At 35.2% G+C, this 230,686-nt stretch carries 212 protein-coding genes, 12 pseudogenes, 3 riboswitches and 1 other annotated feature (2 of these 228 running past the window's edge); of the genes and pseudogenes, 43 read left to right on the top strand and 181 right to left on the bottom strand.

Annotated elements, in window-relative coordinates; translation table 11 throughout:
• Positions 1 to 598, top strand: the 3' portion of a protein-coding gene (dat, locus tag GMB29_RS13590) for a D-amino-acid transaminase (RefSeq protein ID WP_136354833.1). It extends 269 nt beyond the left edge of the window; 598 of the gene's 867 nt are visible here — the last part of the coding sequence; its start codon lies off the left edge, out of view; its stop codon occupies positions 596 to 598.
• Positions 599 to 990: 392 nt separating this feature from the next.
• Here dat and GMB29_RS13585 read toward each other — a convergent pair whose 3' ends face one another.
• Positions 991 to 1,290, bottom strand: a complete 300-nt coding sequence (locus GMB29_RS13585; RefSeq protein WP_136354409.1) for a DUF3892 domain-containing protein — start codon at positions 1,288 to 1,290, stop codon at positions 991 to 993.
• Positions 1,291 to 1,562: 272 nt separating this feature from the next.
• On the opposite strand from GMB29_RS13585, the gene ilvD reads away from it, so the two are divergent.
• Entirely contained in the window at positions 1,563 to 3,242 is a 1,680-nt protein-coding gene (gene ilvD / locus GMB29_RS13580; RefSeq protein ID WP_196305183.1) for a dihydroxy-acid dehydratase, read from the top strand.
• Positions 3,243 to 3,348: 106 nt separating this feature from the next.
• Here ilvD and GMB29_RS27700 read toward each other — a convergent pair whose 3' ends face one another.
• From GMB29_RS27700 to GMB29_RS13490, 19 genes are all read right to left on the bottom strand, one after another.
• Positions 3,349 to 3,474 (bottom strand): hypothetical protein, encoded by a 126-nt coding sequence (locus GMB29_RS27700; protein ID WP_264766574.1) that lies wholly within the window; start codon positions 3,472 to 3,474, stop codon positions 3,349 to 3,351.
• 472 nt (positions 3,475 to 3,946) lie between these two features.
• Complete coding sequence (locus GMB29_RS13575; RefSeq protein WP_136354405.1) at positions 3,947 to 4,603, bottom strand: bifunctional 4-hydroxy-2-oxoglutarate aldolase/2-dehydro-3-deoxy-phosphogluconate aldolase; 657 nt, start codon at positions 4,601 to 4,603, stop codon at positions 3,947 to 3,949.
• Positions 4,604 to 4,617: 14 nt separating this feature from the next.
• Positions 4,618 to 5,574 carry a sugar kinase gene (locus tag GMB29_RS13570; protein ID WP_136354831.1) on the bottom strand — a complete coding sequence of 319 codons (957 nt, stop codon included), beginning with the start codon at positions 5,572 to 5,574 and terminating at the stop codon, positions 4,618 to 4,620.
• Positions 5,575 to 5,605: 31 nt separating this feature from the next.
• On the bottom strand, positions 5,606 to 6,466 hold the full coding sequence (locus tag GMB29_RS13565; RefSeq protein ID WP_136354403.1) for a fumarylacetoacetate hydrolase family protein: 861 nt from the start codon (positions 6,464 to 6,466) through the stop codon (positions 5,606 to 5,608).
• Positions 6,467 to 6,482: 16 nt separating this feature from the next.
• The gene (locus tag GMB29_RS13560; RefSeq protein ID WP_136354401.1) at positions 6,483 to 7,442 is read right to left on the bottom strand and encodes a C-terminal binding protein; all 960 of its coding nucleotides are present in this window, start codon (positions 7,440 to 7,442) and stop codon (positions 6,483 to 6,485) included.
• Between the two features lie 80 nt (positions 7,443 to 7,522).
• Positions 7,523 to 8,470, bottom strand: a complete 948-nt coding sequence (locus tag GMB29_RS13555; RefSeq protein WP_136354399.1) for a U32 family peptidase — start codon at positions 8,468 to 8,470, stop codon at positions 7,523 to 7,525.
• Positions 8,467 to 9,378 (bottom strand): dihydrodipicolinate synthase family protein, encoded by a 912-nt coding sequence (locus GMB29_RS13550; protein ID WP_136354397.1) that lies wholly within the window; start codon positions 9,376 to 9,378, stop codon positions 8,467 to 8,469. The genes GMB29_RS13555 and GMB29_RS13550 overlap by 4 nt, the downstream gene beginning before the upstream one ends.
• 19 nt (positions 9,379 to 9,397) lie before the next feature.
• Positions 9,398 to 10,546 carry a galactonate dehydratase gene (dgoD, locus tag GMB29_RS13545; protein WP_136354395.1) on the bottom strand — a complete coding sequence of 383 codons (1,149 nt, stop codon included), beginning with the start codon at positions 10,544 to 10,546 and terminating at the stop codon, positions 9,398 to 9,400.
• 62 nt (positions 10,547 to 10,608) lie between these two features.
• Positions 10,609 to 12,075, bottom strand: coding sequence for an alpha-ketoglutaric semialdehyde dehydrogenase GucD (gene gucD / locus GMB29_RS13540; RefSeq protein ID WP_136354394.1), 1,467 nt, complete (start codon positions 12,073 to 12,075; stop codon positions 10,609 to 10,611).
• Between the two features lie 206 nt (positions 12,076 to 12,281).
• Positions 12,282 to 13,439: a UxaA family hydrolase gene (locus tag GMB29_RS13535; RefSeq protein WP_136354829.1), complete on the bottom strand. Its 1,158-nt coding sequence runs from the start codon at positions 13,437 to 13,439 to the stop codon at positions 12,282 to 12,284.
• Between the two features lie 4 nt (positions 13,440 to 13,443).
• A complete protein-coding gene (locus tag GMB29_RS13530; protein ID WP_136354392.1) occupies positions 13,444 to 13,743 on the bottom strand; it encodes a UxaA family hydrolase in 300 nt (99 codons plus the stop codon).
• Between the two features lie 13 nt (positions 13,744 to 13,756).
• A complete protein-coding gene (locus GMB29_RS13525; protein ID WP_136354390.1) occupies positions 13,757 to 14,647 on the bottom strand; it encodes a fumarylacetoacetate hydrolase family protein in 891 nt (296 codons plus the stop codon).
• Between the two features lie 35 nt (positions 14,648 to 14,682).
• Positions 14,683 to 15,450: an IclR family transcriptional regulator gene (locus GMB29_RS13520; RefSeq protein WP_136354388.1), complete on the bottom strand. Its 768-nt coding sequence runs from the start codon at positions 15,448 to 15,450 to the stop codon at positions 14,683 to 14,685.
• 60 nt (positions 15,451 to 15,510) lie between these two features.
• Positions 15,511 to 17,715: a dihydroxy-acid dehydratase domain-containing protein gene (locus tag GMB29_RS13515; RefSeq protein ID WP_196305182.1), complete on the bottom strand. Its 2,205-nt coding sequence runs from the start codon at positions 17,713 to 17,715 to the stop codon at positions 15,511 to 15,513.
• A gap of 61 nt (positions 17,716 to 17,776) precedes the next feature.
• Entirely contained in the window at positions 17,777 to 19,027 is a 1,251-nt protein-coding gene (locus GMB29_RS13510; protein WP_136354386.1) for a nickel pincer cofactor-dependent isomerase, group 22, read from the bottom strand.
• Positions 19,028 to 19,056: 29 nt separating this feature from the next.
• Complete coding sequence (locus tag GMB29_RS13505) at positions 19,057 to 20,106, bottom strand: TRAP transporter substrate-binding protein (protein WP_136354384.1); 1,050 nt, start codon at positions 20,104 to 20,106, stop codon at positions 19,057 to 19,059.
• A gap of 61 nt (positions 20,107 to 20,167) precedes the next feature.
• Positions 20,168 to 21,445, bottom strand: coding sequence for a TRAP transporter large permease subunit (locus tag GMB29_RS13500; protein ID WP_136354382.1), 1,278 nt, complete (start codon positions 21,443 to 21,445; stop codon positions 20,168 to 20,170).
• Positions 21,442 to 22,017, bottom strand: coding sequence for a TRAP transporter small permease (locus GMB29_RS13495; protein ID WP_136354380.1), 576 nt, complete (start codon positions 22,015 to 22,017; stop codon positions 21,442 to 21,444). The genes GMB29_RS13500 and GMB29_RS13495 overlap by 4 nt, the downstream gene beginning before the upstream one ends.
• Positions 22,018 to 22,052: 35 nt before the next feature.
• Positions 22,053 to 23,078 (bottom strand): TRAP transporter substrate-binding protein, encoded by a 1,026-nt coding sequence (locus GMB29_RS13490; protein WP_136354378.1) that lies wholly within the window; start codon positions 23,076 to 23,078, stop codon positions 22,053 to 22,055.
• 1,008 nt (positions 23,079 to 24,086) lie between these two features.
• Here GMB29_RS13490 and GMB29_RS13485 point away from each other — a divergent pair.
• Positions 24,087 to 25,310 (top strand): IS110 family RNA-guided transposase, encoded by a 1,224-nt coding sequence (locus GMB29_RS13485; protein ID WP_136359330.1) that lies wholly within the window; start codon positions 24,087 to 24,089, stop codon positions 25,308 to 25,310.
• 506 nt (positions 25,311 to 25,816) lie between these two features.
• Here GMB29_RS13485 and GMB29_RS13480 read toward each other — a convergent pair.
• Entirely contained in the window at positions 25,817 to 25,954 is a 138-nt protein-coding gene (locus GMB29_RS13480; protein ID WP_155443893.1) for a hypothetical protein, read from the bottom strand.
• A 324-nt stretch (positions 25,955 to 26,278) separates the two neighbouring features.
• On the opposite strand from GMB29_RS13480, the gene GMB29_RS13475 reads away from it, so the two are divergent.
• Positions 26,279 to 27,835, top strand: coding sequence for a vanadium-dependent haloperoxidase (locus GMB29_RS13475; RefSeq protein ID WP_227551329.1), 1,557 nt, complete (start codon positions 26,279 to 26,281; stop codon positions 27,833 to 27,835).
• A gap of 310 nt (positions 27,836 to 28,145) precedes the next feature.
• On the opposite strand, the gene pepF is transcribed toward GMB29_RS13475, so the two are convergent.
• Positions 28,146 to 29,933, bottom strand: coding sequence for an oligoendopeptidase F (pepF, locus tag GMB29_RS13470; protein WP_136354325.1), 1,788 nt, complete (start codon positions 29,931 to 29,933; stop codon positions 28,146 to 28,148).
• A gap of 220 nt (positions 29,934 to 30,153) precedes the next feature.
• Between pepF and GMB29_RS13465 the strand changes: the two genes are divergently transcribed.
• Positions 30,154 to 31,116, top strand: coding sequence for a D-2-hydroxyacid dehydrogenase (locus GMB29_RS13465; RefSeq protein WP_136354323.1), 963 nt, complete (start codon positions 30,154 to 30,156; stop codon positions 31,114 to 31,116).
• 566 nt (positions 31,117 to 31,682) lie between these two features.
• Here GMB29_RS13465 and GMB29_RS13460 read toward each other — a convergent pair.
• The 22 genes from GMB29_RS13460 to GMB29_RS13355 form a co-directional block, all read right to left on the bottom strand.
• Complete coding sequence (locus GMB29_RS13460) at positions 31,683 to 32,411, bottom strand: ABC transporter ATP-binding protein (protein ID WP_136354321.1); 729 nt, start codon at positions 32,409 to 32,411, stop codon at positions 31,683 to 31,685.
• Complete coding sequence (locus GMB29_RS13455) at positions 32,411 to 33,178, bottom strand: ABC transporter ATP-binding protein (protein ID WP_136354320.1); 768 nt, start codon at positions 33,176 to 33,178, stop codon at positions 32,411 to 32,413. Before GMB29_RS13455 ends, GMB29_RS13460 begins: the two co-directional genes overlap by 1 nt.
• Position 33,179: 1 nt before the next feature.
• Entirely contained in the window at positions 33,180 to 34,217 is a 1,038-nt protein-coding gene (locus GMB29_RS13450; protein WP_136354318.1) for a branched-chain amino acid ABC transporter permease, read from the bottom strand.
• A 13-nt stretch (positions 34,218 to 34,230) separates the two neighbouring features.
• Positions 34,231 to 35,103: a branched-chain amino acid ABC transporter permease gene (locus tag GMB29_RS13445; RefSeq protein WP_136354316.1), complete on the bottom strand. Its 873-nt coding sequence runs from the start codon at positions 35,101 to 35,103 to the stop codon at positions 34,231 to 34,233.
• A gap of 31 nt (positions 35,104 to 35,134) precedes the next feature.
• Positions 35,135 to 36,310 carry an ABC transporter substrate-binding protein gene (locus GMB29_RS13440; protein ID WP_136354314.1) on the bottom strand — a complete coding sequence of 392 codons (1,176 nt, stop codon included), beginning with the start codon at positions 36,308 to 36,310 and terminating at the stop codon, positions 35,135 to 35,137.
• Between the two features lie 315 nt (positions 36,311 to 36,625).
• Complete coding sequence (locus tag GMB29_RS13435) at positions 36,626 to 38,197, bottom strand: class I adenylate-forming enzyme family protein (protein ID WP_136354312.1); 1,572 nt, start codon at positions 38,195 to 38,197, stop codon at positions 36,626 to 36,628.
• 16 nt (positions 38,198 to 38,213) lie between these two features.
• On the bottom strand, positions 38,214 to 39,392 hold the full coding sequence (locus GMB29_RS13430; protein WP_136354310.1) for an acetyl-CoA C-acetyltransferase: 1,179 nt from the start codon (positions 39,390 to 39,392) through the stop codon (positions 38,214 to 38,216).
• Between the two features lie 15 nt (positions 39,393 to 39,407).
• Positions 39,408 to 40,214, bottom strand: a complete 807-nt coding sequence (locus GMB29_RS13425) for an enoyl-CoA hydratase/isomerase family protein (protein ID WP_136354308.1) — start codon at positions 40,212 to 40,214, stop codon at positions 39,408 to 39,410.
• Positions 40,198 to 41,055 (bottom strand): 3-hydroxyacyl-CoA dehydrogenase family protein, encoded by an 858-nt coding sequence (locus GMB29_RS13420; RefSeq protein WP_136354307.1) that lies wholly within the window; start codon positions 41,053 to 41,055, stop codon positions 40,198 to 40,200. The genes GMB29_RS13425 and GMB29_RS13420 overlap by 17 nt, the downstream gene beginning before the upstream one ends.
• Before the next feature lie 104 nt (positions 41,056 to 41,159).
• The gene (locus GMB29_RS13415) at positions 41,160 to 43,382 is read right to left on the bottom strand and encodes a helix-turn-helix domain-containing protein (protein ID WP_136354305.1); all 2,223 of its coding nucleotides are present in this window, start codon (positions 43,380 to 43,382) and stop codon (positions 41,160 to 41,162) included.
• A 172-nt stretch (positions 43,383 to 43,554) separates the two neighbouring features.
• Positions 43,555 to 44,691, bottom strand: coding sequence for an acyl-CoA dehydrogenase family protein (locus GMB29_RS13410; protein ID WP_136354303.1), 1,137 nt, complete (start codon positions 44,689 to 44,691; stop codon positions 43,555 to 43,557).
• Between the two features lie 202 nt (positions 44,692 to 44,893).
• Complete coding sequence (locus GMB29_RS13405; RefSeq protein ID WP_136354301.1) at positions 44,894 to 46,336, bottom strand: sigma-54 interaction domain-containing protein; 1,443 nt, start codon at positions 46,334 to 46,336, stop codon at positions 44,894 to 44,896.
• A 38-nt stretch (positions 46,337 to 46,374) separates the two neighbouring features.
• Positions 46,375 to 46,803 (bottom strand): acyl-CoA thioesterase, encoded by a 429-nt coding sequence (locus tag GMB29_RS13400; protein WP_136354299.1) that lies wholly within the window; start codon positions 46,801 to 46,803, stop codon positions 46,375 to 46,377.
• A 492-nt stretch (positions 46,804 to 47,295) separates the two neighbouring features.
• Positions 47,296 to 48,564 (bottom strand): SpoIID/LytB domain-containing protein, encoded by a 1,269-nt coding sequence (locus tag GMB29_RS13395; protein WP_136354373.1) that lies wholly within the window; start codon positions 48,562 to 48,564, stop codon positions 47,296 to 47,298.
• Positions 48,565 to 48,831: 267 nt separating this feature from the next.
• Positions 48,832 to 49,968 carry a bifunctional cystathionine gamma-lyase/homocysteine desulfhydrase gene (locus tag GMB29_RS13390; protein WP_136354297.1) on the bottom strand — a complete coding sequence of 379 codons (1,137 nt, stop codon included), beginning with the start codon at positions 49,966 to 49,968 and terminating at the stop codon, positions 48,832 to 48,834.
• Position 49,969: 1 nt separating this feature from the next.
• A complete protein-coding gene (locus GMB29_RS13385; protein ID WP_136354295.1) occupies positions 49,970 to 50,893 on the bottom strand; it encodes a PLP-dependent cysteine synthase family protein in 924 nt (307 codons plus the stop codon).
• Between the two features lie 74 nt (positions 50,894 to 50,967).
• Positions 50,968 to 51,606, bottom strand: coding sequence for a class I SAM-dependent methyltransferase (locus tag GMB29_RS13380; RefSeq protein ID WP_136354293.1), 639 nt, complete (start codon positions 51,604 to 51,606; stop codon positions 50,968 to 50,970).
• Between the two features lie 157 nt (positions 51,607 to 51,763).
• Positions 51,764 to 51,952, bottom strand: a complete 189-nt coding sequence (locus tag GMB29_RS13375) for a YezD family protein (RefSeq protein WP_136354291.1) — start codon at positions 51,950 to 51,952, stop codon at positions 51,764 to 51,766.
• Positions 51,939 to 52,385 carry an RrF2 family transcriptional regulator gene (locus tag GMB29_RS13370; protein WP_136354289.1) on the bottom strand — a complete coding sequence of 149 codons (447 nt, stop codon included), beginning with the start codon at positions 52,383 to 52,385 and terminating at the stop codon, positions 51,939 to 51,941. The genes GMB29_RS13375 and GMB29_RS13370 overlap by 14 nt, the downstream gene beginning before the upstream one ends.
• Before the next feature lie 407 nt (positions 52,386 to 52,792).
• Positions 52,793 to 53,683: a sulfite exporter TauE/SafE family protein gene (locus tag GMB29_RS13365; RefSeq protein ID WP_136354287.1), complete on the bottom strand. Its 891-nt coding sequence runs from the start codon at positions 53,681 to 53,683 to the stop codon at positions 52,793 to 52,795.
• 200 nt (positions 53,684 to 53,883) lie between these two features.
• The gene (locus GMB29_RS13360) at positions 53,884 to 54,108 is read right to left on the bottom strand and encodes a hypothetical protein (RefSeq protein WP_136354285.1); all 225 of its coding nucleotides are present in this window, start codon (positions 54,106 to 54,108) and stop codon (positions 53,884 to 53,886) included.
• A gap of 138 nt (positions 54,109 to 54,246) precedes the next feature.
• A complete protein-coding gene (locus tag GMB29_RS13355) occupies positions 54,247 to 54,540 on the bottom strand; it encodes a hypothetical protein (RefSeq protein ID WP_136354284.1) in 294 nt (97 codons plus the stop codon).
• 366 nt (positions 54,541 to 54,906) lie between these two features.
• Between GMB29_RS13355 and GMB29_RS13350 the strand changes: the two genes are divergently transcribed.
• Positions 54,907 to 55,611, top strand: a complete 705-nt coding sequence (locus tag GMB29_RS13350; protein ID WP_136354282.1) for a DUF421 domain-containing protein — start codon at positions 54,907 to 54,909, stop codon at positions 55,609 to 55,611.
• A 101-nt stretch (positions 55,612 to 55,712) separates the two neighbouring features.
• Here GMB29_RS13350 and GMB29_RS27030 read toward each other — a convergent pair whose 3' ends face one another.
• The 6 genes from GMB29_RS27030 to GMB29_RS13325 form a co-directional block, all read right to left on the bottom strand.
• The gene (locus GMB29_RS27030; RefSeq protein WP_168733853.1) at positions 55,713 to 55,880 is read right to left on the bottom strand and encodes a hypothetical protein; all 168 of its coding nucleotides are present in this window, start codon (positions 55,878 to 55,880) and stop codon (positions 55,713 to 55,715) included.
• A gap of 328 nt (positions 55,881 to 56,208) precedes the next feature.
• Complete coding sequence (locus GMB29_RS13345; protein ID WP_136354280.1) at positions 56,209 to 56,517, bottom strand: hypothetical protein; 309 nt, start codon at positions 56,515 to 56,517, stop codon at positions 56,209 to 56,211.
• A 167-nt stretch (positions 56,518 to 56,684) separates the two neighbouring features.
• Complete coding sequence (locus GMB29_RS13340) at positions 56,685 to 56,984, bottom strand: hypothetical protein (protein WP_136354278.1); 300 nt, start codon at positions 56,982 to 56,984, stop codon at positions 56,685 to 56,687.
• Between the two features lie 263 nt (positions 56,985 to 57,247).
• On the bottom strand, positions 57,248 to 57,913 hold the full coding sequence (locus GMB29_RS13335) for a DUF421 domain-containing protein (protein ID WP_136354276.1): 666 nt from the start codon (positions 57,911 to 57,913) through the stop codon (positions 57,248 to 57,250).
• A gap of 317 nt (positions 57,914 to 58,230) precedes the next feature.
• Positions 58,231 to 58,362 carry an L-histidine N(alpha)-methyltransferase gene (locus tag GMB29_RS13330; protein ID WP_264766609.1) on the bottom strand — a complete coding sequence of 44 codons (132 nt, stop codon included), beginning with the start codon at positions 58,360 to 58,362 and terminating at the stop codon, positions 58,231 to 58,233.
• A gap of 190 nt (positions 58,363 to 58,552) precedes the next feature.
• Entirely contained in the window at positions 58,553 to 60,016 is a 1,464-nt protein-coding gene (locus GMB29_RS13325; protein ID WP_136354370.1) for an alkaline phosphatase family protein, read from the bottom strand.
• A gap of 116 nt (positions 60,017 to 60,132) precedes the next feature.
• Between GMB29_RS13325 and GMB29_RS13320 the strand changes: the two genes are divergently transcribed.
• Both GMB29_RS13320 and GMB29_RS13315 read left to right on the top strand, forming a co-directional pair.
• Positions 60,133 to 60,690, top strand: coding sequence for a YkoP family protein (locus GMB29_RS13320; RefSeq protein ID WP_136354274.1), 558 nt, complete (start codon positions 60,133 to 60,135; stop codon positions 60,688 to 60,690).
• 175 nt (positions 60,691 to 60,865) lie between these two features.
• Entirely contained in the window at positions 60,866 to 61,594 is a 729-nt protein-coding gene (locus GMB29_RS13315; RefSeq protein WP_136354272.1) for an endonuclease/exonuclease/phosphatase family protein, read from the top strand.
• Here the strand turns inward: GMB29_RS13315 and GMB29_RS27440 are convergent.
• From GMB29_RS27440 to GMB29_RS13300, 5 genes and pseudogenes are all read right to left on the bottom strand, one after another.
• A complete protein-coding gene (locus GMB29_RS27440) occupies positions 61,558 to 61,857 on the bottom strand; it encodes a hypothetical protein (protein ID WP_227551328.1) in 300 nt (99 codons plus the stop codon). The two genes, GMB29_RS13315 and GMB29_RS27440, sit on opposite strands and share 37 nt — an antisense overlap.
• Before the next feature lie 327 nt (positions 61,858 to 62,184).
• Positions 62,185 to 62,456, bottom strand: a pseudogene (locus GMB29_RS28090) (MGDG synthase family glycosyltransferase).
• The gene (locus GMB29_RS27430) at positions 62,443 to 62,652 is read right to left on the bottom strand and encodes a hypothetical protein (protein WP_227551327.1); all 210 of its coding nucleotides are present in this window, start codon (positions 62,650 to 62,652) and stop codon (positions 62,443 to 62,445) included. Before GMB29_RS27430 ends, GMB29_RS28090 begins: the two are co-directional and overlap by 14 nt.
• Positions 62,653 to 62,813: 161 nt before the next feature.
• Positions 62,814 to 64,466 carry a 2-hydroxyglutaryl-CoA dehydratase gene (locus GMB29_RS13305; protein ID WP_136354270.1) on the bottom strand — a complete coding sequence of 551 codons (1,653 nt, stop codon included), beginning with the start codon at positions 64,464 to 64,466 and terminating at the stop codon, positions 62,814 to 62,816.
• Between the two features lie 23 nt (positions 64,467 to 64,489).
• On the bottom strand, positions 64,490 to 67,933 hold the full coding sequence (locus tag GMB29_RS13300) for a BadF/BadG/BcrA/BcrD ATPase family protein (RefSeq protein ID WP_136354369.1): 3,444 nt from the start codon (positions 67,931 to 67,933) through the stop codon (positions 64,490 to 64,492).
• Between the two features lie 340 nt (positions 67,934 to 68,273).
• On the opposite strand from GMB29_RS13300, the gene GMB29_RS13295 reads away from it, so the two are divergent.
• Entirely contained in the window at positions 68,274 to 68,780 is a 507-nt protein-coding gene (locus tag GMB29_RS13295) for a DUF3189 family protein (protein ID WP_136354367.1), read from the top strand.
• Between the two features lie 147 nt (positions 68,781 to 68,927).
• Positions 68,928 to 69,437 (top strand): YhcN/YlaJ family sporulation lipoprotein, encoded by a 510-nt coding sequence (locus GMB29_RS13290; protein WP_136354365.1) that lies wholly within the window; start codon positions 68,928 to 68,930, stop codon positions 69,435 to 69,437.
• Between the two features lie 290 nt (positions 69,438 to 69,727).
• Here the strand turns inward: GMB29_RS13290 and GMB29_RS13285 are convergent, their stop codons facing one another.
• The 8 genes from GMB29_RS13285 to GMB29_RS13250 all read right to left on the bottom strand — a co-directional run bounded on the left by GMB29_RS13285 (position 69,728) and on the right by GMB29_RS13250 (position 74,692).
• The gene (locus GMB29_RS13285) at positions 69,728 to 70,588 is read right to left on the bottom strand and encodes a DUF421 domain-containing protein (RefSeq protein ID WP_136354268.1); all 861 of its coding nucleotides are present in this window, start codon (positions 70,586 to 70,588) and stop codon (positions 69,728 to 69,730) included.
• Between the two features lie 25 nt (positions 70,589 to 70,613).
• Positions 70,614 to 70,820: a DUF1657 domain-containing protein gene (locus tag GMB29_RS13280; protein WP_136354266.1), complete on the bottom strand. Its 207-nt coding sequence runs from the start codon at positions 70,818 to 70,820 to the stop codon at positions 70,614 to 70,616.
• A 14-nt stretch (positions 70,821 to 70,834) separates the two neighbouring features.
• Complete coding sequence (spoVAE, locus tag GMB29_RS13275; protein ID WP_136354264.1) at positions 70,835 to 71,185, bottom strand: stage V sporulation protein AE; 351 nt, start codon at positions 71,183 to 71,185, stop codon at positions 70,835 to 70,837.
• Positions 71,182 to 72,198, bottom strand: a complete 1,017-nt coding sequence (gene spoVAD / locus GMB29_RS13270) for a stage V sporulation protein AD (RefSeq protein ID WP_136354262.1) — start codon at positions 72,196 to 72,198, stop codon at positions 71,182 to 71,184. The genes spoVAE and spoVAD overlap by 4 nt, the downstream gene beginning before the upstream one ends.
• Entirely contained in the window at positions 72,198 to 72,677 is a 480-nt protein-coding gene (gene spoVAC / locus GMB29_RS13265; RefSeq protein WP_136354260.1) for a stage V sporulation protein AC, read from the bottom strand. The genes spoVAD and spoVAC overlap by 1 nt, the downstream gene beginning before the upstream one ends.
• A 13-nt stretch (positions 72,678 to 72,690) precedes the next feature.
• A complete protein-coding gene (locus tag GMB29_RS13260) occupies positions 72,691 to 73,149 on the bottom strand; it encodes a YhcN/YlaJ family sporulation lipoprotein (RefSeq protein WP_196305251.1) in 459 nt (152 codons plus the stop codon).
• 64 nt (positions 73,150 to 73,213) lie between these two features.
• Complete coding sequence (locus GMB29_RS13255) at positions 73,214 to 73,417, bottom strand: DUF1657 domain-containing protein (protein WP_136354256.1); 204 nt, start codon at positions 73,415 to 73,417, stop codon at positions 73,214 to 73,216.
• Positions 73,418 to 73,576: 159 nt separating this feature from the next.
• Positions 73,577 to 74,692, bottom strand: a complete 1,116-nt coding sequence (locus tag GMB29_RS13250) for an MGDG synthase family glycosyltransferase (RefSeq protein ID WP_136354254.1) — start codon at positions 74,690 to 74,692, stop codon at positions 73,577 to 73,579.
• 137 nt (positions 74,693 to 74,829) lie between these two features.
• Here GMB29_RS13250 and GMB29_RS13245 point away from each other — a divergent pair, with 137 nt between their 5' ends.
• A complete protein-coding gene (locus GMB29_RS13245) occupies positions 74,830 to 75,645 on the top strand; it encodes a metallophosphoesterase (RefSeq protein ID WP_136354252.1) in 816 nt (271 codons plus the stop codon).
• A 68-nt stretch (positions 75,646 to 75,713) separates the two neighbouring features.
• Here the strand turns inward: GMB29_RS13245 and GMB29_RS13240 are convergent, their stop codons facing one another.
• The 11 genes from GMB29_RS13240 to GMB29_RS13190 form a co-directional block, all read right to left on the bottom strand.
• Positions 75,714 to 76,142 carry a bifunctional adenosylcobinamide kinase/adenosylcobinamide-phosphate guanylyltransferase gene (locus GMB29_RS13240; protein WP_168733851.1) on the bottom strand — a complete coding sequence of 143 codons (429 nt, stop codon included), beginning with the start codon at positions 76,140 to 76,142 and terminating at the stop codon, positions 75,714 to 75,716.
• Positions 76,097 to 76,723: a histidine phosphatase family protein gene (locus tag GMB29_RS13235; RefSeq protein ID WP_136354248.1), complete on the bottom strand. Its 627-nt coding sequence runs from the start codon at positions 76,721 to 76,723 to the stop codon at positions 76,097 to 76,099. Before GMB29_RS13235 ends, GMB29_RS13240 begins: the two co-directional genes overlap by 46 nt.
• Positions 76,675 to 77,466: an adenosylcobinamide-GDP ribazoletransferase gene (cobS, locus tag GMB29_RS13230; protein ID WP_227551693.1), complete on the bottom strand. Its 792-nt coding sequence runs from the start codon at positions 77,464 to 77,466 to the stop codon at positions 76,675 to 76,677. The genes GMB29_RS13235 and cobS overlap by 49 nt, the downstream gene beginning before the upstream one ends.
• Positions 77,454 to 77,993: a bifunctional adenosylcobinamide kinase/adenosylcobinamide-phosphate guanylyltransferase gene (locus tag GMB29_RS13225; protein WP_196305250.1), complete on the bottom strand. Its 540-nt coding sequence runs from the start codon at positions 77,991 to 77,993 to the stop codon at positions 77,454 to 77,456. Before GMB29_RS13225 ends, cobS begins: the two co-directional genes overlap by 13 nt.
• A complete protein-coding gene (gene cobD / locus GMB29_RS13220) occupies positions 77,987 to 79,075 on the bottom strand; it encodes a threonine-phosphate decarboxylase CobD (RefSeq protein ID WP_136354244.1) in 1,089 nt (362 codons plus the stop codon). The genes GMB29_RS13225 and cobD overlap by 7 nt, the downstream gene beginning before the upstream one ends.
• A gap of 5 nt (positions 79,076 to 79,080) precedes the next feature.
• The gene (gene cbiB / locus GMB29_RS13215) at positions 79,081 to 80,052 is read right to left on the bottom strand and encodes an adenosylcobinamide-phosphate synthase CbiB (RefSeq protein ID WP_136354242.1); all 972 of its coding nucleotides are present in this window, start codon (positions 80,050 to 80,052) and stop codon (positions 79,081 to 79,083) included.
• The gene (locus GMB29_RS13210; RefSeq protein WP_136354240.1) at positions 80,049 to 81,512 is read right to left on the bottom strand and encodes an adenosylcobinamide amidohydrolase; all 1,464 of its coding nucleotides are present in this window, start codon (positions 81,510 to 81,512) and stop codon (positions 80,049 to 80,051) included. Before GMB29_RS13210 ends, cbiB begins: the two co-directional genes overlap by 4 nt.
• Positions 81,513 to 81,515: 3 nt before the next feature.
• Entirely contained in the window at positions 81,516 to 82,580 is a 1,065-nt protein-coding gene (locus GMB29_RS13205) for a FecCD family ABC transporter permease (RefSeq protein WP_196305249.1), read from the bottom strand.
• Positions 82,543 to 83,535, bottom strand: coding sequence for an ABC transporter substrate-binding protein (locus tag GMB29_RS13200; RefSeq protein WP_136354239.1), 993 nt, complete (start codon positions 83,533 to 83,535; stop codon positions 82,543 to 82,545). Before GMB29_RS13200 ends, GMB29_RS13205 begins: the two co-directional genes overlap by 38 nt.
• A gap of 145 nt (positions 83,536 to 83,680) precedes the next feature.
• A riboswitch (cobalamin riboswitch) is annotated at positions 83,681 to 83,877 on the bottom strand.
• Between the two features lie 58 nt (positions 83,878 to 83,935).
• Entirely contained in the window at positions 83,936 to 85,003 is a 1,068-nt protein-coding gene (gene cobT / locus GMB29_RS13195) for a nicotinate-nucleotide--dimethylbenzimidazole phosphoribosyltransferase (protein ID WP_136354237.1), read from the bottom strand.
• Positions 85,004 to 85,735 (bottom strand): cobyric acid synthase, encoded by a 732-nt coding sequence (locus GMB29_RS13190; RefSeq protein ID WP_136354235.1) that lies wholly within the window; start codon positions 85,733 to 85,735, stop codon positions 85,004 to 85,006.
• Positions 85,736 to 85,844: 109 nt separating this feature from the next.
• A riboswitch (cobalamin riboswitch) is annotated at positions 85,845 to 86,035 on the bottom strand.
• A gap of 242 nt (positions 86,036 to 86,277) precedes the next feature.
• On the opposite strand from GMB29_RS13190, the gene GMB29_RS13185 reads away from it, so the two are divergent.
• Entirely contained in the window at positions 86,278 to 86,430 is a 153-nt protein-coding gene (locus tag GMB29_RS13185) for a zinc ribbon domain-containing protein (protein WP_227551692.1), read from the top strand.
• Positions 86,431 to 86,893: 463 nt separating this feature from the next.
• The gene (gene purF, locus GMB29_RS13180; RefSeq protein ID WP_136354234.1) at positions 86,894 to 88,273 is read left to right on the top strand and encodes an amidophosphoribosyltransferase; all 1,380 of its coding nucleotides are present in this window, start codon (positions 86,894 to 86,896) and stop codon (positions 88,271 to 88,273) included.
• A 58-nt stretch (positions 88,274 to 88,331) separates the two neighbouring features.
• On the opposite strand, the gene GMB29_RS13175 is transcribed toward purF, so the two are convergent.
• From GMB29_RS13175 to GMB29_RS13140, 8 genes are all read right to left on the bottom strand, one after another.
• On the bottom strand, positions 88,332 to 90,146 hold the full coding sequence (locus tag GMB29_RS13175) for a LysM peptidoglycan-binding domain-containing protein (RefSeq protein ID WP_136354232.1): 1,815 nt from the start codon (positions 90,144 to 90,146) through the stop codon (positions 88,332 to 88,334).
• A 313-nt stretch (positions 90,147 to 90,459) separates the two neighbouring features.
• Positions 90,460 to 91,800 carry an acetyl-CoA carboxylase biotin carboxylase subunit gene (locus tag GMB29_RS13170; protein ID WP_136354230.1) on the bottom strand — a complete coding sequence of 447 codons (1,341 nt, stop codon included), beginning with the start codon at positions 91,798 to 91,800 and terminating at the stop codon, positions 90,460 to 90,462.
• Between the two features lie 21 nt (positions 91,801 to 91,821).
• Positions 91,822 to 92,961, bottom strand: coding sequence for an acyl-CoA dehydrogenase (locus tag GMB29_RS13165; RefSeq protein WP_136354359.1), 1,140 nt, complete (start codon positions 92,959 to 92,961; stop codon positions 91,822 to 91,824).
• 205 nt (positions 92,962 to 93,166) lie between these two features.
• Entirely contained in the window at positions 93,167 to 94,696 is a 1,530-nt protein-coding gene (locus GMB29_RS13160) for an acyl-CoA carboxylase subunit beta (RefSeq protein WP_136354228.1), read from the bottom strand.
• An 81-nt stretch (positions 94,697 to 94,777) separates the two neighbouring features.
• Positions 94,778 to 94,993 (bottom strand): acetyl-CoA carboxylase biotin carboxyl carrier protein subunit, encoded by a 216-nt coding sequence (locus GMB29_RS13155; protein WP_136354226.1) that lies wholly within the window; start codon positions 94,991 to 94,993, stop codon positions 94,778 to 94,780.
• Between the two features lie 456 nt (positions 94,994 to 95,449).
• Positions 95,450 to 95,884: a YueI family protein gene (locus GMB29_RS13150; protein ID WP_196305248.1), complete on the bottom strand. Its 435-nt coding sequence runs from the start codon at positions 95,882 to 95,884 to the stop codon at positions 95,450 to 95,452.
• A 324-nt stretch (positions 95,885 to 96,208) separates the two neighbouring features.
• On the bottom strand, positions 96,209 to 96,838 hold the full coding sequence (locus tag GMB29_RS13145; RefSeq protein WP_227551691.1) for a branched-chain amino acid aminotransferase: 630 nt from the start codon (positions 96,836 to 96,838) through the stop codon (positions 96,209 to 96,211).
• Between the two features lie 214 nt (positions 96,839 to 97,052).
• Positions 97,053 to 97,802: an exodeoxyribonuclease III gene (locus GMB29_RS13140; protein ID WP_136354224.1), complete on the bottom strand. Its 750-nt coding sequence runs from the start codon at positions 97,800 to 97,802 to the stop codon at positions 97,053 to 97,055.
• A 351-nt stretch (positions 97,803 to 98,153) separates the two neighbouring features.
• Here GMB29_RS13140 and GMB29_RS13135 point away from each other — a divergent pair, with 351 nt between their 5' ends.
• Positions 98,154 to 98,804: an MgtC/SapB family protein gene (locus GMB29_RS13135; RefSeq protein WP_136354353.1), complete on the top strand. Its 651-nt coding sequence runs from the start codon at positions 98,154 to 98,156 to the stop codon at positions 98,802 to 98,804.
• 46 nt (positions 98,805 to 98,850) lie between these two features.
• Here GMB29_RS13135 and GMB29_RS13130 read toward each other — a convergent pair whose 3' ends face one another.
• Together GMB29_RS13130 and GMB29_RS13125 are read right to left on the bottom strand one after the other, a co-directional pair.
• A complete protein-coding gene (locus GMB29_RS13130) occupies positions 98,851 to 99,777 on the bottom strand; it encodes a DUF1835 domain-containing protein (RefSeq protein WP_136354222.1) in 927 nt (308 codons plus the stop codon).
• 59 nt (positions 99,778 to 99,836) lie between these two features.
• On the bottom strand, positions 99,837 to 100,106 hold the full coding sequence (locus tag GMB29_RS13125; RefSeq protein WP_136354221.1) for a DUF1292 domain-containing protein: 270 nt from the start codon (positions 100,104 to 100,106) through the stop codon (positions 99,837 to 99,839).
• A 265-nt stretch (positions 100,107 to 100,371) separates the two neighbouring features.
• On the opposite strand from GMB29_RS13125, the gene GMB29_RS13120 reads away from it, so the two are divergent.
• The gene (locus GMB29_RS13120; protein WP_136354219.1) at positions 100,372 to 101,055 is read left to right on the top strand and encodes an SIMPL domain-containing protein; all 684 of its coding nucleotides are present in this window, start codon (positions 100,372 to 100,374) and stop codon (positions 101,053 to 101,055) included.
• 85 nt (positions 101,056 to 101,140) lie between these two features.
• On the opposite strand, the gene GMB29_RS13115 is transcribed toward GMB29_RS13120, so the two are convergent.
• The 5 genes and pseudogenes from GMB29_RS13115 to GMB29_RS13095 all read right to left on the bottom strand — a co-directional run.
• Positions 101,141 to 102,235 carry a PRK06851 family protein gene (locus GMB29_RS13115; RefSeq protein WP_136354217.1) on the bottom strand — a complete coding sequence of 365 codons (1,095 nt, stop codon included), beginning with the start codon at positions 102,233 to 102,235 and terminating at the stop codon, positions 101,141 to 101,143.
• A 325-nt stretch (positions 102,236 to 102,560) separates the two neighbouring features.
• On the bottom strand, positions 102,561 to 103,799 hold the full coding sequence (gene fabF, locus GMB29_RS13110) for a beta-ketoacyl-ACP synthase II (RefSeq protein WP_136354215.1): 1,239 nt from the start codon (positions 103,797 to 103,799) through the stop codon (positions 102,561 to 102,563).
• 30 nt (positions 103,800 to 103,829) lie between these two features.
• Positions 103,830 to 104,774: a beta-ketoacyl-ACP synthase III gene (locus tag GMB29_RS13105; protein WP_136354213.1), complete on the bottom strand. Its 945-nt coding sequence runs from the start codon at positions 104,772 to 104,774 to the stop codon at positions 103,830 to 103,832.
• Between the two features lie 155 nt (positions 104,775 to 104,929).
• A complete protein-coding gene (locus GMB29_RS13100; protein ID WP_136354211.1) occupies positions 104,930 to 105,367 on the bottom strand; it encodes a DUF6376 family protein in 438 nt (145 codons plus the stop codon).
• Positions 105,368 to 105,514: 147 nt separating this feature from the next.
• A pseudogene (locus GMB29_RS13095) lies at positions 105,515 to 105,655 on the bottom strand (DUF1259 domain-containing protein); the annotation flags it as partial.
• Here GMB29_RS13095 and GMB29_RS28085 point away from each other — a divergent pair.
• Positions 105,646 to 105,798: a nucleotidyl transferase family protein gene (locus tag GMB29_RS28085; RefSeq protein ID WP_136354351.1), complete on the top strand. Its 153-nt coding sequence runs from the start codon at positions 105,646 to 105,648 to the stop codon at positions 105,796 to 105,798. The pseudogene GMB29_RS13095 and the gene GMB29_RS28085 overlap by 10 nt on opposite strands.
• A 498-nt stretch (positions 105,799 to 106,296) precedes the next feature.
• Entirely contained in the window at positions 106,297 to 107,229 is a 933-nt protein-coding gene (locus GMB29_RS13085) for a hydrolase (protein WP_227551690.1), read from the top strand.
• 326 nt (positions 107,230 to 107,555) lie between these two features.
• Here the strand turns inward: GMB29_RS13085 and GMB29_RS13080 are convergent.
• Positions 107,556 to 108,133 (bottom strand): annotated as a pseudogene (locus GMB29_RS13080) (recombinase family protein).
• A 449-nt stretch (positions 108,134 to 108,582) separates the two neighbouring features.
• Between GMB29_RS13080 and GMB29_RS13075 the strand changes: the two are divergent.
• The 3 genes from GMB29_RS13075 to GMB29_RS13065 are packed head-to-tail and all read left to right on the top strand — an operon-like array spanning position 108,583 to position 112,318.
• Complete coding sequence (locus GMB29_RS13075) at positions 108,583 to 110,097, top strand: spore germination protein (RefSeq protein ID WP_227551689.1); 1,515 nt, start codon at positions 108,583 to 108,585, stop codon at positions 110,095 to 110,097.
• Positions 110,090 to 111,193: a Ger(x)C family spore germination protein gene (locus GMB29_RS13070; protein WP_136354207.1), complete on the top strand. Its 1,104-nt coding sequence runs from the start codon at positions 110,090 to 110,092 to the stop codon at positions 111,191 to 111,193. The genes GMB29_RS13075 and GMB29_RS13070 overlap by 8 nt, the downstream gene beginning before the upstream one ends.
• An 18-nt stretch (positions 111,194 to 111,211) precedes the next feature.
• Complete coding sequence (locus tag GMB29_RS13065) at positions 111,212 to 112,318, top strand: GerAB/ArcD/ProY family transporter (RefSeq protein ID WP_136354205.1); 1,107 nt, start codon at positions 111,212 to 111,214, stop codon at positions 112,316 to 112,318.
• A 280-nt stretch (positions 112,319 to 112,598) separates the two neighbouring features.
• On the opposite strand, the gene GMB29_RS13060 is transcribed toward GMB29_RS13065, so the two are convergent.
• A complete protein-coding gene (locus tag GMB29_RS13060) occupies positions 112,599 to 113,858 on the bottom strand; it encodes a glycosyl hydrolase family 18 protein (protein WP_136354203.1) in 1,260 nt (419 codons plus the stop codon).
• A 463-nt stretch (positions 113,859 to 114,321) separates the two neighbouring features.
• On the opposite strand from GMB29_RS13060, the gene GMB29_RS13055 reads away from it, so the two are divergent.
• A complete protein-coding gene (locus tag GMB29_RS13055) occupies positions 114,322 to 114,642 on the top strand; it encodes a 2Fe-2S iron-sulfur cluster-binding protein (protein ID WP_136354201.1) in 321 nt (106 codons plus the stop codon).
• Between the two features lie 464 nt (positions 114,643 to 115,106).
• Here the strand turns inward: GMB29_RS13055 and GMB29_RS13050 are convergent, their stop codons facing one another.
• Positions 115,107 to 115,553 carry a MarR family winged helix-turn-helix transcriptional regulator gene (locus GMB29_RS13050; RefSeq protein ID WP_227551688.1) on the bottom strand — a complete coding sequence of 149 codons (447 nt, stop codon included), beginning with the start codon at positions 115,551 to 115,553 and terminating at the stop codon, positions 115,107 to 115,109.
• A 286-nt stretch (positions 115,554 to 115,839) separates the two neighbouring features.
• On the opposite strand from GMB29_RS13050, the gene GMB29_RS13045 reads away from it, so the two are divergent.
• The 3 genes and pseudogenes from GMB29_RS13045 to GMB29_RS13035 all read left to right on the top strand — a co-directional run.
• On the top strand, positions 115,840 to 116,466 hold the full coding sequence (locus GMB29_RS13045) for an FMN-dependent NADH-azoreductase (protein ID WP_136354197.1): 627 nt from the start codon (positions 115,840 to 115,842) through the stop codon (positions 116,464 to 116,466).
• A gap of 91 nt (positions 116,467 to 116,557) precedes the next feature.
• The gene (locus GMB29_RS13040; protein WP_227551687.1) at positions 116,558 to 118,000 is read left to right on the top strand and encodes a DHA2 family efflux MFS transporter permease subunit; all 1,443 of its coding nucleotides are present in this window, start codon (positions 116,558 to 116,560) and stop codon (positions 117,998 to 118,000) included.
• Between the two features lie 575 nt (positions 118,001 to 118,575).
• Positions 118,576 to 118,686 (top strand): annotated as a pseudogene (locus GMB29_RS13035) (NADPH-dependent oxidoreductase); the annotation flags it as partial.
• Between the two features lie 47 nt (positions 118,687 to 118,733).
• Here the strand turns inward: GMB29_RS13035 and GMB29_RS13030 are convergent.
• The 5 genes and pseudogenes from GMB29_RS13030 to GMB29_RS13010 all read right to left on the bottom strand — a co-directional run bounded on the left by GMB29_RS13030 (position 118,734) and on the right by GMB29_RS13010 (position 124,353).
• Positions 118,734 to 119,222, bottom strand: coding sequence for a CBO0543 family protein (locus GMB29_RS13030; RefSeq protein ID WP_136354193.1), 489 nt, complete (start codon positions 119,220 to 119,222; stop codon positions 118,734 to 118,736).
• A gap of 256 nt (positions 119,223 to 119,478) precedes the next feature.
• A pseudogene (locus GMB29_RS13025) lies at positions 119,479 to 120,324 on the bottom strand (transposase); the annotation flags it as partial.
• 120 nt (positions 120,325 to 120,444) lie between these two features.
• On the bottom strand, positions 120,445 to 120,798 hold the full coding sequence (locus tag GMB29_RS13020) for a DUF1259 domain-containing protein (protein ID WP_136354191.1): 354 nt from the start codon (positions 120,796 to 120,798) through the stop codon (positions 120,445 to 120,447).
• A gap of 596 nt (positions 120,799 to 121,394) precedes the next feature.
• Entirely contained in the window at positions 121,395 to 123,755 is a 2,361-nt protein-coding gene (locus GMB29_RS13015; RefSeq protein ID WP_136354189.1) for an FdhF/YdeP family oxidoreductase, read from the bottom strand.
• Between the two features lie 238 nt (positions 123,756 to 123,993).
• A complete protein-coding gene (locus GMB29_RS13010) occupies positions 123,994 to 124,353 on the bottom strand; it encodes a Na-translocating system protein MpsC family protein (RefSeq protein WP_136354187.1) in 360 nt (119 codons plus the stop codon).
• Positions 124,354 to 124,876: 523 nt separating this feature from the next.
• Between GMB29_RS13010 and fdhD the strand changes: the two genes are divergently transcribed.
• Positions 124,877 to 125,665, top strand: coding sequence for a formate dehydrogenase accessory sulfurtransferase FdhD (fdhD, locus tag GMB29_RS13005; protein ID WP_136354185.1), 789 nt, complete (start codon positions 124,877 to 124,879; stop codon positions 125,663 to 125,665).
• Between the two features lie 24 nt (positions 125,666 to 125,689).
• Positions 125,690 to 126,709: a GTP 3',8-cyclase MoaA gene (gene moaA, locus GMB29_RS13000; RefSeq protein ID WP_136354183.1), complete on the top strand. Its 1,020-nt coding sequence runs from the start codon at positions 125,690 to 125,692 to the stop codon at positions 126,707 to 126,709.
• A 347-nt stretch (positions 126,710 to 127,056) separates the two neighbouring features.
• On the opposite strand, the gene speD is transcribed toward moaA, so the two are convergent.
• From speD to GMB29_RS12975, 5 genes are all read right to left on the bottom strand, one after another.
• Positions 127,057 to 127,863 carry an adenosylmethionine decarboxylase gene (gene speD / locus GMB29_RS12995; protein ID WP_136354181.1) on the bottom strand — a complete coding sequence of 269 codons (807 nt, stop codon included), beginning with the start codon at positions 127,861 to 127,863 and terminating at the stop codon, positions 127,057 to 127,059.
• 274 nt (positions 127,864 to 128,137) lie between these two features.
• Complete coding sequence (locus GMB29_RS12990; RefSeq protein WP_136354179.1) at positions 128,138 to 128,782, bottom strand: SDR family oxidoreductase; 645 nt, start codon at positions 128,780 to 128,782, stop codon at positions 128,138 to 128,140.
• Between the two features lie 85 nt (positions 128,783 to 128,867).
• Positions 128,868 to 130,343 (bottom strand): D-alanyl-D-alanine carboxypeptidase/D-alanyl-D-alanine endopeptidase, encoded by a 1,476-nt coding sequence (dacB, locus tag GMB29_RS12985; RefSeq protein ID WP_136354177.1) that lies wholly within the window; start codon positions 130,341 to 130,343, stop codon positions 128,868 to 128,870.
• Positions 130,344 to 130,502: 159 nt separating this feature from the next.
• Complete coding sequence (locus GMB29_RS12980; protein WP_136354175.1) at positions 130,503 to 131,339, bottom strand: aldo/keto reductase; 837 nt, start codon at positions 131,337 to 131,339, stop codon at positions 130,503 to 130,505.
• Between the two features lie 264 nt (positions 131,340 to 131,603).
• Positions 131,604 to 131,705, bottom strand: coding sequence for a YjcZ family sporulation protein (locus GMB29_RS12975; RefSeq protein ID WP_136354173.1), 102 nt, complete (start codon positions 131,703 to 131,705; stop codon positions 131,604 to 131,606).
• Between the two features lie 144 nt (positions 131,706 to 131,849).
• Here GMB29_RS12975 and GMB29_RS12970 point away from each other — a divergent pair, with 144 nt between their 5' ends.
• A complete protein-coding gene (locus tag GMB29_RS12970) occupies positions 131,850 to 132,518 on the top strand; it encodes an SOS response-associated peptidase (protein WP_136354171.1) in 669 nt (222 codons plus the stop codon).
• Between the two features lie 79 nt (positions 132,519 to 132,597).
• Here GMB29_RS12970 and GMB29_RS12965 read toward each other — a convergent pair whose 3' ends face one another.
• The 4 genes from GMB29_RS12965 to GMB29_RS12950 all read right to left on the bottom strand — a co-directional run bounded on the left by GMB29_RS12965 (position 132,598) and on the right by GMB29_RS12950 (position 136,400).
• The gene (locus tag GMB29_RS12965; protein ID WP_136354348.1) at positions 132,598 to 133,683 is read right to left on the bottom strand and encodes an endonuclease; all 1,086 of its coding nucleotides are present in this window, start codon (positions 133,681 to 133,683) and stop codon (positions 132,598 to 132,600) included.
• Between the two features lie 288 nt (positions 133,684 to 133,971).
• Positions 133,972 to 134,949 (bottom strand): ring-cleaving dioxygenase, encoded by a 978-nt coding sequence (locus GMB29_RS12960; protein ID WP_136354169.1) that lies wholly within the window; start codon positions 134,947 to 134,949, stop codon positions 133,972 to 133,974.
• 235 nt (positions 134,950 to 135,184) lie between these two features.
• Positions 135,185 to 135,505, bottom strand: coding sequence for an 8-amino-7-oxononanoate synthase (locus GMB29_RS12955; protein ID WP_136354167.1), 321 nt, complete (start codon positions 135,503 to 135,505; stop codon positions 135,185 to 135,187).
• A 13-nt stretch (positions 135,506 to 135,518) separates the two neighbouring features.
• Positions 135,519 to 136,400 (bottom strand): HD-GYP domain-containing protein, encoded by an 882-nt coding sequence (locus GMB29_RS12950; RefSeq protein WP_227551685.1) that lies wholly within the window; start codon positions 136,398 to 136,400, stop codon positions 135,519 to 135,521.
• A gap of 393 nt (positions 136,401 to 136,793) precedes the next feature.
• Between GMB29_RS12950 and GMB29_RS12945 the strand changes: the two genes are divergently transcribed.
• The gene (locus GMB29_RS12945) at positions 136,794 to 138,146 is read left to right on the top strand and encodes an MFS transporter (RefSeq protein WP_136354163.1); all 1,353 of its coding nucleotides are present in this window, start codon (positions 136,794 to 136,796) and stop codon (positions 138,144 to 138,146) included.
• A gap of 63 nt (positions 138,147 to 138,209) precedes the next feature.
• On the opposite strand, the gene GMB29_RS12940 is transcribed toward GMB29_RS12945, so the two are convergent.
• From GMB29_RS12940 to GMB29_RS12925, 4 genes are all read right to left on the bottom strand, one after another.
• Positions 138,210 to 140,171, bottom strand: a complete 1,962-nt coding sequence (locus GMB29_RS12940; protein ID WP_136354161.1) for a lipoteichoic acid synthase — start codon at positions 140,169 to 140,171, stop codon at positions 138,210 to 138,212.
• A gap of 317 nt (positions 140,172 to 140,488) precedes the next feature.
• Positions 140,489 to 141,133 (bottom strand): DsbA family oxidoreductase, encoded by a 645-nt coding sequence (locus tag GMB29_RS12935; protein ID WP_136354159.1) that lies wholly within the window; start codon positions 141,131 to 141,133, stop codon positions 140,489 to 140,491.
• Between the two features lie 152 nt (positions 141,134 to 141,285).
• Positions 141,286 to 141,933 (bottom strand): peptidylprolyl isomerase, encoded by a 648-nt coding sequence (locus tag GMB29_RS12930; RefSeq protein WP_136354157.1) that lies wholly within the window; start codon positions 141,931 to 141,933, stop codon positions 141,286 to 141,288.
• 161 nt (positions 141,934 to 142,094) lie between these two features.
• Positions 142,095 to 142,349, bottom strand: coding sequence for a hypothetical protein (locus GMB29_RS12925; protein ID WP_136354155.1), 255 nt, complete (start codon positions 142,347 to 142,349; stop codon positions 142,095 to 142,097).
• A gap of 260 nt (positions 142,350 to 142,609) precedes the next feature.
• On the opposite strand from GMB29_RS12925, the gene GMB29_RS12920 reads away from it, so the two are divergent.
• The gene (locus GMB29_RS12920; protein WP_136354153.1) at positions 142,610 to 143,623 is read left to right on the top strand and encodes a hypothetical protein; all 1,014 of its coding nucleotides are present in this window, start codon (positions 142,610 to 142,612) and stop codon (positions 143,621 to 143,623) included.
• Between the two features lie 20 nt (positions 143,624 to 143,643).
• Here GMB29_RS12920 and ybaK read toward each other — a convergent pair whose 3' ends face one another.
• The 3 genes from ybaK to GMB29_RS12905 are packed head-to-tail and all read right to left on the bottom strand — an operon-like array spanning position 143,644 to position 144,986.
• Positions 143,644 to 144,114, bottom strand: coding sequence for a Cys-tRNA(Pro) deacylase (ybaK, locus tag GMB29_RS12915; protein WP_136354151.1), 471 nt, complete (start codon positions 144,112 to 144,114; stop codon positions 143,644 to 143,646).
• Positions 144,115 to 144,149: 35 nt separating this feature from the next.
• Positions 144,150 to 144,476: a hypothetical protein gene (locus GMB29_RS12910; RefSeq protein WP_136354149.1), complete on the bottom strand. Its 327-nt coding sequence runs from the start codon at positions 144,474 to 144,476 to the stop codon at positions 144,150 to 144,152.
• A 48-nt stretch (positions 144,477 to 144,524) separates the two neighbouring features.
• Positions 144,525 to 144,986: a hypothetical protein gene (locus GMB29_RS12905; RefSeq protein ID WP_136354147.1), complete on the bottom strand. Its 462-nt coding sequence runs from the start codon at positions 144,984 to 144,986 to the stop codon at positions 144,525 to 144,527.
• A gap of 449 nt (positions 144,987 to 145,435) precedes the next feature.
• Here GMB29_RS12905 and GMB29_RS12900 point away from each other — a divergent pair, with 449 nt between their 5' ends.
• Positions 145,436 to 145,753 (top strand): hypothetical protein, encoded by a 318-nt coding sequence (locus GMB29_RS12900; RefSeq protein ID WP_136354145.1) that lies wholly within the window; start codon positions 145,436 to 145,438, stop codon positions 145,751 to 145,753.
• Positions 145,754 to 145,839: 86 nt separating this feature from the next.
• Here the strand turns inward: GMB29_RS12900 and GMB29_RS12895 are convergent, their stop codons facing one another.
• The 13 genes from GMB29_RS12895 to GMB29_RS27025 form a co-directional block, all read right to left on the bottom strand.
• Entirely contained in the window at positions 145,840 to 147,924 is a 2,085-nt protein-coding gene (locus tag GMB29_RS12895) for a heavy metal translocating P-type ATPase (RefSeq protein ID WP_136354143.1), read from the bottom strand.
• A 23-nt stretch (positions 147,925 to 147,947) separates the two neighbouring features.
• Positions 147,948 to 148,274, bottom strand: a complete 327-nt coding sequence (locus tag GMB29_RS12890) for an ArsR/SmtB family transcription factor (protein ID WP_227551684.1) — start codon at positions 148,272 to 148,274, stop codon at positions 147,948 to 147,950.
• Between the two features lie 96 nt (positions 148,275 to 148,370).
• On the bottom strand, positions 148,371 to 149,072 hold the full coding sequence (locus GMB29_RS12885; protein ID WP_136354139.1) for a ZIP family metal transporter: 702 nt from the start codon (positions 149,070 to 149,072) through the stop codon (positions 148,371 to 148,373).
• Positions 149,073 to 149,349: 277 nt separating this feature from the next.
• Positions 149,350 to 151,590 carry an AAA domain-containing protein gene (locus GMB29_RS12880; RefSeq protein ID WP_136354137.1) on the bottom strand — a complete coding sequence of 747 codons (2,241 nt, stop codon included), beginning with the start codon at positions 151,588 to 151,590 and terminating at the stop codon, positions 149,350 to 149,352.
• 240 nt (positions 151,591 to 151,830) lie between these two features.
• Positions 151,831 to 153,534, bottom strand: coding sequence for a 2-isopropylmalate synthase (locus GMB29_RS12875; protein ID WP_136354135.1), 1,704 nt, complete (start codon positions 153,532 to 153,534; stop codon positions 151,831 to 151,833).
• Between the two features lie 77 nt (positions 153,535 to 153,611).
• Positions 153,612 to 153,873: a binding site (T-box leader), on the bottom strand.
• Positions 153,874 to 154,270: 397 nt separating this feature from the next.
• A complete protein-coding gene (locus GMB29_RS12870) occupies positions 154,271 to 155,059 on the bottom strand; it encodes an HAD family hydrolase (protein ID WP_136354133.1) in 789 nt (262 codons plus the stop codon).
• Positions 155,060 to 155,398: 339 nt separating this feature from the next.
• Positions 155,399 to 155,929, bottom strand: coding sequence for a (2Fe-2S)-binding protein (locus GMB29_RS12865; RefSeq protein WP_136354131.1), 531 nt, complete (start codon positions 155,927 to 155,929; stop codon positions 155,399 to 155,401).
• Complete coding sequence (pucD, locus tag GMB29_RS12860; protein WP_136354129.1) at positions 155,926 to 158,214, bottom strand: xanthine dehydrogenase subunit D; 2,289 nt, start codon at positions 158,212 to 158,214, stop codon at positions 155,926 to 155,928. The genes GMB29_RS12865 and pucD overlap by 4 nt, the downstream gene beginning before the upstream one ends.
• 5 nt (positions 158,215 to 158,219) lie before the next feature.
• The gene (locus GMB29_RS12855; RefSeq protein ID WP_136354127.1) at positions 158,220 to 159,110 is read right to left on the bottom strand and encodes an FAD binding domain-containing protein; all 891 of its coding nucleotides are present in this window, start codon (positions 159,108 to 159,110) and stop codon (positions 158,220 to 158,222) included.
• 118 nt (positions 159,111 to 159,228) lie between these two features.
• A complete protein-coding gene (locus GMB29_RS12850) occupies positions 159,229 to 159,852 on the bottom strand; it encodes a nucleotidyltransferase family protein (RefSeq protein WP_136354125.1) in 624 nt (207 codons plus the stop codon).
• A complete protein-coding gene (locus GMB29_RS12845; protein WP_136354124.1) occupies positions 159,849 to 160,862 on the bottom strand; it encodes an XdhC family protein in 1,014 nt (337 codons plus the stop codon). Before GMB29_RS12845 ends, GMB29_RS12850 begins: the two co-directional genes overlap by 4 nt.
• Before the next feature lie 49 nt (positions 160,863 to 160,911).
• Positions 160,912 to 162,240 (bottom strand): 5'-deoxyadenosine deaminase, encoded by a 1,329-nt coding sequence (locus tag GMB29_RS12840; RefSeq protein WP_136354122.1) that lies wholly within the window; start codon positions 162,238 to 162,240, stop codon positions 160,912 to 160,914.
• Between the two features lie 394 nt (positions 162,241 to 162,634).
• Positions 162,635 to 162,808, bottom strand: a complete 174-nt coding sequence (locus GMB29_RS27025) for a hypothetical protein (protein ID WP_168733849.1) — start codon at positions 162,806 to 162,808, stop codon at positions 162,635 to 162,637.
• A 200-nt stretch (positions 162,809 to 163,008) separates the two neighbouring features.
• Here GMB29_RS27025 and GMB29_RS12835 point away from each other — a divergent pair.
• Positions 163,009 to 163,893: pseudogene (locus GMB29_RS12835) on the top strand (SDR family oxidoreductase).
• A gap of 72 nt (positions 163,894 to 163,965) precedes the next feature.
• Here the strand turns inward: GMB29_RS12835 and GMB29_RS12830 are convergent.
• The 5 genes from GMB29_RS12830 to GMB29_RS12810 all read right to left on the bottom strand — a co-directional run bounded on the left by GMB29_RS12830 (position 163,966) and on the right by GMB29_RS12810 (position 169,508).
• Complete coding sequence (locus GMB29_RS12830) at positions 163,966 to 164,784, bottom strand: Cof-type HAD-IIB family hydrolase (protein ID WP_136354120.1); 819 nt, start codon at positions 164,782 to 164,784, stop codon at positions 163,966 to 163,968.
• Between the two features lie 96 nt (positions 164,785 to 164,880).
• Entirely contained in the window at positions 164,881 to 165,606 is a 726-nt protein-coding gene (locus tag GMB29_RS12825) for a YqcI/YcgG family protein (RefSeq protein WP_136354119.1), read from the bottom strand.
• Positions 165,607 to 165,785: 179 nt separating this feature from the next.
• Positions 165,786 to 166,721, bottom strand: coding sequence for a VanW family protein (locus GMB29_RS12820; protein WP_136354117.1), 936 nt, complete (start codon positions 166,719 to 166,721; stop codon positions 165,786 to 165,788).
• Positions 166,722 to 167,035: 314 nt separating this feature from the next.
• Positions 167,036 to 168,106, bottom strand: coding sequence for a branched-chain amino acid aminotransferase (locus tag GMB29_RS12815; protein ID WP_136354115.1), 1,071 nt, complete (start codon positions 168,104 to 168,106; stop codon positions 167,036 to 167,038).
• A 229-nt stretch (positions 168,107 to 168,335) separates the two neighbouring features.
• Entirely contained in the window at positions 168,336 to 169,508 is a 1,173-nt protein-coding gene (locus GMB29_RS12810) for an LL-diaminopimelate aminotransferase (protein WP_136354113.1), read from the bottom strand.
• 175 nt (positions 169,509 to 169,683) lie between these two features.
• On the opposite strand from GMB29_RS12810, the pseudogene GMB29_RS12805 reads away from it, so the two are divergent.
• Positions 169,684 to 170,657: pseudogene (locus GMB29_RS12805) on the top strand (DUF3900 domain-containing protein).
• 551 nt (positions 170,658 to 171,208) lie between these two features.
• Here GMB29_RS12805 and GMB29_RS12800 read toward each other — a convergent pair.
• Positions 171,209 to 171,532 (bottom strand): hypothetical protein, encoded by a 324-nt coding sequence (locus GMB29_RS12800; protein WP_155443892.1) that lies wholly within the window; start codon positions 171,530 to 171,532, stop codon positions 171,209 to 171,211.
• Between GMB29_RS12800 and GMB29_RS12795 the strand changes: the two genes are divergently transcribed.
• Positions 171,531 to 171,806 (top strand): hypothetical protein, encoded by a 276-nt coding sequence (locus tag GMB29_RS12795; RefSeq protein WP_136354109.1) that lies wholly within the window; start codon positions 171,531 to 171,533, stop codon positions 171,804 to 171,806. The two genes, GMB29_RS12800 and GMB29_RS12795, sit on opposite strands and share 2 nt — an antisense overlap.
• A gap of 429 nt (positions 171,807 to 172,235) precedes the next feature.
• Here GMB29_RS12795 and GMB29_RS12790 read toward each other — a convergent pair whose 3' ends face one another.
• From GMB29_RS12790 to GMB29_RS12780, 3 genes are all read right to left on the bottom strand, one after another.
• Positions 172,236 to 172,478 carry a hypothetical protein gene (locus GMB29_RS12790; RefSeq protein ID WP_136354107.1) on the bottom strand — a complete coding sequence of 81 codons (243 nt, stop codon included), beginning with the start codon at positions 172,476 to 172,478 and terminating at the stop codon, positions 172,236 to 172,238.
• A 346-nt stretch (positions 172,479 to 172,824) separates the two neighbouring features.
• Entirely contained in the window at positions 172,825 to 173,058 is a 234-nt protein-coding gene (locus GMB29_RS12785) for a sulfurtransferase TusA family protein (RefSeq protein ID WP_136354105.1), read from the bottom strand.
• A gap of 12 nt (positions 173,059 to 173,070) precedes the next feature.
• Positions 173,071 to 174,138, bottom strand: a complete 1,068-nt coding sequence (locus tag GMB29_RS12780; protein ID WP_196305247.1) for a YeeE/YedE family protein — start codon at positions 174,136 to 174,138, stop codon at positions 173,071 to 173,073.
• A gap of 300 nt (positions 174,139 to 174,438) precedes the next feature.
• Between GMB29_RS12780 and GMB29_RS12775 the strand changes: the two genes are divergently transcribed.
• A complete protein-coding gene (locus GMB29_RS12775; protein ID WP_136354103.1) occupies positions 174,439 to 175,440 on the top strand; it encodes a DUF3231 family protein in 1,002 nt (333 codons plus the stop codon).
• A gap of 176 nt (positions 175,441 to 175,616) precedes the next feature.
• On the opposite strand, the pseudogene GMB29_RS28080 reads toward GMB29_RS12775, so the two are convergent.
• The 11 genes and pseudogenes from GMB29_RS28080 to gltB all read right to left on the bottom strand — a co-directional run.
• Positions 175,617 to 175,733 (bottom strand): annotated as a pseudogene (locus GMB29_RS28080) (antibiotic biosynthesis monooxygenase); the annotation flags it as partial.
• A 15-nt stretch (positions 175,734 to 175,748) separates the two neighbouring features.
• Positions 175,749 to 176,084 (bottom strand): annotated as a pseudogene (locus tag GMB29_RS27420) (radical SAM protein); the annotation flags it as partial.
• Positions 176,085 to 176,126: 42 nt separating this feature from the next.
• On the bottom strand, positions 176,127 to 176,651 hold the full coding sequence (locus tag GMB29_RS12765) for a methylated-DNA--[protein]-cysteine S-methyltransferase (RefSeq protein ID WP_136354101.1): 525 nt from the start codon (positions 176,649 to 176,651) through the stop codon (positions 176,127 to 176,129).
• 8 nt (positions 176,652 to 176,659) lie between these two features.
• Positions 176,660 to 177,253: pseudogene (locus tag GMB29_RS12760) on the bottom strand (Ada metal-binding domain-containing protein).
• A gap of 343 nt (positions 177,254 to 177,596) precedes the next feature.
• Positions 177,597 to 178,025: pseudogene (locus tag GMB29_RS12755) on the bottom strand (cell wall hydrolase).
• A gap of 137 nt (positions 178,026 to 178,162) precedes the next feature.
• Positions 178,163 to 178,615, bottom strand: coding sequence for an SRPBCC family protein (locus GMB29_RS12750; protein ID WP_136354099.1), 453 nt, complete (start codon positions 178,613 to 178,615; stop codon positions 178,163 to 178,165).
• A gap of 303 nt (positions 178,616 to 178,918) precedes the next feature.
• Complete coding sequence (locus GMB29_RS12745; RefSeq protein ID WP_227551683.1) at positions 178,919 to 179,284, bottom strand: YuzC family spore coat inner layer protein; 366 nt, start codon at positions 179,282 to 179,284, stop codon at positions 178,919 to 178,921.
• 128 nt (positions 179,285 to 179,412) lie between these two features.
• A complete protein-coding gene (locus GMB29_RS27695) occupies positions 179,413 to 179,544 on the bottom strand; it encodes a hypothetical protein (RefSeq protein ID WP_264766604.1) in 132 nt (43 codons plus the stop codon).
• Between the two features lie 174 nt (positions 179,545 to 179,718).
• Positions 179,719 to 181,350 carry a PAS domain-containing sensor histidine kinase gene (locus GMB29_RS12740; RefSeq protein WP_136354097.1) on the bottom strand — a complete coding sequence of 544 codons (1,632 nt, stop codon included), beginning with the start codon at positions 181,348 to 181,350 and terminating at the stop codon, positions 179,719 to 179,721.
• 151 nt (positions 181,351 to 181,501) lie between these two features.
• Positions 181,502 to 182,986 carry a glutamate synthase small subunit gene (gene gltD, locus GMB29_RS12735; RefSeq protein WP_136354095.1) on the bottom strand — a complete coding sequence of 495 codons (1,485 nt, stop codon included), beginning with the start codon at positions 182,984 to 182,986 and terminating at the stop codon, positions 181,502 to 181,504.
• A 15-nt stretch (positions 182,987 to 183,001) separates the two neighbouring features.
• Complete coding sequence (gltB, locus tag GMB29_RS12730) at positions 183,002 to 187,567, bottom strand: glutamate synthase large subunit (RefSeq protein WP_136354093.1); 4,566 nt, start codon at positions 187,565 to 187,567, stop codon at positions 183,002 to 183,004.
• Positions 187,568 to 187,705: 138 nt separating this feature from the next.
• Between gltB and GMB29_RS12725 the strand changes: the two genes are divergently transcribed.
• On the top strand, positions 187,706 to 188,608 hold the full coding sequence (locus GMB29_RS12725) for a glutamate biosynthesis transcriptional regulator GltC (protein ID WP_136354091.1): 903 nt from the start codon (positions 187,706 to 187,708) through the stop codon (positions 188,606 to 188,608).
• 85 nt (positions 188,609 to 188,693) lie between these two features.
• On the opposite strand, the gene GMB29_RS12720 is transcribed toward GMB29_RS12725, so the two are convergent.
• A complete protein-coding gene (locus GMB29_RS12720) occupies positions 188,694 to 189,578 on the bottom strand; it encodes a LysR family transcriptional regulator (protein WP_136354089.1) in 885 nt (294 codons plus the stop codon).
• A 119-nt stretch (positions 189,579 to 189,697) separates the two neighbouring features.
• On the opposite strand from GMB29_RS12720, the gene GMB29_RS12715 reads away from it, so the two are divergent.
• Together GMB29_RS12715 and GMB29_RS12710 are read left to right on the top strand one after the other, a co-directional pair.
• The gene (locus GMB29_RS12715) at positions 189,698 to 190,705 is read left to right on the top strand and encodes a YeiH family protein (protein WP_136354087.1); all 1,008 of its coding nucleotides are present in this window, start codon (positions 189,698 to 189,700) and stop codon (positions 190,703 to 190,705) included.
• 90 nt (positions 190,706 to 190,795) lie between these two features.
• On the top strand, positions 190,796 to 190,978 hold the full coding sequence (locus GMB29_RS12710; RefSeq protein WP_136354085.1) for a hypothetical protein: 183 nt from the start codon (positions 190,796 to 190,798) through the stop codon (positions 190,976 to 190,978).
• Positions 190,979 to 191,384: 406 nt separating this feature from the next.
• On the opposite strand, the gene GMB29_RS12705 is transcribed toward GMB29_RS12710, so the two are convergent.
• The 3 genes from GMB29_RS12705 to GMB29_RS12695 form a co-directional block, all read right to left on the bottom strand.
• Complete coding sequence (locus GMB29_RS12705) at positions 191,385 to 191,672, bottom strand: HEAT repeat domain-containing protein (RefSeq protein ID WP_136354084.1); 288 nt, start codon at positions 191,670 to 191,672, stop codon at positions 191,385 to 191,387.
• A 166-nt stretch (positions 191,673 to 191,838) separates the two neighbouring features.
• Positions 191,839 to 192,444, bottom strand: coding sequence for a cell wall hydrolase (locus GMB29_RS12700; protein ID WP_136354082.1), 606 nt, complete (start codon positions 192,442 to 192,444; stop codon positions 191,839 to 191,841).
• A 148-nt stretch (positions 192,445 to 192,592) separates the two neighbouring features.
• Positions 192,593 to 193,132 carry a VUT family protein gene (locus tag GMB29_RS12695; protein WP_136354080.1) on the bottom strand — a complete coding sequence of 180 codons (540 nt, stop codon included), beginning with the start codon at positions 193,130 to 193,132 and terminating at the stop codon, positions 192,593 to 192,595.
• Positions 193,133 to 193,536: 404 nt separating this feature from the next.
• On the opposite strand from GMB29_RS12695, the gene GMB29_RS12690 reads away from it, so the two are divergent.
• Positions 193,537 to 193,857, top strand: coding sequence for a GyrI-like domain-containing protein (locus GMB29_RS12690; protein ID WP_227551682.1), 321 nt, complete (start codon positions 193,537 to 193,539; stop codon positions 193,855 to 193,857).
• A gap of 363 nt (positions 193,858 to 194,220) precedes the next feature.
• On the opposite strand, the gene GMB29_RS12685 is transcribed toward GMB29_RS12690, so the two are convergent.
• Both GMB29_RS12685 and GMB29_RS12680 read right to left on the bottom strand, forming a co-directional pair.
• Complete coding sequence (locus GMB29_RS12685) at positions 194,221 to 195,081, bottom strand: hydroxymethylglutaryl-CoA lyase (protein WP_136354078.1); 861 nt, start codon at positions 195,079 to 195,081, stop codon at positions 194,221 to 194,223.
• A gap of 372 nt (positions 195,082 to 195,453) precedes the next feature.
• Entirely contained in the window at positions 195,454 to 195,978 is a 525-nt protein-coding gene (locus GMB29_RS12680; RefSeq protein WP_136354076.1) for a DoxX family protein, read from the bottom strand.
• Between the two features lie 364 nt (positions 195,979 to 196,342).
• Between GMB29_RS12680 and GMB29_RS12675 the strand changes: the two genes are divergently transcribed.
• A complete protein-coding gene (locus tag GMB29_RS12675; protein ID WP_136354074.1) occupies positions 196,343 to 196,816 on the top strand; it encodes a DinB family protein in 474 nt (157 codons plus the stop codon).
• 92 nt (positions 196,817 to 196,908) lie between these two features.
• Here the strand turns inward: GMB29_RS12675 and GMB29_RS12670 are convergent, their stop codons facing one another.
• The 4 genes from GMB29_RS12670 to GMB29_RS12655 all read right to left on the bottom strand — a co-directional run bounded on the left by GMB29_RS12670 (position 196,909) and on the right by GMB29_RS12655 (position 200,713).
• Positions 196,909 to 197,475 (bottom strand): DUF3231 family protein, encoded by a 567-nt coding sequence (locus GMB29_RS12670; protein ID WP_136354072.1) that lies wholly within the window; start codon positions 197,473 to 197,475, stop codon positions 196,909 to 196,911.
• Positions 197,476 to 197,536: 61 nt separating this feature from the next.
• Positions 197,537 to 199,219: a GMC family oxidoreductase N-terminal domain-containing protein gene (locus GMB29_RS12665; RefSeq protein ID WP_136354070.1), complete on the bottom strand. Its 1,683-nt coding sequence runs from the start codon at positions 199,217 to 199,219 to the stop codon at positions 197,537 to 197,539.
• Positions 199,201 to 199,767 (bottom strand): hypothetical protein, encoded by a 567-nt coding sequence (locus GMB29_RS12660; RefSeq protein WP_136354068.1) that lies wholly within the window; start codon positions 199,765 to 199,767, stop codon positions 199,201 to 199,203. The genes GMB29_RS12665 and GMB29_RS12660 overlap by 19 nt, the downstream gene beginning before the upstream one ends.
• 418 nt (positions 199,768 to 200,185) lie before the next feature.
• Entirely contained in the window at positions 200,186 to 200,713 is a 528-nt protein-coding gene (locus tag GMB29_RS12655; RefSeq protein ID WP_136354067.1) for an undecaprenyl-diphosphatase, read from the bottom strand.
• Positions 200,714 to 201,362: 649 nt separating this feature from the next.
• Positions 201,363 to 201,541: riboswitch (Lysine riboswitch) on the top strand.
• A gap of 122 nt (positions 201,542 to 201,663) precedes the next feature.
• Here GMB29_RS12655 and dapA point away from each other — a divergent pair.
• Complete coding sequence (gene dapA / locus GMB29_RS12650; protein WP_136354065.1) at positions 201,664 to 202,551, top strand: 4-hydroxy-tetrahydrodipicolinate synthase; 888 nt, start codon at positions 201,664 to 201,666, stop codon at positions 202,549 to 202,551.
• Between the two features lie 118 nt (positions 202,552 to 202,669).
• Here the strand turns inward: dapA and GMB29_RS12645 are convergent, their stop codons facing one another.
• The 3 genes and pseudogenes from GMB29_RS12645 to GMB29_RS12635 all read right to left on the bottom strand — a co-directional run bounded on the left by GMB29_RS12645 (position 202,670) and on the right by GMB29_RS12635 (position 205,138).
• Positions 202,670 to 203,092 carry a hypothetical protein gene (locus tag GMB29_RS12645; protein ID WP_136354063.1) on the bottom strand — a complete coding sequence of 141 codons (423 nt, stop codon included), beginning with the start codon at positions 203,090 to 203,092 and terminating at the stop codon, positions 202,670 to 202,672.
• A 226-nt stretch (positions 203,093 to 203,318) separates the two neighbouring features.
• The gene (locus GMB29_RS12640) at positions 203,319 to 204,203 is read right to left on the bottom strand and encodes an AraC family transcriptional regulator (protein ID WP_136354061.1); all 885 of its coding nucleotides are present in this window, start codon (positions 204,201 to 204,203) and stop codon (positions 203,319 to 203,321) included.
• Between the two features lie 200 nt (positions 204,204 to 204,403).
• A pseudogene (locus tag GMB29_RS12635) lies at positions 204,404 to 205,138 on the bottom strand (AAA family ATPase).
• 200 nt (positions 205,139 to 205,338) lie between these two features.
• Here GMB29_RS12635 and GMB29_RS12630 point away from each other — a divergent pair.
• A complete protein-coding gene (locus GMB29_RS12630) occupies positions 205,339 to 205,806 on the top strand; it encodes a hypothetical protein (protein WP_227551681.1) in 468 nt (155 codons plus the stop codon).
• Between the two features lie 234 nt (positions 205,807 to 206,040).
• Here GMB29_RS12630 and GMB29_RS12625 read toward each other — a convergent pair whose 3' ends face one another.
• The 3 genes from GMB29_RS12625 to GMB29_RS12615 form a co-directional block, all read right to left on the bottom strand.
• A complete protein-coding gene (locus tag GMB29_RS12625) occupies positions 206,041 to 208,005 on the bottom strand; it encodes a sigma-54-dependent Fis family transcriptional regulator (protein WP_136354059.1) in 1,965 nt (654 codons plus the stop codon).
• Positions 208,006 to 208,192: 187 nt separating this feature from the next.
• The gene (locus tag GMB29_RS12620; RefSeq protein WP_136354057.1) at positions 208,193 to 209,662 is read right to left on the bottom strand and encodes an aldehyde dehydrogenase family protein; all 1,470 of its coding nucleotides are present in this window, start codon (positions 209,660 to 209,662) and stop codon (positions 208,193 to 208,195) included.
• A 23-nt stretch (positions 209,663 to 209,685) separates the two neighbouring features.
• A complete protein-coding gene (locus GMB29_RS12615; RefSeq protein WP_136354055.1) occupies positions 209,686 to 210,786 on the bottom strand; it encodes an NAD(P)-dependent alcohol dehydrogenase in 1,101 nt (366 codons plus the stop codon).
• 870 nt (positions 210,787 to 211,656) lie between these two features.
• On the opposite strand from GMB29_RS12615, the gene GMB29_RS12610 reads away from it, so the two are divergent.
• Both GMB29_RS12610 and GMB29_RS12605 read left to right on the top strand, forming a co-directional pair.
• The gene (locus GMB29_RS12610; protein ID WP_136354053.1) at positions 211,657 to 212,661 is read left to right on the top strand and encodes a DUF3231 family protein; all 1,005 of its coding nucleotides are present in this window, start codon (positions 211,657 to 211,659) and stop codon (positions 212,659 to 212,661) included.
• A 393-nt stretch (positions 212,662 to 213,054) separates the two neighbouring features.
• The gene (locus GMB29_RS12605; protein WP_136354052.1) at positions 213,055 to 213,354 is read left to right on the top strand and encodes a DUF2642 domain-containing protein; all 300 of its coding nucleotides are present in this window, start codon (positions 213,055 to 213,057) and stop codon (positions 213,352 to 213,354) included.
• Between the two features lie 249 nt (positions 213,355 to 213,603).
• On the opposite strand, the gene GMB29_RS12600 is transcribed toward GMB29_RS12605, so the two are convergent.
• From GMB29_RS12600 to GMB29_RS12505, 19 genes are all read right to left on the bottom strand, one after another.
• Positions 213,604 to 214,257 carry a M50 family metallopeptidase gene (locus tag GMB29_RS12600; protein ID WP_136354050.1) on the bottom strand — a complete coding sequence of 218 codons (654 nt, stop codon included), beginning with the start codon at positions 214,255 to 214,257 and terminating at the stop codon, positions 213,604 to 213,606.
• Positions 214,258 to 214,337: 80 nt separating this feature from the next.
• Positions 214,338 to 215,018 (bottom strand): PspA/IM30 family protein, encoded by a 681-nt coding sequence (locus GMB29_RS12595; RefSeq protein WP_136354048.1) that lies wholly within the window; start codon positions 215,016 to 215,018, stop codon positions 214,338 to 214,340.
• Between the two features lies 1 nt (position 215,019).
• Complete coding sequence (locus GMB29_RS12590; protein ID WP_136354046.1) at positions 215,020 to 215,427, bottom strand: hypothetical protein; 408 nt, start codon at positions 215,425 to 215,427, stop codon at positions 215,020 to 215,022.
• Positions 215,428 to 216,652: 1,225 nt separating this feature from the next.
• Positions 216,653 to 217,813 carry a DUF4317 domain-containing protein gene (locus tag GMB29_RS12580; RefSeq protein WP_136354044.1) on the bottom strand — a complete coding sequence of 387 codons (1,161 nt, stop codon included), beginning with the start codon at positions 217,811 to 217,813 and terminating at the stop codon, positions 216,653 to 216,655.
• A 231-nt stretch (positions 217,814 to 218,044) separates the two neighbouring features.
• Positions 218,045 to 219,265: a cation:proton antiporter gene (locus GMB29_RS12575; RefSeq protein WP_136354042.1), complete on the bottom strand. Its 1,221-nt coding sequence runs from the start codon at positions 219,263 to 219,265 to the stop codon at positions 218,045 to 218,047.
• Between the two features lie 18 nt (positions 219,266 to 219,283).
• On the bottom strand, positions 219,284 to 219,772 hold the full coding sequence (locus GMB29_RS12570) for a cation:proton antiporter regulatory subunit (protein WP_136354040.1): 489 nt from the start codon (positions 219,770 to 219,772) through the stop codon (positions 219,284 to 219,286).
• A 50-nt stretch (positions 219,773 to 219,822) separates the two neighbouring features.
• Positions 219,823 to 220,386 carry a tyrosine-type recombinase/integrase gene (locus GMB29_RS12565; protein ID WP_136354038.1) on the bottom strand — a complete coding sequence of 188 codons (564 nt, stop codon included), beginning with the start codon at positions 220,384 to 220,386 and terminating at the stop codon, positions 219,823 to 219,825.
• 420 nt (positions 220,387 to 220,806) lie between these two features.
• The gene (locus tag GMB29_RS12560) at positions 220,807 to 221,547 is read right to left on the bottom strand and encodes a YybI family spore inner coat protein (RefSeq protein WP_406600349.1); all 741 of its coding nucleotides are present in this window, start codon (positions 221,545 to 221,547) and stop codon (positions 220,807 to 220,809) included.
• Between the two features lie 459 nt (positions 221,548 to 222,006).
• A complete protein-coding gene (locus tag GMB29_RS12555; RefSeq protein ID WP_136354034.1) occupies positions 222,007 to 223,173 on the bottom strand; it encodes an amidohydrolase in 1,167 nt (388 codons plus the stop codon).
• Positions 223,160 to 223,699: a GNAT family N-acetyltransferase gene (locus tag GMB29_RS12550; protein WP_136354033.1), complete on the bottom strand. Its 540-nt coding sequence runs from the start codon at positions 223,697 to 223,699 to the stop codon at positions 223,160 to 223,162. The genes GMB29_RS12555 and GMB29_RS12550 overlap by 14 nt, the downstream gene beginning before the upstream one ends.
• 61 nt (positions 223,700 to 223,760) lie before the next feature.
• Positions 223,761 to 224,531, bottom strand: a complete 771-nt coding sequence (locus GMB29_RS12545) for an amino acid ABC transporter ATP-binding protein (RefSeq protein ID WP_136354031.1) — start codon at positions 224,529 to 224,531, stop codon at positions 223,761 to 223,763.
• Positions 224,528 to 225,238 (bottom strand): amino acid ABC transporter permease, encoded by a 711-nt coding sequence (locus GMB29_RS12540; RefSeq protein ID WP_136354029.1) that lies wholly within the window; start codon positions 225,236 to 225,238, stop codon positions 224,528 to 224,530. The genes GMB29_RS12545 and GMB29_RS12540 overlap by 4 nt, the downstream gene beginning before the upstream one ends.
• Positions 225,239 to 225,265: 27 nt before the next feature.
• A complete protein-coding gene (locus GMB29_RS12535; protein ID WP_136354027.1) occupies positions 225,266 to 225,970 on the bottom strand; it encodes an amino acid ABC transporter permease in 705 nt (234 codons plus the stop codon).
• Positions 225,971 to 226,003: 33 nt separating this feature from the next.
• A complete protein-coding gene (locus tag GMB29_RS12530; protein ID WP_136354025.1) occupies positions 226,004 to 226,834 on the bottom strand; it encodes a transporter substrate-binding domain-containing protein in 831 nt (276 codons plus the stop codon).
• Between the two features lie 22 nt (positions 226,835 to 226,856).
• A complete protein-coding gene (locus tag GMB29_RS12525; protein WP_136354024.1) occupies positions 226,857 to 227,390 on the bottom strand; it encodes a GNAT family N-acetyltransferase in 534 nt (177 codons plus the stop codon).
• Positions 227,391 to 227,428: 38 nt separating this feature from the next.
• Positions 227,429 to 227,704 (bottom strand): glutaredoxin family protein, encoded by a 276-nt coding sequence (locus GMB29_RS12520; protein ID WP_136354023.1) that lies wholly within the window; start codon positions 227,702 to 227,704, stop codon positions 227,429 to 227,431.
• Between the two features lie 15 nt (positions 227,705 to 227,719).
• Positions 227,720 to 229,048 (bottom strand): LLM class flavin-dependent oxidoreductase, encoded by a 1,329-nt coding sequence (locus GMB29_RS12515; RefSeq protein WP_136354022.1) that lies wholly within the window; start codon positions 229,046 to 229,048, stop codon positions 227,720 to 227,722.
• Positions 229,038 to 230,054: an MsnO8 family LLM class oxidoreductase gene (locus GMB29_RS12510; RefSeq protein ID WP_136354021.1), complete on the bottom strand. Its 1,017-nt coding sequence runs from the start codon at positions 230,052 to 230,054 to the stop codon at positions 229,038 to 229,040. The genes GMB29_RS12515 and GMB29_RS12510 overlap by 11 nt, the downstream gene beginning before the upstream one ends.
• Positions 230,055 to 230,203: 149 nt before the next feature.
• Positions 230,204 to 230,686 carry the 3' portion of a LysR family transcriptional regulator gene (locus tag GMB29_RS12505; RefSeq protein ID WP_136354019.1) on the bottom strand. The gene runs 414 nt beyond the window's last position, so only the last 483 of its 897 coding nucleotides appear in the window; its start codon lies beyond the right edge, outside the window; the stop codon is at positions 230,204 to 230,206.

Here is a 230,686-nt window from a genome sequence, read left to right as displayed (position 1 = left end):
ACAGGTTACTAGGGGGGTATCTCCACGAAATCATTTATTCCCTCAACCTAATACAATTCCTGTTTATTTGGCTTACACTCGTGAATTACCGATCCCTATAACCGATATGAAAAAAGGTGTAACAGCTATTACTGTGGAAGATATCCGTTGGCTTCGTTGCGATATTAAAAGCTTAAATTTATTACCGAATCTTCTTGCAAAACAGAAGGCATCAGAGTATGGCTGCTTTGAAGCGCTCCAACATAGAAGTGGTACAATTACTGAAGGAAGTTCATCAAACGTATCGATTGTTGTGAATGGCATAATTAAAACACATCCAGCAACAAATTTGATCTTGAACGGCATTACTCGAAAGCTAATACTTGAGATAAGTAAAAAAAGTGGTTTAGAAATGAAGGAAGAAGCATTTACTGTTGATGAATTACTGAATGCGGATGAAGTATTTTTAATGGGAACAACGACAGAAGTAATGCCGGTCATTGAGATTGATAAGCGTACGATCAGAAACGGTAAGCCAGGACCGGTAACCAAACAATTACAATCTCTTTTTAAGGATAAAATTGAAAAACGGTGCGGCGTTAATTCTTATACGATTTAATACCATTTCCCCATTACGAACACGACTTTGTAGATGTTGTGAAAAAACTTCTAAAGTCATACACAATTTTATGTCTATCACCTAATCAACTTAGGTTGGACAGTGTTTAAGGAATCAATCTACTAAATGAGGTAAAATAAAGCAACAGCAAACACTAAAGCTGCTTAAAGATCATTGTGCAGATGTAAATATTTAAGATCATAATAATGTGACTTCTTTACAACATGTACGATCAAAAGACTTTCATGAAATTGAGCAAATATTGTTAAAAGCATGAGCAAAATACTTATTAAAATGTACGTTTTTTAAATACAAGAAGTTAGAGGGTTTTGATCCTAAAATCTTGAATCAAAGCCCTCTATTTAATACCTTACAAAAAATTTTCCATGGTATTAAAAATCAGGTAACATATCTAAGTTGTTTTCCTTAATTCCATCTGGTTCACTTCGTAAAATGTCTCTACCATATTTATGAAAAACATCGACATGTGCTAATTTTCCAGCTTTTGCTTCCGCAAGTGCTTCTATATAATCTAACTCTCTTCCAGTTTCAGTTTGAAAGCCAATTAGATCACCGTCTTCGTTTTTTCGAACAGCTACAATTTTCTCTTTATTCAAAAGGTTATTTTCACTATCTGCATTTACATTCGTTTGATTCTGGTACTGATTATAAGCCTCTTCAAAACGATCCAATTTGATCACCTCAATATTTATTTTCACTCAAAATGTCTGATTTATGACAAATAATTAAATTACTGTTTATTAAATGTATTTAACATATTATAAAAACTGTATTCAATCTCTTAAAAAATATGGTACAACTTCTAATATAAATATTATTACGTAGAAAAAGATATACTATTTTATCTATCAAATATTAAAAATTGTGATACAATAGATAAATATTAAAATTTTCAGAAGAATTACTGAATTACTAAAGCAATTGTTTAATGGAGGGAATTAACTTGACTGAACAACGTAGTAATATGATTAAACAAGGAATTGACCGTGCACCACATAGAAGTTTGCTTCGCGCTGCTGGTGTAAAAGAAGAAGATTTTAACAAACCGTTTATTGCGGTTGTAAATTCATATATTGATATAGTACCAGGTCATGTACATTTACAAGAGTTTGGTAAAATTGTAAAAGATGCGATTCGTGAAGCTGGCGGAGTACCTTTTGAAATGAACACAATTGGTGTTGATGATGGAATTGCGATGGGACATATTGGGATGAGATATTCTTTACCAAGTCGAGAAATCATCGCTGATTCTGTTGAGACAGTTGTTTCTGCACACTGGTTTGATGGAATGGTTTGTATTCCAAACTGTGACAAAATTACACCAGGTATGCTAATGGCGGCACTCCGCGTAAATATTCCATCAATTTTCGTCAGTGGCGGACCAATGAAAGCCGGTGTTGATAAAGACGGTAAGCCTTTGAATTTAAACTCTGTATTTGAAGGGGTAGGAGCATACCAATCCGGTAAAATCGATGAAGCAAAATTACAAGAAATTGAGCAATTTGCTTGTCCTACTTGTGGTTCTTGTTCTGGTATGTTTACTGCAAACTCAATGAACTGTTTGGCAGAAGGTCTTGGTCTTGCCCTTCCAGGAAATGGTACAATATTAGCTGTTGCTCCCGAACGTAAGGAATTTGTTAAACGTTCTGCAAAACAATTAATGGAACTTATTGAAAAGGATATTAAACCTCGTGATATCGTGACAATTGATGCGATTGATAACGCATTTGCATTAGATATGGCTATGGGTGGTTCAACTAACACGGTTCTACACACACTAGCATTAGCACATGAAGCTGAAATTGAATATTCATTAGAGCGTATCAATGATATAGCAAGCCGTGTACCACATCTTGCTAAAATTGCACCGGCATCAGACTATCACATTGAAGATGTGCATAATGCAGGAGGCGTAAGTGCGATTATCAATGAGGTTCTTAAAAAACCTGGTGCGATTAAAGGAGATTGCCTAACAGTATCAGGTAAAACATTAGCAGAAAATGTTGCTGGAGCAGAGATTTTGGATAAGAATGTTATTCGTCCATTAGATAATCCTCATTCTGAGCGTGGCGGTCTTGCTGTATTATTCGGTAATTTAGCGCCAGATGGTGCGGTTATCAAAGTAGGAGCAGTTGACCCAGCTGTTGGCGGTTACCATAGAGGACCAGCAATTTGCTTTGACTCTCAGGAAGAAGCACTTTCTGGAATTATTACAGGTAAGGTAAAAGAAGGCGATGTTGTTGTTATTCGTTACGAAGGTCCTAAAGGCGGTCCTGGTATGCCTGAGATGCTTGCCCCTACTTCACAAATCGTTGGAAGAGGTTTGGGTGCTAAAGTTGGCTTGATTACAGATGGACGTTTCTCTGGAGCATCTAGAGGTATTTCAATTGGCCATATTTCACCTGAAGCAGCTGAAGGCGGACCAATCGCATTTGTTGAAAATGGTGATATTATTGAACTGGACTTAAATAATCGTAAAATCCAATTAGAAATTTCCGACGAGGAATTTGAAAAACGCAGAGCTAACTGGAAAGGCTTCGAACCAAAAGTAAAAAAAGGTTACTTAGCACGCTATTCTAAGCTGGTTACATCAGCTAACACTGGCGGAGTAATGAAAATCTAACAATAAATAAAACCTACCAAATGCACTTTAAGTAAGATGCTTCTGGTAGGTTTTTTTCATTATTAAAATGTTTTTAATTAAGAATGTAATTATATAATTATTTTTATTATTCAGGCTCTCCTACCTCAAAGCTGCTATTAATTAATTCCTTAGCTTTTTCATATGAAATATTAAATTTTGTCGCTACCATTTTAATAATCTTATCCCTAGCTTCTAGTACGATATTTGACATGATGTTCTCTCCTCGCTAACTATTCTTGATTTAATATTATCAGAAAATTCAAATACAGAAAGTGTTTTGTCAGATATTCTAACAACATTTCTTCTATACCCTCTTTTCAGAAATTGCTAACCTACTTTTCATTTAACTTACTGTTTATTACAGTCAAATAGTATACTTGTACATTCTAATTTTGTTAGATGTTTCAATTATCTACAAAGTACCGCAAATAAGTAGATTTGGGCTAAAAACTGCGATTAAATCAAAAACAGAGACAAAAACGTCTCTGTTTTAGTTAATACTATGTTTTATAGTTATAAGAACATTAATCAAAATTATTATTCACTAAATCTTTATTATGAATAACAAATTTTTTGTAAGATTTAAAGTAATTTAGTCCATACCGTATAATTTCTGAGGTGTTTAAGTCTGTTCTTATATCGTTAGTTTCTCATAAGCCGTACTGGATCTATGGAAATGTCTATTAAACATTTAACATTCGATTATGATTACTTTTTTGCACGATGGACGTAAATTTTCTTGCCGTATCAGCAAGCTCAGCATAATGATCATCTGATATTAATTTGGTTGGATTTAGTAATGATCCGCCAAGTCCTGCCGCGACAGCACCTGCCTCTAAAAATGAAGCAAGATTGTCGAGATTAACACCACCCGTTGGCATAAGAGGGATATGAGGAAGCGGACCTTTTAGACTTTTAAAGTAGCCCACCCCTAGCGCATCTGCCGGAAATACTTTTATCATGTCTGCCCCATGCTCGTAAGCTGTCAAAATTTCTGTTGGGGTGAACGCTCCGGGAATGCTGATAATGCCGTAACGTTTCGCCATTTTAATCGTTTCCACATTGACTGTCGGAGAAAAGATAAATTCAGCTCCAGCCATAATGGTATTACGAGCAGTTTCTGGATCTAAAACTGTGCCGGCACCAACAATCATTTGATTACCAAACTCTTCTTTCACACTTTCAATTAAATGACATACTCTAGGTGTTTCTACTGTGATTTCTAATGTTCGGATACCGCCTTCTTTCAAAGCTCGAGCAATCGGTATAATTTGGTTTGGACGGGCACCGCGAATAACAGCGACAAGCTTTCCTTGTTTTAGTTCTTCAAGTTTACTCACTCTTTTCATCCTTCCTACCTTTTGACATCTTCCTTGCAGCCATTCATAAACAAATCAAGATCAGCACGATTTGGCAGCCCCTCTGCATCACCATTTACCATCGTTACCATTGCTCCCATTGCATTACCTCTCCGAACAGCTTCATTTAGAGAAAATCCATCTAGTAGGCCTGATAGAACACCTGCTGCAAATGCGTCACCGGCACCAACAGGATCAACAACCCTTTCCACTAAAAAGCCTGGTACATATGTTTTCGGTATCGAAGGAGCTGAGATTAGAGAACCCTCTTTTCCTAATTTCATCAAAACTGTATTGACACCAAGATCGTGAAAATAATCTACATATTGCTCAGGTGTGTGTGTACCAAATAAAAATTCAGCTTCAGCCACACCTGGCATGACGATATCACACTCAGAAGCGTATTTTGTTAGGTAGTGTCGTGCTTCGTTTTCATTAGACCATATTTTTAAGCGTAAATTTGGATCAAAGACAATCCTTGTGGAGTTATCTTTAGCAATACGAATTGCTTTGTCAATGATAGAACGGGAAGATTGACCAAGCGCAGGAGTAATACCGGTAATATGAAGGTATGCGGCATCTTTAATTGCTTCTTCAGGAAGCAATTCCGCAGACATTTTGCTAGCTGCTGAATGTTTCCGGTAGTAATAGACCCTTGTATCATTCATCCGTCTGAACTCTTTAAAAAAGACTCCGGTCGGTGCCTCAGAATCACGTGTAACAAATGAGACATCGACCCCCTCACCACGGATAAACGATAACATCGCTTCACCAAATTCATCCTCGCCAAGCCTGCTGATCCATCGTGACTTATAACCAAGACGGCTCAACCCTATTGCTACATTCGATTCTGCACCACCGAATTTCATTGAAAAGGAACGGGCATGGCGCAACGGACCTTCTTCATTTGGTGTAAATAATGTCATCGTTTCACCAATTGTTACAACATCCATTTTCATCATCTACTTTCCCTATTTGTCTGCATTATTTCACATGATTAGAAAGAGTACCGATTTTTTCAATTGTAACGTTCATTTGATCACCATTTTTTAACCATACTTTAGGATTACGACCCATTCCAACTCCAGGCGGTGTACCAGTAGCAATCAGATCTCCCGGCTTTAATGTCATGGACTGTGATAAAAATGATATGATTTTCGGAACAGTAAAAATCAAGTTATTCGTATTCGAATCCTGCATCATTTCTCCGTTTAGTTCAAGCGATATTTTAAGATTATGCGGGTCCCCCACTTCATCATGTGTGACGACAACAGGGCCAATTGGTGCAAATGTGTCCGCTGTTTTGCCTCGGGACCATTGCCCATCTGAAAATTGTAAATCACGTGCGCTAATGTCATTCATAATTGTATAGCCGAATACATAGTCAGTCGCCTCTTCTTCTGATACACATTTCGCCTCTTTTCCAATTACAATTGCAAGTTCTGCTTCAAAATCGACTTCATTTGAATTTACTGGGATTTCAACCGCTTCATTATGTCCGATAATTGCATTGGCATATTTTGAAAAGATGACAGGCGAAGACGGTGGTTCCATTCCCGTTTCCTTGCAATGATCTATATAATTTAGCCCAACGCAAATAATTTTTTCCGGTTGAGTTAGTGGTGGAAGTATTCTTACATCTGAAAGCGGGAAAGTGACTATGTCATTCTCAGATTGCTCAATTAGCTGATCAACTCGTGCCCTTAACTCATTGTTACGTTCAATAAAGGTTTTCAAACAAGGTGGGAATTCCTCTGCACTAAGTTCCGTTAGACTAATAATACTTTCATCTTGCATAATGCCGATATGCTGATCTTCACCTACAGAAAACGTTGCTATTTTCATAGATTTATATCCTTTCTTACGTCAAAGCGTATGGTGTTTTTGTACCACTTAATACTTGAACGATGTTTTTTGCTGCCTTTTGTCTAAGTTCAATCATTGCTTCCTCAGAATACCAGGCACTGTGAGGGGTAATAATTACGTTGTCCATTTCAAGTAACGGGTTATTAATGCTGACAGGCTCCTCTTCTGTCACATCAAGTGCTGCACCGGCTATTATTCCTTTTTTAAGGGCATCAGCTAATGCTTTTTCATCTATAATTGGACCGCGTGCAGTGTTAATAATTACTGCATTTCTTTTCATTTTAGATAGCCGCTCTTCATTAATTAAATGGTATGTATCAGGAATAAGCGGTACATGTACTGACAAATAATCTGCGTGACGAATCAAGTCATCAAGCTCCATTTTTTCAACACCAACAGCAGCCATTTCTTCACCAGATACGAATGGGTCATATGCAACTGTTTTAAACCCAAGAGGTTTTACCTTTTCAATAAGACGACGAGGAATACGGCCAAAGCCTAGTACACCAACCGTTTGTTCATTAAAGCGATGTATTGGTACACATGCCTTAAAGTCCCAGTTGCCTTTTTTAACTTCATTGTTTAATAGCGTTACTTTACGAGCCCATGAAAGTAAGAGAGCCAAAGCATGGTTAGAAACCTCTTCCATTCCGTAATCTGGAACATTTGCAACAGTAATCCTCTTTTCTTTTGCCGCATCTAGATCAATTGTATTAACGCCGACTCCATAACGGGAAATGATTTTTGTGTTTTGTAGAGATTCAATCACTCGGCGTGAGACAGGTGCATATTGGTTTAATATGGCATCGGCATCTTTTGCATGCTCAATAACCTCTTCTTCTGTTTTACATTGTACTTTAATGAATTCAATGTCCAATCCACTATTTTGAAATACCTCTTCTTCATATTGTAAGTTTTCAAATTCATAATCAGTTAATATTACTTTATATGCCATTTGGCTCCACTCCTTAAGCTCTTTTTAAATTCCTGAAACGATTAGGGGACCCTCTCGTTTCAGGAACAAATAGTTAATAGTTAATTTGTTGCTGTTTTATGGATTTTGGCAATACCGAGTCCTTTTGCTCCAAGTTCTGATGTTTTTGCTTCTGGATAATATCTTTCAATCATCTGAATACCAATCGAGGCACGACGTACACGTTCTTGAACAAGTGAGATATTGGTATTTTCCCATTGTTTTCCAGATGGGTATACATCAGGATGATTACGAAGTCCAAATTTAATATAAACCGGTGCTAAAACTCGAATAATCTCAGGTATTTCATAATAACGAAGGAATCCACCGAAAGTATCTGGCACCTCTACATATAAATCAATCGGAATATCAATGGCTTGACGAATGGCTGCAAGCTTAGGCAGTGTCAATGCAGGTGGCACATTGTATGTATCTGCACCAATGTCTTCCATAAGTTTTACTGATACCGGATTAGCTGCCCCCATTTGTACTGATACTTTTACAACAAAATCCTCAGGCAGCTGTCCGCTTTTTTTCATTTCTTTCGTCAAGAGAAGAAGACCCTCATCAGCAACCAATGCTCCGCGAAGTCCAAGTTCTGCTCCTCTTTTCAAATCTTCCATTGCATACACAAGCTGATCTGCGCCTTCATGGCGGATTCCTTGTGATTTTCCACCTGGTGTAAGCGGTGCTGCACTAACATCCCATGTGCCGCGCGGGCCGACAAACAAACTTAATTCCATGCCACGTTCTGCAGTCAATTCACACATTTCTTTTATTTCTTCATCTGTTTGAAGCATGATACCGCTTCCCTGAGAAATACGGTGAATGGTTAAGCCAAGACGGTCAATTTCTTTTAACGTTTCTTTAAGAGCAACTGGTCCTTCTACACTTGGAAGTTCGATTCGATATTGTGCACCGTCCGGAAATCTTTTATTTGATGTTGGAAGTTCACTAAGATCTGTTGTTGGATAACCTAATTTTTCAAGTAAGTCGCGTGATTGTTTCATAATTGGGCGCCTTCTTTCAATTCAATTTTATTTAAAAGGGTTGCTACATTATTTCGTAATTCATCTGAGAAAACATCGCACGGGGCACGATGTCCAGCCGGAACATCAAACCAGCGCTGATGAACGGCTTCTTTCATTGCAGTAAAAAATGTCGGGCAATAGGTGTAAATATCCATCAGTTTTGAAATCACTTGATGATTTTTTTGTGCTGTAAGTAAATCACCTTTTTGAAATGTTTCATATAAATCCACCGCTATTTCAGGAGCGAAGACAGCACTTCCGTTAATGCTCCCTGCTGCCCCAATCATTAGAGCGGGAAGAAAATGCTCATCAAATGCAGAAAAAACTTGAAAATCACTGCGTACTTTTTTCGTTTCTGTTAGTACTTGTCGAATGTGGCCAAAATCACTGACTGTTTCTTTTATACCAACGATGTTGGAATGTGCTTCGGCTAATCTTTTAATTAGTTCAACTGACAAATTTTGCCCAGTTAGTTGAGGGATGTTATAAATGAATACTTGCAGCTTTGTGTGTTCAGCAACACATGAAAAAAATCTATATAATTGCTCATCTGACAATTTCCAGTAATATGGGTTCACGACAAGAACACCGTCTGCTCCATGCTCTTCTGCATAGGAAGTTAAATCAAGCACATCTTTTAATGCGGTATGACCCACGCCAACCATAACAGGTACACGGCCATTTATGTGCTTAATCATTTCGCGAACGTAAAGCTTGCGTTCTTCTGTCGTAAGTGATGAGAATTCACCAGAACTTCCCATCAACAAAATTCCATGAATATTCTGTGAAATTAGTTTATCAATATACCGTTTGTTCAGCATTAAATCTAAATTTCCTGCTTCATCAAATAACGTGACTACCGGGGGTATGATTCCTTGAAAATTCATTTTCCTTCTCCCTTCGCACTTACCATTCGGCGATACTACCGTCTTCATGACGCCAGATTGGATTTCTCCAATCATGACCAACTTCTGCTGCTTGTTTTACTTTCTCTTCATTAATTTCAATTCCAAGTCCTGGTTTTTCTGATATATTTACATAACCATTTTCATAGGCAAACACTTCAGGGTTCTTTATATAGTCGAGAATATCCATTCCTTCGTTATAATGGATTCCTAAGCTTTGCTCCTGAATGATAAAGTTTGGTGTTGATGCGTCAAGATGTATAGATGAAGCTAGCGTCATCGGACCTAGAGGACAATGCGGCGCAATAGCCACATCATATGCTTCTGCCATTGCAGCAATTTTTTTTCCTTCTAAAATACCACCTGTATGCGACAGATCCGGCTGAATAATATCAACGTAACCATCTTGGAGAAGTTGCTTAAATCCCCAGCGAGTATACATTCTTTCACCAGTCGCAATTGGGCACGTCGTATGCATAGCAATGTCACGAAGTGCTTCATTGTTTTCTGGTAGAACAGGTTCTTCGATAAACATTGGACGGTATGGTTCCAATTCTTTTACAATTGTTTTTGCCATCGTTTTATGAATACGTCCATGAAAATCAACACCGATGCCAAAGTCCTTTCCGACTGCTTCTCTAATGGATGCAACGCGCTCAATAACTGCTTCAACTTTTGAAAAACTGTCTATGTAATTCATTTCTTCAGATGCATTCATTTTCACAGCCAGGAAGCCTTGATCTTGCTTTTCTTTGGCGGCAGCGACAACATCAGCGGGTCGATCTCCCCCTACCCATGAGTACACTTTAATTTTTTGACGAGCTTTTCCTCCAAGCATTTCATATACTGGTATGTTGTAGTACTTTCCTTTAATGTCCCATAACGCCTGTTCAATTCCGGAAATTGCGCTCATTAAAATTGGTCCGCCACGGTAAAATCCTCCTCGATACAGTGTCTGCCAAATATCTTCAATGTCGTTAGGGTTGCGGCCGATTAAGTAATCTGTTAGTTCAGTAACTGCAGCTTTTACAGTATCGGCACGACCTTCTACAACAGGTTCTCCCCAACCTGTAATGCCTTCGTCTGTTTCAATTTTTATAAAAAGCCACCGCGGTGGTACCTTGAATAAAGATACTTTTGAAATTTTCATAGAACACACCTCATATTATATAGAGTGGGAGATTCCTATATTTAGAAATCTCCATTTTTCTATTAAGAGCCTTTAATAAATACCGTTTTAATAGCAGTGAAAAATTCCTTCGCTGCTTCCCCTTGTTCGCGAGAACCGCTGCTTGAAGCTTTCATGCCTCCAAATGGTGCTTGGAGCTCAACACCTGCACTTTCAGCGTTAATGCGGACAAGTCCTGCTTCAATTTCATCAATAAATTCAAGAATTGAGCTAATATTTGTAGTAAAGATCGATGCACTTAAACCGTATTTCGTATTATTTGCTAATTCAATCGCTTCTTCAAGATCGTCCGCTTTAATAAGAGCGATAACTGGGCCAAAAATTTCATCTTGTGCAATTGCCATTTCTATTGTGACATTATCGAAAATAGCTGGGGTAACAAAGAAACCGTTATCATATTCTCCACCTGTTAACACTTCCCCGCCACAGACAAGTGTCGCACCCTCTTGTTTTCCTTTTTCAATGTATTCTTTAAACGTATTGAACTGACTTTCACTTGCACAAGGACCCATCCAGATACCATCTTTTAGCCCATTACCAACAGTAATTTTTTCTGTTGCTTCAATAAGCTTTTGTTTGAATTCTTCATAGACAGTAGATTCCACGACAACGCGGCTTGATGCAGTACATTTTTGGCCAGATGAACGGAATCCACCGCTTATGACAGCTTCAACAGCTTGATCAATGTTGGCATCTTTCGTAACGATTACTGGGTTTTTACCACCCATTTCAAGCTGATATTTGATCCCACGAGCAGAAGCAGATTTCGCTACACTATGCCCAACACTTTCAGAACCAGTGAAGGTAATAGCATTTAGTTTTGGATGGTCTATTAAGCTCTGCCCTATCACAGAACCTGATCCTGTTACGAAGTTCAAGACACCTTCAGGGAAACCGGCTTTTTCAAAGCATTCAACAACTTTAGCTGCTGTAACTGCTGCTTCGCTTGCAGGTTTAAACACAATTGTGTTTCCATATACAAGTGCAGGAGCAATTTTCCAAATTGGAATCGCAACCGGGAAATTCCAAGGCGTAATTACACCTACAACCCCGAGCGGAGTACGTTTTGTAAACATAAGTGCATCTTTATCTGAGGATGGAATAACATCTCCATCTTTCCTCATCCCTTCACCTGCATAGTAACGAAGAATAGCAATACCTCTTGCTGTTTCACCTTTTGCTTCTGGAAGGGTTTTTCCCATTTCTCTTGTCATCGTTTCGGCAATTTCTTCAAGATTTTCTTCTAATATGTTCGCAGTTTTAAAGAGTAGTTGACCACGAGCTGATTGACCAAGTTTGCGCCAGGCTTTTTTCGCAACGTACGCAGCATCAACAGCAGCGTTTAATTCTTCAATAGTAGAATTTTGAACGTATCCGATTATTTCTTTTGTTGCAGGGTTAATACTCGCAATCGTTTTTCCAGATACAGATTCAATCCAGCGGTTATTAATAAAGTTTTGATAAGTAGTTGTTTTAATTGAAGTTGTCATTTTTAATTCTCCTTTTTATTAAAAGTAAAGAAAATATAAGTTTTTTGTACTTAGTTTCGTGTCTAGCTCCAGCGCCCAGCGCCTAGTGAACTTCACCCTCCTTATACGCTAAGTCAACAATCGAATCGCTATTGCTCTTCGTGTTTCATTTATCTCATACGGAGTGCTCCAGTTCATACGTCGCTGAACGGGCGCTTGCGCTTTTCTTAAAATGTTGGACCAATTCTCCAAATACCAAAATCATGCTGCTTCAAGATTTCTGCTTTTGTTAATTTGCCGTTAGATACGGCTTGAATTTCCTCCATGATTCTCATACCGACTTCAGCAACAGTTTCCTTGCCATCGACAATCGTACCAGCATCGAGATCCATGTTTTCATTCATGCGTTCAAACATTGGAGTATTCGTTGATATTTTAATAACAGGGGCTATCGGTGACCCAGTTGGTGTTCCACGGCCACTAGTAAAGAGAACAACTTGTGCCCCGCCAGCCACCATTCCTGTTAATTGCTCAATGTCATGACCTGGCGTATCCATCCAGACCAACCCTTTTTTTGTCGGCCTTTGCGCATAGTCGATTACTTCTTCCAATCGTGTCGTGCCTGATTTTGTTGAAGCACCAAGTGATTTTTCCTCGAGCGAACTTAAACCACCTTCTATATTTCCAGGGCTTGGGTTGCCGGTACGGATATCAACACCCATTTGAATTGAGCGATTTTCCATCATTTTAATGACAGCATACGCTTTTTTTGCTACCTCATCGTTTGCAGCACGGTTTGCTAGTAAATGCTCAGCACCAATTAATTCCGTCGTTTCCGCTAAAATTGCTGTGCCGCCTTGTTCGACAATCATATCGCTTGTGCGTCCAACTGCTGGGTTTGCGGAAAGACCTGAACATGCATCAGATCCTCCGCACTCCGTCCCAACGATTAGTTCACTAAAATCACAAAGCTCCCTCTGAACCATTGATGCATCCTGAACCATTCTTACTGCAATCTTAGCTACCTCGGCAATTGTTTGCAGTGTGCCGCCATTGTCTTGGATTGATACCGTTTGCACAGGTTTGCCGCATTTTGCAATTTCATCACCAATACGGTGTGCCTGATGTGTTTCACAGCCGAGTCCAAGGACAATGACACCGTATACATTTGGATTCATGCCCATACCAGCATAGGTTCGAGCCGTTTGGTCGTAATCTGTTCCTACTTGTGCACAACCGTGCTGGTGAATAAATGTGACTGTTCCACTAACAAGCTCTGTTACACGTTGTGCCGTTTGTGTTGCACATGTTATCGTTGGTAAAATGAGAACATGATTACGAACACCAACGCGTCCATCTGGACGACGATATCCCCAAAACTGCATTTTATCATTTACCAATTTTGTCACCTCTTCCCCTTTTGCCCTCTAAGTTGTGTACATGAACATGTGCACCTTCTTGTATGGCAACAACAGCCGCGCCGATAACTTCCCCGTATTTAATGATGTTTTCCCCTTGTTGAATCGGTTTAACAGCAAATTTGTGCCCAAAGCGTATTGGTTCAAGAATTCTTACCGTGATGTCTATTTCATCCGCTTTAATAGTTACAACAGTATGTTCAGGAATATCTGACAAAGCGACAGCTACACTATCATTTGCATTTAAATAAAGTGTTTTATATTCGCTCATCTTCGTTCCCCCTTTAATTCACTAGTTTTGCTTTTTCACTTTGAACAACAGGGTTATTCAATTTACCGATACCTGGAATTTCAATTTCAATTCTGTCTTTATCCATTAATGTAAATTCATTAGGCGGTACCACACACGTTCCAGTAAGAAGGACCGTTCCGTCAAATATGTCGTTATCAAGAGTTAAGTAATGTACTAGTTCATCTAGTGTTCTTTTTAACTGGTTAACTTGTGCTTCACCCTCGAAAACTTTTTCATCATTGCGATAAATACGGCAAATAATTTTAAATTCGTACGGATCTGAAACTGCTTCTTTTAATAATATTGCTGGTCCGATTGAACAAGAGTTTTTCCATACTTTTGCTTGTGGCAAGTATAGAGGGTTTTCACCTTCAATATCACGGCAGCTCATGTCGTTTCCAATTGTGTATCCTAGTATTGTGCCATTTTTATCGATAACGAGCCCTAGCTCAGGCTCTGGAATTTGCCAATTTGAATCTGACCGCAAATAAACAGGGTCATTCGGTCCGACTGTTCTTGCAGATGTTGATTTAAAGAAGATTTCAGGACGTACTGCATCATAAACTTTGTCATAAAATGTTTGACGGTCAAGCTTCCCTTGTGTTGCTTCGTAATTTCGTGCTTCTTTGCTTTTTTTATACGTCACACCTGATGCCCATACTTCAGGAGCATCGATAGGCGTCGTTAATTTAAGACCTTCCAATGGTTGTCGATCTCCTTCGATCGCTATTTGTTTTATAATATCAAATGCTGTTTTATCACTCTGACGTGCCGTTTCAATCAACGACATAAAATCCGAAAATGGAAGGTCTACTGCTTGGTTTTCGTTTATTACTATTGCAAGTTGTTTTTCATTTCCTTTTAAATAACGAATAATTCTCATAGTTTATTTTCCTCCTAAAGACAAATGGTCATATCTTATATTTTTTGAAATTCATAACCAAGCTCATGTGATATTTTACCGCTGCATTCCTTTAAAATGCTTACATAATAGTCAAGTGTTTCTTGATTCTTTTTCGATGCAGGCATAGATATACTTACAGCAGCAATGACATTGCCTGAATAATTCTTAATTGGTACAGCTAGACAAAAAATGCCTGGTTCATTTTCTTCATTATCGATTGAATAACCAGCAGAACGGACTTTTACTATTTCCTCTAAAAATTGTTCTTTAGAGCTTATAGATTTTTCTGTTGGCTTTGTAAAATGATAACCATCTAAGAGCAAGTTAAGTTCACTATCCGTTTTTGTTGCGACAAGTGTCTTTCCTACTGCACTCGTATGGATCGGAACACGTCGGCCAATGCGTGAATACAACACGGTTACCCCGCTGCCTTCCACTTTATCGACATATACGCCTTCTTTTCCGTCTAATATAACCAAGTGTATCGTTAAATTTGTTGTTGCTGAAAGCCATTCAAGATGTTTCCTTGCAACATTTCGTAAATCAAGATGTCCTATAACCATACTCCCGCGCTCAAGCAGTTTCAAACCAAGTGAGTATTTTCCATTTTCCTCATTTTGCGAAATATAATGCTGCTGTTGAAGGGTTTTTAATAGCGAATGAACAGTACTTTTATGCAAGTTCATTCGTTTGCTAATTTCAGTTATCGGTAATTCTCTTTCACGCTCGTCAAATAAATCCAGTATTTTTAATGCACGCTCCACTGATTGGATGATAGGCATTGTTCCTCACTCCTCTAACTTTCATTTTTCTTATTATATCGGATTTATGACGAGCATTCCTTACTTATTAACTATGTTTGTTTCCTGAACTAATAAATCTTTTTCATAGTCAAGTATCGCATCTTCAACAATAGCGATTGGAACAACGCCGTTAGCCGCATCTGTATGCCCATACATCCGATTACTGGCAGCAACCAATTTTTGACGAATTTTCATACGTTGCTTACGCTCTTCAACTAGTGATTGTCTTTCTTCTTTTAATTGACTTGAAAACTCATGCACAATGTTTCCTAATAGAAGTTGAGAGCAATCAATAAAATCAATACGACGGCTGCGAAGCTGAAGGTGAACAATATCACCTGTTTGGAGGAAGCCAATGCCTCCACCTTCATATGCTTCTGGAGTCATATGTCCGATAGCAGCACCATATGTAACACCTGAATAGCGGCCATCGCTTATGATTGTCGCAAGCTTTTTCATGATACAGTTCGCATTAATGTGTTGCATAGGTGTAAACATTTCCGGCATGCCGAATGCGACAGGGCCCTGCCCAGCTATTATAACGGCAATTTTCATCGTGCCTTTTTCTGCCATTTCGTCAAACAATTCATTATAAGTTGCATCTTTAAGACGGTTCCACTCAAGTTCATTATTGAATTTAAGTGTTGCAAGCAAAAGATCATGTGGGAAAAGTTTTTGTCCTTTTATTGTAGTAAGCAAACTTGAATCAAGCAGGGATTTATTTGCATCATCTTCATTTTCGTAATAAAGAGTAAATGCCAATTTATCATCAAACTGATCAAGCTGTGGAGTCGGCATACCACTAATTTTCACAACTGCACTTTCAAAGAAATTCCCTTTTAACACATCTACTCCGCTGAAACTGCGGCGAGGAGTTGATAAAATCACTTTATTGTCTTTTACATTGACTGCCTTTAGGCTGCGCGTAATTTCTAGACGTTCTCTCCACGTCTTTCCGGCTACTGTTGGTACATCTTGATCCATTGGCACACCATTTTCAATAAGCTCATAAAATAGTGTTTCCATACCGCGGCTTGTGCCACTGCAGCACTGCATTGCAAGTGAATAAATGTCACGTCCTTCTGTTAAGCTATAGTCAAATAAATCTGGAATCGGATGTGAATGATGAATGTTGTCAAGGTCCCATAAACTAAATTTGTAACCTCCATAAAGCATTGCAGAGACGATATGCATCATTAAATTCGTCGAGCCGCCTGACGCGCTGTGTATCCGGATTGCATTTTTTATATTTGCAGCGACTATATTTGAAACACCATATCTTTCTTTATTGATCATTCCTGCAAAACTGTCTAGTACAGCATTAATTTGACGTTGTGATGGTGGATCTGTTAATAGTTCGACTGCCGGATGTACGAGTCCCATACCAGCTACTAAATGACGTGAACTGTTTCCAGTTCCATTAAAGGCACATACCCCGCCTTGTCCGTCACATGTTGCAACAGCAAGCCTCATTTCGAAATATTTATGCTGTTCTTTTGTCAATATTCCCCTTTCATATGCACGTTCGAACACCCCTTGAAATGCAGTATTTGATGAGCATTGTAATATATAAGCCATTGTGTCGCGTAAATCAAAGGCCACATCTTGTGCACCTTCAAATTCTGCCTTTTTCGCCAGTGCTTCTAATTCATCGATCACATCATCTGGGATCGTGCCCCCCTCTAATACATGAGCAGGTGCGAATGTTGCGAAAAATGGCGCTTCACCTCGGTTGCGTCGTACACGATCCACATGGGCAAGTGCGCTTACAACACCGAGTGGCTGTTTATCACATCCTTGAATGACGAATGCTCCGTGATAACTGTGTGCTTCAAGCTGGTTGACCACCATTTGTGCAACTGCATTTCGACTTTGAAGGGAGTAACTCATTCCTTGATTACTTTGGGCTGTACCATCACACATTACTGGTGTCGAGAAGTAAAATGGTACACCGCCGTTTTGCCAGATTCGGATAGCTGCTCGAGCTGATGTTTGATAATCCATAATGTGTGCTGGATGATCAGAAGAACCACCTATTATTGCAATGCGCGGTGCATTTCGTTCTAGACGCATATAAATCTCTTCTAGCGTCCAGTCCGGTTTACCACCTTCATATGTAGAGCCAAGCGTCAGTTTCGCACGGTCCAGTAACCCTGCAACTGTAATCGGTTCATTTGCCTTTCCTTGTACGTTATCTCGATAAGGATTTACCTCATTTTCAATAAGAGGATATAAGTGAGCCATCAAAACACTCCTTTTCATCTTTCAATACAATCTAATTATCTATTAAAGACATGAATGTCTATTAATCTAGTACTAATTCTTCAAGTTCTGTTAAAATTTCTAAATTACTATTTTTTCTTGCCTCTTCAATCATACTTTCAGAAATCCAAATTTCGTCGATTTCGAGTGTATTTTTGATCCTTACTACCCTTACTTTATTAAGGTCAAATGCATTACACGTTTTAATCGCCGCTTTTACAGCCAACTCCTGTGTGTCTAGACACATTGGGAGTTTTATCACATCTATCACAGTACTAGTGAGGGCATTGGCATACCCTTTTTCCCACTTAATTTCATTCATTACTGCTTTTGTCGTCATATCTGCCATTCCAATTCCGTTTGCGTTTCCATGGGTTTTCTCGGTTAGTCCAAGGACTACAGTTCTCGTTACCTCAGGACCTCCAGATGCATATGGTGTAGCAAAATTTCCGGTTATGTTTGGGTCCATACCATCTCCGGAAATATCTTTTCCAATCTCATTCACTATCAAAACATCCATCTTATCGAAATGAATCTTGGGCATTAATGACTTCGCTTCAATCAATAGTTGTGGCTCTACCTTTTCCAAATCCTCGGCAGGTACAGCAATGATTTTTGCAGGCTGATCATAAGCATTCTCGATCGTTCCAAGTCCAAAAATAATTCGAGCTTTTGCAAGGGAAATTTTCGCCATCTCAGGCACATGTTCTGCCATGTACTTAAAGCTAAAGGCATGTGCTGCTTCAGCACCTTTTTGCTTTCCTAATCCAATCGTAATCATTTTCATAAGTCCGCTTTCAACTGGTCCGCGAAATGCAGTATGGGGCTTTATCCGATTAATGACGATAATTTTATCTGATTCATAAGCAATTTTATCCATATATACAGGGAGACCATTAGGTAGTACACCCAATTTTTCAACTTCCATCGAAGACCTTATAGGCGCTCCAACTGCTTCTTCGGTAACCCCGAGTTGATGCAGCACGTCGATCTGCCCTTCTGCTGTGGCACCGCCATGGCTGCCCATGGCTGGTACGATAAATGGTTTGCCGCCAGCTTTTTTGACCGCTGCTGCTGTTTCTCTTACAAGGATAGGTAAATCTGCTACCCCTCTGCTTCCTACAGCAATTGCCACACGGTCATTATCCGATATTCTTGATAAGACTCCCGCTTCTTTTATCGCTTTTTGCACCTCGCCCGCAACATCTGCGAGCTGAGGTGCATAGAATTTTTGCCGAACTTTGACCATTTTAGGTAATTGGACCTCTCGTAAAAGTTCCGAAATAATATCCAATTTCACTCCTCCTTACTACAAATGCTGGATTAATTCCCACGCACTTTTTCAACTTCGGACATCATCTCTTCTACAAGATCAGATCCAAATTTTTTAGCAAATTCATCTGTTACTGGTTGAATGACTTCTTTCATTTTTTCAGCTTCTTCAGGTGATACTTCGTTGATTTTCATTCCTTCTTCTTCTAAAATCTTTAGTGCTTTCTCATTTTCTTCTTGATTAAGTGCCCGTTGGTATTCGCCTGCCTCTTGTGCTGCCTCACTCATAATTTTTTGTTCTTCTTCTGATAAGCTATCCCAGAACTTTTTACTTACAAGAAAGACAAAGGGTGTATACACATGCTTTGTAAGACTTAAGTAATCTTGAACTTCACTGTACTTTTGTGTTTTTATTGTTGCGAGCGGGTTTTCTTGTCCGTCAACAGTACCTGATTCTAATGCTGTAAATACTTCAGAAAAAGCCATTGGAGAAGGATTAGCACCTAATTTTGAAAATGCTTCTAAGTGAACTTCATTTTGCATTGTACGAATTTTGAGCCCTTTGAAATCTTCAGCTGTATTAACTGGATGTTTACTATTTGTTAAGTTTCGGAAGCCATTTTCCCAGTATCCAAGTCCTACTAAATCATGCTCAGGCAATTTATCCAAAAGCTTTTGCCCTACTGCACCATCTAAAACAGAGTAAGCTTCTTTTTCAGTATTGAAAACAAATGGAAAATCGTAAATGCCAAATTCCTTAATCATTCCCACTAATGGGGAAGTTGAGGGTACTGTAACTTCCTGTAAACCACCTTGGAGAGCTTCTGTCATTTTAAGATCATCACCAAGAGTTGCGTCAAAAAAGTTTTGCACTTTCATTTTCCCACCACTTTTTTCCTCAAGTAGTTCTTTAAATTTCACCATACCTTGTCCTTGAGGATGTGATTCACTATTACCGATTCCTGCTTTAATTGTTCTTTCTTGAATACCATCAGCTGACGTTGCAGCGCTTTCATTTTGAGTTCCACCGCTACAAGCGCTTAAAAGTAAAACTCCAGGAAGAATTACTCCCGCCGCAAAACGTTTTAGCCATATTTTCATTAGATTTCCTCCTAAAAGATATTAATCTAGCATTTTAAACTTAGTTTACGTTTCATTCCTTTTATGAAGTAAACCAACCAAGAGGAACTAACACTAAGGAAGGGAACAGAATTAACAAGATCAAAATGATTACTTCAACGAGTAAAAATGGCCATATGCCTTTCATGATATCTTCCATACTGATTTTACTAATACCACACATGACATTTAAGACGGTTCCGACAGGTGGTGTAAGTAGACCGATTGCGTTATTTAAGATAAAAAGAACACCAAAGTATACAGGGTCAATTCCAGCAGCTTCTACTAATGGCATTAAAACAGGAGTTAAAATTAAAATAGTCGGTGTCATATCCATTGCTGTTCCAATTATGATGACCAGCAAGTTTATCATTATTAATAGAAGTAACGGGTGATCCAAAAATGGCTCTAGCAAGCCAATGACTGCTGTAGGTAAATTAGCTACTGTAATCAGCCAAGATGAAACTAGTGCTGCAGCAACTAAGAACATGACAACACTTGTCATCTTTCCTGCATGTACTAATGCATCGAACAGTTCACTTACTTTCATTTCACGATAGATTACTAGACCTACGAATAATGCGTAGACCGCAGCAACTACTGCAGCTTCTGTCGGTGTAAATAAGCCAAATTTCAATCCTCCGATAATAATGACAGGAAGAAAAAGGGCCCAAACTCCTTGTCGAAGCGAACGAATAACTTCTTTTGCTGATGCACGTGGTTGAACTGCAACTTTATCTTTTCGTGCAATAATTGCCCAAGTAATTGTCAATCCAACTGCTAGTAAAATACCTGGTACTATCCCTGCCATAAATAGCTTTGTAATCGAAACACCACTTGCTACACCAAAAATGATAAATCCAATACTTGGCGGTATAATTGGAGCAATAATACCTCCTGAAGCAATTAGTCCGCTTGAAACATTTTTATCGTAACCAGATTTCACCATCATCGGAATTAGTATAGCACCAAGAGCAGCCGTATCAGCTACCGCTGATCCAGATAAACTTGCAAATAAGACAGCTGCAATGATTGCTACATAACCAAGGCCTCCCCTGATATGCCCGACCATTGTCATAGCCATTTCGACGATACGTCTTGACAAGCCCCCCCGATTCATTGCTTCTCCTGCCAACATAAAGAACGGAATTGCCATCAGAGGAAAATTATCAGCACCACTGATTAAGTTCTGCGCGATGATCTGGCTATCGAAGATACCGAGAAAATACATTAAGACTACACTACTGACAAGTAAGGCGAAAGCAATAGGAATCCCAAGTCCCATGGCCCCGAGTAAAGATCCGACAAATACACCAATCATCCGTGCTTCTCCTCCTTCTTATCTATATAATCTTCTGAGATAAATGCATCACCATGGAGGGAAATTAACTCTTCTGATTCACTTATCATGACTAATTCTTCATTTTTTATCTTGTTAAAAATGATTTTATATAAGTTGTTGATAATGATTAAACCCATTGAAACGCTTACAAGAATGCCTGTACCATATACAAATGCTAAAGGCATTCCAGTAGCAGGAGCTTTACTATCAATGTTAATTAATGTCATCTTCCAGCTGCCATCCAAGATCAGTAAAAGGACGAATAACATCATCAAATCACCTATTATAAGGACAATTTTTTTCCCCTTAATTGGAAGTCGTTTGATCACCATGTCAACACCTAAGTGTTCTTTGTTTTTAAATGCGCCAATAGCACCTAAGAATGTTAACCAAATAAAGAGATAGCGTGACATTTCTTCTGACCAAGTAATCCCTGAATTAAAGAAATATCGAAGAACAACATTACCAAAAACAAGAATGACCATTATTCCTAAGGCAGAAGCCATTATGATGTTTAGCGTTTTTTCTAAAAATTTAGAAATTTTATCCATCTTTTGTCTCTCCTTCCCAACTAAAGCTAGATTCTTTATTCTGCTTTAATTTTTTCGACGAGTTCTTCTGCCCATTCATTTTCCGCAAAAATATCATCATATACAGGTTGACTTGCTTTTAACATATCTTCTGAAAAACTCTTGTCAGGAGTAGTAAATTTAATACCATTATCTTGAAGGAACTTTTTATCTTCTTCATAACCTTTTTCTAATAAATCGAATTCATAGGCTGCTGCCTCTTTTGCTGCTTTTTTAATAATTTGCTGCTGCTCCTCCGTCAAACTATTAAAAAATTTGGTATTAACGATATAAATATTAGGGCTAAACATATGTTTTGATTCTAGTACGTCACTTTGAATTTCGTAGAATCCTGAATTCCTTACAGTTGCAATTGGGTTATCCTGCCCATCGACAACTTTTTGTTCCAGTGCAGTAAATATTTCTGAAATCGGCAATGGACTTACATTTGTTCCAAGTGCTTCACCTAATTTTATGTAATTTGGAATGTTTGGCATTCTGAGTCGTAATCCTTTAAAATCTTCCATACTCTCAATCGTTCTGTTACTTGAAACCATTCTAAATCCATTCGCACTCCAAGCTAATGGTGTTACCCCATGTTTAGGTTCCAACTCTGCTGTTATTTCTTCACCAATAGGACCATTTAAAACTTTTTTTACATGTTCAAAATCTCTAAATAAGAATGGCCATTCAGGAACACCCATCTTCGGTATATCCGCCTGCATGATTAAACCTGGAATACCCATTTCTATTGTTCCATTTCTGACACCATCGTAAAATTCTTTTTCTGCTCCCAAAGTACTGTTCGCATAAATCTGTACTTCTAATTCTCCATTGCTTTCCTCTTCAACTATTTTTTTGAATTTTTCCTTTAGTGCAATGTTTTGGGGATGATTATCAGCAAAATAGTGTGCAACCTTGATTGTTTTCTTTTCAACCCCAGATCCACTCGTTTTGGTCCCCTCACTACTACACCCTGCAAGAAGAACAGCCCCCGCAAGAGTTATACTTGCAGCAAATCCAAACATTTTCCTTTTTTTCATGAAAAAACCTCCCTTTTTTGTTTGTAAGCGTTATCATTGTAAGTATAAAAAAACTTCTTCTATCGTCACCATAATAAAAAACACTCATTGTTTTATAATATAAAACTCTGTTTTTAAAAATAAGAATAAAAGATTCCTATTAAAAAATTTTGAATGATGTGTTTTCATTGGTGTCAATTACTCTAGAAGAAGTTGTTTTATAATGTAAAACTCTGTTTACGAATTTCTTAAGTTGATTATAATCTGCGGTTTTTATCTTTGTCAATTTATTTTTTAATCTTTTTACAATTCAAAAAATAATTTTTCATATATCAGTAAATGTCTTTTTTTAAGTTGCAACTTCTATTGGATTTGCGCCTGATTAAGTTATATTCATTCAAAAACCTCATCTTTTAAAAAGAATTTTTATTGATTTTTTAATATAAAAAAATATTGTGTTTATTTCTATATAATCGTTTTTCTTTTTAAATTGACTTCACCATTTTAAAAATAACTACTTAACATTAAATTATCTAGTTCTTACAGATAATCAACAAGAGAAATCCATTTCCATCGTATACTTTATTTAACTAACTTATATGAATAAATTATCAATCTACAATAAATCACTCTAAAAATTTTAGTATAGTTTCTGCGAATCCTTTTAGATAAGCTGAGATAATTGTTATACGGTCAAGCCACAATAATAATTTTTTGAAAAATAAAGGACCTACCAATACAGTTGGTTTTCAAATGTGTTGATTTGACCCTTTAGCCGCCCATGCAGCGCAAAAATCAGCGCTGCACCACAGAGAATGAAAATGGTCTAGAACCGTCAATACTGATTCTACGGCTGGGAGAGGAAGGTCGATAAACTATGGTGCGTTAGAGCCCACCCTTTAGTCTGACTCCTTCGACCACGGTGCACCACTGACTGTTGCTCCCTTGCGGAAGCACTCATAGTAGATTAATCCCTGTTCTGGTTGTTGCACCAGCCTCCACTAATATGTCGTAGAGAGGAAAATTAAAATGGATGTAATCATTGAACGAGCATGTGGGATGGACGTTCATAAAGACTCTATCACCGCATGTATTCTTACACCAGAAGGAAAGGAGATTCAAACTTTTTCAACGAAAACCGTGTTTTTGTTAAAACTATTAGACTGGATTAAGGAACACAATTGTTCTCATGTTGCCATGGAAAGCACCAGCGTATACTGGAAGCCAATTGTGAATTTACTAGAAAGTGAGGGAATTGAATTTTTAGTAGTCAATGCACAACACATTAAAGCTGTTCCTGGACGGAAAACTGATGTAAATGATGCTGAGTGGATTGCGAAGCTTCTTCGTCATGGATTAATAAAAGCTAGCTATATTCCCAATCGAGATCAAAGAGAATTACGAGAATTAGTTCGATACCGTAGAAGTATCATTCAAGAACGGGCGAGACAACAAAATCGAATCCAAAAAGTGTTAGAAGGTGCTAACATTAAACTGGGTTCAGTTGTGTCACAAATTAAGGGTGTTTCCGCTATGGAGATGCTTCGTGCGATTGCTGATGGAGAAGATGATCCCGTAAAGCTCGCAAGCTTCGCTCGCAGAACATTGAAAAAGAAAAAAGAGGAACTAGAGTTAGCATTAAGAGGCTACATTAGCCCTCATCAGCGAATGATGCTTAAAACAATTATCACTCACATTGATTTTCTTACAGATCAAATCGAGAAGCTTGATAATGAAATTGCAGAAAGAATGAGTTCTTATCAAGATGACGTTGAACGTTTAGATTCAATTCCAGGTGTCGCTACCCGTATGGCAGAACAGATTCTAGCTGAGATTGGAACTGATGTTAAAAATCAATTTCCAAGCGCTGCTCATATGTGTTCTTGGGCAGGGTTAGTTCCAGGACAAAACGAAAGTGCTGGTAAAAGAAAATCTTCCAAAACTAAGAAAGGGAATAAATATTTAAAATCAGCCTTACAAGAAGCAGCTCACTCAGTAAGAGGATCTAAAAACTACCTTGGGGCATTGTATCGACGTACAGCTGCCCGCAAGGGTACAAAACGCGCTGCTATTGTTGTCTCTCATGCCATATTGCGAATATGTTACTATCTTTTAACACGAAAAGAAATGTATGTAGACTTAGGTGAAGACTACTTTGATAAACAAAGAGCACAATCAATTGTACGTCATTCGCTTCGACGACTTGAAAGCTTAGGCTACACCGTTTCGCTGACAGAAACAGAAGCATCCTGATCCAGTCTAAAGATTAGCTTTTTAATTGCCTATGAATCAGGCGCTCTCCTTTTTTTAAAAATGAATGAGCTGCGTCTTCTTTAGTATTGCCTTCTTTTCTTCCTTACATAATTTAATTTTCATAGTAGTTATATTAATTTTTGTTGTTAATTATTATTTTCTAAATATGTTAATGTTGCGACACCTAATGTATTAGCTGCAATTAACATCCCTTTTTCATCGATATTAAATTTTGGGTGATGAACTTCTTAGATAAACCTCATTTTTCTATATAGGTTGAAATTCTTAATGATATTTTTGATAACAGTACGTTCTATTCTTGATATTTTTATTACCTTACCCTCTCAAACCCTAGTTTAAATAATATAGTTGTTTTGCCTTGTACTTAATACTATCCAAGTACACCCAACACAAGATATACAGAATGTTGGTTCAGTTTTAAATTGCCACCTAACGTTGTGATAAAGCCAACAAGTTTGTTTTCTTTCCAGATATAGTTCTTTTTATTATGTTCTTTGTTGTTCGGTAGTTGTATTTCTTTCATCAGGTTCATACAGCAAAAAGCCAGACTCGCCAATTTTATTACTTAACACAATAATGTTTTCTGCATCATTTACTTCCATCTGTCTAATTATTATTGGCATTTCCCCATTTGTTCTTCAGATTTCACCATATTTTTTATGTAATATTATCAAAATATATAATTTCGTTTAAATCATACTCATTATCTAAAATACAGTCGTTGAGCAGGAGTTCGTTTCTACTATCCGCAAAACGCAGTTTGAATTTAGGTTTCCATTGATTAATATTCCCCTATAATCTAATTTTCGTTTCATCAGGTCCCCTGCTTATTGGGACTGCATATGATGGAATGGTACATTTCAATAGTTAGTGAATTAAGCACTTAAGAGTATTTAAGAATAATAGATTTTAGGTGTTTAAACATATCAAACAAATAAGGTGATAATGTGGGGAAAAAAAGAGACAAGAAAAGCAAGAAAAAAAAGTGTGTCATTGGCCCTTTAAATGCCGAAAAGCGTAATGATAAGGCATTCAAGGTTCGATATAAAGCAGCACAATATCAGATGGAGGCTCCCCTTTTAGATCATCAATGTAATGGTGATGAATATTTGTTTCCTAACAAAATTGGAAACTTTTCAAAAGGTTTACCTCATAATTCACTCGGGGAAGTGGACATTAATTCCTATAATATCTTTATTAAAGCTATGAACTCTGGTAAATTGTCCGATTATAATTCCATACCAATGGGAGGTGTTGTAAAGCTTGCGAATCCACAAGCAGCTTATGTATTTGATCTTTTCGGAGCTGATTGTCATAAAATGAGTCTAGCTGTACCACCCGCATTTAATAGTGCGTGGGCGGCAGGTGAAATGGCAGAAATTTACTGGCAGGCCCTCACTCGTGATGTACCATTATCAGAATATAATACGAACCCTCTCACGATAGCGGCGGCAACTGAAATTTCTGGACTATCAGATTTTCGTGGACCAAAAGTGAGTGGAGCCGTTACGACAGAGACTTTGTTCCGCGGGGATACACCCGGTGACCTCGTAGGACCATATATCTCGCAATTTCTTTGGATGGACATTCCTTTTGGAGCAGGAACAATTACTCAGCAATATCGTACTACAGCAGCTAGATCCGATCACATGACCTCCTATGATGAATGGTTGAACATTCAGAATGGAGAACTTCCTGTTGCTCAGAAATTAGATCCTAAATCTTATTATATTCGTAATGGCCGCGATTTATCTGAATATGTTCATCAAGACTTCACCTACCAAGCTCCTCTTTCTGCTTGTTTAATTCTACTTGGATTTGGAAAAGGAGCAATTGATCAATCGAATCCGTACCTGAATTCAACAACTGAGGGAGGATTTGTCACCTTTGGTGCAGCTCATATTCTAGATTTAGTTACTAAGGTAACTCGTGTTGCACTAGAGGCTGCTTGGTTTCAAAAATTCTTAATTCATCGGAGACTTCGACCAGAAGAATTTGGTGGGCGCGTCCATAATCATTTAATAGGAAAAGCTTGTTATCCCATTCATAAAGAACTATTGGATTCTCAGGTTGTTTATAAAGTTTTCAATGAGTTTGGAACTTATTTGCTACCAATGGCGTATCCGGAAGGTTGCCCTACTCATCCTGCCTATCCTGCGGGGCACGCTTGTATTGCTGGAGCAGGGGTTACGGTTCTTAAAGCATTTTTTAATGAATCATTCGTCATTCCAAATCCAGTAGCAGTAATTTCTGATGGATCTTCTTTAACTCCTTATGTAGGAACTCCTTTGACAATAGGCGGAGAATTAAATAAACTTGCATCTAATATAGCACTAGGTAGAGATACTGCTGGTGTCCATTGGCGTTCTGATGGAATTGAGGGCTTAAAATTAGGGGAAGCAGTCGCAATAGAGATTCTTAGGGACTATAGAAAAACCTACAATGAAAGCTTTAGTGGATTTTCTCTGACCAAATTTGACGGAACTACAATTAATATTAAATAACAAAATAATGATAATTTGTCTTTGAGCCAAAATCGACACATTTTTCATCCATTCATGATTTTCAAAATGTATAAAATCTATCTCATTTTAACGGACAGATCGACTAGTCAATTGAATACTTCTGGGTATGACATTTATGGATGTGATCCTAAAAGCAGTGAGATTTCACTTGCGAAATACACTGCTTTTTTATTTGTTTTTATATATGCTATTTTTTATATAGGTACCTCAAAAGAGAATGGCTTACTAATATTTAGCAGGTTTTTTCTCGGTTTTTATTCTCTTAAGATGAGATGTCAAATAATAATACCTATAGTTTTGAAAACTCCCCAACTAACTCACCAAAGCGTTTTAAGGAATTTTCAATTGGGAATGGTGTTGTCAAGTCAACACCTGTCTTTTTTAATAACTCAAGGGGATAATCTGAACTACCGCTTTTTAAAAATTCTATATAGGTATTCAGTGTATTCTGATCTCCCTCAAGTATTTTCGTTGCTAAATGGATCGCCGAAGCAAATCCAGTTGCATATTTATAAACATAAAATGGTCGATAAAAATGAGGGATTCTAGACCATCCATATTTTACTTCATCATCTAAAACAATTTCGGTCCCATTGTATTCTTTGAACAATGTTTCATAAATTTGATTGAAGATCTCTACATTTAACGGCAGACCTTTTTCTGCCATTTCATGTGTTTGCATTTCAAACTCTGCAAACATGACTTGAGTAAAAAATGTACCTTTATATTGATCAATGAAGTGATTAAGTAAATGTTGTCGAACTTTCTGATCTGTTTCATTTGTTAATAAATAGTTTATTAAAAGGACTTCATTCACGGTTGAAGCAACCTCAGCAACAAAGATACTATATCGTGCAGTTATTTGCGGCTGGTGCTGTGAACTAAGCTTACTATGAACACCATGACCACATTCATGTACAAGAGTAAATAGACTGTCTAAATCATCTTGATGATTTAATAGTATAAACGGATGTACACCATAAATGCCAAGATTGTATGCGCCTGAACGTTTGCCAGGTGTTTCTCTAACATCTATATATCGTGACTCTTTAAATTCTTTTAAGATCTTGATATATTCCTCACCTAAAGGTGATAAGGCCTTATACATAATCCTATACGCCTCATCAAAAGGAATATCTTTCATTACTCCATTAACGAGAGGAACACTCATATCATATTGATGAAGCTCGTTTACTTTCAACTTTTCCTTGCGAATTCGAGTATACTCATGAAGTGAAGTAAGATTGTTTTTAGTTGTTGTGATGAGATTCTCATATACCTCTTTTGGTACTTTGTCACCAAATAAAGCTTTTTCTAAAGCTGAAGGATATTTACGAATTTTTGCCAATGTAACATTATTTTTTATTGCAGTTGAAAGTGTTGAAGCAATCGAATTTTTTAATTGCACATATGGCTGATAATAAGCTTTATAAGCTTCTTTTCGCTTTTTTCGGTCTTCATCCTCAATTAATTTTGCATACATTCCCCTTGTAAGCTCAACATTTTCTCCGTTCTTATTCGTTATGACTCCAAATTTAATATCGGCATTATTTATCATACCGAATATATAACCTGGTGATGATAAAGCCTCCCCTAGTTGTGATAGAACCTCTTCTTGTTCTTTGCTTAATACATGGTCCTTATAACGAAACGATTCCATTAAATCATCTTCAAAATATATTAACCGTTGATCAGAAGCTATGTATTGTTTTAATTTAGCTTCATCTAAACTTAATAAGAACGGCATAAAAAAAGACGTTGAAGCGCTAACATTCACATTAAGGCGCTTTGCTCTTTCTAACAATGCTTGTGAATTCGTGTCTCTCGTATCTTCGTCCACTTTTAGCATTGCGTAAGCATACATTTTGTTTAAAAGAAAAGACAATTCTTCTTTTTGTTTTAAGTATTGATACAACGATGGTCCATCTCCAATTTGACCATCAAATTCTTTAAGATTCTCAGCCTTCTTTTCAATTACTCGATAATCTTCTTCCCATTTGCTTTGATTAGCATATAAATCTGATAAATTCCATTTTTCCTGGATTGGCACTTCAGTTCGATTTGTGTATTTTGTCATTTGAAAACTCCTTACCTAATCATGATTAAAATTAATATTTAATGATTAATAACATTATACGAATCTACCAACTAAAAAACTCTATTATAACAATAATTAAATAATTCTCTTATAAGAAGAAGAAAAAACTCTTTAACGCACTAAATCATTCAATAATATTTAAATCTTTCAACAAACTCTCTATAATAATCTTAACATGATCTTAAGGGGGAAAAGGGAAATGTCGGAACGAAAGATCATCATTAGTCAGAACATAGAAGAAACACTTTACAACAAAGTTAAATCAGTTATCCCGGATTGGACAATTGTTACAGGAAGGGAGCCATCTATATGGAAACGACATGTGGAAGATGCTGAAATTATCGTAGGTTGGAAAAAAGAAATGAAAGAAATCGTTGTTAACCAAGATGTGAATTTAAAATGGATCCAATCTTGGAGTGCAGGGATTAATTCATTTCCTCTTAATGAATTGTTAACAAAACAGATAAAGGTTACAACAGCAAATGGTGTACATGCATTTCCTATTTCAGAAACTATTTTTGCATTGATGCTTGGATTTACGAGAAAAATACATACTTATGTGAAACAACAGCAGAAACAAACATGGCATCATGCTTTTATGAACCAAGAGATTCATGGTAAAACAGTTGGTATTATTGGAGTTGGGAAAATCGGTCGTGAAACGGCAAAGATCGCAAAAGCTTTTGGAATGACAGTTCTAGGTATTCGTCACTCTGGGAAAGCAGAGGAATTTGTCGATGAAATGTATCCAATATCTGCATTACATTCTGTTCTGCCACGATGCGACTTCGTTATTCTTGCCTTGCCGTTAACAGAAAAAACAAAAGGTCTTTTTGGAAAACAGGAATTTCAATCAATGAAGTCATCGGCATTTTTTATTAATATCGGTCGTGGACCGATTGTTGTTGAAAATGAATTAATTGAAGCTCTTGAGAATAACAAAATTGCCGGAGCAGGTTTAGATGTTTTTGAAATTGAGCCACTTCCCGAGAATAGCCCTCTTTGGCATATGGAAAATGTCATTATTACACCACATACTTCTGGAAGTACAGAGTATTATAACAAACGTGTTATTGAAGAGATTTTTATCCCAAATCTTATAGCTTATCTCTCTGGTCACGAACTACCAATCAATTTACTTGATTTTGAAAAAGGGTATTAAGTAATTATTTTACGTTTATTTAGGATTCTTATCACGGCAATTATTAATCTACAAAATAAAAATTTAACAATTAAACTAATGATTAGTGATACCATGTCCAACCCTTATTCAAAGTAAATTAATTTCGTCTTCTTTGCAGCAATTGTCTCGATAATAGCTTGCGGTATAATGAAGGGAAAAGTTTCAAAAAAATTCCTATCGGTTTGCTATTCTGTGTCCATATATTGTAATAAAGCAAGACTAAAGGTTAGTGTATGTTCAAATGGTAAATGAATTTTAAATCTCTATCGAAAAGGCTATATATTGTATTTCAAATACCCTTTCGATACAAAATATCTATGAAATATATATAAAAGTAGCCGATTTTTTTCTTCTTATGATTAATACACCTCCTGTTATAGTTTGATATTTTTTAAAAATGCTATGTATAAAGATCATTCAATGATTGTCCAAATCAAAAAGGGCTAGGAAAAGTTTATTTTTCCTAGCCCTTTTACTGAAAATCGTATGAAGTTTCCTGACTACTTTTTTGGCTTATTTGGATTGGATAAGCGAATATATGTTATTTATGCACTACTTGATTTTATCCCTAAATAAGCACGAATAACATGTGGATTTTGACTAATTTCTTCTGCACTGCCATTTAAGATCATACGTCCTTGGTCAATAACGTATACTCGATTTGCTATTTTTAAAGCTGCCTTAACATTTTGTTCAACTAAGATTACCATTGTTCCAAGCTCTTGTTTTATGACAGTTAATATTTCAAGTATTTCACTAACAATTTTGGGCGCGAGTCCCATTGATGGCTCATCTAATAAGATAATTTTCGGATCTGACATAAGTCCTCTACCGATAGCGAGCATTTGTTGTTCACCACCACTTAAATTTCCGCCTAAGTTATTGATATGTTTTTTTAAGCCAGGAAGCATGGAAAAAATCTTCTCGAGTTTTTCTTCGATTTGATGTTTTTCACGATAATAAGTGGAATACATGCCAAGCAGTAGATTTTCCTTCACTGTTAGATTGGAGAAAATTTGTCTTCCCTCCGGTACAAGCGATAATCCTTTTTTAATTACTTTATAAGCGGGTAATCCGCTAATTAATACATCATCTAGAAATACTTTTCCGCTTGTTGGAGAAATTAGTCCTGATAATGTGTTTAATAATGTTGATTTTCCTGCTCCATTCGCACCGATTACTGAGATGATTTCACCAGAATTCACATGCATATCAATATTATGCAGAATGTCAATTTTTCCAATCTTTGTACTAATTCCTTCGACCTTTAACATTAGACGACCTCCTCACCTAAATAAGCACGAATAACCTTGTCATTTTGTTGAATGTCATCAGGAGTCCCCTCTGCTATCTTTTTTCCAAAATCAATCACAACAATTCGATCTGCGACTTTCATAACAGTCGCCATCTTATGTTCAACAAAAAGGAAAGAGACTCCTTCCCCCTTTAACCGTAAAATATGATCAGACATCCTATTTGTTTCAGCGTCGTTTAAACCAGCCATTGGTTCATCTAGCAAAACTAGTGAAGGATTGCAGACAATGGCTCTAGCAAATTCGACTTGTTTTTGCAAGCCATATGATAAATTACCTGCTCTTTCATACATCACATTATCCAAGTTAACTTTTTTCAATACATCATGTGCTAATTCAAAAGCCAGCTTTTCGTCTTTTTTAACCACTGGAAGTCGAAACCCGGCAGTATACACATTCGTTTTTAATTTAACATGTGTTCCAACCATTATGTTTTCTAAAACTGTTAAGTTATCGAAAATCTGCAAGTTTTGAAATGTCCTAGCAATCCCTAGTGGTAATAAGTCAGGGATTTTTTTCCCCGTAAGCCGATTTCCTCGATATAAAACTTGCCCTGATGTGGGTGAAATAAAACTTGAAATCATATTGAATAATGTTGTTTTCCCTGCACCGTTCGGACCAATAACAGCAACAATCTCGCCTTCACCTACATGAAAACTAACATCGTTCACTGCAGTTACACCGCCAAATTGTTTGGTAATATGTTGAACCTCTAATAAGCTATCCATCTCATACTCCTTTCTCTGAAAACAGTTTTTGTTTACTGGTTTCATTTTTCGGGGTATGAGTTAGCTTTTTAAACCGCAATTTAGAAATTGGATGAATCAATCCTTTTGGCATAAAAATCATCACTATGACAATAATTGCCCCATATACAACGATTTCGATTTCACCGCTGATATTTAAATAGTTATGCCCAACAAATCGTATTAACTCATTTAATGCCATCATGACTGCAGTACCAATCATCGCTCCCCAAATTGAATGAACACCTCCAACCATAACCATAATTAAAAGTAAGATTGAAAAGTTAATATAAAAAGTAGGAGGTGCTATAAATGAAATAAAGTGTGCATATAAACTTCCGGCTAACGAGGCAAACACTGCGCTCAATGCAAAAATCGCCACTTTGTATTTCGAAACATTTGCACCCAAGGTCTCTGTCGCAACTTCACTATCATGGATACTACGTAATATTCTCCCGATGTGAGAACGAACGATGTTGCTAGAAAAAACAATGACAAGTGATACGATAAACCAAACAAAGTAATAGAATAACACTTGACTTTCTAACGAAAGCCCAAATATTGATAATGGGGGAATGCCTCCTAAACCAGATGCACCGCCTGTATAATCACTCAAACCAAGTAAAAGAATATAAATAATGATATTGATCGCCATAGTGGCTAATGCTAAGTAAGAACCCTTAAGCTTCATGACAGGAATTGCAATTAAAAAGGCAGAAATGAACGTAATGATCATTCCAATCAAGATTGCAAGCCATGGTGAAAAGCTATATTTCACGGTAAGTACTCCGGAAATATACGCACCTATGGCAAAAAAAGCTGCATGACCAAGAGATATTTGTCCTGCATATCCAACAAGTAGACTTAGTCCAATCGTTATTATGCTATAGATCCCAATTAATATTAGAATCGTAAAGATATAAGGAGAACTAATTATAAAAGGCATGACTAAAACCATTCCTAATAAAGCTGCAATTGGTTTTTTTCTGCTTCCGTAGAGTAATACGTCTAATTTTTTCATCAAAAAACCTCCTTTATACTCTTTCACCGGAAGCACGTGAAAACAGCCCTGCTGGTCTAACAAAAAGCAACATCAATAATAAAGCAAACGTAATCGCGTCACTGTAAAATGTAGAAACAAATCCACCTGAAAATGCTTCAATGATTCCGATAAATAGCCCACCAAATACTGCCCCCGTAATACTATGCATACCACCAATAACCATTGCCACAAAGCCTTTTACACCAATTAAAAATCCCATTTCATACGTTGCATCAGTTAAAGGAGCAATTAGAATTCCAGCAATGGCTCCTAAGGCTGCTGCTAATGTAAAAGCTAGTGTTGACATCGTTTTTGTATTGATTCCCATTAATTGAGCAGCCTTTGGATTTCTTTCACTTGCTTTTAATGCAGAGCCTATAAATGTTTTATCGAAAAAGAGGTACAAACAAACAAGTAAAGCTCCTAACACAATAAATACAAAAATACTTTGTGGATTCATCACAGCACCCATAATTGAAATGGATTGTAGATCAATAATTGGAGACAATGATTTTGGATAGGACCCCCAAATGATAAGGCCCATCCCTTTAAGAAAGATAGACAACCCTAATGTGATAATGATCATCGTAATTAGCGAACTATTTCTTGCTGGGGAAATAGCAATCTTTTCTAATAGGAATCCTATTACTGAAGTAATCAGAATCGCTAGAATCATAGCAACCAGATTTGGGAGTCCAGAATTGACAAAGGTTATGCAAGATAATGCACCAATCATTGCAAATTCACCTTGTGCAAGATTAATATTTCCAGTTATGTTATAAATGGTTACAAAGCCGATCGCTAATAAGGAGTAAATACTTCCGACAGTCAATCCAGTAATTAAAAACTGCATAATTAAATCCATATTTATCCTCCTTTCCTAAATCACATAATCTTTATTCTGTATATTTCCACGTTCCATCTTCAATGCTTAGAACTGTAACTCCGTCAGCTTGCGGTCCTTCAATTGGTTTTGTTAAATCAAATTTCCCGCTAATTCCTTGATATTCTTTTAATTCATTTTGTAAGTAGTTATTGATATCACTTGAAGTAAAGTTCCCTTCTTCTACAGCTTTAATGACGAGTTGCACAGCATCATATGAATGTGCTCCAAAAAAGTCTGTTGGCTCGTTATACTCTTTTTCATAGGGATTTACATATTCTTCTACTAATGATTTGTATTCAGAGTCCTCAAGTTGTGTAACAACATTTAACTTTCCAGCAACTACGAAAATATTTTCACTATTACTTTTAACTTGATCTAAAAACCCTTGGTTTGCTGAAGCGTGACTTTGGATCATTGGAACTTCAAAACCTAATGCTTTAAAGTTACGAGCGACAATTCCTGCACCTGGTGTTCTTGACCAAACAATCACAGCTTCAGGATTTTTTTCACGAACATTTGTAAGTTGAATTGTCATATCACTTGCTGTGGCATCAAATTCTTCATGTGCTACAATTTCTATGTTCTTTTCTTTTGCTAATGGTTCAAAATGTGGCAGCCCATCAACACCAAACGCATCTTTTGCATTGACCCAAGCAACTTTTGAAATCTTATTTTCTACTAAATAATCAATCATTTTTGAAGCAACAGTAGCAGATGACGGCGGAATATTGTAAACATTTTCAATATCTGTATTAATTGGTGCTAATGTTAACAAAGGTAAGTTCGCTTTTTCAGCTTTCGGTAATATGGCATTTGTAGTACTTGCCTGTGTAGCTCCAATTATTGCGACAATTCCATCTGAGATTAATTTATCCATCGCTATAACCGCTTTTGTATCATCAGTTTCATAATCTCTCATGACTAGTTCAATTTTCTTGCCATTGATCGGTCCGGTTTCATCTAATTGTTTTTGTATCATCTTAATTGTATTCGCTTCTGTTTTCCCTAATGTAGAGGCTGGTCCTGTCTCTGCAACAATTACTCCTATTTTAATTACATCGCTATTTCCTTTCTTTTCTTGTGATTGTGCTGTTTCTTTTGAAGAACTGCTAAACATCCCACAAGCAGAAGTAAATACTAACAGAAGAATCATTAATGGCATGATCATTATTTTTTTAACGTTCATTTCAATCTCCCCTTCATCAGAAAATTTAGATGCATCATTGTTTTTCTTCTCACCCACCCTAACATTCACTATTCTTGTAATCGCTTTCAATTGTTGGTGATAAACTTTCCTTGTTGATTTCCATTTTAATGTGATTTCTCAACTAAATACATAGTCACAATATAGAAGGTTTGAACGTATTTTTCATGCACTAGGTAGGAAAAAATCCCTTTAAAACAGACAGAGCCATAAGTCTTAACTACAGACTTATGGCTCTGTTTATAGGAACTATATAACGAAAGAACTTACCTATTAACATTTATTTCCATATTAAGGTTATCTTAATGAATACTGCAGCTTAGCGCGTAATATTTCTTGTAATGCTATTTTTTTAATTTTCCCACTAGGTGTCATTGGAAGTTCATCTAAAAACACAAATCGATCCGGCACTTTGAAGTCAGCAACTCGTTCTTCAATAAACTGTCGCATTGCCTTTTCCGTTTCAACTTTATTTGGCTTTAATTTTATTGCAGCACAAGCTACCTCACCAAGAACTGTATCAGGTAACCCAACAATGGCTACTTCCAATACACTTGGATGCTTATAAAATAATTCTTCAATTTCTCGAGGATAAATATTATAACCACCCCGGATAATTAAATCTTTTTTTCTACCCACTACTCTAAAATATCCTTGCTTGTCTTTCGTTCCAAGATCACCGGTATAAAACCAGCCATCATTATCAATTGCTTCACTTGTTTTTTCAGGCATATTATAATAGCCGATAAATACCCCATTACTTCGACAAGCTATTTCTCCAACTTCTCCAGAAGCAACTTCTTCTCTATTCGCATCTACAATTTTTACTTCTGCACCAGGAACTGGTTTTCCAATTGTTTCAGATCTTAGTCGATCATCATCATCTAGTCCTGTGACAGTTAAGGTTGCAGAAGTTTCTGTTAGTCCATAGGAAACGACAATATTACAGCCCATTTTCATCCGGATTTTTTTAACAATTTCCTCAGGACAAGGTGCTGCAGCAATGATCCCAGTTTTTAAGGAAGAAAGGTCTACATCATCAAATGTAGGATGATTTAGCTCAAGTATAAACATCGTCGGTACACCATGGTGAATTGTTATTTTTTCTTGTTCAATAATTTGCAGTGCCTTACCAGCTTTAAATTCCTCCATAAAGACAATTCTACCACCCACTGCAATAGCTGATAGAATACTAGGAACCATGCCAAAAACATGAAAAGCTGGTACAGCAACGAGGAAAACATCATTTTTATTGCAATCAAGTGCAATATTCGAGATTTGAGCGGTTGAAAATACATTATGATGTGTTAACATTGCTCCCTTTGGATCGCCTGTTGTTCCAGATGTATAAAGTATAGAAAAAACATCTTCTTTTGGATTAATCAATACATTTTGAGCTACTTTATTTTTACCAAGTTCTAATAAATCCTCGAAAGACAGATTACCTTCTTTTGTGAAACGCACAGTGAAAATATGCTCAAATTCATTTTCAACCGATTTATTTACATACTGTTCGAAAACGTTGATATTCTTGTCATTATCAATTAAGAACACAGCTTTCGCTCGTGAATTTTCTAAAATATAGGAAATCTCATTGACTTGGTATCTAGTATTACATGGAACTAGGATCGCACCTATTTTAGCAAGGCTGAAATAAATCGTTACAAATTCATGCCAGTTAGGTAAACTAACCATTACTCTGTCACCTTTTCGAATATTTAGTTGTGTCAAGGCAGCTGCTAAACATTCAACATCATCTAACAATTGTTGATAGCTAATTCTTTTATATCCATCAAAAATCGCTTCTTTATTGGGATCACTCTTGGCTGAAAATTCAAGGATATTTTGGAGTGTTAATATGTTTTCCATTTTAATTGGCTCCTCTCTACAAACGCTCCCAAATTGCTGCAATTCCTTGACCGCCACCAATACAAAGTGCAGAAGCACCGTATTTCTTATTTCGTCTTCCTAGTTCATAAATAAGCGAGAGTGAGATTCTAGCTCCACTTGCACCTAAAGGATGACCAAGAGCCACAGCCCCTCCGTTTACATTACCGATTTCAGGATTAAAACCAAGTTCTTGCTGACATGCTAAATATTGAGCAGCGAACGCTTCATTAATTTCAATTAAGTCTAAATCTTGAATAGTGAGATTCGCTTTATTTAATGCATCTTTTATTGCTGGTGCTGGTCCAATCCCCATAATTATCGGATCTACCCCAACAACACTATAAGAGACAAGACGTGCAATAGGTTTCAAATTATTCCGCTCTGCATAGTCTGATGAAGCAAGGACAACCATTGCAGCTCCGTCATTAATACCACTTGCATTTCCTGCTGTGACTACTCCATTTTCTTTAAATCTTGCTGGAAGGTTGCTTAATTTATCAATACTCGTTTCACGAGGATGTTCATCTTGATTAACGATGATTTCTCCTTTTCGTGTTTTCATAGTAATTGGAACAATCTCTTTGGCGAAATTCCCATTAATCATTGCGGTAAGCGCTTTCTTGTGACTTTGCACAGCATATTCATCCACTGTATCTCTAGAGAGTTGGTATTTCTCTGCTAAATTTTCTGCTGTAATCGCCATTGAACAGCCACCATATGAATCATAAAGGGCTTCCCATAAATAATCTTCCATTTTTGCTTGACCAAGTGGCAGACCCCATCGCGCACCGCGAATAACATGTGGAACTTGGCTCATATTTTCAGAACCACCAGCTAACACAACTTGCGAGTGATTTAAATAAATTGATTCAGCTCCAGTAATAATTGCTTGTAATCCAGATCCACAAAGTCGATTTACAGTTAATCCTGTAGTTTCTGTTTTCATTCCGACCTTTAAACCTACATGTCTGCCCATAAAAATGGCATCTGAACTTGATTGAATGACGTTTCCAACAACTGTTTGGTCAATCTCCTCTGGTTTTACATTAGAACGAATCATTGCCTCATTTGCTGCACTAACTGCAAGGTCAATTGCACTTATATCTTTGAATGCACCACCAAATTCCCCAAAAGCTGTTCTAGCACCTTCAAGTAAAACAACATCTTGTATCATTGATCATTCCTCCTTTTATTTTCCTGTAAAAGTTGGTTTTCTTTTTTCAACAAATGCTGCCATACCTTCTATTCGATCATCTGTAGCAAAAGCAGTGCTAAATGAAGCCATTTCTAACGCTAATCCAGTTGTTAGATCGACATTAGCACCTTCATTTACAGCTAGTTTCAACATTCGAAGTGCAATAACTGGTTTTTCAGCTAATTTCAAAGCCCATTCTTTCGCAGCGGATAGTACTTCTTCAACAGGTACAACTTTATTAACAATTTGTAAGTCTATCGCACGCTGGGCATCGAACATTTCACCAAAAAATAATAGTTCTTTTGCGATTCCCTGACCAACCATTTTTTGTAAACGTTGCGTACCCCCTCCGCCAGGAATAATTCCTAGTCCCACTTCAGGAAAGGCAAATTTTGCTCTCTCTGATGCTATGCGCAAATCACATGCTAATGCTAATTCCAAACCACCGCCTAATGCAACTCCGTTAATTGCAGCAATAACTGGTTTTGATAGATTGGCAATTTTATTGTATGCTTCACCTGATACTCGATTCATTTCAAGCATTTCTGCTGCATTTAAAGACGACATTTCATGAATATCTGCTCCTGCTACAAATGCCTTTTGTCCATTTCCAGTAAGGATAATCGCATGTACATTCTTGTCTTGTTCAAGTTCTGAAAAGATGGCTGTAAGCTCTATAAAAACAGCAGAATTAAGTGGATTTACTGGTGGACGGTCGATTGTCACGACAGCTACTTTGGAAGCTATGTCTACTTTAATATATTGATAGTTTGTATTGTTTTCTTTATTTATCGTAGTCATAAAATCCGCCTCCTGTCTTTTTCCCTAATTTTCCTGCTTTTACTAGTTGCTTAATTAATAACGGAGGTGCAAAACGATTGTCATTAAATTCCTCCTTAAAATATTCCATTACATAGTACCCAATATCAACACCAGCATAATCTTGTAGAGTAAATGGCCCCATTGGATAGTTCAATCCCAATGTAACCGCTTTATCTATATCTTCTGCAGATGCAACCCCTTCTTCAAGAAGTTTGATCGCCTCAATAAATTGTGGAATCATAATCCGGTTAACAATAAAGCCAGGAGTATCTTTATTTACAACAACAGATTCTTTATTTAACTGTTTTGCAAACGCTTTAATTTCTTCGGTTGTTTCATCACTTGTATGAAAACCTCGGACAATTTCAACAAGTTTCATCAATTGTGCTGGATTAAAGAAATGCATTCCCGCGACACGATCTGGGCGCTTTGTGGATGATGCAATTTCTGTAATGGACATGGAAGATGTATTCGTTGCAAGAATAACATGATCTGGAAGGATTTCATCAAGCTTTGAAAAAACGTCTTTTTTTACTTCTAAATTTTCTATTACTGCTTCTATAATAATATCTGCCTCTTTTAAATCCTCAAGGCTTGTTGTTGGTCTAATTCTTTCAAGAATTTCAGCTTTTTGTTCAATTGATATTTTTCCTTTTGCAACACTTTTATCCATGAATTTCTCAATGCGAGCAAGTCCGTTTTGAACAAATTTATCTTCTATATCTCTTAAAATGACTTTGAATCCTGCTAAGGCTGCCACATTCGCAATGCCACTACCCATCGCTCCAGCACCCACTACACCAACAATCTTTATTGACATACTTAATTCCTCCCTTAAATATAAAAATCTTTATCTAAAATCATTATATTAAAAATGATCAGCTCTTTATATCTACACGATAAAGGAAAAAGTATTGATGTTTCCTACATTTTGATGGAATATGCATGATTAACTAGGTCATTCAGTTTATAAGCTAACAATAAGTTAAACCGTTGTTCTGAATCCAATAAATCAATTTCTAGTAAGCTTTCAATTTTATTTAATCTGTATTGCAGTGTACTTCTATGAATAAATAGCTCTTCAGACGTATCCTTTAATATTCCATTATTATTCAGATAAGCACGTAATGTTTGATAAAGATTAACCGTTTTCTCATCATCGTTTTCTAGGATTTTCCCAAGGTATTTTTCTATAAATAATTGAGCTTCTGTAATATCTTTTAAATGTCGTAAAAGTGTAGAAGCACCAAGTTCGTCGTATAGAGCTACACCTGTACTTTGATAATGGTTCATGAATACGTTTAGTGCTTGTTCAGCTTGTTGATAGCAAGGATAATATTCTGAGATCGTATTCGATTTCCCTCCAACCCCTAAATAAAACGAGATTTGAACCTCTTCACTTTTACTCCATTTTTGAAGAAAGGAATAAAACTCCCGCCAATATTTCTTTGGGCTTTCTTTTTCTTTATCAGTTGGGACCAGAAGAATAAATTCATCTCCCTTTGAAGCGAACATAATTTCTTTATCATAAAAAGAAACACGCTCTCTTAATCTATCTGTAATAAGAGCTTTTTTCTCTTGTAATTTTAGTAAATTCTTCTCATGTTGCTCTTCCAATTTATATGCTAAGACCGAAACTCGATGCGGAAGAAATAAATTCCATTTAAAAATATTGGCATATTGAATGATTTCTTTTTCATTACTAATACTCTCAACAAGCAGTTTATCAATAAAACTATCCTTCACTTGTTCTTTTGTATCAAACACCAGCTTTTGTTTTATAAATTGCAAAGAATAGATGTTAAGTACAATATCTACGCTTAACCTGAAAAAATCATCAATTGACTCTTCTATCCCATATATAACTAAATAACCAAACATATCCCCACTATGATTAATTGGCCAAATTTCAACCTTTTTAGATGGTTTCGTCATTTCTAATGTTGTATTCCATAAATCTCTTTGTTCTTGTTGGAAGACTTGAAAGGTAGAGTATTGAATGATTGTTTCTATCTCATTTTTATCTTCTTCCATCATCGAATATGCTATCGGTCTCATAAATCGATCAAATAATAAGACAGATTTAATAAACAGCTCACTTATTGTCTTTGTCATACCAGAGAAATTTTCTTGTTCAATCGTTTCTTTAATTAATGCATGTTGATAATTCAATAACATTTGCAATCTCTGTTTATGGTTTTTTTCACTTTCAAATAGACGAACATTTTCAATTAATGCAGCAACATGTTGGGCAAGAAATTCGAGTACTTGCAAATCATCGCTTGTAAATTTCCCTTGATTTGATCGTTTATTTTCAATATGAATGACACCGATTGTTTTTAAATTCACAGTTAAAGACACGGTCAACATATTCCCATCAGGGATATCCAAATATGGAAAGCAATCAATTAATTTATCATTATTATGTAATGCAATTTTCTTTTTAAACGAAGAATTTCCATAACTAGGCGACTGGAAAATAAATGAATTCTCACTTTCGCTATACAAATAGATGCACGCTTTTTCGGCATCTGTTCCTTTTCCAGCTCTTTCGACTACTTTTCCAATGATACGATCTAAAGTAGAGTTTACCGATAGATTATTAGTAATCCATTCCATACCGGTAATTTTCTTTTTTTGTTCTTCCCTTTGCTGTGCTAAATTAAGAGCCATAGCAATATCTGTACCGAAATCACTAAAAACAGAATTCAATTCAAGATAAAGTGGTACATCATTTCTAAAACCCGTTATAAAAAAACCATATACTTTTCCATCATCTTTGACTGGAACTGTAAACCATGTTTTAATATTTTCCTTCCATAATAATTCACTTAATTCACAAGAAACATCATTACTTTCGTTTGTAAAAGTTATAGCATGCTCCATAAAATCTGGTCTGCAATCATCCAGCTTTATAGGAAAATGATTTACAAATGATTCACTAGCACCGTTCATTACTTTTAGAAAAAAGTCCCTGTCTTTTTTAAATATAATACAAGTGAGGTCACAGGATAGCTCAGAACGAAATGAATCAATTAGAAATTGCAATGTTTCCTCTTCTGTATCAAACTTTATTAAGTGTCTAGCCGTCATACGAAGATGATTATCAATTCTAGTCAATAATTTTTCTTTATTTGATCGTCCCAACTGTGTTTACCCCCTATTTTTTTGAAAAGAACTATTTTTTCATATCGTAACACGAAGGGAAAATTAGGAATACACAAAAAGGACAAAAAAGTTCTAAGTCTTTCATTTGTCCTTAATCGTTTTGAACTTGTTATATTTTACGAATCTTGTTTAGACGTAGATATATTTCTAGTTATGATAAAATTTCCTTTGCAATAACTACCCGTTGAATTTGATTCGTCCCTTCATAAATTTGCATGATTTTAGCATCTCGAAAATATTTTTCTACATGATATTCTCGGATATAGCCATAGCCCCCGTGAATTTGAACAGCGTCTGAGGCAACTTTCATGGCTGTATCTGAAGCAAAGCATTTTGCAAAAGATGCTGCTTTAGCAGATGGGGTTCCCTGTTGTAATAAATAAACAGATTTATATACTAATAACCTAGCAGCTTCAATATTTATCGCCATATCTGCTAGCATAAATTGAATAGACTGTAACTGTGAAATTGGTTTTCCAAATTGTTTTCGTTCTTTTGCATATGCCAACGCTTGCTCATAAGCTCCTTGGGCAATCCCTAATGATTGGGCCCCTACCATTGGTCGAGCATGTGATAGGGCTTTCATAAATATTTTGAAGCCATCACCTTCATTACCTATTCTGTTCTCGATTGGAACACGAACTTCTTCAAATGTAACAGAAGCTGTATCAGATGCACGTAAACCCATTTTCTTTTCCTTAGGACCAACTTTAACTCCTTCAAGATCACTCTCGACGATCAATGCAACAAAATCTTTAGACTGTTCACTACCTTTTATTTTCGCTAATACGACAAAGAAGTTTGCATATGAAGCATTCGTAATAAAACATTTTTCTCCATTTAACACATACTCATCACCAAATCTTTCAACAGTTGAAGATAATCCCATAACATCACTACCTGCTTGAGGCTCAGTGAGAGCAAATGAAGCATATTGGCCTTCTTTTGTTAACCGATGAAAATAGGTATTTTGTTGTTTTTCATTCCCTCCAACAAGTATAGGATATGATGCAAGTGAATTTGCCTCAGCTGACGTTGCAATACCAGCACATCCTCTAGCCATTTCTTCTACAATTAAAGCATGTGACAGCTTATCTATACCTGGACCGCCAAACCTTTCAGGAATCGATAAATTATATAATCCATATTCTCTTAATTTATCCATAATATGTGTAGGAAAAGTTTCACTTTCATCATACTCTCTTGCAAACGGCAATATTTCATGATTAATAAAGTCTTTTGCCATAGCTTTTATTGCTTGCTGCTCTTCAGATAAAATAAATTCCAATTGATATACCCCCAATAATTAATAGTTTAGTGTTTGGATTATTCATATTTACTAACAGCAAAAAGCATGCCAACAAAACCTTATTGTAAAAAGCGTAATAATATTGCCTTTATGTTTATAATGGTGCATTAGTACAACATTGCTGGTGCAATAATAAACATATGGTGATAAAATGCACCACGATTAAGAGGTGTGTAATGGACTATTGTTTAATTCCATATTTTCTCATTTTTCTAATGACAGTAGAATGATCTACATTTAAATATTTTGAAGCATTTCGAATACTCCCATATTTATTAATGGCTCTTTGAATCATTTCCTTTTCAGTCATCTCCCTAAGCTCTTCTAATGGAATAATCACTTCTTTTTTTAATTGGTATAGAGGTACATCTTTTTCTATATCGCATAAAAACTCATCTGGAAAAACAGTAGGTTTAATGAGATCTTCATCAGACATGATGAGCATTCTCTCAATAACATTTTCTAACTGCCTGACATTTCCCGGCCAAGTATATTTTTCTATACATTTGCATGTCTCTTCATCAAGTCTTTTATTTGTCTTGTATTTTCGATTCATGTTTTGTAGAAAATGATGAGCTAATGGAAGTATATCCTCTTTTCGATTACGTAAAGGAGGTACATGAATAGGAACGACATTAAGTCGATAAAATAAATCCTCACGAAAACTTCCATTCTTCACCATTGCGGATAAATCTCGATGTGTTGCCGCGATAAAACGGATATTTAATAGTCGTGGAGTTGTTGCACCAATACGATAATATTCTCCTGTTTGTAGAACACGTAATAACTTTACTTGGACATTAAATGGGAGATCACCTATTTCATCTAAAAGCACTGTTCCGCCATTTGCTACTTCCAACAAACCAGTTTTCGCTCTTTCAGCCCCTGTAAAAGCTCCTTTTTCATATCCAAATAATTCTGCTTCAATTAAATTCTCAGGTAATGCACCACAGTTTATTTGAATATAGCGCTTATTAGAGCGATGACTAGCATTATGGATGATTTTCGCAAAAAGCTCCTTACCTACTCCTGATTCACCAATAATTAACACGGTTGCATCTGATTTCGCTGCTTTTAGTGTTTTATCAACCACTTTTTTTATTTCTTTACTTGACGTCACAACATCTTCTGTGATGAGGAATCGAGTACGTAACTCCTGGAGTTCCGTATAATCGATATCTCGTTGTAATGTATGCTCACTATGCAGTTCATTTAGTTCTGAAAGATCGCGAAAAGTAGCAATATAACAAAGGGTGTTTCCATCTTTATCTTTAACAGGTCTGCTTGTTGTAAAGACTTCTTTGCCAGTTTTTAATTTTTGTATAATTGTAAGTGGATCCTTTTTTAACACTTTCTTTGATTGAGACAAAATAAAACCCTGTTCTTGCATTTCTTTTGTTGTCAATCCAAGCATTTCTTCATTTTTTAAGCCTGAGATTCTTTCCACAGCATCATTCATATAAAAAATACGATCATCTTTATCACTTAAGAGTAAACCATCATACGAATAATTTAGAAAATGAACAAAAGTATGAAAAGAAAGTTCGCTTTCTACTTCATCAGCTTGATAAAACATCTCATGAAGTTTTTCTTGACTTAAGAAATTATTAAATAATTTTTTCATAAACCTCGCCTTTTCATCTAACGATTTACAACCGTGTATTAGATTATTTTTCGATCACTTTCATCACCAAAAAATGCCAGACGGACTACTTCAGGAATTGAAACTGCTTTAGGTTTACCGTTACTAAAATCAGTCCAAGCTCTTATTTCATATCCATTTGCAATTTCTATATCTCCTTTTTTAAATTCATGTTCAATGATGAAAACCTTATTTCGTATTTCCTTTACTATCGAGAGAACATATACCTCATCTTCAAAGAATAATGGTGACTTAAATTGACATTTTGCTTCAAGTAAGGGTAGACCCATTTTTTCATTTTTGAATAATTCTGACACCTTATACCCATGAATGGAGAATAAATGATGTGAGGCTTGATCCATCCATTTATAGTAATTGGGATAATAAACAATACCAGCTGCATCAGTATCTCCCCAATTTACTAAAAATTGATATTTTACTGGTTTCATAACAATTCCTCCTAGTATTATTGATTTTGACGTACAGGAATGTGTTGATTCATATTTTCTTTCATTACTTCTCTTTAATGTATTTACTATTTCTCTTTCGTTTTATACTTCTACCAAGATTATTCAATCACCTCCTACTTTCATTTTTATTGTTAATAAATGATAAAACTTTTGAAAGTTTATTAAATGACTAGGTACAAACTATTAACTTACTATGAAAGGTTAATGATCATATGTACCTTTTATTTGGGAACTAATGATGAAGCAAGTTATAAAAAAATCGAATCAGATTTAGTTATATAGAAATGAATAATGGGATTATAAAAGGCAGACCAATTTAAAGTAAAATTGATCTGCCTTTGTTTATCTAGTGGTTTTTTCAAGAAAATGATTGTCTTCCAAACATTAAATATTCTATCTAAAACTTAGTTATGTTACATCACATTTTAAACGAATTTTCAGTATTTCACGGAATTATATTGGATAGTAAGCTTAATTCGAATGAGTTGTAATTGTTGTTCCAGGGTAATAAAACTGTAAAATTTCCTGATATGTTTTACCGATTTCCCCCATACTATTTGCCCCCCATTGGCTCATTCCAACCCCGTGACCAAAACCTTTTCCCTTCATTGTATAAATATCTCCGTCATTTTCAAAAGAATCGATGTAATAACTTTTGAAATGATTTCCTCCAATCATCGGTCGTATTTTATTGAGTTTTACATCATCTAATATTAATTGTTCATAGAGAATCGTTCCATCCAATAATTTGTGCAAAAACTCCACTTTTATTGATCCATAATTTGTTCGATTTGAAATGAAATGCTGCTTTGATAACTCTAAACGAGGAATTGAAAGGATTTTTATTTCGCCAGGATAACCGTTTTTTTGAAGCCATTTCTTCATGGATAACGCTATTTCTTCGTCCTTTTCCACTGCTTCTTGCCACCAATTTGGATTGTCCCAATCCATTTCATTATGATCAATTTGTGTTTTATGTAAAGTGAATTTCCAAGGGTGTGTTGGATCATATGGATCCTTCTTGATAGGAAAATAAGGCATCGCATTCCCACCCCATACATGTGCGTTATTTTCAGTTATACCACCATTACTTGCAGAGTAAAAGGCATCAATTAGGTGATTTTGAAACGTTATTACCTCTCCATTTGTATCCTCAACAGCTTTTGTTGTGTTTTGATCCCAAGAAAATCCACCATAAACTTGAAAAAGAATGGTATCATCAATTTCCTCATTTATATGTGCATATGCGTATGTACGAGCAGCTAAAGCTTGTGCTTTTAGTGTTTCAAGACCCCAAGTAGGAAATACTTCAAATGGTACAACACCTTTTAAATAATCTTCCACTGGAAGTTGGTTTATTGGACGTATGTACTCGTTGTTTTCAATTTTAATTTCAATAGCTCCTAAGTATGGTTTATTATTGATGAAAATAATATGTTTTTCGTCATACCTTTCTGGTATAAGGAAAAGTGAACCTATTAACTTCTGTTGTTCATCGTTCCCCTCTATGATCAATGATTGATTTTTCACATTTACACGATAGTTCACGTTTTCTTTAACAGTTAGTGTAGGATCAAGACTTAAAAAATCTCCTTTTAATTTTATTTGTAAATGATTCGTTTCACCAATATCATTTACTAACCTTACTTTTATCATCTCTTCAGCTGATACTTTTCCAGCTTTTCCAAAACATAGTAATAATGGTACGAACAATAAGAATATAAGCCAATTATGTCTCATATTCTTATCATTCCGACTAGTGAAGTAATTATTCAATTACGTTAATACGTTTATTTTATGATCAATTTCAGGACAATTGAAAAGTAATGATACCATGTGAATTACGCTTCCTAATCTTATTTCTTTCATTCCACCTAAACCACGGTTTCCAATAAAAATAAGCATTTATTCACCTAGTGTTAGATTAATTATCTAGTATTGGAGATTAATATGAGTTCTAATTGTCAGATGTAAATCCTATGTTTCAATAATATGGTTACCAATAAATCAATAATTTAATGAATGATTTAAATCATTTATTAAATCCTCAGCATCCTCAAGACCTACTGAGATTCGAATCAGACCATCTGATATACCTAGCTCCTTGCGCCTAACAGCTGGTATCGAGGCATGTGTCATTAAAGCGGGTATAGATATTAAACTTTCTACTGCTCCAAGGCTCTCAGCCAATGTGAAATATTTTACATTTTGAACCACTTTTTTCGCTTTTTCTGCACTTTCAACTTCGAATGATACCATTCCGCCAAATCCACGAGATTGTCTTTTTGCAACCTCATGATTAGCATGTTTTTTCAACCCTGGATAATACACCTTAGAAATATCTTTATGATGTGTCAAAAATTCCACTATTTGATGGGTGTTTTTTTCGTGTTCTTCCATCCGAATGCCTAGTGTTTTCAATCCTCTCATTAATAACCAAGAATCATGTGGGCCGAGGACTCCACCCGTTGAGTTTTGAATGAAGTGGATCGATTCTCCAAGCTTTTCATCTTTTACAACGACAAGACCTGCAACCACATCACTGTGACCTCCGATATATTTTGTTGCACTGTGAAGGACAATATCTGCCCCTAGTGTTAGTGGGTTTTGCCAATATGGAGTACTAAAGGTATTATCAACTAGTGTTAACAAACCTTTTGATTTTGCTATTTTTGCTGCTCCTGCTATATTTGTTATTTTTAATAAAGGATTTGTTGGAGATTCAATAAAAAGTGCTTTCGTATTGCTTTTGATCGCCTTTTCAATGTTTGTTAGATTACTTGTGTCAATGAATGTCGCTTCAATGCCAAAGCGGTTGAACACTTTTGTCATTAAACGAAAAGATCCGCCATATACATCGTCGGTTAGAAGGATATGATCTCCTTTGTTAAATAACATCATCACAGCGGTTAGTGCAGCCATCCCTGATCCAAATGCAAATCCTCTACTTCCTTCCTCAATATCTTTTATTAATTCTTCAAGCGCATAACGTGTTGGATTTCCGGTTCTAGAATATTCGTAGCCCCGATGATGTCCGGGCTTATCTTGCTTATATGTGCTAACTTGGTATATTGGGACGGAAACAGCTCCTGTATGTTCGTCACCTACAATTCCACCGTGAATCAGCTGGGTCTTTTTTTTCACGCTAAATGCCTCCATCGTAAATTTTTTTACTTAAATATCGTTCACTTGAGTCTGGAAAAATTACAACTATATTTGATCCTGGTACCGCATTTTCTGCTTCTAATAAAGCTGCATGAAAGGCCGCCCCTGAAGAACTGCCAACAAGTAACCCTTCTTTCAAAGCAAGTTGTTTAACCATTGCAAATGCATCATCATCACTTATCGTCTGGATCGAATCAAAAAAGCTGACATCCATATACGGTGGAAGAAACTCCATACCTATTCCCTCTGTTTTATGGGGCCCAGATTTACTGCCATTTAAGATGGATCCATTTGGTTCAACAATTACTGTTTTAATCCTTGGATTTCTATCTTTTAAGTAACGAGCAGTGCCCATAAATGTACCGCCGGTTCCCGCTCCAGCAACAAATATATTTAACCTGCCATCTAGTTGATCCCAAATTTCAGGTCCTAGTGTTTTATAATAGGTTTCTGGATTAGAGAAATTTGTGAATTGCTGCGGACAATAAGAATCAGGAATTTCTAACAATAGATCTTTTGCCTTTTCGATTGCTCCTGCCATACCTAGTTCTGTTGGTGTGTTAATGACATGTGCACCAAGTGCTCTCATTAATTCTTGTTTTTCAGTACTGAATTTTTCTGGTACACAAAAAATAACATTTATCCCGCTATTAATTGCTGCAAGGGCTAAGCCAATTCCTGTATTACCCGCAGTGGGCTCGATAATAGTTCCATTCCTCTTCAAATGCCCATTATCTAAGGCTGATTGAAGCAACTCCAATCCTAATCTATCTTTAATACTGCCTCCGGGGTTAAAATATTCCAGTTTTGCAAAGATATGAACTTCACTAGGGATTGGGAAATTAGTTATTTCAAGCATTGGCGTCTGACCGACTAACTCATGAATACTTCGAACAACTTTCATATAATCCACACCTTTCAACAAAATAAAAATCAGTAAATTTCCCAGCAGAATTTTTCAGAAAGATCGTCCGCATCTTATTGTTTTACAGCTTCCATTATCCAAACAAAGTCGTTACAACGCTCAAAGGAAACTTCAAAATCATTTTCTTTAAGGACACTACGTAAAAAAGGTATCGTCGTATAATACTCTGTTTGCAAATCTTTAGCTAAGTTTAAAAATTTGGCATCTATTGCATCCTTAATTGCTTGTTTTTGATGAGCTTTTGACTGATACATTGTATCTGCAAAAATAAGTTTACCCCCAGCGTCTAGAATATTGCCGTATAAAGCTATGGCTTTCATTTTTTCTTTATCTGTCAAGTGATGAAATGCATATGTGCTAACAATTGAATGCATAACATTAGGTAAAGGGAAATTGAGAAAGTCACCATCTTGGATGTCGACTAAATCTCCTAATTTCTCAACAGCTTTTGCTCTCATCCTTGATGAAGGTTCAATAGCAGTTACCGAATGTCCGGCTTCTAAAAGCATCTTAGTCAAGTTTCCAGTTCCAGTGCCAAATTCTAATACATGGCCAACTGATAAATCCGTTACTTTTTCTAATATTTTGTGATAATCTTTAAAAACTTCACGATATTCTGGATCAGTGCCAACTACTGTATTATCATAAGTTGATGACCATTCATCGAAAACATCAATAAATTCTCTCCCCACTTTAATCACCTTACCATCTAAAATTGATTATTCTTATATGTATACTATGAATTAAGGTTGAAATTGTGCTTCGAATATTAATAGATGATGTGATGATATAAAAAAGCTCCTGTTCATATACAGAAGCTTTAGAATTGCAAATTATCAAACTTTTAACCTAGTTGCCTTTTACACTTTTAAGATTTTCATTGCTTTTTTTAAGAGCAAATCGGTATTTCTCACCTTTTTCAATTTGTGTTACTTGTGAATCGTGGACAGTAATTTGTACTGTTCCATATTCAATATTTTCCAAAAAGCTAATAATTTTATCAATAACAGCCTGATCAATCTTATTATTTGTTGACAATTATTTTCTCCCCTTCCAACAGATTGATTCGATTTAAGAGTAAATCTTCAAGAGTTGTCCGTTCAAGTACATATGCAATAGTATCTCTTACTAATGACCACAGAGGTTTCAATTGACAGCCAGCCTCTAACGGACATGGTTCATAACGAGTAATTGATGCGCAGCTCATTGGTGATAATGGACCTTCCAGGTTTCGAATGACTTCACCAATATTAATTTCATTTGAGTTTTTTTGAAGTAAATAACCACCTTTTGCACCACGTTTACTTTTAACATAATCAAATTTTTTTAGTTGAAGTAATATTTGTTCTAAGTAGTTAATCGAAACAAGAGTTTTCTCTGAAATTTCTTGAATTGTCATGACATTCCCTTGATGTTGCCCTAATACTAATAATGCACGTAAGGCATATTCCCCTTTACTTGAGACTTTCATATTACCCTCCTGAATTCATAAAGTTGAGTAATTCAGTCGACATTCACTCATATTTTTAAATATTGTGTATCAACTAGTTCGTAGTTAAGTCGATTATTTTAGTCGACATTCACTTAGCATTTCCAGACAAAATACTCTTTAATAATACCAAGAAATTCGATAGGATATATTGGTTTTTCTATATCATATTATGTTGAACTTGTTAAATCAACTACTAAAATAAAAATTTTTCAAAAATTTATAAACTTCCTTTTTATTTCAAAAAAATGCTATGAACATCCCTATTTTTTAATTTCTATATGCAAATCACAACCGGGAATTTTCATTTGAAATGCCTAATTATATAAATATATTTAGACCTTTCATTTACAAAAAATCTTTGGTGAATTTAATTTCATTACCTGCTGTTATGATTGTATATCGTGTTGATTCTTATTTTTCCCATTACTTAATTTTGTAATTGTATAGATAATCGCTGTAATCCAAAGTAGAAAAATCCCCAAATAAATATATGGATAGGCAGTTGTGTCTTCTACCCATGTTTGTAAGATCGTTCTAGCATTAACTAAGATAATAAATCCGCCTACAAGTACACCCATTAATTGTGCATGAACTTTTTGAACTAACCAGGCAGCTATTGGTGCTGCAATGATTCCACCAATCATTAACGCTGCAACCCATAACCAATTCACATCTTCCCATCCTAAGGAAATTAGAAAACCCAGTGTAGCTGATACAGCAATTGCAAATTCACTTGTATCAACTGTACCAACAACTTTACGCGGACTCATGCCTTTTCGAGATAGTAAGACAGGTGTGGCAATTGGACCCCAACCCCCGCCTCCAGTTGCATCGGCAAATCCAGCGATCAAGCCTAATGGAATCGATTGTTTTGTTGATAAAGCAAGCTCTTTCTTTTCTTCATGCGGACGAAATTTAAACAAGAATCGAATGAGTACATAAGCACCTAAAATTAGTAGAAATGTAGAAATATATGGTTTAGCTAAATTCCCTGGTATATTACTAAGAAATGTCGCACCTAAAAAAGCTCCGATTGAACCAGGAATAGTTAAGCGATAAACTGTTTGTTTATCAACATTTCCAAACTTAATATGTGCTGCACCAGATGCAGCAGTTGTAACAACCTCTGCTAAATGTACGGATGCTGAAGCTACCGCAGGAGCAATTCCAAATGCCAACAATAATGAAGTAGAAGTTACACCATACGCCATACCTAATGCACCGTCAATCAATTGTGCTATTAAACCAATAATTGCAAAAATAATTAATTTTTTCATAAAATTCACCTCTTCTTTTTCATATACTACGTAAAAAAACAAAAAAAGACCTATCTCATTTAAGAAAAAATAACTTCTCTTAAGTGAGACTAGGCCTTTGGTTGTCCGATCGGCATAATATATACTTTTTATTTGATCAAATTATATATCTGATTATTCCGACCTGTCAACTTGTTTTTGATCTTTTCTGAAATAGTTTTTTAGTATTCAGATCCTTCTGATTTTTGAGCTAGTATTGGACTTTGAACCTGACTTACAGCAGTTTGGGCTTGGGCGATTTCTGTGGCAGCTTGTTTAATAGCTTCCTGTGCTAAAGTCGGATCAGAGGCTGATTTTTCGATTGCTTGACTTAATAATGTTTGGGTTAGAGTTACATTTGCTTTTGCTTGATTTAATAAATTTACATCAATTTGTGGTTGAGGCATTTGATTCTCTCCTTTTTACTTTCTGAATTTACCTATATATCTTGACCAATTTCGTTCTTTTTATGATTAAAAATATTATTTTCCTCTTTCAAATTTATATTGCGTCAATATCATTTACGTCACATTTTTTATCGCCTGTTAATAACCTCTTCGTTCTTCAGATGGTTCTTTGTCTAGGTCGGGTTCTTCTTCATCCATATTAAATGGTGTATCAAGATCGCCTTTTTCACGAACATCTCTTGGGTTTAAATCTAAATCAGGACCATAGTTGTTATTCAAGTCAAGTTCATTGTCACGTTCATTTCTTACATCTGTTGGGTTAAGGTCTATATCGTCAGTTCGATCATTATTCAGAAAGTCATTATTATCATTTATGTACTCGTCATGGTCAAAACGTACTGGACGAAAATCTACGTTTTCTGGCTCATTCACCTCGTTATACCCATATTACATGCTGATAAAAAACTTACTGAAAGCAAACCAGACAATATTGAGATTTGCTATTTGGCTTTCATTGTTTTAACCTCCAAATTTTTTAATTTGTGAAACACAATTTTAATATGCACCTTAAAAGAGTTCTTAGTATTAAAATGAACTTGCAATTTTTGTTACTAACTAAAACACAAAGGATGTTTTACTACATTCCTAATGTTATATGCATACCAAAAATTAAATTTGTAAAGCTAAGTAAATCTTAGAATACATATTCAGGAAAGAAAAATAATAAAAAAGTAAACTTTATAAAAATTTTTATAATGTCAACGTGGAATGTTTTACTAAATAAGGACGTGAAATTTCATGGATTTCTTTTCCAGTCAAGAATCACTTACCACTATACAATGGGCCTTAAGAGCAATTGTAGGTTTTTTCTTTCTGGCATTAATAGCCAAAATCATGGGACAGCGATCTATTTCACAGTTAAGATTTCTTGATTATGTTATGGCGTTATTAATAGGAAATATAATTGCCCATCCTTTATCAGATGAAGAATTAGGTTTAAAAGGTTCTATGATAACGATGAGTGTTTTAGTCATTTTATATGTTGCATTTGTATATATTAGCTTAAGGTGTAATGCTATTAGAAAAATCTGTGAACCTTCTCCCCTCACTCTTATTGAAAATGGACAAATTTTTTATAAAAATTTAAATAAAGCAAGAATATCAATAGATTTTCTTTTAACTGAATTACGTAAAGAAAAAACGGATGATATCAAAAAGGTATCTCTCGCATTATGGGAACCAGGAGGAACCATATCAATATTTTTAAAATCTCAACATCAGCCAATCACATCAGCTGATGTAACATTAACAAAAAAACCTTTTGAATTACCTAGAACGATTATTAAAGAACGGAAGATTGATTACAATGAATTAGAGCAACTTGGAAAAGACGAACAATGGCTATTAAATAAAATAAACAATACATATAGAGTAAATATAAACGATGTCTTATTGGCGACTATTGATAAAAATGAAAACATAAAAATCTTTTTGTACCAATAGAAATTAACTTATTGCTTAGAACGAAATACGAGGCTGTTTCAAAATGGTTTAACCCTTTTGAAACAGCCTCGATCAACTATTACAACATTTACTCAAATCAATCATCTTGCAGTAACATCTTTAATAGCGTTGGAAATTCGATCAACTACTGCTTTTCCAGCATCTTCAACAGCATCAATAGCATTTTTTGCTGCATCACCAGTTGTTTCTACTCCACGTTTAGCGGTATTACGCCCTCGGTCAATGGCAGAGCGATTTTCTTCAGTCATTCGATATCCCTCCTTAAATCGTTTTTCGACCTTAGTATTAGAAATAATCATTATGTTATTCTTATTGGTGCGATACTTTTAAAAATATAGTGTTTACAATCCCTATTCAATCAATAAAAACTGTTTACATGACATTTCTCTCTTCTCCATATATCTCTTCGAATTTATAACTTATTCATTGTGTCATGATATGCTTTATAAGAACGAAATATAGATAATGATCTTTTGTTGTTGTAACAACATTCACATCAAAAAAAGCGTGAGAATTCTAATGAGAATCCACACGCTATTTGGTAGAGTTATGTTTTAATGAATAACTGTATAATTTTCAAAACATTTCATTCATTTCCCAAGATTCAACTGTTAAATAGGCGGTATGGGGATCCATGCCTTTACCAAGTAAATAGGTCATCGCTGCAACTTCTTGTAATGCATGCTCATATGAAGTAGCTGCGGCCTCTTTTAAGCCATATTTCACAAAAGGGTTAATGGAACTTAATACTTGTGGTTTCAAATAAGGGTATAGAGGTTTTTTAATTTGTTGCTTTGCCCACATCTCAGACTGAGGGTATTGTGGAAACTGGCTAACATGCTGTGGTTGATAATAAGACATGTGATAAGGATATAAATGACTCATCTTTTTTCCCCTTTCTTGTTACTGTTAATATTCAGTAATATACTATGTTCCACGATTGTCCTAGGGAATAGACATTTGCCTACATATCCAAGGTCGAACATGTCTTATTTTTCTTTTACTTTAAAAAGGGACTATCCTCCTTGAGATAGCCCCATATCTGAAAAACTCTATTGATTATTATTGTTTTTATTAAAAATATTAGGTGTTACTTCTTCTGCAAATTCAGTAGCAAAATTCACTGAGTTTTGTAATGGCATTCTTGGAGTATTTCGAAGATTGTTATAGCCCTCTTGAATTTTTTGTCCCCATACTGTATTTCGGCTTCCAATCACTCCAATTGCTGTTAAACCAAGTAATGACCATAAAATCATGCTGCCGTTATTCGTTCTTCTATTTCTAAAAATGTTAAACAAGCGTAAATTTCTTCTTCCTCCCATTAATGAAAAAAGATTGATCAAATTGTTCATTCGAGATTACCCCCTGAAGTTTTTTTGGAGACAATCATATTCTGTATAAATCTAGAGTAAATAGTGTTGGTAAATTTTAATATCTATGTCTTATGTGATGTGTTAAAAATTTTGTCGATTATTTTCCTAAATTCTCGTACTTATTTTATTACAATAAATAACATCATTTATATGTGTTAACCAAATAGGGTATAAATTGAAAACAAATTAGATACTATGTTGTTTTCAATACTATGCACCATCTATTATGTATATCAATTGTTTTAATTACCGGTATCAATGATAATAGAATGATCTTTATCGCTAACGGCAGCATAAAAAATGTTATTGTATTGATGAAATCCTTTTTTCGCTAACTCTTCCTGAAGCCAATTTTCATCCTTTTGGATTAATCGTAAATTTTTATGTTGGAGGTTCCCTTCAACAATCATAGCAAGGGGTAGTCCTTGATAGTCCGTTTCAATGTTTAAGTGTCTTGGAGTCAAATTTACAACAGCTTGGTTAGGCAAAATACTAAGATCTCCATTTGGTTCAAGGATCACATAATCGAGATCCTTTATGTTTGGATATCCTGCAGCCCGAATAGCTGATAATAGCTCTACGAGAGAAAAGCGAGTTTTTAGTAACTCTTTTTTAGAGATTTTCCCATGTTTGATTAAAATGCTTGGATGGCCGATGAACAACCTGTTAAGCCAGCGAAAAAGACTTAATTTAGAAAATAACCAATAGATAACGACAATTGTGATTATCCCTACAATAGCCTGTCCAATTCCGTTTACTTTGAGAGGACTGACAGATAATGTAATGAGAAAAACAATGGCAGCAAGATCAGGCGGAGTCAACTGAGCCAACACCGTCTTTCCCATACAGCGCATTGCTAGAACCACAAGTCCAAATAGTAGAATTAATTTTCCGACAAAAGTAAACATTTTTTCAACCTCATTTTTATTTACTTATCCTAAAAAATACACATATTATTTTGTCACGTAAATTTGAAATCATACTTAATGTTTTCCAATTTTAAATACATGCATCAAAAAATTTGAAAGAATATTTTCTTCTAAATAAATATTACAAAGGTGAGTACTATTATTAATAAACAAGACGATGCTTTCTTTAACAAAGCCTTGTTTATTTTAGAGGTTATTTTAGAATTAGTCAAATTTTACTAAAAAGCGCTTTGCTTTTTGAGTAGTGCTGCACCTCATAGGAAGCTTAAAGTCAGATAATGGACACTGAAAAAGGATTAAGGATCCGTCCAAACCTTTTCTGTTTTAAACCCGTTATTCTCAACAATCGTTTTAAATGAGTTAAGACCGTATTTGTACGAGTTTTCAGTATGAATTGTTTCCCCTTTATTATAAAAGCAGCATCCAATCCTGTAAATTAACGACGACTGATCATTTAATTGGCATGCTTTTTATCAAGGATATGGGTTAACAACAGTGAAATGAAACAAGGCTGACTTAACACAAAGGATCAGACCCTTTTGAGACAGCCTCGTTTTTAGTAGAGGTTTTGCAAAAAAATGAAAATAGGAGATGTATTAAAAATTGTGTTAATTTTTCCTAAATTAAAGACAAAATCCAATCTTTTATATCCAAGATACGTAAATTTTTCGGTTTTGTATCTGTTCCAGTAACAATCATGGGAACAAGTGAATCTTGCTCATGTAATCCTCCATGACTAGCTCCCCCAACATGAGTAGGCGATGATTCGGCTAAAAACTCGTATCCCGGCTTTGCATTAACAACAAGATAATCACCTTCATGCGAAAAAAATGTCGTATAGAGTCTTGCCAAAGCATCTGGATAAACTCCATAACTAATCATGTTTTTATTTATTGACAGGTCTAATATTGCAGTATCTCCTTCTATAGACCAAGATTGTCCGTATTCATCCCTAAAATCTCCTGAAGGATGAAAAATTAGCTTTCCATCCTGAATTCCGGAAGTTACCAGGATGGAATTGTCTTTTTTCCAAGCAATAACATCAATTCTTTCATCTTTTTGTAAAGTCTTTGCTAGATTTTCTAGAAGTATACGATCAGAATCAAGGGTATAAATAAAGCACATTCTTTCATTTGTACAAAGAATGACTTCGTCTGATGAGGTAATTCTATCCTTTAATTTTGGAATTCGATATGTTTTCAAAAGTTTCCTCAAATCAATCAAAGCTTTGTTACGATCTTTTTCAATCCATGCTTGACCATTATCACCTAAAACAATCCAAATATTATTCTTTAATGCCTCTTCCCATGTAGAATATGTATTCAGAATTGTTTGAAGTTGCTTGTCTACTTTTTCAACTCCTTTACTATTCATTCTCCCTTTTTTATGTATGCGTTGATCTAAATCAGGAAAGTAAGCAATTGTGAGTGCGGGTAGCATATCCCGTTCGATAAGATATATTAATTCATTTGCTGTAAATTTGTCATTAAACCCATATTTCTGCCAAAAAAAGGAGTACCTTTTTAATCGATTCAATTTTGCCATTGCACCGTATGAAAACAGATTTGGTGCGTATGCGAATATTTTCCTTCTCATTCCTGTAACCAATGACATAAGAAAAGGAAATGTTATTTGTACTGATTGATTTCCCCTATACATTAAAGTATTGATCGATGCAGTTTGAATATCTTGAGCCACAAGGGTTTCGTGAATCGTCTTATGTTTTTTACTTAAATGGTTATGATTCAAATTGTAAAAAATATCTTCCATTGACTGTTTTAATCCTAATTTTATAAGCTCTCTAACATTACCTCCATAATTAATAATTCGATTTTCCTTTTTGTTAAACCATACTAAACCCGGAACTTTATGTTGATCACTGTAAACACCGGTGAGCAATGTACTATCAACATTAACAGACATTGTTGGAAATGGGCTCACAAGGTTAGGGATTTTATAGCCATTTTCTATAAGAAATTGAAGAGCAGGTGCTTTTCCATTCTTGATCGCTTCTTGTAACGTAATATCCATTAAAGTATCAACTAATAGCATAATGATCTGTTTCTTCCCTGATGGATTCATAGTCATCGGTATCTCGTCCTTTCAAAAAACCACTCATAAATAATAGGAAAATTTCTCAATTATAATTCCAAAGTAAAAATGACAAATTATTATTGACAATTAAGGAGGTAAGAAAGATGCGTAGCTATCTTCTTTCGTTTTGGAATATACTTGATCCTTTATATTACTTATTCACAAGATTAGAATACCTCGATCGTCACTCAGGTATTTTCCGTGTACGATTAACAAAATATAAAGGTAAAGAAGTACTCTTAAGTGACGGAACACTGATAAAGAAAAATGATAAATTGGTAAAAATACATTTACACAATGTTAAACTTTTAAGCGAATTGAAAGGTGTTCCATGCTCTGTTAGAAGAGGGAGAATCATTTTCCAGAAAGTTCTTATATCGATGCCTCTTATTGCAGAGTATATTAACGGCCATAAAGAGAAAAATGAAATTAAAGGAGTTATTGGCATAACTATGTTGTATAAAGGGGCAGAGAAAATTGGTTTTGAGATTTTTCAACCTTGCCATCCACTTTACAAATTATTTAAAAGGATATCGCAAACCCCCCTTTATTTATTGTCTGCAGAACAACCAAAAATCTCTAAAATACCTGATACTTATTATTTATTTATATCTAAGGAAAAGCTCCAACAGACTTATAATAAAACTAAGCTAAATAAATAGGATGTTTTAGAAATGTATTACATTTATTTTCTCACTCACTTATTTTTGGTGGTTTCTCCTAAAATTAGGTTGTATAAAAACAAGGAAAATATACGTTATTTTTTCCTATGACAAGTATCTAAATTAATTTTCTTTATGTAAGTAACTAAACTCAATAGTAAGAGGAGAAAATAATATGGAAATTAAAGTAATGACCTTTAATATTCATCATGGCAAAGGTATTGATAAACAAAGAAATCTTTCCAGAATAGCTGAAGTAATTGAAAAGAGTGATGTAGATATTATTGGTCTTAATGAGGTTGATAAACATTTTTCTAAACGTAGTCTTTTTGAAGATCAGACAATGTGGCTTGCAAAACAATTAAATACAGAGCACTTTTTCAGTCCATCTCTTTCTATAAAATCTAAAAAATCAACTAATGAACGTCAATATGGAAATGCTCTTCTGTCACGATATCCCATTGTGACAAGAAAGAACCATGCATTTAATTATATACCCGGACTGATTGAAGGAAGGTCATTGCTTAATGCAACAATCCAAATAAATAATCAGTTATATCAAGTAATGGTGACTCATTTAAGTCTTAATCCCTTTCTCCATAGAAAGCAAACTGAATTTATTGTCGATCAACTTCATCATTATCACCATCCCATTATCATTATGGGAGATTGGAATATGAAACCTGGATCAAGCGGTTGGAGAAGATTAACTGATAATGTTCAAGATACTTGGCAGGTTTCAGGAGAGGGACCAGGTTACACATATCCGTCACTTAGCCCTAAAATGAGGCTGGATTACATATTTGTCAGTCCTGATCTTAAGGTTGTTAAAGCAGAAGTTATGACAAAAACACTTAAAGCTTCTGATCATTTGCCGTTAAAAGCAACAATATCTTGCCTATAATGATGGTACGATAAATACCAAGCTTCTATGACTTTATAGAAATACTCCGATTCTTTTGAAGAAAAGAGCAATTTTCCAATTATATTATTGATGTTTTCGATATTATCAATTTTTATAGCTAAATGATTATTTATTAAAAAGTCACAATTTTTTTCTTCATGTCCAGGTATTGGTTGAAAGATATATAAAGGCAGGCCTTTTGATAATGCTTCATAACAAGTTAAGCCGCCTGGTTTTGTAATGAGAAAATCAGTGGCTTCCATTTATTCATCGATCATATCAACAAACCCTAGTATATGAATATTGGATGATGAAATTTTTCATCTCTTCTAAAGAAACTTCTTAAGTGTTCATTGTTTCCAGTACATATGATTACTTGGATTTCTTCTTTCCATCTTAATAGAGCATGGGTAAGTTTCTGAATTCCACCTAATCCCAGTCCTCCCCCCATGAGCATTATGGTAGGAATGTCTCTCAATTTTAATTTTTGCCGCATCTCCTGTTTATTTTTTTGAACCCAAAAATTTGATCTTATAGGCAAGCCGGTGATAGCAATTCGATTATTTGGAATGCCCATATCTATTAATTGCTTATACACATCTCTTATTTGAAACGATATAGGTATCTACCTCAGAATGAGCCCATGCTCCATGAACATGGAAATCTGTCACCATCGTGCAAAGAGTAAACTTATAACCCTTTTCTTTAGCCGTGACGCAGTTGAGCTGGTAAAAGGGTGCGTACAGACAATGAGGCGAGGGTTTTCATTGTTAAGTAAAACTTCAATTTCTCTGTGAATCAACTGATGAATGACGTACTTTTTCCAATTGGAAAAAGGCTTGTTATTTTTATAAAGATAGATTTTTCTCCATAATGAAGGGGAATGAACGATAGTTTACGATTAGCTTAGTGCTTAGAGGACGAAGTACCTGTCCTAACTCTAAAATTTGTGTTTGTATAGATGGAGCAAGATGAGAAATTCCTTCCATCAATGCTTCTCCTGCTTTTGTATGACCGTTACCAATAGCTTCTGATAGTATTAAGACTTGTTTACTCAAGATTTACACCCTTTTTATTAGGATTCAAATATAAGTAATGATAAGAGGAATTAGAATTGGAATAAATATAGCTTATCGTAAATATGAAAAAAATAACCCGCTACAATGCTGCAACGAGCTATTCGTTATGCTTTTTAATGATCCTATTTTATCCAATACTTTTATGCTTCTTTTACTTTATTACGGCGAAAAGAAAACCTATTTGGAATTCCGCGAAAGTGATTAACGACATTTGCTGATGTACATGCAACTGAATGTTTGCTAACCTTTAAAGGTTCGATTATATACGAACGGCTGAAACCATTTTTTTGAAGTTGTTCTATGGATAATCCCTTTTTAGCTAAAGCTTGATCAAATTCTTTCTGCGCAGTCTGTTTAGCCTTAAACAACATCATTTGTATTCTGCTATAAACATTAATTGCCCCATCTCCAGTCGTTTCAATTGGAAGAAAAATCGCTTCAGGGTGAATCTCGGTAATAAGCGATTGAACTCCGTCGGAAACACCTGATGAAGGCATACATCCGAATGGCTTAACAGAAATCGTCATATTTACTTTCCGTTTTTTCACATTAAGTATAAGCTTGCCAACTTCCATATGTCCTTCTCCACCCCTTAGGTGGTTGTTATAGTGGGAGTGAGCGACCTCAGCTATTTCATTCATATCAGGTAAGTGATAGCCACGAAGCCCAATCGCTCTGGCATAAGTATGGAACATCCCGCGGACGGTACGATCGGCTAATTCTAATAATAGTAGACGTTTAATAGGATTCTTTCCTTTTAAACCCTTACTGTTAGAATCAGCTTCACGCAAATTCATCCGTTTGCGAGTATCATATTGCCCCTCCCATATCAAAAATAAGATCCATGCCGTAACAGACTGCACTTCTACTTCAGCGCCTTCACTTTCCAAAAAGTTTTGCAGCTGATAGTTGCCGTCTCCTTCTGTGGTCATCGCCCAGAACTCGCCAATAATGCTTACTTTTGGTTTTACTCTCGTTCTGTCGACTTTTACCGTTTGCAGTTCTTTTCGGCATCGGTATAAAGCTGGTATAAGTTGTTTACGCTCACTGAAAGCTTTGTATAAATGCTGCTTGCAGCGTTCAAGTGCAGCATTGGTAGACCCCTCTTCCACTTCATATGGGCGAATGCGGTATCCTATTGCATTCAAAATATCTCCGATTAATACAGCCTTTAAAAATGTAAGGAAAAATGAACTATCTAATTTAAGCGCTGATTCTTCACCTGTAGCCTGCTTTAAGCCACTCTGCTGCTGAAAGAGCAACACTCGAAACCCATCAAATCCAGCATCCCTAAGTGCTTTCCGATACTCTGTCACATAGGTGCCAAAACGACATGGTCCGCAGGAACCGCTCGTAATAAACAGATACTTGCTCACAATTTCTTCCTTTGATTTACCCTCAACATCTCGAAGATAAGAAAGATATTTGATTAGATTCCCTACAGTAAAATACGTTGGATTACATTGCCCGCGATTCCCAAATTCCTTGCCAAAGCGGAGAGATTCCGTATCCGGACAATCCATGTGTTTTACAGTATATCCTAATCCTTTTAGCGCTCCCTCCATCAAGTAGTCATGTGCCATGGTAAAACCGCCGAAAAGAATAGTAGTAGATTCTTTGTCCTTCTCAAAAAATTGGCGGGGAACCGGATCAAACCATTGTGCTTTTGATTGACCAAGTCCCAATTCTTCTTCTTGTTCAGCTTGATACCGGTTCAATTCTTTCTCAAAATAACGAAGATAATCCGACTGACGGTTCTCCTTAACAACTTCACGTTCTTTTGTTGTACTCACTTTCACATCAGCTCCTTGTTGTGTTATTCAGATATCGCTTTTTTCTCTTCGTTCGGTTGATGTAGTAATTCACGGCGCTTTTTTTCAATAAGTTGCTGCAATTCTATCTTCTTTTGTGCTAAATCCTGAAGCCGCTCCTCATGTAGTCCAAGACTATGCGCATAAGTTTTGACACGAATTTTAATGGAACCGCTCGGCTTATTTGCATCGATATCATGTAGAGCCGAATAAGGAGTGCCGGCTGTTGAAATAATCGAGTCAATCAGCCCATAGGTAGGAGCATCATGACCGCATTTAAAGTTGGAAAGATCCAATACCGCCAGATTAGGATGCCTTGCTGCAAACTTAGCAGCCCAAACTTTCTGAACACTATTTGAACTGAAATTTTCTGGCCATACATCGGTCACTTCCAATGCATGATCCACTCTTCCACTTTCTAAATCACCTTTGAAAAAGCGGCGCAGCCAAGCTTCATCTTTTGGAATGGAGCGCATAGATAGTATCGGATAGCCTAACACCTGAAACTCATCCAATACACTGTGGTTAAGTCCTGGATCCGAGTGATAAGGACGTCCGATCATAAGAATGGCAATGCGATTTTCCACTTCGACTTGTTCAAGGATCATTTTTCCTTTTTCCTGCATCTCATGATCAAAAATCTCCATAGCCTTCCATGCTTCATCTGCTGCAAAATTACTTTCGTCTTCTGTTATTTGTAAGAAATCTGTAAACGCCTCATATAACTGTTTTTTCAGCATATTCGGTTCTGTAAATGTTACCGCCGGATCGTAATAAGTGATCCCTCTTTCCTTGAAAAAGTCCGTTTCTTTCGTAAAAGCGGCTTTAATAACATTAGGAGCCCCAGCAACAATCGGACAGCTCGTGGAATCCACCACATTCTGCAAATGAGTCGGAATATGAGTAATGCATGGGAACACGATCGCATTTAGAGCTTTGCGTTCTGAATGATGTTTGAACAATAAATTATGAATATGCGCTTGTGCTACTTTTGACGGGTAACAAGGATCAATTGAACCGTATTTTCCGCCTTCCTGCCACATTTCCTCACTCGTGTCGTCACTAAATACGATATTTTTTGGATCGATGCCCAGTGTTTCGAAATAAGTGCGCCAAAATGGAGCTGTAGACCAAATATTTAACACTTTCGGAATACCGATGCGAAGCTGTTTCCGCCGTTCCATTGCATCTATTGAAGAACGTTGAAATGAACGGATAAATTTACTTTTACGCATCCCAAAACTTAGCAAACCAGGTTTGATTTTGACATCCTCAATCGTTTGGTCTGACTCAGGCATGGGAACAGGATCGTAGAAATGTCTATACATTCTCCGGGATTCATAATCTACCAGGTTAGGGTATTGTTTTTTCAGCTTGTTGCGCTCTTGAGTCAGCTGAATCATCGCTTCCTTGTTTTCCACCGTTCCCTTCTCACAGCTAAAACCTGAGATATAGCGGGCTGTTTGTCCATCAGGTGCAGTCGTATCGATAAATGTGCGGCTGCAGTTATTCGGACAAAAGTTGCAGCGAGTTGATTCATCATTGCGAGATATATAACTTAAGCCGATTGCTGCATTAAGCCCAAGAAAAGTTGAGTATCCCCGCCGCTTTACTACACGAAGGGTTTCCATGGCAGCTCCAATTGCTCCTGCTTCACCCGTATGCGGATGAACAAAAACTTGCGCATCCGGAACCCGCTCTTTAATATAGTCAACTTGTGCTTTTACAGCAGCCAGATTATGCTGTGTCCCTCCCTGCAGGACAAACTTGCGGCCAAGTTCCGCCATCCGCGGAATTTGCACAACATACTGCCATACATTTTTTGGCAGCACTAAGGCCAGTCCAGCTAAGAGCTCCTCTTTTGCGTAGCCTTCCTTCTGAAAATTTACCCGGTCAGAATCAAGAAATACTGCACATCCATAAGAAAATTTCGGACTCAGATCCGCTTTGAATGCGGTTTCAGCATACTCTTGAACAGGGATTCCAAACTGGTCAGCCATCGCCTGCAACAGCATTCCGTTCCCAGCTGAACATTGATTTGACAAGCGGAAATTCCGGATATCTCCATTTTTCAGAAAAAGGACTTTTATATCTTGGCCGCCAATGTCGCAAATAACGTCAATATCCCCGAAAAAATGGACGGCACTCATCATATGAGCAACTGTTTCCACAATATTGACATCTGCTTTTAATGTCTTTTCCAGGACATCTGCAGCATATCCGGTTGCTCCAAAGCCGATAATTTCAAGCTTGGCTCCAGTTGCATGAACTTTATCGTAAATACGTCCGAGAAGCTCCTTCGTATCTTGAATCGGATTTCCTTTAGAAAGCTGGTATTCTTTAAGGAGAATCGTTCCATGTTCATCAACCAGCACAGCCTTTGATGAAGTGGAGCCCCCATCAAGACCAACTACTGCCTTAACGGTTTGTCCTGGTTCAAAGAAAGCTGGCTTAAATTTAGGAACACTGTACTGACGGCGAAATTCTTCCAATTCCTCTACGTTTTTTACTAATGGCGCACCGGCTTTTTCACCTAGCTTTGCCTTTCGTCCATGGGTAATAAATTTCTTCAATTCTTCTATACCTTTGTAAAGACCCACTTCACTTGGTTCATGAAGTCCATACATGACAGCGCCATACGCAGCATAGTACTGGGAATTTTCAGGAACAAAAATTAGTTCATCAATCGGTATATCTTTCGGATAATTGTATCCCCGCTGTTCCCATGATTCGGGAATTCGTTTGCGCCAACATTGTTGTAGAAAAGGCAAGTATGTATTAGGTCCACCTAACAAGAGAACCTTATGCCGTAATGTATTCCCACGGGTCAGTACAGAAAGGTTCTGCATAACAATAGCATCCGCCAAGGAACACATGACTTCCGAAGAAGGAATGCTGCTTTTCACGAGGTTCACGATATCCGTTTCTGCAAAAACACCGCATTTTGCTGCAACATGATGCAGTTTGGTGTCATCAAAAGCGAGCTTGGCTACTTCTGCTTCAGGCATACCTACTTTAATGATGCACTTATCAATCGTAGCACCAGTACCTGAGGCACATTTGTCATTCATGGAAGTAATGGCCTGCTTATCACCTGTCTCTGCGTTTTCTTTAAAAATAATGATCTTCGCATCCTGTCCTCCGAGTTCAATCACACTACCTACATCAGGATGCAGTTGTTCAACTGACATTGTAACGGCATTCACTTCTTGAACAAACTTGGCACCGATATGCTCCGCAATCGGACCGCCACCGGATCCCGTAATAAACACGCGGATCTTTTCTTTCGGTACTTCAGAAAACTCATTCCCAATACGAACCAAGAATTCCAATACGTTTTCAGCCTGTTTCGTATTATGACGCTGATAATCAGACCACAGAATCTCTTTCGTATTCGGATCCACTACAGTGGCTTTTACTGTGGTAGATCCAACGTCAATCCCAATCATAATATTTTCCACTTGACTTACCTCACATATATGAGTTTTTTAGTTTCTAAAGCATAACATCAATTAATTACACGACCTTATATTTACCACAACTCTAGTTTTTATTACCAATAAATTCAAAAAGTCATGAAATCAAGGAAAAAATAACAAATTTAAACAAATACTCTATTGTGTTCTTTACTCCCAATCTAATTTTTATAGTAAAATAATATTTTTTTAAATTAAGAAGGTTGCACGAAATAAGTTAATATGATTCCGTCCACTTTCCCGTATGGTTTTTAGAATGAAAGCTCGTCGAATGTCGATAATAAATGATATAAAAATACCAAAGGATGATTCCGTGATTTATATCTATAATGATTTCGGTGGAACACATACCACAGCCTTGGCAGCAGCTTATCATTTAAAAAAATTACCTAGTGATCGAAAGCTAACTAAAGAAGAAATACTGAATGCTAACTATTTTAATAAATTAACTAGTTCAGATATGGGAAAGCTCATTTTTCATGGAATAGATGAGGATGGAAATTCTGTTTATACAATAGGTCGAAGATCCTCCAAACTTGTTGTTCCTGCTTTAAAAAACCTAAGCTTATTATTGCAAGATAAATATAATGGTCATGAAAAAATAGTTTTTTCTAACACATCACCAACTGTTCCATTTGCGATGACAATTGGAGGATTCCTTTCTAGAGGGTTGAAAATTGATTTCATCGGTGTCTCGTTATTAGTTTTAGGTGCGAAACAATGCTGTAATGATATTATTCGATTGGTCGAGAACACGAAACAAAAAGGAAAATCGAATAATGAAACTGTGATTGTATTAGAAAATCACGAATTTAAGTAACGATGTAAAGTCATTGCAGTCAAAATTTATAAGCATTGTACTTAATTCACCAATTTATCTTATGCATATTTATTAACAATACAGTTCATTTTAAAAATATAAACTATATAAGGAGTGATCATAGTGAAGAAAGTTAGATATATACCAATGATTTTATTGTTAATACCAGGACTATTTGGATGTAACGCTTTTCAAGCGGATGAAGGACAAAATGGACAAAATGAAAATCCCATCCGAAATGTCGGATACAATCAGGATGATGTCGGTATTCGAGAGATTCGAAACGGTAACAATGACTTTGTTCGTAATAATGATAACGAAAACCGAATGGAAGTTGCTGATAAGGCTGCTGAACGTATAACAGAATTGAACGAAGTAAGGACAGCAAACGTGATTGTTACAAACCAAAATGCCTATGCTGCAGTTGTTTTACGCGACGATACAAAAGGCGAAGTAACAGATCGTCTAGAAAATAAGATAGCTGATAAAGTTAAGGCCGCAGATCCAGATATCCGAAACGTGTTTGTATCATCCAATCCTGATTTTATTGAACGAATGACAGATTACGGAGATAGAATAAATGAAGGCGATCCGATAGAAGGTTTATTTGAAGAATTCAATGAAACGGTTCGAAGAGTATTTCCAAACGCTCGTTGAGACATTAAATCTTTTCTGATTTCTGAAATAAAAGCTTTGTTAAAAATTATTGTTGAATTATTTTTTTTAAAAAAAGGGACTTCAGATGATGAAGTCCCTTTAACGTTAATACACCCGTTATCAAATCCTCTTATATCACCTATGTATGAAAAGGATTAGTTTATCCATTGCTCTAACATTAACTCCTAGTAAAATTTTAAGCTTTCTCCAGAAGATTTCATCATTTCCTTCTTAAAAAAATATAAAACAAAGAAAAGTAAACGGAACCTTTTCATTTAAGAAAGGCTCCTCTAATTCTTAAGATATGGCGTCAACTTGTTTATTACTTTTTCGATTTTTAATGCATTATGATGATACATTTTCTTTGTCTCTTCTGATTCAGTAGCTAAGGAGAACAATTCTAAATCAGCCTGGCATTTTTTTATCATTGCTAACAGCAATGGTATTTCTTGTGGGGAAGCTACTTTTATTTTATCATCAAATAAGTCAACAGTTAATTGACCATAAGTGTCTACTTGAGCCAAATAAACATTTTCAATGCTTACATTCAATTTGTCCAACTCTGTTTCAAGCCACCGTCGATTTCTCCCAGCATTTGCAAGTGGTTCGTCCAAAATTTCTCCATCCATGATAACTGTTTGCGGCTCTTTTTCATTTGGAGTTACTAAACCAAGATCTTTTACTGTAACTGGCCGATTTTCTTTTTTTAATAAAACACTTAAATCACCAGTTGGTTCAAGTACAGCAAATTCCACGTCTGCAACTTGAAAAACATCTTTTCGGCGAAGAAGTTCTAATAATTCATCAGCTGTATATCTTTCTTTCTTTAAATTATCTTCCATCACCTTACCGTCTTTAATAAATATTGTTCCTTTTCCTTCAACATAATCGCTGAATCTTTTGCTTTTTAAAGAAATGATACCTACAAAAAATGGAACAGCCCCAAAAATTAAAATGGAGATTACACCATGCCACATATTCCCTTCAAGTCCCATAATGACTTCTCCGGCAATACTGCCGATTGTAATTCCTGTGACATACTCAAAGAAAGAAAGCTCTGTTAACTGCTTTTTTCCTAATATTTTCGTAATTAAAAACAAAACAACTATAAAGAGAAAAGATCTTACAACAACGTCCAACCACTCAGGCACTGTTAATCACCTCTTGCAATCAATATTAAAATCCTTTGTACTGAAATTCTTCCATTTCTAATTGACCAACACGTATTTTTAAATCCTCTTTTACTTCAGCCATTACCATCATCATTTCATGAAATGTTCTTTTTGCATCTTCATCTTGTGAGGTAATGGCAAGACTAGATAAACTTGCCTCAATGCCTTTTACGGTCGATAAACATTGTTTTACTTGTGCTCCAACTGTCATATTTACTAACTCTCCTATCCTTTTGGTTTAAAGATGATGGCACCTATTAAGCCAAAAATAATCGCAGCAGAGATCCCGGAACTTGTTACTTCAAACATTCCTGTAATAACACCAACAAGTCCGTGTTGCTCTGCCTCCTGCATTGCACCATGAACAAGTGAATTTCCAAAACTTGTAATTGGGATTGTAGCTCCTGCACCTGCAAAAGCGATTAAAGGTTCGTATAAATTAAAGCCATCCAAAAGCGCGCCAACTACAACTAATGTACTTAAAGTGTGTGCTGGTGTTAATTTAAATACATCAAACATTATTTGACCTATTACACAAATTAATCCACCAATAACAAATGCCCAAAAAAAGATCATGCATCACGGCCCCCTAACTCAATTGAAACCGCATGAGCGATACAAGGAATGGTTTCACTTTGTTGAAAAGTAAGAGGCGATAGTAATGCACCAGTAGCTACAACTAACATCCTCTTAATCTCCCCCTTGTTCATACGATTTAGTAAATGACCGTAAACAACAGATGCAGAACATCCGGGACCACTGGCACCCGCTAGAACGGGTTGACCTTCACGATATATTATTAGACCGCAATCTTGAAATTGTTCTTCATTAATCGTAAGACCATGTTTTCTTAGTAAATCGAGAGAAACTTCTCGACCGATATGTGCAAGATCACCTGTTACAATTAAATCATAATAAGAGGGATCAACACCTCTTTCTTTTAAATGCGTTTCAATTGTATCGACTGCTGCAGGAGCCATTGCCCCACCCATATTAAAAGGATCTGTTAAGCCCATATCAATAACTCGGCCAATTGTCGCTGAAGTTACTCTTGGACCTTCACCTTTATCTTTTAATATAGCAACCCCAGCCCCTGTAACAGTCCATTGTGATGTTGGCGGTTTTTGTCCTCCATATTCCGTTGGATAGCGGAATTGTTTTTCTGTTGCAGCATTATGACTTGAAGCACCTGTCATCAAACATGTTGAGCCACCATAATTAACAAGGAAAGCCCCAAGCGCCAAGCCTTCCATCGAAGTTGAACATGCCCCAAATAACCCTAAATAAGGAACATCAAAGGATTTTATCGCAAAACTTGTCGGAGTCATTTGATTAATTAAATCGCCGCCAAGGAAAAATTGGACTTGTTCTTGTTGGACATTTGCTTTTTCCATTGCTTTTTGACACGCTTCCTCTAGCATTACTTTTTGTGCCTTTTCAAATGAATCTTGTCGGAGCCAAATATCATCGTGTAACAAGTCGAAATCTTCTGGAATATTTCCATTAGCTTCGAAGGGTCCGCCAACTGTACCTGTAGATACAATAACTGGTTCGTTTTGAAATAACCATGTTCGATGGCCTATTAACATTATAGACCACCCCATTGAATCAAAATTGTTTTAATCGTTGCAATAACAAAGGCCGAAAACACACCAAACATAATAACTGAACCTGCCAGCTTGAACATATTTCCTCCTACCCCTAGGACAAATCCCTCTGTCCGATGTTCAATAGCTGCTGAAATTACTGCATTTCCAAACCCGGTAACCGGAACTGCTGAACCGGCACCGCCAAATTGAGCAAGCCGATCATATACACCAAAACCTGTTAAGAGCATTGAAAGAAAAATCATCACTGCAACAGTTGGGTTTCCAGCTGTTTGTTCAGTAAAATCAAAATTATATATAAAAAAGGTTTGAATAGCCTGTCCAATAAGACAGATTATACCTCCGACTAAAAATGCCTTTATACAATTTTGTAAAACTGGGCGTTTTACCTCACGTTCATCCTGAAATGCTTGATACTCTTGTTGAGTAGGAGTTAAATTTTTTTTCTTGTTATTTGACATCCTTACACCTTCTTTATGTGAGTTCCTCCGAAAGGCTTTTAATTCTTTTTATTTCTTTTTCAAGATCCTTGTTATTCATGTTTGTATTCTTTGCTTTCTGTTCTAATTTATCGAGTTCAAGAAATATTTTTTTGTCTGTAGATAATGTCACATTATGATTTGGATACTTATCTTTTATTAAGTTATTTAATTTTTTTTCAATTTCTTTTATACGAAATCGATCCATTTGCTTAATTTCAGCTGCAATGAAAATTTCCTTATCAGTATCAAACACTTTAACATCACTAACTTCTTTTTCTTTATCAAGCAATTTTTCAATTTCACTTTCCATATTTACATGATTCATGTCAAGGTGTGAAACGTTTTTTATATTTAAGTTGTTCTTTTCATTATTGTTATTTGCCATGTTACAACCAGTAGCTATCATTAAGATAATGACAATGTGTAACACTGATATATTTCTATGTTTCATCAGAAACACCTCATTCATCATTTGAAAAAAAGGTTGGTTTTAGAACCAACCCCTCAAAGTATTTTTATTGTTTGTATTGAGGCTCTTCGTCTTCGATCTCTTGCAGACGAGGTTCAATACTATCAATTACGGTCTGTGTTTGCTTTGCCGCATTTTGATAAAGTTCCTTTGCTTGCTGATTATCAGTTCCTAATGCAAATGTTTCGAAGCTTGCTTGTGCACTTTTTAACCCGGCTAATGTTGTTTTAACTTGATTCACTACTGTCAAAATTTACTCCTCCTAGAATTTGGTTTTAATTATTAACAATAATAGAATGCTTATAATTGAAAATATTATACGGCTGTTTCTGAAAAGTTTCTTTTATAAAAAATCAAAAAGTTATGATTGAAAATAGTGTTTATCTATAGTTATTTAAAGGAAAATCGCTTAGACGAAACTATTTGAAAGTATTTTTACAAGTGTATGTGAAATATTATCACTTTCTATTGTGTTTAAGTAACGTATTACCTGTTTTCTTTGATGATTCATATTTGACTGTGAATTGAGGTGTTCTAGAATTTGATTTTCAAGGTCTTGATGACGCTGATTTTTCAATAAAAAAACAAGCTCGTTATCTTTTAAATGGTGTAAATTTATTTCCTCTTGACCTGGTAACGCAGAATAAATAAATATTGGCAATCTTTTTCTTAATGTTTCACTAATTGTTACTCCTCCTGGTTTTGTAATAATACCCGAAGCATTTTGATAGAGAGAATTCATTTCCTTTTTGCATGAAATATAAGGTAATGGTGTAATGAAAGGACATTTCAGTGATTGAATGAATTGAAATAACTTACTATTTTCACCACATAAAACAGTGTAATGAACCTGTCCTAGCGGGTTAAGCTTTTTTAGCAATTTTTTAATATTGCCAGTTCCAAGACTACCACCAGAAATGATGATATTTATTTTATTACATTCTATGGGGTGTGTATCTTTACTTGAAAAATGAGGATGTACAGGAATTCCAGTTACATGAATTTGGTGATTTTTAACTCCTTGTTCCAATAAATATTGTTTCACCTCTTGAGAAGGAGCAAAATGAATATCAATATGTGATATCCCCCATAATTGATTGACAAAAAAATCAGTGTAAACATTCATGACAGGTACAGATTGGAGTGAATTTTTTTTCAGTTTATTTAATAAATAAGAAGGAAGTGCATGTGTACAAATGATGAAATCAGGATTGATTTCTTTTAGAACTTTTTTTATGGAACGGAGAAAAAGCAGTTCATATATGAAGTAATTTCTCGATTCAACTCTTTTATTAAACGAAACTCTTCGGTATAACCAACTATATAATGAAGGACAGTACTTAATTGATTTTAAATACATACCAGTAATCATTGTTTCGATGAATCCAAAACTGTAGGATAACAGTTCTATTTTTTCACATTCGCATCGTAACTTACCTTCTTTTAAAGATTCGATCATACTGTCTGCAACTTGATGATGACCAGATGACATTCGTAACAAAGGCATAAACAAAATTTTTTTCATTCCATTCCCTCGGTTCTGAAGTTTTGCCAATAGTTTCTTACCTTTTTTAAAAAATATAAGTGAAAAACAGAAAACCAATACTTCCCACTATTTTTGTTGCAAAAATCCCACTATACTTTAGTTTAGGAGGGGATAATATGATTTTGATTTTCTTTTTGATTTTTCTTATCGTCTTAATTCCTTTAATTTATAAAGCAAATAACAATACAAAAGATGTTGTCATTAATAATATTTCTCTTGAAGAGACAGACGGTAAATTTCTAAATAACCATCTGAAAATTCTTCAGCTTTCAGATTTACATTTAGAAAATATTTCAATATCGCCTCAAGAACTCCGTAAACTTGTAGAAAATGAGCCAATCGACTTAATAGCCCTTACAGGTGATTTCCTCGATCGTAAACGAAGTATCCCTAAGTTAATTCCTTATTTGGAAGTTCTAAATAATGTAAACCCAACGTTTGGAATGTATGCAGTCTTCGGAAATCATGATTACGTATTAAAAGACAAGTACTTTCATCGTTTAAAAGAAACCTTAGAGGAAAATGGTTGTAGAACATTACAAAATGAACATCTTACAATCGAGGTTAAAGGACAAAGGCTTAATATTATTGGAATTGATGATTATAGTACAAACCGCAGTGATCTTCTTCAATCGTATAATGGTTTAGAAGAAGGGTATAATTTAGTTTTAACCCATGACCCAAACCTTGTTTTAGAAATGAAAGAATTTCATTTTGATTATCTTCTTTCCGGGCATTTTCACGGTGGACAAATTCATTGGCCAAAACCATATCACTTAATCAAAATGGGTAAACTGGTCCGAATGAAAATGGTTAAAGGATTACATTATCACAACGGAAAACCTTTTTATATTAGTGAAGGACTTGGACAAACTGGTGTAAATATACGTATTGGTAGCCGACCAGAAATCACTTTTCATACTTTGACCTAAAATAAAAATCCCCAATCTGTATTAGAATGGGGATTTCTATATTTATTATTCGTAATCAATATTTGCCTCTATTTGATCGTTTTATATAAACCATGCCAACAATATTGTACTGTTTCAGCCTTTTTGGTTGCATATTGCAGTATCCAGCCCGATATATCTCTTAAGTTACGATCTTCTTCATTTAAAGGTACAATTCCTCTTCCCATTTCAAGCATAATAAGAATAATTTTCTTATCATACTTTTTCTCAAGTTCACTAAATTCATCAATTATTTTGAAAAAGATCATTTTTACTTTTTCTAGGTCCGCATATGTTTCCAATTCATGCTTAATCCATTCTTCCCATCCTTCTAAAACGATTGCAGAGCTAGAATGGAAAGAACTTTTCCAATTCATAATTGGCCTTTTATCGTATGCACTATGCCAAGTTAAATCATCATATTGCTTTCGAATTATATTTCGTTTTCCTGAATAGGCTCCACCGACAACGAGCTGCAAACCCATTCCCCCCTTATTTCTTGCAATGTCAACCGATATGCCTTTGCATGTTCAACATTGACTTCCCAAATTGACTTAGCAAGCCCAAACATTTGAAAAAGTGAACGAATGACACCACCATGAGTAATAATAAGTATTTTCTTATTTGGAGAAGTGAATTTAATTGATTGAAGATCACTTAAAAAATCAGTGATTCTATCAATTAATTGATAGAGTGATTCTCCGTTTGGAGGTGCTTTTTTCACCGAGTCTGATAGCCACTCTTGATAGCTACTATCATCCTTTAAAGTCTCATACGTAAACCCTTCCCAATTTCCAAAGTTAAGTTCTCTTAATCTAGCATCTACACAAACATGTTTTTGCGGTTGTATATAGTGAAATGTTTCAACACATCTTTTAAGATCACTTGAATAGCAATAGTCAAACATGATGTTTTTCAAAACTTCCCGTAATGGATTTAATTTATTTCGTTCAACTAATAGCAAAGGTATATCTGTATGACCCAAATAACGTTTATCGACATTCCATTTTGTTAACCCGTGACGAACCAAGTATATATCCAAAGTATGAAAAGCCCCCATAATTCTCCTCCTTCAATTGAGGCACCTAATATATCACCGTTCATCCCTTTAAAGTTTTTCTTGATCCAGAAACAAAAGAAAGAGAAAAAGATGATATAAGAAAAAAAGATAATTAACATGGTTGGGAAAAAGAGTGTGTAAATGAAGACCACTATTGTTGCAAAAACAAGTTCCTTAGCAGAAATATGCTGTTTCCATTGATAGGCTAAGCCTTGCTGCTTCAAAACGGGAACAGAATAGAGTATGTAAAGCGGGAGTAATCGACTGCATGCAGGGATCAAAATGAAACATAAGAGTAATTTGTTTTGCTCCATACTATTCTGTGTAAGTAAAAAGTAAATGAAAGTCATTTTCCAAATAAGATGGAAAATGACAGCTAGAACGGCAAAACTCCCTACTTGTGGGTCTTTCATTATTACAAGCTTTCTTTCGTAAGGGGCATTTGAGCCAACTGCATCTGCTACATCCATAAGTCCATCCAAATGTAATCCACCTGTTAATAACACCCAAAGTGTCACGATTAATAAAGTACTCATCGATTCTGGAATAATTGGTTGTGTAAGAGTGATGGTTACTGCCAAAATACCTCCAATAAGTATACCAACGATTCCAAATGATGACAGTGCCCCTTTAATTGATCTCTTTTCCCATGGACAAGCAACAGGGATTGGAATGCGAGTTAAAAATTGTAAGGCTAAAATAAATCCTTGAACGTATTGCTTCATCTTGATCAGCCTTTCCATTTAATGGGAATACCCCCGATAACTTGATAAACACTATTGGCATTTGCCGTAATAAGTGAGTGAACCTTTTCTAATTGATAAATGTATTGATGGATAAAATGACTGTCAGTTGGTATTTCTTCATTAACATCATTTGATACAATGATTAAATGCAGTTGTTTCCTTTCCGTAATTTGAATCCATTTAGAAACCTCGTCCAAAATGAGAGGTAAATCTGCTTGTCCCTTATACAACATGTTATTTAACCAAACAGTTAAGCAGTCCAATAAAATGATTTTATGATCCCTTACTGTAAGTAATACACTTTCAATATCAAGCGGGACTTCGAATGTATACCATACTGAACTTCGCTCTAAGATATGTCTGGTAATTCTTTGTTCCATTTCTTGATCTGTTCGTTCAGCAGTAGCTATATATACCAAGGACTTATCATGATCTTTATTAGTTTCTGTTCTAATTTGTAGTGCATATTGTTCTGCAAACGTACTTTTACCTGAACGCGCACCACCAGAAATAAATGTCAGCATTTTTTCTCTCTCCATAGACGCAATGTCTGCAGCAAATAGGTATTTTCCTTCTCACTGCGAACGGCTAATCGGATAAACTTACCATCAAGTCCTCTGAAGTTGTGAGTATGTCGAGGAATGATGTTATTTTCAACTAAAAAGGTAAACAATTGTTCACTTGTATCTTGTTGATTCTGATCTTTTAATAGATAAAAGTTCACCTGCGTCGGAGAATAATAAAAATCTAATTTTGTTAGTTCAGATTTTATATCGTTTAGCTGTCTGTTCAACCACGTTTTAGTTTCATTAATAAAGCTGTCTTGTGTTAATAGACTCGGCAATAATGATGTGACAACACCATTTACACTCCAGGGAATCTGATTTCTTTTTAATAGATCGATCATTGCAGGCTTTGCAATGATATATCCAAGTCTAAGGCTTGGAATCGCATAGATTTTTGTTAATGACCTTAGGAGAATTAAATTTGAATATTGCTCAATTAAAAAGGATAAGTCCTCAATATGTGATGGTAAAAAGTGAATAAATGCTTCATCTACAACAATCATGGTATTACACTTCGTTCCTTTTTCCAATAAAGCTTTTATATCATGTAAATCAACAACTGTACCTGTTGGGTTATTAGGCCGACATAGAAAAACAACATCCACCTCCTCCATTTTGTTTAAAACCTTTTCAAGTGGAAATGAAAAGTCCTTTTCAGGTTGAAGAGTAAGATATGACAATTCTAAATGATACACCTTGCAAGCTCTTTCGTATTCTGAGAATGTCGGTTGGATAATCAATGCTTTTTTACCTGTAAACATTTGAGCAATAAGAAAAATTGCCTCAGCTCCACCATTTGTTAAAAGTACCTGTTCTTGTTGTAAACCTTCATGTAAAGCTATTAATTTCGTTGCTTCTTGATAGTCAGGATCTGGATACTTTTCGAATTCGGTGAATGTTTTGATCAACTGCTCCTTTAAAACTAGTGGGGTGCCAAGTGGATTAATATTTGCACTAAAGTCAAAATATCTATCTTCTTGTTTTATTCCATTCAATTCCAAAATTCTTTTAGGCTGCCCTCCGTGATTAGGCCATTTCATTTTTTTCACACCTCTCTGATATAAAGGATGATTGTTACTAGGAATATAAATATAACAAACATAATCCAAGTACCATGCATATAAATGATTGTTTTCGATATATCGTTCGGTTGTAGTCTTCGAATGGGATCGCCCATTTCTTTTCTATAGGAAGCAACACCTTTGTAACTATTCATCCCACCTAATACTACACCTAGTAAACCTGCGGTCATTGCTTCAGGCCAACCACTGTTAGGACTAGGATGTTTTTTAGCATCGCGAAAAGTTATTAGTAGACCATTCCATTTCCTCGACTTTGGCACTCCCCAAGAAAATAGCCACATCAAAAACGCAGTTAATCTTGCAGGGATCCAATTTACAAGATCATCCAACCTTGCAGAGGCCCAGCCAAATTGCTCATATTTTTCATTTTTATAACCGACCATTGAATCCAACGTGTTTGCTGCACGATAAGCCATTGCCAATGGTGCTCCTCCTATTAATGCGAAACATAATGGAGCAATAATAGCATCAACCGTATTTTCCGCCACTGTTTCAACTGCCCCGCGAACAACTTCATGTGATGGAAGTTGTTCTGTATCTCTCCCAACAATGTAGCTTAATCTTTTTCTTGCTACAACAAGATCACCCTTTATTAAGAGAATCATGACTTCTTTGCCCGCTTTATGTAAACCATTGATCGCAATCGTTGTAGAGATCAAATAGATTTCTGTAATGAGTCTTATATATGGATGGAGTTGATCTAATAAATAAAGGATACTATTTACGAGCGTAAACGTTCCTCCAACAATAGTCAGGGTTAAAAATACTCCTTTCCATTTACGGACTTTTCCCTTATTTAACCTTTTGTCAAAAAACGATATTGCTTTGCCGATCATCACTACGGGATGTGGTAACCATTTAGGGTCCCCTATAAATAAATCAACAACAATTGCAGCAATCAACAAATAAAAATGAAACAGTAAGATGTTTATCATAGCAGAGCACGCCGGCTTTCATATTTTCCTATTGCATCAACAAGAGCTTGATAAACGGACAAACCAATTCCTTTTCCAATCACTGTACCTGACCCTGTGTAAGGAGTTGGTTCCCCTTTTTGTGTTGATGCAACAAGTGTACAATCAGTCGATGTACCAGTCGCGATTGTTTGAGTAACTGGATCTTTAATATGTAAGTCAACAAATGCCTTCGTTTTTGCTTCTGTAACAGATTGAACAGCATTAACTAGTGCTCCATCAGTCAAATGTGCATCAATAAAAACCATAATATTGACCGTTCCAATTTGTATACCTGTATCAACTGATTTTTTGGCTGTGATATCAACGGCATTACCAACACCAGCTGTAATAACTGTTAGTATTTTAATGCCTTCATATTCCTTTTCAACGATACTAACATCTTTCAAGTTTACTGCTGTCATCATCCCAATTGTACTATGCTCGCAAATATTTGCTTGCTTTAGCCAGCTTATAATATCGATTCTAGGATTTGAACAGTTATAGTTATTTTGAACATGAAAGTTACAAAAATTAGTGCTCCACTGTATTCCTTCTCCTAGAACTCCATTTGATATAGTTCTTAATGGATGACTAAATTGAAGATGAATATAATGATCCGTTTGATTTAGATCGTATTCAAGTCTTGCATGGTCTTCATCTACTTGATTTGGTATGACTGTAATTTGAGGCTTCGGAATAATAGGGTGTTCGTACGTCTTTAGGGCAACTTCATAAACATTACTTAGTTGATTTTCATTCTGTAAAAGAGAAAGTTCACCTGACTCAACTAATTTTCCTTTTTGTAATAAACCAATCTTATCAGCAAATAATGCGGCTGTATTTAAATCATGTAAAATAGCAACGATTGTTAATTGATACATCTTTTGATATTCTTTTAACTGCTGTAGCATCATGACGGTGTGTTTTATATCCAAATGATTAGTCGGTTCATCTAAAAATAGAATCTTCGGTTCTTGAGCAAGCGCCTTTGCTAATAAAACACGTTGTTTCTCCCCTCCACTTAACCATTTAAATGGCTTTTTACGAAAACGAAAAACATCTGTTTGTTTCATTACATTATCAACGACACGTCGATCTTGGTAGGAAATATGTTTCAAAAAGCCTTTTTGATGTGGATAACGCCCCAGCATGACAATTTCTTCAACACGAAAATCAAATTCAACTTTAGCTTCCTGTGATAAAACTGCCATATTCTTTGCTCTATCGATAGTTGAATAAGAATGAAGCGGCTTATCAAAAAGGGTAATTGTGCCACCTTGGTTTGGAAGAACACCCGTTATTAATTTTATTAGTGTAGTTTTTCCACTACCATTTGGACCAATAAGGGCATAAAAATTTCCCTTCTCAATGGTTAATGTCAGATCTTTTATAATTAACGTTTTCTGATAGCCTCCAAATAAGTTCTTTATTTCAATCATGGTCTATTCCCTCCCGATGCGTTCCTTAATCAATAATAACGCAAAGACTGGCGCACCGATTAACGCAGTGATCACACCAATTGGCAGTTCACTCGGTTCGATGACTGTTCTTGCAATTAAATCAGCAATAATCAAATATCCTCCTCCGATCAGCATTGATAAAGGGAGAACATGCCTATGATTAGGCCCGATTAATAAACGAATAAAATGTGGGATAACCAAGCCGACAAATCCAATTGATCCAGATACCGAAACCGCTGCACCTGTTAATAATGAAGCGCCTATAATAATGAAAATTTTCCCTTTCTGAACATTTACCCCCAAATGTTCAGCCGATTCTTCACCTAAGGCGAAAGCATTTAATTCCCTTGAACGCAGTAACAAAAAAAGTGTGCCAATAAAAAAGAAAGGAATAAGTAGTTTTACATGACTCCAGCCTCTCATCCCTACATTCCCCATTAACCAATATAAAATCTGGCCAATATCCTCACGTGAGCTTAATGCAATGATTAAAGAATTAACTGCACCAATGAAAGAGGTTACGATAATCCCTGCAAGAATAATCGTTTCAATTGAAAGTTTTCGATTTGATAAATGAGTCACTGCAAATACAATCATCATTGCAAAAAAACCACCAATAATTGCGATAAATGGTAATGTGTACGTTCCAAGAAATGGGATTGTTAAATTAAAATAAAGGACAATAACCGCACCTAATGAAGCACCTGAAGAGACACCAATTGTGAATGGATCTGCTAAAGGATTTCGTAATAACCCTTGGAAGGCTGACCCTGCAAGCGATAAAGCAGCACCTACAAAAAACGCTAATAACACTCGAGGTAAACGAATGTCCCAAATGATTTTCTCAGCAATCATTGGAATTTCATCATTAAATAGGCTTATACCAACTAGTTTTGTTGATAAAATATCAATGATCAGTGTAATGGGATAATGGACACTGCTAATAAATAAACCGAGGAGTGCTGTACAAATGACAAACACTCCGCTAAATACATACATCCAAACGATTTTATTTGCCAAAGATTTCCGGATAAATGAGCTTTGCAAGTGTTTCAACCCCATCAATTAATCTTGGACCTGGTCTCGTTACAGTATCATTATTTACATCAAATACCTGTTCGTTCTTTATTGCAGGCATTTCCCCCCAACCAGAGCGACTTAATACTTGGTCTGCAGGCTTTTCAATATAGTATCCATAAGTTGTAATGATAACATCAGGATTCAATGTCACAATTTCTTCTTCCGTCATTTTCACCCAGCCGGTTTGTTCACCAGCCGTATTGATTGCATTAATTGACTCTAACATTTCATGAAGGAACGTATTCTGCCCTGTTGTAAAAATATCAGGAGCAGGTGATACTTCAACCCATACTTTTTTCTTTTTCGTTACAGCTTTTGCTTTTTCTTGTATTTCAGCTAAGCGGTCCTTCATATCTTTCACAATGCGATCAGCCTCGTCTTTAGCTCCCGTTACTGTGCCAATTAAAGAAATTGAATTGTACACATTTTCAAATGATTCTGCACTCCCAATAACAATGACCTCAATACCAGCATCTTTAAATTGCTTTAATATATCTGGATTGTTCTCATGTTGAAAGTCTGTTACTAATGCAAGGTCAGGCTGAAGTGCCAAAATTTTCTCTACATTTAATTGTTGGTCTCCGATCTTTTCAATCTTTTCCGCTTCAGCAGGATAATTACTGTAATTATCAACACCAATAAGCTTATCACCTTGACCTAGTGCAAAGGTAATTTCAGTATTACTTGGGATCACGGATACAATTGTTTGCGGTTCTGACTCAATTGTAACTTCTTTCCCTGTACCATCTGTAACAGTAACAGGGAATGCCGATTCTTTTTTTTCATTATTCAACTCTGTAGATTCTTTCGCGGTTTCCGTCTTATCTGCTTTGTCTTCGACATTTCCACACCCGATTGTGAAAATCATCGTCAAGGCAAGCATAATGACAAAGAACAGCGATTTCCTTTTTAGTGATGTCATTCTCAACCACTCCTTAATTTTTTATGAATACAAAAAAACGCCTATTCACATGGAAAAGGCGATAAATGCAAAAAGAAAATAGTGGTTTCTATGTAAGTGATTAGAAGACACCAGCATTTTAAAGCCACCCTTTTCCTCGAAGGATACTTTTACGAAACAATAGGCAGGTCTCCTGGCTTACGTATCATCATAATAGCTAACCCTTCCCATATCATTTAATACAGTGGGTGTATGAAGCTACATTCAACGTTTACAGTGGCGGGACCGCGTTGGAATTTCACCAAACTTCCCTATTATCCTAAAAAATTACTACATTTAAGGACCTATTGTTGAATATTCGTTTTTTTGTAACATGGATTATTATAAAAGAAGATATATAACCTGTAAATGAATATTACTATTATTTGGACGATAACCTTTTATTTGCGATGTTTGCCGATTTAAATGTTTCCATTTCCTTCATCATATTTGTTGCTGCTTTAAGCAATGGATATGAAAGAGCAGCCCCTGTTCCTTCTCCTAATCTCAAGTCAAGATCTAAAAGAGGTGATTTATTAAGGAATGAAAGTGCACGTGAATGACCTTGTTCTTTAGACATATGGCCGGCAATAAGATAATCGTTAATTTTCTCATCTAAAAGAACGGCTAATAGAGCAGCAGACGTGCTAATAAAGCCATCTAAGATGACTGGAATTCTCCGTTCAGCAGCCTTTATCATGGCTCCAGTCATTCCAGCAATCTCAAGTCCGCCTACTTTTGATAAAATATCGATTGCATTTTTTTGTTTCGGTTTTCTATCCTTAATTGCATTCATAATGACTGTTACTTTCTTTTTTCTTTCCTCTTCAGATATGCCTGTACCTAAACCTACAACTTCCTCAACAGGGCTGTCTGTAATAACTGATACAATCGCACTCGCTGTTGCTGTGTTACCGATTCCCATTTCGCCAAGAATAATACAATTTGCTCCATCATTAATAATATGTTCTACCATTTCCATTCCAATGATGATCGCTTGATAAACCTCATCCTCTGTCATGGCATTTTCAAATGCATAATTGTTGGTTCCGTATTTAACCTTTTTCTGTAGCAGCTTTTCATGATTAATATCTACGGCAACCCCAATATCAACTATTTTTAGTAGAGCATTTATTTGTTTAGAAAAGACATTTATGGCTGCACCGCCATTTAAAAAGTTATGTACCATTTGAGCAGTTACTTCTTTTGGATAGGCAGATACACCCATGTCACTTATACCGTGGTCAGCAGCAAATACAACAATACCTGGACGGCTAACTTCCGGATAAAGTTGATTTGTTATTCCTGATAACTGAATAGCTAAGTCTTCTAATTTACCTAAACTTCCAATCGGCTTTGTTAAGCTATTAACATAGTCTCGTGCTTCCTGAAGTTTTTCTTGACTTGGCTTTTGGATCGAATGAAGCGAAGTTTGAATAATGTTATTCATTTATTGTCTCTCTTTTCCTTTAGGGTATTGTTCAATGATTTTATGTAGACGATCGATATCAATAGCATCTCTTACAGTGTTAGCTAAGCGGTGAAAATCACTTAATTGTTTATCAACATATGATTCTCGATTTAAACTAGTGGGTAAGCCCTTCTTTTTTCTAATTAAATCTAAAAATATCTTTCTAAATTCGTCGTTATGAAAAATTCCATGTAAATAGGTACCTATACACGTTTCTGATTTATTTTTATAGCCATCTGCCCCATTAGCTAATATGATTAAAGACTGTAAGCTTGAGCTTGCTATTGTTTGGCCCATATGAATTTCATATCCAGCTACATCAACCTTTTGTCCATTTATCGTTAATGTACCTTTTGTACGATTTGTTGCTTTTTCGTTCGTTAATATTGTCTTTAAAGGCAGTAAGTTTAAACCTTTTATCCAACCCTTTTTTGATTCCACTTGATATGGATCTTCAATTGTTTCACCAAGCATTTGATATCCACCGCAAATCCCAAATACACTTGACCCTTTTTGATGGGCTTTTTTTATTTCTTGATCAATCCCTTTCTCTCTTAAAAACAATAGATCTTCAATCGTATTTTTGCTGCCTGGTAAAATAATGATATCAGGCTGCTCCAGATTGATGCCCTTGTTTTCCCTTTTCCATTTCCGGTAAAAATCAGTGTAAATCCCTTTTGTCTTTCTTCCATTCAAATTCCTCCAATACATAAAAAGCGTCTTTCCTTAGCGGAAAGACGCGAGTTTAAAAGATTAAGAGCAAATAAATAATAAATAGTCAGGTACTCTTTTCTTTCAAATCACCTTTCCTCGAAGGATTCTTTGAACCAACAAATAGGCAGGTCTCCTGACTTACACATCTATGCTGCTACAACTCCCTTCCCATAATATAAACATTACAGTGGGTTCATGTTGTATCGCTCGTGATTACAGTGGCGGGACCGTATTGGATTTTCACCAACTTCCCTATTATTCTTAACAATGTTAAGAACCTATTTGTGAAATTATTCATTTTTGGTTTTAGGAGCTTTAGGTTTAACCTTTTAGAAACTCCTTTCTTAATATATACATACATTCTTCATCAAAGCAACAACATTCAGACTATTGTTTTCCTTGATTCGAAATGAATGATGTTTTTTATTACATGTGATAATATCTTAAATATTGAGAAGATCGAGTGATAAAATTATATAAAAATTGTCAAAGCTGTGGAATGCCATTTTCTAATGATAAACAAGGTGGTGGATTTGAACATGACGGACCATGATGGTACCTTTACAATGCCAAATCTTACAGTAGTAGAAATGAAAAATAGAGTCAAAGTAAAAATTGTTGAATTAGGTATACCGAAATTTATCGCATCATTGTTGACTAGAAACATTCATAAGCTTGAACGGTGGAAATAGAATTTTTTCTATCATTTCCTCTAAAAATATTAAGTACTGAACAACGAGATACCTAAATTCTTCAGCTTAATAAAATAACAAAGCCAAGCCCGTATTTTTCTACGATCTCGGCTCCATTTTATTTGTATTTATCATTTATTCTGACATTTCTACTAGAAGTTCATTTATGCAGACTTCACACACACCATAAATATCGTGTTTTTCTTCAACTATTTCTTCCATTCTTCCGCAAACTTCACAAATTTTCAAAACCATCTCATCACCTCATTTGAGCATATTGCTAAAGCCTTTCTTTTTCTATCCATTTTTGTTTTCATAATATCCCCTATCTTTCATTAATTATCCATAAACAATAAGTTTATACTCTTGTTTTACATTTTATTTTTATTGACGAGTGAATTATCAGCATAGAAATACTCCTTTCACAAAGAATACTAAGAGTGAACAATTGGGAGGGACGCGTATGTCTTCAGAAATGAAGGAAAAATGCGGGGTATTTGGAGTTTTTAATCACCCTAAAGCAGCAGATTTAACTTACTATGGACTTCATGCTCTTCAGCATCGTGGTCAAGAAAGTGCTGGAATTGTTGCGAGTGATGGAAAAGCTTTCCGTCATCATCGGGGCATGGGATTGGTTACTCAAGTTTTTTCTCGAGATACACTTGATAAGCTTGTTGGAAATATGGCAATTGGTCATGTTCGGTATTCAACATCTGGTCAAAGTTTATTAGAAAATGCACAACCACTCGTATTTAAATATAGTGAGGGAGGATTGGCAGTAGCACATAATGGTAATTTAGTTAATGCAAGAGTAGAACGAGATGTATTACAACAACAGGGCAGTATTTTTCAAACGACAACAGATACTGAAATCATTGCTCATCTCATTGCTCGTTCAAGTAAAAAACATTTTGATAAGGCTGCACCTGATATACTTAATCGAATTGATGGATCTTTTGCACTGCTAATCATGACGGAAAAACAAATGCTGATCGCACTAGACCGTCATGGATTACGGCCTCTAAGTCTAGGTCGAATAGGCGATGCCATTGTCGCAGCTTCGGAGACTTGTGCCCTTAATGCTATTGATGCAACATTTTGGAGAGATGTGGAACCGGGCGAATGGCTTCTAATTGATGAACATGGAATGAAAACAGGACGTTTCGCACCTAAGAGTGAAAAATCCCTTTGTTCATTTGAATTTGTTTATTTTGCCAGAGCAGATAGCATTATCCATGGGAGAAGTGTCTTAACAATTCGGAAAGAACTAGGACAAATTCTTGCTAAGGAACACCCCGTTCAAGCAGATGTAGTTGTAGCTGTCCCTGATTCTAGTATTCCAGCAGCAATCGGTTATGCCCAAGAATCTGGTATCCCTTATGAAGTTGGTCTGATAAAAAATCCATATGTCGGACGTTCATTCATTGAGCCAACCCAAGAATTAAGGGAACTGGCAGTCCGTCTTAAATTAAGTACGGTTGAAGAAATTCTAACGGGAAAAAATGTAGTCCTTGTAGATGATTCAATAGTACGAGGGACTACAAGTAAGCGAATTGTACAATTACTTCGGCAAGCTGGAGCTAAAGAGGTTCATGTAAGAATTAGTTCACCAATGGTTAAAAATCCTTGTTTTTATGGTGTTGATATGCCTACCAAAGAAGAATTATTTGCAAATAGACATGAAAAAGAACATGAAATGGGAAAGGCAATTGGTGCTGATTCTTTGGCATTTTTAAGTACTGAAGGGTTACTTAAGGCAGTTGATGTTAATCTTGCAGAAACAAGTAATCGTTGTATTGCATGTTTCAGTGGGGCTTATCCAACAAAATTATATCTTAATTGACGATATTAGTTATAGGCAGACAGAATTCGTTTTTCTTTTCTGTCTGCCTAATTGAATTTTATAGGAAAGTCAATGTTGCACCTAATTCTTCGATATGAGCCCTATCTGCCCACATAATAAAGAATTGATAGTTATTTCCATCGATCTGGATTGGAATTGGGTATTTTATAATCAGAGCAGATTGTTCTTTCATCTCAGCTGATTGATCTTGAGATGGGACTATTAAACATGCATCTTGTTTTTGAATGTTAACTTTTTTAATTTCTGGTTGTGTTCCATATGGCATTAATTGATGAAAAGCCTCTTTATGACAAACTTCATCGATCGTTAAATTCCCTGTAATAGCAGAAAGTTGAAAAAAACCATCTGTCCCTTCATATCTTTCCTCGTTAACTTTTACCCAATCCACAGGGTAGTTAAATTGAACTTTTAATAAATTGTTTACATAAGTCTTAGATAAATGTGAATTGTGTAATGAAGACCATTGTAATGCAGTAATTTGAGTACCTTTTACTAATTGGATCGGAACAGGATTGTTGATGTCAACAACCCATATTTCACTAGCATTTCCTTGATCATCACATCCTGAGAGATAGCTAATTTTCCGACCATCGGTTGACCAGGTGACAGGTGTTGCAAAGCAATTAGATATAGCCAACGTCCGATCGTTTTCGCCACTTCTTCCGGTTGAACGAACAAGAGAAAAATAGCCTTTATCTTCAAATGCAGTTGCACTATAAGCAATATTTTGAGAATCTGGAGACCATTCTGGGAAATAGTTTTTAGCAAGCGGTCCACCTTTAATTTCAATTAATCTACCAGTTGATAATTCAATCGTATGAATGATTGATATACTTGCACCAGGTGTTGTATAAAGGACAAATGTCCCATCAGGTGATAGCCTAACATTGTTATACCGCCCCTCTGTGTTTCTTGTTAGCTGTTGTTTTCCTGTTCCATCACTCCGAATTCGAAATAACTGACTTATTCCAGCTAGATCAGGGGCTTGAAATAAAAGTTCTTCTCCGCTCGGAAACCATTCGGCATCACTTGCACCTGGTTGATTTATTCTTTCTACTTGATGTGTGGTGACATCATAAATGATAATATATTGGTCTTTTATATATACAAGCATATGGCTGTCAGGAGACCAATCTAAATGAACACCTAATTCTTCAGTAAACTGATCAATTCTAGCGATATCTTTTTTGTCTAAATTTATAACGTAAAGAATTTTATCCTTTCCAACAAAAGCAATTTTTTTACTATCATTTGACCAGTATGGGAGTGAAAAGTTATCAGCTAAACCATTTGTAAGTTTGACATTCGATCCATCACCAGGATTATAAAGCTTTATATCAAATCTTCCTTCGCTGAATGCCGTATAAGCGATCAATCCTTTATCACCAGGAGGAGCATATGGTATTTGCAGCCTCATTCCAGGAGAAATAACATTTGATTGTAATTTATTTACATGTTTTATTAAATCTGGTCTATTTCGCTTCCTAGTTTTGACATTAAAACGACTTGCAAGCTGATACAATGTATCTCCTCTTTGGACAATATAGAATAGAATACCAGGTGGAATCTTCAACAACTGACCGACCTCAATAATATATGGGTCCTGTAGCTGGTTTTCTGCAATGATGACAGATTGTGGAACACCAAAAAATTGTGATAATTTGAATACTGTATCACCTTGGTTAACTCGTATCATATTGACTCCAGGTGGAATGGAGAGTTGCTGACCAATATAAATTGTATAAGGCGGTGTTAACTGATTTGCAGAAATGATGGTTTCGACAGGTAGCTCCCAGCGTTTCGCAATTTGAAAAAGAGAATCTCCAGCACGGACTGTGTAAAACAATTGCATGTTTCTCCCTCCTTTGTCATATAATCTTTCCTTCTCCGTATTTTAAATAAAGAATAAATATTGTTTCAGTACATATTTCTAAAAGAGAATGATGTAAAAATAAGAATTCCTTAAAGTATATTTTTTGATGGAATAGGAGTATTCCTTTTTTGTATAACTCGCTTCATCATTTGCTTTCAAAAAATAATTGTTTATATAAAGTTTTTTTCACTTGATTAAAAAGAATTAAAAAACACATGGAGAATAGTAGGAATCCATGTGTTTTTTAAATAATAAGAGATTTTTATATATATAAAATAGTAAAAGAATCATTTTACTTTTTCAGATAGGCTTCAATAAAATTTGTCGTTGTATGACCTGAATGAAAGGAGGGATGAGCAATTATTTCTTTAAGCATCGGGATATTCGTTTTTATGCCTTCAATTTGATAATTTGCTAGGGCAACTTGAAGACGAGCAATTGCTTCGCTGCGATTTTCTCCTGTTACAATCATTTTTGCAATCATTGGATCATAATACGGCGAAACGATCGATTTGTCATGTACACCTAATTCATGACGAATACCTTTATCAGTTGGAATTTGTAATTTTGTAATTTTCCCAGGGGATGGATAGAAAGTTAGCGGATCTTCAGCATAAATACGAACTTCAATTGCATGACCATTTCGTTTTACATCAGCTTGAGAAAAATTCAATGGATTTCCTGCCGCAATACTAATTTGTTCAGCAACCAGATCCAATTTTGTTATTTCCTCTGTCACAGGATGCTCGACCTGGAGACGGGTATTCATTTCAAGAAAATAGAAGTTTTTTTCCTCATCCATCAAGAATTCAACAGTTCCAGCATTTTTATAACCAATGGATGCTGCTGCACTTACAGCTGCTTCACCCAATTTTCTTCGCGTTATCTCATCAAGAAACTGTGATGGTGCCTCTTCTACAACCTTTTGATGGCGACGTTGAATTGAACATTCACGTTCCCATAAATATACGTTGTTTCCAAAACCATCTGACAAAATTTGAATTTCAATATGCCTTGGATTTACAATGTATTTCTCAATAAACATCGCCCCGTTACCGAAAAAGTTTATTGCCCGTTTTTGGTTCCCCTCAAAGGCTGCCATAAGCTCCTCATTATTTTCAACAATTTGCATTCCGATACCGCCACCCCCCGCTGATGCTTTAAGCATAACAGGGTAGCCTAATTGATTAGCTTCTACTACCGCTTCCGCTGCATCAGCTAATGGGTATTCAATACCTGGAACAATTGGAACTCTCGCTTCAATCATTGCCTTTCTTGCTTCAATTTTGCTGCCCATTCGAGTTATGACATCAGGTGAAGGACCGATAAAAACAAGTCCTGCTTGTTCACACCGAATAGCAAAAGCAGCATTTTCTGATAAAAGCCCATATCCTGGATGAATAGCTTCAGTTTTTGATAATTGAGCAATTTCAATTATTTTATCAATATTAAGATAGCTTTCTACAACTCTAGGACCTCCTAATAAGTAAGTTTCATCTGCCATTTTTACATGTAAGGCATTTTCATCTGCTTCTGAATAAACAGCGACCGTTTTGATTCCTAGAGATTTGCACGTACGAATAATTCGAACTGCAATTTCTCCGCGGTTAGCTATTAGAATTTTATTGAACATATTTCGCCTCCCTCATCCTACTTAACAACCAATTTGTTTGGCAATAACCATCCTTTGTACTTCAGACGTTCCTTCCCCTATTTCCAAAAGCTTTGCGTCACGAAAGAATCGCTCAACCTGATATTCTTTCATGTAGCCATAACCACCATGGATTTGTATCGCTTGATCACACACTTTCATGCACATTTCTGTAGCAAATAATTTTGCAATGGCTGCTTCTTTTTTAAATACTCTACCTTGGTCTTTTAACCATGCTGCCTTAAAGACCATATTTCTTGCTAATTCTATATTCATCGCCATATCAGCAAGTTTAAACTGAATCGCCTGGAAAGATGAAATACTTCTGCCAAATTGCTTCCGTTCTTTCGCATACTTTAATGATTTTTCATAAGCACCCTGTGCAATTCCAACAGCCATTGCACCGATTCCAATCCTTCCACCATCTAATGTAGCTAAAAACTGTTTGTAGCCATTCCCTTCAACTCCAAGTATATTCTCTTTAGGGATTTTAACATTTTCTAAAAAAAGTTCAGTTGTATTCGATGCATGAAGACCCATTTTTTCATAATGATTATTAATCGTAAAGCCTTGTGCATCAGTTGGTACGATAAATGCGCTTATACCATTTGTTCCTTTTGTTATATCGGTCACAGCTGTGATCGCAAGGTTTTTTGCATAACTAGCGTTTGTGATAAAACATTTAGATCCGGAAATGATCCATTGATCATCATGTAACATAGCCTTTGTCTGTGTTCCTCCTGCATCAGAACCTGCATTTGGTTCTGTCAGACCAAATGCACCTAAATACTCTCCAGTACAAAGTGGTGTTAAGTATTTCTTTTTTTGTTTATCTGTTCCAAACATGTAAATAGGTGCTGCTCCTAACGAGATATGTGCAGAATACGTGATCCCTGTTGAAGCACAAACTCTACTTAACTCTTCAACTACGATAGCAAAGCTAATATAATCAGCCTCACCGCCACCATATTTTTCTGGAAAGGGCAGACCGAGGATGCCAAGGTCTGCTAAATCCGCAAATATCTCAAGCGGAAAAGTTGCAGTCCGATCCCTTTCATCTGCATCCTTTGCAACTTCTTCCTCCGCAAAATCATGGATCAATTTACGAATCATGACCTGTTCTTTTGTTAAATCAAAATTCATATTTTTCAATCCCTTCTTTTAAAAAAGCGAGACATATCGCACTAAAGAATGACAGTTTGAGCTTTCACCGAACTTGGGCGTCCTATTCTCCGTGGATTTTACAGTCTTTTATCCAAACCTATCACTTTATATCTCATTAAATCTTGTGCGGCTAGGCTTTAACCCCTGCTAAGAATGACATTAGGTGAATCAAAAACACTTTACTTTATACAGGATAAACAGGATGTTTACGATCTGTAAAAACAACATATTTAGACATATACATATCAAATCGTTTAAGTAGTTCATCTCTTAGCGAATTGCCTGAAATAACCCCATCAATAACCATTTCTGATGCTAACCGATAAATATCAATCTCTTGACGATACTCTTCACGCTTTTGATTAATGAATATACTTCGTTCTTCTTCAGGTAATTCAGCAATTTTATTTGCGTATACTGCATTAACAGCTGCTTCAGCACCCATTACTGCTATTGAGGCAGTAGGTAAAGCTAAACAACAATCTGGTTCAAATGCAGGACCTGCCATAGCATATAGTCCAGCACCATAAGCCTTCCTAACAATAATTGAAATTTTTGGCACTGTTGCTTCAGACATTGCAGCAATCATTTTTGCCCCGTGACGAATAATACCTGCTCGTTCTACTTTTGTACCGATCATAAATCCTGGAATATCTGCTAAAAATAATAAAGGAATATTAAATGCATCACATAATGTGATAAATTTCGCTGCCTTATCAGCGGAATCGTGAAAGAGTACGCCTCCTTTAATTCTTGGCTGGTTAGCAATTATTCCAATCGATTGACCATGCAACCTACAAAAACCTGTAATTAATTCTGGTGCGAATAATTTTTTGATCTCCAAAAACGAATTTTCATCAATAATTCGTTCAATGATATCCATCATATTAAATGATGCATTTTGATTTTTTGGAATTATTTCTTCAACAGATTTTTCAAAGGCTGTAGGAAGTGCAGCTTCATGAAGTGGAGGTTTTTGGGAAAAATTAGCTGGAAAATAGGATAAATAATTACGTGCAATCAAAATTGCTTCTTGTTCGGATTTAGCTAAAATGTCACCACAACCAGATACAGAACAATGCATTTTCGCTCCGCCCATTTCTTCAAGAGAAACTTTTTCACCAATGACCATTTCTGCCATTCGAGGTGACCCTAAATACATTGAAGCGTTACCATCAACCATTATGACAACATCACAAAAAGCAGGAATATAAGCACCTCCTGCTGCAGAAGGTCCAAATAAAATGCAAACTTGCGGAATTTTCCCTGATAATTTCACCTGATTGTAGAAAATTCGACCAGCACCTCGACGACCTGGGAACATCTCAAGTTGATCCGTAATCCTTGCACCCGCAGAATCAATTAAATAGATCAGGGGGATATTAAGTTTTTCTGCTGTTTCTTGGATCCGTATCATTTTTTCGACCGTTCTTGCTCCCCAAGAGCCTGCTTTAATCGTAGAATCGTTCGCGATGATACAAACTGTTTGCCCATTTACCTTTCCCATACCTGTAACAACACCATCTGCAGGTAAATCACTTGTCAGACAATTTGCAAAAAGGGCATCTTCTACTTGGATCCCTTCATCAAAAAGTAATTGTAACCGTTCCCGAACAAACAATTTCCCTTGGGCTGCATTTTTATCGTGATATTTTTTTCCCCCTCCTTTTTTTATTTGTTCTACTCGCTCTTGTAAACTTTTTTCAAATGACATGAATGAACCTCCTTGTAACTGTTGAAAAAGACTTTGTCAAAAAAGTTATTTATTATCCCCCAAAGGAAGCGTTTACATTCCCTAACTCTCCAATTCAATCAGCTCGTCACCTTCATTTACAAACTCACCTTCTTGTTTTTTAATCTCTTTTACTACTCCACTCAATTCTGCACTTATTGGAATTTCCATCTTCATTGATTCAATAATAACGACATCTTGACCAACTTCAACATGATCACCAGTTTGAACAAGTATTTTCCATACACTTCCTGCCATATTTGAAAATATTTTGCTCATTCTTTATTCCTCCTCATCTATCACGCTATTCCATTTCATTAATTAGAAAAAAATAATACCTATTTATATACTATTCGGGTTATTTATAGTTATAATCATCAATGAAATTTTGAATTATTTAGAATTTTCAACTCAATGATATATCATGCAAAAAAGCCAACACAAAAGTGTGTTGACCATCCGATTGAAATGAATTTATTTTTTTCTGTTATTTATTACGGCAGTTTTTGCACACATTAATGAGTTGATTTGTAGCCGTTCTATATGGATATAATAATTTAATCCCTGTTTTATTACACAAAGGACATTTACCACGTCCATGAGCAGGTAATTTATTTAAACTTTTCCCCCGATATCTCTTTGCCATCTCCATCCATCCCTATTCTAATAATTACTATTTTCTATATTTAATGATAATAGGGACAAAATATTGATAGGCATTTAATTGATTTTAGACTAAAATATTTTTTTAAAAAATTGACTGAAATGATTTTCATGTTTTTGTACTTCTATTTGTTCTTTTTGTTTTTTTATATAAATGTCTTCTTTATTTATGGCATGATCATACGCTAACACTAAACCTAAATCAGTGTTAGCTTCTTTATTTGTAGAAATAATAAATTTTGAGCCGATTTTATTTGCAATTTTAATGTAATCTGACATTTCATTGTAATCCATTGTTCCATTTAAGAACAATGTAGCATCTTTATTTTTTTTCATAAGATCTTCAATTTCTTTGTATGTTCCTGGTTCTCTTACTTGTTGTTTCGTTAATACGACGACGACTCGTTCGCGTAGGGTTCCTAAAAATTTTCGTCTTTCATCTGGCTTAATTTCTCGAATACCATGTATTCCCTGTTGAATATAATCATCCATGTTTTCCTGGGACAAACTTGGTCACCTCCAATTTATGCAATTTAGTTATTAGTTTAAACGATATTCTATATGTTAACCGATTACTTAAAGCAAAAGATTGCCAATCATCTAAAATTGGACAAAGCTAATATGAACGTTACATTTGACAAAGTGCCGAAAAAATCTCCCTACCAAATTCTACTAAAATTGAATTGCAGAATAGCTGTTCATTTTTGTTAACTCCTTGCTATAAAACTATTAATGCTAGGTATAGGTTGTATTCTAGGCGCATTTCTAAAGAGAAAAGTATAAACAGCATGAAAAATATCGACGCAATAATAGCGTCGACATCAAAAGTGATTACTTAATGCTGGTTTCTTCTATTGTTTCGGCCAAGTTAAAGAGTAATCGATAGATATGACAATATGCTTCACCTAATGTCATATCTTCATCAAACTTTTGAATGAAATTTAATGTGAAGTTTAAATCCCACATTCCATCGTTTTGATTAAACATTAAATCAAAAGATTGCTGTTTTTCATTAAATAGATCATTCAAATAGTTTTTTATAGATTTTTCATATTTTTTCTGTAGTTTTAGTCCGAGCATAACATCATATGTACCAAAAACATCATCGACCTCTAATGAAATAGCCTCCACCCCGATCAAATCAAACCATCTTGACTCAAGATATATAAATTCATTCTTTTGTTCTTTCAAATAATGAACAGACTGATTTAAAAAGGCACCATTTTCAATTGCAATTACTTCTTCTGTTTCTTTATTGCTTCGTTCGATATAAGCATCGGCAAAGCGTTGAATTGGTTCTTTTTCAATGATAAATAATTTGGACTCCTCGAAAAATAATTCATTTTTTTCTATATACTCTTTTTCCTCTTTGTATAACTCAAGCTCTACATTACTTTGTTGTAATGCTTGTTGTTTTTCAATGATTGTTGTAATAAATTGGTTCATTTTATTTTTAAGCAAACATACGTCCCCATTTCTTCATTTAATATCAATTCCAGTTTTTCATTCTTAGTATATCCAAACGTTAGGTTATGACTATCTGAAGTGTAAAAGAAGCCTATTCACTATCGTTTAGTAAATACTTAATAAGCAGTAATTCCTAATCTATATATTCTTGGAGATTGAGATAGATAATTAGTTAATAACTACTTGTAATGATCCGTTATATCGCACTTTATATCTCAATGTAAATTGGACAGTGGTCGCTTCCAAGTATTTCTGAATGGGATGCAACATCTTTTATACGCTCTGCTATTCTTTTTGATATAATAAAATAATCAATTCTCCAGCCAATGTTTCTTTCCCGAACTTTATTCATATAAGACCACCAAGTATATACATCCTGCTTTTTGGGATATAAATATCTAAAACTGTCAACAAACCCTGCTTCAAGGAGTTTTGTCATCTTTTCCCGTTCTTCCTCAGTAAAACCGGAATTCCCTTTGTTTGTCCTTGGATTTTTCAAATCTATCTCATGATGTGCTACGTTTAAGTCTCCACAAAGGATGACAGGCTTAATTTGATCTAATTCGATGAGGTAGCGGCGGATGTCATCTTCCCATTGCAAACGATAATCTAGTCTTGATAAATCTCTTTTTGCATTTGGTGTATATACAGTAATCATAAAAAAAGTTTCATATTCTAATGTAATAATTCTTCCTTCTGGTTCTTCATCAGTATTGCTTAACCCATATGAAACAGAAAGCGGTTTTTGCTTTGTAAATATAGCTGTTCCCGAATAGCCTTTTTTTAAAGCATAATTCCAATACTGATGATACCCTTTTAATTCAAGTTCGATTTGCCCCGCTTGTAATTTAGATTCTTGAATACAAAAAATATCTGCATCAACATTTGAAAAATAATCTAAAAAACCTTTGCGTACACATGCTCTTATTCCGTTTACATTCCAAGATACAATTTTCATAATAAATTACTTCTACTCCCTATTTACTTTTTCTATAAGTATGTCAAAATACAATGATAAAACTCTATCACAAATAAAGATAAAAACCAATTCATTACAACCTATATAATCAATAATAATACGTACACTAACTTATTCTGCCCGACATTCTATGAATCATAAGACCTTTAGACTTGACGATAAGGAAAGTTTTTCTTATTATATGTTCTTACAACTTCCTTCATATTCGAGTAAAAATATGGAATGATAAAATCAAACACAAAATATTAAATAAGATCATTTGAAAATAAAAACATATAGGAGAAAACAAAAGTGATTATTGAACCAAATACATTTATTTTCAATATTGGAATGGCAACAATATTATCAATCATTATTGGGCTAGAACGTCAACTAAAGAAAAAGCCTCTTGGATTAAAAACATGTTTAGTAATAGGGATCGTTAGCTGCTTGTTAACAACTGTCTCAATTGAATCATCAGAAAAGTTTGCTGAAGCATATATAAGACCTATGGATCCATTGCGATTAGCAGCTCAAATTGTATCTGGAATAGGTTTTTTAGGTGCTGGTGTTATTTTACGAAGAAATAACGATATGATCTCAGGGCTTACAACAGCTGCAATGGTATGGGGCGCTGGTGGAATCGGCATAGCATGTGGAGCAGGATTTTGGTTTGAAGCGATGGTAGCAACGCTTCTATTGCTAATTAGTGTAGAAATTATACCGTTTATTTTTAAATACATTGGTCCAAAATCATTACGAGAGCGAGAATTAAAAGTAAAAATAATTGTTGATGAAGATGATAAAATGACTGAAATATTAAAAGAACTAAAACTAAAAAAGATGAAAGCAAGAAAAGTAAGAGTCAAAGACATAAAACAAGGAGAACTTCAACAATTAGAGCTTATCCTTCTTGTTGATGAAAAACTCTATGTAACAGATGTTTATTATTCTTTAAAACAAATAAATCATGTAATAAATGTTGAAATGGAATCTCTATAATGTGATTCCATTTTAATAATTTTAGATCATAAGATTAACCAAAATCTTATTTTCCAACCTTTAGATGCACCCCACCAACCCACCAATCAATCCCTATTAATTCAATTCGATTTTCAATACCTAATAGAACATTTTCTCCATTAGGAGTAATTGTTAAATTGGTTTCTAGATAACTAGAATTGTAATTGGGTAGTAGATCGTCTGTTTTTATTAATGGTTTTGAACCAACTGTTAATTCATTCAATATAGCAGAAATATGCAAATCACTTAATCCATCATTTATAAAAAAAGGTGATACTGATTGATATAGTTCTTTAAAAGAGATTGGATTTAATGCTATGGTATTGAGAAATAAGGTCTCAATCTCATTTAACCCCGTTTTATTTACAGGATAATAACTCAATTGTCTCTTAAACATATCTCTAAGGAACGGCAACTCATGATGATTTTCAGATATCCACCTTTTGACATCATTTAAATTTGAGGAAGTATACGTTTCCCACCCATTTAGTGCCTCATTAATTTGTTGATGCGAAAGCTTTACTCTTTTATGATAAAGCATGGCTAATTGTTCGGAAGTTAATTGTCCTAGTCCATAAAATGGAGTAATGGAAGGATAAGAGTTAATACTTACCATTGAGAGATTTGTAATATTATGATGATATAATTGTGTTATTATGTACATGAGCATTGTTTGATCATAACGATCATGTTCAAACCAAAGTACAACTTCTTGATATTTCTGAATGTTAGCAAGTTGTTTTAATTGATTATGACTATTTGTAATAAATAACGATGAAGGAAGTTTAAGTTTATTTTCAAAAAAAATAGCTCGATTGTTGATTAACTCTTCATTTGACCATGATGAATGGAACGGACCAAAATCATACATTTCTCTCCAAACAATAATATCATCATGATTTAGACCCTTTAATTTCTTTCCAACTATGTCACCATTTACGATATGAATCATATCATCACCTCTAAAAAGGAGAAGGAAGATAGAATTCTTCTCCTATCTTCCTTAAATCTCTATTCTTCTTCTTCCATTATTTCGTCAAATGCATTGGAAACTTTTTCAAATTCTTCATCAGTTTCGATTGCTGAAAAATCTCCCTCATTGTCCACCTTTAAAAAGAAAACGTCAATGTCTTCATCTGAATCATCCTGTATATCTTCAACAAAACCAACAGCAACATAATCTGTACCTTCTAAAGTTAATGCTGCTAGCACTTCAACTTCATTTTCTTGATCATTTTCATCTGTAATTGTAAAAACTTCGCCTACTTCTATTTTTTCCATGCTTTGCATCTCCTTTCATTAATCAGATCAAATCATATCATTAATACTAGTAGAATTCCAAACAAATGTAAAAAAATTCTATAAAAATAATGAGTTGTCCATTTTTCAAAAAGATTGCGATTTAGAATTTGTCCACTTTTCAAAACCAAATAATCGTATTTTACAAAACCATGCATGCATATCTATATATGTATAATACTTTTTTAACGCGTTTTAACAGTAAGGGCTTTATTGCTGCGAAAGAAAAAAAGAAAGGAGTTTTTTTATGAATTTTTCCCCGAACTATTATTTACATACCAATACACGAGTTACGAATACCAATCATGTTCGAGGTAAGATGATTGTTGAAGGAACTGGAAAATTAAATGTAATGCCTGATCAAGCCGTGATAACCATCGGTGTGATGACCGAAGATAAAAATGTTGAGGCTGCACAGCAGGAAAATTCCGAACTTGCAAACAAGGTTATTGCTTCACTTCATACAAATGGGATTTTAGCTCGTGATATTCAGACGGTTTCTTATACAATTCAACCAGTTTATGAGTATAGTGACGGAAAATCGGTTTTAATAGGCTATCAAATTCAACATATGCTTGAAGTAACTGTACGTGATTTTGAAAAAGTAGGTATCATTTATGCATCAGCAGTTTCCTCTGGTGCAAATATAGCGGAAAGCCTCCGCTTTGAAGTATCAAATAATGAATTATATTATCAACAAGCATTACAATTAGCTATGAAGAATGCAACAGAAAAAGCAATGAAACTTGGACAACAAATTGGTGTAACGACTCACAATGTTCCTATTAAAGTCACGGAAACACCAAAATCAATTTCACCTAGAGAGTACGCATTTTCTCTTGCTGCTGAATCTTCAACACAACAACCCCCGCCAATTCAAAGACGATCGATAGAAATTATAGCTACTATCTCTGCGGTTTTTCAATATTAATTCGGATCATGTCATGGAAAAGAAATGGGCTATTGTTAGCTTATATTCGAAAATAGTGCTAATTAATAGCCCATCATTTGATTAATTACTGTGCGATAAAGAGCTCGATTTGATCTAAGATATTTTGTTGTAATTCGTCAACCTTGGTAAAATCCATCGCCTCTATATAAAAAGCCTCTAGCTCGTTTCTAAGTTCTTTTGCCTCCGCTAAGTAACCTATCGCTTCCTTCATTTTATCTTTATATGCTTTTGTTGTTCTTGCAATAGCATCAGCGTATTTCTCATCAGTTCCTTGTTTAATGCATCTTTTATACATATCAATAATTTCATCAGATGCTCGATCAGGGAAGTATTCGTGTGGGGCAGTACTGTCGAAAATCGCAATACCTTTTTCACGTAAGATAACCATGTCAAGGCTATTTGGATCAAAACCACAATGATATACTTCCGTATCAAAGCCTCTAGCTTCAGCTGCTGAGACAATTTTCTTTAACATTGTTGATTTACCAGAACCTGCTCTACCTTTAATAAAGTAACGTTTTTCAATATCTTCTGTTAAATTTTGAATAAAATCAACTGCACCATTTGGAGTTGCTGCACCTAAAAATCGGTGTTTAATCGTAGATTCTTTAAGTAAATTTTCCTCACCAAAAAATGTAGAAATCAATTCTTCTGTTAAACAATTTGCTTCTGAAAAATCCATATTTGCGATATAAATATCTTCAATATCATCATGTGCACGTAATGCTTCTGCAAACGTTTCATAGGCCTTTTCAAACTTTAAAGATATGATCTCATTTAGTTTTAAAATGGTATTCTTATGTGCAGCAAGCTTATTCGAGTCCCAAGCTACCCCTAAATTCACATATTCTTCTATAACTCCAGGGGCCTTTGGTTCGATAATATGCGGTGCTGTACCATCAACAATTCCAACTTTATATGTCGGTAAAATAAATCCATCAATTGAGTTATTATCAGAAGAACAATGTAAATATTCAATCTCATATCCTTTTTCTTCCATTACAGAACCGATATTTTTCATTAACGATGATTTTCCATTTCCTGGACCACCTTTTAAAATGAACAACCGATCTAATCCTTCTAATGCTGAGTCATAAAGACTATAAAATCCTTTAGCTGTGTTACCCCCAGCATAATAATGACGTATTTTTGCCTTCATCTAATCACCCTTTCGCTCCTTTCTCCTAACATATGTAGATTATCTTACAAGGGTGAATGCCTATATTTCATTAAAAGAAAGATCTTAAAATTGAATGATTAAATGAGGAATATCAAGAAAACCTCTTCCAAGAAAAAGAAAGACAGTAATTAATATAAAACATAGATTACCATGTTTTATAATAGAGATTATTTTTCTAAGAACAATTTAAAAAGTTTCAAATTATAAAAAAAGAACAAACTTCTTGAGAAATCGAAGTTTGTCCAAAGTCAAGTTATGTTAACCTGTTTTGTTTCCGTTTTTCACCAGGTAATGATTTTCCTGCTTACTCATATTTTTTAAATATTAATGTTGCATTATGTCCGCCGAAACCTAATGAATTTGATAAAACAACGTCTACTGTAGATTGTATTGATTTATTAGGGACATAATTTAAATCTAGCTCGTCATCAGGTGTTTCATAATTAATAGTCGGTGGAATAATTCCATCACCTATTGCTAATAAGGAGAAAATTGCTTCAACAGCACCTACAGCTCCAAGCATATGTCCTGTCATAGATTTTGTTGAACTTACAAATAGATTTTTAGCATGTTCACCAAATATTTCTTTAATCGCTTTTGTTTCATATAAATCATTATATTGTGTACTAGTACCATGAGCATTGATGTAACCAATTTCTTCAGGTTGAAGGTTTGCGTCGTTCAAGGCTAATTTCATTGCCCGTCCTGCTCCTTCTCCATTAGGTGCAGGAGTTGTAATATGATATGCATCACCTGTTGCTCCATACCCGACTATTTCTCCATAAATTTTGGCACCACGAGCTAATGCATGGTCTAGTTCTTCTAATATAACAATTCCAGAACCTTCAGCAATGACAAATCCATCACGATTTTTATCAAATGGGCGACTTGCAGTTTTTGGGTCTGGGTTAGTTGACAGAGCTGTCATATTCGCAAATCCCGCAATCGTCATCTCTGTAATGGCAGCTTCTGTTCCACCCGTCACCATCATATCAACGGTACCATTTTGGATGACACGAAATGCATCACCAATTGAATTAGCACCAGATGCACAAGCAGTAACAGAGCAATTATTTATTCCTTTTGCACCAAGCTCTATCGAAACTCGGCCTGAAGCCATATCTGGTATAAACATCGGAATGATAAATGGACTTACACGTCGTGGGCCCTTATCTAAAAAGCGTTTATGTTGTTCTTCAAATTCATCAAGTCCACCAATGCCTGAACCAATCCATACACCTATCCGTTCAGGGTCAACATGCTCTCCAATTTTAACTCCTGCATCATTTATTGCCATTTTACTTGCAGCGATTGCAAAATGAGTAAATCGCGCCATTCTTCTTACTTCTTTGTGGTCGATATATTCTTCCGGTGCAAAGCCTTTAACTTCACCAGCCACCTTTACATTAAATTTTTCTGCATCTACTCTAGTTAATGGACCAATCCCTGACACGCCATTTTTAATATTTTCCCATGTAGAATGTACATCATTTCCTAATGGTGTAATCGCTCCAATTCCTGTAATTACGACTCGTTTTTTCATATATCTGTCTCTCCCCTCATGCAACAAAAATTACTTCCCCCACCTTAGACATACTGAACCCCAAGTTAACCCAGCACCGAAACCAACCATTACAATAATATCATTATCATTAATAAAACCGTTTTGAATTTCAGTAAATAAGGCTAATGGAATAGAAGCAGCGGAGGTATTTCCATGAATTCTTACTGTTGTTGAAACTTGATCTTTATTAAGACCAAGTCGTTCTCTTGCTGCGTCAATAATTCGTATGTTTGCTTGATGTGGAATTAGATAGTGAACATCATCACTATCTAAACCCGCTTTCTTTACAACGCGATAGCTAGATTCCGGCATTTGCCGAACTGCAAATTTATATACTTCTCTACCATTCATTGTAACCTTGTTAGTTTCTTTGCTCACAGCTAAATGCTTGGCACCCGAACCATCTGAGCCAAGATCAAAGGATAAAATCCCTTTGCCTTTAGAAACTTCACTTAAAACTATTGCACCAGCACCATCACCAAATAAAACACTTGTATTTCGATCGTTCCAGTCTACTATTTTCGAAAATTTTTCACTACCGATTACCAATACATTTTGATATGTATTCGTATCAATAAACTGTTTAGCAGTAACCATTGTATAGATAAACCCTGAACATGCAACACTTATATCCATTGCAGGGACATTTTTTATTCCGAGTGCTTCCTGAACCATACAAGCTACAGAAGGAAAAGCATGATCAGGTGTAGCTGTTGCTACTAAAATGAGATCTATTTCTGTAGCTTCAAGTGAAGCATCTAACAATGCATTTTTCGCAGCAATAATGGCCATATCTGAAGTGTCCATATCCTCACTAGCAATTCTACGCTCTTCGATACCTGTTCGTGAGCGAATCCATTCATCGTTTGTATCAACTCGTTTACTTAAATCGTGATTCGTTACAACTTGATCTGGAACATAAATACCAACACCGATGATACCAACGCTTTTCATGTCATCACCCTACCTAAAATTTATGACTTGGTCTTAAGATCATGTATATATATCTTATACTAATATTAAAAAAAATAAAAGATTACTATAGATATTTATATACATACATTCTAATTGTTTTATAGGTAGGAAATAAAGATTAAAAAATGGAAATATTATAATTCCAATTTCTCAACAGATTCTAAAAGAGATGTAACATCATTCACAGTATTTAGAATCTCGGAATTCTCTAATTTATCAAGAGCTATTTCTCCGCCAGCTATTACATTATTAACCTCTTCTAGCAACACTTCATTTTTTGAAACCAGGTCCTGATGGATATCTTCTGCAACTGTAGGTGCTTCAAGATTATTAAATTCCTCAGCTTCTTCAACGATCGTATTTAATTGATTTTCAAGCTCTGCTCTTGCATCTGGATCAACCGCTGCATCTTGGACAAGTTGAGGTGCCTGTTCTCCGAAATCACTTAATGTATTAATATAACTTTTCGTTTCATTTACATAATCGACTGACTGATTAACCTCATCTACTAATGAACATGCACTAAGCAGCATGATTGTTGTAATTGCAATAACACATAGAAGTTTTTTCATTTTTATTTTCTCCCCTCAATTTTTAAATTTCGATATCATAACCAATAATGGTTTACCATCTTTTTATACGAATAACTTTGCATTAAGTTTCAATTTTATAAAATGAAATTTTATTATTTAAGTTTCAAAAAGTTTAAAATCAGCTTTTTAATATGAAAATGATAAGTTCTTTAACGCTTTTCTGACTTTCTTTGCGAAAATTAGCGGATCATCAACGTCTTCAATATTAACATAAATCAAATTAGGATCATCAAACAACCATTCATTGTGTATAGACGATACAATTATTTGCTAATCTTTCTCCCGAATCATTTATCACAAACCATTTAACAGAATTAAATGCTATTGAAGTCACGATAGGTTATAACTTTCGGTTTGGTAAAAATCGAAGAGGATCAAAATGGTGTTGCTCTTTGGTATCGATTACATGAAGTATGTTTATAAACCATCTCCTTTATCGTTCTCATAGTATGGCTAACAAATAGTTCAAGGAAGTAGTTTAAGTTTATTAGCCTTCTCACATAAAAAGGAAAATGCAATTTGTCTTCATAAATCACTCGATCGATTGTTGAAAAAGCTGATTTATATGTTATACAACTGTGAATCAAATTATTTTTATCACATATAATAAAGTGTCATTAATTCACCTAATCTTATGATCAGGGAGATCTTTAAATCGTATTATTAATTATAACTATTATTCTAGGATTTGTTATAGGTAGCTTACTTTTAATCTTGACTTTCAATATTTTTCATGTTGTCATGTGAAAAAACGTGCGTCTTCGTCTTTACAAAGAGCCCCGTGGCATTAGATTTTAGCCCTAGCCATGTAAAACCACTATGCCTGTGGTAAATGACCACTTATACCATGACTTAGAATGCATATAGTTGAACAATCAGTTTTTTGAAATGAAGGGGGTTGTTTTTCTGTGTATGGAAGGTATTTCGTTAATCCAAAACCAATGTTTGGACAGAGAATTTCGGTACAACAAGCACAACAAATCGCTTTTCAAGATCTAAGATCAATGAACCACCAGCCGAATTATCTTGCTTCTGCAAACGTAACATTTTATCATCCCGCTCAGGCTTATGTACCTCGTCCACTGTATAGTAGTTCACCTTATGATAATCATGCTCAGCATTCAAAAATGCCTTCTCATCAAAGTTATCCTAAGTATCCTCACCACCATGACAAAGTAAAAAGTAAAAACACAGAACAAAAAAACACATTAAAACAATTGCTTGACCCTCATGATGCTGCTTTACTACTTATTGATAATCAATCAGGCTTATTTCAACTAGTTAATGATTTAACAGTAACTGAGCTACGTAGAAATGTTGTAGCTTTAGCTAAGATGGCCAAACTAGTGGATATGCCAACTATAACTACGGCTTCCACCCCAGAAGGTCAAAATGGACCACTCATTCCTGAGATTTTTTCGATTCTTCCAGATTCAACGTATATTTCTAGGAAGGATATTAACGCATGGGATAATCCAATATTTGTAGATGCTGTAAAAAAGACGGGGAAAAACACATTAATTATTGCAGGGACATTATCTAGTGTTTGCCTCGCATTTCCCGCAATCAGTGCACTAGCAGAAGGATATAAAGTGTATGTTGTGATGGATGCATCAGGTTCTGAAAGTAAAATGTCGTTTGATACTTCCTTAGCTCGATTAATCCAAGCTGGAGCCATCCCGATGAGTACATTTGCGATGATCAGTGAGGTACAGAAAACATGGAACCGACCAGATGCGGATCAATTCATTGAGATTTATGCAGAAATTTTACCAGAATATAAACTGTTAATTGAAAGCTATGAAAAAGCACGGGCTGTAGGAAAAAAAGAGTCCGAGTAGCTGAAACTGTCCATTTCGGGTAACTTTTCCTGCCCCCTCGAAGGGAATAAACTGTATCTCTGGAATTTCAAGGTGTACGAGGACATAAATTAAAGTACATTGGGGACATGAATTTGAGTACATAGAATTATTGATCCCCTCAAAACCGCACCACTTCAACCTTAAACTGTTTTTGGATATAAAAATGAGTACATTATAGGATTTTAACAGATCATAACTAGTATTCTGGAATTATTCTGCAAATCGGTGTTATTTCAAATAACAAAGCCCGTTTTGTAAAAGTATCAAAACAGGCTCATTACATATTTTTTTGATTGCCTTTTATCTCAAGGGCTATATTCTTTCATCTCTTCTCCGGTTAATGTTTTCTTTTCCAAGTAACGATATAAAGTTGTTGCTCCAATCCCGGTAGCTTCTTTAATTTGAGATAAGGAGTAGTCTTTGCTTTCATACATTTTCATAGCAAGCACGATCTTTTTTGATTCAACCTTTGGCCTCCCTCCTTTTCTTCCCCTTGCTCTAGCTGCCGTTAATCCATCTTTCGTTCTTTCGCTAATGATATCCCGTTCTAATTCAGCTATGCTGGCCAACATTCTGAAGAAGAATCTTCCCATAGCTGTTGTAGTGTGAATATTGTCTTGAATAGACACAAAATGAATACCCTTTACTTCAAAATGTTCCATGAGAAATGTTTGGTGCTTCGGCTGATTCGATCTAATTTATAGACAACCACTGTATCGTCTTTTCGTAATACTTTAAGAAGCTCGTCCAACTGCGGACGGTTTTTTCTTTTACCTGATTCTTTTTCCTCAAAAGTTTCTTCCACTCAATAACGATCCAATGCATCGAGTTGTAATGATAATGACTGATCTTGGGTACTCACACGAGCATAACCAAATTTCAATAAGAAGTCCCCCTTTCTGTACGCATTAATTATACCAAAAAGGGATTTGGGGTGGATGTAATGATGATTTGATATTGGTTATAGTTTTGGTTATATATTTTAGTATTATTTAAGACTTTTAAGAAACCTAATCATTTGAACTAAAAACGGACGTTTATAGAACTATCATTTTTTACCGAAGGGACAAGATAGTCTATAACTACTTAATGCAAGGATATAATACATATCCTCTTTTTATATGTACATAATAACTATAGCCAATTAACTTAAAGGAAGGAATTATATTGCAATGGAACGGTTGACCTTTTTATTACCTTATTTAGATATCAGTTAAGGCCTATAGGGACCTAGATGATGTTTGTGCCTGGTATATTAGTGGGAATTTTCAGCAAAAAAATTGGATAAAAAAAGTTTACCAATATGATTCATAAATAAGCGGGGAAATGACTGTGCCATTTTTAAGAGAACTTCTGAATAAAAAGAAGCTTAAGAACCAATCTGAACCAAAATCAATTAGTGTTATCTTTCAACAAGCTAGTAAGTCAAGTGATTTTCATCAATTCTCTCCTATTGAAAATCAGGATAAAATTCTAATCAGTTATTATAAAACCATGGTAGATGCAGAAAAGATCAATCGACTCCTCCTCCCAGCCATTCAAAAGAACGTTGAAATAATTAAACATTTAAATGATATAAAAAATATAATACCATTTGATGATATAAATGTTACAAGTAATACTTCAGATCTTGAAAAAAGGCTCATGAAGGGATATGTCATTATCCAGTTAAAGGAATTAGATAATAACTACCTTACTGTAAATGTTGAAAACGGTAATCTTGGCTACCGCCAGAACAATGACACAGAAAATGAATTTAGTGTTGTCGGGCCAAAAATCGGATTTGTAGAAAACATTGATATCAACATACATTTATTGAGAAAGCAAATTGCCATCCCTGATTTAGTTTTTGAAGAGATTACGATGGGATCTATGTCTAAAACAAAGGTAGTAATCGCCTATTTAGATGGAATTACCAATCCACAACACATCCAAACCGTAAGCCAGCGGCTAAAGAATATAGATTTCGATGTGATATTTGATAGTTCTCAAATTGATCAAATGATTTCGGATAACTCTAATACACCTTTTCCCATTTTTTTATCTACAGAGCGAATTGACCGTGCTACTTATGCCGTTATAAACGGACAAGTTGCTATTTTGACGAATGGATCACCCTATGTCGTTACTGGACCGTCAACGTTAATGGATTTTTTTATTTCACCAGAAGATTATTATCTGCCCTGGGTAGTGGGATCTTTCTTTCGAATTATACGCTTTATTGGTGTGATTTTCTCGATCTTTGCCACTCCGTTATATGTTGCTGTATTAACATATCATTATGAAATTATACCAGGAGATTTACTTGGACCTCTTATCAGTTCCAGAGCAAACGTTCCGTTTCCGCCCGTATTGGAAGTTATATTTTTAGAAATTACGATTGAATTACTTCGTGAAGCAGGGGCACGCTTACCAACTAAGATTGGACAGACGTTAGGTATTGTGGGAGGTATTGTTATTGGACAGGCAGCCGTAGAAGCAGCGCTAACAAGTAATATATTGCTGATAATTGTTGCGTTATCGGCACTCGCCTCATTTACAACACCTATCTTTAAAATGTCTAATACCGTTCGTCTCTTACGTTTTCCATTCATAGTAGTTTCAGCGTTTTGGGGTGGCTTTGGAATTGTTATTGGATTTATTTTTCTTTTAGGTCATTTATTAAGATTAAAATCTTTAGGAACTCCCTACTTGGTTCCTCTTTACCCATTTAGAATAAAGAATTTTCGAGATAGTTTTATTCGTTCGTCATATCAATATACAACAACTCGAAGCAAGTTTTTAAAACCTCTTTCACTAAGACGATATACACCTCATCAAGACAAGGAGGATATTAATAATGAGTAACAAAATACGTAAAATCATTTGTATATTTTACAGCCTTAGTTTACTCATATTTGTTTTGACAGGTTGTAATCGCGGTAAAATTGTTGATGATATACATATGATTTCAATCATAGGTTTCGACAAAGAAGATCGCGATTATATTGGAACAGCTCTTTATACAGACTATATTGAAGAACAAAATCAAGGGAAAATTTATTCTTTGCAAGGACATGAAAAAAGTACGAAATTGATTCTAAACGAAATAAACAATCAATCATCAAAACCTATTGAAATCGGTAAGTTACAACTTTTATTGTTCAGCGAAAATTTAGCGAGAGATGGCATCTCGCATATTGTCAAAACAATATGTAAAGACCCTTTAATCGGTAGCAACTTGATTATTGCTGTTTCAAAAGAACCAACGGAAAAAATTTTAAACAATCTTACAAAGGAAGGAAATAACTACCTTCCTAAATTGATCGAACAAAACTTTAAATCAGGAAATGTACCCGTTTCCAATCTACAGATATTTCTGTTTGATTACTATGGAGAAGGAAGAGATGTATCTGTTCCTTTTATAAATCTAAATGAACATGGGAAAGTTGGAATTGACGGATATGCAGTATTTAAAAAAGACCATTTGTCTCTAGTCTTAAATCACAAAGAGATGGCTCTTTATAAAATATTACAAGCAAGATCGATGAATGGGGATATGTCGTTTAAGGTAAGTAAAGGACAACAAGAAGGTCTAGCCGTATTGACAAGTCTTTACGGAGAAAAGATTGAATCTGTATCAAAACATGAATCCGGGCCAAAGGTAACATATAGCATTACATTACATGGAATGGTTAGAGATTATCCGGTATGGTTAGATTTGAAAAAAAATGAAAACTATAAATTATTAACAAGGCAGTTGGAAAAGCAAATGAATAACGACCTATTAAAACTTTTGTTAGAATTCCAAGAGCATGAGGTCGATCCCTTAGGTGTCGGTGATTTGGTAAGAGCACATAGCAAAAAATGGGATGAAGAAGAATTTTATGATACCGTATATCCAAATGTAACATTCGATATTAAGCTTAGCATTCAACTACATCAATCTGGGATCGGAGATTAGACATTTTGGTGGTTTATTATGAGTAAACAAGTAAAGGAAAGTTTAACCGTTTCTCCCTTTTTCTTATTCTTCATTATCCATGGGACACAGACTAGCGTAGGTATGCTGAATTTTCAAAGTGAAATAGTGGAGGGGGCTGAACAAGATGCATGGATTTCAATATTGTTGGTTGGTTTTAGTTTTCATCTAATAATATGGATGATGTATTTTTTGTTAAAGAAATCTAACAATGGAGATATTTTATCCTTACATCAACAGATGTTTGGAAAATGGATTGGCAACATTTTCAATCTTTGTTTTTATGGATATATAATTTTAACGGTATCAACAATAGTACGTTCGTACATAGAAATTTTACAAGTTTGGGTTTTTCCATATGTCCATCTATGGGAGTTATCACTAGTTATTGTGTTGGCTTCTGCATATATTGTTTCAGGTGGATTCAGAGTGGTTACTGGCATATGTTTTTGGGGGGTAGTGCTACCCAGTGTTGTACTTGTGACCCTTTATTTCCCATTAAAATATGCAAACTGGAATAATTTACTTCCCCTTTTTAACCATAACTTAGGTGACTATATCGCTTCAGCAAATCAAACTATCAGCAATTACTTGGGACCCGAATTATTGTTAATCTATTTTCCTTTTATTAAAAATAATCAAAATTCCCAGAAATGGGCTCATATTTCAATCGCCTATACAACCATTCTATATTTTATTATTACAATTGTGTCGTTTGTATATTTCAATATTCGACAGTTGGAACATACAATATGGCCAATCTTGATTTTATCAAAAATAATCCAGTTTCCTTTCATTGAAAGATTTGAATACATTTATATATTTGCATGGCTTTTAGTCATCTTACCTCCTTGTTGTGTCTATTTGTGGGGTGGAACAAGAATCTTAAAGACAACAATCAACCTTAAACCTAAAAGATCGCTATGGATATCAAGTGCCATAGTCATTGTTATTGTTATTAATTTAAAAACTGAAATTAGTATTGAGAACATTATTTCATTCCAATCAACTGCAGGCTTAGTTTTTTTATACTGTTACATTCCAACATTGTTTTTTGGGTTGAACATCATCAACTTTTTTAAAAAGAGAAAAAGCTTAGAGAATTAAGCTTTTGTAGCGTGTTATAATACACCATTTAGTAGTCCTACCACATGCCCATCAAACTAACACCGATAAATGGTTAGAATATTCTTTCTACAAGACTATTGTTTAATATCAGTTACGGGTACGTCAGTAGATACTATTTGTAAATCATCGAGAAAAAGATCTTGGTAAATCCGTTATCCTTACTTTCGAACTCTTCGTAAAAAGATTCAAAAAAGAGCAAATAGCTTAACTATCTGCTCTTTTTACTTAATATAACCTATAATTTATAAAGGGTTATGTGTCAAATGATTTTTTTCGTAGTGAAAAATTCTCTAACTAAAATAGCAGATTGAGGAAAGTGTAATCCTAATTGCCAAGCCCCAACCCCTCTTAAACGATAATTAACCACCAGTTGGAACTTATGAGCACGAGCCCTCGCGTCTTCAAACCATACAATATGTCTCTTACCCGTTTCGTCTCGATATTGAAAGAAAGGCTGCTGGTATTCTGTAGAATATTGGATAGGTACCTGAAATTTCATAGCTGTTTCTATTGCTCTAGAAACAGAAACTGCACGGGCACTATCTACAGTTCCATCAGACATTGTCCAGTCGTACCCATAGCGCGGAACACCAAGGATAATTTTATTTCCTCTCATATGATTAAGAGCATACTCGATTGTTTGTCTAACTTCCCTAATAGGAGCAACAGGTCCAGGGGGACTACTTGCTTCGTGCCAGTCATAGGCCATAATAAAGACAAAATCAACAGCTGCTCCAATTCCCCCATAATCATACCCCTTTAGCCAAGGAATATCATCACTTGTTTTCGCTGGAACTGCAACAGATGTATAATATCCCTCGGGCCTCAATCGTTCACTTATCGAACGTAAAAAACCACTATATAAATCCCTTTCTCCTTCACGTATCCTTTCAAAATCAATATTTACCCCAGCATAGTTTTTGGTCTTAACTAGATTGTAGATATTATTAATTAATCGTTCTCTTATCTCAGGAGAACTTAATACTCGTCTTGTTAATTCTGGGCTAAACCCAGTCGGTGTCAAATTCGTAATAACTGCAAGTGGTGCTACCTTATTCTCTCTTGATAGCCTAATCAGTTGCTGATCATTTAAAGTACTCAAACTTCCATCTTCTAGAACATGGTACTCAAAAATTCCAAAGTAAGTATTAATCGGTGCAAAGGTCTGAACGATCATTTGATTCCTTTCAGGTGTAGAAGGTGTTATATAACTAAAACCTTCTAATTCATACTTAGGTCTCGGAGGCAAATACAACCTCATTCCAACCATCAAAAAATCCGATTGCAGACTGTTATATAGACGTATTGTTTCGATTGGAGTTAAACTCATTTGAGAAATGGAATATAGCGAATCCCCAGGTTGAACAATATACATATCTGTTGGAATAAGTAAATCTTGTCCTGGTACTAATCTGTCTGTCGTTAATCCGTTCATTAAGCGTATACTATCCATAGAAACTTGATATTTTGTTGCAATGGAGAATAATGAATCACCCGTTTTAACTACATAAATAAACATAGATCTACCTCTTTTCCTTGTTAGATAATCATTTAAATATATGCCATTGTTTTTTTAGAATGTCGAGCAGTATTATTTTTACGATATTAAAAAAACCCTCAAATTTTAAATCCGAGGGTCTTTGCTTCCGATAATAGGTCATTATTCTTAAAGTATATATGAGGTATTTATTGGGATCGCAATTATAAAATTAAGTACTTACATTTAGGAAACACTACGTATAACATGTAAATTGACATCTATAGATCTTACTATATTCTGACTCCTTTCAAACTTCTGGAATACAATTCAAACATAATATTTTCTAATATGTGTTAACTTTTCATCATTAAGCTTTTGTAGCACTCTGGATTTTAAAAAGTAACATTTCTATATTTCATGTCTATAAAACACCAGGTAAGTTAATTACTAGTTAAAGGCCTTTGGCATTGGCATTCATCATTTAGTAAGGGGAGGTAATAAAATGCCAATCGTTACTGTATTAGGTCGAGGAACTTTTGAAGTAGAAAAAGGAAAAAAGTTAGTATTAGCACTAGAAGATAACGGTGTAAATATCCTCCATCGTTGCGGCGGGAAGGCAAAATGTACGACCTGCAGAGTAGAAGTATTGGCAGGTGAGTTTTGCGATCTGACCAATGTAGAAAAAAATGCCTTTTCGGAAAAAGGAATTGAAGACCATTTACGTTTATCGTGTCAAATTCGTGTGGATGGAGACGTGACGGTTCGCCCAATCATAACAGTAGAAAACTCTGGCATTGATCCTGGTCCGAGACCTGATAAATAAATGGATTTTGCATTGTAAATAGGTAAACATAAAACCTATATATACCTTAAAGGGTTCAGGTGCAAGGATTGCACTAGTAAAAAAATATATACAGATTCCTTACAGAAATAAACAAATGAAGTAATTCCAATAAGTTTGATGGATAAACTTCGCCTGATTTGTGACAAACTTCTCTCCTAAGGAAGTTTGTCTTTTCTTGATCATACAGTACAGCTTCATTTCTGTAAAAATACTTCGAAGTTTGAAAAGATTTCAATCCTAACTTAGCACGAACACGTTATTTTTTAGGTCTCTCACTATCAATACGCAGATATTATACTTCATCACATTTTTGGAAAGAGAAAATGATATCCTACACAAAGTAGTAATCGGTGTTTTGCTTTTTATTATACGCACCCATTTGTTCAAATTATAAAATAGACAAGATAATAATCCTGAATTCCTTACTAAGTGATTTTAGCAAATTATTTCATTTTTTTAAAAAAATCTTCAGCATTTAAAGACATTTTATTAAGTAGTTTCAAAGCATATTCCTGTTCATCCACAGACAAATCTTTAGTTATAATATTTGTCCATCCTAATAAAATTGAAGTTAGCTTTGATTCAAACGCATATGCTTTATCCGTCAGATACAATTTTTTTATTCTTTTATCAACACTAAAAACCTTTCTCTCTACATACCCTTCTTTCTCTAATTTTGCAATTGCTCTAGCTGCTGTACCCTTGTCCATTTTTAAAAAACATGCAATTTCATCTTGAGATAATCCTTCATTTTGATATAAAACAGCAAGGAATTGATATTGGCCTGCTCCTAGATTATATTCTTTTAATTGTTCATTAATATAAACATTTCCATATCTATGTAGCAATGAAATCCAACGACCAATTGACCCTTTTTTATCGTTACACATTATAGTTCTCCTTTCTGAGATAATTCTTTGTAAGATTATTATACAAAAATTATAGTTTAATCCCCATCTTAATCTATATTACCACTTTTTAACAATAAAATTCACTTGCTCTATGGAGAATTCTATTATAATATTTGTTGCGTAAGCAACTAAATTTATCTTTATTTCTTTATAAGTACTTATAATATAACAAATTTTTAGTTGCATAAACAATTATATTGCGTGAGGTATAACCGGTACTATCTCTAACAATATAAACAAAATATAAATTTGGAGGATTTTAAAAATGGCTAAAGTATTATTTGTCAAAGCGAACAATAGACCAATTGAGCAATCAGTAAGTTTACAGTTATATCATTCTTTTACGGATCGTTATAAAGAAAGAAATCCAAATGATGTGATTGTCGAATTGGATTTATTTAAAGAGGAGCTTCCTTATTACGGTGTAAATATGATAAACGGATTATTTAAGTCATCACAAGGATTTGAACTTACAGCTGAAGAAAGAATGGCATCTGATATTCAAAAACGTTACTTACAACAATTTCTTGAAGTAGATAAAGTTGTTTTTGCATTTCCTTTGTGGAATAAAACAATACCAGCTGTTCTTCATACGTATTTAGATTATTTAAATGTCGCTGGTCAAACATTTAAATATACACCAGAGGGACCAATTGGGCTTGTTCCTGATAAAAAAATTGCAATTCTTAATGCTAGAGGTGGAGACTACTCTATGGAGCCATTGAAATCAGAAGAAATAGCGGTGAATTTTGTGGTGAAAACATTGCATATGTTCGGTATTAATCAGATTTCTACGGTGGTTGTTGAAGGGCATAATCAATATCCTGATAGAAAAGAAGCATTAATTACAGATGGAATTAAAAAAGCAGAGATTTTAGCTGATACTTTCTAACAGTACTAGGAAATATAAAAATGCTTGAGGTTACGATTCATCTAAACCTCAAGCAATCTTTCGAAATAATTAGGATTAGGTGATGATGATCATGATAGAAAACGTTAAAAATAAAGCTGCCCCGTTTAACTTAAGTAGTAAGGCTAGATTTTTAATCTTATCCATTTTAGTTCTTGGTTCTTTTATGGCTCTATTGAATCAAACCCTATTAAATGTTGCCATCCCAGAATTAAGTAAGGTTTTTGATTTAGAAGTTAATACCGTTCAGTGGCTAAGTACAGGATTTATTATGGTTAATGGAATAGTTATTCCCATTACGGCATATCTCATTGGGAAATTTTCTACAAGACAATTATTTATAAGTTCCATTGGGCTATTTACAATCGGGACCATTTTAAGTGCTCTTGCACCTAGTTTTTCATTTTTGCTAGCAGGGCGATTATTACAAGCAGCTGGAGCTGGGGTGATGATGCCACTTGTGCAATTTGTCATTTTCAGTTTGTTTCCGCCTGAAAAAAGAGGAAAAGCAATGGGGATGATCGGTATTGCCATGACATTTGCACCTGCTATTGGTCCCACTTTATCAGGATGGATCCTGCAGCACTACTCTTGGAGAGTTTTATTTTACATTGTTATTCCAATAGGAATCATAAATTTAATTTTCGCTCTCATTTTTTTACGTAATGTGACAGAAAAAAGCAATCCCAAATTTGATTTTCCAGGTGTCATTACATCAACTATAGGATTAGGCTCCTTATTATACGGTTTTTCAATGGCTGGAAGTCTTGGTTGGAGGGCTGATCAAGTAATTATTACAATCATCATAGGCGTAATTTTTATAAGCTTATTTATATGGTGTGAGTTAGTCGCTGAGCAACCAATGCTTAACTTATCTGTCTTTAAAAACAAGCAGTTTTCTATAACAATAGCCATTGGTTCGTTTGTAGCACTTGCTATGTATAGTGTTGAGCTTTTAACTCCTGTATATATACAAAACATTTTAGGTCATTCAACATTTCAAACTGGTTTGATTCCGCTACCTGGTGCAATTTTGATGGGTATAATGTCACCTATAGCTGGAATCATTTTAGATCGTTATGGTATACGACCATTAACTTACATTGGAATGTCTTTGATTGTAGTAACATCTTGGTTATATACCACTTTAAGTTTACATTCTAGTTTATTATTTGTATCAGCTCTGTACTCTACTTTTATGTTTGGAATCTCTTTTATTATGATGACAGTAATGACATATGGATTAAATCAACTCCCTCAATCCATGAGCAGACATGGTGCAGCTGCTGCTAATACAGCTCGAATGGTTTCTGGTTCAATAGGTACAGCGTTATTAACTACCATAATGTCGACACAAACTAAAAATTATTTACCTCAAATTTCAAGTACAATATCGGAATCTGTGGCGATTAAAGAAGCAAGTATTTTGGGAATGCAAGATGCTTTTCTTGTGACTACTACTTTAGCTGTTATTGTATTTTTTATGACGTTGTTTCTTAAAAGAAAAAAGTTATAAGCTAATTTATTAATTTTAAAAGGGGAAAACTTAGTGAATATAAATATAAAGTTTTTCAATTAGATTTTAAGTCAATTTTGATCTGTTCTGACTGTAACAATAAAGTCACTTAATGATCTAGATCTTGATCTACAAAAGGCATCCGTTACTAAATCATTCACGTAAAAGATATACCGTTCTCCGAGATAAAAACGCCTTGATTCGTGTATATTCGGGTTTATCAGGGGACGTTATATCTAATACCATGAATTACACACCAGTTACGTTTGTATAAATAGTTGTAGACAAAGGAGCTTTTATCATTCAATATCTTCCGAATTATTTTTGAAACTCCAGCGCAATATATAATTTAATCAAGTCATAAAAACAATGTTTTTGACAAAAGAAATTTAGTGTATTACATTATCTTGAATTATGTCGAATATAATATATTTTGATTAGTGATAATTGAAATATTGAGAATTTATAAGGAATAAGAACACCATGAAAGTGTATTATGCTGGTGAAGGGCATGGGATTTTCAGACAAATGCAGACAAATTATTTGATGGTTCAACTAATGAGGAGGAAAAAATAATGGAAAAATTAAATATAGGAATCATTTTAGGTAGTACACGCCAAGGACGTGTAAGCCCACAAGTTGGAGAATGGGTAAAAGAAATTGCTGACAAACGTGGAGATGCCAATTAGAATGGCTTCTAGCTTAACTGTTTTTTTAATCATAATATCAACCTTTAATTATGGGTTTTATTTTGATTTTGCTTTAATTTATCTATTCTCTTTAATAAGCCAACTAAACCTCTAATTGTAAATAATGTAAAGTTTACACTTCCAAAAGTATGGAGTGGCGACCACTTTTTCCATTTGAACAATCTGGAATTTTTTTCAAAATACCATTGCCCTAAACTCATTGGAACACTAAATATTAAGCTCTTTAAAAGTATCTTACTTATATTATCGTTATACGATATTTTAACCCAGATCACACTTAATATTGGAAAGAATAATATGTCATAAATAAGATTTGTTTTAAAGATTTTTGGAAAAGGGCGAACTGGATAGGAAACTCTTTGGGTTCCAACAACATAAGCATCAATAAGGGTTGCTAGAACTCCTTTTGAGAAAAAAATAAGTAAATTCTCCCTCATCTTTGAGCCCCGAAATAAAAAAGGTAAGCAAATTAAACACAGAACATTAAGTAATTTTAATAATTTTTTCTCCATAAATGTACCATCCTTTCTAGGATAAATTGATATTATTTAAAATCTCCTAATCAAATAAGTTTATCCTCCTTTTATTAAAATTAACAATTTCAAAGATAAGGATATATACATTTCTCATTTATTGGATTTTTATAAACCTATTTTTATTAACAATATAGAAGAGCTAATCAACATTATTTGATTAGCTCTCGGCCTGTAGACAAACCCCATTTCAAATCCTTGATTTGAAATGGGGTTTGCATTTAATCTCAATATTTTAGGCTGGGCAGGGATACTTCCATGCCCAGTTTGCCATTTTCTTAAGATTCGTGGCAGCAAAAGTTAGCATCGCCTGCATGGCCACTTTTTTAAGTCCTCTTAAAGTGGTCCATCGCATACCATGCTTTTCTTTGGCATCTGCAAAGACACGTTCGATTGTCTCCTTACGCATAGCGTATATGTTTTTATTAATTTCTGAATGTCGTAAATGATTAACCTCATCAATTTTATCTTCCCAAAATATGTCGGTGAATCAATTTCCAATTGTCCTTACTCTGTGAACAGGAATCAAGGAGTGGGCAATCTTTACAAATGGCTGGGTTTGATGCATATTGTCTGTAACCATCTTGGTCGTCGTACGATAAGGAAGCACTTGATCCTTCGGACAAATATAACAATCATAGTATTCATCATAAACATATTCATATTTTTTCTTGAATCCATCTTTAGTGTGAGGTCTCGTGTAAGGCATAACAGGTCTAATTTCTTTGTCCATTAAATATTTCGCGCAACAGGTGATGTTTTATATCCAGCGTCTCCAGCAAGAACATTTGGCTTACCTACTTTTTCAATCAATTCATCTACTAGAGAATTTACCACCTGACTATCTTTTCCACCTGTAACTTGATTGCCTAATACAAAGCCTTTTTAGTCACAAGCTGTATGAACGGAGTAGGCAAATTGTTTTTCTCGTTCATTTTTAATATAATAGCCACTTTCAGGATCTGTTGTGCTTACTTTAATTTCTTTCGTCTCTTCTTTTGTTTGAGGGGTGGAAAGGCTTTTTTCCATGTGCAATTCGATCTTTGTTTATTTCTTCTTCTAGTTGAACTTGATAACTTTTTGGTATAGGTAATAAAGACTAGAATAATAGTTATGTTATTAATTGGGAGGATAAAAAAGAAATGTCCTTATAGTTGGATGTCTTGGACAACCACATCATATTGTAGCATTCCTACAAATCCTACAAATAAAGATGGGAAAAAGGAAGAGATCCTGATGATATCTTGGCAAAATAAGAAAATCTAGAAAGGAGATAATATGCTAACAGAAGATGAACCTGCTTAAGAATTGCAGCAACAAAATCATCAACTTCCGTTTGCAAAAGTACTACACGACCAAGACACAATGCCTGTCCTGTCTTAGCATCTCTTGAATCGAAAGAGAAAGAAGTTGTTACTCTAAAACGTTTCTTTAAAATTGTTACATGTAATTCATCTCGATTTATTGTTGCTACACATTTACCTCCGGCAAAACCCATTTGGCCTCCGATAATTCTTGGAAACTTTTGACAAATAGATTCATCATTATTCCCCATACCTTTTATCCTCCCCCCTATTACTAGTAGGTTATGAATAAATAAATAGATATGACACGGATAACAATCTATTCGGAACATAATGATTGAAATAAAAAGCAAAGAATTAGTCTGGGTGTTTTACAGATTAACTCACATATTAGCCCATTATAGATCGCATTGTTTGATATAATTAAGGAATGACAACACTTACCATTCTCTCTTCGCGATAAACATCTTCATCATAACTCAAAGTTTGTACTATCTTTATCTTTCATTCTTCACCCTAGTGAATGACATTTTCTCCTAGTAGGCTCATGAAAATATTAACAAAAACCTAGTTTACTGAATCAATCTTTATTTGTTTTTAGTTAAATGTTTATAGCAATTACATAATTAAGTAGTATTTTTGGAACCCTATTTTACACATATAATTCTAGGTGGTGAATTCTTTCATGAAAAAGTTCCTTGTACTTTTACTTTCAGCACTACTTGCTACTTCCATCGTTGCATGTGACGACGAACCCGGGGAGGATGAAATTGGTGATGGAGAAATTAATGATGAAGAATAATAAATATGATAAGGGCTGACCTATTAGATTAGGTCAGCCTACATTTTAAACCGGAGTATCAATTTCTAAATCCTCAACACGTTTTTCTAAATATTGAATGTCTTTACGGGCATTAAAGCGGTCGGCTTTTTCTACTGAAACAGTAATATTATAATCAGGAATTCCAGCGTATTTTTCATATCTCCCTCTTGGTAATAAGAAATTGCCTTCTGGAAAATGTACTTCCAAGTTCCCTTTTGCAATATCAACAAATTTTGCTCTGCCTTGAAAAACACCAAATCCATTGTAAACGACAATCCCTTCTCCTTCAGTAATACTTAATGTACCAGCATCATCTGCGTTCATTAATACATCATAACGCTCTGCGTTGTTAAATGGATCTGTTTCTTTATAAACCATTGAATTAAATTGTTTACCACGTCGTGAAGTAACAATAAATTGGCCTTCCTTCTTACCTAAATCTGGGATATCAACAGCTACTAAATTCCCCTTGCCATCTGGTGTCGGACAAATACCTTCTTCACAAAGCCATGCTCCTCCCCATTGGAAAACGTCTCCTTGATCTTTTAAATGCTGAATTCCGTCATAGTCCCTATTTGCAATTGCAATTTCATTACGAATTTCTTGTCCTGTTTTGAAATCTACTAAATGTGCCTTATCAGGCTTAACTCGTTTCGCAAGATCAATATAGATTCGCCATTCTGAACGTGCCTCCTTTATTTCATTTTTATTCCCTTTAATTTCAGGAGAAAAATAAACCATACGTTCAGTTGATGTTGAAGTTCCACCACCTTCTTGCTCGTACCGTGTTTTTGCAGGAAGGACGATTACTGCTTCCTTTGCATCAACAAGAGTGGAAGTATTCAATATGATATCCTGATGAACGCGGATTTCTAATTCTGATAGTGCTTTTTCAACAAATTCAGGATCTGGCATAGTTTCCAAGAAGTTTCCGCCTGACAAATAGTAAAGTTTTATTTTACGTTCATGATCTTCAGGAAGTACAATATTTTCAAGTGTGACCCCAACAATATCTCCCTGCCATTTAGGTAGTTTAAATCCCCAAATTTCTTCCATTCGCTTTATGTTTTCCTCATCAAAATTACTGCCTGGTAATACAAATGGATCTGCCCCCATCTCTCCAGAACCTTGTACAGATGAATGACCGCGGAAAGGCATTAACCCGTTATTTTCACGTCCAAGAAAACCACGTAAAAGGGCCAGATTGGCTACTTGTGAAATATTGTCAGTCGCAAAGGAATGCATTGTTAAACCTAAAGCCCATGCAAATACGGCATTTTTACTTTTTGCAAGTAATTCCGATAATTCAACAATTCGTTCATACGGTACTCCAGATGATTTGATTATCTCATCCCATGATTGTTCCTGTACTTTCAGCTTTAATTCTTCATAGCCATTAACATGCTCATTTACAAATTCATGGTTTATTGCTGATCCGTACTGATTTTCTTCCATCTTAAACCAATGCTTCATGATTCCGTGTATAAAAGCGATATCCCCACCAATATTCACTTGATAAAAATCGTCGGCAATTTTTGTTCCGAATAACGCTGATTCAAGATTTGAAGGAATCCAATATTTTTCCATAGCCGGCTCACTATACGGATTCACCACAATAATTTTAGTTCCTCGTTTCTTTGCTTCTAACATATATTTCGTTGAAACAGGTGAACTATTTGATGCAACACTTCCCCAAAACATCAGAACATCGGTTCCAAACCAATCTTGATAGTTTGCCGTTGATGCACCTACTCCAATAGAACGTTTTAAAGCTGTTTTACTTGGTGAGTGACAAATGCGTGAGGCATTGTCTATATTGTTTGTACCTAAAAATCGAGCTACTTTTCCAGCAATGTAATAAGATTCATTTGTTATTCCTCTTGAAGTTAAATAAAAAGCATATTGTTTTGGATCTAATTCTTTCATTTTATTAGCAATGAGATCCATTGCCTCATCCCAAGTTATCCGAGAAAATTTTCTTTCTCCTTTGCGACGAATTAGTGGATAGGGTATTCTTCCTAATTTCCTTAATTCAGTGCTGCTATATTTTCGAAGTTCATCAATGTCTGCATGAACAACTTCTTCTTTTAAAGCAGGCATTGTGTTTAATCGTAGAACATTCAATCTTGTCGTACAAATATGGGGACCCTTTAAAGTCTGATCAAATAATCCAGATACTCCTAATGCACATCCATCACATACACCTTTTGTTAATATTTTTGTTGCATAGCCTAAGTTATCACTGTTTTCAATAGCAATCTTCATTGTATCGCGGAAATGTTGTGGTTTTACCTTTCCTAGTCCAAAAGGAATTGGACTAACCCAGTGTTTTGGCTGGGGGATTTTTGTTGCCTTTATCGGACCTTGATGTTGCGTTTTTCCCAATTAAATCAACTCCTAATCTAGTTAAGAAACGTGTCTGTCACTTTAAACAATATCTGGCTAATACCAGTTCAGGATAAGAAGGTTTATACGTTATAAACCTGTTAAGGGGCAAGTCAGTATAGTTTAAAACGATAAAATATCCTCTAAAAACAAGAAAAACCACCATACCTCAACATGATAATGTTAGAGTTAATGGTGGTTAGTCTTTTGCAGGGTCGCTACTAAGTGCCATACCTTTTTATTTAGAAAACTTCTCTTGAAGATCTTGATCAAAAACAAAAATTGACATTCCAAAATCTCTATCAATATCTATATCTACAAATAAATCTACAAATTTACACCCTAAGAATTCCTCCATCTCAACAGGTGGAGTCTTCCTATACATTTGCTTTACCATTTCAGTTCTTGCTGAGCGGAGCATATGTTTTCCTTGATCTGCACTGGCAATGAACTTTTCAACTGGTGATAAATTTCCTTCCATTTCACAAATGGCCCAGTTTTTACAAAATGTAGTTGTTATTTTGCTTGGTCCCTTACCCATATGTTTCTTTCTAAATGAGCGTACGATATTACTAAATTCTGCTTCATACTTATTCATAATACTCTCCTGCCTGCTCCGAGGTTGTACATGAATATTTTACCACAAATTTCTGACATTCTAAAGGAAAATCAAACCATTTTTGGCTGCACAACTTGTTTTTAATCGCTTACAATTCCATAAAGCATTCAAATGAAATTTAGCAACGAAAGTAATGTTGTCATTACACCTTAATGGTCTCACTTATTATTGTCGATTAGCACCAATTTGAACCGTCAACAGGATCGCTATCACGAAACAAATTGTTACAAATCCTTGAATTCTTATAAAAATACTAACATGTTCTCTTTTTTGCATCAATACTAAACTGAGATTTTATTTGGATTATTACTCACTTTTGGATAATGAGATTTATCAACCTTGTCAAACTTTTCTGGCAGTCATTTTTTGTATGTAGGGCTATATATTTATTGCCAATTACTTAAATGGTAGTCATCAAGAAATCTACTATACTTGTTAAATCCACTTGATGTGTTTATACTTTATACAATCAGAATTTTCTTTTAAAGGATGATCGTTGAACATGGTGCAAAAAATGAGTGTGAATCAAAAAATTACGAAATTTACGAATGGCCAACTTTCAGAAACAGAGGATGACATTGTAACGGAATATCCGTTAACAATCTTTGTCAATGATCAAGAGTTTGCTACAATGGTTTGTACTCCTACCCATTTTGATGAAATGGTTATTGGCTTTTTAGCCTCAGAAGGTGTTATTCGGTTTCAAGATGAAATTTCTTCTTTAAACATTGATGAAGATGCTGGTTATGCTCATGTGAAATTGCATTCAAAAATGACAACAAGTCAAGAATATTATTCTAAACGTTTTATTGGTTCTTGTTGTGGTAAAAGCAGACAATTTTATTTTCATAATGATGCTAGGACAGCTAAAACGGCAACAACGAAATTAACAATCTCTCCTACTCAATGTATAAAATTAATGGAGAACATGCAAAAAAGCAGTGTTGTTTTTCAGGAGACCGGCGGCGTACACAATGCTGCTCTTTGTTCACCAGATGGCATCATCGTTAGTCGTACAGATATCGGCAGACATAACGCTTTAGATAAATTATTCGGATATAGTATATTAAACAATGTTTCAGTTCGAGAGAAAATCATTGTTTTTAGCGGAAGAATCTCATCAGAAGTATTAGTAAAGGCAGCAAAAATTGGTGTTGGGATTGTTTTATCAAAATCAGCTCCAACTGATCTAGCTATTAAACTAGCAGATGACTTAAATATCACAGCAGTAGGTTTTATTAGAGGGTCTTCTTTTAATATATACTCACACCCTGAAAGGATCAAACTTTAAAAATGATAGATGGAGGGATACTCAATGGAAAGAACAAACACAACCTATGATTACTTTAATCGACCCCTTCGCGACCTCCGAATTTCTGTAACTGACAAGTGTAATTTTCGCTGCACGTATTGTATGCCAGCCGAAATATTTGGACCAAATTACCCTTTTTTAAAAAGAGATGAACTGCTGACTTATGAAGAAATAGTGAGACTTACTAACATCTTCGTCCAATCACTAGGTGTTCAGAAAATAAGAATTACAGGTGGAGAACCTCTGATGAGAAAGGACTTGACTGAACTCATTAGCAAGATAAATCAAATCGATGGTGTGAAAGATATTGCAATGACAACAAATGGCTCCCTGCTTCCTCTTCACGCAAAATTGTTAAAGGACGCTGGCTTAAAACGAGTATCGATTAGTCTTGATTCATTAAATGATGAAGTATTTGGAAAGATAAATGGTCGTGGGGTCACGGTAAAAACAGTCATGAAGGGAATTGATGCAGCAGCAGAGGCAGGCTTAGAAGTCAAAATTAATATGGTTGTTAAGCGCGGTATGAACGATCAAGAGATTATACCAATGGCAAAATATTTTCGTGAAAAAGGCTATATTTTACGATTTATTGAATTTATGGATGTTGGAAATACAAATAAATGGAATCTAAAAGATGTCTATCCAAAAAAGCAGATCCTGCAAGATATACAGCAAGAAATGCCCATTGAAGAAATAGATCCTAATTATCCAGGTGAAGTAGCTACTCGTTATCGCTATGTAGGTACTAAAACAGAAATTGGCGTTATTTCATCTGTAACAGATGCATTTTGTTCAACATGTAATCGGGCTCGACTTTCTGCGAGTGGAACAATATATACTTGTCTTTTTGCATCAAAAGGATATGATTTAAGAAATCTGATCCGTTCCAAACAATCTGATTTGGAAGTAGCCGAACATTTACAAAAAATATGGCATGGAAGAAAAGATCAATATTCCGATGAACGAAGTGATTCAACAATGACACGTAATAAAATTGAAATGTCTCATATTGGTGGATAATTCAGTTTGGGTGTGGATCATTATAAGGAAATAATTTGTGCTTATTTTGATTGTTAAAACTAATTTATTAAATTCCAGTTTAAATTATAGATAAGAACTGCACCTTCAATTGCTAGAATGTCTTCAACAATTGCGGTGCAGTTGAGTCTTATATCCAAGCGTATTAACTATCTTTTATACCTTTTTGTTTTTAATCTTAGTCATGAATCAAATCCTCTATTTAATATTACGTTCTTTTATTTGTTGGACAATTTTCTTTATAAAATCCTCAAATGGAACATTTTCTGATTGTTGGTTCCCGTATTATCTACCATTTACAGCTTCTTCTTTAACAAATCTCACAGTAATTATTTAATATTTTTCCCATAAAAAATTTCATCCATTTCTTCTGTTAAGCGAGCTGTAATTTCTTCTTGTTCTTCTTTACTTAATTTGTCTTTAGAATAGCCAAATAAATAATTATTCAAATCAAATTCTTTTAACTTACATTTTGTATGAAAGATGTTCTCTTGATAAATATTTACATCAATCATATCAAATTGATTTTTTACTTTTTCAGGAATATAATTTTGAATCGAACTAATATCATGATCTATGAACAATTTTTGCCCTTTAATATCCCTTGTAAATCCTCGAACACGGTAATCCATTGTCATAATATCCGTATCAAAAGAGTGAATAAGATAATTTAACGCCTTTAAAGGTGATATTTCTCCACATGTCGATACGTCAATATCTGCTCTAAATGTACTTATTCCTTCATTTGGGTGATACTCCGGATATGTATGAACTGTAATATGACTTTTATCTAAACCCATTACAATTGCTTCAGGAAGAGGTCCGGGTGATTCATCATAAGATTCAGTAGGAACTTCGACAACTGGACCTTCTGATACTAAGATTGTTACACTTGCCCCCTGTGGAACATAATCTTGTTTGGCAATATTTAACACATGCGCACCGATGATATCTGTAACAGATTTCAAGATTTTAGTTAGACGATCAGCATTGTATTGCTCATCTATATATTCGATATATGCCTCGCGTTCTTCTCTCGTTTTTGTATAACAAATATCATACATATTAAAACTTAATGATTTTGTTAAGTTATTAAAGCCATGTAGTTGAATACGTTGTTCTGGAGTTAGCTTCATGCTTCTTCCCCCTTATATATTTTATTTACTATATACCGATACTTTTATGTTCATTACTATATTACCCATTCATGCTTTTAATTAACATGTATCATTAAGATAAGTGATGTAAGCGTTGTTTAGAAAGATTCAAAAAGGCATTTTATACATTCCTCGAACTTGTTTACAAGATTAGAGTCATTCGTACCTATTTTTTAAAAAAAGACCACATCAGTTTCTTACATTCTGAATTGTGGTCTTTTCATTGCATATTATCTCATATTAAAAGAAAATCTTATAAGCTTTTCAATGCATGACTAATGGGATCTTCTCCACTTACTAAATCAAATGAACGATTGAATGTTTGTTCCTCGTCCAAGCATGCTAAAATTGTTTTCGCTACATCTGTTCTTGGAATTGATTTCCTTAATAAATTTTCACCAACCGAAATTTTACCTGTGCTTGGTTTATTTAATAATCCGCCAGGCCGAATAATCGTATATGTTAAATGAGATTCCATTAGAATTTTATCGGCATAATGCTTTGCAACATAGTAAGGTTTTAATGCTTCGTTCCAATTTTCTCTTTTATGAGCTTGAATAGCACTAACCATTACGAATCGTTTTATATTCAATTTCTCAGCTGCTTCTATTGTTTTTACCGCTCCATCAAGATCAATCAAAAGTGTTTTATCTGCACCTGTATGTCCTCCAGATCCTGCTGTAAAGACAATCGCATCACATCCATTTGCTGCATTTACAATATAATCAATATGGCCTTCTAAATCTGCTAATACTGCTTCTATGCCTTGTTTATTAAACTCTTCAACCTGTTCTTGCTTTCTAACCATTGCTCGGACAGTGTGTGCATCACTTTCTTGTATCAATTTAGCTAACTGATTTCCTATTTGGCCGTTTGCACCAACTACTAATACTTTCATAGTTCTTACTCCCTCCTTGCAGTTTGATCATTCATGATCATTATTGCAAAAACTGCCAAGTGGATCAAAATGTCTGCTTCAAGAATTAATTTATTGTGTTAGCTATTGTATTTACAATTTGCTCTTCAATTTGTTTACCCTGATCCGATCCTTTTAAATGATTTAATAAAATTGAAAAAATGAATGTTTCACCATTTTTTGTTTTTACATAACCTGAAAGTGAGCTAACATTTGTCAAAGTACCAGTTTTAGCTATTACGTTTTCTTTCAATGGACTTCCTTTCATTCTGTTACGTAATGTGCCACCAATCATTTTATCTTTTATACCAGCAACTGGAAGAGAATTCATAAAGCATGGGAACCAATCCATATCCTGTAAATGATAAAGCATTCTCGTTATTTCATTTGGCGGAACTAAATTCATATGTGAAATGCCTGAACCATCTCGCATAATCATTGTTTCTGTTTTTACACCTAATGACGTTAATGCATGTTCTTCTACTTCTAAACCTTCTTTAAAACTACCTTTCCCCTTAAATAATTTTCCCATTTCTTTTATTAGTACTTCAGCATGAATGTTGTTACTTAATTTCATAAAAGGAAGCAGCAATTCTGACAATGGCATTGAGCTATGGGAGATAACTACTTGGCTATTACTTGGGATATCACCAACTTTTACATCTCCTAATAATTTAATTCCTTGTTTATGTAATGCTTGTTTAAACAGATTCAATGAATATTTTGTCGGTTCCCATACAGCTATAGATTCTTTATGTAATGGGTCATTAAGAGGAATGGTGCCTTCAATTTGTATGATGTTAGTCCCATGATTTCTAGAAATAGTTATGTCATTCCTTCCATCTTTTTCTACCGTTTTTGTTTTGTTAATAACTTGAACGTAATCTGTTTCTGGACTAAAGCTGACAGTTGCTTTTTGATTTGCTTTTTCTCCAGGAGAAACCTCACAAATAATTGTTCCCGAATCATAATCTAAATCTGGTGATACTGTTAAAGCAGAAATTTGTGCACCATAATAGGCTGTTTCATCACTCCATGGAATGTCAATTGAATAACGAACATCATCATACCAGGAATCATCACCTATTAAATCACCACTAATCCATTTAATCCCCTTTTTCTTTAATTCCTTTGCAAATTGATCAAACGTATTTGGTGTAATAGTTGGGTCGCCTTTTCCTTTGATATACAGATTGCCCATAAGTACATGCCATTTGATTTCACCATCTGTATGTAATTCAGTTTGAAATGTGTAGTCTTTTCCTAATGTTGTTAGAGCGGCTGCAGCAGTGAATAATTTAAGATTTGAAGCTGGTGTTAATCGAGTCTCACCGTTATATGAATAAATAAGGTCACCTGTTGAAGCAGTACGAATACTGACACCAGCTATTGCACCTTTTAAATTAGGATGATTTTCAAGAAGATGGTTTAATTGATTTGTTAATTGAGGATGGTATTCATTAACTTGTGCTAAGGAATATTCGTTTTCTGATAGGAAAAATATAAGGAATAAAATAACAATTCCTTTAAATGGTTTTGCCATAGTGATCATTGGCTCCTTTCCACATTTACTCCTCCTATAATTTCTTCAATTAGAGGAAGATATATGCTCGAAGAAACAATGGATTCAGAGTTTTCTTATGCATGCCATATAAAAAGGGACTGAATCTTTAGAGAGATTCAGTCCCTTTTTAAGTTCTTATTAAAATTTATCCATTTCGTCTGGATCTGATCCAACACGTTGATCTTGGTTAAGTGAACTAATTTTATTCATATCCTCTTCACTTATTTCAAAATCAAAGATGTCAGCATTCTCTTGTATACGATGTGGTTTGATTGACTTAGGAATTGTGACAACTTCATTTTGCAGATCCCAACGTAAAATGATTTGTGCTACAGACTTATTGTATTTATTTGCAATTTCATTTAACGTTGGCTCTTCAAATAATCCCCCTTGCATTAAAGGTGACCATGCTTCAAGTTGAATTTCGTTTTGCTTACAGAACTCATGGAGACTAGTTTGGGTTAAACGAGGATGATATTCTACTTGGTTAACCATCGGTTTTATCTCACAAGTTTCCAGTAAATCTTTTAAATGATATTCTTTGAAGTTACTAACACCTATTGCTCTAATACGTCCATCTTTGTAAAGCTTTTCTAAAGCTCTCCATGTTTCTTTATATTTATTTAGTTTTGGCACAGGCCAATGAATAAGGTATAAATCTAAGTATTCTAAGCCAAGTTTCTTCATACTTTCTTCAAAAGCTAATAAAGTTGATTCATAGCCTTGTGCTGAATTCCAAACCTTTGTCGTAATAAATAATTCCTCACGAGGTACATTACTTTCGGCAATAGCCTTCCCAACGCCCTCTTCATTTCCATAGATGGCAGCAGTGTCAATACTTCTATAACCAGCATCAATTGCAGCTTTTACAGAATTTACTACTTCAGAACCTTCTTCAACCTTAAATACGCCTAACCCAAACCAAGGCATTTTAATTCCATTATGTAAAGTTGTCGTGCTCTGCAAGTTTTTCATTAAAAACACTCCTTTCATATCTACATGCATATTTTGCTATATTTTTCTAAAAATGAAAAGAAATATGCTTTAGAAATTGAATAATAAATTTACCTTTTATGAAATAAAAACAATTTAACTTTTATCCTTACTTTTTATGAATTGGAAAATCGCTTTTTATTGTGTTAGATGTTGATAATAACTATATCTTTCCTTTAAGTAAAAATATAAAAAGCCCTATAACTTTTTAGATTATAGGGCTATTCATAAATGACTATTATTTAATTAGTATCCAATGTAAGATGCACCGATAATAATTAAAAGGATAAATAAAACAACGATTAAAGCAAATCCTGCTCCATAACCATAACCTGCTCCGCCGCCCATGATATCACCTCCAAATGTGTTTGCTTTACTATATGTAGAGATCATCCACTCGGTTAAACCAAGAATAAAATTATGTTTCTAATTTCGTTTTATGTATTATTAATAATATAGGACTAATTTAAAATGATTTTGGAGGTGGAAAACATGTGTGGACGCTTTTCACTAGCGACAGATCAATCTATATTACAAGAGCAATTTGATTTTTTACTTAATGAAGAATTAACGTTTAGATATAATATTGCCCCTTCTCAAGACATATTAGTTGTTGGATCAAATGGACGGGATCGAGTTGGTATAACGATGAGATGGGGTCTTATACCACCATGGTCCAAGGATACGAAAATTGGCAGTAAGATGATAAATGCGAGAGCCGAATCAATTGATGAAAAGGTGAGTTTTAAAAAGCCCTTTATGAAAAAAAGATGTTTAATTTTGAGCGATGGTTTTTATGAATGGAAAAAACAAGATAAGATAAAGCAACCTTATCGTTTTATCATGAAAGATAAACGGCCATTTGCTTTTGCTGGTCTTTGGGAACAGTGGAATAACGGGGATAAGCCATTATATACGTGCACAATCATTACTACTTCACCTAATGATTTAACGAAGGATGTCCATGATAGAATGCCTGTTATTCTCCCACCTTCAGCATATGATACTTGGTTAGATCGAGATAACCAAAATAATGAAAAATTAAAAACACTCCTTGTACCATATAATGCTCAATTAATGGATGCCTATCCAGTTTCAAATGTTGTAAACTCACCCCAAAATGACTCTGAACAATGTTTACAACCAGTCAACAGTTTGTAATAATAACATTATGTAAACTTTATATTTGAAATAAAAAGAGTAAAGACAAATCTTGCATCTTTACTCTCTTTCTTCCCTTCTAGTTCCAAATTGCCTCTACCCATTCAGGGTGATCGATAAATGGGTTTCGATTATGTTGATACTCATTGTAAATGACTTCATTTCGGTTTCTCTCAAAGTTATCGACAGGATCTTGATTATGCCATTGTAATAGGGTTGAAAGCTTGCCATGATATGGCGAAGTCCCATTGTTCACGACATTATTTACCTCTAAATCTAGTTCGCCACTATCTCCCTCATAACGAACGTCCATATAAAAGATCATTCTTGCAACATCACCTTTCACTTCATCGCGAGGTTCCCATGAATCACTATCGGTATATGTATCAGGTGCTTCACCTTGTAATGATCCGCCATTATCAAAGTCCTTATTTCCACGTGAGCTATTTACTGAAACATCAGTCGGTCTGAGATGATGTAAATCAGTACCAGCTCCCATTGTAGTTCCGAAATCTCCATGTGATTTCGCCCAAACATGTTCTCTGTTCCAATTATCTACCCCAGAACCGTTTGAATATTTACTTTGTGAACGGCCAGTATATAGTAAAATAACGTTATTCGCATTATTAGGATCTTCATCTGTATTTCTCAAAGCTTCCCAAACGTTACTATAAGAAATTTCAGTATGATCATCAATAATATTATGCAATGCTGTTTTTAATGTCGAACCTGACTTACCTATTGCTTGATCATAGTATGTTCCTGCATAACCACCTTCTCCTGTTCCGCCGTCTGCTGTGAGGTGAATCATCTCAGATGTATTTTTTAAACCAGGATGTGAATAATATGCTGTTAAATTTCCGGTGACTTTAATTTTTTCACCCTTTAATTCAGGATTACTTTTCAGACCAAATTGTGAGCGGAATTGGGATGGAATCTGGACATAAAGCATATTTGAAGTATTTGTTTCACTACTTGAATCTGCAATAGCCAGAGAATAATCATCCGGATAATTACTTGTTATGACTGACGTTGCCGAGGTCGGCTTTCCAACTACGTAACCTTCAACAGCTTGAATAGCATTATTCTGTTGCTGAATAGCTTGTGATACAGTTAATGATGTTGTTGCTGCCTTTGTTGATTCAAACGAAAAAAATGAAAACATTAAAACAAAGATTAATAATACATACCTTAACAATCTACTAGACTTTTTCAATTTATATCCTCCTCTACCTAATTATTGATTATTCGCCTTAACAGTATCATCGTTCTATTAATATTTTTTGAATTAAATGTAAATTATTACTTTACAATCTTAAAACAGGAAAATATACATAATAAGCAGACGCTATATTAATTGATTTATAGGCTATTAGTTCATGATTCTTTAAGCGTTTAAATTTTGTACAAAAAAATACACATGGAAAATTCCATGCGCCATACCCTTCATAATTTATCCTTTTGTATCTAAAGGTTCTAAACGTGCTTCAATTTCTGTTCTCTGCCCTTCAAAATAAGGCGGTAAAGCTAGTTTTTGTCCTAAATGCTCGAAATCTTCATCACCTTCAAAGCCCGGACCATCAGTTGCAAGTTCAAACAGAATACCATTAGATTCTCTAAAATATAAAGATTTAAAATAATAACGTTCTACAAATCCTGAATTTGGTAAATGGTTCTCATTTAATATTTCGATCCATTTATTCAATTCATCCGCATCTTCTACTCGGAAAGCAACATGGTGAACACTTCCTCGACCTGGTCTTTCGCGACTCATTTGATCATCTTCAACGATATGAATTTCTGCTCCAGTCCCACCTTCCCCAGTTTCAAAGACACGAACTTGTTTTTGATCTATATCTCTTTGATACCCTGCTTTTTCATGAAATCCCATAATATCAGTAAGTACCTTTATTGTTCTTTCAGGTCGTGAAACAGTTAAATGAACTGGTCCTAAACCTATTACACCATGTTGTTGTGGAACAGGACTATTTTCCCAAGGTTTCCCCCCTGACACTCCATGATTTTCTTCATCTGAGACAAGTATTAAACGCTGTCCTTCTGGGTCACGAAATGAGATTGTCATTCGTCCACTTTCATTCGTAATTGCCTCATGATCGACTTTCAGTTGCTCAAAACGCTGTTTCCAATAATGTAATGCTTGATTATCCTTCACACGTAGCGATGTGGCAGAAATACTATTTGTTCCCTGATATGTTCTACCTGCATAAGGTATTTCAAAGAATGTTAAGTCTGTACCTGGGTTTCCTCTTTCGTCAGCATAAAATAAATGATAAACAGATGTATCATCCTGATTGACCGTTTTTTTAATTAATCTAAGTCCTAGAACTTTTGTATAGAAATGAAAATTTTTCTTAGCATTTGCAGTAATAGCTGATACATGATGTATACCTTTAAGTGGTTTCAGATTCATATTAGCAACCCTTTCCAAAATAATTTAAAGTCTTTATAAGTTATCTCAAATAAAACAATCTTGAATTCAAGATAAAGTATATATGATTGAAGTGATTAAAGTCAATATTCATCAACTAAGTCGTAGTATTTCTTAAACCTTCAATAAAAAAACTATATTCACAACTTTCATGTAAATAACATTTACGAATGAAAAAGTGAATATAGTCTTTTAAGTAAGTATAAGTATATCGAGATTAGAGCATCGGTAGCGGTGGATCAATTCCTAATACAGGTTCACCATTTACAGTTAACCAAATATAATAATGATCAATTTCAGTTCCTAAGCGATTTTCAATTAATTTGATTGCATTTTCTTGAACTTCAAAACTTTTTTGAGCAGTTTGTTCTCCAAGAGGAATGTTTATTAAACCAAGGGCATCGGCTATATATCTTGCATCCTCGTAAGATACCTCAATATATTTGTCATACTCTGGTAAATAGGCTGCTTTTGCAGGAGAAACTGTCACAATGACTACAAATAATAAAGCAGCAAGAAAAAGTCCAATTTTCTTCATTCATTTCTCTCCTCTAAATTCTATCTCGTAGTGATAAAAATGTATCGACAATGATTGGATCATACATTGTGCCACGGCATCTTTCAATCTCTACAATAGCTTCTTCTTTTGTTTTTCCCTTATGATAGGGTCGATCAGTAGTTATCGCATCATATGAATCTACGACAGAAATGATAGAGGCTTCAACTTCAATCTCATCATTTGCAAGCCCATATGGGTAACCCTTACCATCGTATCGTTCATGATGCTGCTCGACAACTATGCCAGCACTCATTAAAAATGGAAGCTTCGTCTCTTCCAAGATTTCTCGTCCATAGATAGAATGCCGTTTCATTATCTCCCATTCTTGATTAGTAAGTTTTCCAGGCTTTTGCAAAATCTCTTGTGGAATTTTCACTTTTCCAAGATCATGAAAAAAAGAAGCCATATTTAATCGAAGAAGCTGTTTTGATCCTAACCCTAATGCTTCTCCAACCAACATCGATAGTCTACTAATTCTAGCACAATGGTCTCCAGTATAGCCATCCTTTTCTTCGATCGATATGACTAGATTCATCAAGTTTCTAGTTATTTGACTATAACGATGAAAAACTGGTTGTGAAGAAACATATAAAAATTCTGTTTCCTCAATTGATTGAAACACATAATGCTCTTTTACAGGACTTCTATGAAATGAATCTCCAGCTTTAAATACCACAAATCCATCATTTGTTTTTAGCTTTAACATACCTGATATGACAAATAAATATTCTAAAGCCTCCCAGCCTTCCTCTGGTTCAAGTGCCCATCTAGTATTCGGCTGTAGTTTATGATGAATAATTTCAGTATGATCACCTGAAGCAATAAGTGAAATGGTTAAACCTTTTAATTGAACAGTTTCTATAAATCCGTTCATATTTGGTATGTCCTCCATATGCCCCTCACTTCCTATATACATTCTTTCTTCATCCATTAATTATATAAAATCTAAGTAATATCGCATAGATTGTTTTAAAAAAATGAATATTTTACTAATTTTAGATGGTTAAAAATGTTAAAAAAGATATTTATTTCAATAATAGTGATTCTCTATACCTATATCTTCCCTAGACAATATGTTCTATACAATAATGCTTTTTTTAAAATCGTTATTCTTCAGAATTTATTTTTTAATCATAATAATATTTATTATTGAAATTAATAAACTAACAAAATATAATAATAAAGAACCTTGTTCTCTATTTTGATAAATATTTTTTGCAAACGATTACAACAAAGGTTTATTTTTGTATATGAGGGGAGAAAATTCATGACAAGAGTTAATACGATTGAGATTATTAACAACAGTAAATTTAACCGCTTTCATTTAAATTTACTATTTTGGAGTTTTTTAATCATATCATTTGATGGTTATGATCTTGTAGTCTACGGGACAGTTGTACCAGTCTTAATTGAAAAATGGAATTTAACTGCCGTTGAAGCAGGAGCAATGGGAAGCTATGGACTATTCGGTATGATGTTTGGCGCAATCTTTTTTGGAACACTAGCGGACAGAATTGGAAGGAAAAACGTTATTACCATTACTTTAGTATTGTTTAGCCTATTTACAATGTTATGCGGTTTTGCTGAAACCCCAACTGCATTCTCTACTTTCCGTTTTTTAGCAGGACTAGGTCTTGGGGGTATTATGCCTAATGTCATCGCTTTATTAACAGACTATTCACCTAAATCAATGAAAAGTATGGTCGTATCAATCGTTTTATGTGGATATTCAGTCGGTGGTATTCTCGCACCACTCTTAGGTATTTTTATGATGCCTTCATTTGGATGGGAATCGATCTTTTGGATTGCAGGGCTCCCGCTATTGCTAATACCATTCATGTATAAGCAATTACCAGAAACTCCAAGTTACCTTATTAGAACAAACAAAAATGAAAAACTATTCGCTATCCTTTCTAAGGTAAGTCCAGAATCAAATTTTAATCAAAATCAAGAGATTATTAAACTCCATGAACCTGATACAAAGGTTCCAATTATCGGCCTGTTTAAGGAGAATCGTGTATTAAGTACTTTTATGTTTTGGATTGCCTTTTTCAGTTGCTTGCTAATGGTTTATGGTTTGAATACATGGCTCCCAAAATTGATGATTGAAGCTGGATATGCATTAAATTCAAGCTTAGGATTCCTAATTGCTCTTCAAGGCGGTGCAATTGTAGGTACTCTAATTTTAGGCCGACTTTGTGATAAATACGGCTCTAAAAAAATGCTAGTACCAATGTATGCGTCTGGTGCTATAGCATTGACTTTGCTTGGATTTGGCGGAAATACGTTTATCATTTATTTGCTTGTTGCAGTTGCAGGTGCAGCAACAATTGGGGCGCAAAATATCGTACAAGCCTATGTATCTCAGTATTATCCACCATATATTAGATCTACTGCATTAGGAATGGCATCTGGCATTGGAAGAATAGGCGGCATGCTTGGCCCACTATTAGGTGGATTCTTATTATCAATATCCCTGCTTATACATCTAAATTTTATTGCTTTTGCAATACCAGGTTTACTCGCAACCATTGCTTTAGCAATTGTACCTGAAAGACATAGCTATTTAAATAATGCATCAAATAAGCAATCATCTAAAATCGATAAAAATGTGAGTTAGAAAATAACATTCAAAAAAGCTGCTAGGGTATAATATCTCCTAACAGCTTTTTTGATGAATAATTTATTCTTCTGTTTTTACAGTTTCTGGTTGATTCACATTCGTATAATCGTATTCAGCAGGATTAATAGGCTTAAACCCTTCAGGTGTATAGAATCGCAATAAATCTTGATTTACAATTTTATCTGACATATGAAGCTTCAATTGCGTCATTTGTTCATATTGTTTTATTAATTCATTTTCCTCTAAAGGTTCCCCTGTATTTGTATCAAAATATTTTCCATTTAAAGATGTTACTTCTTCACTTACAAAGTCACCGTTTCTAAATGGTACTACATCTTGATGGTCTTGGGAGAATAAGTCTGTACCTAATTGTACATAGCCTTTCGTGTCAATACCGAGTAAATGTAACAATGTTGGTAAGAGGTCTGTCTGTCCACCATACTGATGCATAGTGCCCCCTTCTTCACCAGGGATATGAATAAATAACGGAACTCTTTGTAATTGAGCATTTTCGAAGTCTCCTACTTCTTTACCCAATACTGTGGACATTGCTTTATTATGATTTTCCGAGATACCATAATGGTCTCCATACATAACAATCATAGAATTTTCATACAAGCCTGCTTCTTTTAGATACGTAAAGAATTCTTCTATCGATTCATCTAAATATCGCGCAGTTTGAAAGTAACCATCAACAGAACTATCACCTGTTGTGTGCTTCTCTATCGTTGCTTCCTCCGGATCCAATGGAAATGGGAAATGATTCGTTACCGTAATAAACTTGGTATAAAATGGTTGACTTAAGGATTTTAGCATTGGCATAGACTGTTGGAAAAATGGTTTATCTTTTAAGCCATAATTTAACATATCCTCATCTTTTGCATTGTAATAGCTTAAATCAAAAAATCGATCATATCCAAATGATTTATAGATTTCATTTCGATTCCAAAATGATTTTGTATTTCCATGAAACACTGCAGAAGTATAACCGTTTTGCCCTAAAATAGCTGGTGCTGCTTGGTAAGTGTTACGTCCTTTAGTAGAGAATGCCGCTCCTTGTGGCAATCCGAATAACGAGTTTTCTAACATAAACTCAGCATCAGCTGTTTTACCTTGTCCAGTTTGATGGAAAAAGTTATCAAAGTAAAACGTGCTTGAATCTTTCGTTAATGAGTTAAGGAATGGCGTTACTTCTTCCCCATTCAATTTATAATTAATAATAAAGTTTTGTACTGATTCTAAATGAATATAAATAACGTTTTTACCTTTTGCCATTCCGAAGTATTTTGAATCTGGTTCTGCATAAATGGCATTTGTATAATTGGTAACCTCTGTAATATCATCAGTGTCAGCCATTGCACGTTGAGCCGATGCACCTGTACTTTGAATAGCATCATATAGTGCAAAATTATACATTCCTAAATATTTTACGATATAGTTTCTGTCAAATGTTCTTGTTAAAAGCTGTGGACGATCAGTTTCTGCAAGTCCTAAGTTAACTACAAATAAGGCAACTGCAGAAGAGAATACAATAACAATCGTACGAGCTTTTAGTTTTACAGCAGCTGGTTTAATTACTTTAGTTAAAACTAATACTAACAATAGAATTGTATCTAAGAAATACAAGATATCATATGGTTTAATTAATGCTTCTATACTTTGTCCTAAATCACTTGCATTCCCTGTTTGTGTCAATGTGGGAAGAGTAATAAAATCTGTAAAAAAACGATAATAAACAATATTTGCATATAAATAGAGCGTTTGTATAAATCCTAATATCATAATCCATCTAAATGCTTTTTTTCCTTTAAAGAATAAAGCAAAGCCTAAGAAAAAGATAACTGAGCTTGCTGGGTTTAAAAATAATAGAAACTCCTGCATAGCATTATCAATACCTAAACTAAACTCGACATTATATGCGATATAGGTTTTTATCCATAAAAAGAGTGCTGCTATTAGAAAGAAATTTAATTGGTTATTTAGCCATGAAAAAGAATTTAATTTTAATTTCATTATGATCATTCACCTCAAATTTTTGAATCTCATTTTTTCATATGAATCGAACTTGGAAGTTGCTATTTGTAATAGCTAACAGACCATAATATTAGCCTATTGAATAATAGATTGTCAAACTTGTAAAATATAACAATATCAATCAAAGCCTTGCTCTCTCTCAATTTTGATAAATTGTTAACATTTTTTGAACAGTTATTCCTTTGAAATTTAGATAATTGAAGGGTTTACAGGATTTGAATGATGGTTCATTCCAAAACTGAATAAATTGCTTTGGGGGAGGTATCATCGATAAAACATTGGAGGGGTAACAAAAATCCCCCCTCTTATTTTTGATTTTCTTCCTGCCATACTTTTTCGATTGCGTCTAGGAATGTTTGAGGATGCTGTGCACCTGATACAGCGTACTTACGGTTAATAACATAAAATGGTACTCCAGTAACACCTATCTGCTGTGCATCTTGTTCTTGAGCCCGAACTTCAGCTTGATATTTGTTACTATTGAACATCGATTGTACTTCTTGCAAATCCAATCCTACTTCAACTGCTAATACACTTAAAATGTCGACATCCCCTACATGCTTAATCTCTGTAAAATATGCGCGAAATAATCGTTCAACCATTTCATTTTCTTTTCCATTATGTTTAGCAAGTTGAATCAATCGATGTGCATTAAACGTATTTGTTGGTACAACCTTATCTAAATGGTATGTTAGGCCAACTTCTTTCGCTTGATTTGTTAATTGTTGATTCATTGAAATAACTTGTTCTAATGGTATTCCTTTTTTTTCAGCGAGAAATTCAGGAAATTTCACATCATAATCTATCTGTGCGTCAGGTTGCAGCTCAAAACTGCGGTACTCAATTTTAACCTCGTCACGATGAGAAAATTGAGAAAGTGCCATTTCTAAGCGACGTTTTCCTATATAGCAAAACGGACAAACAATATCTGACCATATTTCAATTATCATTTTTATTTTCACCTTCCTACTATAAATGTTTTACCTAAACATCTTAACAATAGCTTTCTTAACATAACATGTAAAGAAATGTGCATTAGCACATTCTTGCTTTTTATGATAAAAATACTCCAATTAAGTAGTAGGAGTATTTCATACACATTTTATTCGATTTTTTCAGGTTGAGGATAATCTATCCCAAAAGTCTCAATTGTTATCTGTTTCATTTTTTGTTCCTTTAATGGCTTGTCCTGCTGATCTCTTTGGGCATTAACAATATTGTCGACAACATCCATACCTTCTGTTACCTTTCCAAATGCAGCATATTCACCATCTAAACTATCTGCATCTGCAACCATAATGAAAAATTGAGAACCAGCTGTATCTGGTGCTTGAGTACGAGCCATAGAGATAATTCCTCTCTCATGCTTCAACTGATTTTCGAATCCATTTGATGTGAATTCACCTTTAATATGATAGTCCGGACCACCAGTTCCGTCCCCATTAGGATCTCCACCTTGAATCATAAAACCAGGGATGACTCTGTGGAAAATGACGCCATTATAAAATCCAGATTCTGCGAGTGTGATAAAATTACTCACTGTATTTGGTGCAATATTCGGGTATAGCTCAATCTTTATGACATCATTGTTTTCCATTGTAATAGTAGCTACTGGATTATCCTTAATTGTTTGTTTTGGCTTTGAATCCAGTTTATTCAATTTTTCATTTTCTGAGGAACTGCATCCTCCAATGATCATCACAATAAATACAACGGTAATTATATAGATGATTTTAGATAGATGTTTCATAGTGATCTCCTTTACTTAAATGTCTTTACAACAAAGTATACATGACCGTCAAAGCATCTGTCTAAGCGTAAATGTAGAGAAAAAATATACTATTTACACATTTCTCTGAACAAATGAAACAAGGCCAGACTTTTTACAGTCTGGCCTTGTCATTTATATGATTAGATTTTTATATATATCGCAGCTTTTATTTGAATTTCTCCGAGTTGATAATTTGTAATATGCGAAAATCCATATACACATCCACAACCATCAATATCAAATAATGTCATTTCCATAAAATCTTGAGGCAGCTCGTGTAAATGCTTTAAAATGAGTTCATTTTCTGATTTGTAAAGAAGATCACCTTCTTGTAAATAGTGAACAAATGGATTAGTTTCAAGACGATTTTCCAACGAAATGTTAACATTTTTCATTTAAAAGCACCTCACCTTTTAATTTTCTGTATTTTCTGATTATTAATATAATACACGAAAAAATGTTATTTGAAAACAATTTTTTGAAAATTTTTTTATAGAAATTTATGGGTTTTATTGTATAGTTCATTTTTTATGAGATTGTTTTCTAACTAAATAATAAGAAAACTTTTAGTCTATCAGATCTGGTATTTTAAACAGATGATACCAGTTACAGAGGCATACAAACATGGTAAAATATCGACAAGGATGTGACATGTATGCTGAAAGTCCGACATTATTTTATTATATTAATCCTTACTTTTCCGATTCTTGTCAGCTTTGACCCAAATGGCTTACCACGTCAATTTTTTGCATTATATGAATCTCCTGAAGGAATTCAATTTATCAGCTATTCTAAGGAATGGGATCAACAGAAATTAGTAGAACTATATAAGGAATTATTGCAAAATAAACATGGGAAAGAATTAAACTATTTACAGGAAGTTAGAGTGATTGATGGAGCACTATCCTCTTCTTTAACAAAGGGAAGTTATCATGCCTTAACAAATACAATAACGCTTTATCAAGGTGGAAAGTATACAGAAACAAGTGAATATCGAGAAACACTATCACATGAATATGGTCATCATTTTGCCTATTATTATTTTCCTTCACATCATTTTCCTTTTTCAGAATGGCAACAATTACGTGGAATATCTACAACTAATCTTCGATGGGATGCTTTTTGGAATTATAAAGAAAAGAATCATGCCTTCTACCCGCAGGAAGTCATAGCAGACGATTATGTTTTATTATATGGAGCAACAAAAAAACTTGATGTCAATAATATAGAAAGTAATGAAGTATTCTATTTACGAACAGAACATGAAAATCAGGAGCTTCCAAATGTCCTTGAAAATACTGATCTCCAAATGTTTCTAGAAGAAGAAAGTGGAATAAAGATTAATGAGGATCGATTACTTCAATCACCGAAACTATTAAAATGGAGTGATGAAACTCTTTTATTTCAAATATCAACTAAATCAAATGTAGCATATCGCTTAAACCTTGCCTTTCATGATTCTTTCAATTCTACTTTAAATAGTGAAGTAGTTGAAGTTTATGAGATTACTTCAGGGAAAACAAACGGACATTTAGAATTTTCATTAGACCAAATAGATCAAGAGATATTTTCGAAATATGAATATGTTTCTACTACTATTGATGTTGTTGATTTATCAACCGCAATTGGATTTCAAACAGAAGAGAAAACACTTAAATTAAATAATTGAAACCCTGTTCATTCAGGGTTTCATTTTTTTACATCATAAAATTGTGCCTTAACAAGCGAAGCTAACACCAACGGATCTAGTTCGATCTGAAAACCGATCTTACCAGCACTTACAACAATTTTTTCTAATTTATTTGCACAATTGTCTATAAACGTAGGATAGTTCCTTTTCATTCCTACTGGAGAGCAGCCACCGCGTATATATCCGGTCCATTTCTGGAGCTCCTTCACTGGAAGCATGTCTAATTTCTTTTGTCCAGCTGCTTTTGCAGCTTTTTTTAAATCAAGCTCTGAATCTACTGGAATCACAAAAACATAGATATCCTTTTCTCGATACAGAACCAATGTTTTATAGACAGATTCACATGATCTGTTTATTTTTTCGGCAACTGCCACTCCATCAATTCTTCCATCATTAGCATTATAGCTCAAAATTCCATACTCTATTTTGTTTCCGTCAAGAATCCTCATTGCGTTTGTTTTACTACTCATCTAATTCATCCTTCACTTCTCACATATCTTTCGCTCTATTCACTCTCAGCTTCTAAAAAGGCTTGGAGCTCATCTAAACGTTTATCATATTCTTCCATGTCTATTTCTTCCTCTTCATTACTTAAATTGATTTCCTCCCACTGTTTTGAACTTTTATGCGTTTCTTTCTTATTCTTTACGTTATCCACTAAATCTGTCTTTTTGAATTCCGTTTCATTTTGAATGTAAGTTTTACTTAAATCATGATCATCAATCTCTCTAAGTCGAGAAAATAAAGTTTTGTATTCATCCTGTAGACTTTGTCTTTCTAAAAAAATCTGTTGAATTCGAATTTTGATCGCTTCTCTTTCATTGAAACTCATAACAAACACTCCTTCATGCATGCAATTGTTATAAATTTTATGTTTTGCTTATGTATATTGTTTATATGAAAATGAGAAAAGCTTACGCTTAATTCTCCCTTTATTACCAATTATCCTGAACCAAGATTGACCAACATAAAATGGATTTGAAAGGATATTTTCGATAATATGAGAAATTCTGTCCTCCTCTTCCTCTTTTTTTATGGTTGATTTACATGATAAAGAAAGAACAAAATAGGTTTTTTCACTATTAATTTCAAGTAGTTGAAGGTAATAAACATCATTTTGGGTTTTATTGAAATCCTTTAACACTTTTTCGATACTTTTTTCTACCTCTATCTCAAATTTACTTGCTTCACTCCATTTAGATAGAAGAGAATCATAAAGTGACAATGTCAGTATATAATGCATGGCAAAATTTTGTGGTTCAAATTCCTTTTGCAACACTGTTTGTTCTTCTATAGGAATCAAAATAAAATCTTTATAGTTTGCAAAAAATTTTTCACTCATTTTCCTTACCTTCTTTCCTCATAATGACACTTTTCAACAACGTCTGACTTAATATTCATTAATAAATAAGTTCTCTTTAAAACCCTCTAAACCCTTTATAAAAATTGAAAAGTTCGTAAATTTTCTCCGATTTAATCTGACTTTCTATTGTGGAATTTAAATTAAATTATAAACAAGAAAAATGAAATAAAAATTTTGGAGGTATTAAAACTTATGTACTATTTATCCAAATGACTTTATTCTTATCTAAATGATTGGAAATGACATCTGTATTTCGTATATTAAACGCAGATAACGAGTTATTTAAATACAGGTAAAGATCGAGTAAATCGACAAATTATTTAATTTAGCTTGTATATAATGGCATTAGCTTTGAAAGAAAGGAGTGTTTATCCCTGTACTGACTACTTGTGATCAGAAAATATTGAAAATCATAAGGAGGAACAATCATGCTATTTAAAAAATATCGGAAGTTGTCAGCTCCTGTCCTTGCATTAATGCTAGTGTCTGCATGTAATGGTGGTCAAGATATAGAGGAAGAACCAGCATCTGGTGAAATCGGTACAGAAATACCTGCTAATGAAGAAATGGCTCCCGAAGATTCCAAGGATAGTGAAATGAACACAGAAGAACCTGCTTCTAGTGAGAATGAAACAGAAAATCCATCTAGTGAAGAAATAGTTCCGGAAGATCCTGCAAATGGGGATATGAACAAAGAAGAATCGACAATTGAGGAGACTGTTCCAGAGGAACCTGCAAATCAATAATTAAAGGCTCCATCTCATAAAGTGAATTTCGTCACTATATGAGATGGAGCACAATTCAAAGAGATGATAAAGGGAGGCTTTTGAACTCAGATTCTACTTTCATGTCCTCTTTTTTCATATAAAACAGTTAAACTTATAAGTGTAACCAATATTGTTGCTCCCATATCTGATAATATAGCAATCCAAAGTGTCAACAAACCCGGAATTGTTAATAATAATGCAATTAATTTTAACCCAAGTGCTAATGTAATGTTTAGTTTGATTATTTTATTTACTTTTTTGGCAGATCTAATAGCGGATGGTAATTTGCCTAAGTGATCCTGCATTAACACAATATCAGCCGTTTCGATTGCACTGTCTGTTCCTTTACCCATCGCAATGCCAATATCAGCTGTAGCTAATGCTGGAGCATCGTTTATACCATCTCCAATCATTGCAACTTTTTCATTTTTTGTTAGTTCTTTTATTTTTGATACCTTTTCTTCTGGTAATAAACTAGCAAAATAAGTGGTTAGACCAACACTCTTTGCTACCTTCTTAGCAGTCATTTCATGATCTCCAGTTAACATAATTGTTTTATTGACACCTGATGAGTGCAATTGAGAAATCACAGATTGACTTTCTGCACGTACTTGATCAGAGATTCCCATGATTCCAAGGATGTTTGTTTCATTGGCTAAAATGACGATTGTCATTCCTTCGTCTTTAAACGTTTTTAGATCTTTTAGAACTTGGCTTGGAAGGGCTATATGATGAATATGTGCCTCATTCCCTAAAAAATAGGTTATTCCATTAAACTTGGCTATAATTCCAGTGCCTGACACAGCGGATATTTCCTCTGGTTCGAGAAAATGTACACCTTCTGCTTTACTCAATACTGCTTTAGCAATTGGATGTGAAGAAGTTTTTTCAATAGATGCTGCTATTTGTAAAAATGCCGGATCATAGTCAACAAGTTTTTCGACATAAGGCTCCCCTTTTGTCAATGTCCCTGTTTTATCAAAAGCAAATGTCGTTACTTTACCTAGTTGTTCTAAGAAAACTCCTCCTTTAATGAGGATCCCATTTCGAGCATTTTTCGTAATTCCTGAAACAATTGCAATCGGTGAAGATAGGACAAGTGCACATGGACAACCTACAATTAACACAGCTAAACCTTGGTAAAACCAATCTCCCCAATTCCCATTTAGAAAAAGTGGCGGGAAAATCATGACCAAAAATGAGATCACCATAATGAAAGGTGTATAATATTTTGCAAATTTATTAATAAACAGTTCAGTTGGTGTCTTAGTATCTTGTGCTTCTTCAACAAGATGGAGAATTTTTGCTAAAGAAGAGTCTTCATAAGCCTTTGTAATTTTAATTTTAAGAACACCTTCATTATTAATACTTCCCCCAAAAACATGTTCATCAATTGCTTTTTCTACTGGCATTGATTCACCAGTTATCGCAGCTTCATTTACAGAGCTTTTCCCATCAACAACTATTCCATCAGAAGGGATTTTTTCTCCAGCCTTAACTAAAACTACCTGATTGACTTTCAAAGAAGAGATTTTAACAATTTTTTCTTCACCATTTTCTAAAATCGTAGCTTCTTTTGGAGCAATTTCAAGTAATTTTTCCATTGATTTTCGAGCTTTCTGCATTCCTAAACCTTCTAAATATTCATTTATCCCAAAGAGGATTGCAACAAGTGCACCTTCCTTCCATTCACCAATACTAAGTGCACCGATAAGAGCAACTGTCATAAGCGTTTCAATATTAAATTTAAACTTTAGTAAGTTTTTTAAGCCTTTTAGGAATGTTTGATAGCCGCTCAAAATCGTTGCAGCTAGAAAGAAGCCAATCGCTACATATTCATTAATCCAATATTCTGTAATAAATGCAGCAACATAAAAAAATGCAGATATGGACAATAAGACCATCCAATTCACGCCTGTATGGTGTTCATGATGGTGACCTTCATCATGAGCATGATCATGTTCTATATATGCTCCATCTGATGATAAAATCTTATTTACTCTATCCATATCGACTGTGCTTTCTAGTCGAAGTTTTCCAGTATTATAGCTAAGCGATGCTGTTTCCCCTGAAGGTAATTTATTAATTTCCTCTTGAAGCTCTCTTGTACAGTTTACGCAGGTTAAACCCTTTACTTTATATTCATTCATTTTGTTTCACTCCATCTATAAGCTTAATGATGCTGTGCATGATGAATCGTTTGCTGCAAGACATTCATAACATGATCATCATCTGCTGAGTAATATAGCGTAGTACCTTCTCTTCTATATTTAACCAACCGAAGATTTTTCAAAAATCTTAGCTGATGAGAAACTGTCGATTGTAACAATGAGAGTTTTTCAGCTATATCATTTACAGAGTGTTCTTCATGTGATAACAAATGTAAAATTCTGATTCTTGTCGGGTCACCTAATGCTTTAAATGTCTGTGAGACAATAAAAAGTGTTTCTTCATCAAGCTGTTCGATATTTTTATGATTGTTATTTGTGGAACCGCCCACCATATCACACCTCTTTGTATTATTATATTTGCAAATATGAGTATATGCTCATATTATCTAATTAAATTGTAAAAAAAATATTGGCTTTTGTCAATCTTAGCCAATAATAAAGATGATTGCCGCAATAAATATGCCAGAAAGCAAACTTAACCAATGGAAGGATCGATATCCTTTTTTTAAAGAAGGAAAAAACAATTCAAAAATAGTAATATAACCCATCGTGCTAATTGCAACACCAAGTATCATTCCTAGATATTGAACATTACTGAATGGAAGAATACTTCCTAATAATGCAAAACTTGTTAAGCTTACACTTAAGAATACAAAGGAAGCAAACAAATGATGTATTTTAAGGGATGATGCTATATAGATCATCATTAATGTTATACCCTCAGGAATGTGATGGAAAACAAGCAATTGAAATAAATGTTCATTATGTTCAGCATGATTGCCTAAAGCGATACCTGCTGGAACATTATGAAGCGTGATGGCTAAAATGAGAAAATAAAAAGACGATGTTTTATCTACGATAACATTTTGAGAATGATGTTTATGAATAAGTTTATCAATGAAGAACATGACGGAGAGTCCTATTAAGATACCAATCACCACAGAAACACTACTATAATCAGAAAAACTGTGTGGAATCAGTTCTAAAAATAGGACTCCGCATAATACTCCTGCACATAAAGATAAAATATAGTCTATTTTCACATTAAACCAACTAGTGATTAATAAAGACAAAAAACTCCCTGTAAACAAAGCAAAAAAGACTGATAAACTTAATGAAATTCCCACCATTTCTCCTCCAAAATTCTGCCTGAAACCTGGATAACTATTCTAGATCTATGACTCTTTTTCCTAGATTAGTACAAGTTAATGGAGCATATTATGGAACGGAATCTTTGTTACTCCCTTTTTCATTCCAAAATAGCCTTATATCGACTATTTCTTCAATCGAAGAGTAATGAGCTAGCTTGATTCAACCTTTATCAATGTTGTCTAGTGTATATCCCTATGGTTCTTACATGTAATATAGTTGTATAAACCCTACATATTTTGTTTATATCGCTGGTTAATTTCCAATAATCTCCGAAAGAAAATAGTCAATGACAACACCAGAGGATAATCGAGCAGCTACAAATGGAGGTTTCACGTTAACTACACCTTCAAGCGGAATCCCCAACCATAAATATTGTTTATCTATAATGATAAATGGAAATGAGACTGATTGCTGTATAAGCTTATCAATTTTCACATTATCAATCTTCATCTCTGTTACAGCAGTAAGTGAGATTTTAGTATTTCTGTTATTTAATATATCCTTCCACTCATTTGTTAAAAGTTTCCCAGATGGCAAACCTAAAATGATCGATTGCTTTGCTTGACGGATGTCCTCTTTCGTTTTTTCAAGCTTTTTCGCATGGATCCAGGTTAAGTTTGGGTGTTGATTTCTAATCCATGAACCGATCTGATGTGGTAATACTTCCTGCTTATTTTTAAATTGATGATCGACAAGCTTTCGAATTGTTTTATTACGATATACTTTTTCTTTAATAAATTGATGATCACAAATATGAATGAATTTCCCTTTCGTTCTTGTAATCGCAACATTTATTAGTCTTTCACTGTCTTTTCCGACCAACAACATACCTGGACGATCTTGCGGGTAACTATCCACCGTATCAAACAACATAACATCACGTTCACTTCCCTGAAAACGATGAACAGTGGCTGAAATGATATCTGATTGTTGCAGCTCTGTTGAATATAGGTCAATTAATAAGGATTCCATTAAAACTGCCTGAGCTCGATATGGAGTTACATATCCAATTGATCTTGACCCAGCTATATAAGATTCATGGATAATTTGAAAAGATAGGAGTAAGTGCCACAAATTAAATCTTGAATTAGATGTTTTTTCGCGGAGACAGTGATATCCCGTAAAACTACTATCTAGAAGAACAGAGGAACGACTTGCAAATGGTTCAGCTGCAACAATTGAATTCCTAGCAGTCTTTACACTTTCATGATCACCTACTAATGAATCGTAAATATATTGATTCGTAAAGGATGAAACGTCTGGATGCATTCTTCTTTGTTCCTTTAACAAAAACAGATGAGGATGTAATTGTTTACCGTCGTTCAGCCAATTTACAACCCCGGCCTTATGAAATATATCCTCTCTTAACCATTCATCTACAAATGGATTTCTTGCCGCTGCTATTGGCGGAAGTTGTTTAAAATCTCCACAAACAATAAACCTCTGTCCCAATGATGAAGCAAAGCCAATTTGTGGAACGTATGCCATACTTGCTTCATCGACAATAACTAGATCATAGTCTTTTTCATAAATTGCCGGGTCATTGGCTGCCTTTGAAAGAGTTGTTCCAATAATCTCTGCATCTTTTACAAATTGAATTTCTTTCTGACGTATCTTTTCTAATATATTGGCAAGTTTTCCTTCTATTTCAAGTAAACGTTCTGAATCTCGTTGACTAAAAGATCGTCCGAGATCGATTTTTATTAATCTTCTCTCTTCTTGTAAACTAACTTTTTTTACAGCTAAATCTGGATATCTTTTTTGAATTAGCTCGTTTGTCGTAAGAGAGGCTTCAGACACAATTGCAGTCTGAGATCCATACCGTAACAAATCTCCTTCACGAAAACGTCCTTTTTTATCTATAAACCGAGAAATTTCATTCATAAGAACATCTACAGCTTGATTACTTTGAGAAAGTATGAGAATTCGATTTCCCTTAAAGTATTTATTGGCTGCTGTCCTCCCAAGTGTGTATGTTTTACCTGTTCCAGGCGGTCCCCATACAAACGTAACAGGGTTATATTTACTTCTTAGAATCAATTCATGAACATTCGATTTTATGTTTGTGATCGGATGTTTTGCTTCGTTTGAAGGATTCATCAGTCTTTTTATTCGAGCACGTTTTCGTTTATTTTCTTTTATTTCTTCTAATCTCTCGTGCAGCTGGTCTAATAATTCCCAAGGATCATGCAATAAGAATAAATCATCTAGAGGATTCCGTAATGATTCTTCTAAAGAGACAATCACGCTTTTCCCCTCAGATGAAAGGACTCTTCCATTTACTGTTAAAGATCTAGATTCCATTCTTATGCTCGAGCCGATTGGAATTCGTAAAGGAACATTTGTGTCAAAATAATACGTAAATGTTCCATCATTTGATATTATTTCTCCATTTTTTACAGAATATTTCGTGCTTCCGTATGTCTTTAAATGCATGATTTCAGCTCTTAAAGCTTTTTGCCATGATTTTATATAAAAGTTTGTTGATTTCATGTTGTCAGCTTCCTTATTATCATTTAGAACAACTTGGTGTTTTCATGGTCACCGTCCCATACTATACCATCTAATGAACTGAAAATCTATTTGACTTGCTAAATAGAATTCCCACTTTTCGGAAGAGGAGTGCGGATTAGAGATTTAGCAAAAATGCAGGATCTAATGATACCTGTAAAGGAAAATAAAAAAGGGAGTAAAATCAAAATTGATTCCCCCCTAAACACAACCACTTCCACTTTATTTATTTGTTAAGGTAAAACTTTTTTCATCGAGTAGTGATTCACTGATCACCATTTTGTTAACTGCACTAAACAGGGCTTTTATAGAAGATGTCATAATATCTACATCAATGCCACAACCCCAGAAGACTGTTCCATTTAAAGCAGTGATACCTACGAAAGATACAGCGTTTGATTCAGATCCTATTTCTTGAGCATGCTCTTTATAAACCAAATTCGTATAAGTAACTCCCATTTTCTTTTGAAGAGCGTTGCTAATCGCGTCTAGTCTACCATTTCCACCACCTGCTATTTCTTGAATCTCATTTTCCATTTGAATAGCTACGATGGTTTGGAAATCATCATGCTTGCTAAACCTGTAATTAACAAACTCAATAGGATCTTTTATATTTACATATTCCTTTAAGAATATTTCATAAATTTCATTTGGCATAAGCTCTTTATGTTGACGGTCTGATACATCTTTCACACAGTAGCCGAAGTGCTCTCGCATTTTTGGTGGAAGATCAAGTCCATATTGCTGTTCAAGCACATAGCCGATCCCTCCTTTACCAGACTGGCTGTTGATACGGATGACATCAGCTTCATACTCTCTGCCAATATCTTTTGGATCAATCAATAAATAAGGAACTGTCCAATTCTCACACTTGTTTTCTTCGTGCCATTTCATACCCTTAGCAATCGCATCTTGATGTGAACCTGAAAATGCAGCAAATACAAGTTTTCCTCCATATGGTTGTCTCTCATAAACCTTCATTCTTGTCAGGCGCTCATATATTGCACTAATTTCTTGTATATTTTCAAAGTTAAGCTTAGGATCAACACCATGTGAGTACATATTCAGTGCAAGTGTAACGATATCCACGTTCCCTGTTCTTTCCCCATTGCCAAACAAGGTACCCTCAATTCTCTGTCCGCCTGCTAGGACTCCTAACTCTGCATCTGCTACACCGCTTCCTCTATCATTATGCGGGTGTAGCGACAGAATAACATTATCTCTGTAGTTTAGATGATCACTCATGTATTCAATTTGACTTGCATAGACGTGAGGCATGGACATAGATACCGTAGCCGGGAGATTAATGATTACCTTGTTATCAATTGTTGGACGCCATACATCCAGGACCTTATTACATATTTCTAGTGCGAAATCAATTTCTGTACCGGTAAAACTTTCTGGTGAATACTGAAATTGAAAGTTACCTTCGGTTTCATCGGCATATTTTTTAAGAAGTTCTGCTCCAGTTACAGCAATTTCGATTATCTCTTCTTTTGATTTTTTAAAGACTTGTTCTCGCTGTGCTAAAGAGGTTGAATTATAAAGATGCACTACGGCTTTATTTACACCTTTAAGTGATTCGAATGTCTTTTTAATAATGTGATCTCTAGACTGGGTTAATACTTGAATTGTTACATCATTAGGAATCAAATCTTCTTCAATCAATGTCCGTAAAAAAGTATATTCTGTTTCCGAAGCTGCCGGAAAGCCAACCTCAATTTCCTTGAAACCTATCTTTAATAGCAATTGAAAATATTCTAGCTTCTCCTCAAGGCTCATGGGAACAACCAGAGCCTGGTTCCCATCTCGAAGGTCGACACTACACCAGGTAGGAGGTTCTGTAATATACTCTTTTTCAGTCCATTTCAAACTTTTTACTGGGGGCATAAAATAGCCTCGTGAATATTTTGTGAAATTTTCCATTTATAGATCATCCTTTCTATGATTAAAACTTACTTTTAGGATGGGATGAACACAAAAAAGCCTTTCATCCCTAATTTAATAGAGACGAAAGACTTTGACATCTTACGCGGTACCACTCTAATTCATACCAATTCAACGGTATGCACTCTTAACGGATAAGGGTATTCAAATACCTTATATCCTCCTACTATAACGGTTAGGATCCGTCTCAACCTACTCTTTTGCAATTTCAGCGAGCTACTTCAAGGCGAGTTCGAATTTTTTCCACGGCTGTTTCTCACCATCCAACAGCTCTCTGAGCGCTTTAAAAATTCTACTATTCCTCTTCAATATATTTTAATATTTTGAATATTATACCAAGTATTTTACTGTTCTTCAAGCTACTTCTTTAAAATTTTTTTATATTTTTTATAATTTACTTGTAAGTATATACCAAAAAGGGTTGCTTAATGCTGCTTAAAGTCCATGTTTTCCTTTTTTACGAAATCAAAAAAATAAAAAGACATTTCATTTACTGTTATTACTCTTTCATTGAAGATATACAAGAAGTTTTCTTAAAGGAGATACAATTGTATATTAAAATCAAGCAAGTTAAACAAGCAGATGGACTTTTTAGCTAAGTCATTTAAGCGGACGGTCTTACTTATGAAAGAACGGCATTGTTACTTGTAATTTCTTGATTATTAAAACATCCTGATACCTATTTTGGTATCAGGATGTTACATTCTTATTACACTTATTTGTTTAATTTATCTAAAATAGGATAAAGTTCTTCAAGATGTGTAATTTCAAAATCTGGAATAACCTCATTACGTTCCTTATCATGTCGATTAATCCAAACCGATTTCATACCGATTCTAGAAGCTCCAAGAATATCTGTCATTAAATTATCTCCAACCATGATAGCTTCATCTTTTGATAGATTCATTTTTTCTAATGCATGTTCAAATATAGTTGCATCTGGCTTACCTCTTCCAAATGCACCTGATATAATAATTTGTTCAAAATATGGCACAAGCTCAGGAGTGATCTCTAATTTTGTATTTTGAAGATCTGGTGATCCATTTGTTAATAATAGCAAGCGATATGAACCCTTTAACTCGTCTAATACCTTGAATGATTCATCATAAACAAATGGTTTCTTGCGTCTTTGCGCTGGAAACTCTTCAGCCAATTTGGCACCGAATTCAGCATCATCAATTCCACAGGCTTTCAACCCTCTTGTCCACGATTCTTTACGATATGTGGGAACGATTTCCTTCATCTTTTTAAAGTTATCTTCATCATCTAAAAAATTACCCCAAAGCCCCTCAAATGGATTAATTCCAATCATTTGGGTAAATTCATATGTTTCATAAGTAGAATATAGTTCTCTAGCTTCATTACGTACTGCTTCTTCTAATTCATTTGGATTGATTCCATACTTTTCTTTTGCCAATTGACAAGTTCCAACAAAAGCTTCTTTCACACTTTTTTGATCCCATAATAATGTATCATCTAAATCAAAGAAAATTGCTTTAATCAAATTTCTTTCCTCCAATTCTGTAAACTATCATCATATGCAAAACTCATACTATTCAAACAATAGATTACAGAGATTTTCTTAATAAGTAAATAGGGTTAGGAAAATCCTTTTAGAAAAACAAAGATTTATAATTTAAATGGAACTTATTTATCGTCAATCATTGTCGATTTGTAGAAAGCAAAATGATATTCGTTTATCGAAACACTGTAGATTAACTTCTTGAAAATGTAATTATTTATTAAACATCTCATTATAAGCTCCTGATGAAACATAAAGAATCCAAACTATTTTGTCATTTGGTTCGATTTATTACAAAATAAAACCTTAAAGGTATTCACTCTAAAGTTTAAATTTATGTATGGATAGACTTTCGTTTTTATACCGTTGAACCGCACGGAGTATCCCATTGTAACCTGTACACCTACATAAATTCCCTGATAAATAGTCGAGAACTTCTTCTTCAGTTGGATGATTATTTTTGTCTAACAATGATTTTAAAGCAATGACCATTCCTGGTGTACAATACCCACATTGAAGAGCACCTTCCTCCAAGAACGCTTGTTGTATTGGGTGGATTGTTTCTATTGCAACTTGTTCTATTGTTTCGATCACTTGATTATCAACTTGGTAAGCCATAACTAAACAAGCATTAACAAGGTTTCCATCCATTACAACAGAGCATGCCCCACATCTTCCAATTTCACATGAAATCTTTGTGCCTGTTAGGCCTAAATCATTTCGTAAAATATCCACTAAACGATAAGCAGGGTGTACCGCTAGGCTGTAAGACTGCCCATTAACCATTATGTTTATGTTAATATTGTTTTCTTCTTCTGCACTGCTCTTATTTCTAAGACCCTCTGTGTTCATTCCACTACCTCCTGCTGATCAAATAAAAACGGAGTTAATTCTAGAGCATTCAATAATTCTTCAGGAGAAACAGGTAGCTTGCTTACCCAAATTCCGCAGGCATTATGGATAGCAGCCGTAATAGCCGGCGCAACAGCAACTGTACCAATTTCACCTACACCTCTAGGACCAAAAATATCACTTTCAAATAATGACTCATCAACATCAACATTTGTAGAAAGAGGAATATCTTTGATTGTTGGAAGAAGGTATGAATCAAAATTCTCTGTATGATATCGAGCATGTTCCATTATTGAATCTTCAAATAGTGTAAAGCCTAACCCCATAATGGCACCACCTTCAATTTGCCCTAAATATCCTAGCGGGTTTACGACCGGTCCAGCTGCCACTGAATGGTCAAGCTTCGTTACTTTGATTCGGCCAGTTAATTGATCAATTTCAACCTCTGCTGCTACGGCTGCATATGTGTGTAAATAATGCCCTCCAATAACTGCATCAGGAGTTGTCGGGAAGTGATATTGAGTTGAGCAAACAGGAAGATTATGAGAAAAACTCTTCGCTAATTCTTTATAGGTGATGATCATTTTATTCTTAACACCTTTTTCCCATACACCCCTTTCTCCGATGAATAACTTCCTTTTTTGAACACCAGTTACACTTGATGCAGCATCCAAGATTTTATCTCTCCACGGTTCCTTTAATTTATTTATTCCTTGCCAGATCATATTTGTTGAACGAGAAGCTGTCGAGGAGCCTGATGCAGGAACGAGATCTGTATCGCCAATAACGATTTTTATATCTTCTTTTGCACAACCGAGCATATCTGTCATCATGATTTCAATTGAGGCAAGTAATCCTTGACCAAATTCTTCAAAACCGAATGCAATTTCTATTTCTCCCTCTTTTGTCAAGGCGAGCCGAGCACCAGAAGGATCAGGTCTTCCAAAACCTAGACCGCCTCCATGCATCGTGATGGCAGCACCTCTCCCTCTTAAACACCAATTATCTTGTCTTTTCAGGGGAGCTGTAAGAATTGTTGAAGACTTAATCATACTTAGGACATTTTTGGCACCATCGTTAGCTACAATTCTCTGACCAAGCGGTCCCAGGTCTTCTGCATTTCTTATATTTATCTCACGCAGCATCAAGGGATCCATCCTCATCATTTCTGCCAGTCTATCAATCTGAGATTCTAGGGCAAACGTAACCTGATTCCCTCCAAAACCTCTATACTCTCCTGATACTCCGTTATTTGTAAAAACTGATATACCTTCTATATCAACATGTGGAATAAGATAAGGTCCAGTTGAGTGCTCAACGGCAAAATCGAGTACAGCTGGTCCTAAAGTGGCATACGCTCCTGTATCAGCAATGATCTTAACATAATGCCCTACTAGTTTTCCCTGTTCATCTGCCCCTGTAATCATTTTCATTTTCATAGGATGACGTTTAATTCCAGCTCTGACTGATTCACTTCTCTTGTTATGCAGTTTAATTGGTCTACCTGTCTTTAATGCAAGTAATGCCGCATATGGCTGGATATTTAACTCATCTTTACCGCCGAATGACCCGCCAATTGGGCTAGAAATAACTCGAATATCACTTTCTGGCATCCCCAGTATTCTAGCTAACTGCATACGATCCTTAAATCCGTGTTGAGTCGCTGCATATACGGTAATTCCCCCATTTTTATCAGGAACTACCACTCCTCCCTCTGTCTCCATGTAAGCATGCATCTGTCTTGGCGTTTCATACGTTTCTTCCACTACATATGGACACTCTTTAATAACATTCATTACTTCTTCACTACTTTTATAACCTGCTCGGTGAAGGATATTTCCACCAGGATGAAGTTTAACTGCAGATTGCAATAAGGCTTTTTCAGGATCATCAATCACTTCAAGCGGTTCATACTCAACCTCAATCAACTTAATTGCTAGTTCAGCAATTTCTTCACTTTCAGCAGCAACCGCTGCAATTGCATCACCTACATACCTTGCCACATCGTCACATAAAACTGGCTGATCGGGAAAAATCAATCCAAATCGGTTCATACCTGGAACGTCATTATGGGTCACTACAGCTTTAACGCCTTCTAATTTTTCGGCATTCCCAGTCGAGATCGAAAGGATTTTTGCATGTGGATATGAACTTCGTAACACTTTTCCATAGAGCATATTTGGAAAAATTAAATCAGTTAAATATTTTAGAGTGCCAGTTACTTTTGCTAACCCATCAGGCCTTACCTTCCATTTACTTGGGAAATTTTCTCTTACAAGTCTCATTTATACTAAACCTCTCTTTCCTGAAAGATGTTCATTAATTCAGTGACAAGTAAGTTTGCTGCTACTTTTCTTCGATACGATTCACTAATAAATGAATCCGAATAGGAAATAAATTCTTCGAGTATTTCTAAGTACAAGAACTTAAATAAATTTTTATTACAACAATTTGTTTCTAAAATTTTTTCTACGTTAATTAATCTTCTTGGATTGTTGTTGCCTCCTCCGACAGCAATCCGGATATATTCAAGTTCATTAATATGTTTTTTCTTCCATTGTGCGCAGATTGTAACTAACGCAGGGGTAAAGGCTTCTCTTCGCCCTATCTTTTTAAAAACGGATTGGTCACCAGATTTTTGAATTGGTATTCTTATCGAAATAATAAGATAGGTGGATTGTTGTGCCTCCTTTTGAAAATGAAGCCATTCCCATAATTTCACGACCTTTGTCTTATCTAGTACTCTTAGTTTTAATTGCGCATCTAATGCTAAAAGAGCAGGGATTGTATCTCCAATGCCACTCGCAACATTGCCGCCTAGAGTTGCACGATTTCGCACTGCAGGAGCGGCAATGTTTTTGCACGCCTCACCTAACAAGGGAAAATTCTCACTGATAGTCGGATTTTCAATACATTCAGAAATTGTCGTGAGCGTGCCTATTTCAATAAACTGTCGCCCCTCTTGCTCGAAATGGATGATACCTTTTAATTCGTTAATAGTTGCCAAGTTAATTAATTTTCTAGTAAGAGGCTTACCTGCTTCCCAATCAAGCTGGATAAGTGTACCTCCTGATATATAAACTCCATTTGAGTTTTGTTTCATCAATATTGCATCATCTATTTGCTGTGGATGTTCAACTGAAATGGAAGACCTTGTCATGACGTCTAAATCGTTTTTCACTGCGATCACCTAATTCTTCATAAAATTATTAATAAAAACGTTATGTTAGAAGAGTAATCATTTTATAGAGTAGTAAATAAAGGAAGGAGAATTTCTAAGGAGAAACATAGTTTTTGGCTCAGGAAAACGATCTAATTGAGTTAATAAATGTTTTAGCATATTCATACTCTTCTATCGTATCAATATCAAAGAGATGCTCTGAACTCATTGCTATGCTCATTCCTTTTAAAGCACCATTTTTAAACAAACCTCGAGCACCTTTATCACCATTGATTGCCATGAGTTCTTTGAATGCTTTTTTATGAAATATTATTGGGGGCTTTATTATTTCACCATCTGAAGAAGCAACATAAGCATACTCACTTTCCGCTTCATTTATCAGGCGATTTATCATACTAGTTGTCACAAATGGTTGATCCGCTAGAAAAACAATAACAGATTCTGCACCCAATTGTACTGCTCTTCTGATACCAGTACGAAGGGAATATGATTGACCTAAATGGGACTGCAAGCTAATGATGTTCTCCCATTTTGTTGAATAAGTACGAAGTACATCAGCAGAATTCAGCCAACTTGCTTTGATATCATTAGTTACAATAAGTAAGTGGTCTATATTCGATTTCATAATCTCTGCTAATGCTATTGCGCCAAGAGGTTTTATAGATAATGGTAAGGATAATTTGCACATACCCATTCGTTTACTCTTACCTGCTGCAAGATAGATCCCAATTATTCTCTTCATAATGCCATATCCAACCTCCTCGTCTTATTTTGAATGAGCTCCGCAATTACACTAATTGCTATCTCTTGTGGACCTTCTGCTCCGATCGATAAACCAACCGGAAAATGAACCCACTCAGGTATATCCATACCTCTTAATAGCCTTTCAGCACGGGTTTTTGAACCTAAAATTCCTAAATAACCTAGTTTCTTTTCTACTAACAACTCGATAAGTTGTTTATCTTTTTCATAATTATGGGTCATTAAGACGACAGAATCAGAAGTTGTAAAGGAAAAGGAAGAAACAAATTCATTTGGTGTAGCAATAACTGTTTTATAAGCAAAAGGAAAATGCCTTTTATTACAAAAAGCAGGCCTCCAATCAGCAATAATCACTTGTAAACCTGTAAATTGCGCAAGTTGTGCGAGTGGTATAGCATCAACGCCTGCCCCATAAATAATAAGTCTTGGTCTTGCCAGTATCTTTTGAAAAAACAACCTATCACCTTGATTGTCAAATAACAACGTGCTATTATCTGCTACATTTTTAATAGTTGGTAATGCACCGTTCCAATTACCAAAAATTTCTCCAAATTCGGTATAAAAAAGATAATCGGTTATTTCGTTGCTCTTTGAGAATCTTTTTATATGCACGATATTCACTCCGTTATTTACAAAAGTCCTTACTTTTTGAATGTCCTTGTAAACCTGTGATGTGACAGTTTCAACGACTATTTTTATCTTTCCATTACAGCCAGCACCTTGGCCCCATGACAGATCATCCTCAGCCGAGAGATCATACGTTATTATCGTTGATGATGGCTCATAAAAAAATGGTTTTACTCGTTCAAATACGTCCTCCTCTAAACATCCGCCACTCAAAAGTCCAACTTGGAGACCATCTTCATGAAAAAGCATTGTTGAGCCTGCTCGTTTATATGCAGACCCATGGACATCAATAATGGTAGCTAATACTTTTTTGCCTGGGTGTTGACAAACATAATCAAGTATTTCATATATGTCCGAACGCATACTTTTCCTCCTGTCCCTAAGTTCCAATCATCCTATTTTTCGTTGATTGTCAGTTAGAAATTCTATTCAATAATCGTTTAATCGAATGATTCGCCTCTTTTAAAACTATCTTTTTATCAATTGTTTTCATGATCCGATTTTCCATAACTACTTTTCCATTAATAATGGTTGTTTCAACATCACCTCTTGTTGCTGAATAGACGATTCTTGAAATTGGGTCTACATCATTTGATGGATATGTATGAAAGTCATTCAAATTTAATATAACAACATCTGCTTTTTTCCCAACTTCCAAACTGCCAATCTCTTTTTCTAACCCCATTGCAGTGGCTCCGCCAATTGTTGCCATTCTAAATACTTTGTGTGCATCCATTGTGGTTGGACCATGTTTTGGTTTTTGAATGAGGGCTGATAGTCTCATTTCATTAAACATATCTAAGTTATTATTACACGGAGCACCATCTGCTCCAAGACTTAGAAATATATCGTTTTCAAGCATGTCATGTGTTTCAGCAATACCTGAAGCTAGCTTTAAATTCGAACCTGGACAATGGCTAACTTTTACACCCTTTTCTCGAATAATTCGTTTTTCTTCTTGATCCACCCAGACACAATGTGCCAATATAAGCTGTGGGTTTGCTAGACCAATATGATCTAAATAAACGATATTTCTCAAGCCACGTTCTTTTTCAACAATCTCAATTTCTTTTAAATTTTCTGAAGCATGAGTATGGACCATTACTCCATAGTGCTTTGATAAGTCTCTAACCTCCAACAGTAAATTTTCTGTACATGAAATGACAAATCTAGGTGAAAAAGCATATTTAATTCGCCCGTTATCAAAATTATTCCATTTTTCTAACAAATCAACACTTTCTTGAATTGACTCCTGCGTGTTTTCTAGTAGATTAACTGGTACTCCTTCACCTTGGTCCATCATTACTTTACCTGCAAGGGCACGAATTCCACTTTCCGCAATTGCCTGAAAAGCATGATCTGTGTAACGAACTGTCTCCATATCAATGATAGAAGTAGTACCGCTTTGAATAAGTTCTCCAATACCTAACATAGCCGAATAATAAATGGATTCTTCGTCATGTGCAGCCTCAAGCGGCCAGATTTTTTTTGCTAACCAATCTAGTAATTCTAAATCATCAGCCTGCCCTCTAAATAACGTTTGACAAAGGTGAATATGGCTATGAATGAATCCTGGTATGATCGTTTTACCTGTTGCATCAATGATTTTATCAGCTAAAACACCATCTATCCCTTTGGAAATCTCAACGATCCGATCATCTTCAATAAGAAGATCTCCATATATAATTTCATCATTTTCATTCATTGTAATGATCTCTGCGTTTTTAATAAGTATTTTCATGAATCCCGCTCCTTCTTAACGACTCAGCACCCATTACGTTTATGTAAAATAAAATAACATCATTTGGTAGATATATTTATAATAAAACGTAATAATGCAATTGTCATTGTATAATTTAACCAAATCGCTTTAAGTGAATTGGTTATTTTAGCCAAAAATCCCTTCTTTTCTAACAGTTGATGTTATATTTTATTACAAACCTTGCACTTAACAATATAAACAAATAGTAAAATCTTTACCTTTTTCGTCCGAATATTTCAGACTTCCTATGAAATTAGAAAAGCAACAGTTATTTTAAAAACAAACTGTTGCATAACTCTTCTGTTTCATAAATAAATCCATCTAAAATACGCTTACTTTATTCATTTATTCATTCTTATTAAGATCAATTCATTTAAATGACTGGATAATATTGATCATATCTTGGATGACAGTAAACCGGCGGTCTAGGTCCAATTTTTGGCATCTGAAATGGATAGTGTTTAAATTCATAAATAATATGTTCTTTCTCATCTGTATGATTTATTAACAACAACTTTACTTCATATCTATATTGATACAGATTCATTTTATTTCCTCCTTGGTACATTTCCCTTTATTGTTCACCATATTCTTCAATTCACATGAATGAGCCCGTACAGCGCTCACCAATTAGAATAACAGGCACCTACTTAGCCTAATAAACATAATTTATTCAAATGTATATCTTTGAGGAGGATAAACATGCCGTAAGCTAAACCCAATCATGTTAGTCAAAGCAAATATCCAATACATCCTAATTACGGAAAAATTACTCGATATGAAGAGATACCGATCACTGTCCCTGAGCAACACCAGCTTCGCCAACCTGGTGTAGAAAAAGCTATGGTTCCAAAGCCTATTATTGAAAATCTAGATTATAAAGGCAGTGAGAAACTTGCAGGAAAGGTTGCACTCATTACAGGTGGCGATAGCGGGATAGGTGCTGCAGCTGCGATTGCATTCGCAAAAGAGGGCGCAGATGTGGCCATCGCTTATTTAGATGAACATAAAGATGCAAATTGAACTAAGAAGAGAATTGAAGAATTAGGACAAAAATGTATCATGTTGCCTGGTGACTTAAGAGAAAAACAACACTGCATTGACATTGTAGAAGAAACCATTAACACATTTGGTACTCTCAATATTCTCTGCAATCATGTGGGTATCCAATTTCAACAATTAAGTTTACTTGATATAACAGATGAGCAGTTTGATGATACTTTCAAAGTGAATATATACTCACATTTTTATACATCAAGAGCTGCACTTAAGTATTTAAAGAGCGGTAGTTCCATAATAAATACATCTTCTGTAGTTGCGTTTTATGGTAATGACCAACTTATCGATTACACAGCAACGAAAGGAGCAAACATAGGTTTCACTCGCGACTTAGCAAATTATTTAGTAAAAAAAGGCATCAGGGTAAATGCAGTTGCTCTTGGACGAATTTGGACACCTCTCATTCCATCAAGTTTCTCTGCAGATCAGGTTTCATCAGTAGAAAATCCAATGGAACGTCATGGTCAGCCCTTTGAACTTGCTCCTACCTTTGTTTACCTAGCATCCGATGATTCTCGGTTTGTAACAGGACAAACACTTCATGTTTACGGCGGGCAATGGATGTCCTCTTAGCTCTGAAAATAGGAATCGTTCAGAAAAAAATAAGAAGTCGATCTTTACATACCAATAGATCGACTTCTTATTTTATACAATTGCTATTTTATTTAATATAAATTCTTCCACAACTTTTGCTACTCCATCATTCATATTCGTATCTGTTACAAAATCAGCGATATTTTTAATATCATCTGGAGCATTTCCCATCGCGACACCAAGACCTGCAAATTCAATCATCGCTAAGTCATTATAACTATCACCAATCGCAATGACTTCATCCTGTTTAATCCCGCAATGTTGAATTAATTGATGTAAACTCGTTCCTTTTGTTACACCCTTTTCAGTAAACTCTAAAAAGAACGGTTTCGAACGCATAACACTAAATTCTAGTAATTCAGCTTGCAGCTTTTTTTCAACTTGTATTAATCTATCTGGTTTTTCGACCATTAACACCTTAACCACTGGTTCGGTGACTGCATCAACAAACTTGTCAACAACTGTTATTGGCAACCCTGTAAGTTCTGATTCAATTGTTGTAAAGGGATTCTCATCTTCTGTAATAATGTCATCACCAACATATGTATGAATATACACACCTTCACGGCGACTTATTTTATATAAATTATGAACTGCTTCAGGTGCTAATGTACTGCTAAACAATTCTTGATTGGTTTGACAGTTTAAGATTTTGCCGCCATTAAATGATAAAATAAAACTTCCATATTCGGCCAATTCTAACTCTTCGGCAATATGTTTCATCCCTGAAGTAGGGCGACCTGACGCTAAGACAACCTTCACACCTAATTTCTGAGCTTCCATTAATACATGCTTTGTGCGATCTGAGATGGAATGATCATCTCTTAGTAAGGTATCATCTAAATCTAATACAATCATTTTATATGTCATTTCCTGTTTCCTTTCTTTTTGAGCAATATCTATTATCCTACTACAAACAGAAAGGAATAGGGACATTATTTCGGTAAATAATTAAATCATTTATCCTTATTTATGCTGAAAAGGACATTTCCCTTCAATAGGTTTCACATCATCACCTATAAAATACTGCTTCCACTCACGATGTTCTGGATCGCCATAATGACTTATGTTAGGGTGTTTAGGAAGTTTATCCCACTTTTCTACTCTTTCTCTTACTTTTTCCCGAGACATTATCCCACCCTTAGATGTACCCTCTAACCCTTCAAAAATTCGTCTTGGCTGAAATCCGAGAACAAGGCTTTTTCCTAAATCTCTCGTTTTTCTTTGTTTGTATGCCGGCGCATTTCCAAATACAAAGAAAGGTTCTTTTGCAAACGAAAATGCCCATAAATGATGATCAGGATCTTGAGGAATAGTTTCAGGCCATGGTTGTTGATCTGCTTCATGTAAGAATTTTATGATATTCCAAAAATACTCACGATAATATTCAATAGACTTTTCCTCTTTTTCCGGCTCTACAAAAACGAATAACCCATGCCTCGTAAGTTTCGGTGCCTCAAAAAGCTTAATAAATGCTTCAATTGTATTTGGCAGACTTGTCCAATCATCATGTTGTATAAAAGAATAACGTAATTCACCTTTCTTTTCAGCTGTCATTCCAAAGTAACATGGGAACGTCTTGTCTGTTACGATTTTATGGAACGTATTATATTCACCAATTACCCAATTTGGTACAATAGAAGGATTGACCATATCTTCTTTTTCTAATAAATATGTAGAAGTTATTTCCATCTTCATCACACTCCATTCTTCTCTTAGTAAAAAACCTTTACCCTTTTGAACGAATGGTTAATCATTTTACTTCGATTATTAGCCCATCTATTAATCTATTTTTCAAATAATTCTCATGAAAAAATTAGATAAAAAAAGGATTGGCAACCAACCCTCAAAAAGGCTATTGCCAACCCGAATTATATTTTAGAAGCTGCTTGTTTAGCCGCTAGTACTTGCACTTCAAGAGCCCCATTATTAACGATTGTTTTAATCATAACAGGATAATCCTTATTATTCATAAATTTAAAGTCTGGACCGCCCCATGATACCGTTGCATCTTTACCGACCGGAACATAACCTACAGCTTTAGAATGTGAATGTACTTCAAGAATTTCTAATCCTGCATTTGCCACAGCGTTATATAATGTAGATGATGTTTGACAAATACCTCCACCAATTCCATCTACAAATTCACCATTCACAATTTCCTTAGCCTTTTGATAGCCTCTTGCAACAGTCCGCTCACCGACAATTAAATTATAATAAAAACGATCTCCTGGTCCTAACACAATTTGATCAATTGCATTTGCAGAAAGAGCAATATTGTTTGAACGCCCTGTGACACTAGCATTATATGTTGTTCTATAGCTGCCTAATACAACCTCATCGATCCCTTTAATGGTCTCTTGGGATACATTTGGTGCATTTACTTGAAGTGGCAGTTCAATTTTTTTATCAAGTGCTCGAATATTCTTTAGTGTTTCAACAAGTTTTTTTTCATCTAGAAGGACACGATTACTTCCTTCTGTTAACTGGCCATTGCTCAACTTTTTAGGTACCATTGGTTGGTCTAATTGTTCAGCTAAATCTTCTGCGAGCATTTTTATCTCGTTATCATATTCTTTTGATTTTTGACTTAAAGTTGATTTAAAAGTATAGATTATTTCTTTAGAGGTAGGATGAATTAACTCAACCGATCGTTTTACTGCTGCTTTCTCAACTAGTTGTGAAGCATGTGTCGCCATATCCTTCACTGTCAGCTTCTCCTCATTTTGATTCCCGCTTGCCAAACTTGAACTACACCCTGAAACCATCATCATTAGTAAAATTGACGAAACATATTTTTTATACATTCTCTCTCCCACATTTCCCACATAATATTCGCTTCATAATGTAAATAATTACACAATAAATAACCCTCTTATATATATTTCGTATAATATCAAAATATCCTTCATTATGTAAAAAAATTCCTAAATCTAGTAAAAAAATAATATCATTTTACATACTATACTACTACATTTTTAGAAAAAATACTTTTTTATCATTCAATTTTTATTGTATTTTTTAACTACATATAAGACGGATGATGACTGCTTTTTGTTTCAATTTTTCTAAAAAAAGACCACTAATAAATTAGTGGTCTCTTTCAATCATGCTTATGGAATTACTTCACTTCAACTACCCAATTAAAGACATCTTCATATACGCCTGTTTGAATACCAGTCAATGTGTCATATAATTTCTTTGATAATTCCCCAGTTTCTCCGTTGTTAATCAACATTTTCTCTTCTTTATAGAAAAATTCACCGATTGGCGAAATGACAGCAGCTGTACCTGATCCGAATGCTTCTTCTAAAAGGCCATCTTTGTATGCTTGATATACTTCTTCCATTGATAAGCGGCGTTCTGAAACTGGTACTCCCCAATGGTTTAATATTTGAAGGATTGAATTTCTTGTCACACCTTCTAAAATACTACCATTTAATGAAGGTGTGACAATTTCTCCATTAATCTTAAAGAAAATGTTCATGCTTCCAACTTCTTCAATATATTTTTTTTCCACACCATCTAACCAAAGAACTTGTGAGTAACCTCTTTTTTCGGCTTCATCCTGCGCTTTTAAGCTAGATGCATAGTTACCACCTGTTTTCGCTTTACCAGTTCCACCCTCAACAGCACGAATATACTGATTTTCAACAAAGATTTTTACCGGATGAATCCCTTCTTTATAATAGGAACCTACAGGTGAAAGGATAATCATAAATCGATAAAATTTAGATGGAGCAACACCGAGATAATATTCAGTTGGAATGATAAATGGACGAATATATAAGGATGTCCCTTCTGCAGTTGGAATCCAGTCTTTATCAATTGACACTAATTGTTTAAGCGCATCAATCAAAAACTCTTCATCAATTTGCGGAATACATAAGCGATCATTTGATAAATTTAATCTTTGGAAGTTTTTATCAGGTCTAAACAATAGAACTTTGTCATCTTTTGTTCGGTATGCTTTTAATCCTTCAAAAACTGTTTGGCCATAATGGAAAACCATCGATGACGGACTTAAAGTAATTGGTTCATATGGAACAATTCTAGGATCATACCATCCTTTTGAAGAACTATAATCCATAACAAACATATGATCAGTAAAAACGCGCCCGAATTCCAGTTGATTAGAGGCTGGCTTTTCTTTTTTGGTTGTACTAAGTGTGATGTTAATTTTATTTGTCATAGCAAACTCTCCCAGTTCAAAATAATATAAGCTTGTTATTTTTAAAATAATAACGATAATTAATTCAATTTTCTGTATTACCTTATTTTATTCTTTTACTAAGTAGTTAACAACTGTTTTTCGACAAAAGATTCAAAATTATCTATAAAAAAAATTATTTTATACCAATTTTGACGTTATATTCATATAAGGAATCAGACATTTTTTAATGACCAGAAAATCTATTTTATTAATTTTTGAATATATTTGCCTTGTCAATTGACGAAATGACTTCTTTGAGCTTTTCTATACTTTGGATTAAAGCAATTCGGACATACCCCTCACCATTTGGACCAAACGCAGATCCTGGTGTAACAACCACATTAGCCTTATCTATCAAAGTATAAGTAAATTCTACAGATGTCCATCCTTTTGGAATCTCCGCCCAGAGAAACATCCCTGCATCAGGCTTTCTTATCTCCCAGCCTATTTCTCTTAACCCTGTAACTAATAGGTCCCTTCTTGACTGATAAATTTTTCTGCTTTCTTTACAAAAATCTTCACCATTCTGCAAAGCTTCAATCGCTGCATTTTGAATTGGCAAAAACACTCCATAATCTAAATTGCTTTTCAACTGCTTCATAGCTTGAATAATATCTTTATTACCTGCTAAATATCCAATCCGACTTCCTGCCATATTGTAGTTTTTAGAAAATGATGAAATTTCTACACCTACGTCTTTCGCACCTTCCACAGATAAAAAACTGACAGGTTTATTGTCATCATAATAAAGCTCCGAATACGCAAAATCATGAAGGATAAGAATGTTATGCTTTTTGGCAAATTCTACTACCTTCGTAAAATATTCTTTACCCGCTAACACAGGAACTGGATTACCAGGAAAGTTTAAAATCATCATTTTCGCTTTTTCTGCTATTTCATCAGGTATCTTAGAAAGGTCCGGCAAGAAGTTATTTTCCTTTAACAATGGCATAAAATACGGATTTGCTCCAGCCATAGCAATGCCCGCCGTATATGCTGTATAACCTGGATCTGGAACTAATATAATGTCCCCTGGATTAGCAAAAACCATTGGAAAATGAACAAGCCCATCTTGCGAACCCATCAGCATAATGACTTCATTTTCATGATTGAATTCTACTTGATAATTTTTCTTATAAAACATCGAAACCGCTTGATTAAACTGGGAAGTACCAGTTAATGAATATCCATATTGATCCTCTTTCAACACCTCTTTTGCCAGGCTTTTTGTAATAAAATCTGGTGGAGCTAAATCTGGACTACCAATACTTAAATCAATTATTGGTGCACCTTGACTTAGTTTTTGCTTTTTATAGAGGGAAAGTTCACTAAAAATTGAAGGTTGAAAAGACTTCATCCTATTTGATAATGTTATTTGCATCTAACCACTCCGAGATAATATTTTCATATAATTGATATTTTTCTGAAAATAAGTGTACCACAATTCGTAGTTATACAGGAATAATAAATGTTTATTTAATTATTGGAATTGACGATTTAAAATTGTTTCCCTATAATGAACAAACTGAACATATGTAAAGCTAGGTGATGTAAATTTGGAATTCAAGATTCGTTTTTTGTCTTTTTTTGTTATTCATGCAGAAGGAAAAGATGCGGATTCAAATAAATACTTTAAACACTTTCAAACTTTAAATGAGGAAGAATATGAAAATAGTGAATTAAAGGATTTCCTGGATGGGGAACTTAAAAAAATTATAAAAAGAAAAGTAGAAAAACATCCAAAATCAGAACAAGTTCCTACAAAACTTGGCCATTTTATCGTTGAACCAGGTCACGAGTTAGATTCAAACCCTAACTATAATCATTTTGATCGTACTTTAACAGCTGCAACAAAAGATGATTTCACTGAAAATAGTGAGCAATTTGTTCGTGCCTACCTTGATACAAGTGCTGTCCGTGGCGGTGTCTATTTAGTGGTTACAGCCATTCCAAGAAAATATTGAACATAAATTTTCATTTATTCTAAAATGTGACTTCGAACCAAAAGTTGCATCTATAGTTGATGAATCAACTCTCATCAGAAAAGTTGAGATGGCGATCACTACGAAAAATATGAAGTCAATTCAATACCCCTACATGCCTGAAGAAGGGATGATTGAATCTGGCGAGCTGAAAATCCACCAAGCATCACACCCCGCTACTTTGAGGATTTCTTGAAATTTGTCGAATATGGGGAGTCAATGCCTGAAATTATGAAAAGTCAAGTGATGACAATGGTTCAAGAGCATGTCTAAGAGACATATGAAGAGCATAGTCAAAGCAAGTCCGAAGCGTGAAGTACAAGAACGACTAACGACTGAACAGGTTGTAGAAGCGACCGCAATGATTGTCGAGAATACACCAGAAGCTGTGTTGAAAATGAAGCTTGGAGATACGCATATTAAGGGAGTGCTTGCCGATTTTGCTGAGAATGTAGCATTTAGGAAAGATAAATGAACGATATGTACTGCTTGTTGAGGCAGATACGATTGAGTTTGAGAAAGGTGTCTCCCCTATTGAATTTCATTAGCCTGATGATTTGCATGAGATTATAGAAAAGATTATTCACAAGAGTCCTGGGGATGAATGATTTTAGTTGAGACTTTTTTTAAGTGTCCAAAAATGTAACCGCTAATGTAATAAAAATATTAACTTGATCTTGTTAAAAGATTTCGTACATTTGAGAGATAAAGATCGAAATAAAGAATGCTGACTGAGAGCATTCTTTTTTGTTTTTCATTCATTACTCCTCTTTGGAAGCATAGAAATAAAACAATTTTTTAGTTATTTTTAAAAGGTATTACAAAAGTCCTCTCCACTCACAGGATTGTTTCTTATTACTTTACATGCAACCGCAAATAAAGTTTCGTATCGATACCCACCTAATTATTTTATTAAATTCAACTTCTATTTGAGTAAGATGTACAAACAGGTTTTTAATTTATGAATAACATATTAGAAAATAAAAGAAAGGATGTGTTTTAAATTAAAAGATATGTAATTCCTCATAGTTATTATACAAAAACGTTTGATTGTTTTCCTCACTTTCCACCAAAACGAAAAAAATGCGATTCTGAAAGTCTAGTCCAAAACGTCCATGTCAATGTCACTTTGAACAATGAAAAAGATGACTGTAAAAAGAATCACAGGTGTAATGAAGATCATCATATGAAAGATAATGATTGTAAGTGTCACCCTAAGAAAGATTGGAATTGTTGCAGCCATCATGATAAAGACTGCGATGAACATCGCAGAGATGATAAGTGCTGTTGTCATAAAAAAGATTACGATGACCATTACAGAGATGAGAAATACCATTATCATTGCAGAGATAACAAGTGTTGTTGTCATCATGATAAGGGCTGCAATGAGCATAAGAAAGATGATAAGTGCTGTTGTCATCATGAAAAAGGCTACTATGAGCATAGGAAAGAGGAAAAATGCTATTGTCATCATGATAAGGGCTGCAATGAGCATAAGAAAGAGGATAAGTGCTATTGTCATCATGAAAAAGACTACTATGAGCATAGAAAAGAGGAAAAATGCTGTTGTCATGATGATAAGGGCTGCAATGAGCATAAGAAAGATGATAAGTGCTGTTGTCATCATGAAGAAGGCTGCAATGAGCATAAGAAAGAGGAAAAATGCTGTTGCCATCATGATAAGGATGACAATGTAAAGAAAATAAAGAAAAAGTCCGAAAAAAAGTTCAAAAAAAAGTTCAAATAAAATAAGAAATGTTAGGGCTACTATTAAATTTTCTAGTAGTCGAAAATCTCTAATTAAGATGGACAGTATAACGCTTGCGTCGGACTTAAATGAGAAATAGTATTTAATCCGTCGCACGTATTGTGTACCGAAATTAGTAAAGTACGGTTTTATCAAAACATTTGTGCGTGATTGTCATATTTAATTTATCAATACCATATTCTGTTACAGCCGCATTTTCCAACGAAAGAATGCGGCTTTATTGTATCATAACAAAGAATTGTCTAAATTAAATTTGTATAAACGGCTATGTTTGTTTACTCTTATATTCCAAGCTATATGAGTTTCATACAAAATAGATTATTAAATATTTTACTAAGTAATTGAATGACAATACAAATTATGCGGTAACAGCAATAGGTACAACTTTTGGAAAAAGACCTTGTTCTCCCTCTATAAAGCCTACTTTATGCGTCTCGATATCACTAGAAAACAATAGAGGTACTTTGGGATATTTCTTTTTACTTACTGATTCAATCCAACTAAAGAATTCAGTTTCCCTTTTAAAGTGTGCTCTTGGATTGTGCAGAGTCCAAGGATCACCATAAGGAATCACCAAGGGTAATAATAAAGTTAAATACATGCTGACAACACCTCATATGTTTTTATATACAATATGGAATTAGTGAAAATTTGCTCAAAGGTTTTAAAATTATTATTTTGCAAAGTATAATTTTAAATCTTCTATCCATTAAATTCTCACGTTATAGTGTGTCTTGCGTGTAAGGAATACATTATTATTTAGGTTCCTTGATACATTATTTGATTAACCTAAAACTGTTAGTTTATCTTAACATCGGAGTCTTGTGATATTAATACATCATATTTACTTAGCCTTTCCCCATTTTTATACAATTAATTGAAGTTATGGCAAATGAAAAAGCATGAATCCGGTCTAATACCGAATTCATGCCCAGAAAATTGCTAGCCTATACTAGACTATTTTTTTGTACAGTAATCGTCCATGCTGCATCACTGAGTTGTTCATAATTTGTTATAGTATGACCTTCTTCAGCAGCCCAGCGAGGAATACTTTCTGTTGCTTGTGTACAATCAAAATTAATAACCAATTCATCTCCAGAACCGATATCTTCAATTTCTTTTTTTGCTTCAATTAATGGGAAAGGGCAAACTTGACCCATAACTTCTAATGTTTTTTTCATATCTCATCTCTCCTATGCCGTTGTTACTGTTGTAGCAGAAGCAACAGTTTTTTTAATTCGTGGTCGAACAAATACAAAATAAGAAGCTGTCCATGTACCTAATATCATAAATAGTAATGCAACCCAACCTTGCCATGTCATCATAGCAGTCATGACTAATCCATTTCCAATTGAACATCCGCCAGCTAAACTAGCACCAAATCCCATTACATTTCCACCTATAAAACTAGTAATACCAGTTTTTGCATCAGGCATTCTAAAGCGAAATTCCCGACTTGCCTTTGCGGCAATGAACGAGCCTAAGAAAATTCCAAGTACAAGGAAAACGCCCCAATTGATTAAAGTTTGATCACCTGTTACTAAAAATTGAAGAATATTTGCAGACGGAGTGGTAATTCCAAGACCACCTATTCTTCCTGTCGCAACACTAAGCGGCCATGCAAGAATAGCAATGATACCGACTAATGTAGCTGTAAAAAATGGATGCCATCTTTTTTCAAATAGTAAATGAGAAAGACCAGTACGCTTAGGTTTCATTTGTGGAATGAAAACTTTTGGCTTTTTAAGTTCTCTAATAACTATAGCTGCCACAATCGTAACCAAAACGACAATAAAAATCCAAGTTGGTATTCCGGTTGTTTCAGAAATAGAGTTACTACCTAGTTGAACAGATTGAATAGAAGTATTTACTGGCATCAATGGACCAGATTTCATAATTGCACTCATAGCCATATAACCAAATAGAGCGATCCAGCTTCCAAGTAAGCCTTCCCCAGCCCGATACCATGTTCCTGTAGCACATCCTCCAGCAAGAACAATTCCAATTCCAAAAATAAAAGAACCTACTATAACGGCTAACCAAGGAAATGCACCTGCTGAAAATTCAAATACACCGAATTGAATTAAAGCAAATACACCAACACTTTGTACAGCGATTGCGATTAATAAAGCATAAAACATACGATTATCTTTCGCAATATACATATCTCTAAAGCCACCAGTTAAACAAAAACGCCCTCTTTGCATGACAAAACCTAGTAATATACCACAAATTAGGCCAGTTATTAACATTTGAATCATGGCTATCCTCCTCGTTAATTCCTAGTATAATTATATGAATTATTTCGTTTCATTATAAAATAAGTTGCAGCATTGATCAATCTTTTATATAAAATTTTAATAAAAAATTTAAAGAACATAAAAGTGGCAAGTCTTTTTAATTTTATCTCTGTTAGTTAAAGATCGGAACACATGACAAATCCAATCTGAATTAACCTTGAATAAGAAAATGAATCGGCTAATTTGATTTTTTATATTGTTTATTCATAAATTAATTTATGAATGGTTATAATATGAAAATAAAATTAGGAGGGTAAGACTATGTCTTCAAGTCAAGTGCCTATTTCAGCTTCAGAATTAGCAAATTTGTGGATGACCTATCAAGAAAAAACAATGATGCTCAGGGTATTAGAGCATTTTATAGAGCACGCGGATCATGAAGAAAAACTACTTTTACAAATGCATCATGAAAATGCTGCTAAAAACGCTGAGAAGATTACAATCATTCTCCAGCAAGAAGGTGCAGTAGTACCTATTGGTTTTACTGAAAGCGATATACATAAAGGTGTTCCAAAATTATATGACTACATGTACGATATATTGTACTTGCATATGATGACTAAGGTTGAAATGAGTCTTTATGCTCTGTTTACAGGCATGTCCTATCGAAAGGATATTGAGGACTTTTTTATAGGATTGACTGCAAAATCTCAGGAAATGAATAGTCTCTCAACCCAACTCCTACTAGAAAAAGGAGTCTTAGTACGCCCGGCTTTAGTTTCAATGCCAAAAGAAGTCCATTTTGTTAATGATAAAAATTATATGGATGGTTTTCATTGGTTTAGTGAGAAGAGATCTTTAAATACAGTTGAAGTTTCACTTATCCATCATGCGATCGAAACAAATCTTATCGGGATGCAATTAATGATTGGCTTTGCTCAAGTAGCTAAAAATCCTGAGGTACAAGATTATTTTGTTAAAGGTATGAAATTATCTAAAAAAATTGAGATTGATTTAGGTGAATTTTTGCGTGAAAGTTTTATTGAACCGCCAGCTACACATGCAGGTAAAGCAACAACATCAAAAACAGCACCTTTTTCTGATAAATTAATGATGTATAATTCCAGTTTATTAGCTTCATTTGGACTTGGTAGTAATGCTTTAGGCGGTGCATTTAGTTTACGTAGTGACTTACCTGCAAAAATGGGGTTTCTTGTAAAAGATATTTTCACTTTCGCTCAAGATGGCGGAAAGATTATGATTAAAAATGGCTGGATGGAAGAACCTCCACAAATTGAAGATCGCAACAAGTTAACAAATTAATGGGGATTGTTCGATTCATACCTTTTATTTAAATGAAAAATAGAAGTGAGTGCTAAATCGGCAATCACTTCTATTCTAGAGTTATCTTTGTATATGCATTATATTTGCAAAAGAACAGATATGTAATTTCAAATAATTATGTTAATTATTTTGTTCAATTTCTTTCTTTGACACTTTCACATCATATAATCCTCCTTCTGAACTATGATATATTCTGGCTTTGGTTTACCAAGCCTTGCTTTATGACCTGCAATATGTGCTTCACTTTTCCCCCATATTTTCCAATAATCTTCATATTTCTAATTTTATACCATAACCTGGAGTAGTGATCTAGTCACTTTTTCTTTATGTTCGATTGGTTATACGGATCTGTGCTCGATGATATAAAAATTGAAACCTTTCCTTTTGTTATAGCTCTTGTAAGTTCCTTACTTAATATAGTTCCTGCACCATTCTTCATATCAACCCACTTCCCCCACTCTATATCCCGAAAGAGTGATACTGGCATTTGTCTTACATACCAATATGAACAACCGAATGAACATCCTGTATAAATGTTAAGCGAATGGCTATAACCGGAAAAGATATCCAGTGCCTTTATTTAATATAGTTTTTGGATTTTTATAGAATAATTCACTTTTCATGATATTTACTTTCTAAGAAAGCTTGTTTTTCTGCTTGGAACATTAAATTAAACCTTTTCGTTCAATATCCAAGAGATCACTCTTCATATCCAATCCACCTCTGTAGCCAGTTAGATTTCCATTTTTACCTACTATACGATGACACGGTACGGCGATTAATAAGGGATTTGCACCAATTGCAGTACCTACAGCACGCACAGCAGCAGGTTTTTTTATAATATTGGCTATGTCAGAATACGTTTTCGTGTGACCATAAGGAATTTCACTAAGTGCACTCCAAACTGCCTGTTGGAATGGTGTTCCCTTCACATCATATGAGACAGTAAAACATTTCCTTTTCCCTTCTAAATACTCAATTACCTCACTTTCATAAGGTATTAGTATTTCACGGTCTTCTGTTAGAGGAATTCCAGGAAAACGCTTATTTGCCCAAACTGACAATTCATCAAACGGCATATTTTGAGAACCTACGAAGCATAAACCTTTTGCAGTTGCTGCAAGATATAAATTCCATTCCTTATAATTTAGCAAAGACCAATATATGGTCAGATTATTTTTTGTACTCATTTCATCACCTATTGTAAATTTTGCTGTATTTGTCGAAATTGATTAGGAGTTGGTCCTGTTTTCTTTTTAAACAAGGTTACAAAATAGGATGTATTTGTTATACCAACAGTGCTTGCAATATCCACATCAACTTTATCAGTATGCAGTAAATATGATTTAGCTGTATTTAACCTGACATTTTGTATATATTGCACAGGCGTTATCCCTGTTATTTTTTTATATGTACGTTGCAAATGATAAGGGCTACCATGGCTAATATCTGACAAAAATTTCAGTGTTAGCTTTTCAGTAAAATGGGGATCAATGTATTTGGTGATGGTATCGATCAATTCATTATCAGGTAAGAGTTCATTAATTGGGTAACAACGTTTACAAGGGCTAAACTCTTCAGACAATGCTTGTTCAGCGCGAAAAAAAATACGGACATTTTCTTTTTTTGGCAAGCGTGATTTACATGAAAGTTTACAAAATATCTTTGTGGTTATAACAGCTTACAAAAATTGATTGTTAAACGCAGCATCATTTTCTATATATGCCTTCCATTTTTCATCTGCCAATAAATGATCATGATAATAAATTTGATTGCTTTGATTGTCAATCATACCTTTACCGGAAATACTGGACATTATTCACACCTCAATATTAATTATAACAATCATTCACTGTAATGGAGGATGTAAGAAATATTATAGTAAGATTTTGAAAATGATCTATTTATAAAAATTGCTTAAGAAATTTCTATTGTTCTGGCAAATGCATTTTGAGTTGCCCTGTAGGTGTAATTGATTTTTCAGGAATATCGCTGATATATCCCCATTACGCCTTGCTCTATATCTGCATTCTAATTTTTAAGTTAACTTAAAATTTCTTATAAAAGAAAAAACAGCCAAACATCGGCTGTTTTCTGTTTATAATTCAACATATACAAATGAAGTTATTAGCCTATTAAAATGTATTATAAATATTCTCACATGTTTCAGCTGTTGGTTCATAAAAACAATGAAGTTTGTAACGAGCAACATGCGGTTGATTATACCATTGTGGAGGACAATCGCCAACTGGTCGAAAATACCATAAACTAAATCGTGCCGGCCATAACCTTTCCCCATTAATAACGCGACGTGCTAACCGTTTTTCGCTTTCCCGAGACCTTTGTTAGAAGTAACCTTTTATCGTAGCTTCAAAAGCATGTGGTTGATAGATCATTTGCGGAATCGTACGCAGTCCTTTAAAATCTGAACAATTTGCTCTAATTCGGTTAATCCCCACATTTCCTACCATCAGCATCCCTTGTATCCCTTCGCCCTCGGCTTCAGCTCTAAGCAATCTTGCTAAGAGGTCGATATCTGCTTCAGTAGCCTTCACAACTGCCATGACATCACCTCCATTGAATGTACTCCTGTATTTTATTGCATATTAGCAAGGGCCATCACAACTATTGCACTAGACAAGATTTAATACTTGTAAAAAGAGAATAATCCTTTATAAATTCATCATTTATTAAATAGGAATTATTTAACCTTTTCGAGCTTTTCAATTTTTGCCACAATTGCGTCGGTCAATTCTTTTGTCATATCTACAAGGTTTTTCTTTAATTGGGAATTAACCATTTTTGCCATTGCCCCTTCTGACGTAATTTCGAGGTAACCTATCATGGTTGTGTTCTTTTCATCTATTTTCTGTACTTCAAAATATCCGCTACCTGTTGCTTTTTCATTTATTCCTGTCAGATTAAAAGTTACTTTCGAGGGTTCAGTCCAGCTAATAATATCAACTTTTAATTGGATCTTTTTCTTAATTAGTCCAAAATCACTTTTAAACATCCAAATTGACTCTTTTTCATTGATAATTTCATGCTCAATATATCCAGGTACAAGCGGCGCCCAATTATCCATCACGCTTACAAAGTTCCAAATTGAATAGATTGGTAAATTTACTACAACCTTATATAATTCGCTTGGCATCTATTTATCCCACCTTCGATTTGGATTAATCAGTAAAATTGGTATTCAAAACAATATGTAAATAGGAAAAATATTATGCTATTTCGAATGAATATAATTGAATAAACATCCTATCTTAAGGAAAAAACATCTTGTGGATGTATATATGTAGGTATAAATAATCTTCTAGGCAAACATTATTGATAAAGGTAGTTGATATTTGCAGAATATTTCAATATAAAATAAATTATTCATTTATAGAATTAAATGGGACTTTAACATGATGAAAGCCCCATCTCATTTTCCTACGAAACTTTGATTATTTTATAACCATCTTAGAGCAATGGTCAGGTGACAGCATTCAGCAGTACCTACTGTTGAAGATAACTTTAGATGGATTCCATCTGGGTTAAAAGTAGTTTCAACTTTTGATTTGATTCCGGTTGATTTAATTAGCTTGTCGACTTCATTCTTATTTGATTGTTGGGCAGCTGACATGACTTTACCAGCAAATATTTTTGAATCTGCTAACCGATTTAAAACGAGACTCGCATCCTTCATCAACATTTGCATTGATTTTGCTGATTGCTCAAAAAAGGTCGGATCTACATCAGGAAATTGTCTCCTCGGACGTTGGTCATAAGGTTTATATGGCATATATTGTACTTGTCTATTAGGATATCCGTTCACGTCGTTCCCCATATTATAATATATTGGATGACAAAAATAATAAGGCACATTAAGCATCTCCTTATCTTTATTAAACACTCTATAATATACGGTAAAAGAACCTAGTGGTGATGAGTTTTTTATATCATTCACGTAAAATATTGAATCAAATATAGAATAACTACTGCCAAAAATATAGGGGTGATTGTTCTAGCAAACCGTTTTATTCTTTTTTTAACAAAATTTTTATTATAAGTAAAAAGCTCTCGATGCTCTTCCATTAAAATCCTCCTGTATAAATCAGCTGTATTATTAATCTATTCGTAATGTAAGAAAACAGTTAATATAAATGACTTATACTCAACCATTTCCTCTATAGTTACCAAGAATAGTGGATGCAGCTATTTTTCACCAAAATAAAAAGCCCTATGTGGATTCTGTAATCATAGGGCTCATTATTTATTGATGGGGAGTAATATCTCAACAATTGTCCCACCATCTACTTTACTTGAAAAGTCGATTTGACCTTTGTGTGACTCAACAATTCTGTAACTAACTGTTAATCCCAATCCAGTTCCTTTTTCTTTCATTGAATAAAATGGTTCGCCTAAATGCTTCAATCTCTCTTCTTCAATCCCACATCCATCATCTTTAAATTGTATATATATCGTTTCTTTATCTTTCATTCCAACAAGGACTTGTATATGTTTTGCTGCTGCCTCAATCGAATTTTTTATAATATTTATAAATAGTTGTTTGAGTTGATTTGGTTCACAATCTATTAGTGGCAAATGTATATTTGTTTGTATATCCAGCTGAACATTATAAAGGTTTGCTTCAGATTCTAATAAGGATTGAACATTTGCTAACAGTTCGTTAATGTTCCTTTTTTGGAATTGTATTTTTTGCGGCTTTGCTAATACTAAAAGCTCGCCTGCAATAATATTAATCCGCTCAAGTTCATCAAGCATAATTTTATAATAATTTTCATTCTCATTACTTGTTGTTTGTAAAAGTTGAACAAACCCTTTTAATGAAGTTAATGGATTCCTAATTTCGTGAGCAACACTAGCAGCTAATTCTCCTACAACAGATAATTTTTCTGTTTTACGAAGTAATTGTTCTGTTTCTTTTTCTTTCGTAATATCAGCTGCATATCCAATGAGCCCTACTGTCTCATTATTAATAATCATAGGGACAGCAGTACATCGAAGTATTTTCTTTGCTTTATCTTTCGGATTGATTTCTATTTCTTGATTAATCCATGATTTATTTTCTTTCACTACATCTCGAAACGCTTTTATTACACGGTTCCGATCTGTTTTTGAGATAAGGGATATTATTGTTTTTTGCATATATTCTTCGATTCGGAATCCTGTATATTCGTAAAAATGTGTATTTGCATTAGTGAGCTTCCCATGCAGGTCAATCATATATACTAATTCAGGGTTAAACTCAAAAAGTGATTTATATCGTTGTTCACTCTCAGCTAATTTCTTTTCAGCCTCAATTTTCTCTGTTATATCTCTGCCCATTACGACTAATTCTTGTCTTGCACCATATTCATCAAAAATTGGAATTTTCATCGTATCAAATGTTCTAAGTGAACCATCATATTGAGGAACTTTTTCTATGCATCTACTTGGCTTCGCTTTTAACCAAGCCTCTTCATCTGATATTTCACAAAATCTCAGTGCATCGCCATAAAAATCAGTATACTTCGCAAGCTCTGAATCTTTTTTTCCTCGATAATCAACATGTTGGAGTTGAAACATTTTTAACGCAAACTCATTAGCTCTTATCCATCTTCCTTCTCCATCTTTGAAATTAACAAAGTCAACCATTGAATTGATTAAGATATTTAATTTATTTTTTTCTTGTTTTTCGTTTTCATAAGCTTCTTTTTTTAATATTAAATAATATATAAAAATGCTAGTTAATACAATAAATATGAAGCCTTTAACATTTTGAAAAACAAATAGTTTTTCTTTCGATATATCGTTAAGGACAATATAGTTGTCAGTGATAACGATCCATAATGAACTAAAAACGATATAAAGAAGTATTAGTTTTAATTTATTTGGCATATCAATCTCCTTGTACAATAACCCCTAAAATGTATTTTACTATAATTTAGTAATATATTACATTATATTCAGTTATAAACGAAAAAAAAATGACCTATAGTGTAAAGAAATTACACTTTAGATCATTTTCATTTTAATGCCTTGTATATGATTATACTAAAACAGTGCTACCCATTAAATAACGATCAACTTCACGAGCTGCTTCACGACCTTCATTAATCGCCCAAACGATTAAGCTTTGACCGCGTCTAGCATCACCTGCTGCAAAGACACCCTCAATATTTGTTTGGAAGTTACCGTATTTTGCAGCAACTACATTTCTAGCTGTTGTTTCAACATTAAACTGTTTTAATACAGGTTGCTCAGCCCCTTCAAAACCAATCGCAATAAAGACTAATTGAGCCGGCCAAACTTTTTCTGTCCCTGGAATTTCCCTAAAGTAATACATTCCATTTTCATCTTTAAGTTTTTCCATTTGAATTGTGTGAAGCTCTTTTAGATTGCCATTTTCATCTGCAACAAGTTTCTTTGTTTGAATTGAATATTCACGTGGGTCCGACCCGAACTTTGCTTCTGCTTCTTCATATGCATATTCCATTGTAAAAACATGTGGAGCTTCAGGCCACATATTCTCTTTTGTCCGAGACATTGGTAATTTTGGATGTTTCCCAAATTGAACAACACTTTTACATTTTTGACGTAGTGCAGTTGCAACACAGTCCGCACCAGTATCCCCACCGCCAATGACAATAACATCTTTACCTTCTGCATTAATAAACTGTCCATCTTCAAAATTAGAATCAAGATAGCTTTTTGTAGAAGTTGTCAAATAATCCATAGCTAAGTGAACACCTTTAGAATCGCGGCCTTCGATGACCAAATCACGTTGTTTTTGGGCACCAACACAAAGGATGACAGCATCATATTGTGAACGTAATTCTTCTGCCGTAATATCTTTACCAACTTCGGTATTTGTAATAAATGTAATACCTTCTTGGCTTAACAGATTAATACGTCTCTCAACAATACCTTTATCAAGCTTCATATTTGGAATACCATATGTTAATAAACCACCTGGACGATCAGCACGTTCATAAATTGTAACAGAATGTCCAGCCTGGTTTAATTGGTCAGCACTTGCTAATCCAGCAGGTCCTGATCCGATGATTGCAATTCTTTTCCCTGTACGTTTTTCTGGAATACGCGGTGTAATCCACCCATTTTCAAAGCCTTTTTCAATAATCGCTTTTTCAATGTTTTTAATTGTTACAGCTGGATCAGAAATAGCAACGTTACATGATCCTTCACAAGGTGCAGGGCAAACTCTTCCTGTAAATTCTGGAAAGTTGTTTGTTTTTATTAAACGGTCTAATGCTTCCTTCCATCTACCACGGTAGACTAAGTCATTCCACTCAGGAATTAAGTTATGAATTGGACATCCTGAAGTGAAACCATTAATCTCAGTACCAATATGACAGAAAGGAGTAGCGCAATCCATACAGCGCGCTCCTTGTCTACTTAACTTATCCTCAGAGAAAGGAGCTGAATATTCTTTCCAGTCATTTAGACGTGTCAGCGGCTCACGTTCAGCCGCCTCTTCACGTTTAAATTCTAAAAATCCTGTTGCTTTCCCCATCTTCCTCTCCCCTTTCTACTGTACTACTACTTTAGAACGTTCTGTTTTTACGGAAGAAGTCTTTTTATCAGATTTTGCATTTGCTTCAAATGCACTCATAACAGCTTCTTCATTTGTTAATCCAGCTTGCATTTGCTCATTGATTTTCTCCATCATACGTTTGTAATCTTTCGGTATTACTTTTACAAACTTAGGAAGGACTTCATTCCAATTATCAAGAATAAATTCAGCCTTCTTACTGCCGGTGTAATTGAAATGCTGTTGAATCATATCTTCCAATTCACTCAGTTCAAGTTCATCAGTTAAGTCTTCAAGCTCAATCATTTCTTTATTACATAAATCATTAAATTGTTCTTTATTATCAGCAAATACGTATGCAATACCACCAGACATACCAGCACCAAAATTCTTACCTACATCACCGAGGATAACCACACGGCCACCTGTCATATATTCACAACCATGGTCTCCTACACCTTCAACAACGATATTTGCTCCACTGTTACGTACAGCAAAACGCTCACCCGCACGTCCATTGATGTATGCATCACCACTTGTTGCTCCAATGAATGGTACATTACCAATAATCACATTATCTGCAGGAACAATGCTTGATTTTTCAGGTGGAGCAACAATAATTTTACCACCCGATAATCCTTTACCAATATAATCATTTGCATCTCCAGTTAAGTACATCGTCACACCGTTAGGAATAAATGCTCCAAAACTTTGACCGGCAGATCCATTAAATCGTAGTGTAATTGTATCTTCAGGTAAACCTTCTTCACCGTATTGTTTCGAGATTTCACTACCTACAATCGTTCCAGCAACACGATTGATGTTTTTGATGTTGAAAGTTGCGTCAATTGGTGTCCCTGTTTCAATAGCTTGTGCAACTGCAGGTAAAATTTCAACCATATCAAGTGATTGTTCAATTTTATGGTTTTGTTTGATTTTTGCTGTACGGGTACCTTCTGGTTGATATAAAAGTGTTGATAAATCCAAATGTTTCGCTTTCCAATGAGCTTTTGCTCGCTCACTTACTTGTAAAACATCTGTGCTTCCAACAAGGTCTTCCATTGTTTTAAAACCAAGCTCAGCTAAAATTTCACGAACTTCTTGTGCAACAAAACGCATATAATTCACAATATGATCAGGATCTCCTGTGAACTTATCACGAAGTTCAGGATTTTGTGTTGCAACACCGACAGGACATGTATCTAGATGACAAACACGCATCATGATACAACCCATAACAACTAGAGGTGCTGTTGCAAATCCATATTCTTCTGCACCTAAAATTGCAGCCATAATAACGTCTCGACCTGTCATTAACTTCCCATCAGTTTCAAGGACAACTCGATCACGTAGTCCATTTAACATTAATGTTTGATGTGCTTCAGCTAAACCTAGCTCCCAAGGCAAACCAGTATGTTTAATACTTGTTTTAGGAGATGCACCTGTACCTCCATCATAACCACTAATGACAATGACATCTGCAGCACCTTTTGCTACACCAGCTGCAATTGTTCCAACACCAGACTTTGAAACGAGTTTGACACTGATGCGTGCATCGCGATTTGAATTTTTCAAATCATGAATAAGTTGTGCTAAATCTTCTATTGAATAAATATCATGGTGTGGAGGAGGTGAAATTAAACCTACACCTGGTGTTGAACCACGAACTTCAGCTACCCATGGGTAAACTTTATTACCTGGTAGTTGGCCACCTTCACCTGGTTTTGCACCTTGAGCCATTTTAATTTGCAGTTCATCTGCATTCACTAAATAGTGACTTTTCACTCCAAAACGTCCTGATGCAATCTGCTTAATCGCACTTCTGCGGTTATCACCATTTTCATCAACAATATAACGTTTAGAGTCCTCTCCACCTTCACCACTATTACTTTTTGCACCTAAACGATTCATCGCAATCGCCAGTGTTTCATGAGCTTCTTTACTTAATGAGCCAAATGACATTGCACCTGATTTGAATCGCTTTACAATTGAATCTACTGATTCAACTTCATCGATTGATATCGACTGTCTATTCGTGTTAAAAGAAAATAAGTTTCGTAGGAATCCAATTCTTTCTTCGTTTGCAGCTTCAGAGAATTTCTTAAATAATTGATAGTCATTTTTACGACATGCCCATTGAAGAGTGTGTATTGTTGATGGATTAAAAGCATGATGCTCTCCATTTTTTCTCCATTGGAAATCACTACCAGAATCTAACGTTTTATCCACTTTCTCTGAGTAAGCATCTTTATGGCGTAACACTGCTTCTTGTGCAATCGTTTCTAAATCAATTCCGCCTAATTGTGATGCTGTGCCAGTAAAGTAAAGATCAATTACTTCTGAACTAATACCAACAGCTTCAAAAATTTGTGCACCGCGATAACTTTGAACAGTTGAAATCCCCATTTTAGACATTACTTTTACAACGCCCTCTGTAATGCCTTTAATGTATTTAGAAACTGCCTCTTCGTAACTTACTGAAAGACTTCCGTCTAAAACCGCCTCTTTATAAGTAGCAAACGCTAAATATGGGTTAATTGCATCAACACCATATCCGATCAAAGCAGCAAAGTGATGAACTTCTCTTACCTCACCTGATTCGATTACTAAGCTTGCCTTCGTACGTGTACCTTGGCGAATTAAATGCTGGTGTAAGGCACTAGCAGCTAATAATACAGGAATTGCGATTTTCTCCGAATTCATTTCACGATCGGATAAAATAATAATATTTACATTTTCTGCAATTGCTTGATCAGCTTCAGCACAAAGGTTTTGTAATGATGATTCCAAATTTTCAGTAAACAATGTGTTTAATGTTCTACTTTTAAACCCTTCATGAAGATTTAATCGTAACTGAGCTAATTCATCATTCGAAATAACCGGCGTATTTAACTGTATTCTACGTGCATTTGCTTCATTAGGATGCAGAATATTGCCTTCAGTTCCTAATAATGTCATTGTTGACGTAACAATCTGTTCTCTAATTGCGTCAATTGGCGGATTCGTTACTTGCGCAAATAGTTGTTTAAAATAATTAAAAAGTGATTGTGGTCGATCAGACAACACTGCAAGTGGTGTATCATTTCCCATAGATCCTAATGGATCCTTACCTTCTGTAATCATTGGAAGTAAATATTTTCTAACATCTTCATACGTATATCCAAACGCAAGTTGACGTTCATTAAAATCAACAATAACTTCCTCTACAAAAACTTCAGATTCATCAAAAGTGATTAATTGTTCTTTTAGCCACTGTTGATATGGCTCTTGACTTGCCATTTCCTCTTTAATTTCTTCGTCAGAGATGATACGGCCCTCTTCTAAGTCGATAAGCAGCATCTTTCCAGGACTTAAACGATCTTTATATAAAACATTTTCTTCCTCAACCTCAATTACACCAACTTCAGAGGAGAAAATGATATAATCATCTTTAGTAACATAATAACGTGCAGGACGCAGGCCATTACGATCTAATATTGCACCAATTTGTTTTCCGTTTGTAAATGAAATAGCTGTTGGACCATCCCAAGGTTCCATCAAACAACTATGATATTCATAAAATGCTCTTTTCTCAGGGCTCATGTGAGGATTCTCTGTCCAAGGTTCTGGAATCATCATCATCGCAGCATGTGCTGGTTTACGGCCAGCTAAAACAAAGAATTCAAATGCATTATCTAAAATAGATGAATCACTGCCGTCTACATCTAAAATTGGTAGAATTTTCTCTAGATCATCACCAAATGCTTCAGAAACAAATTGTTGTTCTCTTGCTTTCATCCAGTTCATATTTCCACGAAGTGTATTTATTTCACCATTGTGAATTAAATAACGGTTTGGATGTGCTCTTTCCCAGCTTGGAAAAGTGTTTGTACTAAAGCGAGAATGAACTAGTGAAAATGCTGATACAAATTCTTCATCCTGTAGATCTAAATAAAAAGCATCAACCTGTTCTGGAGTTAATAGTCCTTTATATACGATTGTGCTGCTAGAAAGACTAGTAAAATAGAAGCGCAGTTCACGTTCTCTAGCCCAATTTTCTGCTTGTTTACGAATGACATATAATTTACGTTCGAACGTTAAAGTATCTTCAATGCTATCATCAGCACCGATGAATACCTGGCGAACGACAGGACAGCTCATTTTTGCAACTGGTCCAATGTCTTCTGCATTGACAGGAACCGTTCTCCAACCTAATACTGTTTGCCCTTCAGCAAGAATAAAGGTATTAAGTTGTTCTTCAATTTGTTTACGCTCATCGTCGTCATGAGAAAAGAACATCATCCCTACTCCATAACGACCATTTTTAGGAAGATTCATTTCCTGGCAAGTTTTTCTAAAAAATGCATCAGGAATTTGTACCATTAGGCCAGCACCGTCTCCTGTTAGTGGGTCGCTTCCTTGTCCTCCGCGATGGTCAAGTTGACAAAGCATATTAAGTCCTTGTTTTACAATTTCATGTGTAGCGTAACCTTTTAAATGTGCATATAAACCGATACCGCATGCGTCATGTTCAAACTCAGGACGGTAGAGACCTTGTGCTTTAGGTATTTGGTTGAAAGTCATGTTTATCTCCCCCTGTCAGATTTTCTTACACCCGTATGTTTCCAAGATAATTATATTATATATTCACAAAATAATATGAACAATATATAATTTAGATGAAATTGATCTATTATTGATATATATGATCGGAGGAAATGAATGGAATTACGTCAATTACACTATTTTATGGAAGTAGCTGAACGTGAACACGTATCAGAAGCAGCACAACACTTACATGTTGCTCAATCTGCGATAAGTCGACAGATTGCTAATTTAGAGGCTGAATTAGGGGTTACTCTTTTTGAACGAGAGGGTCGCAATGTAAAGTTAACCCCTATTGGAAAAGTATTTCTTACTCATATTAAAACGGCAGTTAAAGCAATCGAATTCGCTAAAAAGCAAATTGATGAGCATCTCGATCCTGAAAAAGGTTCAATAAAAATCGGCTTTCCAACAAGCCTTGCTAGCCATTTATTACCTACAGTCATCTCAGCGTTCAAAGACAAATATCCTAATGTTTCTTTTCATCTGAGACAAGGATCCTACAGATTCTTAATACAATCAGTCATTGATCGTGAAATTGATTTAGCTTTTTTAGGACCAGTTCCTCAAAATATACCTGATATAGAAGGGACTATATTATTTTCAGAAAGTATTTCTGCTTTACTTCCAATTTCACATCCTCTTGCATCCAAAAAGGGTATCCTTCTTAATGAATTAAGAAATGATGAATTTGTCCTTTTTCCAAAAGGATACATCTTGCAGGAAATTGCAGTTGATGCATGTAAACAAGCCGGATTTGTTCCTAAAATTTCATCGGTTGGTGAGGATTTGGATGCGATTAAAGGTTTAGTATCTGCTGGGATCGGTGTTACCCTTCTGCCTGATAGCACCTTTCATGAAGCTATCCCACGATTCACAGTGAAAATTCCAATCGAATTACCTTTAGTTACAAGAACTGTCGGTATAATCATTTCTAAAAAAAGAGAGCTTGCTCCATCAGAGAAGGTTTTTTATCAATATGTTAAAGAATTTTTCTCTATCCTTCAGCAATATCAATAACTAGTTTATATACGGTTGGCTTTATCAACAAATGTCAACCGTATATCATTTTTCTCATCTTTAAAAGCTAAAACTTAAAATTTTATTATCCATGCTTCTCACCTAATGTTTCCAAAAATAATTGAATATTTTTCTTTTCAACAGACATAGGTGAAACAACATAAGAAAACTTCCTCTTAAACAATTCATTTTTAGGTTTTAATTGTATTAATGTACCTTGTTCGAGCTCCCTTTTGACAGCATAAATGGAAAGAATTGAAATACCTAACCCATTCATTACTGTTTCCTTTACACCTTGATTACTACTTATTGTGATTAATCTGTTCATTTTCAATCCATTGGTTCGAATGACATGTTCTAAATATTCCCTAGTTCCTGAACCCCTCTCCCTGCTAATCCATATCTCATCTTGAAGATCTTCGATTTCTATAACTTTCACTTTTTTTAGAGGATGATCTGAAGTAGCTATTATCGTTAATTCATCTTCCATATATGGTTGTATAATGAGATCTTTTTCATTTGTATTACCTTCGATTAAACCGATATCTGCTTTGAAAAATTGTACATGCTTTACTACCTCATCAGTATTTCCGATGGTAACCACAAAATCAAGCATTGGATATTTTTTAGATAGCTTTGCTAATAATGTCGGTAAGATGTATTCTCCGATTGTAAAGCTTGCGGCTATATGTATGGTGCCTTTTATCGTGTTTTGCTGTTCATAAATTTCTATTTTTGTATTTTCGTAAATTTGCATCATTTGCTTTGCACGTTCATACAACATTTCCCCAGATAATGTAAGTTTTAACATTTTTGGAGAACGTATTAATAGCTGTGTTTGAAATTCCTCTTCTAGATTTTTAATATGAACACTTACACTTGGCTGTGAGAGTAAAAGCTTTTCAGCTGCTTTTGTAAAGTTTTTTTCTTCGACTACTGTAATAAACGTCCGTAAAGCATCAAAATACATGATCTCACTTCCTTACTATTATAAATATTAATGATATGGATAAATAATATATATTTTACTAATGATTAATATACTCTTAAAGTTATTATATAGATAAAATTTTAAGGGTTGTGTTGAAAATGGATCAAGGTTTGTTTAGATTACACGATAAAGGAATTTCTTCTTTTTTAAAAGGGATTGTACTAACTCTTTTTATTTCGTTGATAGCAAGTATTGTGGCAAATGTGCCGATTGTTTCAATGGTTGGACACCTTGTCCTTTCCATTTTAATTGGAATAGGGTGGAAAACAACTATAGGTGTTCCAGAGCAATTTATGACTGGCGTTTCGTTTGCTAGTAAAAATTTATTAAGAATTGGGATTATTTTTTTAGGAATGAAATTAAATCTAATTGATGTTTTCCAAGCTGGTATTGATGTTTTTCTACTTGCCATCATAAATGTTGCTGTAACACTCATCATCGTTTATTTTTTAGCTAAATATTTAAAAGTAGAAAAAAATTTAGCATTATTAACTGCATGTGGTACAGCCATTTGCGGTGCAGCAGCAGTTGTTGCCATTTCATCACAAATTAGAGCACGAGAAAATGACACTGTTCTTGCAGCAGCAGTAGTTTGTTTATTGGGTACCATTTTCACATTAATATATACTGTTTTCTACTCAACATTTTCGTTGACTCCACTTGAATTTGGCATTTTTTCCGGAGCAACTCTCCATGAGATTGCCCATGTTATCGCCGCCTCTGCACCCGCGGGATCTGATGCAGTTGACATGGCAGTTGTTGTTAAATTAACGAGAGTGGCATTATTAGTACCTGTTGCATTAATTATCGGATTTATGGTAAATAAAAACAAAAAAAATGAAGAAAAATCTCCCCTTCCTATCCCATGGTTTCTAATAGGTTTCCTTTTTATGTGCTTAATTAATACAATGGGCTTAGTTTCACGTAACGTGTCTACAGCATTTGTGGAAGTCGCTTATCTACTTATGGGCATGGCGATGGCTGGAATGGGGATTACTATTAATTTAAAGTCAATCAAGCAACGGGGGAAAAGTCCAATTATCGCAAGTGTTGTAGGGAGTATCATTTTATCAGTGATTGGATTTCTAGTCATAAAAATGTTATAAACTCACATTTACTTCAGAATGAAATGCCTCAATATGGATAAAGCTAAGAGCATAATAAACCAATAACACCTGGGAGGATTTCACATCTAAATGGAAAATGAAAACTATCTTACTAATGCCCCGAAAAAAGAACGAATTACCATACAAACGACTGGGACAGCTCTAAATCTAAAACATGTTGCAGGTGATTCCGTTAATGAGCATAAAAACTTGGAAGATGCCAATTCCATCATCTCGGAAAAAGAAATTGGTCAGCAAAATGAAAATTTATAGCTTATTTAAAAAGGCTTGATACTCACTGAAGTGGTCCCATAAAGTGAGACAAGGAAAAAACACCTCCTGAGTCGTATTTAATGAATATGATTCTAGCGGAGGTGTTTTTCTTATGGGTACAAGGATTCCTTATCCAGAGGAAATTAAATGGAAAGCTGTTGAGATGAAACAATCAGAAATATCTACAAAGGAAATAATGGAGACATTAGGTATTTAAAATAAGACTCAAGTAGAAACATGGGTTAGTAGTAAACGAGTTATCTCCTTACTATAAAATAATTGATATATTGACTGTATTAGAGGTTCCAAAGGCTACCTATTACCGTTGGAGGAAAAAACACTCTACTGCTGAGCCAACTTCTATTGAAAAGATAATTATCCAAGTATGTAAAGCTCATTATTTTCGTTATGGACATAGAAAAAATAAAGCTGTTTTAAAGAGAAAATACAACATCATAACCTTTTCTAAACAGTTCTCCTTATAACTAATTTGACCTAAAACCTGGATAACCATATTTCTGACACGTTTAACTCTTTCGAATTGCACCTCTTTAAGCAATGGCAAAACTTCCTCTGGATGTGTTCTACCTCTAAGCTCAATTCCATGAATAACCTGCCTTCGTATTTCAGGGGCAGGATGATGTAAATAGTTTTCAGAAAATGTCAGGATCGGTTCGGGGTTAACCTGTCCCATTTTTTTAATGATCCAATCACTTCATTTCTAACAGAATGGTGCTCATCATGGATAGCTATATCAAAAAATCCTATAACCCTTCCCCTTAGACCACTCCTTTAATTTTACGCTGCGATAAGCATGGAAAAATAAACGAAAAAGCGCGCACCTTCAGGTGTACGCGCCATTAAATAGCAAAGGCATGATTTCCGATTGTCTTTTTCACTTCACGTGTAAAAATCCAATCACTTGTTGCCGTTTCAGGGTTATAAAAATAAAGTAACTCATCGTTTTGATCTTGTTCTTCCAAAGCTTCTTTCACAGCTTTATGTGCTTCCTTATCAGCAGGTTCATTTATAGAGCCATTTTGGACAGGTTCAAATGCATTCTCTTCATAAATAACGTCCTTAATTGTATCAGGAAATTGATTATGTTCTACACGATTCAACACAACTGTTGCTACGGCAACTTTCCCTTCAAAGGGCTCACCTTCTGCTTCTGCGTGAACAAGGCGGGCAAGTAAATTCTTTTCTTTATTCGTAAGTGTTAATGAATCATCCTTTTTTTCAATCAAGTTTCTAGGTGAATTCATTTTTTCTTTCATATGATAATAACGCGGGTCAAATTCTTCCGTTTCATTTTTGCCGATTCCATATTTTTTCGTTAATAAGTTTATAGTATCTCCAGTCTGAATCGTATCTTTTGATTCAGCATATAAAGGAGTTGATGGAAAAACAATATGAAAAGCAATAACCAATGTTAATGTGATAACGAAGATAAATAAATTTTTCATTTTGTAAACCTCCTGTTTGTTTTTTTAGAAAAACAGGCCCATATACAAGGCTAACAGGTTTACAAGTGTCTCTCATTAGTGAATCGTTTCCAGCTTTACCATTCGTGTCTAGGAATGAAGTTTTTTAAACTAATTTCTGCAAGGAAACTCAATTCGTCCCGATCTTTTTATCTAAAATCGTATGAACTTGATTAAGCACAAGTGCACCAAGTCCCTGAATGAGTGTCTTCACTAGTACTTGCCCAATAATGGCAGCAGGAACTGCCTCCCATGGCAAGTAATTAGCGCCAAATGGACTTAATCCAATGATAACGAAAACGACTGAATCAAGTAACCCGCCGACTAATCCGCTATAGAAGACTCTCCAACTCATCGGCAGTTTTAAACGTGTATAAATTTCTGTATCCGTTGTTTCAGCAATCAGAAAGGAAATGGCAGATGCTAAAACAATAATTAAGGTATCTCCTAACAAATAAGAAACAACCGCAGATAGAAAAAGGGCGATTCCTATCAACCAATACGTCTTTTTTCTTCCATATTTATTTTGAACAAGGTCACGAAAAATAAATGTGGCACCGATTAACAATGTTCCCATCGGTACAATGAAAACGCCAAATAGTAATGGCGCAAATGCCGCTGTAATGACATTTGCCAAAATAATTGAAATTAAATAAAATACTATCCTCATGCTTTACACTCACAATCATTTAAAATAATAGCCACAAAAAGAAAAACACCACTCCAAGATCGAAGTGCTGCTTCACCTTAGTTTTTTTGAGAGGGTAGCTAAAACCTCTACCGTTTACCAACGGATTTTTACAATTACATTCTATATTACCATATTTTTCGACAAATGAAATCCATTCAACTTACGTAACATTTTCAATTTTTCACATTTCCTCAATAGTTTTACATAATCTCTTTGGAGCTATGCGCAAGTATGCTTCACGAATAAAGCCTTCAATTTCTACGTTTTCAGAAACCTTTCGGAAACAACATGGTGTGACACCAAGTGAAGCAAGAAAAAGGATTGGAAAACTGCAATCGCAAAACCGCCTGGTGATACAGGTAAATCTTATAGGAGCTGAACCAATGAGTTATCATATTGTTGAAAAAGAATCGTTTCAAATAGCAGGAATTAAACGAGAATGTCCTTGTACCGGTGAAGAAGGAATTCTAGGAATTCCAGAATTTTGGGGTGAAGCAAATATAAACGGAACGGTTAATAAATTAATTCCATTACTTAACGGACAAATTAAAGGTTTATTAGGTGTGACTGGTAATAATAATAAAGAAAAAAATACGATTTATTATTGGATTGCTGCGGAACATAACGGTGATGTGCCAGCTGAATTCCACCTGCAAAGTGGGTTGTTTTTGAAGTGCGCGGACCTATGCCATCTGCAATCATAGATACGTGGAAGCAAATTTATTCCGATTGGTTCCATCTAATGGTTATGAACCTGCGGATGTACCGGCTCTGGAAGCTTATATTGATGACGATCTTACAAAGCCTGTTTATCATGTAGAGATCTGGATAGCGATAAAATAATATGGCCGCGAAGGTGTATATGGTGTCGAAATTAATTGTTATTTGTCAAATGATAGATTTTTGCTTAAATTTGATAAATTATTCTAAAAAGTTGATAGATTTTCCTTCAAAGTTGATATTTTTTTTGCAAAGTCGATAGTTAAACGGTTGGATTTCTTATGTGTTGGATTCCAAGCGTTAGTTTTCCTTTTACGCAGATTTTCACTTGATTTATGAGTTTCATTTTATAATCGACTAGATAGCCCTTTTGCAAATTCACTTACTTTTTTCACTTCTTCATAATTAATTCCTGTTTCACAACCCATTCTTGAGAGCATATCGACTAATTCTTCTGTCGCCACATTCCCTGTTGCACCAGGCGAATATGGACATCCACCTAATCCGCCGACAGAGCTATCAAATTTCGTAATTCCTGCCTGGATGGCTGCGATGGTATTAGCTAATGCCATTTTTCGTGTATCGTGAAAATGCCCGACAAAGGTAGTGTCTGGATAGCAATATCTTAATCTGGAAAAGCGTTCATATACGATCTTTGGATCTGCTTGACCGTTAGTATCACCAATATCAATTTCATCAGCACCGAGATGAATAAATTCGTCACAAACTGTCTGCACCTCTTCAAATGACACTTCTCCTTGAAAAGGACATGAGAAAGCCATTGAGATATAGGCTCGAACAAAAAGATGATGATCTTTCGCTTTAGCAAACAAAGGCTTACATTCCATTAATGATTCTGCAGTTGTTTTGTTAATATTCTTCTTATTAAAAGTAGAACTAGCACCAATAAATACCGCTATTTGTGGTACCTTTGCTTCAATTGCGCGATCAAGCGCCTTTAAATTGGGGGTAAGGGCAATGTAAGTAATGCCAAGTTCATTACAATAATAAGCAATTTCATCCGAATCAGACATCTGAGGAATCCATTTTGGATGGACAAAAGCAGTTGTTTCGATTCGGGAAAAACCTAATTTAGCAAGTTTCGCAATCAATTCTTTCTTCTTTTCTGTTGGAATCGCAATCGGTTCATTTTGTAAACCATCTCGCGGCCCAACTTCAATTAATTCAATCTGCTTTGGTATGAACAAAAAGCTCATCCCCTTTATTCATTAGGTCATTAAATTACCTCTCTTGTAATACATACTATTTTTAGGAAAGAAATATGATTTGCGCTTTTATTGGTAAGGATAAAAAATTCTATAAAAAAGGCTGTTTTCGCAAACTTTGTTGATATTTACCAAGTAGTGCGGTGTGGATATTGCAGCGAGAGGATGCTCGCTTTTTAGCGGGGCAGGGCGGTGAGCATCCTCGGCATAAACTCCTGCTGGAGCCTCGCACTTCCGCTCTAATCAACTATCTTAAATAGTTTTCGTTTTAAAAACAACAATCTCTTAGAAAGATCATAAAAAAAGACGAATCCAGATCGGGATCCGCCTTTCAAACTTACTTTTTTTAATTATTTAATACATAACAGCTTTCTTATGATCATCATGACCTGCATCTCGATGATCCTTCCCCTTATGGAAAAACTGCTCTTTCACATAAGGTACGAGGAAGCGGTCTCCGCCCCAAATATATGCCCCTTTCCCAACGAATAATAAGATGATTGCTAGTGTGAATAAGATTGGATTTGTGCTTACAGTTCCAGCTAAAAGGAAGTTTAAATTCATGAATGCCCCTGCTATCAAGGCTGGGACAGTTGCTATTCCGACAATCAATCCAAGACCAACAAGTAATTCTCCGAAAGGAATAAGAATGTTAATTAGTTTTACATTTGGTAAAGCAAACCCTTCTAAGAATGCTGCATACCAGCCTTGTACTGCTGGATTGTCACCTGTTGCTTTCGCGATTGCACCTTGAATGAATCCTCCAGCATCAAAACCATCCGCTAATTTATGCCACCCTGCATTAATCCATTGAATACCTAACCAAATTCTTATTACTGTCCATGCTACACTTACTTTATCGTTTTCCCACCATTTCATGATGATCCAACTCCTAGTGTTTTTATTTGTGAAACATTTCACAAATCATTGTAAAAAAATTTAAAGTAGATCTATTTCTTTGTCTTGCTTTTCATTTGTGAATTATTTCACATATTCTTTACACTCTTAATGTACTCCTTTTTATTATTGATTTCAATAAGTATTAAAGATGTTCACGTAGTTGTCAAAATTTCATTGTTTTTCATAAAAACAAAAGAATAATAAACTTATCCTATTGAAACGATTTATTTTGTTTATGTCTATTACTCCTTATCATTTTAAATTGATTTATGAAAAGTAGTAGGAAAAAGAGATGAAGATCTCGAAATGGTTATAAGGAGAATCTAAAAGGGAGAGGATATTATTGGAACAATTAATTTTCCATCATATGGAAACTGTTCGTAGTATAACGGAAAAGGCGATAAAAAGAATTCCAGAAGAAAGGTCAGATATTATTCCTAAGGGTTTTAACAACAATATTCGTTGGAATTTTGGACACATTGTCTATGTACAAGAAAAAATCGTCTTCGGTATTACCGGAGAACAAATGAACATTCCGGACGATTATGAGCAGCTTTTTGGCCCTGGAACGAAACCATCAGATTGGGAAGGCAAGCCGCCTTCATTGGCTGAGATTGGCGAGGTCCTGGCGGAACAAAAACCGAGAATAAAAGAATTTATGCAAGGACGTTTTCATGAAAAGCTGCCGGCTCCTTTTACAAATCGGGGAGGCATTACGTTTTACACAGCTGGTGAGGCATTTTTATTTAGCTTTTACCATGAAGCCTTACATATCGAAACGATTAATCGGATATATCGAGCTATTTCTAGTAGTTAACTCAGAAACCTCAAGGGGCCAGCCAACAAAATAAAAAGTTGGTTTGACCCTGCATTCTTTCTTTCAGCTTTATTCGTAAATCATGCAGTTATTCATAATTCGTCAGATGTTGTGTAACATGTTTGTGTTGTCTTCGCTTTGTAAGAAGGCGGCACACGAAGCCACTCATGCTTCTCCAAATACTGTTTTACAGTTAAACCAGCGGTTGTTTTTTTCATGATAATTTTAAAGAAAATGAACCCAACATCTGCACGAATCGATTCTGTAAGTCCCCTTGCGGCATAAGTAACGCCCATAGCCAGATTATATGAAATCAGATTTGCCATTTCTTCATCATTTAATTTGGCACCCTCTGGAATACTCCGAAAATCACCAGCTGGCTTTTCCGGTGTTGATTGAGGTAATGGGACGCCTTCTTTCTTCAGAAATTGACTAATCTCTTCTCTAATCGGGATATGTACGTTCTCTTTTATATCCTTTATTATTTGTTTTAATTCAGGATCGTCAGCAAGGTTGTAGCCAATTTCTTCATTGCGCATCGTCGTTTCCGTGCCTATAAGAAAAAACCATAAATTTGAAACTTCCATCACATTCAATGGTTTTTTTTCGCCGTCCATAAATGGTTCAAAAACATCATGTATCACATCAAACAGTTTCATGTTTCAAAATTCCTCCAGAACTTGGGTGTGATTTGTGTTAATGATATTTTGACCAAATAGCCTAAAAATATTTATTAAATAGTTTTTCTGCTGTACGGGTAGCCAGTGCCTGTGTAGTAAGGGTTGGATTTGGTCCACCTAAACTATTATAATGAACACTATTGTCAGCGATATATAATCGTTTCACATCGTATGATTCACAATTCTCATCAACGACAAAACCCATTCGCATCGTACTTTCCATATGAATCATGTTGCCTGCAGGCCAATTAGACCAGATGATTTTTTTTGCCCCCGCTTTGTACAAGATGTCCACTGCGATTTTTACAAGCTCACTTCGCTTCCTTTTTGATCGTTTAGTTGGTTTATATGCCACAACAGGAACGGATCCATGTTCATCACTAATTAAGGGATCAAGTGTAATTCCGTTTTGCGGATCCACTTCATCATCGGTACTAACTAATACACTTAATGTTCGTCGATAATTTGTCATCACTTCTTTTAATTCATCACCGTAGAGACGCCCTTTCGTCATGGACGAAGTTAAGAAATCATATCCTGACTCACTCATTCCAAAAAAAGAAGCTGTTAATCCGGGGCTCATTCCAACTGTCTGCAAAGTTCCCAGTCCAGGATAATCGAGCCTTGCACCACATGTATGACCAACAAATGGATTAACATCCGAGCTTCCCAATATTGGCATCAATTCCTTTTCAGCAAATATCCCTGTCAGCCAGTCCATGTAATGATTTACTAAGCCTTTCCCAACCCATGGATTGTGAGGCAATCCTGAATTCATCCAAAGACGCGGACTTTCGATACTACCTGCAGCCATCACTACAACCTTTGCCTGCAACTCTTCCTTTTCACCTGTCCATGTATCACGTATGACGACGCCAATCGCACGCAACCCTTCAGAAGAGTCTATATCCGTTACTATTTTCAAAACAAATGCATTTGGCCTGATTGTGACATTACTTGTTTTTAAAGCAAGTGGCACATAGCTGACATTTGTTGAGCGCTTAGCAATTTTATCCATCGAGGGTCCATGAGGACAACCGTTGACACAATGCCCCGCAAGAGTGCAGCCTTCCATCCAGGATAGTTCCTCTAAACGAACATGAGGATTTAAAATATTGTTATTGGGAGGTAAGATCGCGTTAGGTTGTGGCCGAAAACCCGGGACTGTTACATCCAGTGTAGGAATCAGATGCCACCCAGCCTTTTTCGCCCCATAGTAGAATAATTCTTCTTTTGCAGTAGTCGGTGCAAAGTTTACCGGTAATGTATCTTCAACCTTTTCATAGTATGGAATAAGTTCCAGATAAGATAGTGGCCATACATGATCTACAGCCATTGGGAATGCTCGGGGGCAATTAGCTGTATAAACTTGGGTTGTTCCACCAACACCTGAGCTTTGCCAAATCATCCCCTTCTGTTTTATATTCCGAAACCATTGGGAACGACTGCGGTCAGCAGGCCCCCACCGAAATCTGCCAGATACCAAATCATTCATATTCTGTTCATACTTGTTTACCAATTGTTTATAAAGGCTTACATCCAAATCATCAAATGTAGAACTAATTTTGGCACCAGGCTGCAGATTCGGATTCTGCCATTTTTTATTTCCATACCATGGCCCTGCTTCTAAAACCAACACCTTTAATCCCATTTCACCAAGTTCTTTCGCGATGACGGCTCCGCCACCGCCAGAACCAATGACAATCACGTCCTCTTTCGCCATGAATCTTCCCCCCTCTTATGCGGAAATGCCATTAAGTATCCACGAAAATCACGATAGCCAAAAGCAGGACCTGGATATTGTACTTCGATCCAGCCTGGTGGAAAATATTCGATTCGTCTAGATTCAGGCGGAAGTAGACGTGTTGATCCATATGCATTCCATTCCGAATAATGCCCAAACATCGTAAGTTGATTTAGTACATCCATCATATTTTGAATAAGTCCTGGGTTATTTTGATAAGGTGAAGGCAAATTTTCGAGATTCAATTCAAGTCGCTCCAATAGAGTAATAGCTTTTAACCTGTCACTCTCCATAAGAGAAGCAAATGGACCGCCTCCCGAAAAGGCACATACATTTAGAGGATATTTCACCTGTCCCGTTTGGATTAATTGTGCGGCTGCAACATCGAGCAATTGTGCTGTTGATTTTGAGAAGGTTGGATGAACTAGTTGTAATTGCATTTCTATTGGAATGCTTATAGAGTGATCTAAAATCCAAATTATATATTCATAAACACTTAGATCAAGTGCTTCATCTACTTGTGCCATTTTTATTATTTTATTATAGCTAGTAGTTGGTGGGATAATAGCGTGTTCGAGTGCCTGAAAAGTAGCTCTCGTATATGGATTATAGATTCCATTGTATGCTCTATTTTTCGCTATCTTGCTTACCCCCTTAAACGTTCAAAAATCATTTCATATTACTCTTTATCCTTATTTAGCTGATGATTTTTCTATGTCAGGAAGTTTCGGTTCATGGTAACAGTATCGATCGATCCATGAAAATAAAGATATGGACAAAAGAAAAAAGATCCTCTTAAAAGTAAAGGATCTTCTAAAATATTCGTCAATGTCGTTAATTACTACTATGAACTCCCATTCCTGCCTTAGTAACGGATATATTTGATGGACGATGGAGATCCCCTCCATACTAGGCGATTACCACTAATAAACAATGAAAGTGACCTTAATGAGTAGGCTTTTTTTTCAGTTCCATGTGAGTATCAGTTGGTATTTTATCAAGAATAATACTCGTCATAGAACCAATAAATGCACTTCCAATAATATCAGATGGATAATGATGGCCTACCCAAATACGTGAAAAGCCAGTTAAGCCTGCCAAAACCATCATGATTAAACCAAGGACACGGTTATAAAGAAAGATAGATGTTGAAATAGCAAATACTAACAGCGTGTGTTTACTAGGAAACGTTGAATCCATTTTTGATGGAATCAATATGCCTACGCGGCGTTTCATAAAAGGACGTGGTTTAAAATAAACCAATTTAATGATTGTATGTATGATCAAGGTAATCCCCGAAGATTTCACCGCATTTCCAGCAGCTTTTTTATTGGAATCATTTCTAAACCACATAACTATCAATACAAAAACAAATACATATCGAATCTTATTTGAAATCACTATCATCAATAAATCAATGGGTGTACAACGTCCTGATAGACCGTTGATGATATTAAAAGCTTTGTTGTTCATAAAAAAGGATCTCCTAACCTTATAGATATAAATAAAATTCCCCGTGAAGCAGGAATTATGTATAGATAACTCTAATTAGTTGCAACAATAAACGAAAGCAATCATATCTTACAGTTACCTGAAGAACTGCTGTCTCGTACCAAATGTACAAGTATATTTGGTATTTTATTGAAACTTTTTCTTTCGTTTAAAATAAGTGGTGGTGGATTCATGTGTTAGTAGATGCTTATTAAGGAGTTGGTTTTATTGGACCTACTTGTAGGCATATTACACTTTGTTGGTGAAATCACTTCTGCTGCAGCTATGGCAGCTTGGAGTTATTTTCATGAAAAACTTGAACGGAATAATTGATATAATGGGGGGGCTAGTCTGTTTCGATTAGTCTCTTTTTATATCGCATTTTCTTTTGAAGGACATCAATCTGTATGTTATTCAAGTGTCTAAAACGTCATATCATTATAATTACTTAGACAGGAAGAATTCAGATGTTATGATCAAAAGGCAAGTTTAACAGAGCTTATAAAATAATAAATACCCAAAGAAGTTGGCGTATTCCATCCAAGATAAAAAATCATAATTTCCTTGCAATTGAAAGAATTATCTGTTATATTACACTCAATTACATATTTCTTATTTCAAAACCTTTTGAAGTGAGGATAGAGGCGCAAAGATCATTAGTATACAATTCGAGGAGAATGAGATCCAGTGACGATTGTAGAAAGGGGTATTTGCCGAAGCGGAAAGAATCTCATGTTCTTGAAGCTGGTTCTGCTATTGAATAAATACAGAACTGTCATATAGGAAACTATATGGAGGGCTATCGCACGGGAACGATTTTTGATTCTTATTGTTTCTAATGCAACAGCGAATCCCTCGTTGTTGCTTTTTTGCGTTTATGGAAAATTGCCCTACCCTCCTCTTATTAAAAAATACAAAAAGGGTGTGTAGATATGAATTTTGGTCAAGTATTAACAGCAATGGTGACTCCGTTTGATCATAATGGTGAAATCGATTTTGAAGCTACGAGAACGTTAGTGAATCATCTTATTGATAATGGCTCTGATGGACTAGTGATCGCTGGGACAACAGGCGAATCACCAACACTAACAACTGAAGAAAAAGTAGAATTTTTTAAATTTGTTGTAAACGTTGTTGCAGGAAGAGTGCCAGTCATCGCTGGGACCGGCTCTAATAATACAAAAGCATCGATCAGCTTAACTCGTCTTGCTGAGGAAGCAGGAGTTGATGGCATTATGCTGGTCACTCCATACTATAACAAACCATCACAAGAAGGCATGTACCAGCATTTTAAAGCCATTGCCGAATCAACGGTATTACCAATCATGCTTTACAATATACCAGGTCGAAGTGTTGTTAACATGACGGTTGAAACGATTGTCCGCCTTTCAAACATAGAAAATATTGTTTGCATCAAAGAAGCAAGCGGTGACCTTGATGCGATGGCGCAAATCATAAGTAAATCAGCTAGTGATTTTACATTGTACAGCGGTGATGATGGCTTAACAGTACCTGTATTAGCGATTGGTGGGGCTGGAATTGTTTCCGTTGCTTCCCACATCATTGGCAATGAAATGCAAAATATGATCAACAGTTTTAAAAATGGCGATGTTATCAAAGCTGGTGTATTACATCGCGAGCTTCTGCCGATTATGAACGCATTGTTCGCTGCACCAAATCCATCACCTGTAAAAGCAGCCTTGAATATGCGCGGGATTCAAGTTGGCGGTGTTCGCTTGCCGATGGTGGCTTTGAATGATGACGAGACAAGAGCTTTAAAGAGTGTTCTTGAAGCTAGTAACATCAACGTTAGCAGCTAACTAACCATAAACAAAAGGATAGATGAACAGGCAAGTCCTTATCAAGACCAAAAAAGAGATAGATAAATGGAAGGACATGACATATTAGTCATTTATAATATGTCATGTCCTTTGTTCTTTATGGGAAGAAAGTAGGCTGTCTTAATTTCTCTTTGTCCTCAATAATTATCTGTGTACCCGCGTGTGCATCGAGTATTGAACTGATTACTTTTATCCAATCCCCAAAATTAGAGAGTACTTCTCCTTCCAGTTCGATTTTTTCATCACTTGTAAAGGCTTGAGTTGTAGTACCAATACTATCTAAAAATGTTCCAATGCTTCCAACCCAAGACGACAGTACTATTTGTCTTTCATTTTCATCTGCTCTAACTTCCTCACTAATCAACATAATTTTAGATAAATATAATGATTCCATTATTGCACCGATGAATTGAATCCAGACTGCAATGGAAACCTGTTTTTCAAGTTGGTTAATCAATTCCTTATTGTCATTATGACTACTTTCTTTGGTTTGATTTTTGGTTTCTGATTGAGTATTCACTTTATTTCACCCCATTCTTTATACACGTTATGCAATAATATGGACAAATGCGAATGTTAAATTTACTTTTGATGGGGATATAATTATTCAACTCCCTCTATATAGAAAGGAAAAAGCGATCCTTCTTTATTGAAGCATCGCATCCTTTCCTTTAAATACATTTAAGTGACATGGGTATATACCTTTCTTTTCTATAAATGAAGATCTATTAACTTTTCCGCATTGATCATATTACTTCTACTTTTTTCTTAACCGGGATCCAAATTTCGCTTTTAAATGTTGGTGATGTTAAATCTTTACCCTCGTTCCACAATATTTCTGGTCCTTCTGTCTGTTGATAGTATGAAGATGGAAACCATTCGGCATATATACGTCCCCAAGTTTCTTGCAGTGTATGAGGAAAAGGACCGACTGAATCGAATACTGCCCACGTTAAGGCAGGAATATCGAGTTGTGTAAGGTTATCCGGACAATCCTTCGTTGTTGCCACACCAATATAATGATCAAGATCTCCTTTTTCCTCCATTCGGCCTTCCGAAAAATTTGTTGATGCCTGAATCAGTCCGATCGGTTCAACATTAGATAGTTCTTTCAGTTTATTGATCATCTCCATATTCAATATTTTCCACATTGCTGTTATTTCCGTGTTTTCTCCTTGGAATACAATCGGCACTCTTTTCTTAATCCCAACGATGTGAAATGCCGCTTTTTCTTCGATTCGGTACTTCATTTCACTTCCTCCTTTAATTGATAATTGGAAGGTCATTTGTGGATAGGCCTTTAGTGATTGCCCATTATTTCTGGCCTGTGATGGTGTTACACCATGCAATCCTTGAAAAGCTCTCGTAAATGAATCTGCTGAGCTGTATCCATATTGCATTGCAACATCAATTATTCTGATGTGACTGTTAGTAAGCTCAAATGCTGCAAGGGTCAGGCGTCTGCGACGGATGTATTCTGAGAGCGTAATACCTGAGAGGAAAGAAAACATCCGTTTAAAATGATATTCAGAACAGAAGGCAAGCCTTGCAACTTCTTTAAAGTCAATCTCATGTGTAAGATTTTCTTCTATATACAGTAACGCTCGATTCATGTTCTTAAGCAAATCCATTACATAACCTCCTTCATCAAAAGAATAGCAGGAATTGATTATTTCCATCCGACATTTTGTGCACCATTATGTAGTGTTACGTTTAAATGCAACATATCCGATTAGAATACCTAGTTCATCCTCCAACACATATCATTTCACATTATCTTCCCTTAATAAGGAAGAAGTGACGACCATTGTACAGTCATCACTTCATTCCTTCATTCCTGATACTCATCCTCACTAAATATTTCAGCAAGAAATTTATCCCTATGTTGTAAAAAGTATTTTGTTATTTGATAATGATCTGTCATTTCATAATCGATCTGTGCAATTTGTTCCTGATCAAAACTTAAAATATCTGCATTAGGATACCCCAATAAGATTGGAGAGTGTGTGGCAATGATAAACTGAGCATTGCCTTTAGAAGCTAAATCATGAATAATTCTCAAAAAAGTTAATTGTCTTTGTGGTGACAACGCTGCCTCTGGTTCATCTAAAAGAAAGATGGATTCCTCTTTAAAGCGATGTAAAAATAATGACAAAAACGATTCTCCATGTGATTGTTCGTGAAGCGATCGTCCACCGTATTGACGAAATCAGGAATCATCCACTTCATCAATATGTGTAGCAAAGTTATAAAACGATTCTGCTCGTAAAAAGAATCCGTTCGATATTTTAGGTAACCAGGAAAGTCTTATATATTTACCGAGCACAGATTCTGATGCATAAACATCATATGTATTATTGCGTCCCCCACCTGCTGTATTGAATTCACATTTGTCTGCAATCGCTTCTAACAAAGTCGATTTGCCAGAACCATTTTCGCCAACGAAGAAGGTTACATTCCTTTTTAAAGAGATCTCTTGGAGATTTCTTATCGCAGGAATTGAAAACGGATAACGATGAAGAGAAGGTATATCCTCACGTAAAAGTGTAATTCTTTTTAAAAACATTTTAAATCACCCATAAGAAAGTATATCAGATAAAAAAAGAGAGATGGAAACAAGTTCAAAATACGGTGATTGTTCACAAAATTGCCTGATAGTAAAAAGAAAATTCTTCCGACATTCCCCTATCAAAATGAAAGGACATACATAAAACGCTTGAATACAGGAAAAATATCCATATCAATAAAGCAAAGGAAGTTATAAAAGTGAAAAAGAGAAATACATTTATTATTTTAATGACCATTTTGCCTTGGCTAAGTATTCCGCTTCTTGGTGTCAGGACCTTTAAAAGATTTCTTCCAAGTGTAATATTTATGAATTTATATCTAGTAGCAGAAGGCAGATTCGCGGAAAAGAAAAAGTGGTGGTGGTTTCCATTCTCTGTAAAACCTAATGTATTAGCAGAGCTACCCTTAATCATTGGTCCATTTTTTGTTGGCTCATTTTGGATTTTGAAATACACTTACGGAAAATTCAACTTATATCTTTTGGCCAATGTTATCATTGACTCTTTATTTACCTACCTTGGCATGAATTGGCTTAAAAAGATCGGGTATGTTAGTTTAGTTAGGTTAACAAAGTTTCAATTATCATTAGTATTTTTAATAAAAACATTTTTATTGTATGGCTCTCAAGTTTTATATGAAAAATGTTTCAATCCATCTTTGAAATAGAATGCAGTTGAATGAAGAATTTGTATATGGTACGGACGTTAATCAACCTGTACCTGCAGAAAAAAGCAGCATCATATTTGAAAGACACTTCAATAGTATAATCAGATTTTGACTTACGGTGAAAATATAAAAGAGTAACACATGTGCGTTACTCTTGGAATTTAAATAAAACCATGCAAAAAATAACATCAGTGTGCAGAAACAAAAGTGAGGCATCTCTCAAACGATCATGTACTACTTAATCTGATACTTTTCCATTTTTTTATATAATGTCCCCCGAGAAATACCCAATTGTTTAGCTGTCTTTGTTAAATTATACCGATTATCACGGAGAGCCTTCATGATTTGGGTATGTTCATCTTCTTCATTTTGGGGGATCATGGTCTCTTGTGTCTCTTTTTCTTTCTTCCCTGCAGATTCTACAATGTAATCTGGTAAATGGGCTGGAAGGATTCTGGCATTGTCAGCGAAAACAAGGGCATGTTCCATCACATTTTTCATTTCTCTGACATTACCTGGCCAATCGTATGATTGCAAAATCTCTACCGTCTCAGGCATCAAGATATAATCAGAAACATGAGGATTTTGCTTTCTCAAAAAGTACTCGGCGAAATGTACAACATCATCTTGGCGTTCCCGTAGCGAAGGAACTTTTAATTCAATCACATTCAAACGATAATATAGATCTAAGCGAAATTTTCCTTCTTCGGTCGATTTTTTCAAATCCTTATTTGTTGCAGCTATTATTCTTACGTCTAAAGGGCGAGGACGGTATTCGCCAACGCGAGTCACCTGTTTTTCTTGCAGTACTCGCAGCAACATGGCCTGGATCGGAAGCGGAAGTTCCGCAATTTCGTCAAGAAACACCGTGCCGCCATGTGCTGCTTCAAAAAGCCCTGCTTTTCCTTCTTTCATTCCCCCTGTAAACGATCCTGGTGCATAGCCAAACAATTCACTTGCCACAAGGTCATGAGCCAATGTAGCACAGTTCAACGCAACAAAGGGTTTGTCTTTTCTCAAGCTGTTGCTGTGAATGTATTGTGAAAGGACTTCTTTGCCTGTTCCGCTTTCTCCGATTAAAAGCACGGACATATCTCGTTTCGCAACCTTCTTTATTTTTTCCAGTAAACCCAGCCACTGTAGTGATTTTCCAATCACACCTGTTTGTGTCTCATCGTCACTCTCCGTCGTGCCGATCGTTGCTGGGCCCCCTCTATTGCTATGCTGGGGTTCTAAAGATGGGCGTTTACATGTGCGCATAGGTTTTCGCCGCATTTGGATAATGGCACCAATCATCTGATCACGGTAATACACAAACTGGAGGCATCCCCCTGAAGAATCACTTGAAAAAGGCAATGGGTGCTCTTTGGGAACGGATGTGGTGGAAAGACGAATAACCGATTGTTCTTGGCTCATTTGGAAGAAATGATGCCAATCAAATTGGTTGCTCCACTCCTGCTGCTGATTGATGATGTCAGGATCATTGCTTCGCACGATCTGTCCGTCATTATCAACAGCGATCAGGATATCATTCGCTATACGTAGTTCTTTTTCTAAGTAAGCGTTCTCAAGAAAAAGTTTATGAATCTGCAGTTGGCTAAATACTTCCATCTCTAAGCTTTTCGCCAGCATTTCTGTCAATACCATGGCATTGGCAGGAAAATCCTCCGTAAAACAGGTTAAATCCAATACACCTATCGTCTTACTGCTGATCGGATGAAAAATCGGAACACCTGCACAAGAGATCATCTGCCAGCTCTCACAGAAATGCTGCGCATCTTGGATCACGACAGATTTTCCAGCTATAAGTGTCGTACCAAATGCCGTCGTTCCGCATAACTCTTCACTCCATACTCCGCCAGGCACCGCATTGAAGGTTTTCAGCAGCTCCTTCAGCCCCTCCTCTGCGTATACGCTAAGGAGTCTTGCATGGTTATCCGCTAAAATGAAGGAATACCTTGAACTCGCAAATGACTTAATTTTGGGGATAATGGTCTGGAATGCACGGTATAACAGGCTAGAGGTTTGCAGCACTTGTATTTCCGCCTGCTTTAGTACTTTAGGTGATTTACGCAAATTCAAATCAACATTGTACGATAAGCTTCTATTCCAGGATTCAGCAATGACGGGTGGCGTATTAGCATTTACTTGTTTGCTGGAAAGGAAGTTATCTCTAGCAAGAATTCGTTCATGATACATAGATTAGCTCCCTCCATATATTTCTATTAACCTATTATAATACACAGTTACCATTGAAGGCGAGAATGCTCCCACTTCCATTTAAGTGTGAATCGTTCACTAGTGTATGGTAATAGCATTACTGGAATACTCTAGTACAACAAGAAAATCCCTAAGTCGCTTGGACAAAGGGATTTTTAACATAAGATCAGAACGGAAACGGACGTTTCTCCTTTTGCACAGACACCCAGCGAGTAGTCGTAAACTCTTCGAGAGACCAATCACCGCCATAGCGACCTAAACCAGAGGATTTTTCTCCACCAAATGGGATGTTAGATTCTGTGTTCACACTTTGGTCATTAACATGAATCATTCCCGTCTCGATTTGTAAGGCAACTTCCACACCATGCTCTACATCACGGGTAAAAATTGACCCACTCAAACCATAATCACTTTCATTCGCAATTTGAATCGCTTCTTCTTCACTCTCTACTGGTAAAATGGCTGCAACAGGTGCAAATTGCTCATTCTTTGCTATGGCCATATCATTGGTCACATTTGTGAGAATAACTGGTTCCATCAGGTTCCCTGCCACATTTCCCCGCTTGATACATACTGCCCCTTCACGGATAGAATCATCGATCCAGCCTTGGACTTTATATATTTGCTTCTTATTAATAAGCGGGCCAACAAATACGGAAGGATCAAACGGATTTCCTACCTTCACAAGTTGCGTTTTTTCCTTAAAAGCTTTAACGAATTTATCATAAATATTCTGATGTACGATAATACGATTTAATGCCATACAAATTTGACCTTGATGCAGGAACTTTCCAAACACAGCAGCGCTCGCAGCTTGTTCGATATCCGCATCCTCCAGAACGATCATCACATTGTTTCCACCAAGTTCAAGGGCTGCACGTTTTAAGTTTCTTCCACAGACCTCGCCAACCCGTTTTCCAACTGCTGTTGAACCTGTAAACGAAATAACCTTTGGAAGAGGATGTTCAATAAAGGCATCACCTATTTCGTTAATATCGGCAACAACTGCATTTAACAGCCCTTTTGGTAAACCTGCTTCTTCAAAAACCTTCGCAATAAATAACCCGCCGGAAATAAATGTTTGTAAATCTGGTTTGACGACAACACCATTTCCAACAGCTAAAGCCGGAGCAATTGCTCGAATCGATAAATACAACGGAAAGTTAAATGGACTAATCACACCGACTACTCCAACAGGCAGACGATATACACGGTTTTCTTTCCCTGGGATCACAGACGAAACAACCGATGCTTCCATTTTAAACGGCAATTGGGCAAACTGATTCATATCGGCAATCGAAAAATCCACCTCAGCATTCGCCTTTGCAAAGCTGCTTCCAGTTTCTGCGACAAGAATTTGGACAATTTCATCTCTACCTTTTTCTAAAACCTCGGCAGCTTTTTTCAAGACGGCTGAACGCTCTCCTGGACTTACCTTCTGCCATGCTTTCTGTGCTTTTGCTGCTGACTGATAAGCTACACCAACATCCTCAATAGAAGCCAGTTTAATTTTTACAAGCTCAGAAAGATCAAAGGGATTTTGATTCCTGTAGTCATTTTGGCTGTCCCCTTTTCTCCATTGTCCATTAATATATTGATTCGACCACATGCTAAATGTAGTTGTTACTGTTGCCATTTCTTTCATCCCCTCCAGGTCATTTATCCCATTTTAATGATTGGTTTAATTGTTGAACCGTTTTTCGAATCAGCGACAGCTTGATTAATATCTTCAAAGTTATAAAACTTCACTAATTTATCAAACGGGAATTTTCCTTCTTTATATAAAGAGATTAATTGTGGTATAAAGATACGCGGAATACTATCGCCCTCTACGACACCTGTGATTGTTTTATTTGCTAAAAGTAAGTCATTGACATCAATTTTTTCATCTGTTCCAAGCGGCGGTGCACCAATTTGACAGACAACACCGCGAATACCTAATGAATCAACAGCTTGTCTTAAAATACCAGGTACTCCAGCTGTTTCTACAGCATAATTCGCACCACCTGCGATGATTTTTTTCACTTCTTCCGGAACATTAACATTTCGTCCATTAATTGTGTGTGTTGCCCCTAACTCCTTTGCAAGTTCCAGCCGATTATCATGGACATCAACAGCAATGATCGTCCCACATCCAATTGCTTTTGCAGCCATAAGTGCACTTAGACCAACTGCACCTGCTCCAAACACAACTATGCTTGATCCTGATTCTGGCTTTAAACGATTTAGGACAGACCCACTACCTGTTTGGATTCCACACCCTAAAGGCCCTAGTAAAGCTAAATCGACATCTTTATCTACCTTCACAACGTTACGCTCATTGACAACGGTATATGTCCCAAACGAAGATTGGCCAAAGAAAATGGATAAATCCTCGTTGGCATGATTGTGATGGCGGCAAGAACCATCCTCCATCTTACCGACAAAATTCAATTCAAAAAATCGCTCACAGACAAATGGATGTCCTGACAAACATTGGTTACATTTTCCACAATGGGCAAATCCCATCACAACGTGATCTCCCGGCTCTAAAGTTGTTACCCCAACTCCAACTTTTTCAACAACACCAGAACCTTCATGCCCTAAAACGGCTGGAAGAGGGACTGGGTATTCTTGGTCTTGTGCGACCATATCGGTATGGCAAACACCTGATGCGACAAGACGAATTAGTACCTCGCCAGCTTTTGGCTCATCAAGCTGAATGGTTTCAATTTTAAAGTCTTCACTTTTAGAATTAGTAACAGCTGCTTTAATTTGCATGAAAATAACCTCCTATGTTTTGCTTTTTAAAATGAACTAGTAGGTAATATTGAAACTACAAAAACCATCATGTTATCGCTTTCAACTTTAGAAGATTGAGAATTAGAAGTATCTCATCTTTTTATTATGCAATTCATATGCCAACCAGTTAGGACAAACAAGCATTTAAAGAAAACCAACAAAGTTACTACTTCATTAATAAATGGAAATACAAAAACGGGAGGAATTGGATAAAAATGAACAGAAGCTCTGAACAAAAGTGAACAAACTGTTCACTTTGCATTGAACAGTTTGTTCAAAGTAAGAAAAATAAAAAGGAACATGAATGGACTTAGTTAAATAAGTCAAGGGTAAGATACTGGTTGGAGCTTGTATTTTAAAAAAAGCATGTTGAAATGATCAACATGCCATGAAACAGATATTTAGGTAGAGGGGATTAGTCACCATTCTTTATATCGATAAGAAAAAGGACATTCCTTTGTTCCATTCGTGCACCTTCACTATCTACTATTACGAATATTTTTTTAAAAATTATAGATACATAAATGATAATATTTTCCTTTCTAATAGGTAATTCTATTGTTAATTAAATGATGAGGGAGATATTTTACAAAATGCAGACAAACTTTTATGAGAACATGGATTCATGACTGGGTACAATATATTTGTTATTGCACTTGGCAATTTATAGGGCCCCCCTGATTCCCTTAATTTTGCTTTATTTTCTAATGGTAGAAAAAGAGCGATATTATTATGATTTAAGGTCAGCGCTATTTTTAAATTGATTACTATTATTTTCTTGAATTAAACTAAAACACGCCCATCTAATTATATAAACTAAATTAGTACAACAATATAGGAGGTTACATTTTGGAGAATATTAGTCATAACCTTGAACTTACTTCAGCTGAAATAGCTAATCTTTGGACTCAGTATATGAATGATTCATTATCAATTTGTATCTTAACTCATTCTATTGAACATGCAAAAGATGATGAGATTAAGGATATCCTTACATTTGCACTTAGCATCGCACATTCCCATATTGAAAAAATCACAGAGTTTATGAATCAAGAGAAATTTCCTATTCCTAAAGGGTTTTCAATAGCAGAAGATGTTAATCTGAATGCCCCTCCGTTATTCACAGACAAATTTATGATGGTTTATATGCATGTCATGACATTACTTGGATTGACAGGCTACGCGGGTGCTATTGCAACATCATGCCGGGAAGATCAGGTTGATTATTTTATCAAATGTAATAGCGAAACGATGGAGCTTTATAAACGAGTTGTGAGGATCATGCTTAATAAAGGAATTTATAGTAAACCGCCACGAATTAATGCCCCTAGTGAAATTGATTTTGTGAATAATCAACGCTATTTAACTGGTTGGTTTGGAAAAAAAAGACCTCTAAACGCTGTTGAAATTAGCGGTATCAGTTTTAATATGGTGAAAATTATCGTCAAAGTTGTATTAGAAATTGGCTTCGGGCAAGTTTGCCAAACAGAAGAAGTGAGACAATATTTCAAAAAAGGAAAGAATCTTTGTGAAAAACAATTCGGTATACTTAGTTCTACTTTAACAAAAGATGAATTAGCATCACCAGCTTCATCGGTATCTGAAATTACAAATTCAACGGTTCCGCCCTTTTCAGATAAACTTATGTTAAATCATATTGTCATCCTTGTTTCATCAGCTATTGGCTATTACGGAGCGGCTGTATCTGTTTCTACTAGAAGAGACTTAGCTTTAGAATACACACGTCTTATGGCTGAAGTAGGTCTTTATGCAGAAGATGGAGTGCAACTTTTGATTGAAAACGGATGGATGGAGCAACCACCTTTAGCTGCTGACCGAGAAAAACTCTCATAAAAGAAGTACTGTGTACTCCTGGTTAAAATAAGGATTTATTAGAATAGTATTGCGTTACAAGGCTGTGCTCAACTCTAAATAGAAAGATCCTTAAAAATATACTTTTAAATTGATTAACGTTCAAGATAATTATTTATACTTTTATAATTTGTTTTCATGGATACATAAATATAGTTACTGTTTTATTCTTGTTTTTCTTTAAGCAATTTTGGATGATGATGTATTTTATCATTCGCTTCTTCTAAAGAATACCATTTTACAACATTGTAAAATGGTATTCTTTATTATGTTAAATGTTGGATCTAGTTCAATAGTTCTCCATTTCTTTGTACTTACATTAGGCACCTTTTTATATACCCTACATAAATTAATAAACAAAAGAGTGAGTTCATTATGCAACTTTATCAAAACACAAACTATAATAGCTTGTTAACGCCGGGTCAATACATGTTCTCGAATTATTTTCCAACAATTATGAAACAATTATCACCTACTTACAGCATCTCAGCAGAACCGGTTTTTCTTGATCATTTACTGATGAATTTAGGTAAAACCATTCGCGTTGTAACAATTAATGATTCATTAGAAGGAACATTAACAGGAGTTGCTATTGACTATATCCAGCTCACCGTGGGTGATTTCAACTATCATATTCGTTTTCAACATATTACTTACTTCATAGGTAAACCTTGATTAATCCAATTGATTTTTTATATTTAAATAGAATCTAATTTATTTCTATTTCTACATCAAAGGATTTGAACTGAATACCAAATCCCGGACTTGAAATCCACGAGTGCATCAGCTACTTCCGTTTAACTTTCAATATAAATAAACTTACACTTTAAGAGTAAGCATCCCCATTAGCATGCTGTAGAAAGTAAAAATCTTGACGCTGATAAACTGGAAATACCCCACCCATTAAGACTCTTACTATCTGCCTTAAAAAATACTTAAAAATTTAATTACGATAAAATATCCAGCAAAAAGTGACTGTCCAAGAAGAACTACCCCAAACATCATTGCCGGAATGACTCTTACTCTAGCAAGAAGTCCTGATCTTGCCGGATTTTTCCGTTCCAAAAGACCTTGTCTGCATACTTGAATACCGTTAAAAATCGATTGGATCAGAAAGAAGGAGGCTAGAAAGATACCTATATGCATAATGGCGATGTCATACCTGAAATAAATAGGTAAAGCTAATAAAACAATAAATGTAACCGCCCATAAGATGCCAAAAAAGTTTCGAATCCACAGTAAAACAGCAACAGCCATTAAACCCATAAATATATATAGAATATATAGGTAGTTGTAATTAGCAACGAAATAAAATAATCCAATTGCGGCGAGTGACTCCCCAGTATATGCTGCATAGGAAATAATATTATGTTTAAATCCGGAATTTTCTATGTTTGTTATTCGTCTTGAACGTTCGCTATGCAACTTTATTTTCTTTGAATACCCCCCTCCTAAAATGACACGAATGATTTCGTAAAGAAGGGTATTGCAAAGAGAAAAATAGACTCTTACATAAGGAATTTGCGATACAATCAATGCAATGAATAGATAAACAAAAATAGGTAATGTATGGTTCATGATGAATCTCCTTTCTTTATCGATACAGTTAAAGAAGCACCTAACTTATCTGCCGGTGCTTCCTTGCCAATTTTCTTAAATTAGCCTGCCTTAGACTCACTCTCTTTTTCACTCTTTAGCTTATCTATCTCTCTATTTAATTCCTCTTCATTCACATAATTTCGATATGCAGCATCATGCTGTGCCAAAGGGTTTGCAAATTGGCTGCCAGCTTGTACCTCAGCTTCTATCAATAAAATTCGTTCTTCTGCCCGGGCTACCCCTCTTACGATATTATCTGTTTGGAAAGAACCAGTAGCTTTTTGAATCTGTTTAATAGACTGAGCCACATTCGCACGTGATGCCAGTAGCATTTTCTTATGCTGTAATTCGGAATATATTTCTTGCAGTTCAATTAATTTTTCCTTTAGCAGTTGGGTTTGCCCTTGAATTGCTTCATATTGCTGCTGATAAATGCTTAGTTGCTTCTCGTGATTTAACTTTTCCTGCACAGCCAATTTCGCGATAGCATCCTCTCCCATTTCAATAGCGAGCTTCGCCTGCCGGGTTCTTTTGGCCAATATATTCTTAGTATCCAAAACAAGTACCGCTTGTTTATTTTCCACAAAAATTTGACGGGAAAGAGCCGTCTGAGCTTTTGCCATTTCTTGCTCCATTTCTCTTGAAAATTCATTCAACATCGCGATTGGATCTTCCAACCCATCAAGCAAACTATTAATATCAGCCCTTGCAATTGTTTTTATTCTATTAAAAATACCCATTTTAGATAGTCTCCTTTTTATTTGTTATATTTTTTTCCCACTGATCTAATAATCCTTCATTTTTGGTCATGATCGGTTTATGTGAATTCATCATAGATGTATCGACAAACTGTTGCATCGAAGAAGCCTTCGCTTTCCGTCTTAGCCATTTCACTAAGAGAACCAAAATAACGATCCCGGCAATCAGGAATAATAGGAATCCGAGCCAGGAAAATCCTCCTCCATTATGTGGGCTGTTCATAATGTGGTGACCTCCTCCGAAGCCTCCTCGTGGTACCATTCCTCCACCTCCATGTCCATGTGGTCCAGCTGCCAGGGCACTGTAACTGCCTAACAGAAAGTAGGCTCCTAAAACCATTGGAGTGATGATCGTACCCCAAAAAATAGTTTTTTTCACTTTAGCATTCATCGTTTTTCTCCTCCTTTCGTTCTCGATGTTTATAGATTAATAGAGAATGGTGAAAACTTGGTGAAAAGCGAAATCTTTTTTAAAAATTAATAGAAAAAGTAATTCACATCTTAACAGGGTATAAAAAGGGGCTGAAATTAGTGGGTAATGATTTGGAGAATGGATTAAATGGTAGATTAATAGTAAAAGTATCGTGATATAAATGAGTGGCCGGTGCAATTTCAGGCATTCCTTATCTTCTAACTCAATTAATAATCATTAACAAGATTTCTCGTTATATTATCAGTATTATCTCTTCAAATTAGTTTATCTCTAAATAAAAAAGCCCTTACTTAATTGAGTCAGATCAATTGAAGTAGGGTTTTATATTATTATTAATATCTTTATTATTGATTATAATACAGCTGTCATTTCAATTTGAACTCTAAGACCTTCTCTTAGGTTTTGAATATTGCTATGTCTTGCTGGACGATTATCTTCATTTGGAAACATTTTAAGCCACTCGACATTTTCAACTTTTTTAATTCACGGTCTGTTAATGAAACGCTTAAAGGACCGATATCATCCGTCGTTCCTCCGGCAAGCTCCATAATTCATTAGAGCTATGAGAGACTTTTTTTGCTCTTTCTTTGAGCGTTTTGGTCTTCATCGGTGCTATGAGGGACTTTTCTTGTTCTTTCTTTGAGCGTTTTGGTCTTCATCGCAGCTATGAAGGACTTTTCTTGCTTTTTCTTTGAGCGTTTTGGTCTTCATCGCAGCTATGAAGGACTTTTCTTGCTTTTTCTTTGAGCGTTTTGGTCTTCATCGCAGCTATGAAGGACTTTTTTGCTCTTTCTTTGAGCGTTTTGGTCTTCATCGGAGCTATGAAGGACTTTTCTTACTCTTTCTTTGAGCGTTTGAGCCTTCATTGGGGCTAGATGAGAAATCCCCCCCCTTGCGAAAGCCTTATTCTATGTATTTCTTAGTTGCTGTTCAATTAATATAGTGAATATCATCTTTAAAATAGAAGGAAAAGGCAATCATTCAAGATACATAAAGACAAGGAAGAGGAATTAGTAGCCTTGCTAAATATAGCAGGTGATAAAGCCAACAATCTTGATTTACAAACTACAACTCATATTTATCACTTTGTACTAATCAAAAAAAAGTTGGATCTACCATTTGCAGAGATCCAACTTGAATTTATTTATAGATTGTAAGTATCAAGGAATCTGCCTCAATACGTCTAGAGTGTCTTTGTTTCCAGGCGAAATCCTTCAACAACCACATCTTCATCGATCTCAACTAATAGGCACCGTTTTCCATTGTAAGTGATATATTTTACATTTTTCAGCTCTTTTGGATTGACGGTTAGATCTGCCACTTTCGTATTTATTTTAATGGATTTAGGTATGATATTGCTTGCTTTGATTTCATGTTTTTCGTCATCTACGACACTTTTGAAAGCATGTTCCACTTTAGCGGTATCTACATTTTCAACGCCGCTTACCGCTAGGATTCGTTCGACGTCCCGAGAATCCAGCATAGGAGATTCGCTTTCTTCATCTTCTTCATTTTCTTGGACAATCTTATCGATTTCCTCATAGACATTTGAAATGACCTCGGAGTCCACTTCGTCTCCCATCACAATTTTTAAGATTTGTTCGAAGCTGTCCTTATCTTCCACGGCGGTAATGATCTCTTCACAGTTGAGAACTTCTTCTATAAATGACACATCTGGCTGATTCACTTTTCCTCCGCAATAGAGAATATGATTCACATCTGCGGAATTATCATTAAAAGCAGGAAACATAAAACCTGTTAACGGAGCAGTCAAATTAATAATTGGATCAACTGCGTTATTTGCTTTAAATTCTTTCTCAATATAATCAAACAGCAAGGCCTTTTTCGGCTGATCAGTTTTATTAAGACTGCAAAGGATAAACTCGCTGGAATAAACCTCATCATTCCCTCCAACTTCGGATTCCGGATCTCGTTTCCTCGTCGCCTTTTGATATTCCCCGCGGATAAATGTCACTACGGTATCAAATTCATAAACAGCATGAGCAAACATTTTCTCGACAATTTTGAGCATATTTTCATTCCAATCTTCCGTTGAGTCTGCTCGTAATCCTTCGAAAAGGATGGTTTGTGTGCTGTCTTCCACATCACGGATGAATTTCAGCTCAAACAGTTTGGCATCAAGATGACCTGTCAAAACCTTTTTAAAGTTTGCTAAAAACAATTCTTGTGCTTCTTGTTCTAACAATTGAAAAGGTTGACTGACCTGATGGTAAATCTCACCTGTTTCTTTCTTTACATACACATTAAAGATTTCCCGAATGTTTAGCATATGATTGTCCAATTTAAATTGCTTTCGTATAGTAGCGATGTCTTTTTTATTCATTTGTCTCATCTCCCATTTCTGATTATACGATTCAGACAAGAAAATAGTAATACTTGATATTTTTTCATTTTTAATAGTTGATAGAAATCATATTCGTATTGTCCTATTTTAATTGAGATACATCTCCACTGACTCTAAATGAATATTATCTTGCTACAAACAGATGTTCAGCTTTTGTTCAATAAAAAAAGCCATCAAATGATGACTCTTAGTGTATTTTTTCATTAATTTTTAGGGCACCTCTATTTTTCTCTTTTCTTTATCTTTACTCCATTTGAAAAACTTGTTTAAAAACATATAAATGTTCTTGCTTTCCTTTGCCATAAGTGGTCCCACAATGGCCAAAATAAGAACATAGAGAGCAGTGAAAGGTGTTAAAATAGGACTTAACCCTGCCGTAATTCCTAAATTCGCTACAATAATCGAAAATTCCCCACGTGCCATAATGGTTAACCCGATACTTGTTGAGGCTTTATGAGATAGATTCGCCTTTCTTCCTGCTATCATCCCTGCCACAAAGTTTCCTATAATCGTAAGCAATGCTGCACCTAAAGCCAGCCAAATTGCATCAGCCAATGTTGCTGGATCAATACTCAGTCCAAAGCTGAAAAAGAAGACTGCTCCAAAGAAGTCCCTAAAGGGAACGACCAGATGTTCAATACGATCTCGATGCTCCGTTTCTGAAAATACCAAACCTAGCAATAGGGCACCAATCGCTTCTGCCACATGAAGTGTTTCTGAAAACCCTGCAACAAAAAATAAGATAGCAAATATCACAATGATAAAAATTTCATCTGATTTTATATTTAACCATTTATTTAATAATGGAGCACCTTTTCGTGCGATAACAAAGAACATGAACATATAGCCAACAGAGATAAGAACCGATGTGAAGATTCCGAGGAAAGAAGTAGAACTAGCGAGTAATACTCCCGACATGGTCGTTAAAAATAAAGCAAGGAAAATATCGTCAAATAATATTATCCCAAGGATCAGCTCTGTTTCCGGATTCGCTGTTCTTTTTAAATCCACTAGAACTTTGGCTACAATTGCACTAGAGGATACGCTGAGGAGTCCAGCAATAATAAGCGTTTCCATCCAAGGCATTCCTGAGATAAAACCATATAGAAGACCTAAGATAAAGTTGATTGCTACATAAACACTACCACCGACTACGATGTTTTTTCCCGATTTTGCCAATTTACCAACTGAAAACTCAAGCCCCAGGTAGAAAAGTAAAAAGAGCACACCTATTCGACCTAAAAATTGAATAATTTCATTACTTTCGATAAACGTAAAATCGAAGATCCCAATCGTTGGTGCATGTGGGCCAACAATCATGCCAAGAATGATAAGAAATGGGATGATTGAAAATTTTAGCTTATTTGCAATAATAGCTCCAATTGCTACAAGAACAAGTGCCGTACCTACTTCAAATACTAAATGATCCATCTAGTTTCCCCACCCCTTTTATGTTGATAGTAGTTTTTTAATTAATTCTTTTATTTGCTGTCTCCCTCCAGATACAACCAACGTATCTCCTGCTTCAATAACTGTGTCCGGACCCGGATTGTGTGACTTTTGAGTGTTCTTTTTCTTTATGGCAATGATATTTACTCCAAAGTTATTTCTGATATCTATCTCGCCAATCGTTTTATTTACCGCGGGTGCATTAGGTTCAACTTGATACCATTCAATGATAATGTCGTCAAAGGCAAAGTCTACTGTTTCTAAAGCCTTAGGTTTATAGGTCATACCACCTAATATACCCGCAATTTGCCTAGATTCTGAATCATTAAATGTGACACTGCTTAACACCTCTTCATGATCATCAGTATCAAAATGATAAATTTCTCTCCGACCGTCATCATGGATAACAATAACCAGCTTATCTTGATTTTTTGTAATAATTTCGAACTTGTACCCAATACCTGGAAGTTCACTTTCTCGAATATTCACTTTACTATTCCTCCTTAAAAAATGAATTAATGGATTAAGGTAATTCCGGATTAAAGATTCACATCAATTTCTGTTTTTATTCTTTCATCTTTAGAAATACCAAGATATTTAAGAGTTTCAGCTGGTGTTGAATGATGAAAATGTTTTTGAAGAAGAGAAATCGCAACTCCGCGTTTATAAGCATGATATCCAAATGTTTTACGCAAGGAATTTGTTCCTATTTTCTCCTTTATACCAACTGTTTCTGCGGCGTGATGAATGATACGATATGCTTGCTGACGTGTGATCGGTTTTTGAGTTTTAGCTGATTTAAATAAGAAGTCATCGTTTTTTAAATGACTTACTTGGATATAATACAGAAGCGCCCTTTTAATTTTAAGATTAAGGTAAACTACCTCCGTTTTTCCTTCCTTGTTGGGAAGGAAAAAAAAGTTCCTTATCGTGCCTTCATTTTCCACAACATCTTCAACCTTAATACCCAACATTTCCGTAATTTTTAATCCGGTATTAATTCCAAAGACAAAAAGAAGATAATCTCGTGCTGAATGTTTTTTTAAATATCTTTTTATGGAATTTATTTGTTTGATGTCTCTTAGTGCTTCTACATATTCCATATGATCCTTCTCCTTAATCCATGTTACTTAACCCTATTGTAAACTAATATTAAGTAACATACTAATAAAAAGGCTTATTCATTAAAAAAGCTTGTTTTACATATGAAGAATAGGCGATATACAATTTCAAAAAGATTCGCCCCAGACAACAGGCGTTAAGCTTTTCATTATGAAAAGACCATAAGTCGAAAACAATCTATTTCTTGGTACTGGTTGCAAGGTCTCTTGTAATAATAGGTTAGTAGAGCAAAATATTCTCTATTAGTTTGTGGGTAATATTTTTAGACAAATGATCAAAATACTAATTCAAGAGTATTTGTTAGTCATTACAAGATTTTGTTAGCTTATTTTTGACAATAAAAAATTCACCCAATCATATAAATTGGGTGAATAAATTCTATTTCTACTATTATCTTCTACTCAAGTTTCCCCGCCAACAATCGCCACATTCTGCCGTTCTGTCACAAATCCCCTGCCGTTCCATTTCAACACCGTCTGTATAAACCCTAGTCCATCCGCATTATACCTTCCGGCGATGCGCTGATATGCTTCAAGTTCATACGTTCCGTCTCTGTTAAAATCAATTGGATATAACCCAGAAAGCGGATTTACCCACCCTTTGATCGGTTCTTTCAATGTACCATTTGGGTTATAAATTTCCGATAAATATTCCTTCCCTTTATACGTAAGATCAAGAATATATTTTTCATTTTGACTATGACTAATCACTGTTGCTCTGTAGTAATCCTCATAGGTAACATCATATGTTTGACGTTCATTAAATACATCAGAATCAAAAATCTGTCTCATTCTGCCGTTCAGTTGAGAAAAGACATATGCATAAATCATTCCGCCGCTTCCACCGCTATCGATAACGACCAAAATATCCTCGACCTTATCGCCTGTAAAATCACCTAGAAAGAGTGTCGGGTTGTATCCGGCGTTGTTTTTCATCCCGATTTGATGATATTGATTTGTACGGCCGTTTCGGATGACAAGTGTAATATTTTGCCAAAACGGACTGTCAGGTGTCTTATCTGCCGTTAAAAAGACCTTGTCAATCGTACCGTCTCCATCAACATCACCGTGCTTTTCTGTAACAACAGAAGATCTGTTTTGGCTCAGGTTTCTTGATAAACCGTGCTGAAGGTTTGCCTGCATATTCAGTAATTCGCGTTTTAACGGGTATGAATATGGCATCAAAAGAGCGTTATCAATCGTATTCATCGCTTCTCCTATGAATCCCGCTTTCGCCTGTATATCGGCTAAACAGTACCAATAATACGGATCATTTGTTTCTTGAATTTTCATGTGATAGTAATGAATCGCTTTGTTGCGTTCATTTTCTTCCATGTTCCGATCACCTGCCTCTTTCATCGATAGTGAATTATATGCAGGCTGAAGGGTGTTCAAGACAGAAATATCGGACGTATGAAGGGATGAATCTAGCGAAAGCTTATTATCTTATTAAATAAGTCAGTGTTATCTCTGATGAAACATTCGTACAGGTGAAGAATTCGTATTTCCATTTGAATGCAGCTGCCAATAAAGCTAAATTTGATGAAGTTGTCTAAAGTTCAGAAGCTGCTGCATAACGGTATATGGGATATTTAATGTCTATTAATACTCCGTTTTTACTAAATTGATTAACTTTTGCTGCTCAAGCAGTTCCTTTGCACTTTCATATAAAAAATAAGCAGCATTTATTATGGCTGTTTCATCTAATGTAAAAGATGGATGATGCCAGTCTTCTTTTCCATTTGTACCAAAGAAAACAAAAGTACCAGGAACTTTTTTCAGATAATACGCAAAATCTTCTCCTGCTGGTGAAGGTTCTGGATCAATGACACGTAGTGACAGTTTCTTAGCAGCGTTTCGAGTTATTTCGGTTATGACAGAATGATTAGAAAGCTGTGGTGGTCCTGGATACCAGTAAATATCCTCTTTCTGTGCGAATGCTGCAGTAACATGCTTTGTAACAGCATAAAATCGTTCTTTAATTAATTCCCTAATCTCAGGGTTAAATGAACGGACTGTACCTTCAATTGTTACGCTGCCGGGGATAACATTCCATGTATTACCACCCTCGATTTTCGTCACACTAACAATCGCGCTTTTTAACGGGCTTACATTTCTACTGACAATTGTTTGTAGTCCTGTGATAAGCTGGGCTGCAGTAACAATTGGGTCATGACCATTATGCGGCAAAGCGGCATGAGCACCTTTTCCTCGTATAACCACTTTAAATCTGTCTACAGCTGCCATTAAGGGACCATTTTTTAACCCAATCGTCCCAACTGGTAAATCTGGTTTATTATGCAAACCAATTATTGCATCGACATCCTCCAATTGACCATCATCCATTACTTTTTTTGCCCCTGCTCCAAATTCTTCTGCCGGCTGAAATAATATACGTATATTTCCCTGTAAATTTTCTTGTTCTTCCTTCAGTAAATAAGCTGCACCAATTACCGCAGCAGTATGAAAATCATGGCCGCATGCATGCATTTTCCCCTTTATTTTTGAAGAAAATGGCAAGCATGTTTGTTCCTCAATTGGCAATGCATCAATATCTGCTCTGAGTGCTATTGTCGAACCTGGTTTTCCTCCCTTAATTTCAGCAAACACGCCCGTTTCAAGTGAAGTCGGCCGGATATCAATCTCTTCCTCACGAAGCCATGTTGCAATCGATTTGGTTGTTTCAAACTCTTCATTTGAAAGCTCTGGATATTGGTGCAGATGACGCCGAATGAATAGTAAACGTGATTCTAGGTCAGTTAGATTCATGAAATCCACCTTCCTCATATAAATCAAAACGATAGCATTTTACAAGTACATCTTTATTGAAGAATTCTTTCGAAGTATCACGCTTAAAACCTAACCATTCATACAATCGTATTGCCTTATGCATGATTTCACCTGAATGCAAGTACAAGTAATCGGCTCCCTTTGCTTTTGCATATTGAAGACTTTCTTTCAATAATGCTCGTGCTACTCCATGTCCCCTTGCAGCGGGATGTACAGCTAGCAATCTAACAATCGGAGAAAAGATCTCAAGTTCTGGTTTTCCATATGCTTTTTCAGATGTTTCAAATAACTGAAGGGTTCCAAGCACAAATGGTCCGCTTTTCGCGACCAGAATGCGATCAATTTCCGGATTATCAACGGATGATCGAATATTTTCCAAATACTCTAACCAACTTTCTGGATTTGGATAATGTTCCCCATACTGGTTATAGCTATCTATTAATAACTGACGTACCGTTTCTTTATCTTGTTCCTGAAGTTCATCGATTAATAGGATAGATGACATTTTCATATACCTCCTATTCTATAAAACAAATAACCTACTACCATTCTTAAAAACCGCAAACTTAATTCGCCTTTTCCCGTAACCAGTTGACCTCTGTCTCTCTTGAAATCCGCTTTAAAAACTTCCGTGTCCGTTCTTCTTTTGGATTAGTGAAAAATTCAAATGGTGTGCCTTCTTCAACAATGACGCCGTTATCCATAAAAATAACGTGGTCAGATACTTCACGGGCAAAGTTCATTTCATGAGTAACAATCACCATTGTAATTCCTTCTTGGGCAATATCTTTAATAACGGAGAGTACTTCACCGACTAATTCAGGGTCAAGTGCGGAGGTCGGCTCGTCAAAAAGAATCACTTCTGGGTTAAGTGCTAATGCCCGTGCAATACCGACACGCTGCTGTTGTCCACCAGATAATTGACTTGGGAAGTAATGAATCTTATCTAATAACCCAACTCTTTCAAGCACTTTCTCACTATGCTTTTGTGCTTCTCCTTTCTTTCTTTTTTTTGCGACAATTAATCCTTCCATGACATTTTCAAGAGCTGTTTTATGAGCAAATAGGTTATAGTTCTGAAACACCATCGCCGACTGTTTTCGAAGAGAAATAATCTCCTTTTTCTTTGCCGTATTTGCTGCAACCTGAACTTCACCTACCTGGACAGTACCTACATCAGGTCTTTCCAAATAGTTTACGCATCTGAGGAGTGTTGTTTTTCCTGAACCACTTGGACCGAGAATTGAGACAACTTCTCCTTTTTTAATCGTTAAGTCAATCCCTTTTAATACTTGCTGTTGGTTGAATGACTTTTTTATACCTTGTAAATAAATCATCGAACTCCTCCTCTCGTGTAAGCTGTCACTTTTTTTTCCGTTAGAAATGACAAGCCTTCAATTAGAATCGTCAATATCCAATAAATAATCCCCGCTGCAATAAACGCTTCTAGAAATTTTAAGTTTGTAGAAGCCACAATATTTGCTGCACCAGTTAGCTCTTTTTGCGAAACAATAAATGCAATCGAGGAAGTATGCAAAAATCCGATAAAAATGTTCGTAAAGTTTGGAATCGATTGTGCTAGCGCCTGCGGCAAAACAATCCGAGTCATCACTTGGTAAGTATTCATACCAACCGAGTATGCTGCCTCCACCTGACCCTTTGAGACGCTGGTAATTCCAGAACGAATGACTTCTGATAAATAGGCACCAGCACTTAAAGACAGGGCAATGAGGACGAAAACACTGATCGGGATTAACTGAGATCTACTTTCAAGTCCAACATTTTGTACAAAAGTATCAATTAAAAGCGGTAATCCAAAGTAAATAAGCATGATATGCATGATGATTGGCGTCCCCCGTAAAAAGGAGACATATCCATTTGCAAGTGCTGTCAATCCTTTTACTTCATACACACGAATGAGTGCGACAATAAGTCCTATGAAAAAACCAGCTAGCAATGGAATAAGTGTGAGCATCATCGTTACAGGCAATGCCTTTACAATTTCATTTAATGCCGTCCATATAAAAGGAATATCGATTGTCAAAGTGTTCCCTCCTTTCAAGAAATGCCTTTAGACTGCAGAAACAGTTGATGGTTTATGGCGGTTGAAACGCTTTTCAAATACATGAAATGCCTTTTCAAAGATGAGAACAACGATGTAGTAAATAATTGAAAGAGAGATATAGACTTCTAAAGCATGTGCGGTTGAAGCAATTAATGTTTCACCACGCCCTACCAGATCCATTACACCAATCGTAAATGCAAGGGACGTGTCCTTAAGTGCTCCAATCACAGAATTAGCAATGTTCGGAAACGCAACACCAATCGCCTGTGGAAGAACAATACGAAAAAAGTTTTGTGAATCACTCATTCCAACTGAATACGCTGCTTCTGATTGGCCGTAATCGATCGATTGAACAGCACCTCTGAAAATTTCCGAAAACACCGCTCCGTTACTAAGTGCATAGGTGATCATGACAAAATAGATCGGATCGACTTTTGAAACATCAATATTGAATAACAATAGCAATGCAGGTACACCGTAAAAAACAAGAAACATTTGGATTAAGATTGGGGTTCCGCGGATAAAAGATACATATATAATGACAACTTGTGATAAAATCGGGATTCGAAAAAGCCTAGGGATAGCAGCAACTACCCCTATAATAATTCCCAGCACGATTGAGACGGCAAGGATTTGCAGTGTCACAACAAGATATGGAACAAGCGTTGGGAGAAATCCCCAAATTAATGCAGAATCAAATGGTTTGCCCAATTCCAAGCCACTCCCTTTTTCGTTACAAAAAAATTAAAATTCAACAGTATAGTCTGCACCAAGCCATTTTTTACTTAACTCGCTTACAACACCATCTTCTTTTAATTCAATAAGTGCTTCATCAATACGGCTTTGCAAAGTTGTTTCATCCTTTCTAAGCAAGAAATATACTTTTGAATTTAAAAGCGGCTCACCCACTACTTTTTGCCTAGCATCTGCTAGTTCATTATAAAAATTCACTGCAAAAGGTGTTGTAATCGTAGCATCCGCTCGCCCTGTTTTAATTTGATTGTTTGTGTCATCAGAACCCTGACCTGAGTACACAATGTTAATACCAGCATCATTTTCTTTATTGTATTTTTCTAAGAACACAGCTGAATTACTTGTTGCACTAACAACTGCCTTATTCCCTTTTAAATCTTCAATTGATTTAATCTCGTTATTGTCTTTATGAACAGAAACATGGAGCGGAAAAATATTATATGGTTCTTTATTGAATAAGAATTTTTCCTCCCGTTCTTCATTTACTTCCATCTGATGAGCAATAAAATCAATCTTATTTGTTTCAAGACTTAGTAATAGATTCGAAAAGTCCATTGTTTTAAATTCAAATTCGTATTCTGACAACTTTTTATCAATTTCACGAACAAGCTCAACATCATAACCTGTTAACTTTCCGTTTTCATCTAGAAAGCAAATATTGGGAAATTGTGTACCTGTTCCAACAATAATTTTTTGAACCTCTTCTGATTTTGTTTCAGTACTTTTACCTTCTGCCTCTGTTGCCGTTTCAACTTTTGATGAGCATGCTGTAACGAGTAACGTTAACAGCAAAGTAAAAACTACCCAAATTTTCTTCTTCATTTCTTCGTCCCCCTGTTTTAACCTATTGATTATTTATTGGTACTTTATTTTCGGTGATTTGATAGAGACTTTCATTTAAAATTTTCCGAAGAAAGACAATTTTATCTCCTTGGTGGATCTTTTCGTCAAATACCCGATAACCTCTTCTTTTATAGATCGAAACAAGCCAAGGATGGCGCTCAGCTGTTGCTAAGTAAACGGCAGGAGCTTTCACTTGATCACGGAGAACATGTTCCTCGACATATTTGAGCAACTTCGAACCAATGCCTTTCCGCTTGTACTCTGGATCAACAGCAAACCACCAGATGAATGGATAAGGATTGCTTTGATCGGGATCTGACCATGGATAACGAATCGTTACAGTAGCAATTATCCTGCCATTTTCTTCAAGCACATATGTCGCATTACGGGTAATGTTGTTTAAGACAAGTTGTAAGTCAGCTGCAGCAGCTGAAAAATGAATATTTAACTCTCGAATTGGTTCGTAAGCACGGAGTGAAACATCAAGAACCGCAGGAGCATCAACCGGTAAAGCCAAGCGTATATTTTCCGTCATTTTATTGCCTCCTATTAAAATTGATTATTCCTATAATTTTAGTTGGTTTTAGTTGATAAGAAAGGGACTAATGCTTTTTCCACATGCTGTATACCAAAGTCTATCACGCTTTTGTAGATTCCATCCTGACCAATTTCTACAACTGGAACATGACGGATTCCGTATTTTGCTTCTAAAATATCTCGTCGATCATCGTGATTCGTGACATCAATCGTTTGGTAGTCCACTTGCTTTTCTTTAAGAAATTGTTTAACTTCCTCACAATAGTGACAACCTTGTTTTGACCAGACTATGACTGAAAATGGATTTGCCATCCTTACTTCCTCCTATTAAATAACCGTTTGATTTGTATATCGATTTTCTTTATATGAAAGACCTAAATTCCCACGTAATGTATCGCTTTTATATTCACGGTTGTAATATCCCTTCTCTTCTAAAATTGGAATGATATGCCTGGTTATATCAGTCAATCCACTACTAATTACTGGTGCACCAATAATAAACCCATCTGCGCCTTTTCCTTCAATCCAAGAAATAAGTTGATCTGCAACCTGTTCGTATGTTCCAAAAAACGAGCCTTTTGGAGTAGTTACCTGTAAGGCAACTTCACGGAGTGTTAAATTTTGCTCACGAGCCTGCTGTTTAATGTGATCTGTTGTCGATTGAAAGCTATTCTTCCCTATATCCCCTAGGTCAGGAAATGGTTCATCTAATGGAAATTCACTAAAATCAAAATGATCAAAGAATCGACCTAAGTAATGAAGTGCTTCTTCAATAGATACGAGGTTTTGAATGGCTCTATATTTTTCTTCAACCTCTTCTATTGTGGCAGCTGCAATTGGATGAATTCCAGGAAATATTCGTAATTCTTCACGATCTCTTCCGTTAGCTTCAGTCCTATTTTTTATGTCCTGATAAAATCCCTTTGCTTGTTCAAGTGTTGCAGCATTCGTGAATACTGCATCTGCTTCTTTTGCAGCAAAGTCCTTCCCAGCTTCAGAGGAACCTGCCTGAAAAATGACAGGCTGCCCTTGCTTAGATCGCTCAATGTTTAACGGTCCTTGAACGGAAAAAAATTGGCCGATATGGTTCAAAGGATGCATCTTGTTCTTGTCGAAAAATTGACCTTTTTTTCGATCGCGAATAAATGCATCATCTTCCCATGAATCCCAAAGACCTTTGACGACCTGCAAGTATTCATTTGCAATTTCATAGCGAAGGGCATGAGCAGGATGCTCCCCCTTGTTGTAGTTTTTAGCTGAACCTTCTAGTGGTGACGTAACAACGTTCCACCCAGCACGCCCTCCACTGATTTTGTCCAGCGATGCAAACTGCCGTGCAATTGTAAAAGGTTCACTATAGGTTGTAGACACGGTTCCAACCAGACCAATATTTTTAGTAACCGATGCTAATGCAGATAATATCGTTATCGGTTCAAAACGGTTTAAGAAATGCGGAATTGATTTTTCGTTGATATATAGACCGTCTGCGACAAACGCGAATGCGAAACCTGCTGATTCTGCCTGTTTTGCAATCATTTGATAATGGTGGAGGTTTACACTTGCATCAAGTGGAACAGCAGGATCTTTCCACGCATTCATATGTCCGCCTGGTCCATGAAGCATAATGCCAAACTGAATTTGTTTTTTATGAGACAAACTCCTCATCCCTTTCTGCTTTCGTGTTAGCTGGGCTCATTAAATAAATGGAGTTCATTCTAGCTGCCTTTTCCTTGATAGGTATGTGCAAAATAAACTCATTAACAATGTATTTTTTATGAAGAAGTGTTAATTCATCATGAACAAAAGAAGATGTTCCAGCGATAATATTTGACGTATGTTCTGTTACTTCATATGATTCTCCTGATTGTTTTCCAAACACTTCTGCCTGTTCGGCAGATTGTACCGTTACGCTGCGACCACTTGACAAATGTACTTTAAATATTTTTTGGTCCCCTGCCAACTCCTCCGCTTCATCCTGAGTAGGTGCAGCTACAACCGCAGCAGATACAATAAATCTACCGCTTGAACATTCGCTTCGATAGACTCTAGATGCTTGTGCCAGTTCAGTTTCATCACTGTTAATAAATCTTGCAAAAACGAAATTCCAACCAAAACTAGCAGCAAGTTTTGCACTTTTAGCACTAGCTCCAAGTAAATAGTTTTCCGTTTTCTCAGGAGGTTCAGGTGTTGCTTGAACACCGGCAAGTACATGTGATTCATTAACTGATTTTTCAAGGAGGTGATGAAGAAATGAAAGTCTTTCTTCAAAATCTTCTCCATTATTTATAGTTCCATATTGTAGCGCTTTTGTAGATAATGGCAGTCCGCCTGGAGCCTTACCAATACCAAGATCTACTCTTCCTGGAGCCAATGAAGAAAGAACATGAAAGTTTTCTGCCACTTTATACGGACTATAATGCTGGAGCATAACACCACCTGATCCGATTCTGATTGACTTTGTTCGAGCCAAGAGATACGAGATCAACACCTCAGGTGATGAGCCAGCAAGCTGTTCTGAATGATGGTGCTCTGATACCCAAAATCTTGAATATCCCCATTCTTCAGCCTGTTGTGCTAAAAAGATCGTTTGCTGCAGAGCATCGAAAGCAGAATCACCTTCATAAATTGGACTTTGATCCAACAAGCCAACCTTATACTCCATAAGATTACCCCCTTTTTATTCCGAGTTTGCATATAAGAATAATAACCTTTTAGTTATTGGATTCATCTTATCACCAGCATCTTAAAAACAGCAATACTTTCAGTGATAGAAAGATTTATTGTATTGATTAAAAAAACGAATCAATCGGATCAAAGTCTAGATAGAGATCCATTCTCATTAAACTTTTCAACTGAAGAAAGGATATCATTCCACAAAAAAGGTACATCTGGCCTGTAATATGTCCCATAAATATGCTGTGTTAATTGGAGTAAATGAGATACATCTACTTCAACAAGTTCCCCTGTTTTCAGTTCATCCTTAATACATAAATAAGGCAAAAATCCCATCCCACAGCCTGTTTGAACGAGTGATTTTGCTACTTCGAGATGACCAACCTGAAACTCTATTCTCGGTTCTATCTTTGCCACCTCGAAGATTTTATGTACTCTGTTCCAATCGAAGGCCTCGCATTCAAAAAATACAAGTGGCTCTTGTGCTAACTTATGAGCAGTAACCTGCGACTGATTCTCGAGAGGATGACCTGGTTTTACAACAAGACGAACTGAATTATCAAGGAGAGCTTTTTGCTCCAAAGCATGGTGTGATTCTTCTTTCATAAATGCTACGTCTAT

Source organism: Metabacillus sediminilitoris, assembly GCF_009720625.1.
GTDB classification, from domain to species: Bacteria; Bacillota; Bacilli; order Bacillales; family Bacillaceae; genus Metabacillus; species Metabacillus sediminilitoris.
Note: the sequence above shows the minus strand (reverse complement) of the source record. Positions and strands in the feature narration are given on the sequence as shown.

Excerpts from the sequence above, each read along its gene's own strand:
- GMB29_RS13420 (WP_136354307.1), bottom strand. The coding sequence starts at position 41,055 with ATGTCAATAAAGATTGTTGGTGTAGTGGGTGCTGGAGCGATGGGTAGT.
- gltB (WP_136354093.1), bottom strand. The coding sequence starts at position 187,567 with ATGACTTTCAACCAAATACCTAAAGCACAAGGTCTCTACCGTCCTGAG.
- cobT (WP_136354237.1), bottom strand. The coding sequence starts at position 85,003 with ATGAATAACATTATTCAAACTTCGCTTCATTCGATCCAAAAGCCAAGT.
- GMB29_RS13200 (WP_136354239.1), bottom strand. The coding sequence starts at position 83,535 with ATGACATCACTAAAAAGGAAATCGCTGTTCTTTGTCATTATGCTTGCC.
- moaA (WP_136354183.1), top strand. The coding sequence starts at position 125,690 with ATGGAAAGAACAAACACAACCTATGATTACTTTAATCGACCCCTTCGC.
- spoVAC (WP_136354260.1), bottom strand. The coding sequence starts at position 72,677 with ATGTCAAATAACAAGAAAAAAAATTTAACTCCTACTCAACAAGAGTAT.
- GMB29_RS13030 (WP_136354193.1), bottom strand. The coding sequence starts at position 119,222 with ATGGAGAAAAAATTATTAAAATTACTTAATGTTCTGTGTTTAATTTGC.
- GMB29_RS12555 (WP_136354034.1), bottom strand. The coding sequence starts at position 223,173 with ATGAATCTAACTGACCTAGAATCACGTTTACTATTCATTCGGCGTCAT.
- GMB29_RS12875 (WP_136354135.1), bottom strand. The coding sequence starts at position 153,534 with ATGGAAAATTTCACAAAATATTCACGAGGCTATTTTATGCCCCCAGTA.
- GMB29_RS12750 (WP_136354099.1), bottom strand. The coding sequence starts at position 178,615 with ATGCCAAGCGAATTATATAAGGTTGTAGTAAATTTACCAATCTATTCA.
- GMB29_RS12840 (WP_136354122.1), bottom strand. The coding sequence starts at position 162,240 with ATGAAAATACTTATTAAAAACGCAGAGATCATTACAATGAATGAAAAT.
- GMB29_RS12960 (WP_136354169.1), bottom strand. The coding sequence starts at position 134,949 with ATGAATCTGAAACCACTTAAAGGTATACATCATGTATCAGCTATTACT.
- GMB29_RS12690 (WP_227551682.1), top strand. The coding sequence starts at position 193,537 with ATGAGTTATCATATTGTTGAAAAAGAATCGTTTCAAATAGCAGGAATT.
- GMB29_RS12605 (WP_136354052.1), top strand. The coding sequence starts at position 213,055 with ATGCAACTTTATCAAAACACAAACTATAATAGCTTGTTAACGCCGGGT.
- GMB29_RS13120 (WP_136354219.1), top strand. The coding sequence starts at position 100,372 with ATGAATTTTTCCCCGAACTATTATTTACATACCAATACACGAGTTACG.
- GMB29_RS12820 (WP_136354117.1), bottom strand. The coding sequence starts at position 166,721 with ATGTATAAAAAATATGTTTCGTCAATTTTACTAATGATGATGGTTTCA.
- GMB29_RS12595 (WP_136354048.1), bottom strand. The coding sequence starts at position 215,018 with ATGGGTATTTTTAATAGAATAAAAACAATTGCAAGGGCTGATATTAAT.
- GMB29_RS12850 (WP_136354125.1), bottom strand. The coding sequence starts at position 159,852 with ATGAAGAGAATAATTGGGATCTATCTTGCAGCAGGTAAGAGTAAACGA.
- GMB29_RS13485 (WP_136359330.1), top strand. The coding sequence starts at position 24,087 with ATGGATGTAATCATTGAACGAGCATGTGGGATGGACGTTCATAAAGAC.
- GMB29_RS12830 (WP_136354120.1), bottom strand. The coding sequence starts at position 164,784 with ATGACATATAAAATGATTGTATTAGATTTAGATGATACCTTACTAAGA.
- cbiB (WP_136354242.1), bottom strand. The coding sequence starts at position 80,052 with ATGATAAACATCTTACTGTTTCATTTTTATTTGTTGATTGCTGCAATT.
- GMB29_RS13425 (WP_136354308.1), bottom strand. The coding sequence starts at position 40,214 with ATGACTACGATAAATAAAGAAAACAATACAAACTATCAATATATTAAA.
- GMB29_RS13465 (WP_136354323.1), top strand. The coding sequence starts at position 30,154 with ATGTCGGAACGAAAGATCATCATTAGTCAGAACATAGAAGAAACACTT.
- GMB29_RS12900 (WP_136354145.1), top strand. The coding sequence starts at position 145,436 with ATGCTATTTAAAAAATATCGGAAGTTGTCAGCTCCTGTCCTTGCATTA.
- GMB29_RS12950 (WP_227551685.1), bottom strand. The coding sequence starts at position 136,400 with ATGAACGGATTTATAGAAACTGTTCAATTAAAAGGTTTAACCATTTCA.
- GMB29_RS12925 (WP_136354155.1), bottom strand. The coding sequence starts at position 142,349 with ATGAAAAATGTTAACATTTCGTTGGAAAATCGTCTTGAAACTAATCCA.
- GMB29_RS13160 (WP_136354228.1), bottom strand. The coding sequence starts at position 94,696 with ATGTCATTTGAAAAAAGTTTACAAGAGCGAGTAGAACAAATAAAAAAA.
- GMB29_RS12665 (WP_136354070.1), bottom strand. The coding sequence starts at position 199,219 with ATGGCGAAAGAGGACGTGATTGTCATTGGTTCTGGCGGTGGCGGAGCC.
- GMB29_RS13045 (WP_136354197.1), top strand. The coding sequence starts at position 115,840 with ATGGCTAAAGTATTATTTGTCAAAGCGAACAATAGACCAATTGAGCAA.
- GMB29_RS13335 (WP_136354276.1), bottom strand. The coding sequence starts at position 57,913 with ATGTTTACTTTTGTCGGAAAATTAATTCTACTATTTGGACTTGTGGTT.
- GMB29_RS12785 (WP_136354105.1), bottom strand. The coding sequence starts at position 173,058 with ATGAAAAAAACATTAGAAGTTATGGGTCAAGTTTGCCCTTTCCCATTA.
- GMB29_RS12715 (WP_136354087.1), top strand. The coding sequence starts at position 189,698 with ATGGATCAAGGTTTGTTTAGATTACACGATAAAGGAATTTCTTCTTTT.
- GMB29_RS12625 (WP_136354059.1), bottom strand. The coding sequence starts at position 208,005 with ATGTATCATGAACGAATTCTTGCTAGAGATAACTTCCTTTCCAGCAAA.
- GMB29_RS12845 (WP_136354124.1), bottom strand. The coding sequence starts at position 160,862 with ATGCGTTCGGACATATATGAAATACTTGATTATGTTTGTCAACACCCA.
- GMB29_RS12945 (WP_136354163.1), top strand. The coding sequence starts at position 136,794 with ATGACAAGAGTTAATACGATTGAGATTATTAACAACAGTAAATTTAAC.
- pepF (WP_136354325.1), bottom strand. The coding sequence starts at position 29,933 with ATGACAAAATACACAAATCGAACTGAAGTGCCAATCCAGGAAAAATGG.
- GMB29_RS13385 (WP_136354295.1), bottom strand. The coding sequence starts at position 50,893 with ATGAAAGTTGTTCGAAGTATTCATGAGTTAGTCGGTCAGACGCCAATG.
- GMB29_RS12580 (WP_136354044.1), bottom strand. The coding sequence starts at position 217,813 with ATGAATAAAAAAGACATCGCTACTATACGAAAGCAATTTAAATTGGAC.
- GMB29_RS13530 (WP_136354392.1), bottom strand. The coding sequence starts at position 13,743 with ATGAGCGAATATAAAACACTTTATTTAAATGCAAATGATAGTGTAGCT.
- GMB29_RS13535 (WP_136354829.1), bottom strand. The coding sequence starts at position 13,439 with ATGCAGTTTTGGGGATATCGTCGTCCAGATGGACGCGTTGGTGTTCGT.
- GMB29_RS12640 (WP_136354061.1), bottom strand. The coding sequence starts at position 204,203 with ATGGATTTGCTTAAGAACATGAATCGAGCGTTACTGTATATAGAAGAA.
- GMB29_RS13245 (WP_136354252.1), top strand. The coding sequence starts at position 74,830 with ATGATTTTGATTTTCTTTTTGATTTTTCTTATCGTCTTAATTCCTTTA.
- GMB29_RS12590 (WP_136354046.1), bottom strand. The coding sequence starts at position 215,427 with ATGAATGCTAAAGTGAAAAAAACTATTTTTTGGGGTACGATCATCACT.
- GMB29_RS13065 (WP_136354205.1), top strand. The coding sequence starts at position 111,212 with ATGAGTAAACAAGTAAAGGAAAGTTTAACCGTTTCTCCCTTTTTCTTA.
- fdhD (WP_136354185.1), top strand. The coding sequence starts at position 124,877 with ATGGTGCAAAAAATGAGTGTGAATCAAAAAATTACGAAATTTACGAAT.
- GMB29_RS13365 (WP_136354287.1), bottom strand. The coding sequence starts at position 53,683 with ATGAAAAAATTAATTATTTTTGCAATTATTGGTTTAATAGCACAATTG.
- spoVAD (WP_136354262.1), bottom strand. The coding sequence starts at position 72,198 with ATGTTAATAGGCCATCGAACATGGTTATTTCAAAACGAACCAGTTATT.
- dgoD (WP_136354395.1), bottom strand. The coding sequence starts at position 10,546 with ATGAAAATTTCAAAAGTATCTTTATTCAAGGTACCACCGCGGTGGCTT.
- GMB29_RS12600 (WP_136354050.1), bottom strand. The coding sequence starts at position 214,257 with ATGAACCATACATTACCTATTTTTGTTTATCTATTCATTGCATTGATT.
- GMB29_RS13040 (WP_227551687.1), top strand. The coding sequence starts at position 116,558 with ATGATAGAAAACGTTAAAAATAAAGCTGCCCCGTTTAACTTAAGTAGT.
- GMB29_RS13555 (WP_136354399.1), bottom strand. The coding sequence starts at position 8,470 with ATGAAACAATCACGCGACTTACTTGAAAAATTAGGTTATCCAACAACA.
- GMB29_RS27700 (WP_264766574.1), bottom strand. The coding sequence starts at position 3,474 with ATGTCAAATATCGTACTAGAAGCTAGGGATAAGATTATTAAAATGGTA.
- GMB29_RS12965 (WP_136354348.1), bottom strand. The coding sequence starts at position 133,683 with ATGTTTTCATTTTTTTCGTTTGAATCAACAAAGGCAGCAACAACATCA.
- GMB29_RS13020 (WP_136354191.1), bottom strand. The coding sequence starts at position 120,798 with ATGGGGAATAATGATGAATCTATTTGTCAAAAGTTTCCAAGAATTATC.
- GMB29_RS27695 (WP_264766604.1), bottom strand. The coding sequence starts at position 179,544 with ATGGAAGAGCATCGAGAGCTTTTTACTTATAATAAAAATTTTGTTAAA.
- GMB29_RS12815 (WP_136354115.1), bottom strand. The coding sequence starts at position 168,106 with ATGACAAATAAAATTAACATCACACTTAGTACAACCAAAAAAGAAAAG.
- GMB29_RS12720 (WP_136354089.1), bottom strand. The coding sequence starts at position 189,578 with ATGTATTTTGATGCTTTACGGACGTTTATTACAGTAGTCGAAGAAAAA.
- GMB29_RS12905 (WP_136354147.1), bottom strand. The coding sequence starts at position 144,986 with ATGAGTGAAAAATTTTTTGCAAACTATAAAGATTTTATTTTGATTCCT.
- GMB29_RS12935 (WP_136354159.1), bottom strand. The coding sequence starts at position 141,133 with ATGATAATTGAAATATGGTCAGATATTGTTTGTCCGTTTTGCTATATA.
- GMB29_RS13360 (WP_136354285.1), bottom strand. The coding sequence starts at position 54,108 with ATGCCTCAACCACAAATTGATGTAAATTTATTAAATCAAGCAAAAGCA.
- GMB29_RS13155 (WP_136354226.1), bottom strand. The coding sequence starts at position 94,993 with ATGAGCAAAATATTTTCAAATATGGCAGGAAGTGTATGGAAAATACTT.
- GMB29_RS13490 (WP_136354378.1), bottom strand. The coding sequence starts at position 23,078 with ATGAAAAAAAGGAAAATGTTTGGATTTGCTGCAAGTATAACTCTTGCG.
- GMB29_RS13445 (WP_136354316.1), bottom strand. The coding sequence starts at position 35,103 with ATGGATTTAATTATGCAGTTTTTAATTACTGGATTGACTGTCGGAAGT.
- GMB29_RS12940 (WP_136354161.1), bottom strand. The coding sequence starts at position 140,171 with ATGATCATAATGAAATTAAAATTAAATTCTTTTTCATGGCTAAATAAC.
- GMB29_RS12970 (WP_136354171.1), top strand. The coding sequence starts at position 131,850 with ATGTGTGGACGCTTTTCACTAGCGACAGATCAATCTATATTACAAGAG.
- GMB29_RS12670 (WP_136354072.1), bottom strand. The coding sequence starts at position 197,475 with ATGAAACTGTTTGATGTGATACATGATGTTTTTGAACCATTTATGGAC.
- GMB29_RS12620 (WP_136354057.1), bottom strand. The coding sequence starts at position 209,662 with ATGGCAACAGTAACAACTACATTTAGCATGTGGTCGAATCAATATATT.
- GMB29_RS13140 (WP_136354224.1), bottom strand. The coding sequence starts at position 97,802 with ATGAAAATTGTATCTTGGAATGTAAACGGAATAAGAGCATGTGTACGC.
- GMB29_RS12910 (WP_136354149.1), bottom strand. The coding sequence starts at position 144,476 with ATGAGTTTCAATGAAAGAGAAGCGATCAAAATTCGAATTCAACAGATT.
- GMB29_RS13405 (WP_136354301.1), bottom strand. The coding sequence starts at position 46,336 with ATGAAAAAATTATTTAATAATTTCTTAAGTCAAGAAAAACTTCATGAG.
- GMB29_RS12655 (WP_136354067.1), bottom strand. The coding sequence starts at position 200,713 with ATGAACAACAAAGCTTTTAATATCATCAACGGTCTATCAGGACGTTGT.
- GMB29_RS12530 (WP_136354025.1), bottom strand. The coding sequence starts at position 226,834 with ATGAAGAAGAAAATTTGGGTAGTTTTTACTTTGCTGTTAACGTTACTC.
- GMB29_RS13170 (WP_136354230.1), bottom strand. The coding sequence starts at position 91,800 with ATGTTCAATAAAATTCTAATAGCTAACCGCGGAGAAATTGCAGTTCGA.
- GMB29_RS12560 (WP_406600349.1), bottom strand. The coding sequence starts at position 221,547 with ATGCAGGCAAACCTTCAGCACGGTTTATCAAGAAACCTGAGCCAAAAC.
- GMB29_RS13060 (WP_136354203.1), bottom strand. The coding sequence starts at position 113,858 with ATGTTTATTTATGTAGTTAAAACGGGTGATTCATTATTCTCCATTGCA.
- GMB29_RS12780 (WP_196305247.1), bottom strand. The coding sequence starts at position 174,138 with ATGATTCAAATGTTAATAACTGGCCTAATTTGTGGTATATTACTAGGT.
- GMB29_RS12880 (WP_136354137.1), bottom strand. The coding sequence starts at position 151,590 with ATGAAATCAACAAACTTTTATATAAAATCATGGCAAAAAGCTTTAAGA.
- GMB29_RS13450 (WP_136354318.1), bottom strand. The coding sequence starts at position 34,217 with ATGAAAAAATTAGACGTATTACTCTACGGAAGCAGAAAAAAACCAATT.
- GMB29_RS12660 (WP_136354068.1), bottom strand. The coding sequence starts at position 199,767 with ATGGCACAAGTAGATGAAGCACTTGATCTAAGTGTTTATGAATATATA.
- GMB29_RS12695 (WP_136354080.1), bottom strand. The coding sequence starts at position 193,132 with ATGAGGATAGTATTTTATTTAATTTCAATTATTTTGGCAAATGTCATT.
- GMB29_RS12565 (WP_136354038.1), bottom strand. The coding sequence starts at position 220,386 with ATGGAATATGTAGAAGCACTAAGAGACATCAAACAAATAAATTCCATA.
- GMB29_RS12545 (WP_136354031.1), bottom strand. The coding sequence starts at position 224,531 with ATGATTTATTTACAAGGTATAAAAAAGTCATTCAACCAACAGCAAGTA.
- GMB29_RS13400 (WP_136354299.1), bottom strand. The coding sequence starts at position 46,803 with ATGAAACCAGTAAAATATCAATTTTTAGTAAATTGGGGAGATACTGAT.
- GMB29_RS13190 (WP_136354235.1), bottom strand. The coding sequence starts at position 85,735 with ATGTATTGGAGGAATTTGAATGGAAGAAAGACAAAAGGGATTTACACT.
- GMB29_RS13260 (WP_196305251.1), bottom strand. The coding sequence starts at position 73,149 with ATGAAACATAGAAATATATCAGTGTTACACATTGTCATTATCTTAATG.
- GMB29_RS13210 (WP_136354240.1), bottom strand. The coding sequence starts at position 81,512 with ATGATTGAAATAAAGAACTTATTTGGAGGCTATCAGAAAACGTTAATT.
- GMB29_RS13495 (WP_136354380.1), bottom strand. The coding sequence starts at position 22,017 with ATGGATAAAATTTCTAAATTTTTAGAAAAAACGCTAAACATCATAATG.
- GMB29_RS27440 (WP_227551328.1), bottom strand. The coding sequence starts at position 61,857 with ATGGAAGCCACTGATTTTCTCATTACAAAACCAGGCGGCTTAACTTGT.
- GMB29_RS12700 (WP_136354082.1), bottom strand. The coding sequence starts at position 192,444 with ATGAAAAATTTATTTATCTTCGTTATCACATTAACATTGGTTATTGCT.
- GMB29_RS13340 (WP_136354278.1), bottom strand. The coding sequence starts at position 56,984 with ATGAACAATTTGATCAATCTTTTTTCATTAATGGGAGGAAGAAGAAAT.
- GMB29_RS12895 (WP_136354143.1), bottom strand. The coding sequence starts at position 147,924 with ATGAATGAATATAAAGTAAAGGGTTTAACCTGCGTAAACTGTACAAGA.
- GMB29_RS12520 (WP_136354023.1), bottom strand. The coding sequence starts at position 227,704 with ATGGCAAATCCATTTTCAGTCATAGTCTGGTCAAAACAAGGTTGTCAC.
- GMB29_RS13175 (WP_136354232.1), bottom strand. The coding sequence starts at position 90,146 with ATGCAATTGTTTTACACAGTCCGTGCTGGAGATTCTCTTTTTCAAATT.
- dacB (WP_136354177.1), bottom strand. The coding sequence starts at position 130,343 with ATGGCAAAACCATTTAAAGGAATTGTTATTTTATTCCTTATATTTTTC.
- GMB29_RS12920 (WP_136354153.1), top strand. The coding sequence starts at position 142,610 with ATGCTGAAAGTCCGACATTATTTTATTATATTAATCCTTACTTTTCCG.
- GMB29_RS13570 (WP_136354831.1), bottom strand. The coding sequence starts at position 5,574 with ATGGATGTTGTAACAATTGGTGAAACGATGACATTATTTACACCAAAT.
- GMB29_RS12710 (WP_136354085.1), top strand. The coding sequence starts at position 190,796 with ATGGAAAATGAAAACTATCTTACTAATGCCCCGAAAAAAGAACGAATT.
- GMB29_RS13165 (WP_136354359.1), bottom strand. The coding sequence starts at position 92,961 with ATGAATTTTGATTTAACAAAAGAACAGGTCATGATTCGTAAATTGATC.
- GMB29_RS13565 (WP_136354403.1), bottom strand. The coding sequence starts at position 6,466 with ATGAAAATAGCAACGTTTTCTGTAGGTGAAGATCAGCATATCGGCATT.
- GMB29_RS13395 (WP_136354373.1), bottom strand. The coding sequence starts at position 48,564 with ATGAGACATAATTGGCTTATATTCTTATTGTTCGTACCATTATTACTA.
- GMB29_RS12765 (WP_136354101.1), bottom strand. The coding sequence starts at position 176,651 with ATGAGTACAAAAAATAATCTGACCATATATTGGTCTTTGCTAAATTAT.
- GMB29_RS13350 (WP_136354282.1), top strand. The coding sequence starts at position 54,907 with ATGGATTTCTTTTCCAGTCAAGAATCACTTACCACTATACAATGGGCC.
- speD (WP_136354181.1), bottom strand. The coding sequence starts at position 127,863 with ATGAAGCTAACTCCAGAACAACGTATTCAACTACATGGCTTTAATAAC.
- GMB29_RS13100 (WP_136354211.1), bottom strand. The coding sequence starts at position 105,367 with ATGAAAAAACTTCTATGTGTTATTGCAATTACAACAATCATGCTGCTT.
- GMB29_RS13480 (WP_155443893.1), bottom strand. The coding sequence starts at position 25,954 with ATGCCAATAATAATTAGACAGATGGAAGTAAATGATGCAGAAAACATT.
- GMB29_RS12930 (WP_136354157.1), bottom strand. The coding sequence starts at position 141,933 with ATGAAACATCTATCTAAAATCATCTATATAATTACCGTTGTATTTATT.
- GMB29_RS12810 (WP_136354113.1), bottom strand. The coding sequence starts at position 169,508 with ATGCAAATAACATTATCAAATAGGATGAAGTCTTTTCAACCTTCAATT.
- GMB29_RS13315 (WP_136354272.1), top strand. The coding sequence starts at position 60,866 with ATGGAAATTAAAGTAATGACCTTTAATATTCATCATGGCAAAGGTATT.
- GMB29_RS13435 (WP_136354312.1), bottom strand. The coding sequence starts at position 38,197 with ATGGAAAACATATTAACACTCCAAAATATCCTTGAATTTTCAGCCAAG.
- GMB29_RS13460 (WP_136354321.1), bottom strand. The coding sequence starts at position 32,411 with ATGTTAAAGGTCGAAGGAATTAGTACAAAGATTGGAAAAATTGACATT.
- GMB29_RS27025 (WP_168733849.1), bottom strand. The coding sequence starts at position 162,808 with ATGAATCTGTATCAATATAGATATGAAGTAAAGTTGTTGTTAATAAAT.
- GMB29_RS13130 (WP_136354222.1), bottom strand. The coding sequence starts at position 99,777 with ATGATTCATATCGTAAATGGTGACATAGTTGGAAAGAAATTAAAGGGT.
- GMB29_RS13280 (WP_136354266.1), bottom strand. The coding sequence starts at position 70,820 with ATGACAGTTGGAGCACAAGTAAAACAATGTTTATCGACCGTAAAAGGC.
- GMB29_RS27030 (WP_168733853.1), bottom strand. The coding sequence starts at position 55,880 with ATGACTGAAGAAAATCGCTCTGCCATTGACCGAGGGCGTAATACCGCT.
- GMB29_RS12800 (WP_155443892.1), bottom strand. The coding sequence starts at position 171,532 with ATGATGACAACAGCACTTATCATCTTTCTTATGCTCATTGCAGCCCTT.
- purF (WP_136354234.1), top strand. The coding sequence starts at position 86,894 with ATGTCTTCAGAAATGAAGGAAAAATGCGGGGTATTTGGAGTTTTTAAT.
- GMB29_RS12615 (WP_136354055.1), bottom strand. The coding sequence starts at position 210,786 with ATGCAAATTAAAGCAGCTGTTACTAATTCTAAAAGTGAAGACTTTAAA.
- GMB29_RS13505 (WP_136354384.1), bottom strand. The coding sequence starts at position 20,106 with ATGAAAATATGGCTAAAACGTTTTGCGGCGGGAGTAATTCTTCCTGGA.
- GMB29_RS12955 (WP_136354167.1), bottom strand. The coding sequence starts at position 135,505 with ATGAAGAAAATTGGACTTTTTCTTGCTGCTTTATTATTTGTAGTCATT.
- GMB29_RS12525 (WP_136354024.1), bottom strand. The coding sequence starts at position 227,390 with ATGACGGAAAATATACGCTTGGCTTTACCGGTTGATGCTCCTGCGGTT.
- cobS (WP_227551693.1), bottom strand. The coding sequence starts at position 77,466 with ATGGAAAGGCTGATCAAGATGAAGCAATACGTTCAAGGATTTATTTTA.
- GMB29_RS13115 (WP_136354217.1), bottom strand. The coding sequence starts at position 102,235 with ATGAAGGCAAAAATACGTCATTATTATGCTGGGGGTAACACAGCTAAA.
- GMB29_RS13125 (WP_136354221.1), bottom strand. The coding sequence starts at position 100,106 with ATGGAAAAAATAGAAGTAGGCGAAGTTTTTACAATTACAGATGAAAAT.
- GMB29_RS12575 (WP_136354042.1), bottom strand. The coding sequence starts at position 219,265 with ATGGATCATTTAGTATTTGAAGTAGGTACGGCACTTGTTCTTGTAGCA.
- GMB29_RS13135 (WP_136354353.1), top strand. The coding sequence starts at position 98,154 with ATGGCAACAATATTATCAATCATTATTGGGCTAGAACGTCAACTAAAG.
- GMB29_RS13520 (WP_136354388.1), bottom strand. The coding sequence starts at position 15,450 with ATGCCTATCATCCAATCAGTGGAGCGTGCATTAAAAATACTGGATTTA.
- GMB29_RS13430 (WP_136354310.1), bottom strand. The coding sequence starts at position 39,392 with ATGATACAAGATGTTGTTTTACTTGAAGGTGCTAGAACAGCTTTTGGG.
- GMB29_RS13050 (WP_227551688.1), bottom strand. The coding sequence starts at position 115,553 with ATGTGTAACGATAAAAAAGGGTCAATTGGTCGTTGGATTTCATTGCTA.
- GMB29_RS12795 (WP_136354109.1), top strand. The coding sequence starts at position 171,531 with ATGAAAAAGGCTACTATGAGCATAGGAAAGAGGAAAAATGCTATTGTC.
- GMB29_RS13290 (WP_136354365.1), top strand. The coding sequence starts at position 68,928 with ATGATTTTATTGTTAATACCAGGACTATTTGGATGTAACGCTTTTCAA.
- GMB29_RS12825 (WP_136354119.1), bottom strand. The coding sequence starts at position 165,606 with ATGGAAATAACTTCTACATATTTATTAGAAAAAGAAGATATGGTCAAT.
- pucD (WP_136354129.1), bottom strand. The coding sequence starts at position 158,214 with ATGAGACTTGTAAGAGAAAATTTCCCAAGTAAATGGAAGGTAAGGCCT.
- GMB29_RS12680 (WP_136354076.1), bottom strand. The coding sequence starts at position 195,978 with ATGAAATGGTGGGAAAACGATAAAGTAAGTGTAGCATGGACAGTAATA.
- GMB29_RS13070 (WP_136354207.1), top strand. The coding sequence starts at position 110,090 with ATGAGTAACAAAATACGTAAAATCATTTGTATATTTTACAGCCTTAGT.
- GMB29_RS13250 (WP_136354254.1), bottom strand. The coding sequence starts at position 74,692 with ATGAAAAAAATTTTGTTTATGCCTTTGTTACGAATGTCATCTGGTCAT.
- ybaK (WP_136354151.1), bottom strand. The coding sequence starts at position 144,114 with ATGAGTAGTAAAACAAACGCAATGAGGATTCTTGACGGAAACAAAATA.
- GMB29_RS12975 (WP_136354173.1), bottom strand. The coding sequence starts at position 131,705 with ATGGGCGGCGGAGCAGGTTATGGTTATGGAGCAGGATTTGCTTTAATC.
- GMB29_RS12510 (WP_136354021.1), bottom strand. The coding sequence starts at position 230,054 with ATGGAGTATAAGGTTGGCTTGTTGGATCAAAGTCCAATTTATGAAGGT.
- cobD (WP_136354244.1), bottom strand. The coding sequence starts at position 79,075 with ATGAAATGGCCTAATCACGGAGGGCAGCCTAAAAGAATTTTGGAATTG.
- GMB29_RS13440 (WP_136354314.1), bottom strand. The coding sequence starts at position 36,310 with ATGAACGTTAAAAAAATAATGATCATGCCATTAATGATTCTTCTGTTA.
- spoVAE (WP_136354264.1), bottom strand. The coding sequence starts at position 71,185 with ATGATCTTTTTTTGGGCATTTGTTATTGGTGGATTAATTTGTGTAATA.
- GMB29_RS12865 (WP_136354131.1), bottom strand. The coding sequence starts at position 155,929 with ATGAACACAGAGGGTCTTAGAAATAAGAGCAGTGCAGAAGAAGAAAAC.
- gucD (WP_136354394.1), bottom strand. The coding sequence starts at position 12,075 with ATGACAACTTCAATTAAAACAACTACTTATCAAAACTTTATTAATAAC.
- GMB29_RS12775 (WP_136354103.1), top strand. The coding sequence starts at position 174,439 with ATGTCTTCAAGTCAAGTGCCTATTTCAGCTTCAGAATTAGCAAATTTG.
- GMB29_RS12980 (WP_136354175.1), bottom strand. The coding sequence starts at position 131,339 with ATGAAAAACTTGCAGAGCACGACAACTTTACATAATGGAATTAAAATG.
- GMB29_RS12725 (WP_136354091.1), top strand. The coding sequence starts at position 187,706 with ATGGAATTACGTCAATTACACTATTTTATGGAAGTAGCTGAACGTGAA.
- GMB29_RS12705 (WP_136354084.1), bottom strand. The coding sequence starts at position 191,672 with ATGGGACAGGTTAACCCCGAACCGATCCTGACATTTTCTGAAAACTAT.
- GMB29_RS13010 (WP_136354187.1), bottom strand. The coding sequence starts at position 124,353 with ATGAATAAGTATGAAGCAGAATTTAGTAATATCGTACGCTCATTTAGA.
- GMB29_RS13105 (WP_136354213.1), bottom strand. The coding sequence starts at position 104,774 with ATGAAAAGCGTTGGTATCATCGGTGTTGGTATTTATGTTCCAGATCAA.
- GMB29_RS12740 (WP_136354097.1), bottom strand. The coding sequence starts at position 181,350 with ATGCCAAATAAATTAAAACTAATACTTCTTTATATCGTTTTTAGTTCA.
- GMB29_RS13345 (WP_136354280.1), bottom strand. The coding sequence starts at position 56,517 with ATGAGTCATTTATATCCTTATCACATGTCTTATTATCAACCACAGCAT.
- GMB29_RS13500 (WP_136354382.1), bottom strand. The coding sequence starts at position 21,445 with ATGATTGGTGTATTTGTCGGATCTTTACTCGGGGCCATGGGACTTGGG.
- GMB29_RS12790 (WP_136354107.1), bottom strand. The coding sequence starts at position 172,478 with ATGTATTTAACTTTATTATTACCCTTGGTGATTCCTTATGGTGATCCT.
- GMB29_RS13560 (WP_136354401.1), bottom strand. The coding sequence starts at position 7,442 with ATGGCATATAAAGTAATATTAACTGATTATGAATTTGAAAACTTACAA.
- GMB29_RS13320 (WP_136354274.1), top strand. The coding sequence starts at position 60,133 with ATGCGTAGCTATCTTCTTTCGTTTTGGAATATACTTGATCCTTTATAT.
- GMB29_RS13225 (WP_196305250.1), bottom strand. The coding sequence starts at position 77,993 with ATGCTGACATTTATTTCTGGTGGTGCGCGTTCAGGTAAAAGTACGTTT.
- GMB29_RS13235 (WP_136354248.1), bottom strand. The coding sequence starts at position 76,723 with ATGGGGGCTTTTCATACTTTGGATATATACTTGGTTCGTCACGGGTTA.
- dapA (WP_136354065.1), top strand. The coding sequence starts at position 201,664 with ATGAATTTTGGTCAAGTATTAACAGCAATGGTGACTCCGTTTGATCAT.
- GMB29_RS13550 (WP_136354397.1), bottom strand. The coding sequence starts at position 9,378 with ATGAATTTTCAAGGAATCATACCCCCGGTAGTCACGTTATTTGATGAA.
- GMB29_RS13300 (WP_136354369.1), bottom strand. The coding sequence starts at position 67,933 with ATGATTGGGATTGACGTTGGATCTACCACAGTAAAAGCCACTGTAGTG.
- GMB29_RS13325 (WP_136354370.1), bottom strand. The coding sequence starts at position 60,016 with ATGAATCCATCAGGGAAGAAACAGATCATTATGCTATTAGTTGATACT.
- GMB29_RS12990 (WP_136354179.1), bottom strand. The coding sequence starts at position 128,782 with ATGAAAGTATTAGTAGTTGGTGCAAACGGCCAAATAGGAAATCAGTTA.
- GMB29_RS13185 (WP_227551692.1), top strand. The coding sequence starts at position 86,278 with ATGACGGACCATGATGGTACCTTTACAATGCCAAATCTTACAGTAGTA.
- GMB29_RS12550 (WP_136354033.1), bottom strand. The coding sequence starts at position 223,699 with ATGTCATCTATCCTATTAATCGATGAACTTCAGGAACAAGATAAAGAA.
- GMB29_RS13055 (WP_136354201.1), top strand. The coding sequence starts at position 114,322 with ATGCCAATCGTTACTGTATTAGGTCGAGGAACTTTTGAAGTAGAAAAA.
- GMB29_RS13455 (WP_136354320.1), bottom strand. The coding sequence starts at position 33,178 with ATGGATAGCTTATTAGAGGTTCAACATATTACCAAACAATTTGGCGGT.
- GMB29_RS13370 (WP_136354289.1), bottom strand. The coding sequence starts at position 52,385 with ATGAAAGTCTCAAGTAAAGGGGAATATGCCTTACGTGCATTATTAGTA.
- GMB29_RS13515 (WP_196305182.1), bottom strand. The coding sequence starts at position 17,715 with ATGGCTCACTTATATCCTCTTATTGAAAATGAGGTAAATCCTTATCGA.
- fabF (WP_136354215.1), bottom strand. The coding sequence starts at position 103,799 with ATGAAAAAACGAGTCGTAATTACAGGAATTGGAGCGATTACACCATTA.
- gltD (WP_136354095.1), bottom strand. The coding sequence starts at position 182,986 with ATGGGGAAAGCAACAGGATTTTTAGAATTTAAACGTGAAGAGGCGGCT.
- GMB29_RS13525 (WP_136354390.1), bottom strand. The coding sequence starts at position 14,647 with ATGAGAATTATTCGTTATTTAAAAGGAAATGAAAAACAACTTGCAATA.